This is a genomic window from Streptomyces sp. NPDC050988, assembly GCF_044456225.1.
Lineage (GTDB): Bacteria > Actinomycetota > Actinomycetes > Streptomycetales > Streptomycetaceae > Streptomyces.
The window spans coordinates 1-230686 of sequence record NZ_JBITFQ010000004.1; the positions used below are offsets into that span (position 1 = coordinate 1).

Below are 230686 nucleotides of genomic sequence, written 5' to 3' on the forward strand. Positions count from 1 at the left end.
GCGCAGTTCCCCGCGCCCCTAAAGACCTTAGGGGCGCGGGGAACTGCGCAATCTTTTGGGGGTTCGGGGGCGGAGCCCCTGAGTTAGTGACGGGAATGGGTAGGGGCGGCGGGGGCGAAGAAAAAAGCCGGGGCCCCAGACGTGCGGGCCCCGGCTCTCCCTCGTGGGGCTACGGGGTCAGGAACTGGCCCAAGCGGCCCGCCGTCGGCGAGGTGAGTTGGGTTACGCCGTAGTAGGTCGACTTGGCGACGGAGACGCCCGAGGCTGTCGTCGGGAGGTACAGGACCGTGCCGTTGCCCGCGTCCTCGCCCTCCGCGCCGATGAGGAGATGGGCGCGGCCGTGGCCCGAGACGTCCGTCAGTGAGACGGACGAACCCAGCTTGTCGTCCTTCTCCGTGGAGCCGGGGATGCCGGTCGTGTCCTGGGAGTAGGACAGCGAACCCGTGCCCGTCAGACCGGACGAGGCGCCCTTGAAGAGCCAGACCGCGCCCGCGTTGGCGCGGTTGGTGGTGCGGGTGATGTCCTCGTTCGGGGCACCGGCGAGGACGTCCGCGTAACCGTCGGCGTTGAAGTCGCCCACGGAGACCGACGTACCCAGCGCGTCCCCGGACTCGTTGGCGCCCGCGACCCCCGCCGTGTCCTGGGTGATCTTCGTCATCCCGGTCGTGGTGAAGCCGGTGGACGTGCCCGGAACCATGGTGACCTGGCCGCCGGAGATCGCGCCGGACTCGGTGGCGTACGGCTGCCCGATGACGATGTCGTCGTAGCCGTTGCCGTTCACGTCGCCCGAGGCGATGGAGCGGCCGCCCTTCACCGAGATCGTGGAAACCTTCGACAGGCCCAGCGACTTGGAGCCCTTGAACCAGGTGACCTTGCCGACGCCGGACGCGTCACGGTAGTTGAGCGCCACGTCCGCGTAGCCGTCGCGGTTGAAGTCACCGCTCGTGGCGTCCGCGTACGCGAGGGCGCCGGAGACGGTGGTGAGGTCGCCCGCGACCTCGTGGCCGTCATTGAAGCGGGCCGCCCAGTTGCCGCCCGTGCCGGTGGCCGCCGTGAAGACGTCGGCCTTGCCGTCGGCGTTGAAGTCGCCGACCGCGACCGTCGCGCCGAAGCGCGCACCGGCCGGCTCGTAGTCGTCGCCCAGCGCCATGGTGTCGGCACCGGTGTCGAACTTCGGGCCGTACAGGATGGTCACGGCACCGCGGTCCGCGTGGCCGGTCGTGTCGTCCTCGCCGGGCGCACCGATCGCGAGGTCCGCGTAGCCGTCGGCGTTGATGTCGCCCCAGGCCGTGGCCGTGCCCCACTGGTCGCCGGACTCGGCGGCACCCGGAACACCGGCGCTGCCCTGGTTGAGCTTCACCTTCGAGGCGGAGACGGGGCCGCTGACGCCGCCCGGCACGAGCGTGAGCCAGCCACTGCCCACCTTGGGCGTGGCGGCGACGATGTCGCTGATGCCGTCACGGTTGAAGTCGGCCGTGGGGACAGCGGAGTTCTTGCCGGGGCTGGAGGCGTACCGGCGGATCTCGCTCAGCTTCGAGTAGAGGTTTTTGCCGGGGCACGCGGTGGCGAAGCCCTCGCGGTGGCCGGAGATCGTGTTCAGCGTGGCCTGCTCGCCCGCCTTCCACACGCCCGTGTCGGCGGCGGCGGTCAGCGTGACCTGGCCGCTCGGGTTGCCCCCGTACTGGCCCAGCTTCCACGCGGCGACACGCGCCACGGACTCCAGGGCGGCGCGGGAAGGCTTGCCCGCGGCCTTCGCCGGAGTGGTGGAGGTGGCCGCCGCGCCCTCGAAGTCACCGAGGACGGCGATGCCCGCCGAGTCACCGTTGAAGCCGTAGGTGTGCGCGCCGCGCACCGGCAGGTCGATGCCGCCGCCGCGGCCCTCGAAGACCCGGCCGCACTTGTCGACCAGGAAGTTGTAGCCGAGGTCGTTCCACCCCTCGCTCTGCACGTGGTACGCCATGATGCCGCGGACCAGCGCCGGGGACTCGGCGCAGCTGTAGTCGTTCGTGCCGACCGTGTGGTGCACGAAGACCGCGCTGACCTTGTCGATGTACTCCGGCGGGTCCTTCACCATCGACTCGTCGGCGCCCCACTGGGCGCGGGAGACGATCGTCGGCTGCACCACGGTGGACGGCGGCGGGGACGGGACCGGGTCGGGGGTCGGGGAAGCAGACTCCGACGGGCTCTCCGAGGTGCTCTCGGTGGGCGACGCAGGCGTGCTGGTCGTCGGCTCCGTACCGGTGGACTCCGTCGGCGACGGGGAGCCCGAGGCCGGGTCGGTCGGCGTCGGGGAGTCGGTCGGGTCCTCGGCGACGAAGGCGGCGTTCTCCAGGGAGGTGCCGGTCGTCGTGCCGAGTGCCTTGTTCTTCGCCTCGGCCGAGGTCACACCCGGGTCGACCAGGCTGACCTCAAGGCCCTTGGGCAGCGGCGAACTCGTCGAACCGTCGGCCGCGACCACCCGCGCCTCGACACCGTCGCTCGGGCCGACCCACAGCGGATCGGAGGCGCCGCGGGCCTCCTTGGCGCCCGGCTCGGCCTTGTCGACCGGGTGCGGCTCCAGATCCAGGTTCTGCCAGCCGGTCCACTCGCCCGTCGCCAGGTCGCGGGTGCGTACCTGGGCGGTGCCGTCCAGCTCGGTCTTCGCGCCGGTCCAGGTGACGCCGAGCAGCGAGAACTGCTCGGTGCTCGTCCGCTCGACCTCGCGCCGGCCCGAGCCGTCGCTCTCCATCGTGAGCTCGTGCACCTTCACGGGCCGCTTGCTGCGCGCGGCGTCCACGGCCGGGTCCGAGCTCGGGTTCGCGACGGCGTACGTCACGGCGCCCGTCCCGCCCAGCACCACGGCCCCTATCGTCAGCCACGCTCTCCGCTTCAGACTCAGCGGCTTGTACGCATGGGTCGTCCGGCGACTCAAATACCCCACCCCTAGAAAAGCCTCACAAAAAACCCACCCGTCACTGGGGTGGCTTTCTAATTCAGCGGTAAGACGAGGTTAAACATCACCCAACGAGGGTGTGGGGTACGTCACTTCGCTTTCGCGCAGACGTCCGAGAGGGGCGGATGGTTGTACGGGTGTCAGCGACTTGTGGCGTGACCCTTGTCACTGCGGTGACGTGTGATGTTCGTGGCGCCCGCCCCGCTTGGTCTGCCAGAGGCAGATGCGTGAGCGGTGAGCCAGGGGGCGGAAACGGTGGAGAGGACAAGGCTGTCGGCGGACCTGCGGATGCGGCGGCACGCGGCGGAGTTCGTACGGGACGTCACGGCCCGCAGCCGGCTGCCGTTGGACTACTCGGTCGCGAGCCTGCGGGTGGTCGACTTCGTCGTCGACGGGCTGCGCAAGAGCGGCCGCGACCGCACGGCCGTGGGGCACGTGCTGTTCGGGCTCGGGGTGTACGCCGGTGAGGTGCTCGTCCGCCGGGCCGGTGCCGTGTGGGTCGAATTCGACGAGGGTCAGCGGGAGTTGTTCGGCCAGCCGGTGGGCGTACGGATGCCGGACGGACGGGTCTGGAATCCGCTGGGCAAGGTCGTGAAGCGGTTCGAGGCGGGGGAACGGGAGTCGCTGCGGACGTTCTATCTGCAACTGCACGGGCGGGCGCGGACGGGGCTGCCCGGACTGCCCGGGCAATCCGGGTCGGCCGCGGCTGGAGGGGCCGGTGATCGTGGGGCCGCCGGGGCATCTGACGGGCTGTGACACTTCCGTGCCGTCCGGCGCTGATGACCTTGAAGGCACGCGGGCACGGCGGCCCGCGCCGCGCGGTGCGGATCCGGTACGAACTCGGCGTGAACGAGGACACTGTTGGGCCAGGGAGGGGAACCCCATCGCGGGCGGACGTCCGACGGTGAACTCGGCGCGGCCGTCGCACGGGCGCAGGAGGGCGACGAGGCCGCCTTCGCCGTCGCGTACCGGATCGTGCAGCCCGGACTCCTCGGGTATCTGCGGGGCCTGGTCGGGGACGAGGCGGAGGACGTGGCCTCGGACGCCTGGCTGGAGATCGCCCGGGACCTCGGGCGGTTCCGCGGCGACGGGGCCGGGTTCCGAGGCTGGACCGCGACCATCGCCCGGCACCGGGCCCTCGACCAGCTGCGGCGGCTGAAGGTGCGGCCGCGGGCGTCCGCGCTGGAACAGGACATGCTCGACCTGCCCGGCCCGCACAGCACGCACGACCAGGCCCTGGAGTCGCTCTCCACGGAGTACGCGCTCGCACTCGTGTCGAGTCTCCCGCGCGACCAGGCCGAGGCCGTACTGCTGCGTGTCGTCGTCGGCCTCGACGGTCCCGCCGCCGCGCGCGTCCTCGGCAAACGCCCCGGCGCGGTACGCACCGCCGCGCACCGGGGCCTGAAGCGCCTCGCGAGCCGGCTGGACGCGGAAGGTGTGACGGATGACGGGTCCAGCACGCTGGGGGAGTCGAGATGAACGGCGAGCGGTCCTTGGCCGGCGAGGGTGGATACGGACATGCCTGAACGACACGATCCCGACGGCCCCCCGAACCCCCCTGCCGCGAACCCGCCCGACCTCGGCGAACTGCTCGCCGCCGCCGTGCGCGGCGGCGCGGTCGACGCCGATGCCGAGCGCCGGGTCCTCGCCGCGTTTCGGGCGGCGCGGGACGAGGGGGCGCACCGGGCGGCGCCGCGCAACCGGCGGCGGGACGACTGGCGGCCGGAGCGGCGCGGCGGCCGGCCGGTGCGGGCGACCCTGGTCGCGTTGGTGGCGAGCCTGGCGCTCGGCGGGGTGGCGGTCGCGGCCATCGGCTCGGGGAGCGCCGGAACGCGGGACGAGGGTGCCGAGCGGCGCGGGCCCCTGCCCACGAGCAGCACTCCGACCGGCCCGGCCGTCGCCGAGCCGGATCCGTCCGCGCCCGCGCAGGCCGACCGCGGTGTCCGCCGTCCGCCGTCGGCCCAGGACACCGAGGCCCACTGCCGTGCGTACGACTCCGTCAAGAAGCGCGGCAAGGCCCTCGACTCGACCGCCTGGCAGCGGCTGATACAAGCCGCGGGCGGCGCGGAGAACGTCGAGGCGTACTGCGCCGAGCAGCTGGCCGAGAAGAAGGAGAAGAAGGAGGAGAAGAAGAAGGAGAAGGGGAACGCCGGAAAGGCCAAGCCGGGCGAATCGCCCAAGGCGCCCAAGACGTCCAAGGCCCCCGGCAGTGGCGCCACGAAGAACCCGAAGAGTTCGAAGAGCCCGAAGAGCAAGACCGGCTGACCGAGAGTGGCCGATAAAAGGGTGTAAAGCGGGACGAAACCCCAGCCTCACCGTGCCGATGGCAACGACCGGGGCCGCCACCCCCCACAGGAGAGGCCCCGGCCGTCGCGCGGCACGGGCCGCGCGGCGGCCCGTACTTGCTTCAGCGTCGGAGGTGCGTTTTGTGTCACACCCCACGCCGTAACGCGTTAGTTGCACGTTGTACGGACATGGACGGGGAACGGTTTCACGCCGTAACGTGCCTTTCGCGCCGGGCTGTGGAGGAGTACTGAGTCCACGAAGGTTCCACGACCGCAACCATCGATTGAGCAACCACGACGGCGAGAACCCGGTCCGCGAGAGCGGCGCCGGTTTAGGCGCAAAGAGGGGCGTTCGGTGCTGGGGGACGACGCGGAGCTGACCGCCGCGGTGCTTGCGGCACAGGACGGAGACGAGACCGCGTTCCGGACTGTGTACCGAGCCGTGCATCCACGGCTCCTGGGGTATGTGCGGACGCTGGTCGGCGACCCGGACGCGGAGGACGTCACGTCCGAGGCCTGGCTGCAGATCGCCCGTGACATCGATCGGTTCAGCGGCGACGCCGACCGCTTCCGCGGCTGGGCGGCCCGGATCGCCCGCAACCGCGCCCTCGACCACATACGCATGCGCGGCCGCCGCCCCGCGATAGGCGGCGACGAGACCGAGCTGACCGGCAGGGCGGCCGAGTCCGACACCGCCGGTGAGGCCATCGAGGCCCTCGCCACCGGCAGCACGCTCTCCCTCATAGCCCAGCTCCCGCAGGACCAGGCCGAGGCCGTCGTGCTGCGCGTCGTCGTCGGCCTCGACGCGAAGACCGCCGCCGAGACCCTGGGCAAACGGCCGGGCGCCGTCCGCACGGCCGCGCACCGCGGTCTGAAGCGGCTCGCGGAGCTGATCGGCGCGGATCCGGAATCGGCCGGATCGCTGAGTTCCGTACCCCCACAAAGACCCCCACACGCAGAACCGCGTACCCGCGCGGTGACGTCCGCCGGTGTGACGCATACGCGTTCGCGGACGCAGAAGGACATGTGATGGCCGACGAGCAGTACAGGTGGCTGGACCGCGACACGGCGGAGCGGCTGCTGCGCGGCGAGCCGCTGGACGCCGTCGACGCCGGCAACCGTGACCAGGCCTACCGGCTCACCGAGGCGCTCGAAGCCCTCGACGCGCTGGGCACGCAGAGCGCCGAATCCACGCCCGCCGACGCCGAACTCCCCGGCGAGGCAGCCGCGTTGGCCGCCTTCCGCAAAGCACGCACCGGCAAGAACGGCGAACAGGCGACCCTCGGCCCGCGCACTCGTACCCGCTCGGCGGCCTCGGCCACAGCCGCTTCCTCCGCCGCTTCCTCCGCGGCCTCCCAGATCTCCTCCGACGCGGGCCTGATCCACCTCGGCCGCCCCGCCGAGCATCGGCGCGTCCCCTCCCGCTGGGGTCGCCCGGTGCGATACGGGCTCGCCGCCGCGCTGGCCGCGGGGATGATCGGCGGGGCCGCCATGGCCGCGACCTCCGGTGCCCTGCCGTTCGGCGGAGAGGAACCGGAACCCGGCTCGTCCGCGACGGCCTCCGTCACCCCGGACCGCCCACTCGTCTCGCCGTCCCCCGAGAAGAAGCCGGGCGGCGGCCCCGACCGGCCGCGGCCCGACGGCAGCGCGGGCGGCCCGACCGGCAAGGACTCGGCCCCGGACGGAGAGGCGCGCGGCGGTACGGACCCGGGCGCACGGCCCGATCCCGGTGACGACCGGCGCGAGGGGCGGACCGCCCGGGGGTGGCGCTGGCTCGCCTCGGCCTGCCGCGACTTCCGCGACGGCAAGAACCTCGACTCCGAGCGCAGACGCGGCCTGGAGGACTCGGCGAACGGCGCCGAGCAGGTGAAGAAGTACTGCCAGGGCATCCTGAGGAACTGGGACGACCGCGACTCCGGTGACGGCCGGCGGGGTATCGGGTCGGGCGGGGGCGGGGCGGGCCGCAGCGGCTCGGGCTGGAACAACGACCGCGAGGACACGGACGACAGGAGCAACGACGACGGCGACGACGGGGGCGGCGACGGCTCGCACATAGGCGCGGGTGCGTTCCGGAGTGGCAGCGGCAGTGGCAGCGGCACGGTCCGCCTGCGCAGCGGCTCGGCCGAACCCGCCGCCTTCGCCTCCGTCCGGCCCTCGTCGACGCGGACGCCGACACCTGTACGGACACTTCTCCAAGCACCGGTTCGGGCACCGGTTCGGGCACCGATCCAGGCATCGGGCGCACCGACCCCGACGCCGGTTCGGACACCGATTCGAGCGCTCGCCCCCGAAACCGACGCCCCGACGCGACCCGCGGCCGCCGCCACCTCCGCGCTCTCCACCCCGGACCGGTCCACCCCGGACCGGTCCACCCCGGACCGGTCCACCCCGGACCGGTCCACGGGATCCAAGCCCCGGTCCACGGAGCCCAGGGCAGCCGCCCCGCGCTCCCCCCGGGCGCTCCCCGCGCTCTCGTCGTCCTCCTGAACCGCCGCCCGGCCTGCGGTTTCCCACTGCTGCCCGGCCGCCGCCGCCCGGGTGTGACGTTTTCAGCCGCCCCGACGCAGTAGTAAGCGAGCCGACTGGTCATCGGCTGTCGCACGAGCCGGGGTTCCCCCCGTACCCACGGCTCTGTGCACAGTGGCGCGGGCGGGACACGTTCCCCCGGTCCCGCCCGCGCCCACGCACTCTTTCCGGCGCCTGTTCCTCACCAGTAGACGACGACCTTGTCGCCATTCCTCACCTGCGAGAACAGTGCCGCGATCTTCCCTTCGTCCCGTACGTTCACGCAGCCGTGCGAGGCTCCGTAGTAGCCCGTCGCCGCGAAGTCCGAGGAGTAGTGGACGGCCTGGCCGCCGCTGAAGAACATCGCGTACGGCATGGGTGAGTCATAGATCGTCGACACATGGTGGCGCGACTTGAAGTAGACGTTGAAGACACCTTCCCGGGTCGGCGTGTACTGCGAGCCGAAGCGCACGTCCATCGTCGAGACCGTGCGGCCGTCGATCATCCAGCGCAGGGTGCGGCTCGTCTTGCTGATGCACAGGACCCGGCCCGTCAGACAGCGCGGGTCCGGCGTCGCGGCGGGCTGGCCGCCCGACGCGTACAGCTCCCACTTGCCCGGCTCGCGCGTCATCTTCAGCAGCCGCTCCCACGTCACGGTGTCCGTCTTCCCGGTCTTCGGCAGGCCCCGCTTGCCCTGGAAGCCCTTCACCGCGGTGACGGTCGAGCCGTCGTACGTTCCGGTCGGCCCCTCGAAGAGCCAGAACACCTGACGCAGCCGGGCCTGCAGTTCCCTTACGTCCTTGCCGCGGTCACCCTTCGACCACAGGGTCCTGGGGGCGGGCGCGGGCGGTGTGGCGGGCTTCGGCTTCGACGGCTTGGCGTCGTCCGGGGAGGCGCCGGGCGTCGATGACGTACCGGCAGGTGTCTTCCCGGCGGGTGTCGGTCCGTCGGTGGTCCCTTCGGCGGGCGGTTCGAGGGTCTGGACGGTGCATCCGCTCACCGACGAGCGCCGCCAGCGTCGTCGCCACCGCGCCTGTTCGCCACATGACCGGAATACGCATCCGAACCCCCCGTTGCTCACCGACCCCCGGTGGCGCGTCGTGTCCCCTGAGATGTTTCCCGCGCGTGCCTGGTTGCGAACTACGCGGCATTGTTGAGGGCGCAGGCTCGTCCCGGTCCAGTGGGAGGCAGACATCATGGCGCGCGAGTCGGAGTCCGGACTGCCCATCGAGCCGGTCTACGGGCCGGATGCCCTGGAGGGCTGGGACCCGGCCGAGAAGCTGGGCGAACCGGGTGCGTATCCCTTCACGCGGGGCGTCTACCCGTCGATGTACACCGGGCGGCCGTGGACCATGCGGCAGTACGCCGGGTTCGGTACGGCCGTCGAGTCCAACGCCCGCTACCAGCAGCTGATCGCGAACGGCACGACGGGCCTGTCGGTGGCCTTCGATCTGCCGACCCAGATGGGTCATGACTCGGACGCCCCGATCGCGCACGGCGAGGTCGGCAAGGTGGGGGTGGCGATCGACTCGGTCGAGGACATGCGGGTGCTCTTCGACGGCATCCCGCTCGACCAGGTCTCGACGTCGATGACGATCAACGCGCCCGCCGCGCTGCTGCTGCTGATGTACCAGCTGGTCGGCGAGGAGCAGGGGGTACCGGCCGACAGGCTCACCGGCACGATCCAGAACGACGTGCTGAAGGAGTACATCGCGCGCGGGACGTACATCTTCCCGCCCAAGCCGTCGCTGCGGCTGATCGCGGACATCTTCAAGTACTGCAGGGCCGAGATCCCGCGCTGGAACACCATCTCGATCTCCGGCTACCACATGGCGGAGGCGGGTGCCTCGCCCGCGCAGGAGATCGCGTTCACCCTCGCCGACGGCATTGAGTACGTGCGCACGGCGGTCGCGGCCGGCATGGACGTGGACGACTTCGCGCCCCGCCTCTCCTTCTTCTTCGTGGCCCGTACGACGCTGCTGGAGGAGGTCGCCAAGTTCCGGGCGGCGCGCCGGATCTGGGCGCGGGTGATGCGCGAGGAGTTCGGGGCGAAGAACCCCAAGTCGCTGATGCTGCGCTTCCACACGCAGACGGCCGGTGTGCAGCTGACCGCGCAGCAGCCGGAGGTGAACCTGGTCCGGGTGGCGGTGCAGGGCCTGGCCGCGGTCCTCGGCGGCACGCAGTCGCTGCACACCAACTCCTTCGACGAGGCGATCGCCCTGCCGACGGACAAGAGCGCCCGCCTGGCGTTGCGCACCCAGCAGGTTCTCGCGTACGAGACGGACGTGACCGCGACCGTCGACCCGTTCGCGGGCTCGTACGTGATCGAGAGGATGACCGACGACGTCGAGGCGGCCGCGGTCGACCTGATGGGCCGGGTCGAGGACCTGGGCGGCGCGGTCGACGCCATCGAGCACGGTTTCCAGAAGGGGGAGATCGAGCGCAGTGCGTACCGCATCGCCCAGGAGACCGACTCCGGCGAGCGGGTCGTGGTCGGCGTCAACCGCTTCCAGCTCGACGCGGAGGAGCCGTACGAGCCCCTCCGCGTCGACCCGGCGATCGAGGCCCAGCAGGCCGAGCGGCTGGCCGGACTGCGTGCCGAGCGCGACCAGTCGGTGGTGGACCTGGCCCTGGCCGCCCTGAAGAAGGCCGCCGAGGGCGAGGACAACGTCCTGTACCCGATGAAGGACGCGCTGCGGGCCCGGGCGACGGTGGGGGAGGTGTGCGGCGCGCTGCGGGAGGTCTGGGGGACCTACGTGCCGTCGGATGCCTTCTGACCTGCGCGACTACTCCGTACGAGTGATCGCGGGCGGAAATAACCCGCCCCCGGCTACGCTCATGGAGAGTGACCCCCGAAAAGGAGGATGCCGTGGCTGTACTGCAACACGAGCTGACGTTGGGCGAAGCCGCCGACCTGCTCTCCCGTGCACTGCCTGGGCACCGCGTGGAGATTCTCCAGGGGAGGCTCACTGTGACACCGCCGCCGGACGGCTCGCATGCTCTGTCGTTGACCAAGGCGTGCCGGGCGCTGGAGCGCGCAGGCATCGATGGAAGCGGGGCTGAATGGGCCCAGGGCATCGGCCTCTGGCTGCCCGCACTGCCCGAGGACTTCGCGATCCCTGACCTCTCCGTGGTCGACGAGGACTTCCGAGATGCGCACGTCACGAAGAACTACTACGCGCCGAACGTCTTCCGCCTGGTCGTGGAAGTGACGTCCTCGAACTGGTCCGACGACCTCTACGTCAAGGTGGAGTGCTACGCCCAGGCCGGTATCCCGGCCTACCTCATCGTGGACCGCAAGCACGATGAGGTGCTCCTCTTCACGGATCCGGTCAACGGCAAATACCCCAGTCCGCAGCACTTCGAGCGGGGCCAGAGTGTGCCCGTGCCGGAGTCCGTCGGTGTCCGCGTCGAACTCTCGGTGGACACCCTTCTCGACGGCTGACCCCACAGCGCAAGCGGCTTTCACTCCGGCGCCGCCCGGCCGACGGCGCCCACTCCCACTCCCACGCCCGCCGCGTACTCCGTGAGCCCCTCCGCGGTCTCGGCCGCCCAGCCCACGTAACCGTCGGGCCGGACGAGGAACACCCCGGTTCCGTACGCCTCGTACGCCGGAATCCGGACCGTGCGGGCCGCGAGGTCGGGCAGGCCGGTGTCCGTGCCCACCGCGAGCAGCGTCCAGTGCGGACCCCGGAACGCGTCGAAGAGGCGCACGCCGCCGCGGGTGCCGTCCGGTGCGCGGTCGCCTGCCTGGAGGGCGTCTTCGGGCAGGCCCTCCCGGGTCTCCCGGGCGAGCGAGGAGCCCCGGTAGCCGAGGCCGAGCTGCTGTGTGGCCGTACCGCGCCGGACCTCGCCCCGGTGGACGCGGGTGGAGAGCCCGAGCATGTGCGCGGCGACCGGCAGCCGCTCCTCCTCGTACGAGTCGAGGAGGGCCTCGGAGACCTCGGGAACCTCGCCCCGCAGGACGGCCGCGAGCTTCCAGCCGAGGTTGTAGGCGTCCTGGACGCTGGTGTTCAGGCCCTGTCCGCCCGCCGGTGAGTGGACGTGCGCCGCGTCGCCCGCGAGGAACACCCGCCCCTGCCGGAAACGGTCCGCCATCGCGGCGCGCGGCCGGAAGTCGGAGGCCCAGCGCACCTCGGTCACGTCGTCGGCCGCGAGGTGCGTCCGCGTGGCGACCAGCTTCCGGATGCCGTCGAGGGACAGATCCGGTTCGGCGGCCGGATCCTCGAAGCCGCCAGCCAGCTGGAAGTCCTCCGTGTGCGGCAGCGGGCAGATCGCCAGGAAGCCCTCGCCGTCGGCGGGCGGGAACACATGCCAGTTGTCGCGGTCGAGCCCGCTGATGCGCAGGTCCGCCACGATCGCCGGGGCCGGATCCACCGTCTCCCCGGTCATGCCGATGCCGAGCGCGCGCCGCACGGCGGAGCGGCCGCCGTCCGCGGCGACGGCGTACCGGGCCCGGGCCGGGGCGCCGGAGGCGAAGGCCGCGGTCACGCCGTCCGCGTCCTGGGAGAGGCCGGTCAGCTCGCGGCCGAAGGCAACGCTCCCGCCCAGCTCCTCCAGCCGCGCGAACAGGATCTCCTGCGTGCGCCACTGCGGCACCATCCACGGGACGCCCGCGTAGGGCTCGGCCTCCGTCGTCTCCGTCGCGTCGAACATCCGGTGCTCGCCCAGCCGGGTGCCGTCCTGCCAGATCATCCCGGCGGGATACAGGCCGCCGCCCGCCCGGATCGCGTCCAGCACGCCGAGGTCGTCGAAGACCTCCATGGTCCGCGGCTGGATCCCCTTGCCGCGCGAGCCGGGGAAGAGCCGGTCGGCCCGCTCGACGACGAGGGCGCGCACCCCGCGCCGGGCCAGGTCGACGGCGAGGGCGAGCCCGGTGGGGCCCGCGCCGACGATCAGCACGTCCGTGTCCGTTGTGTCCTTGCGTCCATGCGTTCGCGTGGCCATACCCGCACTCCTTAACGCTGTTAAGTTCGCTGTTCTTCGAGAGTGGCCTTAACGCCGTTAAGCTGTCAAGCGTGAATACGGAACGCCGAGCGCCCCTCGACCGCAAACGCGTCGCGGACACCGCCCTGAAGCTGCTGAACGAGGTGGGCCTGGACGGCCTCAGCCTGCGGGCCATCGCGAAGGAGCTGGACGTCAAGGCGCCCGCTCTGTACTGGCACTTCAAGGACAAGCAGGCGCTGCTCGACGAGATGGCGACCGAGATGTACCGCCGGATGATCGCCGGCACCGCCCTCGACCCGGACGACACCTGGCAGGAGCGGCTGCGCAAGGCCAACCGGGGGCTCCGGGCCTCGCTGCTCGGCTACCGGGACGGCGCGAAGGTGTTCAGCGGCTCACGCTTCACCGGCATCGAGCACGCCGAGCAGATGGAGGACAACCTGCGCCTGTTCACGGCCGCCGGTTTCACCTTCGCCCAGGCGGTCCGCGCGATGTCGACGACGTACCTCTACACCCTCGGCTTCATCACCGAGGAACAGGGCGTCGAGCCACTGCCCGGCGAACGCCGAGAGGGTTACGACGTACACGAACGCGCCCGCCTGATGGCCGACCATCCCTTGTCGGCCCAGGCGGGCGCGGAAATCTTCGAGAACTACGACGAGCACTTCGAGGAGGGCCTGGACTTGGTGATCACGGGCATCGAGGTGCGATATGGGGGCGCCCCGTAGGGGCGCGGGGAACTGCGCGCCCAGCCACGACGAACCCGCAGCCGACGCACCACCCTCACAGCGCGCGCGAAGCGCGTAGCCGCGCTCAGCGCGCTACGAGCGCTTGGCGGCCCGGCTCCGCCGCACGGCCCGCGTGACGACCGGCGGCAACAGGTCGAGGGCGATACGCCGGGTACGCGACCGCCCGGCGCCACGGGGAGCGGTCCGGGCGGGGTCCTGCGCGGCGGCCGGCGCGGGCTGCCGGACAGACTCCGGCACAGGCTCCACGTAATGCCGGGAGTAGGGAAAGCGCGGCGCCTTCATACCCTGGGACCGGGTCCGTATGAGCCGGTGCCCCGCGGCCATCTGCACGCTCAGACCGAAGTCGTCCCGCTCCTTGATCATGGCGAGCAGCTTCTCCTGGAGCGGCTCGGGGTCGCCCCAGGTCCCGTACAGCTTCTGGGTGCTGAGGCAGATGGGCCGCAGACCGCGGTTGAGCACGGCCTCCCACGCGGCGACCGAGACCCCGGGGGTGTGCTCGGAGCGGAAGTCGTCGAGGACCACGATGCCGCCGGGCAGCAGGATGTCGTGGGCCGCGCCGATGTCGCCGTGGACGTGCTCGTACAGGTGCGAGGCGTCGATGTGGACGAAGCGACAGGTCGTGGGGGAGACCTCCTTGGAGATCACGGAGCTCGGCCCCTGGATGACCGTCGGCAGCGTGTCGTGGAAGGAGAGGTAGTTCCGCTCGAAGGCCTGCCTCGTCAGTGACGAGTACGACTTCGTCGCCTCGGCCCGGTTGGACTCGTCCGGTGCGTCCCCCTCGAACAGGTCGCACACCGTGAACTTCTCGTCGTCCCTCAGATGGTGGCCGAGGAGGATCGCGCTCTTGCCCATGTAGACGCCGAGTTCCAGCAGATCGCCATGTATCCCCTCCGTCTCCTGCTGTTCGAGCAGCCAGGTGAAGAGCACCTGGTCCAGCGGCGGGAACCAGCCCGGCACATCCTTGAGCTCGCCGGGGTGACTGGGGGTCTGCTGTGAGTTGGCCATGTGATGAGTCTTCTCCCTCGGTACGTGGCGAACTTTCGAGAACCTGAATGTCCGGTGAACAGAGCGCGCGTCGTCGCTGGAGAACGCGGTGTCAGCGCGGCTTGGAGAGCATCTTGCGCATACGTGGTGTCAGCGGGTCCTCGACGAACCGGTTGAGGAGCCAGGCCAGGGCGAGCATCGTCAGAACGGTCAGGGGCAGGGTCGCGTACGCCGGGATGCCCAGCTTCTGGTGATACGCCTCGATGGCCACCCAGCCCAGGTGCTCGTGCACCAGGTAGAAGGGGTACGTCAGGGCGCCGGCCACTGTCAGCCAGCGCCAGTTCGCCCGGTTCAGCCACCCCAGGGCGATCACGGCGACGGCGACGAAGCCGAACGTGACGACGAGGACGATGCCGAACGAGGTGCGGTAGGAGAAGAAGTCCGGGTTCGGCGCGTGCCACAGCCCGCGCACCGCCTGGTTCTGGCCGATCAGCCAGCTCACGATGACGATGCCCCAGGCGTACGCGTCGTACCGGTCGCGGTGGACCAGGTAGAGGCCGATGCCGCCGATGAAGAACGGCGCGTACTCGGGCATCACGACCAGGTCGAGCAGCGGCTCGTTCGAGGCCTGCGTGAGCACGGCGGCCAGCGTCCAGCCGGCGCAGAACATGATCACGCGCTGCCGGGTCGCGCCCGGCAGCACGACGCACAGCGCGAACAGCGCGTAGAAGCGGACCTCCGCCCAGAGCGTCCAGCAGACCCCAAGCACCCGGTCCGCGCCGAGCGGCTGCTGCATCATGGTCAGGTTCACAAGTGCGTCGCTCGGCGAGACAGTCTTGTACGCAACAACCGGCAGTGCGAACACCACCGTCACGATGACGATCGCCGCCCAGTAGGACGGCAGCAGCCGGGACGCCCGGGAGGCGAAGAACGAGCGCAGCGGCCTTCCCCAGCCGCTCATGCAGATCACGAAGCCACTGATGACGAAGAAGACCTGCACACCCAGACAGCCGTACGCGAACCACGGGTGCAGCGTCGGGAACTGGGCCTTCGCCGAGGTCCCCCAGGCCTGTGTGACCTCGCCGCCACGGCCGCCGTAGTGGTACGCGGCCACCATCAGCGCTGCGATCAGCCGCAGCCCGTCCAGGGCCCGCAGCCGGTTCTCCCGGGGCCTCTTCACCTGTGGCGGGCTGGGCCTGTCGGCCGCCGGGAGGACGGCGCGGACCACCGTGCCCACGGACGTCGTACGTGTGTCCTCGGGAATGTCGGTCACGGGTCCCCTCAACGGCCGTTCTGTGAAGTCGTGCGTACTGCGGGCCGTGGATTCCGTGACCCGGGGCCTCCGAGGGCCTCAGCTAATTCACAGCACACTAGTCCGACTCACAGGTGGGGCCCGGTTGAAGAACTGATCATTCCCCGACCGGACCCCATGAATTCACCGTCTGTTTGTTCTTGTTTCCCGGAGGAACTCAGCGGCGTACCGCTTTCTTCAGGGAGCGGGCGCGGCGGGCCACCCGGCGCACGGTCGCGTTGCGCGGAAGGAACGCCAGCTGCGCCGGGACCGCGCCCGGCAGCGCCAGTGAGGTGAGGCGCTTGCGCTTGAAGTACCGCCAGGTGTGCGTGTTCAGGTGCTTCGTCAGATAGGCCTCGGCGGCCGGGCGCAGGTCCGGGTAGATCTTGGGCTGCATGGCGTAGCCGACGGCGCGCACGAGGTCGGTCAGGCCCTGCTCGTCCGTACCCCGGCGCTGCTCGGTGACCGCCTTGCGGTCGGTCAGGTCCGGCAGCAGCGCGTCGACGACCGTAACCGGGACGCGGTTGCTGTTCTCGTACGGCGTCAGCCGCTCCAGCAGGGCGGCGGTGCCGACGCGGGCGACCGGCAGGCCGTACAGCGCGTAGGCCGTGAGCAGTGCCGTGGAGAAGCAGCCGACGACCAGGGCGGGACGCATCCGCTGGTAGAGGACCTCGGCGAGGACCGGGGTGTCGAGCACCGTCAGGTCGGCGCCCAGCTTCTCGGCCTCCTTCTCCAGGCCGCGGGTCCAGCGGGCCGGCGCGGAGGGGTGCGGCTTGAACACCACGCGGGTGTGGCCGAGTTCGACGGCGCCCTTCAGCATCCGGACGTGGAGATCCTCCTCCTGCTCGGGCGTGAGGATGCCGAGCGCGGAGAGGTACTGGCCAAGGAGCAGGGCCGGTTCGTCGACCACCGGCAAGGAGTCGCCCGTGTCGACCAGTTCGGCGAGCACCTTCACGAAGGCGTCCGTCGGCACGATCTCCGAGTCCACGCCGAACTCGGTGAGCAGGAGGGGACGCAGGCCCGGGACCAGGTCGAGGTGGAGCAGCCGGTCCACACGGGTGCCGACCAGCGGGTCGATCTTGTTGCGGGTGGGGCCGTAGCTCATCAGGCCGTCGGCGTACACGGTGACGGGCGCGCCGGTGAAGATCTGCGTCACGCCGAGCGCCGGATTGACCTGGATCGACTCGACGGCGAGTTCCACCGGATCGTCGCCCAGCCCCCACGCGAGCCGCAGGTGCCGCTCCCAGATCGGGACGTCGTCGAGCCGGGGAGCCCAGCCGCCCGGGTGGAAGGGGGAGATGGTCTCGTTCCACGACACCACGTCGTCGAACCGCTCGCGCAGCCGCTCGAACCCGGGCATCTCGTCCACACCGGGCGTCGTCTCGGGCGTCGTCGTGTTGTTGCAGACGAGCAGGATGCGGCGGTCCGCCGGCGCGAAACAGTCGGAGTCGAGGGCGGCGGCGAGCGTGGCCGTGCCGTACAGCGTCGACGCCAGGAAGATCTGCGTGGTCACGCGGCGACCCCCGCGGCGGCCGGGCGGCGGCGCAGCCTGCGCAGCCGGGTGGCGCGCTGGATGTCCATGGAGTCGAGGGCCTCGTCGAGGACGTTCTGCGGCATACGGCGCAATGCCGCGGCGCTCATCGACTTCAGTTTCCGTGCCACCTGTGGCTCGAACCTTTCGATTGATCCCAGATGATGGGAAATAATCGCGCAATATGTGCGCACGGCCTTGGGAAGCAGTTTGTCCGCGTCCGGGTCCTGCGCGGTTTCCACGACGACCTGGTCGAACGCGCGAATGAAATCGAGTTGGCGCACATCGCCGATCTGGGTCAGCGAGGACGCGACACCGCGCCGGTAGAACACGCCGAGCAGCCCCACCGTGGCGAACGACTCGGCCTCCCGGTGAAGCTTCCAGATCCACGGCCGGTCCTCGGCCGTGCGCAGCCCGTCGGTGAAGTGCAGCAGGCCCCGGTCGGCCAGCCGGCGGTGGTAGATGCCCGCCCACGCGTACGCGTAGTCGACGGAGGTGGACCGGTCGGCGGGCAGGATCGCCTCGCGCGGATTCAGCACGACACCGCGCCTGCCGTGCGGAACGCGATGGATGGCGCGGGCCCGCGCGGTGCACTGGACATGGTCGGTACGGACGAAGTCGCACCCCAAGTCCTCGATGGCGGCGAGGAGTTGCTCGTAGTAGCCGGGGGCCAGCCAGTCGTCCCCGTCGAGGAACGTGAGATATTCGCCGCTCGCCGCGTCGATACCTGTGTTGCGCGCGGTGGCCAGCCCTCCGTTCTGCTCGTGTCTGACATGCACCGCGCCCGGGAGCTCGCGCTCCGCGCGCGCGAGAATGTCCGGGGTCTCGTCGCGCGAACAGTCGTCGACGAGAATGAATTCGAAGTCCTCGCGTGCGTTCGCACGCAGACTCCTCAGGGTGTCGGGTGCGTATTGCTGCACGTTGTAGAACGGCACGATGACGGAGAGCTTGACCACCCGTGTGACGTTAGGCGGCGGCCCGGCATTCGTCTTGACCGCCGGTGAGATGCAAGGTGAACGACGCGTGGCGGATTGGTGAATCGGGTCTTTTCCGCTGCCGATCCGAGGCCGATTCGCCATTCGGCTCTGTGCTGTTAACCCTTTGTTGCATTCTGGTTGGGCCGCACATCGGAATCGCTTCCTAGCGTCTTGGACGTGCCAGCAAGTACCTCGAAGTCCCTGCGAGTCGCCGTCCTCGCCGATTCCGACACCCGGTGGAAATGGGGCGCGCTCACCGCGAACCGTATCGCACCGGCCGATTCGGACATCAGGCTCGACGGCTACCTCCTGCGCGGCCGTGCGACCCCCACCGCCCGACAGCTCGAAGAGGTCGGCGTGCGCGCGGACTCCCTCCGGGAGGTCACCGCCGTGGAGTTCCTGCGGGAGATGTCCCGCGCCTCCGAGGGGGCCGAGGGGACTGAAGAAGGGGCGCCCGCGTACGACCTCGTCGTGCTCTCGCTCGTCGGCGGCGCCGTCCAGGCCATGCTGCACGGACTCTCGTACCAGTGGCGCGAGCGCCTCGGACCGGGGCGCGTGAAGCGGCCCGTCGTCGTCACCGGCTATGTCGGCGTCGTCTACGAGAAGCTCGCCGACGGTCTGCTGCTGCGGCACGGCGCGGACCTCGTCCTCGCCAACTCCCGCCAGGACGCGGACCGTTTCACCGCCGTGTACGAGGGAGTGGGCGCCGACGCCTCCTCGGTGACCGAGGTCGCGCTGCCCTTCCTCGGCGGCGCCGCCTACGAGAAGCACGACCCGTACACGGTCGTCTTCGCCGCGCAGCCCTCCGTCCCGGAGAGCCGCAAGGACCGTACGTACCTGCTGAACCGGCTGGTGAAGCACGCCCGGCTGCACCCGGACCGCGAGGTCCTGCTGAAGCTGCGCTCCAAGCCCGGCGAGCACACCACGCACATCGAGGAGCAGCCCTACCAGCGCCTCGCGGAGCGGATCCCGGGCGGCCTGCCCGCCAACTTCCGCCTCGTGTACGGGCACATGGGCGAGGTCCTCGACCGTACGGACCTGCTGGTCACCATCAGCTCCACGGCGGCCCTGGAGTCCCTGCACCGCCGCATCCCCACCGTCGTCCTCACCGACCTCGGCGTGCGCGAGTCGCTCGGCAACCACCACTTCGTGGGCTCCGGGTGCCTCGCCTCCTGGGACGAACTCGACGCCGGGCACGAGCCCTCGCCCGACGAGAAGTGGGTCGCCCGCCAGGGTGTTGCCGCCGACGGTTCGTACGAGACGGCCTTCGACGCGGCCCGTGAGCGCATCGCGAAGCTGCTCGGCCAGGGCGGACTGACCGCCCTCGCCCCCTACTACACCCCCGCCACCGCGCCCGGCTATCTGCCCGGCATCCTCGCCCGCCACCACCTCGGCCCGGACGGCAGCCCGCTGCCCGGAGCCCCCGACGCCGACAAGGAACCGGGCCCGGTCCGGCAGATCGTGCGCCGGGCGGCGCGGGGTGCCTACCGGCACGGGGTGCAGCGGGTGGCGCCCGTCATCCGGCGGATGGGGGAGCTGTGACGTCCCGCTGCGCCGCGGGTGCGGATGCCAGTGCCGTCGTGAGTCTGCGGGTCCGTCGTGGCTGGTCGCGCAGTTCCCCGCGCCCCCTGGGGGCGCGACGACCGTCAATCAAGGAGTACAGCCAATGACCAACTCGCAAGCGGGCCAGGCGACAGCGGGCCGGGCGAAGCCGGTGCGCCGGGTGCTCGCGGTGATCCCCGCGCGGGGCGGTTCCAAGGGCGTCCCCGCCAAGAACCTCCTGCCCGTCGGGGGCGTACCGCTGGTGGCCCGTGCGGTGCGCGAGTGTGTCGCGGCGCGGCTCGTGACGGACGTCGTGGTCTCCACCGACGACCAGGCGATCGCCGCCGCCGCCCGTGAGGCCGGCGCGGAGGTCGTGCTCCGCCCCGCCGCCATCGCCGGCGACACCGCCACCTCCGAGGCCGCCGTCCTGCACGCCATGGACGCCCACGAGGCGCTGCACGGCTCCGTCGTCGACGCCGTACTCCTCGTGCAGTGCACCAGCCCCTTCATCATCCGCGAGGACATCGACGGGGTCGCCGGCGCGGTCGTCGAGAACGGAGCGGACACCGCGCTGACCGTGGCGCCCTTCCACGGCTTCATCTGGCGGGACGCGGACGACGACCCGACCGCCGTCGACACCGAGCGCACCCGGGCCGTAGGCGGCGGCACGACCGTCGCCAACACCACGGCCACGGACGGCGGTTACGGCGTCAACCACGACAAGTCCTTCCGCCCGCGCCGCCAGGACCGCCCCCAGGACCTCCTGGAGACCGGCGCCGCCTACGCCATGAACGCGGCGGGGCTGCGCGAGCACAAGCACCGCTTCTTCGGCCGTACGGAACTCGTCCGCACCGACCCCGCCCGGGTCCTGGAGATCGACGACCCGCACGACCTCGCCCGTGCCCGGGCGTTGGCGCCCCTGTTCGACGCCAACCGCCCCGGCACCCTCCCGACCGCCGAAGACATCGACGCGGTCGTCCTCGACTTCGACGGCACCCAGACCGACGACAGGGTGCTGATCGACTCCGAGGGACGGGAGTTCGTCTCCGTGCACCGCGGCGACGGACTCGGCATCGCGGCCCTCCGCAAGAGCGGCCTCACGATGCTGATCCTGTCCACGGAGCAGAACCCGGTCGTCGCCGCCCGAGCCCGGAAGCTGCGGATCCCGGTGCTCCACGGCATCGACCGGAAAGACCTCGCACTGAAGCAGTGGTGCGAGGAACAGGGCATCGCGCCCGAGCGCGTGCTCTACGTCGGCAACGACGTCAACGACCTCCCGTGCTTCGCCCTCGTGGGCTGGCCCGTGGCGGTCGCGAGCGCCCACGACGTCGTACGCGGCGCCGCACGCGCGGTCACCACCGTTCCCGGCGGCGACGGCGCGATCCGAGAGATCGCCAGCTGGATCCTCGGCCCTTCTCTCGACTCCCTCGACAAGTAAGGAACTTCTCCACCATGAGCACCAACTCCCGTCTGCGCCAGTTCGGTTCGAAGACCGCCGGCCCGGGTCACCCCGTCTACGTCGTCGGCGAGATCGGCATCAACCACAACGGCGACCTCGAGAACGCCTTCAAGCTGATCGACGCCGCCGCCGAGGCCGGCTGCGACGCCGTGAAGTTCCAGAAGCGCACCCCGGAGATCTGCACCCCGCGCGACCAGTGGGACATCGAGCGCGACACCCCCTGGGGCCGCATGACCTACATCGACTACCGCCACCGCGTGGAGTTCGGCGAGGACGAGTACCGCCAGATCGACGAGTACTCCAAGTCGAAGAACATCGCCTGGTTCGCCTCCCCGTGGGACACCGAGGCCGTCGCCTTCCTGGAGAAGTTCGACGTCCCGGCCCACAAGGTGGCCTCCGCCTCCCTCACGGACGACGAGCTGCTGCGCGCCCTGCGCGCCACCAACCGCACGGTCATCCTCTCCACCGGCATGTCGACGCCGAAGCAGATCCGCCACGCGGTCGAGGTCCTCGGCAGCGACAACATCCTGATGTGCCACGCCACGTCGACCTACCCGGCGCAGGCCGAGGAGCTCAACCTCCGCGTCATCAACACCCTCCAGGCCGAGTTCCCGAACGTCCCGATCGGCTACTCCGGCCACGAGACGGGCCTGCAGACCACGCTCGCCGCGGTCGCCCTGGGCGCCACCTTCGTCGAGCGCCACATCACCCTCGACCGCGCCATGTGGGGCTCCGACCAGGCCGCCTCCGTCGAGCCGCAGGGCCTGACCCGCCTCGTCCGCGACATCCGCACCATCGAGGCCTCCCTCGGCGACGGCGTCAAGAAGGTCTACGAGTCCGAGCTGGGCCCGATGAAGAAGCTGCGCCGCGTCCCGGGCGTCGTCGCCGAGGCCGAGATCGCGGCGGCGGCGGGCGAGCCGGTCGCGGTCTGAGTCACCTCCCCCACAAAAAGATCAAGGGAAAGCGACGGTCGTACGTCGATGAGTCCCCGCGCCGGGTCCACCGGCCCCCAGTCACCCGCCACCCTGGCTTTCGTGGAGAGCCCGGTGCAGCTCCTGAACGTCCTGGAGTGGGCGCATGCGCATGCCCTCAGGGCGGCTGCCCTGAGGATCACGGGCGAGCCCTCCGGACCCCCGGGCCCGGAACTGGGAGCCGGCAGGCCCGGCGGGACCGGCAGGTTCGGCCGGTCGGGCCGGCCCGGCGGTGCGGGCAGGACCGGCAGGACCGGTGGGGTCAGCAGGCCCGACGGGGCCGGGGCCGGGCTCACCCTCGTCGTCCTCTCGCCGACCGACCCGATGACCCGCGGCCAGCTCAGGCGCATGGCAGAGCTGGCCCGGGACGAGGGGTACGAGGTGCGGTGGGAGGAGGCACGGGGCGGTGCGACCGCGCCCTTCCACACGGTCGGCGGGCTCGCGCCACTGCTGCGGCGCGCGCGGCGCATCGTGATGGGCGACCCCTTCTCCCGGTACGTGCAGCTGCTGCTCTCCATCACCCGCGCCCGCGATCTCGTCGTCGTCGACGACGGGACCGCGACCATGGAGTTCGTCTCCCAGCTCGCCAAGGGTGAACGGCTGGTGCGCTGGCACCGGCGCGGTGGTCGTCCCGGGGCCCGGGACCTGGTCTTCGCACCTGTCTCGGCCCGGGCCCGCCGCCGGCTCACGCCGGGGAACAGCCGGCGGGTGGAGGTCTTCTCCGCCATGCCGATCACCGAGACGCCCGAGGGCGTCACCATCACGGCCAACGACTTCGCCTGGACCCGCTCCCGGTTCGGCCCGCCCCGGCTCACGAAGGGCGCCGACCTGGTCGGAACGTCCCTGGTGGAGACGGGGGTGGTGGACCCCGACCGCTACCTGGAGGCGGTGCGGGGCCTCGCCACGACGTACGGCGCGACCCGGTACTTCGCCCACCGCCGGGAGAGCCCGGAGAAGCTGCACCGGCTGGCGGTCGAGACCGGCCTGGAGATCGTCCGCCCGGACCTCCCCCTGGAACTGATCGCCCGCCGCGGCCCCATTGGCCGTACGATCCTCAGCTTCCCCTCGACCGTCGTGCACACGTTGCCGCTCGCGCTCGTCGGTACGGAGGTCAGGGTCGCCGTGTGCGACATCGATCCCGCCTGGCTCACGGAGAGCGCCTCCCCCCGGGCCCAGGGTTTCCTCTCGGGCGTCACCGGCACGGCCCGAGACGTCCACCGGTTGTCGGCCGTCTCGACGGCCACCTGATCCTGTACCTGGGGGTAACTGGTCGTACGCGGGTGCGGGTGGGTGAGGGCTGGTCGCGCAGTTCCCCGCGCCCCTGGGGGGTGGGCTGACCTGCCGTTTTCAGTCTGCGGGCCGGTGGGGGTTGCTCGCGCAGTTCCCCGCGCCCCTACAGGGCGGGGCTGAGCCCTGGCTTTTTGTCTTTAGGGGCGCGGGGAACTGCGCGACCAGCCCCCACTCACCCGCACCCGGCACACAACCCAAGCCAGGCAAGGCTGTCCGTCAGGTGAACAGAACCGGCCAGGGCCACGTATGCGTGGTATGCGTAGAGAGCCCCTCCCCGGAGACCCGGGAATGGGCATCGCCGCCCGGAGGTTCTCCCATCAGGAGACCTGGAGCACGATCCATTCGGCCACCAAGATCCACACGGCTGAAAAGCCGGGCGAGTATACCCATCCCAGTCAATATCTATGCGCCACGCGGCCAGGTTTTCTTCCCGAACGGGTTGAAGTTTTGTTGATCGTGGGTCAGTTGGCCGTCGCGTCGCCCTACCCTTCAGAGGGTGAACCAACTGATGTCCCGAGATTCCGAGGCCGACCAGCCCGGTGAAGCCACGCTTCCCGGCACGCTCCCGGGTGCGCTCGCAGACGCCCTCCCGGGCGCCCTCCCCGGCACACTGCCCGAGGCACTCCGCACAGAACTCGTGGCCTTCCGCCGCGACCTGCACATGCACCCGGAGCTGGGCAACCAGGAGTTCCGCACCACCGCCGCCATCAAGGCGCGCCTGGAGCGGGCCGGCCTCCACCCCCGCGTGCTCGCCATCGGAACCGGTCTCATCTGTGACATCGGCGACCCGGACCCCGCGCGTCCGATGCTCGCCCTGCGTGCCGACATCGACGCCCTGCCCATCCCGGACACGAAGACCGAGTGCGCGTACCGCTCGACCGTGCCCGACCGGGCCCACGCCTGCGGCCACGACATCCACACGACCGTCGTCCTCGGGGCCGGCCTCGTCCTCGCCCAGCTGCACGAGCAGGGCCTGCTGAAGCGGGCCGTGCGCCTGATCTTCCAGCCCGCCGAGGAAGTACTGCCCGGCGGCGCTCCGGACGTCATCGAGTGCGGGGCACTGGACGGCGTCGGCCGGATCGTCGGGGTGCACTGCGACCCGAAGGTCGACGCGGGCCGGATCGGGCTGCGGCACGGCCCCATCACCTCCGCCTGCGACCGCCTGGAGGTCTCGCTGGACGGGGCCGGCGGGCACACCGCACGCCCCCACCTCACCACCGACCTCGTCACCGCCGCCGCCCGCGTCGTGACGGACGTGCCCGCGCTGGTCGCCCGGCGGGTCGACGCACGGGCCGGCCTCGCCGTGACCTGGGGCCGGATCGAGTCGGGCCACGCCTGCAACGTCATCCCGCAGCACGCCGAACTCTCCGGGACCGTACGGTGTCTGGATCTCGCCTCCTGGCGGGCCGCGCCCGATCTGGTCCACGCGGCCATCGACGAGATCGCGAACCTGTACCGGGCCAAGTCGGAGATCAACTACATCCGCGGGGTGCCGCCGGTCGTCAACGACCCGGACACCACCGACCTGCTGCGGGACGCCATGGCCGCGCGGCGCGGACTCCACTCCGTGGAGGACACCGAGCAGAGCCTCGGCGGCGAGGACTTCTCCTGGTACCTGGAGCTGGTGCCCGGGGCCATGGCCAGGCTCGGAGTGCGCACGCCGGGGGAGCGGACCGTACGGGATCTGCACCAGGGCGACTTCGACGCGGACGAGTCGGCAATCACCGCGGGAGTGGAACTCTTCACCGCGGCGGCCCTCCTCGACGCAGGGGCCTGAGCGGCGGGCGCGGCCGGTCCTTCCGGTCGCGCCGTCCACCCCCGCGCAGTAGCGTGGTCCACTGTCAAGAACCACTCGTGTCGTCACGCGGACTCCACCGTGCCGGTTGCGGAGCGTGACTGCCGTGGTGGGTGCTGCGTCCCGATGTGCACCTTTCGATCCCGGGGTTCACAAGGACGTAACCGGCCATCGGCACGAATGGATAACGGCCAAGCGCTATCCCGTTCCCTCAAGGGTCTACGCGCGTTAATGTGCGCCGAACTCAGCACCCACTGCGGGGCTTGGAGAATGGGGAACTTCAGATGCGTCGGATATCCAGCCTGACCCGCGTCGCGGTGGGGGTCGCGTCGCTGGCGCTGGCGGCGACCGCCTGTGGCGGCACCAGCAGCGACAGCAGCAGTAGCGACAGCAGCGAGAGCAAGGGCGGCAAGGGCCTTGCCATCGCGTACGACGTCGGCGGCAAGGGCGACCAGTCCTTCAACGATGCCGCGTACGCCGGTCTGGAGAAGGCGAAGAAGGAGTTCGGCTACCAGACCGCCGACATCGAGCCCACCGACGGTGAGACGGACGCCGACAAGGAACAGCGCCTCGTCTCGCTCGCCAAGCAGGGCTACAACCCGGTCGTCGGTGTCGGCTTCGCGTACGGCCCCGCGCTGGAGGCCGCCGCCAAGAAGTACCCGAAGACCAGCTTCGGCATCGTGGACTCCGTGGTCGAGGGCGACAACGTCGCGTCGCTCGTCTTCGCCGAGCAGGAGGCCTCCTACCTCGCCGGTGTCGCGGCCGCCAAGGCCACCAAGACCAACACGGTCGGCTTCGTCGGCGGTGTGGACATCCCGCTGATCCACAAGTTCGAGGCCGGCTACACGCAGGGCGTCAAGGACACCAAGCCCAGCGTGAAGGTCCTCTCGCAGTACCTGACGCAGACCGCCGAGGAGGGCGGCTTCTCCAGCCCCGACAAGGGCAAGGCCGCCGCCGAGGGCCAGCTGGAGAAGAACGCGGACGTCATCTACCAGGCCGCCGGCCTGTCCGGCCAGGGTGTCATCGAGGCCGCGGCCAAGAAGAAGGTCTGGGCGATCGGTGTCGACTCCGACCAGTACAAGCAGGAGGCGCTGGCCGCGTACAAGGACTACATCCTGACGTCGGCGCTCAAGGACGTCGGCGGCGCGGTGTACTCCCTCGCCAAGTCGGTCGAGGACGGCAAGCCGCTGACCGGGGTCCAGACCTTCGACCTGAAGGTGGACGGCGTCGGCCTCGCCGACAGCAACCCGAAGATGGGCGAGATCGCCGGCCTCACCGACGCGGTGGCCAAGGCCAAGGCGGGCATCATCGACGGCACCATCAAGGTGAAGACCGAGTAGTAGTGGCCGAGGCGGGCCTTCGGACCCGTCACCGCCCGAACGGGCGAAGCGTCACAGGTCGAACAAATCGGTTGAAGTGATACGGAGCGGGCGGACATCCACGATGTCCGCCCGCTCCGGCGTTCCCCTCGCAGGTCATCCGCCGTGCACGGACCTTTGCGGTCGGCAAGCCCGCCCCCGGTCCGCGGAAGCCCTCGGGCACAGCCGCATAACAAGGTGGACAGAGGGGGTTCTCTCGCAGGTCTACGCGCGTTAATCTGCGGCGAAGCCAGCGCCGCAGCTCTACCGCCCGGCGCTTGTACTAGCTGGTACGACAGGAGCACAACACATGCGCCGGGTTCCCCGCATCGCGCTCGCAGGCGCAGCGGCCGCCTCTTTCGCCCTCGTCCTCTCCGCCTGTGGCGGTACCTCGACCTCCTCCGGTTCGGCGGACTCGAAGAGCGACAAGGGCCTCGCCATCGCGTACGACGTCGGCGGCAGGGGCGACCAGTCCTTCAACGACGCCGCGTACGAGGGCCTGAAGAAGGCGAAGAGCGAGTTCGGCTACGAGACCGCCGACATCGAGCCCACCGACGGTGAGACGGACGCCGACAAGGAGCAGCGCCTGGTCTCGCTGGCCAAGCAGGGTCACAACCCGGTCATCGGCATCGGCTACGCCTACGCGCCGGCCGTCAAGGCGGCCGCGGAGAAGTACCCCGACACCACCTTCGGCATCGTCGACGACTCCACCATCGAGGCGGAGAACGTCGCGGACCTGGTCTTCGCCGAGCAGGAGGCCTCGTACCTCGCCGGTGTCGCGGCGGCCAAGGCCACCAAGAGCAACACGGTCGGCTTCGTCGGCGGTGTGGACATCCCGCTGATCCACAAGTTCGAGGCCGGCTACACGCAGGGCGTCAAGGACACCAAGCCCAGCGTGAAGGTCCTCTCGCAGTACCTGACGCAGACCGCCGAGGAGGGCGGCTTCTCCAGCCCCGACAAGGGCAAGACGGCCGCAGAGGGCCAGATCGAGAAGAAGGCCGACGTCGTCTACGCGGCGGCCGGCCTGTCGGGCCAGGGTGTCATCGAGGCCGCCTCCGCCAACAAGGTGTGGGCCATCGGTGTCGACTCCGACCAGTACAAGCAGGAAGCCCTGGGCAAGTACAAGGACGCCATCCTCACCTCCGCGACGAAGGACGTCGCCAAGGCGGTGTACAACCTCGCGAAGTCGGTCGAGGACGGCAAGCCCGAGACCGGTATCGTCAGGGGCGACTTGAAGTCCGGTGAGGTCGGCCTCGCGGACTCCAACCCGAAGTTCAAGAGCGACACCGCGATCCAGGAAGCCGTATCGGCGGCCAAGGAGAAGATCATCGGCGGCGAGATCAAGGTCAAGTCCAGCTGACAGCAGTACCTCAGGAGCAGCTCAGTGATCCGGGGAAGTTCGTGCGTCGATCTTCCCCGGAGTCGCTCGTAACCGCGGGGTTACGTCCGCTCAACGGGGTACGGGGAGCCTGGCTCCCCGTACCCCGTTCTCGCGGCGCGTCGGCCCCTCATGTTGCCGTAGGGGCGCTACGCGCGTAGACGACCCCCTTTCCCTTCAGGAGAGTGCGCCATCAACGCGTCCAGCAGTCCTCCGGCCGGCGCGGTCAACGGATCGGTGACCGCAGTCGAACTCGCCGGGATCACCAAGCGGTTCCCGGGCGTCGTGGCCAACCACGACATCCACCTCAGCGTCCGCAAGGGCACGGTCCACGCGCTCGTCGGCGAGAACGGCGCCGGCAAGTCGACGCTGATGAAGATCCTCTACGGCATGCAGAAGCCGGACGAGGGGACCATCGCCGTCGACGGGAACCAGGTCACCTTCTCGTCGCCCGCCGACGCCATCGCCCGCGGCATCGGCATGGTCCACCAGCACTTCATGCTCGCCGACAACCTCACCGTCCTGGAGAACGTCGTCCTGGGCAGCGAGAAGTCGTACGGCATCGGCGCCAGGGCCCGACGCCGGATCGTGGAGCTCTCCGAGCGCTACGGCCTCGGTGTGCGCCCCGACGCCCTCGTCGAGGAACTCGGTGTCGCCGACCGCCAGCGCGTGGAGATCCTCAAGGTCCTCTACCGCGGCGCCCGGATCCTCATCCTCGACGAGCCCACCGCGGTCCTCGTGCCGCAGGAGGTCGACGCGCTCTTCGCCAACCTGCGCGAGCTCAGGTCAGAGGGCCTGTCGGTCATCTTCATCTCGCACAAGCTGGGCGAGGTCCTGTCGGTCGCCGACGACATCACGGTGATCCGCCGGGGCACGACGGTCGGCACGGCCGTCCCCTCCGAGACCACCCCGCGCCAGCTCGCCGAGCTGATGGTCGGCAGCGAACTGCCCACCCCGGAGACCGCCGAGTCCACCGTCACCGACCGGCCGGTGCTGACCGTCGAGAAGCTGCGCCTGGTCGCCCCGGGCGGCAAGGCCCTGCTCGACGACATCAGCTTCACCATCCACGAGGGCGAGATCCTGGGCCTCGCCGGTGTCGAGGGCAACGGCCAGACCGAACTGATCGAGGCCCTCATCGGCCTCAAGGCGGCCGACTCCGGCACCATCGCGCTGGCCGCCGAGGAGATCACCTCCTGGGCCACCCGCAGGCGCCGCGAACAAGGCATCGGCTACATCCCCGAGGACCGTCACCGCCACGGCCTGCTCCTGGAGGCCCCGCTCTGGGAGAACCGCATCCTCGGCCACGTCACCGAGAAGCCCAACACCCGCGGTGGCCGGGGTGTCTGGCTCGACATCAAGGGCGCCCAGGACGACACGCGCCGCATCGTCGAGGCGTACGACGTCCGCACGCCCGGCATCGACGTCACCGCCGCCTCGCTGTCCGGCGGCAACCAGCAGAAGCTGATCGTCGGCCGCGAGATGACCCACAAGCCGCGCTTCCTGATCGCCGCCCACCCCACCCGCGGAGTGGACGTCGGCGCGCAGGCCGCGATCTGGGACCACATCCGTGAGGCCCGCCGCGAGGGACTGGCCGTCCTGCTGATCTCCGCCGACCTGGACGAGCTGATCGGTCTGTCCGACACCCTCCGGGTGATCTACAACGGCAAGCTGGTTGCGGACGCCGATCCGGCGACCATCACCCCGGAGGAGCTCGGCTCGGCCATGACCGGCGCCGCCTCCGGACACCTGGAGAACGAAGAGCTCGTGGAACAGCTGGAAGAAGAGCAGGCAGAGCTCGAAGAGAAGGCAGCGCTCGAAGAGCCTGCCGAGACGCCGGCGGACGGCCCGGCAGACGCCCCGGAAGACGAGGCCCGCTGATGAAGAAGTTCGACAAGGAGCGACTGCTCCTCGCGGTGGCCGGACCGGTCATCGCGCTCGTCGTGGCCGTGGCGCTGACCTCGGTCGTGCTGATCGCCTCGGGGAAGAACCCGTTCGAGCCGTACTCGATCATGTTCGAGCAGGCCACGTTCTCCGACATCCAGGTCCTGATCATCAACCAGGCCTCGCTGTACTACATCGCGGCGCTCGCGGTGGCCATCGGCTTCCGGATGAACCTGTTCAACATCGGTGTGGACGGCCAGTACCAGCTCGCCGCCATGATGGCCGCGGTGGTCGGCGCCCACGCCAGTCTGCCGGCGGTCCTCCAGGTCCCGCTGCTCCTGCTCACCGCGGTCCTCACCGGCGCCTTCTGGTCCGGCATCGCCGGTGTCCTCAAGGTCACCCGAGGGGTCAGCGAGGTCGTCGCGACGATCATGTTGAACGCGATCGCGACCTCCCTCATCGCCTACTTCTGGCTGCCCAACGTCTTCGGCGTCAAGGTCGGCAACAACAACACCACCGGCGAGATGCACGAGTCCGGCTGGATCCCCGGCTTCGACATGGGCGACGCCGGCGAGATCTACGGCCTCGTCGTCCTCGCCGCCCTGCTCGGCATCGGCTACTGGGTCGTCCTCAACCGCACCCGCTTCGGCTTCGACCTGCGCGCCTCCGGCGCCTCGGAGACCGCCGCCGCGGCCAGCGGTGTGAACCCCAAGCGCATGGTCCTCACCGCCATGCTGATCTCCGGCGGCCTCGCCGGTCTCGCGGGCCTGCCGATCCTGCTCGGCGACTCGCACACGTACAGCCTGAACTTCCCGACCGGCATCGGCTTCCTCGGTATCGGCATCGCCCTGCTCGGCCGCAACAACCCGACGGGCATCGCCTTCGCGGCCCTCCTGTGGGCCTGGCTGGACAAGGCCTCGCCCGAGCTCGACTTCCACGGGTACGACAAGGAGATCGCGGTCATCATGCAGGGCCTGATCGTGATCGCGGTCGTCGTCAGTTACGAGGCCGTGCGCGAGTGGGGTCTGCGCCGCCAGCAGCGCCGCGTCGGCGCCGAACTCGCGGCGGGCCACGTGCTCGGCGCCACCTCCGACAACTCGACCCAGAAGGAGGTGGCCGGACGATGACCACCGTGACCGACCTCAACCAGCCCTCGCTGCAGCCCACGGCGCCCAAGGGCCGCCGGCTCACGCTCCCCGTCCTTCTGCTGGTCATCGCGGGCGGCCTCGCGCTGACCTCGATCGTGCGCATCATCACCGGCGCCGACGGCATCACCAACGTCAGCCAGATGTCGACCGCGCTCGAACTGGCCGTCCCGATCGGCCTGGCCGGTCTCGGCGGTCTGTGGGCCGAGCGCGCGGGCGTCGTCAACATCGGCCTCGAAGGCATGATGATCCTCGGCACCTGGTTCGGCGCCTGGGCCGGCTACCAGTGGGGCCCGTGGAACGGCGTCCTCATCGGCATCGTCGGCGGCTGCGTCGGCGGCCTGCTGCACGCGATCGTCACGGTCACCTTCAACGTCAACCACATCGTCTCGGGTGTGGCCATCAACATCCTGGCCCTCGGCGCCACCCGCTATCTCGCCCCGCTCGCCTTCGAGGGCGTGCAGGGCGGCTCGGCCAAGCAGTCCCCGCCGGTCGAGTCGATCGGCAACTTCACGGTGCCGGGACTGTCCGACGCGCTCGTCGACCTCAACGACAAGGGCTGGTTCTTCATCTCGGACGTCGCGGGTCTGCTCGGCGGTCTGGTCACCAACGTCTCCTGGCTGACCCTGATCGCCGTCGCGCTGATCCCGGCCACCTGGTGGATCCTGTGGCGCACCGCCTTCGGCCTGCGGCTGCGGTCCTGCGGTGAGAACCCGGTCGCGGCCGAGTCGCTCGGCGTCAACGTCTACAAGTACAAGTACCTGGCCGTGATCATCTCCGGCGGTCTGGCCGGCCTCGGCGGTGTCTTCCTCTCCATCGTCGCCAACCCCTTCTACCTGGAGGGGCAGACCAGCGGCCGCGGCTACATCGGACTCGCGGCGATGATCTTCGGCAACTGGATGCCGGGCGGACTCGCCCTTGGCGCGGGCCTGTTCGGCTACACCGACAGCCTCAACCTGCGCGGCGGCGCCGAGAACGTCCACGCGCTGCTGCTGCTCGGCGCCATACTGCTGGCCATCGGCGCCATCTGGCTGCTCGTCAAGAAGAGGTACGTGCCCGGCGTGATCACCCTGGCCGTCGGCGTCCTGGTGTTCACCTGGTACTCGCTCACCGACGAGGTGCCGAACCAGGTCGTCTCCGCCACGCCGTACGTCATCACGCTGCTCGTCCTCGCCCTGTCCGCCCAGCGGCTGCGGATGCCGAAGGCGGACGGCATGCCGTACCGGCGGGGGCAGGGCAAGTGACGTCCGCCGAAACCGGATCCGAGCCCGAGGTCGACTGGGAGTCCCTGCGGGAGGCGGCCCGCGAGGCCATGTCCCGTGCGTACGCCCCGTACTCGGGCTTCCCGGTCGGTGTCGCGGCCCTCGTCGACGACGGCCGGGTGATCTCCGGCTGCAACGTCGAGAACGCCTCGTACGGGCTCGGGCTGTGCGCCGAGTGCGGACTGGTCGCGCAGCTCCACAACACCGGGGGCGGCCGGCTCACGCACTTCACCTGCGTGGACGGCCGCGGCGAGATCCTGGTCCCGTGCGGCCGCTGCCGCCAGCTGCTGTTCGAGTTCGGCGGCCCCGATCTGATCCTGGAGACGCCGGCCGGGATCCTGCCGCTCTCGGAGATGCTTCCGCAGGCCTTCGGGCCGGGGCATCTGCGCAAGTAGTTCACGGTCGGCCCCTCCGTGTCGCGTGCCTCCAGGGCACCGGGAGGGGCCGCTGCACTTCGGAAGGAAAGGCCATGGCTTTGTTGTCGATGGATGCCATCTCCGTCATCCGCACCAAGCGCGACCGCGGCGAGCTGAGCGACGAGCAGATCGACTGGGTCATCGACGCGTACACACGCGGCGAGGTCGCCGACTACCAGATGGCCGCCCTGAACATGGCGATCCTGCTCAACGGCATGAACCGCGGCGAGATCGCCCGCTGGACGGCCGCGATGATCGCCTCCGGCGAGCGCATGGACTTCTCGTCCCTGTCCCGCCCGACCGCCGACAAGCACTCCACCGGCGGCGTCGGCGACAAGATCACCCTCCCGCTGGCCCCGCTCGTCGCGGCCTGCGGCGCGGCGGTCCCGCAGCTGTCGGGCCGGGGCCTCGGCCACACCGGCGGCACCCTCGACAAGCTGGAGTCGATCCCGGGCTGGCGCGCGCTGCTCTCGAACGAGGAGATGCTCTCCGTACTCGACGAGGTCGGCGCGGTCATCTGCGCGGCGGGCGACGGCCTGGCCCCGGCGGACAAGAAGCTGTACGCGCTCCGGGACGTGACCGGCACGGTGGAGGCGATCCCCCTGATCGCCTCGTCCATCATGTCCAAGAAGATCGCGGAGGGCACCGGCTCGCTGGTCCTGGACGTGAAGGTGGGCACGGGCGCCTTCATGAAGACGATCGAGGACGCGCGCGAACTGGCCTCCACGATGGTCGGTTTGGGCACGGACCACGGCGTCAGGACGGTAGCGCTGCTGACGGACATGTCCACGCCCCTGGGCCTGACGGCGGGCAACGCCCTGGAGGTCCGCGAGTCGGTCGAGGTCCTGGCGGGCGGCGGCCCGTCGGACGTCGTGGAACTCACCCTCGCCCTGGCCCGCGAGATGCTCGACGCGGCGGGCGTGAAGGACGCCGACCCCGCGAAGGCCCTTGCCGACGGCTCCGCGATGGACGCGTGGCGCCGCATGATCGCGGCCCAGGGCGGCGACCCGGACGCGCCCCTGCCCACCTCCCGCGAGCAGCACGTCGTCAAGGCTCCGTCCTCGGGCGTACTGACCCGCCTCGACGCCTACGACATCGGCATCGCCGCCTGGCGCCTCGGCGCGGGCCGCGCCCGCAAGGAGGACCCGGTCCAGGCGGCCGCGGGCGTCGAAATGCACGCCAAGCCGGGCGACACGGTGACGGAGGGCCAGCCCCTGCTGACCCTCCACACGGACACCCCCGAGCGCTTCGAGTACGCACTGGCGGCGGTCGAGGGTTCGTACGACGTGGCGGCCCCGGGGGCGGCCTTCACGGCGGCGCCGGTGGTGCTGGAACGTATCGCCTGAGCTGGAGTTCTCTCGTATGGGTGAACGGGATCGGTGGACCTACGCCGGTCCCGTTCGGCATGCTGGACTCGGTGACGCAACGAATGGAGACCGCCATGAGCGCACTCACCGTCGGCCACGACCCCGAGCAGAGCTGGGACGACCTCGTCCGGTTCTGGGAGGAGATGGAATGGCCTGAGGGCAGCAAGGTGGAGATCATCGAGGGGATCATCACCGTGTCACCTGCTCCCGCGTACCGCCACAACGTGATCGCAGAACGAATCCAGCGTCGCCTCTACTCAGTGATCCCTGAGGACTGGGGCGTCTTTCAGACACTGGCTATCGCAGTGCCGTCGCGCCTGGGCATGCTCATCCCGGACATCGTGGTGGCCCCTGTGCGGGAGGACGCCGAATCGGACACCCACATTCCGGCTGCCCTCGCCGAACTCGTCGTCGAGGTCACCTCCAAGTCCAACGCCCGCCACGACCGCATCAGCAAGCCCGCCGCATACGCCACCGCAGGCATCCCTCTGTACCTCCTTGTCGACCGCTGGGCGCCCGACGGCCCCACCGCGACGCTTTACGGAGAACCGAAGGGCGACGTCTACCGCCCCCTGAGCATCGCCAAGTTCGGGGAGACCATCAAGTTGCCCGCCCCCTTCGACCTCGCCATCGACACCAGCGAGTTCCCCGAACGCTGAATCACCCAAGCACGGCCGCCACCACCACAAGCACAGGCACTGCAGCCATCGTCGACAGCAGGATCGACTCCCGCGCCAGGACCTCACCCACGCGGTACCGGGACGCGTACGTGAAGAGGTTCTGGGCGGCCGGTAGGGCCGAGGTCACCACCACGTCGAGCAGGGGCGCGCCTCGGAGGCCGAAGACGCCCGCCGCCAACGCCCAGGCGGCCAGGGGCTGGCCCACCGACTTCAGGGCGACGGAGAGCAGGACGGGGGCTCGGTCGGGGCCGCGGCCCGGCATCGTGCTGCCGCACAGGGAGATGCCGAAGGCCAGGAGGACGGCCGGGACGGACATGTTGCCGATCAGGGTGAGCGGGTCGAGGACCGGGCCCGGGACGGTGAGGCCGGATGCCGAGACCGCTACGCCGGACAGGGAGCCGATGCCGACGGGGTTGCGGACGGGAGTGGTCACCCGCCGCCACAGGGAGGTCTTCTCGCCCGGGCCGGAGAGGTCGAGGACCGTCAGGGCCACCGGGGTCATCACGATCTGCTGGAAGAGGAGCACGGGGGCCACGAGTGAGGCGTCGCCCAGCACGTACACCGCGATCGGGATGCCGAGATTGCCCGCGTTGACGTAACTGGAGCACAGCGCGCCGATCGTCGTACGGCCCACGCCCCAGCGGCGTACGGCACCGACCGCGACGAACGCCCCGGCCACCGCGAACGTACTGATCGCCGTCACCAGCAGCCGGTTGGACAGGATGACCGACAGGTCGGCCTGCGCGAGCGTGGTGAACAGGAGCGCGGGGGTGGCCACGTGGAACGCGAGCTTGGTCAGCACCTCCCTGCCGTTGTCCCCGAGATAGCCGCGGCGGCCGATCAGACAGCCGACGCCGATGACGACGGCGATCACCGCGAAGCCGTTCAGCACCCCCTGCACGGCACCTCCCCGAGCTCGCGGAGATCCCGGGGGTGGCCGGGAGCGGCGGCGCGGAGGCGGTCGCGTATTCGGTCGGGGAGGAGCGCGGACAGGCGGTGGGGCGCCAATTCGTGGGGCATACACCGAACCCTCTTGGGTAGGCCCTGCCCAGGTCAATGTGACCTTGCGCTACCTGAACTTCGTGCTCGGTGAGCACGCAGCGATGAGTTCCGCGCCGCCCGCCGGTCTACCGCACGTGGACGCCATGACACCTGCCGTACTCGTACTGCCCGGCCCCGTCACCCGAGACGAGGTGCCGAGGCTCTGCGAGGACGTGCGCGCACGGCTGATGAGCAGCAGAGCCGACGTCCTGGTCTGCGATGTCGCCGGTCTCGGACCACCAGGTCTGACCACCGTCGACGCGCTCGCCAGGATGCAGCTCGCCGCCCGTCGCGCCGGGGGACGGATCAGACTGCGCGACCCGGACCCCGCCCTCCGTGCGCTACTCGGTCTTGTCGGCATCCCCTTCGAGGTCGAGGGGCAGCCCGAACAGCGGGAACCACCGCTTCGTGTCGAGGAAGCAATGGAACCCGGTGATCCGGCCCTCTGACGTCTCCAGGACCTGCACGGCCCACGCCGTGTAGCCGCCCGTCTCCGGGTCCGGCTTGTACTGGGCGAAGCCCGGCAGGCCGTTCACCGCGACCGGCACCAGATGCGAGTTCGCACAGGGCGCGCCGAGTGTCGTCATGAAGCCCGTGATGTCCTCGGGGCCGGACAGCCACAGGTCGAACGGCGGCATCGTCATCACGGCGTCCTCGTGCAGGAGTGCCGTGAGGGCCGTCATGTCGTACCCCTCGAAGGCCGCCACATAGCGCTCCAGGAGCTTCTGCTGCTCCTCGTCGAGCGGGTCGGAGGTGGCGGCCCGGGCCGCGGCGCCGTCGCTCTCGGCGAGCGTCGCACGGGCCCGCTGGAGCGCGCTGTTGACCGAGGCGACCGTCGTGCCGAGCAGCTCGGCGACCTCGCTCGCCTTCCAGGCCAGCACCTCGCGCAGGATGAGCACGGCCCGCTGCTTGGGCGGCAGTTGCTGCAGCGTGGCCATGAAGGCGAGGCGCACCGACTCCTTGGCGACGGCTGCCTCGGCGGGGTCCTCGACGACGGGCAGCACACGCGCGTCCGGCATCGGCTCCAGCCAGGTGTGGTCGGGGCGCGGGTTCAGCGCCGCCTGAGTGAGCGGTGTCGAGTCCGTCAGGTCCATCGGGCGGGCCCGCTTGTTCCCCGCCGACAGCATGTCCAGGCACACGTTCGTCGCGATGCGGTACAGCCACGAGCGCATCGAGGAGCGGCCCTCGAACTTGTCGTAGCTCCTCCAGGCGCGCACGAGCGTGTCCTGGACCGCGTCCTCCGCCTCGAAGGACGAGCCGAGCATGCGGTAGCAGTACCCCGTCAGCTCGACCCGGTGCTTCTCAAGGCGGACGTCGAGGTCCTCCACCGTCGCCGTTCCGTCGCTCATGGCCAACCCACCCCTGTGGCATGTTCGTCGTCACCTTCACCGCCTCTTTGCGATGCCGGCACTTCGGAAGCTACCGCACGGCACTGACAACGGCCCGTTGTATGGAGGGAGGTCATCGCTGGGGTGGTGGCGCCGAAACCGCGAAACGCTCAGTAGCAGCGGTTTCTACGCCGACGACTGAGCGCCTTCGGGGGCCTGACTACCGCAGCCCAGTCAACCGCTGACAGCATCCGCCGTACAGCTTGCACAGCGCTCGCCGCTGGATGCGACATCACGCTTGCGTCCAACTGCTCGGGGTGTGAGCAGTAGGGGCGATTGACTGCGCCCCGCACCTACGCGGTCAAGCGACGCCATACAAACGGGTCCACCGGCGCGGCCGGATCTGTGCCTTCAGGCGACTCCCACGTGGGAACGGAAGAGTGACGTTACTTAACGGAGCTCGGCAACTGCACCGTGTTACGGCTGATTCGAGCCGCGTGCGACCCGACGACCGTGATCGTCACGACGCCGAGGACCGCCAGCAGGCCGAGCGCCACCGTCCCGGCCCAGCCGCCGGTGTGGAAGGCGACCGCGCCGAGCGTGCCGCCCGCGCTGGAGCCCAGGTAGTAGGCGGACTGGTAGAGGGCGGAGGCCTGTGCGCGGCCCTCCTTGGCGGTGTGGCTGACCGAGGAGGACGCGACCGCGTGGCCCGCGAAGAAGCCCGCGGTGATCAGGACCAGGCCGAGCAGGATCAGCGGCAGGGAGTCGGCCAGCGAGACCAGCAGGCCCGCGGTCGTCGTGCCGCCCGCCAGATACAGCGCTCCGCGCCGGCCGAGCCGTCCCACCAGCTTCCCGGCGGTCGACGCCGAGACCGTGCCGACCAGGTAGACGAGGAAGATCGAGCCGATGATGCCCTGCGGCAGTGAGAACGGGGCGTCCGTGAGGCGGTAGCCGATCACCGTGTAGACGGCGCCGAACACCGTCATGAACAGCGCGCCGATCGCGTACAGCCTGCACAGCAGCGGGTTCGCGAGGTGACCGCGGACCGTGCGGACCAGCACCGCGGGCCGCAGAGAACCGGCCTTGAAGTGCTTCGGTGCCGGGAGCAGCAGCCGGAAGGCGACCGCGCAGCCCACCGCGATCAGTCCGATGACCCCGAGGGCGACCCGCCAGCCCCACTCCTGCGCGACCCAGCCGGTGATGACCCGGCCGCTCATGCCGCCGACGCTGTTGCCCGCGACGAACAGACCGATCGCGGTGATCAGCGCCTTCGGCCGTACCTCCTCCGCGAGATAGGCCATCGCCGAGACCGGCAGCCCTGCCAGCGCCGTACCCTGCACCGCCCGCAGCGCGACCAGCCAGCCGACCGACGGGGCGAAGGGCACCAGCAGCCCGACGGCCACCGCGATCGCCAGGGACACCGTCATCAACGTACGCCGGCCGAACCGCTCCGAGAGCGCGCTCAGCGGCAGGACGAACAGCGCCAGCGCTCCGGTCGCCGCCGACACCGTCCAGCTCGCCGTGCTCGCCGTGACCCCGAAGTCGCCGGAGATCAGCGGCAGCAGGGCCTGGGTGGAGTAGAGGAGCGCGAAGGTCGCGACACCCGCGAGGAAGAGCGCGAGGCTCATCCGGCGGTAGCCGGGCCCGCCGGGGGCCATACGGGAATCGACGGGAACGACGTCGAGGGGAGCGGCTTCGGTACGAACGGCGGTGACTGCGGAGGCGTCCACGATCGTGGACGCCCCGGTACTTGCGGAAGGCATGCTTCGAACCTAAAACCGTGCCGCTCATCCGTCCAATGCATGGAATCGTCATAATCGTTCCTGTGATGCATCAGCAGAGGTCAGAGCCTCACCTGTCACCGTCCAGTGACACAGAAGACATCGTCGCGATCCTCGCCCCGCGCCTCGCGTACTTCGCCGGGGTCGCCCGCACCGAGCACGTCACCCGGGCCGCGCAGGAGATGCAGGTCCCGCAGTCGACGCTGTCCCGCGCGATGGTCCGCCTCGAACACGACCTGGGCGTGGACCTGTTCGCCCGCAGAGGCCGCACGGTCTCCCTCACCCCCGCCGGACGCACCTTCCTGTCCTCCGTCGAGCGGGCTCTCGCCGAGATCGAGCGGGCCGCCGACGAGGTGCGCGCCGACGCCGACCCGGCCACCGGCAAGGTCGCCTTCGGCTTCCTGCACACCATGGGCTCCGAGACGGTCCCCGGCCTGATCCGCGCCTTCCGCGCCGACCACCCCCGCGTCCGCTTCAGCCTCGTCCAGAACTACGGCGAGGCCATGATCGAACGCCTGCGCTCCGGCGAACTGGACCTCTGCCTCACGTCCCCCGTCCCGGACGCCCCCGACCTCGTCGCCCGCCGCCTCGACGAACAGAAACTCCGCCTGGTCGTCCCCGCGGACCACCGCCTCGCCTCCCGCCGCCGCATCCGCCTGGCCGAGGCCGCCGACGAAACCTTCGTCACCCTGGAACCCGGCTACGGCCTCCGCCGCATCACCGACGACCTCTGCCAACAGGCGGGCTTCCGCCCGAGGGTGGCCTTCGAGGGCGAGGAGGCGGAGACCCTGCGGGGCCTGGTGGCGGCGGGCCTGGGAGTGGCCCTCCTGCCCCCACCGGCGGTGGCACGACCGGGAGTTGTGGAACTGACGGTCACGGCCCCAAGAGCAGCCCGCGAGATCGGCGTGGCCTGGCTGGACGGCCACCCGGACACGCCCCCGGTGGCGGCATTCAAGAGATTCCTCTTGTCAAGGAGGGGCAACCTGCTCCCCAACTGAGGATTCTTGGCGAGTCGGGCTCAGCGGTGGGCTTTTCAGGGGCGCGGGGAACTGCGCGACAAGCCCCCACCGGACCCGCACACCCCCACAACCCCCAACCATCAACGGCGAAGGGACCGCCCGAAGCCGGAGGCAAGAGGCATCCGCAACCCCAAAGGCGGCGGAGCCGCAAGCGCGTCCTCCACGGGCCGGGCGAAAGCCCGCCCGAACAACGCCCCCATCACGAAATCCTCGGCCAACGCGTGCACCTCATCGCGAAACGCGGACAACGCATGCCCGTCGGAATGCACCTCGAACCGGCACACATCCCGGTTCGCCTTCTTCGCCCGGGACGCCAGCCGGAACGACAACTCGGGATCGGTCCGCTCGTCGTTCGTGCCGTGCACGATCAACACCCGCCGCCCCACGAGCTGCTTCACCGGTTCGGGCGGCGCGGCGACATCCTCCTCGGGCAGCCAAGGGGACAGCGCCAGCACGGAGTTGACGGCGGTGTGCCCGCCCGAGTGCAGAGCGGCCCGCCCGCCCATGTCTGTCCCCGCGAGACACACAGGAACGTCCCCGTACCGCCGTACGACCTCGTCGGCGGCCCACGAGGCGTCCCGCGCCTGGTCCGCCTGTGTGCCGTTCCAGCCCCGGAACCGGTAGTGCACTACGTGCACCACCAGGCCGTCGTCGCGTCCCGCGCGGGTCAGCCGGCGCCCCAACGCCCGTACGGACGCGGTCGCCATCATCGGTGAGGGTCTGCGGGCCGAGGCCTCCTCGCCGCCCGGCAGCAGCAGCACCACGCCGCTCACCGCCGTCGGTTCCGTTCCGAGTGCCCGCCCGAGCCGGGCCGTGCGAAGCGGCGTCGCTTGCTGTGCCATGACAGAACAGTGTCAGAAGCGATGGTGTACGCCATCCGTCCGCACGGTCACCGTTACGTATCGACGGTTCCGCACAACAGGAGATCTACGCGCGTAGGCGGTAGAGTGCGGAAATGACGAGCCAGACCAAGAACACCCCGAGCTCGGAGCAGATCCGCCGGGCGCCGAAGGTCCTGCTGCACGATCACCTCGACGGCGGCCTGCGCCCCGGGACGATCGTCGACCTGGCCCGCGAGTCGGGCTACAAAAACCTCCCCGAGACGGACCCCGACAAGCTCGGCATCTGGTTCCGCGAGGCCGCCGACTCCGGTTCCCTGGAGCGGTACTTGGAGACCTTCGCGCACACCTGTGCCGTCATGCAGACCCGCGAGGCGCTCGTCCGTGTGGCCGCCGAGTGCGCCGAGGACCTCGCCGAGGACGGCGTCGTCTACGCCGAGGTGAGGTACGCGCCCGAGCAGCACCTCGAAGCCGGGCTCACCCTCGAAGAGGTCGTCGAGGCCGTCAACGAGGGCTTCCGGGAGGGCGAGCGGCTGGCCCGCGAGAACGGCCACCGGATCCGCGTCGGCGCCCTGCTGACGGCCATGCGGCACGCGGCCCGCGCCCTGGAGATCGCCGAACTCGCCAACCGCTACCGCGATCTGGGTGTCGTCGGCTTCGACATCGCGGGTGCCGAGGCGGGCTTCCCGCCCACCCGTCACCTGGACGCCTTCGAGTATCTGAAGCGGGAGAACAACCACTTCACGATCCACGCGGGCGAGGCCTTCGGGCTCCCGTCCATCTGGCAGGCCCTGCAGTGGTGCGGCGCCGACCGGCTCGGCCACGGCGTGCGCATCATCGACGACATCCAGGTCCACGAGGACGGCTCGGTGAAGCTCGGCCGCCTCGCCTCGTACGTACGTGACAAGCGCATCCCGCTGGAGCTGTGCCCCAGTTCCAACCTCCAGACGGGCGCCGCCGACTCGTACGCCGAGCACCCCATCGGGCTGCTGCGGCGGCTGCACTTCCGGGCGACGGTGAACACCGACAACCGTCTGATGTCCGGCACCAGCATGACCCGGGAATTCGAGCACCTTGTCGACGCGTTCGGCTATTCGCTCGACGACATGCAGTGGTTCACAGTCAATGCGATGAAATCAGCATTCATTCCTTTCGATGAACGACTGGCCATGATCAATGACGTCATCAAGCCCGGTTATGCCGAGCTGAAGTCCGAATGGCTGTTCCAGCAAACCGCTTCCACCAGCGGTTCTGTGAGCGAAGAGGGCTGAAGAAGAAGGATGGGAAGCGGCCGGGCGATGACGACTCGGCCGCTTTTCGATGTTTGCGGGGCGAGCTCGCACGTGATTACCGTTTCGGACCGCTCAAATCCCCGTCACAGCATGCAAGGACGAAGATGAAGCAGTCTGCTGCCAAGACCCTCGGTGTCGCCGCTCTCGGTGCCGCCTTCGCCGCCGCCGGCGCGGGTGCCGCCAACGCGGCCCCGGCGGTCCCGGACGCCACCTCGGCGCTCTCCACCGCCACCAGCGCGCTGCCGGTGGACGGGGTCACCAAGACCCTGCCCGGCTCGGGCGAGTCGCTGGCCCAGGGGCAGAACGCGCTCGGCAGTGGCCTCGCCGCCGCCCAGCCGGCCGTCGCGAACCTCCTCGCCGAGGGTCCGGCCGCGCCGGTCGCCGGTCTCCTCGGGGGCCTGCCGCTCCAGGGCCTGCCCACGCACGGCCTGCCGGTGAACGGGATTCCGCTGGGCTGAGTCCCCGGCACCCTGAGCGCCACCCTTCTCGCGCCGATGGGGCGCACCCGGACCGGGTGCGCCCCATCGACGTTCGTGCTGGTGCGTCACCAGGCCGTACGCGCCGCCTTGCCCTCGGAGGGGAACAGGATCCACAGCGCTATGTAGAGCAGGAACTGCGGGCCCGGCAGCAGGCAGGAGACCAGGAAGATCACCCGCATCGTGGTCGCGGAGGTGCCGAAGCGCCGAGCCAGCGCAGCGCACACTCCGCCGATCATCCGGCCGTTGGTGGGGCGGGCAAGGCGGTTCATGAACGGCTCCTTCGTGAGCGTCGGTCCGAGGCCTCCCGTGTGGCTGCCTCATCTGTCGTCAACGCTACGGAGACGAAGGGTGCAAAGCGTCGCTCTAGGGGGCGATCCCGACCCTGGGAATCGTCGGGGTCCGACCCTGAGTCGCCTCCTCGGCCGCCTGCTTCCGGCGGAGGGCGGCGGCGATCCGGCGCCGGGTCTCGGCCCGGCGGCGCAGCAGTGACCGGGCGGCGGGCACCACGGCGACATGGGCCAGCGCCACGCCCACGGTGTTCAGGAGCAGCGAGTCGACGTCCACGACCTGCCCGGGCACCCCGGTCTGCAGCAGCTCGATGCCCAGCGAGAGCAGGGCGCCGGCGGCGACCGTACGCATCAGGGACAGCAGCGGGGAGACGGCGAGCCTGCCGCCGGCCATCGGCAGCAACACTCCGAGCGGGGCGAGCAGCAGCAGGCCCTTGCCGATGTTGCGGGCGGCCGCCTCGGGGCCCAGCGCCAGATCGGCCCGGATGCTCGCGAACGGACGCAGATTCGCGGCGCTCACCCACGGCACGTCCAGGGGCCGCAGCGTCACCCAGGCGACAAGCGCGAGATGTGCGACGAGGAGGACACCCCCCGCCGCACGAAAGCGGATCACGGCGCTGCTGCCGTTCGAGCCTTGACGCTGCACGATCCCCAAGACGCGGGCACCGGCAGGATCGGTTCCGTGTGACGGCGGCGCTTGGCCCGCACGGGTGAGGCGTGCGCCACAGGCGGGGTCCGGCCGGGGTCCGGCCGAGGTCCGGTCAGCGTCCGGCAGAGGGCCGGCCGGGAAGGCTCAGGCCCCCTCGGCCTCCGTCTGCGGCGGGGTCTCCGTGCCGGGGCGGGAGCGCACCGACTCCGTGCACTGGTAGCGGCGCGGGGCGTCCGTGCCGGGCCCGCCGAGCGTCACCGAGTCGCCGTCCGAGGCGGCCGCCGAGTCGCTGAACGTGCAGATGACCTGGGCCAGCGCGTACGGCGTCAGCTCCGCGGGCGGGGTGCTCAGACGCAGCGTGTCGTCCGGTTCGCCGCGGCCCGGGCCACTCACGGTGAGGCCCTGCGGCACATCTGTCGTGTAGTTCGCCTGCTTCTCGGCGTCCGACGGGGACTCGGAGAGCTCGTCCAGGAGCGCCTGAGCGGCCCGTACACGGTCCGTCGCCGCGGGTCCGGCCTCGATGCGCACGGTCCGGTCCACCGGCGCCAGCTGCGAGGAGCAGAGCAGGAAGACCTGGACGAGGATCCCGCGCGAGGACTGCGTACCGACGTCGGGCGCGTTGAGCGTGCACGGCACCCGGGAGGGCGCGGGACCGAAGTCGGTCGGCACCTCCGTCGCCCGGATCCCGCACCCGGCGAGCGTCACGGCGAGCAACGGCACGGCGAGCGCGAGACGAGTCGCACGCGTCACACGTACGCGCCCTTCGTGGGCCGCACGCGTCACACGTACGCGCCCTTCGTGGGCCGCACGCGTCCGGCGTACGCCCCATGCGCGGCGTTCGGACATCACGCGCCCCCCTCGGTGCGGTCGTCGGCGACGGCCGCACCCGGGCCCCCGGGGTTGTCGGGGTCCTCGACCTCCGAGGCGTCGCGCGGCAGACGCAGGGTGAAGACCGCGCCGCCCTTGGGCGAGTTCGCCGCGGTGATCTCACCGCCGTGGATATGGGCGTTCTCCAGGGCGATGGACAGACCGAGGCCGCTGCCCTCCGAACGGGGCCGGGAGGCGCTCGCCTTGTAGAAGCGGTCGAAGACGTGCGGCAGGACGTCCTCGGGGATGCCGGGACCGTGGTCCTGGACCTCGATGACCAGGTCGTTCCCCTCGTCCCGCACGCTCACGCGCACCGGGGAGCCGCCGTGCTTGAGGGCGTTGCCGATCAGGTTCGCCATGATCACGTCCAGCCGGCGCGGGTCGACCCGCGCCATGAGGCCGCGCTCGGCGTCCAGGTCCACCGCGTCCAGCCAGGCCCGCGCGTCGATGCACGCGGTGATCTGGTCGACGATGTCGACGTTGTCGAGGACGAGCCGGGCGGTGCCCGCGTCGAAGCGGGTGACCTCCATGAGGTTCTCCACGAGGTTGTTCAGCCGCCGGGTCTCGCTGACGACGAGCCGGACGGCGGGCTCGATCATCGGGTCGACGCTGCCGGTCTCCGCGTCGAGCTCCTCCTCCAGCACCTCGGTCACGGCGGTGATCGCCGTCAGCGGCGTCCGCAGCTCGTGCGACATGTCCGCCACGAACCGCCGGGACGCCTGCTCACGGGCGCTCATGTCCTCGACCCGTTTCTCCAGCGACTCCGCCGTGCGGTTGAACGTCCGTGACAGATCCGCGAGTTCGTCCGTGCCCGACACCCGCAGCCGGGTGTCCAGCTTGCCCTCGCCGAGCCGCCGGGCCGCGGTGCCCAGCCGGTGCACCGGCTTCAGTACGGTCGTCGCGGCGGCCTGCGCGAGCAGCGCCGAGCCGATCAGCGCGAGCCCGGTCGCGATCCCCAGCGACCAGGCAAGGGAGTTGAGGTCCTTCGCCTCCGGCTCCAGCGACTTGAGCATGTATCCGGTCGGCCCGCCGCCGATCACCTTCGCACCGCCCACGAGATACGGCTTGTCGCCCTGGACTATCCGCTGCCAGTACAGGTGGTACGTGTACTTGTTGTTCGAGGAGATCTCCTGCTCCTTGTTCACCGCCTTCTGGAGGGACTTCGGTACGTCCTCCAGCGTGAAGGTGTCCAGGTCGGAGTTCCCGCGGACCGTCCTGCCGGCCTCGTCCTCGGCGATCAGCAGCACGCTGAAACGCTGGCTGCTGTTCGCCATCTGCCCGGCGGCGCGCTGCAGTTCCTCCTGCGTGGGATGCGGCCGCAGCGCGCTGGCGCGGGTCTGCATCGCCTGCTGGAAGTCGCCGAGCACCGCGTCCTGCGTGCGGGTGAGCACCGCCTCGCGGTTGAGCCAGTACGCGATCCCGGACGCCGACACGGCGGCGGTGAGCGCGACGAGCCCGAACACCACGACCAGACGCAGCCGCAGGCTCGTGAAGCGCAGACCCGCCATTATCGTCTTGCGCGCCGCGGCCCAGCCGCGGAGCTTGTCCTGCGGTTTTGTCACTGAGGACTGTCCAGCCGGTAGCCGACTCCCCGAACCGTACGGATCAGGGTGGGGGAGGACGGCACGTCCTCCACCTTCGCGCGCAGCCGCTGCACACACGCGTCGACGAGCCGTGAGTCGCCGAGGTAGTCGTGCTCCCACACCAGCCGCAGCAACTGCTGCCGGGACAGCGCCTGCCCCGGCCGCCGGCTCAGTTCGAGGAGTAGCCGCAGCTCGGTGGGCGTCAGCTGCAGATCCTCGCCGTTCTTCGTCACGGTCATCGCCGCACGGTCGATGACCAGCGAACCGAAGGTCGCCGCGTCGTTCGCCTCGCGCTCGCCGCGGCGCAGCACGGCCCGGATACGGGCGTCGAGCACACGCCCCTGCACGGGTTTCACCACGTAGTCGTCGGCGCCGGACTCCAGCCCGACCACCACGTCGATGTCGTCACTGCGCGCAGTCAGCAGAATGATCGGCAGCTGGTCCGTACGCCGGATGCGGCGGCACACCTCGAATCCGTCGATGCCCGGCAGCATCACATCGAGGACGATCAGATCGGGCCGTTGCTCGCGCAACAGCTTCAGACCGTCCTCGCCGGTGGCAGCGGTGGCCACCCGGTGTCCCTGGCGCGTCAGAGAGAGCTCCAGGGCCGTCCGGATGGCGTCGTCGTCCTCGATCAGCAACAGGGAAGGCACGGACGTCATTCTGTCCCATGACATGGGCGTGTATCGACTGTTGGAGCGCTCCCACACATGTCCCGCGTACGAGTGGGGGTCCGTGTGCCGGATGAGTAGCCGTACGACGCTTCTCTGTGATCGGTCTGTGGACCGGCTGGGGCAAGCCCCTGTGACAGGTCTGTGACAGTCGGCGGACACCGTCATGAAGTGGCCCCGGCAAGCTTTTGGTCACAGGCAAGGAAGCACCACAGCGAAGTACCGAAGAACCGGAACTCCACGACGGGGGGCGCGAGATGAACACGCTGCACAGCACCAGTACTGGCGCAGTTGTCACGCGGCTCCACGACGTCACGAGGAGCACGGAGAAGTCCGGTGCCGTGAGCGGGCGGGGGTGCGCTCGCGGCACCGGGCGTCAGCACACCGGGTACATGACGGTGGTTGACGCACATGCGGGGGGAAGCAACACGGGGGTTGCCCACGGGGGAACGGGGGCAGCGTACGGGGAGGTCACGGGGGAGCGTCGCTCGGTGTCGGAGGCGGAGTTCACCGCCTACGTCCAGGAGCGCCGCGCCTCCCTGTACGCAACCGCCTACCACCTGACCGGTGACCGCTTCGAGGCCGAGGACCTGCTGCAGAGCGCGTTGTTCTCGACCTACCGGGCGTGGGACCGGATCAGCGACAAGGCCGCGGTCGGGGGCTACCTCCGCCGCACCATGACCAACCTGCACATCAGCGCGTGGCGCCGCCGCAAGCTGAACGAGTACCCGACCGAGGAGCTGCCGGAGACGGCCGGCGACACGGACGCGATGCGCGGCACCGAGCTGCGCGCCGTCCTGTGGCAGGCGCTCGCCAGGCTGCCCGAACTCCAGCGCACCATGCTGGTCCTCCGTTACTACGAGGGCCGTACGGACCCGGAGATCGCGGAGATCCTCGACATCAGTGTCGGCACGGTGAAGTCCAGCATCTGGCGGTCACTCCGCCGGCTGCGCGAGGACCAGGTCCTCAGCTTCGGCCGTGACGAGGAAGAGTCCTTCGGGGAGCTTGTCGCCTGAAGGGTGTGGGGGGATGCCCGTCACTCCGGGGGGAGGTAGCGGGCAGGGTGTTCGTCACTCCGGGGGGAGGCGGCGGACAGCACGGGGGAGCAGTACCGGGGGGAACCAACGGGGTCACGGGGGACCACGGGGGAAACGAGAGTGGGTCCAGGCAGACCGGGGGGTCTGACTGGGCCTCCTTTCGTTTGTGGCCCTATTTTTTTCGCGGCTCGCGGCTCGCGGCTCGCGGCTCGCGGCTCGCGGCTCGCGGCCTTCGCGGGGCTCTCGCGGTCTTCGCGCGGCGTGCGCCCGCTCGTTCTCCGCGCCCGCTACCTCTCGTCCGTCACTTCTCTTCCTTACTTCTCTTCCTTCGCCACGACGGTCTCGGCCCGCTCGATCATGCGCAGCTTGCGGTCGTTCACCGCGGTGAGCGTGGCCGCGTTCTTCCTGATGAGCTGCTTCTGGTGGCCGGACTCGATGGCGTGCCGCTTCGCCACGTACCCGGTCGCGGCCTTGCAGCGGACATCGGCCTCCGCCGTGGCGATCTCCTTGGCGGAGGGTGCGGGGAAGCTGGGGTGCGGGCCGTTCGGGCTGGTCCGCTGGGTGCGCCAGGTCTCGTCGTCGGCCGCCGCGAGCGGGTCCGGATACGTCAGTCCGGCCTTCCGCATGCAGGAACTCCACCGCTTGTCGAGGGCGACGGTACCGGGATCCTTCTTCGTGGTGGCGGACGCCTCGAAGAACAGCGTCTGGACCTCGGTCAGATCGTCGGCGGCCCGGTCCGCCAGCGCCGCACGTCGCGCCTGAGCGTGGCAGCCGCCCTCGGGGACGCCGGCCGGGACCTCGGTAGTGGTGCCGCCCTTCTTCTCCGCCTCCTGAGCCCTCCCGGTGTAGACGGCGGCCGCGAGGGGAGTGACGGCCTTGTCCCTGGCCTGCGCCCTCCGCTGCGCCGCCACGGCCTCCTGCCGGGTGACGCCGTCGGGCAGGGGCGGCTTGTAGCCGTATACGCGGACCGACTCCAGGTCCGTGGGCCCGTACTTGCGGGCGTTGGGCGGAATGGCGGCCCCGGGCGCCTCGTACGCGGGCCAGTCCACGCCGAACTTCTTCAGACAGGGACCGGCCAGGACGCGGACCGCGTGGTCGACCGTCGAGGTCTCCGCGGCGGTCGGGCGGTAGGCGTCCAGCGGGTAGGCCTTGGGCGCGTTGGCGAACGAGGTGGCGACGACCGGGTCGGTGTCTTTGCCGTTCCGCTCGTCCCGGGCCGTGTCGCCGCTGTCGCCGCAGCCGGTGGCGAGGAGTGCGGTGGCAGCCGCCAGGGGGATCATCGCGCGGGCCCCGGTCACCGGGCTCGTCACCGGGCTCGTCCTGATACGCATGTTTCAGATGATCATTCGTGATGCGAAGCGGTCAAGTGGCCCAAGGGGCCCGGCGGTTCGAACATATGTGTTCTGGTCATGATCATCGGCATTTCGGCCATTGTTCCGGAGTGATCGTTTGGCGTGTCGGCCCGCGTGCCAAGGTCACCTGCGCGATCGCTCCGTAACGAAGGGCAGGAAATGACAAGAGCACGAGGTCTTCTGGCGGCGTCGGCGATGTCCGTCGCGGCGGTCTTCGCCGCGATCACGCCCGCGCAGGCGGCCAGTTACGACGGCAGCTGCAACGTGGACGAGGCGTGCCTCTACCGCAACCTGGACTACACGGGCGGTGTCTACGACACGCTGAACAGCAAGAAGACCTACAGCGGGATGACGTACTACGGCACCTCGACCGCCACCGACAACTCGGTGAGCGCGGCCAAGAACCGTGACCCGGACAGCAACCTGTGGTTCTACTCGGGCACCAACTGGACCGGCGACTCGTGGGGCCTGCCGGCCGGCGCCAACACGAACTTCTCCGGTTCGTTCGACAACACGCCGTCCTCGCACTGCTGGAGCGGCGCGACCGCGGGCTGTCCCGCGGGCTGACGGCGAGCCGCGCCGCCGGGGGAGGTGCCGCTACGCCGTCGTCGGGCGTGGTGCCGCGCAGTGCCCGGCGGCCGCGGCGGCCAGCCGGTCCAGGGCCTCGTCCTTGTCGCAGGGGTACGCGCCGAGCGCGGTCTGCCGGGCCACGATCGACCGCTCGGCCCGCATCAGCCGCCAGCCGCGGCGCAGCAGGAACGGCACCGACTTGCGCCCCTCCCGCAGATCCCGCAGGAACCGACGCCGGAACGTGGCCACCGCCCCCCGGTTCAGGCACAGCGCGTCGGCGAGCACCCCGGCCTCACGGCACCGCGCCACGATCTCCGCGGCGAAGATGCCCTCCGCGATGAAGGCGGGCGACCCCTCGATGTCCACGGTCTCCTCGCCCGTACGCGCGCTGAGGGAGATGTCGTACATCGGAACGTTCGTACGTCCCGTCCGGCACAGCTCCGATATCGCCGCGACGGCGGCGTCCGCGTCCCAGGACAGCGGGTGGTCCCAGTCGATGTCCGAACTCCCCGCCACCTGCGGCAGCGTCGGGTCGTCGCCCTCTTTGTAGAAGTCGTCGAGCCGCAGTACCGGAAGGCCGGAGCGGGCCGCGACCAGGGACTTGCCGGAGCCCGAGGGGCCGCACAGCAGCACGACGCGGGCGGTTGTCGCGGAATTCGGGAGATGTGAACTCACGAGACACCAGTCTGACGCATCGAGCGCCCCCGGCCGACCCCGCGGGTCGGCTTTGGAGCGGGCATCACACCTCAACTACCCTTCGTGTCGACCTGATTACTTTGCGCAGCAGAAGGTGGCAGCAGCCATGGCACGATTCCCGGCCCACCAGAACCCGACCGCCCGGCGCGCGTTGCTGGCCCTCACGACCGCGGGCATCGCGGTGGGCGTGGGAGCGGCCTCGGCGGCCGCGGACACCGAACCCGTCCTCGACGTGGTCCGCACCCGGCCCACCTCGCTGGGCAACGTCAACCCGCAGGCGGGCGTCCAGGCCCTGACCGGGACCGTCGGTTACGTGACCGGCCCGGTCGCGGGTCTGAAGCCCAACCCGCTGGCCGGCACGGGCGTCGACCCCCTCGACAACGGACTCGCCACCCAGGTCGCCGACTTCCCCCCGCTGGCCACGACCATGCTGACGGCCCCGTTCGCCCAGGCCCAGTCGCTGGGCGCCGTCCCGGTACTGGGACAGGCGACGAGCCTGCTGCGCTGAGCCGTACGACAGCCCGCGGCGCGGCGGCGAGTCGCGCGAGGCCGAAGAGAGAGCCGCGCCTCCCCCGGACGGTGGGGAAGCGCGGCTCTCCCGTCTTCGGCGCCCGCCGTCGGTACGACGAGCGCGGTGGCCGGCGCGGTGGCCGTCAGTACGACGGTGGCCGTCAGTACGACGAGCCGGAGGCGCCCAGTGCGCCCGTCGGGTGCCAGACCGTCTTCGTTTCGAGGAAGGCGGTGAGGCGCTCGATGCCCGGATCCGCGAAGTAGTCCGGGTAATCCACAGCCTGTGGACGGACGACCCGCTTGAGGTTGTCGGCGGCCGCGACCTCCAGTTCCTTCGCGAGTACGTCGTCGGCGCCCGCGAGGTCGATCGCGTTGACGTCCTGGTGCGCGGCCAGCGGGGCCGCGATCTCCGCCGTACGGCCGGACAGGACGTTGACGACTCCGCCCGGCACGTCGGAGGTGGCCAGCACCTCGCCCAGCGACAGCGCCGGGAGCGGGGACTTCTCGCTCGCGATCACGATCACCGTGTTGCCGGTCGCGATCACCGGGGCGATCACCGAGACCAGACCGAGGAACGACGACTCCTGGGGGGCCAGGACCGTCACCACACCCGTCGGCTCGGGGGTGGAGAGGTTGAAGTACGGGCCCGCGACCGGGTTGCCGCCACCCACGACCTGGGCGATCTTGTCGGTCCAGCCCGCGTACCAGACCCAGCGGTCGATCGCCGCGTCGACGACCGCCGCCGCCTTCGACCTGGACAGGCCCTCCGCGTCGGCGACCTCCCGTACGAACTGGTCCCTGCGGCCCTCCAGCATCTCCGCGACGCGGTAGAGGACCTGGCCGCGGTTGTACGCGGTCGCGCCGGACCAGCCGCCGAAGGCCTTGCGGGCGGCGACGACGGCGTCACGGGCGTCCTTGCGGGAGGAGAGCGGCGCGTTGGCCAGCCACTTGCCCTTTGTGTCGGTCACGTCGTACACCCGGCCGCTCTCGCTGCGGGGGAACTTGCCCCCGACGTACAGCTTGTAGGTCTTGAAGACGCTCAGGCGCTGCTGCTCCGCCTTGTCGGTGTTCTTGGGCTTCTCGGTGTTCTTGGGCTTCTCAGACATCGAGGTACGCCTCCAGGCCGTGGCGGCCGCCCTCGCGGCCGAAGCCCGACTCCTTGTAGCCGCCGAACGGCGACGTCGGGTCGAACTTGTTGAACGTGTTGGACCAGACGACACCCGCGCGCAGCTTGTTCGCGACGGCCAGGATCCGGGAGCCCTTCTCCGTCCAGATGCCCGCGGAGAGGCCGTACTGGCTGTTGTTGGCCTTGGCGACCGCCTCGTCCGGTGTGCGGAAGGAGAGGACGGACAGGACCGGGCCGAAGATCTCGTCGCGGGCGACGGTGTGTGCCTGGGTGACGTTCGTGAAGAGCGTCGGGGCGAACCAGTAGCCGGAGGAGGGGAGTTCGCAGGCCGGGGACCAGCGCTCGGCGCCCTCGGCCTCGCCCTGCTCGACGAGCGTGGTGATGCGCGAGAGCTGCTCGGCGGAGTTGATCGCGCCGATGTCCGTGTTCTTGTCGAGCGGGTCGCCGAGGCGCAGGGTCGACAGACGGCGCTTGAGCGAGTCCAGCAGCTCGTCCTGGATGGACTCCTGGACGAGGAGGCGGGAGCCCGCGCAGCAGACCTGGCCCTGGTTGAAGAAGATGCCCGAGACGATCCCCTCGACGGCCTGGTCGATGGGGGCGTCGTCGAAGACGATGTTCGCGCCCTTGCCGCCCAGTTCGAGCGTGACCTTCTTCCTGGTGCCCGCCACCTGGCGCGCGATCGCCTTGCCGACGGCCGTGGAGCCGGTGAAGGCGACCTTGTTCACGTCCGGGTGCTCGACGAGCGCCGCGCCCGTGTCGCCGTACCCCGGAAGGATGTTGACGACGCCCTTCGGCAGGCCCGCCTGGCGGCAGATGTCCGCGAAGAAGAGAGCGGAGAGGGGGGTCGTCTCGGCGGGCTTGAGCACGACCGTGTTGCCCGTCGCCAGCGCCGGGGCGATCTTCCACGCCAGCATCAGGAGCGGGAAGTTCCAGGGGATGACCTGGCCCGCGACGCCGAGGGGCCGCGGGTTCGCGCCGAAGCCGGCGTGGTCGAGCTTGTCGGCCCAGCCCGCGTAGTAGAAGAAGTGCGCGGCGACCAGGGGGAGGTCGGCGTCCCTCGTCTCCTTGATGGGCTTGCCGTTGTCGAGCGTTTCGAGAACGGCAAGCTCGCGGGAGCGCTCCTGGATGATGCGGGCGATACGGAAGAGGTACTTGGCGCGCTCGGAACCGGGGAGCGCGGACCACTTCCCGAAGGCCCTGCGTGCCGCCTTCACCGCGCGGTCCACGTCCTCGGTGCCCGCCTGGGCGATCTCGGAGAGGACCTCTTCGGTGGAGGGGGAGACGGTCTTGAAGACCCTGCCGTCCGCCGCCTCCACGAACTCGCCGTCGATGAACAGGCCGTACGAGGGCGCGATGTCGACGACGGAGCGTGACTCGGGCGCCGGTGCGTACGCGAAAGCGGAGGACCGCTTCTCGGTGTTTTCCGTGGTCATGGTGATCAGTCCACCGTCACGTAGTCGGGGCCGGAGTAACGGCCGGTGGCCAGCTTCTGCCGCTGCATCAGCAGATCGTTCAGGAGCGAGGACGCGCCGAAGCGGAACCAGTGGTTGTCCAGCCAGTCCTCGCCCGCGGTCTCGTTGACCACGACCAGGAACTTGATGGCGTCCTTGCTGGTACGGATGCCGCCGGCGGGCTTCACGCCGACCTGCACACCGGTCTGGGCGCGGAAGTCGCGGACCGCCTCCAGCATCAGGAGGGTGTTCGCGGGAGTCGCGTTCACCGCCACCTTGCCGGTGGACGTCTTGATGAAGTCCGCTCCCGCCAGCATGCCGAGCCAGCTCGCGCGCCGGATGTTGTCGTACGTCGACAGCTCGCCCGTCTCGAAGATGACCTTGAGGCGGGCCGCCCCGGAGGCTTCCTTGACGGCGACGATCTCCTCGTACACCTTCGCGTAGTTGCCCGCGAGGAACGCTCCGCGGTCGATGACCATGTCGATCTCGTCGGCGCCCGCGGCGACGGCGTCCCGTACGTCGGCCAGCTTCACGTCGAGCGCGGCGCGGCCCGCCGGGAAGGCGGTGGCGACGGAGGCGACCTTCACGCCGGAGCCGGCGACGGCCTCCTTGGCGGTGGCCACCATGTCGGGGTAGACGCAGACGGCGGCGGTCGACGGGGCGGTGCGGTCCGTCGGGTCCGGGCGGACCGCCTTGGCGCCGAGCGCCCGGACCTTGCCCGGGGTGTCCGCGCCTTCCAGCGTCGTCAGGTCGACCATCGAGATCGCGAGGTCGATGGCGTACGCCTTCGCGGTGGTCTTGATGGAACGGGTGCCGAGGGAGGCGGCGCGCGCCTCCAGGCCGACCGCGTCCACGCCGGGGAGTCCGTGGAGGAAGCGGCGCAGTGTGCTGTCGGACGTGGTCACGTCTGTGAGTGCGTGTGCTGCGGGTGCAGTGGTGGGCATGGTCACCAGACGAGCATATCTACGCGCGTAGCGGCTGTACAGCCCTGGGGTTGGGTGGGGGGAGGGGAGGGTGGGGGTGGGTGCGTGGGATTTCGCCCCCGCCGCCCCTACCCATTCCCGTCACTACTCAGGGGCTCCGCCCCCGAACCCCCGCTCCTCAAACGCCGGAGGGGCTGGATTTGCCGGGGCTGGAAATCGATCCTCGGCGGCGTCGGGCAGAATCGGGGTATGACGACGCCCGACCAGCAGCCGACCGCGCCGGAGACACCGGATCCTCAGTTCAAGGATCGGGTCTATCGGTCGCCCTCCGGTATTGCGGGTGGGGTGTTGTTGCTCGCGATCGCGGGGTGGCTCGGGATCGATGCGTTGGTCACCGGGGAGGGGCGGGCGCCGTGGGTGGCGCTGGCCGTGCTGATCTTTCTGGTTCCGCTGGTGCTCGCGTTCACTGTGCGTCCGGCCGTGTACGCCAACGAGCAGCGGCTGCGTATCCGTAACCCCTTCCGGGTGATCGTGCTGCCCTGGGGGACGGTCGAGGTGTTCAGGTCGGGCTACTCGAACGAGGTGCTCGACAAGGCCGGCGCCAAGTACCAGGTGTGGGCCGTGCCCGTCTCGCTGCGGGGCCGCAAGCGGGCGGCGCGGCGGGAGGCGCGCGGGGAGGCCCGCGGGGCCGCGGCGGCCGCCCGTGGCGGTCAGCAGCACCATGCCGCAGCGGTGGCCACCGGACCCGTGCGCGCCGCGGGCGACCAGATCATGGAGGATCTGCGCGAGCTGCTGGAGGCCCGGGGCAAGGATCCGCGGGCGCAGGGCGAGGTGTCGGTGCGGTGGGCGTACGAGATCGTGGCGCCGGCGGTGGCGGGTGCCGTGCTGCTGGCGATTCTGCTGGCGGTCGGCTGAGGCCGGCGGGGCCGGTTGACGGGCGCCGGGGTCGGCGAGGCTGCCTGGGGCGACGCCGGTTGGCGGCTGGCGGGGTCGGTTGACGGGTGCCGGGGCAGTTGAGGTCCGGCGGGGGCAGTTGACGTCCGCCGGGGGCAGTTGACGTTCGCCGGGGTCGGCGAGGCTGCCTTGGGTGAGGCCGTTGGGGGCGTGCTCTTGACTCTTTCGATTTCTTGAGCCTTCTCATGGCTTTTCGTGGCTCGACGTCCCCGTGTGTTTGAGGCGATGGGCGCGTCCGGCCGTACGAGAGGGCGGCACCTCGGTGGGGGCGGAGCCGGTCCGGTGGCCCGGGCAGGGGCGTCCGGTCGCTACTGTCACCACCTGTGCCGGCGCCGGTGTCATCACCGGCGTTCCCACGCGATCCAGGAGTGCATGTGTCGTACGACGAGCCGCTGCGACTGCCCGTGGCCGCGATACCCGACGGCTGCCGGGACTGGACGGCCGGGCGGGCCGGTGTCTGGTCGGCCGCGCTGCCTCCGCGCTGGTCGTTCCTGCGGGTGCGCAGGTCGGTCGCGGCAGCCGCGTCCACCTTCGCGCTGTGCGCGGGCGCCTGGGCGGCGATGCTCGGCGGACTGTGGCCGTTCGTCGCGGCCGGGTTCGCGGTGTACGTCCTGTGGGTGCTCGCACGGCCCGAGCTGGTCTGGGGCGGGGCGCCCGTCCTGCTGCTGGCGCTCGCGTTGGAGGCGCGGTCGCTGCCGTGGGTCGTGACCGCAGTCGTGGCGTTCGTTGTCGTGGTCACCTGGGCCGCTGTCGCCGTACGCCTGCGGGCCCGGAGCGGTCAGCTCGAACGGGCGCTGGAGGCGGCCGGGGACATCACGGCACGTACACCGGACGCGGACGCCGTGCTCCAGCGTGGCCGTTTCCTGCTCCCGGCCGGCCTCACGGTGCTCGGAATCGGCGTGCTCATCGGCGCCACCGCGGGCCTGTGGGGCACGGCCGACGACCAGCGGGGCTCCTGGGTCATGGCCATCTACCTGGCCGGGCTCGCCGTGACCGCCCTGGCCTCGGCGTGGCTGGGCCGTCACCGGGCCCTCGCCCTGCGCCGGGCCCCCGCGCCCGTACTGCGCGTCCTCGTGCGCGACGACGCGCAGGGCACCACGGAGGTGTACGCGGCGGACGACCTCGCCGCGGTGCGCCCGCTCTTCACCGTGGACCTGACGTCGTACGACGGTGAGGAGTCGGACGACGACGAGGACGAGGACGGGGACGACGCGGACGGCGAAGCGGGCGACGAGGAGCTGGAGCGGCTCCTCGACGCGGTGGACGACGACACCCCCGGGCCGGTCCGCGAGGCCGTCCTCTACGGCGCCCCCTTCGACGGCGCCGAACTCGTGGTCGTCAGCGCCGACGAGGACCCGGACCAGCCGCCGCTCACGGAGTGGTCGACGGGACCGGTCCGGCCGCTGTCGCCGAGCGCCGGAATGAGACGGGTCGCCAAGGAGAAGGCCCGCGAGGAGCAGAACCGCCAACTTGAGGAACAGGCAAGGGAGTTGGTCTTCGACCGGGCACCCGTCCCGGTTCGCCGCTGGCGTGCGGGCTGGCTCGACTGGGTGGCCGCGGCGCTGCTCGTACTCTGGGGCGCCTGGTTCGTCGCGATGTGGTTCTCCGAGTCGGGAGCGCCCCTGTGGAAGCTGGCACTCCTCGGCGTACTCGGTCTCTACGGAGTCGTACGCGTCCCCATGAAGCTCGCCTGGCGCATCACCGCCGACCGCTCGGGCCTGTGGGTCACCGGACTGCGCGGCCCCCGGCACGTCCCCTGGGACGACTTCCGATCCGTACGCCGTCAGTCCTTCGAACTGAAGCTCCGCTGGCGGGGCGACAACTGGTCGGTCGCGGCGCCGCGCTGGGCCTGGTTCGAGCGACGCCAGGGCCTGGTCCATCCCTATGACGCCCTGGCCGCCGAACTCACCGCCATGCGTACGGACCCCGCGCTGCGGCCCACCGGAGAGAGCACCGCACCCGAACGGGGGCGCCCGCTCTGGCCGTTGGCCGTGGTGCTGGGGCTGGTGTGGGCGGCGGTGCTGGTGGTGTGGGGCTGAGGTGAGCGAGCGCGCGCGGCCCGCGTCGGCCGTGCCCGACCGGCAACCCTCGCGGGTGCCGGCGGCGACCTGAGGGTGAAATCCCGTCCCCCACCAAGGGAGTTCACCGTGCACAGACACTTGGCGCGGCTGGTCACCGTTCTCGCCGCTCTGGTCGCGCTGGTCGCCTCGCCCCTCACGTCGGCGTCCCCGGCGAAGGCCGCCGACCAGTGGAACCCGCCCGCGAACCTCGTACAGCCGCTGGGCGAGGTGTGGAACCACGTCTCGACCACCTACCCGGACCTCTACGGCTTCCGCAACTACGGCTGGGACCAGGTCATGGCCAACCGGGGAAGCATCAACTACTGCGTCCGCTGGGAGTCCGACGCCCCGGTCAGCACCGATCTGCGCGACCGGATCCACGCCGCCCTGAAGAAGCAGTTCGGCAAGTGGACGGCTGCCATGCTGGACAACGGCACGGGCCACAACGCCTGGCCGTACACCAGCGTGCCGGTCAACATCGTCGGCTGGGCGGTGAAGAACCGTTCGACCCTCCAGTGGGCCGACAACTCCGTCGACATCTACACCGGCCTCGACAGCGGCGGCGCCCCGCAGTGCGCGCCCGACTGCGGCCGTTTCTTCCACCAGGACGGCAACTACTCCCGCTGTCCGGGTGGCGCGGCCCGCCACTACGACCAGTCCCTCTGGCTCACCAAGGGCTTCCAGGGCGGCGCAGGCGGCGACTGGGGCCAGCGCGTCGGCCAGGAGTACTTCACGGGCGCCCTGTCGCAGGAGAACATCCACATCTACCTGCACGAGGTCGGCCACACCTTCGGCCTCGACGACTTCTACGACTGGACCCCGACCGGCCAGTGCTGCTTCCTCATGAAGGCGGGCAGCGCCGCGCAGATCACGGAGTTCGACAAGTGGATGTTCCGGGACTTCTGGCGCCACTTGAAGAGCCGGTACGGCCTGTGACGCCCGGCCGTTGACAGGGGTGTCCGAGAGCAAGGGTGGTCGACGGGGGTCACGGTGACACGGCCCCCGTCGGGTATCCGTCCGGACCTCAGATGCCCGCGGCCGCCGACAGGTCCCGCTTGATCGTCGTCAGGAGTTCCGTCGCCTTCGCGCGGGCCGCCGGGAGGTTGTCGTGGGTGCCCACCGGGACCACGACCTCCAGGTAGCACTTCAGCTTCGGCTCCGTACCGCTCGGGCGGACGATGACGCGGGCGCCGTCCAGCGTGTAGCGCAGACCGTCGGTGGGCGGGAGCGTGTCCGTGCCCTTCGTCAGGTCCTCGGCCTTCGTGACGGACAGGCCCGCGAGCCGCGTGGGCGGCTGCTCGCGCAGCCGGCGCATCGCGTCCGAGATGAGGGACAGGTCGTCCACGCGGACCGAGAGCTGGTCCGTGGCGTGCAGGCCGTGCTCGACCGCGAGGTCGTCGAGGAGGTCGAGGAGGGTACGGCCCTCGGACTTGAGCCCCGAGGCCAGTTCCGTGATCAGGAGGGCGGCCGTGATGCCGTCCTTGTCCCGTACGCCCTCGGGGTCGACGCAGTAGCCCAGCGCCTCCTCGTAGCCGTACCGCAGGCCCTCCACCCGGGCGATCCACTTGAAGCCCGTCAGTGTCTCCTCGTACGGCAGGCCCGCCTTCTGGGCGATCCGGCCGAGGAGGGAGGACGAGACGATCGACTCCGCGAACGTGCCGCGTGCGCCCCGGCGGACGAGGTGCTCGGCGAGGAGCGCGCCCACCTCGTCGCCGCGCAGCATGCGCCAGGCCCCGCTGTCCTTCACGGCCGCCGCGCAGCGGTCCGCGTCCGGGTCGTTCGCGATGATCAGGTCGGGGTCGGTCTCCCGGGCCTTCGCGAAGGCCAGGTCCATCGCGCCGGGCTCCTCCGGGTTGGGGAAGGCGACGGTCGGGAAGTCCGGGTCGGGGTCGGCCTGTTCGGCGACGAGGACCGGTTCCGGGAAGCCGGCCCGGGCGAACGCCGCCAGGAGGGTCTCCTTGCCGACGCCGTGCATCGCCGTGTAGACCGTGCGGGCCGTACGCGGGGAGCCGGCGGCCAGTACCTCGTCCGTACGGGCCAGGTAGGCGTCCAGGACACTGTCGTCGAGGGTCTCCCAGCCGCTGTCGGGGCGGGGGACGTCGGCCAGGCTCGTGATCGCGGCGATCTCCGCGGCGATCTCGGCGTCCGCCGGGGGCACGATCTGGGAGCCGTCGCCGAGGTAGACCTTGTAGCCGTTGTCGCGCGGGGGGTTGTGGCTGGCCGTCACCTCCACGCCCGCCACCGCACCCAAGTGCCTTATGGCGTACGCGAGTACGGGGGTCGGGAGTGGGCGGGGGAGTACGGCGGCGCGCAGGCCCGCGCCCGTCATGACCGCCGCCGTGTCGCGGGCGAAGTCGGCGGACTTGTGGCGGGCGTCGTAACCGACGACGACGAGGCCGTCGGTTTCGCCCTTCGCCTTGAGGTACGCCGCCAGCCCCGCGGCGGCGCGGATGACGACCGAGCGGTTCATGCGCATCGGGCCGGCGCCGAGTTCGCCGCGCAGGCCGGCTGTGCCGAACTGGAGGGTGCCGCTGAAGCGTGCGGTGAGCTCCGCCGTGTCCTCGGCGTCGATCAGCTTGGCGAGTTCCTCACGGGTTTCCGCGTCGGGGTCCTCGGCCAGCCATGCCTTGGCCCGTGCGGTGAGTCCGTCCTGCACGTCGGGTCAACCTCTCTCTTTGCCTTTTGTCCTGTGGTGCCGCGGGTTTGTCCCGTGCCCTGGGGGCTGCGCCCCCAGACCCCCCTTATCGGCCTGAACGGCCTCGTCCTCAAACGCCGGACGGGCTGAAGGTGTCGGCCCGGGCTGCGGAAAATCCAGCCCCTCCGGCGTTTGAGGAGCGGGGGTTCGGGGGCAGCGCCCCCGAGGCAGGGACGGGAATGGGTAGGGGCGGCGGGGGCGAGAAAACTACAGCCGATCCAGGACCTGGGTCAGCAACGCACCCATGCGGGTGGCGGAGTCGCGGCCCGCCTGGAGGACCTCCTCGTGGTTGAGGGGCTCGCCCGTCATCCCCGCGGCGAGGTTCGTGACCAGCGAGATACCGAGCACCTCCGCCCCCGCCTCACGCGCCGCGATGGCCTCAAGAGTCGTCGACATCCCCACCAGGTCCGCCCCGATGACCCGCGCCATCCGAATCTCCGCGGGCGTCTCATAGTGCGGCCCGGGGAACTGCGCGTACACCCCCTCCTCAAGGGTCCCGTCGATCTCCTTGCACAGCGCGCGCAGCCGCGGCGAGTACAGATCCGTCAGATCGACGAAGTTCGCGCCGACGATCGGCGAGGCCGCCGTCAGGTTGATGTGGTCGCTGATGAGGACCGGCTGCCCGGGCCGCATGCCCTCGCGCAGCCCCCCGCAGCCGTTGGTCAGCACGATCGTCTTGCAGCCGGCGGCCACGGCGGTACGGACGCCGTGCGCGACGGCGGCGACACCGCGGCCCTCGTAGAAGTGGGTGCGGCCCAGGAACACGAGCGCGCGCTTGTCGCCGATCTCGTACGAGCGGACCTTGCCCCCGTGTCCCTCGACCGCCGGCGGCGGGAAGCCGGGCAGCTCGGTGACCTGGAACTCGGCCGCGGGATCGCCGAGGGCGTCCACGGCCGGCGCCCAGCCGGAGCCCATCACGAGGGCGACGTCGTGGGTCTCGGCGCCCGTCAGTTCCCGTACGCGCACGGCGGCGGCGTCGGCGGCGGCGTACGGGTCGCCCTGGATGTCGTCCGGAAGAAGAGATGCGTTCACGCGCACGAGGGTAGCCGGTCCGGGCCTACGCGCGTAGATGGTGATGGTCACGGGATTGCGATCGTTGTCTTGTTGTTTCCGCCGAAGACCGCGAAGACCGCGAAGACCGCGAAGACCGCGAAGACCGAGAAAGCCGCCGACCCGAGGACGGGGACCCGCTCGGGAGCCGAACGTGGGGCCCGTGCGTCAGCAGGGGCGCTTGCGCAGTTCCATCACGTAGTCGTGCGGGGCGCCCGCCGATTCCGCCGCGTCGGCGATCTCGCCGAGGTAGCGGGCCGAGGGGAGCCCTCCCTCGTAGCCGTTGAGGACGTAGACCCACGCGGCCTCCTCGCCCTCCAGCGTGTGGATCCGTACCCGCATCCGCCGGTAGACGTCCAGGCCGACGCCCTCCCAGCGGTCCATGGACTCCTCGTCCGGGGGCGCGATGTCGTACAGGGCGACGAAGACCTGTGAGCGCGGGGCCTCGACGATGGTGGCCAGCGCGCCCTCCCAGCCCATGTGCTCGCCGCCGAAGGTCAGCCGCCAGCCGTTCAGCCATCCCGTGGCGCGCAGCGGCGAGTGCGGAGCGCGGCGCGTCATGAGCCGCGGGTCGAGATTGCCGGCGTACGCGGCGTAGAGCGACATGGATCGAGGGTACGGCAGCGAACGCGTACGCCTCTCCCGTAACCGGAGCACCCGGATTCGGTATCCCGGCCGCCGGGACCCCGTACCCGCACCGCCCGGATCCCGTGATCCTCGCCCCGTCGGCGCCCCCCGGGCGGAAGCACCTTGAAGCGTGCGGGACAATGGAGTACGTGACTCGGATCGTGATCATTGGTGGCGGACCCGGCGGATACGAGGCGGCCCTGGTGGCCGCCCAGCTCGGCGCGGAGGTGACCGTCGTCGACTGCGACGGTCTGGGCGGGGCGTCGGTGCTCACCGACTGCGTCCCGTCGAAGACCCTGATCGCGACGGCGGAGGTGATGACCACCTTCGACTCGTCGTACGAGGAGCTGGGGATCATCGTCGCCGATGACACTCCTCACATCGACACGCCCGCGCGGGTCGTCGGTGTCGACCTCGGGAAGGTCAACCGCCGTGTGAAGCGGCTCGCGCTCGCCCAGTCGCACGACATCACCGCCTCCGTGACGCGAGCGGGGGCCCGGGTGCTCCGGGGCCGCGGGCGGCTCGAAGGCATGCAGGCCCTGGACGGCTCGCGCAAGGTCGTCGTACGGGCCGTGGACGGCAGCGAGGAGACGCTCGTCGCCGACGCCGTGCTCATCGCCACCGGCGGGCACCCCCGCGAGCTGCCCGACGCGCAGCCGGACGGGGAGCGGATCCTCAACTGGACGCAGGTCTACGACCTCGACGAGCTGCCCGAGGAACTCATCGTCGTCGGCTCCGGTGTCACCGGTGCCGAGTTCGCCGGCGCCTACCAGGCCCTCGGCTCGCGCGTCACGCTCGTCTCCAGCCGCGACCGCGTGCTGCCGGGCGAGGACCCGGACGCGGCCGCCGTCCTGGAGGACGTGTTCCGGCGGCGCGGGATGAACGTCATGGCCCGCTCGCGCGCCGCGTCCGCCAAGCGTGTCGGCGACCGCGTCGAGGTGACGCTCGCCGACGGCCGGGTCATCACCGGCTCGCACTGTCTGATGGCCGTCGGCGCCATCCCGAACAGCCACGGCATGGGTCTCGAAGAGGCCGGGGTCAAGGTCCGGGAGTCCGGCCACATCTGGACCGACAAGGTCTCCAGGACCACCGCCCCGGGCGTGTACGCCGCCGGTGACGTGACCGGGATCTTCGCGCTCGCCTCCGTGGCCGCCATGCAGGGCCGGATCGCCATGTACCACTTCCTCGGCGACGCGGTCGCCCCGCTGAACCTCAAGACGGTCTCGTCGAACGTCTTCACCGACCCCGAGATCGCCACCGTCGGCTACTCCCAGGCGGACGTCGACGGCGGCGTCATCGACGCCCGGGTCGTCAAGCTGCCCCTGCTGCGCAACCCGCGCGCCAAGATGCAGGGCATCCGCGACGGCTTCGTCAAGATCTTCTGCCGCCCCGGCACCGGGATCGTCGTCGGCGGTGTGGTCGTCTCGCCGCGCGCCTCGGAACTCATCCACCCGATCTCGCTCGCGGTCGACAACAACCTGACCGTCGAACAGATCGCGAACGCCTTCACCGTGTACCCATCCCTGTCGGGCTCGATCGCCGAGGTGGCCCGGCAGCTGCACACCCGGAAGACCGAGGGCGAATCCTGACGGTGAAAGACGGTTCCCCGCTGGTCACGGGGATCGTCGGCCCTTGGTGACGGTGAGTCGTCGCCCATTCGTACGGCATAGGCGCCGTGATTAGGCCCGTATACCACTTCGTGCCCTGCGGTGCGAACAACTTCTGTTATTCGGCGCAAACTGCTGAAAGCAGACGGTCGTTGGGGTTACTGTCAGTTTCGTGTTCGCTGCAGAACGTCGCCAATTGATCCTCGAAATGGTGCGAGCGAATGGGGCCGTGTCGCTCCGTGAGCTCGCCCGCGTCGTCCAGACCTCCGAAGTGACCGTACGGCGGGACGTGCGCGCACTGGAGGCAGAAGGACTCCTCGACCGCCGGCATGGCGGTGCGGTATTGCCGGGCGGGTTCACGCGGGAGTCCGGCTTTCCGCAGAAATCTCATCTCGCGACCGCCGAGAAGACGGCCATCGCCGATCTCGCCGCAAGTCTCGTCGAAGAGGGCGAGGCCATTGTGGTGGGGGCGGGAACCACGACACAGGAGCTGGCCCGCCGGCTCGCGCGGGTCCCCGGTCTGACCGTCGTCACCAACTCCCTGCTGGTGGCCCAGGCGCTGGCCCACGCCAACCGCGTGGAGGTCGTGATGACCGGCGGCACCCTGCGCGGTTCCAACTACGCCCTGGTCGGCAGCGGGGCCGAGCAGTCCCTCCAGGGGCTGCGGGTCTCCCGGGCCTTCCTGTCGGGGAGCGGACTGACCGCCGAGCGCGGCCTGTCCACCTCCAACATGCTGTCGGCGTCCGTCGACCGCGCGCTGGTGCAGGCGGCCGCCGAGGTCGTCGTCCTCGCCGATCACACCAAGCTCGGCACCGACACGATGTTCCAGACCGTGCCGACCGATGTGATCACCCGGCTCGTCACCGACGAGCCGCCCGCCCACGACGACCGCGCGGGCACCGAACTGCAGGCCCTGGCGGATCAGGGCGTACAGATCGCGGTGGCCGGAGCCGGCGGTGCGGGCGGGGATACGGTCCCGGCGGGGCGTCAGCCGCCACGCCGGGACGTGCCGCTGCCCGGCCCCAGGCGTAGCCAGGTCCCCGGTGGAGGCCCGCAGTTGCGCAGCGCGGCCGCGGTGCTGGGGGAACGGGAACAGCCCCAGAGCGAGCGGGCGCGGGTCGCGGACCTGCGCCGACGCTGACGGGCGGTCGGCCGCCCGGCCCGGATCCTGACGGACGACGGTCCAGTTCGTACGTCGGGAAGCGCGGCCACGGCAGTACGTATGTTCGGTGCCACGGCAGTACGTGTGTTCGGTGTGCGGGGCGTCAGGCCTTGAGGCCCCGCAGGGTCAGTGTCAGCAGGCGGTCGGCCAACTCCGGATCGTCCGGGGTCTCCTCGGCCGCCAGCGCGATGGCGTTGGTCAGCTGGAGCAGGTCGCCGATGGAGACGTCGGAGCGCACGGCGCCCGCCCGCTGCGCCCGGGCGAGCAGGGCGCTGCCCGCCTCGCGCATGGGAGCGCTGCACCGGGCGAGTTCCGAGGCGTCGTCGTGCGAGGCCGCCATGAGCGCCCGTGACAGACCGCGGTACTCACCCGCATGAGTGATGATGGCGCGCAGCCATGCCACGAGCGCCGTGCACGGTTGCGGGTCGTCCAGTAGTTCGCGCGAGAGGTCCAGGAGATCGCTCACCGCGTCCGAGAAGACCGAACTCAGGAGCGCGTGGCGGTTCGGGAAGTGCCGGTAGAGCGTGCCGATGCCCACTCCGGCCCTTCTGGCCACGTCCTCCAGGGAGGCGTCCGCGCCGAACTCGGCGAACGTGGTCCGCGCCTCGGAGACCAGCCGGTCGTGGTTGCGGCGTGCGTCGGCTCGCATGCGGGTGCCTGGCGGCGGCTTGGCCATGTGATTCACCCTCGCCTCTCTGTGAGCGCGGGCCGGGATGTGGTTGCCCGAAGCCCTACTCGTCTGCCCGATTGCTGTTGTTCCGGGGCTGCGGATTGTGTGGCTGGTCGCGCAGTTCCCCGCGCCCCTTGAAAGGCCGAGGCGCCCGGCAGACAGGCTAAGCCTGTCTGCCGGGCGCCTCGGCCTTCGGAACCCACGTCGACCCGCAGTATGCGAACCGGCCGCCGGCCCCAAGGGGCGCGGGGAACTGCGCGACCAGCCCCCACCGGGCTCGCAGACCGAACATAGGCGAACCACCCGCCCCCTGACGCGACTCAGGAGCCGAGGAGGTGGGTCAGTCCTTGATCTCGCAGATTACGGCGCCGGAGGTGACGGAGGCGCCGACCTCGGCGGTGAGGGCCTTGACGGTGCCGGAGCGGTGGGCGTTGAGGGGTTGTTCCATCTTCATGGCTTCCAGGACGACGACGAGGTCGCCCTCCTTGACTTCCTGGCCCTCCTCGACGGCGACTTTGACGATGGTGCCCTGCATGGGGGAGGCGAGGGTGTCGCCGGAGGCGGCCGGGCCGGACTTCTTGGCCGCGCGGCGTTTGGGCTTGGCCCCGGCCGCGAGGCCGGTACGGGCCAGGGACATGCCCAGGGAGACCGGCAGGGAGACTTCCAGGCGCTTGCCGCCGACCTCGACGACGACCGTCTCGCGGCCCGGCTCGTCCTCCACCTCGGTGTCGGTGGGGGCCGCGAAGGGCTTGATGTCGTTGACGAACTGGGTCTCGATCCAGCGGGTGTGGACCGTGAACGGGTCGCTGGAGCCGGTCAGTTCGGGGGCGAACGCCGGGTCCTCGACCACCGCGCGGTGGAAGGGGATGGCGGTGGCCATGCCCTCGACGTTGAACTCCGCCAGCGCGCGGGCGGCCCGCTGCAGGGCCTGCTCGCGGGTGGCGCCGGTGACGATCAGTTTGGCGAGCAGGGAGTCCCAGGCCGGGCCGATGACACTGCCGCTCTCCACGCCCGCGTCCAGCCGCACACCCGGACCCGACGGCGGGGCGAACACCGTCACCGTGCCGGGGGCGGGCAGGAAGTTGCGGCCGGGGTCCTCGCCGTTGATGCGGAACTCGAAGGAGTGGCCGCGCAGTTGCGGGTCGCCGTAGCCGAGCTCCTCGCCGTCGGCGATGCGGAACATCTCGCGGACCAGGTCGATACCGGCGACTTCCTCGGTGACCGGGTGCTCCACCTGCAGACGGGTGTTGACCTCCAGGAAGGAGATCGTGCCGTCGGTGCCGACCAGGAACTCCACGGTGCCCGCGCCGATGTAGCCGGCTTCCTTGAGGATGGCCTTGGAGGCGGCGTACAGCTGGTCGTTCTGCTCGGGGGAGAGGAATGGGGCCGGGGCCTCCTCGACCAGCTTCTGGTGCCGGCGCTGCAGCGAGCAGTCACGCGTCGACACGACGACCACGTTGCCGTGGCTGTCGGCCAGGCACTGGGTCTCCACGTGGCGGGGCTGGTCGAGGTAGCGCTCCACGAAGCACTCACCGCGCCCGAAGGCAGCGACGGCCTCGCGGACGGCCGAGTCGTACAGCTCGGGGACCTCTTCCAGGGTGCGGGCGACCTTCAGGCCGCGGCCGCCGCCGCCGAAGGCGGCCTTGATGGCGATCGGCAGGCCGTGCTGCTCTGCGAAGGCCACGACCTCGTCCGAGCCCGAGACCGGGTCGGGCGTGCCGGCGACCAGCGGGGCGCCGGCGCGCTGGGCGATGTGCCGGGCGGCGACCTTGTCACCCAGGTCGCGGATGGCCTGCGGGGGCGGGCCGATCCAGATCAGCTGGGCGTCCAGGACGGCCTGGGCGAAGTCGGCGTTCTCGGAGAGGAAGCCGTAGCCGGGGTGGATGGCGTCCGCGCCGGAGTCCTTGGCGGCCTGCAGCACCTTGGTGATGTCGAGGTAGCTGGTCGCGGGGGTGTCACCGCCCAGCGCGAACGCCTCGTCGGCGGCCCGCACATGCAGTGCGTCCCGGTCCGGCTCGGCGTACACCGCCACGCTCGCGATACCGGCGTCTCGGCACGCCCGGGCGACACGAACAGCGATTTCGCCACGGTTGGCGATCAACACCTTGCGCACGTTGGCTCCCTCTCCTTGAAACAAGCCGAGTTTAGGGACTGCCGACACGACGTATCGACCCGTCCCCGGTGGTGAGCTTGCCCACACGGAGCGTGATACGAGGCCTGCTCGCCCGCGAAATCCCTTGTCGCACCGCGGTACGCAGGGGGCTTCCCAAGAACCCTAGCCCTCCGATGTGGCCAAGGTCTCTGTGCGAGCGTGCTGCGCCCCACTCCGTTTCTTTGTGGAGTCCCTACGAATGGCCCAACGAAACTTTGCCCTCTGTAGATCCCTTGTCCCGCGGTTTACCCGTTAGTAGCGTGCAGGCTGTCTCGAACGTACTTGAGGTAACAGCAGTTTGGTCGGGCGGCAGTCGGAAGTGGGTGGGGACCGGTGGTGCGCAGACCGGTGGCATGGGTGACCGCGATCGTGCTCTTCGCGGAGGCGATGGGCATCGCGTTGGTCAACTGGTTCATGGGGATCGTCGTAGACCGGCAGGACATGTCCCTGGCGGGGCTCGACTCCGACGTGATGTCCACGTCCTCGAAGGTCGCCGGCCTGCTCTTCGGCCTCTACTTCGCGCTCTGCGGCGTCGTCGCGCTGCGCGTGGCCCTGCGCGACCGCGCCCCCGCCGGGGTCGGCCGCATCCTGCTGTTCAGCGCCGCGGTGGTGCACGCCCTGCTCGGCGCGTTCACGGTGGGCCTGGTGGGCTGGGGCGCGTTCGCCTTCATGATGGTCGTGCTGGGACTGATCGTGCTCATCTTCATGACGTACGACCGTCGCGAGGGCGTCGTCTCCGACGCGGGGCCGGACGACGCCAAGCCGGACGGTGGTGCGACGGGCGGGAGCAACGGCGGGACGCCGGTCATCCCGCCTCCGGCGCCCTCGGCTTCCTGACCGCTCGTCACGCCCGGCTCGCCCCGCGCGTCACTTCTCGCGCGGGGTCCACAACTCCGTGATGTCGACGCCCAGTTCGGCCAGCAGGCGGCGCACCAATGGCAGCGAGATCCCGATGACGTTGCCGTGGTCGCCGTCGATGCCGTCGATGAACGGGGCCGAGCGGCCGTCGAGCGTGAACGCCCCGGCGACGTGGAGGGGCTCGCCCGAGGCGACGTACGCGGCGATCTCCGCGTCGCTCGGCTCGCCGAAGCGGACCACGGTGGAGGCGACCCCCGAGGTGTGGCGCCCTGCCGTCGTGTCCCATACGCAGTGCCCGGTCTGGAGTGTGCCCGCGCGGCCGCGCATGGCCTTCCAGCGCGCGGTCGCCTCCTCGGCGTCGGCGGGCTTGCCGAGCGCCTCGCCGTCCAGGTCGAGCACCGAGTCGCAGCCGATCACCAGGGCGCCCATGACCTCCGGCTTCGCCGCCACCACGGACGCCTTCGCCTCGGCCAGCGCGAGTGCCAGTTCGGCGGGGGTCGGGGCGGTCACGGCGTCCTCGTCGACCCCGCTGACGATGACCTCGGGGGCGAGTCCGGCCTGGCGCAGCAGTCCGAGCCGGGCGGGGGACTGGGAGGCGAGGACGAGTCGGCGGCGTGGCTGATCAGTCATGCGGCCAGGGTATCGGCGGGGCCGGGGCGGCTCACATCACGCCGAGCACGATCATCGCGAGCACCGCGGCCAGCGCCAGGAGAACGCCCAGCCGCCGCAACATGTCCTGCATGTCACGCAGTTCCTTCGGCGGCTCGTTCTCCGGGTCGGACCACAGCATGTCAACGATCGTGACTCCGGCGCGGGCGCGGGCGCCTGAGTACGCGTACTCATTTTGACTAAAAGGGCCTGGGGTTCCATTAGGGCTTGCCCGCCTGCTACCGTTCCGGGCATCACTAAAGGGACTCCGATTCCATTAGAGAACGGGGTCTTGATCGTCCCAGGGAGGATGTGCCGTGTTCACCACCGCCTGGACCGCCTCGCCCCAGCTGCCCAGCACGGGCTTCACGCCCAACTGGTCGCAGGAGGGCTTCTGGCGGCAGTCCCTGCGTCAGGTCGTCCGCCTCACCGCGGGCGGCGACCGGATCCGTATCCGCCTGACGAACGTGTACGGGACCTCGCCGCTCCGGATCGCGGGCGCGACCGTCGCCCGTACGGCCCGCGGAGCCGCCGTGCGGCCGGACTCGGTCCGGCGGCTCACCTTCGCGGGGTCCGCCTCCGTCGAAGTGTCGGCGCGCGGGGAGATCATCGGTGATGCGGCCGAACTCGCCCTGGAATCAGGCGAGTCGGTGACGGTCACCCTCCATCTGGACGCCGTCACCGGGCCCGCCACCTTCCACGCGCAGGCCTTCACCACCAGCTACCGGGGCGCGGGAGACCTCCTGGAGGACACCCGGGGCGAGGCCTTCGACGAGGTCAGCGAGTCCTGGTACTTCCTGTCCGGCGTCGACGTCTCGGCGGGGCGCACGGACGCCGTGGCGTTGTTCGGCGACTCGATCACCGACGGGTTCGGGTCCACGCCCGGTGCGAACCGGCGCTGGTCCGACGCCCTCGCCGAGCGCACGGGGCGGCCCGTGCTCAACGCGGGCATCGGCGGGAACCTGCTGCTCAACGACTCGGCCTGGTACGGGGAGAAGGGCGTCCGGCGGGTGGAGCGGGACGTGTTCGCGCTCGCGGGCGTCGACACGCTCGTCGTTCTGCTGGGGCTCAACGACATCGGCTTCAGCGAGACGGACGAGCAGCCGACGTATCGGCCCGCGCCGCTCGTGGAGGTGGGCGAACTCGTCGAGGGGCACCGGGAGTTGATACGGCTCGCACGGGCCCGTGGGGTGCGGGCCGTCGGTGCGACCCTGCTTCCCTTCGGCGGGTCCGATCACTGGGGGGAGCGGGCGGCGAAGGTGAGTCATGAGGTGAACGAGTGGATTCGTTGCTCGGGGGAGTACGACGCGGTTGTCGATCTCCACCGGGTTCTGGGCGATTCCGCCTCGCCGGATGTGCTGTGTGGGGCGTACGACTTCGGCGATCACCTGCACCCGAATGATGTCGGGTACGAGGTGATGGCCGAAGCCGTTGCTCGTGTTCTTTGACTGCGGGTGCGTTGTGGCTGGTCGCGCAGTTCCCCGCGCCCCTTTAGGGGCGCTGCCCTCTAACCCGGCCAGAAGGTGCGGGCCCATGTTCGTGGGCCCGGCTGGGGTAGGCGCCTCTGGGCCACCCGGGACGGGTCGGACCAGGCCGGCCGGTCCTGGGGTGCGCCGGGCGGGGATGCTGCCGCCGCCGCGGCGCGGGCCTGGACCACCGCCAGTGCGGCGGCCAGCTCCTCGGGGGTCGGGTTGCCCCTTACGACCTTGATCATGAACGTTCCCGCTCTCGACTCGTCTGCTCTCGACCGGCGTCCTACAGGCGTCCTACAGGGGGATGTTGCCGTGCTTCTTCGGCGGCAGGGACTCCCGCTTCGTACGCAGCGAGCGCAGGCCGCGTACGACGTGGGAGCGGGTGTCGGACGGCAGGATCACGCCGTCGATGTAGCCGCGCTCGGCCGCCGTGTAGGGGTTGAGGAGCGTGTCCTCGTACTCCTGGATCAGACGGGCCCGGGTGGCCTCCTGCTCGTCGGCGGGGGCCGCGGCGATCGTGCGGCGGTGCAGGATGTTCACCGCGCCCTGCGCACCCATCACGGCGATCTGGGCGGTCGGCCAGGCCAGGTTGAGGTCGGCGCCCAGGTGCTTGGAGCCCATGACGTCGTACGCGCCGCCGAAGGCCTTGCGGGTGATCACCGTGATGAGGGGGACCGTTGCCTCCGCGTAGGCGTAGATCAGCTTCGCGCCTCTGCGGATGATGCCCGTGTGCTCCTGGTCGACGCCGGGGAGGAAGCCGGGGACGTCCACGAACGTGATGACGGGGACGTTGAATGCGTCGCAGGTGCGGACGAAGCGTGCCGCCTTCTCGCTCGCGTCGATGTCGAGGCAGCCCGCGAACTGCATCGGCTGGTTGGCGACGATGCCCACCGGGTGGCCCTCGACCCGGCCGAAGCCGGTGAGGATGTTCGGCGCGAACAGCGGCTGGGTCTCGAAGAACTCGGCGTCGTCCAGGACGTGTTCGATCACCGTGTGCATGTCGTACGGCTGGTTCGCGCTGTCCGGGATCAGCGTGTCCAGCTCGCGGTCCTCGTCCGTCAGGGCCAGGTCCGCCTCCTCCGGGAAGGCGGGCGGCTCGCTGAGGTTGTTCGACGGGAGGTAGGACAGCAGCGACTTGACGTACTCGATCGCGTCCTTCTCGTCGCCCGCCATGTGATGGGCCACGCCCGACACCGCGTTGTGCGTGCGCGCGCCGCCCAGCTCCTCGAAGCCGACGTCCTCGCCGGTGACCGTCTTGATGACGTCCGGGCCGGTGATGAACATGTGCGAGGTCTGGTCGACCATCACCGTGAAGTCGGTGATCGCGGGGGAGTAGACCGCGCCGCCCGCGCACGGGCCGACGACCAGGCTGATCTGCGGGATGACACCCGAGGCGTGGGTGTTGCGGCGGAAGATCTCGCCGTACATGCCGAGCGCCGAGACGCCCTCCTGGATGCGGGCGCCGCCCGAGTCGTTGATGCCGATGACCGGACAGCCGGTCTTCAGCGCGAAGTCCATCACCTTCATGATCTTCTGGCCGTAGACCTCGCCGAGCGCGCCGCCGAAGACCGTGAAGTCCTGGGAGAACACGGCGACCGGGCGCCCGTCCACCGTGCCGTAGCCCGTCACGACCCCGTCGCCGTACGGGCGGTTGTTCTCCAGGCCGAAGTCCGTCGAGCGGTGCTGCGCGAACTCGTCGAACTCCACGAAGGAGCCCTCGTCCAGCAGCAGCTCGATCCGCTCACGAGCCGTCAACTTGCCCTTGGCGTGCTGCTTTTCGACGGCACGTGCCGAGCCGGCGTGCGTCGCCTCGTCGATGCGGCGCCGCAGATCCGCGAGCTTGCCCGCGGTGGTGTGGATGTCGATCTCATGCTGCTGTTCCGGCTCGGACATCGGGATGCGGCTCCCTGCGTGCTCAGTGGGGACGTGAGGGTGAGGTGACACGAGGTGTTTCGGACGTGCTGAACGCTGCTGGGTGGTGCTCAGCAGGGGGGTTGGCTACTCATCCGTAGCGTAGTGGCGTGCCTACGGTTCAGCAGTGCGGCGTTTACCACACCTAGGGTGGGTTGCATGACGCCGCGAGACGACTCAGACGCGAACAGCAATCGGTGGTCCGACCTGGACCGTCCCCCGCTCAACGCCGTGGCCCTGCGCCGCGCGCTCGTGCGCAACGGGGGGCACGAGGGGCTCTGGTGCGATGTCGACGTGGTGCAGCGCACCGGCTCCACCAACTCCGACCTCGTCGCCCTCGCCACGGACGGCAAGGCCGAGGAGGGCACGGTCCTCGTCGCCGAGGAGCAGGACGCCGGGCGCGGGCGTCTGGACCGGCAGTGGACGGCACCTCCGCGCTCGGGCCTATTCTTCTCCGTCCTGCTGAAACCGACCGGGGTGCCGGTCGAGCGCTGGGGCTGGCTGCCGCTGCTCGCCGGGGTCGCGACCGCCACCGCGCTGTCCCGGGCCGCCGGGGTCGACACGGCACTCAAGTGGCCCAACGACCTGCTGGTCACGGTGGACGGCCGGGAACGCAAGACCGGCGGCATCCTCGCCGAGCGTGCCGGGCCCGACGCGGTCGTCGTCGGCATCGGCATCAACGTCACGCTCCGCGAGGACGAGCTGCCCGTGCCGGGCGCGGGTTCGCTGGTCCTCGCGGGAGCGACGACCACGGACCGTGACACGATCCTGCGGGCCGTGCTCCGGTCCCTCGGCCAGTGGTACGAGAAGTGGCGCAGCGTGGGCGGCGACCCGGCCAGGTCCGGCCTCCAGGACACGTACGCCGCCGGCTGCGCCACGCTCGGGCGGGTCGTACGGGCCGAACTGCCCGGCGACAAGTCGATCACCGGGGAGGCGGTGGCGGTGGACGGCGACGGACGGCTGGTCCTGGCCACGGCGGAGGGCGTGCAGCAGCCCGTGGGGGCGGGGGACATCGTGCATCTGCGGCCGGCGGGGGACACGGGCGACACGGGAGACGCGGGGGCCCCGGGAGACCGGTGACGGACGTGCCCACAGGGGCGTGCGGGACACTTCGTGCCTGTCGTGCCTGGTGGTGAGCAAGGGGCGCGTACGGGCCGTACGAGTGGGGGCGGGCCGCCGGACCTACGCGGGAGGAGTGGGCCTCGGGCCGTCCGGCCTCGGCGGTCGGGAGTGAGCCAGAGCACACCTGCCGTAGAGTTGAGGCCGGTCGATACCTGACCGCGGCAGATCGGAAGGGCAGCAGGCGTGACCGTCGACGACACGGGCTCCGGCACGGGTGACACCGCCTCCGACGGTGAGCCGGGGCGTACCACCGGGTCTGTCGCCGGCACGGCGGCCGCACGCATCGATCGGGCCGAGGCGCACGCGCGGGTGGAGGAACAGAACCGAGTGGACGCGCAGGACGGCCGAACGGACCGGGCGGAGACGCCGGACCGGACGGAGACACCGGACGGGACGACGGGTGCGCCCGAGGCGTCGGATCAGGCGGAACAGACGGATCGGGCAGATCAGGCGGCTCAGGCGCCTCAGGCGGAGGCGTCGGGCGGGACCTCGGCCGCGGGCCGGGCGGAGAGCTCGGACCGGACGCAGACCTCGGGCCGGCCGGACGGTGGCGGCCGAAGTGAGGCCCCGGGCCGGGGTGAGGGGTCGGACCGTGCGGATGCGCAGGCCGCCGCCTCCGAGGAGGATCCGCTGGCCCTGCGTCTCGAACAGCTCATCCTCGGTGCCGAGCGCCGCTACACCCCCTTCCAGGCCGCCCGCAGCGCGGGCGTCTCCGTGGAGCTGGCCACCCGTTTCTGGCGGGCCATGGGCTTCGCGGACATCGGCCAGGCCAAGGCCCTCACGGAGGCCGACGTACTGGCTCTGCGCCGGCTCTCCGGTCTGGTCGAGGCGGGGCTGCTGAGCGAGGCGATGGCGGTCCAGGTCGCCCGTTCGACCGGGCAGACCACCGCGCGGCTGGCCGAGTGGCAGATCGACTCCTTCCTGGAGGGCCTGACCGAGCCCCCGGAACCGGGCATGACACGTACCGAGGTCACGTACCCCCTCGTCGAGCTGCTCCTGCCCGAGCTGGAGGAGTTCCTCGTCTACGTCTGGCGGCGCCAGCTCGCCGCCGCGACCGGCCGTGTCGTGCAGGCCGCGGACGACGAGGAGATGGTCGACCGGCGGCTCGCCGTCGGCTTCGCCGACCTCGTCGGCTTCACACGGCTGACCCGGCGCATGGAGGAGGAGGAACTCGGCGAACTCGTCGAGGCCTTCGAGACCACCGCGGCGGACCTGGTGGCCGCGCACGGCGGGCGCCTGATCAAGACCCTGGGCGACGAGGTGCTGTACGCGGCCGACGACGCGGGCCTCGCCGCCGAGATCGCGCTCCGCCTGATCGAGACCATGGCAGGCGACGAGACGATGCCCGAGCTGCGCGTCGGTATCGCCTTCGGCACGGTCACCACGCGGATGGGCGATGTCTTCGGTACGACCGTCAACCTCGCGTCCCGGCTGACCTCGATAGCTCCGAAGGACGCCGTCCTGGTCGACGGGGCGTTCGCCGAGGAACTCACCCGGACCGGCGACGCGCCCGCCTCCGAGGCCGCTGCCGCCGACGAGGCCGCCGCCGCGGAGAAGGAGGGCGAGGAGCCGCCGTCGTACCGCTTCGCGCTCCAGCCGATGTGGCAGCGGGCGGTGCGGGGGCTGGGCGTGGTCGAGCCGTGGCAGCTCAGGCGTCGCAGTAACTAGCGGTTGTCCGGTCTTTCCCCCTTCCCCCCTTTCCCCGCTTGTCGCTACCTGTCGAGGCAGAAGCCCACGATGGGTACGCACAGGCCTGTGCCCGGGCGGGCGGGGTTCTGCGGTGCACCGGGGGATGTGGGGGTCGGCGCGGGGGCCGAGGGTGTGGCGGCGGGGGGTCGGGACGCTGCTGGTTGCCGGTCCGCCCGGGCGGGTGGGGTGGCGTTGATGGGGAGGGCGTCCTGGAGGGCGCCGGAGGGGTTGGGGCCTGCCGGTCCTGGGATTCCGGTCCGTCCTGTGGCTCCGCCCTGCGCGCCCGGAGGGGACGCTTCGTTCGGCCGGTAGGACTCGTTGGTCCTGCTCAGCCCGCCCGGCGCGTCCAGCCCGTTACGTTCGGAAGTCGACGTGGATCCCGAGGGTTCCGAGGCGGCCGTGGCCGAGGGGGACGCGCCTGTGGTGGGTGGTGCGGCCACGGGTACCGCCCCCGCGTCGTCCTGAGCCGGGCTGTCCGTCGAACTGGCCGCGCTGGGGTCGATGTCCGTGGCCTCCACGCCGGTCTCTCCGCCGGTGGGCTGGGGTGCCATGCGCAGGAGGCTCAGGGCTCCTGCGGCCAGGGCGAGGCCGCCCACCGCGAAGAGGATGCGGTGGGGGCGGGGTTTGCGGTGGCGTCCTCGGGGGCGGGCGAGGACCTGTTCCGGTGGTGTCGTCTCCGGCGTGACCGGTGCTGGCTTCGTCGCCGTGTGCGGCATGCGGTTCCCCTCCCCGATGCGAGGGCGCTCCCCGGCGCGCTGTCGCGGTGCGCAGGTTATGCGCGTGCTGGGGTGGTTGGGGGCGGATCGGGTGCCCCATCACCCGAACGGGGTTTCTTCGCCCCCGCCGCCCCTACCCATTCCCGTCCCTTACTCGGGGGCTTCGCCCCCGAACCCCCGCAAAAGATTGCGCAGTTCCCCGCGCCCCTTAGGTTTTTAGGGGCGCGGGGAACTGCGCGATCAGCCCCCACCGGCCCGCACCCGAAATCGCACCCCACGGGGTCTGGGGCGGAGCCCCCAGGGATGGGACGGGTAGGGGCGGCGGGGGCGAGGAACTACTCGCCGGGCCACTCCGGGCGGCGCTTCTCGTTGAAGGCCGCCACCCCCTCCGCCCGGTCGCCCGAGAAGGCGACCGAGCGCCACGCGGCGTCCTCGATCTCCAGACCGGCGCGGAGATCGAGCCCGTGCCCGAGCCGAAGCGCCCGCTTGGCGGCCCGCAGCCCGACGGGCGAGTTGACGGCGATACGGCCGGCCACGGCCAACCCCTCCGCTCGGTCCTCGCCCACGGCAACCAGTACGTCGATCAGCCCAAGGTCGGCCGCCTCCGCCGCCTCCACCCGCCGCGCCGAGAAGATCAGCTCCGCCGCCCGCGCCGCACCCACCCGCCGCGGCAGCAGCTGCGTACCCCCGCCCCCGGGAATGACCCCGACGGACACCTCGGGCAGCCCCACCACGGCCGTACCGTCCGCCACGATCAGATCGCAGGCCAGGGCCAGCTCGAAACCGCCGCCCAGCGCGAACCCGTGCACGGCGGCGACGGTGGGCATCGGCAGCTCCAGCACGCCGGTGTACGCGGCACGCGCGAGGGGACGCTGACGGACCAGCTCGGCGTCCGTGAGGGAGTTGCGCTCCTTGAGGTCGGCGCCGACGCAGAAGGCCCGCTCGTGGGTGGAGGTGAGGACGACCGCCCGGACGTCCCGGTCCGCGGCCAGCGCCTCGCACGCGGCTGCGATGGAGCGGGCCATGTCCGTCGACACGGCGTTCATGGCCTTGGGCCGGTCCAGGACGAGCTCGGCGACGTACGACGACGTATGGCGTCGCACCACGACGTACTCCCCGAACCGCTGCTCCGCGCCTTGCTCGGACATCAGACCCTCCCGGTTCACGGTTCATTATGTTAACGGCGGTTAACTGCCGCGCCCCGATCATTCCAGCCGTCCGCCGCCGGGGAAAGCCCCGCTCCGGACCCCTGTTCGCCGCATCAATGTCCCAAATCATTACAAACATACCTAACCTGGAGTGATGGGCGGTGACGATGTGCGGTTGAGGGCCGTGGTGGCGCTGGCGCAGGGCATGGCCGCCGCGCACGCCCCGCGGGAGTCGTGGCGCGCGGCGGCGGCCGGAGCCTGCCGGGCGCTCGGCGGGAGCTTCGCCGCGCTGTCCGTGTGGGAGCGGGAGCTCGGACGGCTGCGGGTCCTGGCGAACGTGGGGGACCGGGCCCGGGACGAGGAGGAGTTCCCGGAGGGCGAGGCCTACCCCGTGCACCAGTTCCCGGAGATCACCGAGTTCCTGCATGAACGCTGGGTCGGCGGCGGCGGACCCAACGCCTGGGTGGAGACGGCCGACGGACCGGCCGCGGGGCACGCCGAGTACTGCCATCAGCGCGTCGCCGCCCTGCGCAGACGCGGCCGCGGGTGCTGTGTCGTCGCACCGATCGTCATGCACGGGCGCGCCTGGGGCGAGTTGTACGTCGCCCGCCCGGCCGGAGCCCCCGTCTTCGACCGTGCCGACGCCGATTTCGCGACCGTCCTCGCCTCCGTGGTCGCTGCCGGGATCGCGCAGACCGAACGCCTGGAGGAGGCCCGCCGTCTCGCCTTCACCGACGCCCTCACCGGGCTCGCGAACCGCCGTGCCGTGGACATGCGCCTGGACGAGGCCATCGAACGCCATCGCGCGGAGGGCGTCGTCGTGAGCCTTGTCGTCTGCGACCTCAACGGCCTCAAGCGCGTCAACGACACCCGGGGCCACGCCGTCGGCGACCGGCTCCTGGAGCGTTTCGGGTCGGTCCTCTCGCTGTGCGGCGCGATGCTGCCCGGCACGCTCGCCGCCCGCCTCGGCGGCGACGAGTTCTGCCTGCTGGCCGTAGGTCCCGCCGCCGACGAGGTCGTACGCGTCGCCGACGAACTGTGCCGCCGCGCCGCCGAGTTGGAGCTCGGCGAGGGCGTCGCGTGCGGGATCGCGTCCACCGAGGACCCGCTCGGGCCGGTCCGCTCGGCCCGCCGCCTCTTCCGGCTCGCCGACGCGGCCCAGTACCGCGCCAAGGCCGTACGTTCCGCCAAGCCCGTCGTCGCGGGCCGCGAGGGGCCGGACGATCCGGTTGTCCGCCTCGCCGACGCACCCCCGCCCGCGGCGGCCGAACGCCGGCGGTTCCGCGGTCGTCGGTAGCCGCCCGCGGGTGTGAGTCCCGTGAGTCTCCGCGCGACCTCGCAGGTAAGGACCCAACCCGCCACCCACTAGTGACACCAAGGCATTCACTGCGTACGCTCCTGAATATGGATATGCACACTGTGGTGGTGGGGACGACGGGTGTCACCGCGTCCGACGTTCTCGCCGTGGCGCGCGGCGGCGCCCGGGTCGAGCTCTCCGACGAGGCGGTGTCCGCGCTCGCCGCGGCCCGCGAGATCGTGGACGCGCTGGCGGCCAAGCCGGAGCCCGTGTACGGGGTCTCCACCGGCTTCGGAGCCCTCGCGACCCGGCACATCAGCCCGGAACTGCGCGCCCAGCTGCAGCGCAACATCGTGCGGTCGCACGCCGCCGGAATGGGCCCGCACGTCGAGCGCGAGGTCGTCCGCGCCCTGATGTTCCTGCGGCTCAAGACCCTCTGCTCGGGCCGCACCGGCGTCCGCCCGTCCGTCGCGCAGACCATGGCCGACATCCTGAACGCCGGAATCACCCCGGTCGTCCACGAGTTCGGCTCCCTCGGCTGCTCCGGCGACCTCGCGCCGCTCTCCCACTGCGCCCTGACGCTCATGGGCGAGGGGGAGGCGGAAGGCCCGGACGGAACGATTCGCCCCGCCGGTGAACTCCTCGCCGCGCACGGCATCGAGCCCGTCGAACTGCGCGAGAAGGAGGGCCTGGCCCTCCTCAACGGCACCGACGGCATGCTCGGCATGCTGGTCATGGCCCTCGCCGACCTCGACACCCTCTACAAGTCCGCCGACATCACCGCGGCCCTCTCCCTCGAAGCCCTCCTCGGCACCGACCGGGTCCTCGCCCCCGAACTGCACGCCATCCGCCCCCACCCGGGCCAGGGCGCCAGCGCCGCCAACATGCTGGCCGTGCTGAAGGGTTCGGAGCTGACCGGACACCACCAGGACGACGCCCCGCGCGTCCAGGACGCCTACTCCGTGCGCTGCGCCCCGCAGGTCGCGGGCGCCGGCCGCGACACCATGACCCACGCCCGCCTCGTCGCCGACCGCGAGCTCGCCTCCGCCGTCGACAACCCCGTCGTCCTGCCCGACGGCCGGGTCGAGTCGAACGGCAACTTCCACGGCGCCCCGGTGGCGTACGTCCTGGATTTCCTCGCCATCGCCGCCGCCGACCTCGGCTCGATCACCGAGCGCCGCACGGACCGGCTCCTCGACAAGAACCGCTCGCACGGCCTGCCGCCGTTCCTCGCGGACGACGCCGGCGTCGACTCCGGCCTGATGATCGCCCAGTACACGCAGGCCGCCCTGGTCAGCGAGATGAAGCGGCTCGCCGTCCCGGCCTCCGCCGACTCCATCCCGTCCTCCGCCATGCAGGAGGACCACGTCTCGATGGGCTGGTCGGCCGCCCGCAAGCTCCGTACGGCCGTCGACAATCTGACCCGGATCGTCGCCATCGAGCTGTACGCCGCCACGCGCGCCATCGAGCTGCGCTCCGGGCTCACCCCCGCCCCCGCCTCGCAGGCCGCGATCTCCGCCGCCCGCGCCGCCGGTGTCGCGGGCCCGGGCCCCGACCGCTTCCTCTCGCCGGACCTGGCGGCCGCGGACGCGTTCGTGCGCGGCGGCCACCTGGTCGAGGCCGTGGAATCGGTGACGGGCCCACTGGCGTAGCGATTTCCGGGGTTCCTTCAGATGTGCGAGGTGGGGGCGCCGGGGCGTCGCGACGCCCCCACCGAAAACTGTGCTAGGGTTCCTAACGAAACGTTTTTGGTACCCATTAACTTTGTGCGCCTGAAAGGAATCCTCTCTCAGGCGCGTTTTGTTTTTCCGGTCATTTCCGGATGGGAGCCACCTATCTTGGAGAAATGACATGGCTACTGGCACCGTGAAGTGGTTCAACGCGGAAAAGGGCTTCGGCTTCATCGAGCAGGACGGCGGCGGCGCCGACGTCTTCGCCCACTACTCGAACATCGCCACCTCGGGCTTCCGTGAGCTGCAGGAGGGCCAGAAGGTCTCCTTCGACGTCACGCAGGGTCAGAAGGGCCCGCAGGCGGAGAACATCGTCCCCGCCTAATTCCGGGACGCGCATCACGCGAGCCGGGGCCCGCACCTTCGGGTGCGGGCCCCGGCTTGTGCTGTCCGTGTGTCCTTGAACACGGGAAAACCGTGAGGCCCAGGAAGGAATTCCAGATCCAGCATGACTCGATCCGAACGTCCTGAACGACCCGCCGGCAAACGCCCGGCGAATTCCCGGGGTTCCCGTGGCTCTCGTGGCACACGCGGCGGAGCCCCTGCGGCTTCCGCCAACGGCGGCGCAAGGAACGTACGCAAGAAGCCGTCCCAGCAGTCGACGGCTCCGCGCGAGTTCACCCTGCCGCAGACGCTGACGCCCGCGCTGCCCGCCGTCGAGTCCTTCGACGCGCTGGACATGCCGGCCGCACTGACCAAGACCCTCACCGCGCAGGGGGTCATCGAGCCGTTCCCGATCCAGGGCGCGACGCTCCCCAACTCCCTGGCCGGGCGCGACATCCTCGGCCGGGGCCGCACCGGCTCGGGCAAGACCCTCGCCTTCGGCCTCGCGCTGCTCGCCCGTACGGCCGGCCGGCGCGCCGAGCCCAAGGCGCCGCTCGCGCTCGTCCTCGTGCCCACGCGCGAGCTCGCGCAGCAGGTCACCGACGCGCTCACGCCGTACGCCACGGCCGTGAACCTGCGGCTCGCGACCGTCGTCGGCGGGCTCTCCATCGGCAAGCAGTCCGGTCTGCTGAGGCGCGGCGCCGAGGTGCTCGTGGCCACGCCCGGGCGGCTCAAGGACCTGATAGACCGCGGTGACTGCACCCTTGAGCGGGTGGGGATCACCGTCCTCGACGAGGCCGACCAGATGGCCGACATGGGCTTCATGCCCCAGGTCACGGCGCTCCTCAACCAGGTCGAGCCGGACGGGCAGCGCATGCTGTTCTCGGCGACCCTGGACAAGAACATCGACAAGCTCGTACGGATGTTCCTCACGGACCCCGTCGTGCACTCCGTCGACCCCTCCGCGGGCGCGGTGACGACGATGGAGCACCACGTGCTGCACGTCGCCGACGAGACCGACAAGAAGGCCGTCGCCATGCGGATCGCCGCGCGCGACGGGCGCGTGATCCTCTTCGTCGACACCAAGCGCGCCGCCGACCGCTTCGCCAAGCGGCTGCTGGCGAGTGGTGTGCGAGCCTCCGCGCTGCACGGCGGGCGCTCGCAGCCGCAGCGGAACCGGACGCTCGACCAGTTCAAGACCGGTCTTGTGACCGCGCTCGTCGCGACGAACGTCGCCGCGCGTGGGATCCACGTCGACGATCTCGACCTCGTCGTGAACGTCGATCCGCCGGTCGACCACAAGGACTATCTCCACCGGGGCGGGCGTACCGCTCGCGCGGGGGAGTCCGGGAGCGTCGTGACGCTCGTCCTGCCCGAGCAGAAGCGGGAGATGACCCGGCTGATGGCCGACGCCGGGATCAGTCCGCGGACGGCTCGGATCAAGTCGAGCGACGAAGAGCTCGTACGGATCACGGGGGCTCGGGAGCCGTCCGGGGTTCCTGTCGTCATTCCTGTGCCGGAGCCGGTTGCCGCGCAGGCTCAGGCGAAGTCGCCGTCTCGGGCTCGGCGGGGTGGCGGTGGGCGTGGGGCGCCCGCCGGGGCGCGGTCCGGTGGCGGTGCCGGTGGGGGTTCGCGGGGGCGTGGTGGTGCGGGGTCTTCGCGTGCGCGTGGAGGTCAAGGGGGCGGGCGTCGGTCCGCCTGACAGCTCGGCGGGGGATGTGGGTTGGCGGCTGCGGGTTGAGTGTGGCTTGTCGCGCCCGCGCGGCGGAGCCGCACAATGTCACAGCCCCGCGCCCCTTACGGGGCGCAGCTCGCTCGCGTCCCTAAGGGGCGCTGATTGCCACGTCGTTGGTGATCGTGAAGAAGAAGTGGGCCTGCGCCGACTTCCCTGTTGGGGTGGTCAGTGTCGTGCTCGGGTGTTTCGTTGTGGGCTTGCGGTCGACGATGTCGTCGGTGATGCGGCCCACTCGTACGGGGGCGGCGGCCTCGGAGGGGCGTAGGAAGAGGTCCCACAGGGGCTTGTCCGCGTCGGTGGGGCGGGGCAGGGTCGTGATGCGGGCCCGGAACGTCTGTTCTCCGGTGGGTCTCGCCGGTGTCGTGAAGTTGTGGGCCTCGCCGTCGCGCGAGACGCCGAGCAGGACCGCGCCCTCGCCCAGGACAGCCCCGTGGAGCGTGCCTTCGACGGACAGCGAGTCGACGTCGGTCCGCAGGGCGGTGGCCTCCGCGTGGGCCGGGCGGTGGAAGGTCCGCAGGGCGAGGTAGCCGTCCTTGGTCGCGTACGGGATCCACCAGGCGAAGGCCCCGTCCGGAGTGGACGGCGTCGGTCTCGCCGTCAGCAGGCCGCGCTGCTCGACCAGTCCTGCCCTGAGCCGACGGCGTGCGCCGTCCTCCGCGCGTTCGACGTGCAGGTCCCAACGGCCTTCCGCCAGGGTGACCTGGTGATGGGACAGGTTCGCCGTCCAGGGCGACTTCGGGTCGGCCGGGCGCTCCAGCGGGACGCGCGTCTCGTCGTCGCCGTGCCGGTGGCGCAGTACCAGCGTCAGGTCCTCGCCGGACACCCCCGCCGCGTTCACCGTGATCCGTACGCCACCGCTGGAGTCGGTCGTGCAGCCGCCCTTCGGGCGCAGGACGCGTGGTTGGGAGTCGGGGACTGGAGGAGCGGCAGGCGGGGCCGTCGTCGGCGCTTCCTCGGGGAGGGCGCGTGAGGCTTGGGGGCGCAGCGCCCCGAGTGCGCGGCGCACGCGGCGCGTGACCTTTGTCGCCGTCGAGGTCCGCGCCTCGCGCAGTTCGCCGAACAGGCGCTCGTACTGGTCCGCGATCCGGCGGGGAGCGAACCGCTGGACGCTCTCCCTGGCGGCGTCGCCCATGAGCCGGCGCTGGTCGGTGTCCTCGATCAGCTTCAGCAGTCCCGCCGCGAACGCGTCCGCGTCTCCCGGCGGTACGAGCAGTCCGTCGGAGCCGTCGGTGATGATCTCGCCGGGGCCGTGCGGACAGTCGGTGGCCACCACCGGGACGCCGGCGTGCATGGCCTCCAGGATCGTCATGCCGAAGGACTCCCAGTCCGAACTCACGGCGGCGACGGAGGCCTTGGGCCACTCCGTCTCCATCTTCGTATGGGGGCCCATGAGGAACACGTGGTCGTTCAGGCGGTGTGCGTCGACGGCTGCGCGGAGGTTGGCGCGTTCCGGCCCCTGGCCGTAGATCCGCAGCCGCCACTCCGGGCGTACGGCGACGACCTTGGCGAATGCCTCGATGAGCAGGTCGTAGCGCTTGACCGGCATCAGCCGGCCCGCGGCGACCACCAACGGGGCCTGTACGTCGGAGCGTTCGGCCTTCGGGCGGGGCGCGGCGTTCGGGATGTCGGTGATCCGCGTCCGCAGCCGGGGCAGCCGGTCGCGGTGGTCGGCCGCGTCCTGGGCGGAGACGGTGACGAAGGCGTCCAGGTGCCGGAAGGCCTCGTTCTGCGCGGTACGTACGTCAGGGACGTGGTTGTCGTACGACAGGTGCTCCTGTCCGACGCGCAGATAGCGGCGTGAGCCGTGCCGGGCCAGGAAGACCACCAGCGCCGGGCGGGTCGCGACGACGACGTCCGCGTCCGTCTCGTCGAGGAAGCCGCGCAGGCGCTCGTCGGTGAGTTCGGTGTAGCGGTGGGCGAGGACCTCGGCGGGCGGTACGACCGTGGACGGGCGCGCCATGAGCGGGTTCTCGCCGTCGTAGGTCGGCGCGCCGGGGCGCTCGTCGACGAGCGGGACGAGACGGACCTTGCGGTTCACCCCGAGCAGGGGGCTGTCGTCGCTGCGGAAGACCGAGACGATCTCCACCTCGTGCCGCGCGGCCAGCGCACCGGCGAGGTTGAGCGTCGAGCGCACCGTGCCGCCGATGGCATAGGCGTTGTGCAGCAGGAAGACGATCTTCACGTGGGCCACTCCCTGTTCACGCGGTATGGAGACGCGACAGGGAGTGCGTACGTGAACCCCACGGACTGTAAACGGGTCCGCCTCTCTCTCGCCGGTCTTCCTTCGAGGATGACGCGAAATGGCTGAAAGGGGGCGGATATCGCTGTGCCGGGACGTGTGGGCATCCGGCGGCAGGGGCCCTCAGTACAAGGTCGTACGTTCTCGGCGTACCGAATACACCACGAACCCGGCGCCCAGGCTGAGGAACAGGGTGCCGCCGACCACGTACGGGGTCGTGTCGAAGCTTCCCGTGTCGGCCAGTTGGGTGCGGACGGAGGTCCTGGCGGCGCCCTCCTCGCCGGACGTCCCGGCCTCGGCCTCGGTCTCTTCCCCGGCCTTGGTCTGCAGGGTCGTGGTCGTCGCTGTCTGTGTTCTGTGTTCTGCCGTCCCGTCCCCGGTCGCATTGGCGGACGGGACGAACCACAGGGCGCCCAGCAGGGTCCCCGCGGCGGTGGCGGTCAGCAACGATCGACGTGCGGACACGGAATATCGATCCCCTTGTGACGCTGGCGAATTGGCCGTGTGGGGAGATGTTAGTGAAAGGTGCGGGTCACGGGAAAGTCACGGTGGTGAAGAGCCTTACGCTCCGACGTATGAGCACACCTGAGACATCACGTTTTGTACGGTTGCGCGTCGAATTGGTCGTCGAGGTCGACGACGAGGGCGCGCTCACCAAGGCGGCGCTGGGGCGCATCGCCGAGGACCCCGAGATCGCGGGCGACGAGCGGGCGCACGCCGAGAGCACAGTGACGGAAGACACTGCCGAGGCCCTCGCGTACCTCGTCGACCCGTTCGACCTGGTCAGCGAGGTGGCCGGGGTCGAACTCGCGCAGGCATCCTGGAGCACCGAGCGGATCGACTACGACCCCGATTCGCCGGACTGGGACCTCGACGAGGATGATGAGGCCGGAGACGAGGCAGAGTTGGTCGGCTGAGGCGGCTTGGGAGAATCGTGACCCCGGGCGGCAACCGCCACCCGGGGTTCTGTCGTCTCAAGGGGCGCAGTGACCGACACCCGCATCAGTCGTAACGGCCGCACCGGTCGGATCGAGGGCGATCCGACGTGGGCCGAAATGGATCGACGTGGTGTGCCCCACACCTGGGAAGGGTGTGGAACGGGACGAACCGGTCGTAGCGTTTACAGGTGTTACGGGGACTCTCGGGGTTTTGGGGATTCGGCAACGATGGAGAAGCGTGTGATGACGGACAGTAAGCGGCGCAAGGGCCTCACGGTCGCGTCCGCACTGCTCGGCGGGGTGCTGGTGCTCTCTGCGTGCAGCGGAGGCGGCGACGACGACCCCAAGGGTGAAGGCGGTGACAGCACCTCGCAGGCCAAGGTCGACGAGGCGGCGGCCGAGAAGTCCTCCGAGGCCCAGATCAAGATCACGCCCAAGGACGGCTCCGACAACGCCTCCATCAACAGCGCCGCGGCCGTCACTGTGACCAAGGGCACACTGACCGACGTGACCATGAAGACGACGGCCGGCGCGGCTGTCGCGGGTGAGATATCCGCGGACAAGAAGAGCTGGAAGCCCAGCGCCCAGCTGGAGCGCGCCACCGCCTACAAGATCACCGCGACGGCCAAGGACTCCGACGGCCGCGCCGCCCACGAGAACGCGTCGTTCACGACGGTCTCGCCGGCCAACAGCTTCATCGGCAACTTCACGCCCGAGGACGGTTCCACCGTCGGCGTCGGCATGCCGGTCTCGATCAACTTCGACAAGGCCATCACCAACAAGGCCGACGTGCAGAAGGGGATCACCGTCTCCTCCAGCAGCGGCCAGGAGGTCGTCGGCCACTGGTTCAACGCCAACCGGCTCGACTTCCGCCCCGAGGAGTACTGGAAGGGCAACTCGACCGTCACGCTCAAGCTGAACCTCGACGGCGTCGAGGGCGCCGACGGCGTCTACGGCGTGCAGCAGAAGACGGTCACCTTCAAGATCGGCCGCAACCAGGTCTCGATCGTCGACGCCAAGACCAAGACCATGAAGGTCACCCAGGACGGCAAGACGATCAAGACCATCCCGATCTCCGCCGGCTCGCCCGAGAACAAGACGTACCAGGGCAAGATGGTGATGTCGGAGAAGTTCAAGGAGACGCGCATGAACGGCGCGACCGTGGGCTTCACGGACGACGACGGCAAGGGCGAGTACGACATCAAGGACGTGCCGCACGCCATCCGCCTGTCGAGTTCCGGCACGTTCATCCACGGCAACTACTGGGGCGCCGATTCCATCTTCGGCAGCGTCAACACCAGCCACGGCTGCGTCGGTCTGAACGACACCAAGGGTGCCGACGACCCGAACACCGAGGGTGCCTGGTTCTACAACAACTCGATCATCGGTGACGTCGTGGACGTGCGGAACACCGGCGACAAGACCATCGCCCCGGACAACGGCCTCAACGGCTGGAACCTGGACTGGGCGGCGTGGAAGGCCGGTTCGGCCGTCTGACCCGACCCGAACGTTCTCCGTCCCGAGGGCGGTTGCCCGTACGACTCGTACGGGCAACCGCCCTCGGCGTTCTCACAGGGTTCCGCGGCGGCGCACAGTGTTCTCATCCTTCTCTTATGCGGGCCTTATCCCGCCATCACGCGGTGTCCCTAGCTTTCGGCCATGTTCTTCACCTACCTGAGGCGCGAACTGCGCCGCCGCAGAAAGGCGGCGCTCGTCGTCGCCTCCGGACTCGCCCTGGGCATCGCCCTGGTCATCGTGGTCAGTTCCGTGTCGTCCGGCATGGAGAAGGCGCAGGGCAAGGTCCTCCAGTCGCTGTACGGACTGGGCACGGACATGACGGTCACCAAGGCGGCCCAGGCACAGTCGAGCACGGGCGAGCGCCCGCGCTTCCAGTTCGACGCCCGGGGCAGCGACTCCGACGAAGAACAGAGCAGCGACCGCGTCATGGTGCAGGGCTTCCAGACCCTGGCCACGAGCACGGTCTCCAAGGTCGGCGACCAGAAGGGTGTCTCGGACGTCGTCGGGGGGCTCAGCCTCCAAGTGGTCAAGGTCAGCGGCCAGTTCCGCCAGGGCCAGTTCCAGCAGGACCAGCAGAGCGGCGGCGGCAACCAGGGCGGCGGGCCCGGCGCCCAGCAGTCCCCGGAGGGCCGGGTCGAGGGCGGCGGCGCCGACTTCGACGTCAACAACTACTCCGTCTACGGCGCGGACGTCACCAAGCCCGCGCTCGGCCCGCTGACCTCCTCGAAGATCACCAGCGGCCGGACCTTCAAGTCCTCCGAGACCAACGCCAAGGTCGTCGTCGCCGACAAGTCGTACGCCAAGGAGAAGAAGCTCGCCCTCGGTGACACGGTCACCATCAAGAGCGTCAAGTACAAGGTCATCGGCATCGCGACGCCCGACAGCGGAGACGCGGCGGCCAACCTCTACATCCCGCTCAAGCAGGCGCAGACGCTCAGCGACTCCAAGGACAAGGTCACCACGATCTACGTCAAGGCGTCCGACTCGCAGCAGATCAGCGCGGTCAAGTCGACCATCCAGAAGAACATCTCGGGTACGACCGTCACGACCTCCGCCGACCTCGCCGACACGGTCTCCGGCTCCCTCTCCACGGCCTCCGACCTCGCCTCCAACGTGGGCAAGTGGCTCTCGATCGCGGTGCTCGTGGCCGCGTTCCTGGTCGCGGGCCTGCTCACCTCCTCGGCCGTCTCCCGCCGCGTGAGGGAGTTCGGCACCCTCAAGGCGCTCGGCTGGAAGTCCGGCCGCGTCACCCGGCAGGTCGTCGGCGAGGCCGTCGTCAACGGTCTGGTCGGCGGCGCCCTCGGTATCGCGCTCGGCCTCGGCGGCGCCTACGTCGTCACCGCGATCAGCCCGACGCTCCAGGCCGAAGTCGGCTCCACGGGCGGGGCGGTCGGCGGCCCCGGTGGCGGTGGCCCCGGCGGTGGCATGGGCGGACCCGCCCGTGAGACGGCGTCCAAGGCCCTCGACGTGGCGCTCACCGCGCCCGTCGCCCTCAGCACGATCGCCCTCGCGGTCGGCCTCGCCGTCACCGGCGGCCTGATCGCGGGCGCCTTCGGCGGCTGGCGCGCCTCCCGGCTGCGGCCCGCGGACGCCCTGCGCCGCGTCGAATAGCCGGCCGCCTCGGGCGCCTGCCCGGCCGCGCGTCGCGGCGGGCGCCAACCCCCTTACGCATCCCAGGAGTTGCACCATGTACGAACTCAGAGGCGTCACCAAGCGCTACAAGCGGGGCAAGGAGTCCGTCGACGCGCTCGACGGGGTCGACCTGACCATCGGGGACGGCGACCGGCTCGTCATCCAGGGCCCCACCGGCGGCGGCAAGTCCACCCTGCTGCAGATGCTCGGCGGACTCGACCGGCCCACCGCCGGAAGCGTCGAACTCGACGGTACGGATCTCGCCAGGCTGTCCGAGAGCAAGCTCACCAAGGTACGCAGCGAGAACATCGGTTTCGTCTTCCAGAGCTTCAACCTCATTCCCACGCTCACCGCCCAGGAGAACGTGGAAACCGCCCTCGTACCCCTGAAGCTGAAGGTCAAGGAACGGCGCGAACGGGCCGCGGCCGCACTGGATTCGGTGGGGCTCGCCGAGCGGCTCGGGCATCTGCCGGCCGAACTGTCCGGTGGTCAGCAGCAGCGCGTCGCGATCGCCCGTGCCCTGGTCAAGCAGCCGAAGGTGCTCCTCGCCGACGAACCGACCGGAAACCTCGACGAGTCCATGCGCGACGAGATCATGGACGTACTCGAAACCATGTGGAAGGAGCACGGGCTCACTTTCATCATGGTCACGCACGATTCGGCGATCGCGAAAAAGGCCCCCCGGCTCGCCACGATCCGCAAGGGAAGGATCACGGTGAAGGAAAACGCGAACTCTTAACAGCCGTCTCACTATTGAGCGCCTGTTCACCCCCCGGCATACTGAGTATTCCGGGGGGTTACGCGCGAGCATGCGTACGGGATGTCCCCCGGCCGGATGAACGGGGATTCATCCCGGACCTGCATCTCCAGGGGGAGACTTGCGCAGACAAGTGAAAAGAGCGTGCGTGGCCACGATCGCCGCGGCGGCAGCCGTGGCCCTGGCGGCGGGCATGACCAGCCCGGCGTCTGCGGAGGCCAGGCCCACGGCCGCCGACTCGGCCGTGCCGACCACGCCCAAGCACCGCGTCACCCTGATCACCGGCGACCGTGTGGTCGTCGACGCCAAGGGCCGCGTCGTCGGCCTGGAGCGGGCCAAGGGCCGCGAGGGGATACCCGTCCAGATCCGCACGGCCGGCGGCCACACGCTCGTCGTGCCGGCCGACGCCGCCCGGCTGATCGCCTCCGGCAAGCTCGACCAGCGGCTCTTCGACGTCACCGAGCTCAACAAGTCGGCCAACCGCAAGGCCCAGAAGCAGGGCCTCAAGCTGATCGTCGGCTACCGCGGCGCGGCAGCGGCGGCCAAGGCCGACGTGCGTGACGCCGGTGACACCAAGGTCCGCCGGACCCTCAAGTCGCTGAACGCGGACGCCGTCCTGACGCCGAAGGCCGACGCGACCGACCTCTGGGCAGCGGTCACCGACGCACAGGGCGGCAACGCGCGCACCGCCTCCGGCATCGCCCATGTGTGGCTCGACGGCGTCCGCAAGGCCAGCCTCGACAAGTCCGTCAAGCAGATCGGCGCCGACAAGGCCTGGGCAGCCGGGTTCGACGGCAAGGGCGTCAAGATCGCCGTCCTCGACACGGGTGTCGACACGACCCACCCGGACCTCAAGGACCAGGTCGTCGCCGAGAAGAACTTCTCCGCCGCTCCGGACGCGACCGACAAGTACGGCCACGGCACGCACGTCGCGTCCATCGCGGCCGGTACGGGCGCCAAGTCCGCGGGCAAGTACAAGGGCGTCGCACCGGGCGCCCAGCTCCTCAACGGCAAGGTCCTCGACGACAACGGCTTCGGTGACGACTCCGGCATCCTCGCCGGCATGGACTGGGCGGCCGAGCAGGGCGCCGACGTCGTGAACCTCAGCCTGGGCGGCGGCGACACCCCCGAGGTGGACCCGCTGGAGGCCCAGGTCAACAAGCTGTCCGAGGAGAAGGGCATCCTCTTCGCGATAGCCGCCGGCAACTCCGGCCAGTTCGGCGAGCAGACGGTCGGCTCCCCGGGCAGCGCGGCGGCGGCGCTCACCGTAGGCGCCGTCGACGACAGCGACAAGCTGGCCGACTTCTCCAGCACCGGACCCGGCCTCGACGGCGCCATCAAGCCCGACGTGACCGCACCCGGCGTGGACACCACCGCAGCCTCGGCCAAGGGCAGCATCATCGCCCAGGAGGTCGGCGAGAACCCCGCCGGCTACGTCACCATCTCGGGTACGTCGATGGCGACCCCGCATGTCGCGGGCGCCGCCGCGATCCTCAAGCAGCAGCACCCGGACTGGAAGTACACCGAGCTCAAGGCCGCGCTGACCGGCTCCGCCAAGGGCGGCAAGTACACGCCGTTCCAGCAGGGTTCGGGCCGCATCCAGGTCGACAAGGCCATCAAGCAGACCGTGATCGCCGATCCGTCGTCCGTGAGCTTCGGCATCCAGCAGTGGCCGCACACCGACGACACCCCGGTCACCGAGAAGATCACGTACAAGAACCTCGGCACGACCGACGTCACGCTGAGCCTCTCCGCGACCGCCACCAACCCGAAGGGCCAGGCCGCACCGGCCGGCTTCTTCACCCTCGGCGCCAAGACGGTGACTGTCCCGGCGGGCGGCGGCACGGCCTCCGTCGACCTCACGGTCAACACCAAGCTGGGCGGCACGCTCGACGGCGCCTACTCCGCGTACGTGACCGCGACCGGCGGCGGCCAGAGCGTGCGCACGGCGGCTGCGGTGCAGCGGGAGGTGGAGTCGTACGACGTCAAGCTCAAGATGATCGACCGTGACGGCAACCCGGCGAAGTACTACGACGCCAGCCTGACCGGTGTCTCCGGTCTGGCCGCGGAGAAGTGGTTCTCGCCGTACGACGAGTCCGGCACGGTCAAGGTCCGGGTGCCCAAGGGCGGATTCATCCTCAACTCGGCGTTCTTCGCCGACCCGGAGGACTTCACCAAGGGTGCCGACTGGGTGGCCCAGCCGAAGCTGAGCATCACCAAGAACACCACGATCACGGTGGACGCGCGGACCGCGAAGCCGGTGGACATCACCGTGCCCGACACGGCCGCCAAGTCGGAGTTCGCGTCGCCGGACTACACGGTGGACGTGGGCAACAGCAGCTACGGGTTCGGCTGGTGGCTGGACACGTACGCCAACTTCCGTACCGCGCACGCCGGTGCGGAGATCACCGACGGTTCGCTGTTCCAGCAGTGGGGCGGCCACTGGGCCAAGGACGGTGAGGAGTACAACACCGTCGCGGGCGGCAAGGTGAAGAAGCTCGCCACCGGATACACCAAGCACTACAAGGCGAGCGAACTGGCCACCCTGAAGGTCGGCCTGGGCGCCTCGACGAGTGGCAAGAAGGGCGCGGTCAACACCATCGGCTGGCTGCCCGGCAGCTCCAGCGCCTCCTCGATCGGTGTCGCGCAGACGCTGCCCAGCACGCGGAAGGTGCACGTGACCACCGCGGGCGGCGTGAAGTGGGAGCAGGACTTCGAGCAGCACGGCGGGATCGACCCGGACGGCTTCCCGATCACCGAGGTCTTCTACACGCTCGGCAGCGCCCAGACCTTCAAGGCGGGCAAGAGCTACGAGAAGACCTACAACACGGCGGTCTTCGGTCCGCGCGTCGGCTCCGGCTTCGGCATCCAGCGCGACGGCAACGAGATCTACGGCTACCTGCCGCTGTTCGCCGACGGCAAGACCCACGCCGGCTCCTCGCTCTTCTCCGCGGTCACCACGACTCTCTACCGCAACGGCACCAAGGTCGGCTCGAACGCCGACCCGCTGTTCGGCGAGGGAGTCTTCAAGGTCCCGGCCGGTGACGCCTCGTACAAGCTGACCACCTCGGTCAAGCGGAGCGTCAAGGTCGCCGCGGCCTCCACCCGCATCGACGCAAGCTGGACCTTCCGCTCCAAGAAGGTCACCAGCGCCTCGCTGCCCACCTCCTCGGTCCGCTTCAACGCGGCCGTCGGACTGGACAGCAAAGCACCGGCCGACAAGAAGGTCTCCATCCCGGTGACCGTCCAGGGTTCGGCCGCCGGCAAGAACCTCAAGTCGCTGTCGGTGTACGTGTCGTACGACTACGGCCAGACCTGGAAGAAGGTCACCGTCAAGAACGGAAAGATCGGCGTGACGAACCCGGCCAAGGGCAAGGGCATCTCGTTCCACGCGAAGATCACCGACAAGAAGAACAACAAGTCGACGATCTCGATCTACAACGCGTACTACGGGAAGTGAGCCGGCGGGGCCGCTCCTCGGGGCGGTCCTCAAGGCTGATCCCTGATCCATGGTCCCTGATCCATGGTCCTGGTCCCGTGGTTCGCTGAACGCTGACTGACGCGAACGGCCCGACGGAAGTGAAGCTTCCGCGGGCCGTCCGTGTTTGTGTGGGGGTATGACAGCGCACACCGTTGAGTACATCCGGTACCGCATTCCCGAGCAGCAGTCGGCGGAGTTCCTTGCCGCCTACACCCGGGCCGCCACCCAGCTCGCCGCGGCCCCGCAGTGTGTCGACTACGAACTGGCGCGCTGCGAGGAGGACTTCGAGCACTTCGTGCTCCGCATCACCTGGACCTCCACCGAGGACCACATCGAGGGCTTCCGCAAGTCCGAGCTCTTCGAGGAGTTCCTCGCCGAGATCCGGCCGTACATCAGCTCCATCGAGGAGATGCGGCACTACAAACCGACGACGGTACGGGGGACGGGGGCATCCGTGCCCACGTTGTACGTGTGGGCGGGAGGTGCCGAGGCCTTCGACCGGCTCACCGAGGTCTTCTACGACAAGGTCCTCAAGGACGACGTCCTGGCGCCCGTCTTCGAGGGCCTCGCTCCCGAGCACGCCTCGCATGTCGCGCTATGGCTCGGGGAGGTGTTCGGGGAGCCGGCCGGGTACTCCGAGACGCAGGGTGGGCACGGGCACATGGTCGCGAAGCATCTCGGGAAGGGGATCACCGAGGTGCAGCGGAGGCGGTGGGTGAACCTCCTTCAGGACGCGGCGGACGATGCGGGGCTGCCCTCCGACGCCGAGTTCCGCTCCGCGTTCGTGGCGTACGCGGAGTGGGGGACTCGGCTTGCCGTGTATTTCTCCGGCCCCGACGTGGTGCCTCCGGCGGAGCAGCCGGTTCCCAGGTGGACGTGGGGTTCGGCTCCGCCGTACCAGGGCTGACGTCCGGCCCGTTTTTTTTCGCCCCCGCCGCCCCTACCCATTCCCGTCACTACTCGGGGGCTCCGCCCCCGAACCCCCGCAAAAGATTGCGCAGTTCCCCGCGCCCCTAGGTGTTTAGGGGCGCGGGGAACTGCGCGACAAGCCCCCACCGGCCCGCACCCGAAAACACACCCCACGGGGCCTGGGGCGGAGCCCCAGAAGGACGGGAATGGGTAGGGGCGGCGGGGGCGAAAAACCTACGCCTGCGGCGTCGACGTGCCCGCGCGGGTCGCGTCCCTGCCCCAGCTCGCCAGGAGGCGGAGGGCGTCGGCGGAGGGCGATCCCGGTTCGGCGTGGTAGGTGATCATTGACTGTTCGTCGTCGTCGACGAGGCGGAAGGACTCGAAGGAGAGGGTCAGTTCACCGACGAGCGGGTGGTGCAGGCGCTTGACGCCGTGACTCTTCTCCTTGACGTCGTGCGTCGCCCAGAGCCGACGGAACTCCTCGCTCTTCACGGACAACTCGCCCACCAGGGCGGAGAGGCGCGGATCGTCGGGATGGCACCCCGCGTCCATCCGCAGCAAACTCACGATGTCGGACGCCTTCTGATCCCACTCCACGAACAGCTCGCGATACTCGGGCTTGAGAAACACCATCCGCGCCCAGTTCCGCTCCTGCGGCGGCACCTCCGACCAGTCCCCGAAGACGGCCGCGGCCATCCGGTTCCAGACGAGAATCTCCGACCGCCGCCCCACGACATACGCGGGCACCCCGTCGAACGTGTCGATCAGCTCCCGCAGAGCGACCCGCACCTGCTGCGGCCGGACCGACGGCTTCTTCTTGTGCTGCTTCGGCTTCGCGAGATGCGTGAGATGCGCGTGCTCGGCACCGGTCAGCCGCAGGGCGCGCGCGATCGAGTCGAGCACCTCCGCGGACACGTTCCGCCCGTTGCCCTGCTCAAGCCGCGTGTAGTACGCCACGGACACCCCGGCCAGCTGCGCCAGCTCCTCGCGGCGCAGCCCGGGCACCCGGCGATGCCGCCCGAAGTCCGGCAGCCCCACGTCCTCCGGCTTCAGCCGGGCCCGGCGCGTGCGCAGGAACTCGCTCAGCTCGGCACGCCGGTCCAGCGGCCGCCCCGGCTCCTGCCCAGCCTGCCCTGCCTGTCCCGGCTGCCCGGCGGGCTCCTGAGAGGGCTGTTCATCCATACGTCCAGTATTCACGGTCGTACGCATACGAACCTGCCCCCATCAGTAGTAGGACCAGCGAACGTACGCAAAGCCGTGGTCTGGGTGACTTCCCGGACGAGGAGCAGGCTGGACGCCGTGCCCGGCCGGAAGGCAGGCCGGGCGCGGAATCCCTCCTTAGGAGAACCCCCGGCATGACCACTGTCGCCGCATACGCCGCTCCCGCCGCCAAGGCTCCGCTGGAGCGCACGACCATCGAGCGTCGCCCGGTCGGCGAGCACGACGTTCTGATCGAGATCAAGTTCGCCGGCATCTGTCACTCCGACATCCACCAGGCCCGCGAGGGCTGGGGCGAGGCCATCTTCCCGATGGTCCCCGGCCACGAGATCGCCGGCATCGTCACCGAGGTCGGCACGGGTGTCACCAGGTTCGCGGTCGGCGACCGCGTGGGCGTGGGCTGCATGGTCGACTCCTGCCGCGAGTGCGAGAACTGCAGGGCGGGCCTGGAGCAGTACTGCACCCAGGGCAACGTCGGCACGTACAACGCCGTCGGCAAGGACGGCGAGCCCACCTACGGCGGCTACTCGACGCACATCGTCGTCGACGAGGCCTTCACCGTCCGTATCCCCGAGGGCCTGGCCCTCGACGAGGCCGCGCCGCTGCTGTGCGCCGGCATCACCACGTACTCCCCGCTCAAGCACTGGAACGCCGGCCCCGGCAAGAAGGTCGCCGTCGTCGGCATGGGCGGTCTCGGCCACATGGGCGTCAAGATCGCGCACGCCCTCGGCGCCGAGGTGACCGTTCTCTCGCAGTCCCTGCGCAAGAAGGACGACGGGTTGAAGCTGGGCGCCGACCACTACTACGCGACCAGCGACCCGGAGACCTTCCAGGAACTGCGCGGTTCCTTCGACCTGATCCTGTCGACGGTGTCCGCCCCGCTGGGCCTGGACACCTTCCTGTCCCTTCTCAAGACGGACGGCGCCTTCGTGAACGTGGGCGCGCCCGAGGAGCCCGTCTCCCTGAACCTCTTCTCGGTGATCGGTGGCCGTAAGACCCTTGCCGGGTCCGGGATCGGTGGCATTCAGGAGACCCAGGAGATGCTGGACTTCTGTGCCGAGCACGGGCTCGGGGCGGAGATCGAGCTGATCAGTGCGAGTGAGATCAACGAGGCGTATGAGCGGGTGCTGAGCAGTGATGTGCGGTACCGGTTTGTGATCGACGTTGCGACGATCTAGCTCCGCTGGGTGCTTGTTTGGCTGCGGGTTCGTTGTGGCTTGTCGCGCAGTTCCCCGCGCCCCTAAAGGACGGGGCTGCGCCCCTGTCCTCTAGGGCCGCCGGCGAGCAGCCACAGCAAGTACGGGCCGCCCACCAAGGCCGTCAGTGCCCCCACCGGGATTTCCAGTGGGGGCATCAGCGTGCGGGCCGCCACGTCGGCCGCTACCAGGATCACCGAACCCGTCAACGCCGATGCCGCCAGCGGGAGTTGGGGGGTGCGGGTCAGGCGGCGGGCCAGTTGGGGGGCCGTCAGGGCTACGAAGCCGATGGGGCCCGCCGCTCCCGTCGCGGTTGCCGCGAGGATCACGCCCAGGACGGTCAGGGCGAGCTGGGTCCGGTGTACGCGGACGCCCAGCGCGGCGGCCGTGTCGGCGTCGAGGCCGAGCGGTCGCAGGGCCCGGTTCGCCCACACCAGGGCGGGCAGGGAGAGGAGAAGGATCCAGGTGAGGGGTCCCGCCTGGTCCCAGCCGCGGCCGTTGAGGCTGCCGGTCAGCCACAGCTTGACCTGCTCGGCCGCGCCCAGCTCGCTCTCCGTGAGGTACAGCTGGACGACCGCGGAGAGGGCCACCCCGATGCCGACCCCGGTCAGCACGAACCGGCTGGGCTGCATGCCGTGCCGCCAGGCCAGTACGTACACGAGCGCCGCCGCACCTAGACCGCCCGCGACGGAGACCGCCGGGAGCGCGCCGGGGGAGGCGACCGTGCCGGTGGCGAGCGCCAGGACCGTCGCGGCCGCCGCCCCGTGCCCGACGCCGATGACGTCCGGGCTGGCCAGCGGGTTGCGCGTCACGGTCTGCACGAGCGCCCCGGAGAGCCCGTACGCGGCGCCGACCAGCGCGCCGAGCACGATCCGCGGGACCCGCAGCTCCCCGACGATCAGGTCGTACGGGCCGCCGTGGCCGCGCAGGACCCGCCAGACCTCGCCCGGCGACACGTACGTCTGCCCGACGCACGCCGCGAGCACCATCACGCCTGCCAGGAGGAGCAGCAGTACGGCGACCACTGCTGCCGAGCGGCGGTGCAGGAGCAGCGAGAAGGAGCGGCGGCGGAGGACCGAGAGGCCCGCCGAGTGGGGATAGGTGGGGTCCGGGGACAGGGACGGCCCTGAGGGTGTCGCCTGCTTGGACGCGTGCGGGGATGCCGTTGTCACGAAGCCGCCCCCTTCCGGCGTATGAGAACGACCAGGACCGGTACGCCCACGAGGGCCGTCATCACCCCGGCCGGTACCTCCGCGGGGGCGCGGACCACCCGTCCCGCGACGTCCGCCGCGAGCAGCAGGGCCGCCCCGAGCAGGGCGGAGAGCGGCAGGGTCCAGCGGTGGCCGCCCGTGACGAGGCGGCGGGCCAGGTGCGGTACGGCGAGGCCGATGAAGGCGATCGGCCCGGCGGCGGCCACCGCGGCGGCGGTCAGGACGGTGGCGCCGAGCGCCGCGCAGACCCGTACGAGCTGGACCTTGTGCCCCAGCGCACGCGCGGTGTCGTCGCCGAGGGCGAGCGCGTCCAGGCCGCGGGCGCAGCCGAGCACCAGCAGCGCGCCCGCGACGAGGAAGGGCAGCATCTGCCCGACCGTTCCCGCGTCGCGTCCGCTGAGCGCGCCCACCTGCCAGAACCTGAACTGGTCGAGCGTCGCCGAACTCGACGTCAGGACCACGGTGGTGGCCCCGCCGACCATCGCGGACAACGCGGTTCCGGCGAGCGCGAGCTTGACGGGCGAGGCGCCGCCCCGGCCGCGCGAGGCGACGGCGTACACCAGACAGGCGGCGACGACCGCGCCCACGAAGGCGAACCAGACGTAGCCGCCGAAACCGTTCGCCAGTCCGCCCGTGATCGCGAACACCACGCCGGCCGCGGCACCCTGGCTCAGCCCGAGGATCCCCGGATCGGCCAGCGGATTGCGGGTGACGGCCTGCAGCGCCGCCCCCGCGACCCCGAGCGCGGCCCCCGCGGTGAGCCCGACGGCGGTCCGGGGCAGCCGCAGCGACCGTACGACCAGCGCGTCCCGTGAGCCGCCGCCGTGCAGCAGCGCGTCGAGCACGGCGGACAGCGGCACCTGCCGGGTGCCGACGGCGAGGCTGAGGGCCACCGCGACGAGGGTGAGGAGGACGGCGACCGCCAGCCAGAAGGCGCGTACGGAGGCGCGGGACGTGCGTACGGAGGCGCGAGGGGTGCGTACGGTCGCGGTGCGCGTGGTCACGTGCTCGCGGACCTACTTGGCGAGTGACTCGGTGAGCTGCTTCACGACCAGGTCGGCCGCCGTGGGGCCCGCGTTGAGGTACCAGGGGTCGTCGTCGACCTTCACGGCGTGCCCGGCCTCGACGGCCTTCATCGACTTCCAGAGCGGCCCCGCGAGGACGCTCCCGGCGTCGGTCTTGTCCTGCGCGCCCTGCACGGAGTAGAAGATCCAGTCGCCGTCCGCCACATCGATGCTCTCGGCGCCGATGTCCTCCGAAATGGCGTTGAACCGCTGGGACTTGGGCCGTCCGATCCCCATGTCGACGGCGATCGAACCGGTGAAGGAGGAGACGCCGAACATCCGGGTCCGGTCGGGCGTGAACCGCAGCATGGACACGGCGGTGTTCTTCCCGTCGACCTTCTTGCCCGCGGCGGCGGCCTCGTCCGCGTGCTCGTCGAGGAGCTTCTGCGCCTGCTCGCCCTTGCCGACGGCGTCGCCGACCAGCAGCAGGTCCCGCTTCCAGTTGATGCCGTTGCCCGCGGTGATCACGGTCGGGGCGATCTTCGACAGCTTGGGGTAGAGGTCGCCGAGCGAGTCGTTGGCGAGGATGAGGTCGGGCTTGGCGGTGGCCAGCGTCTCGAGGTTGGGCGCGGCCCGCGTCCCCGCGTCGGTCATCTTCGCGAGCTGCTTCTTGTACTGGGGGAAGGCGTCGGCGAGGTAGTCCGGTACGAGTCCGGCGTTGTCGGCGCGGGTGGTGGCGGTCGGTGTGACCCCGAGGGTGAGTACGTCGTCGAGCTGCCCGGTGCTGAGCACGGCTATCCGCTTCGGCGCGGCCGCGATCTCCGTCTTGCCCTTGAAGTGGCTGACGGTACGGGGGAATTCGCCGTCTGCTGCCTTCGTGCCCATGCCGTCGGCGAGGGCGCTGGGGGCGGCGGAGGGGCCCTCGGAGGCGCCCGCGACGGGGTTGCGGGCGCCCTTGCCGCCGCCCGCGCCGCCCTCGCTGCTCTTGTCGCTCTCCGACGACGCGCATCCGGCCATCAGTCCGCCGACCACGGTCACTGCCAGGACGGCGTTCAGTCCCGATGTGCGCACGACTCTCTCCGATTTTTCGATCTATAAGGCAAGGCTTACCTTATCCTGCGTTCCGGAGTGGCCACTTCCGGGGCCGCGCGCAGGTGACGTCGGAGGCTCGGCGCTCGGCGCTCGGTGGGCCGGTCGGCGGTTGGGTCGACGGCTGTTGGCCAACAGTCGTTGACTGTCGGCTAGTGGACGGTCTTCGCCGCCCACAGCACGGTCTCGCCGGACTTGATCACGACGTTGCCGTCGGCCTGGATGACCAGGACCGCTCCCGGATGGCCGGACGTCTGCGAGGCCCACACGGGTTTCCCGGCGCTGTTGTGGACCACCAGATTGCCGTCGTCCTGGAAGCGGGCGGTGTTGCCGGTGCCGGATGTCGCGGCGGCCCAGAGGGGGCGGTCCTTCTTGTCGGTGATCACGAGGTTGCCGTCCCGCTGCATGACCAGCTTCGTCTTGGCGGTCTGCACGGACTCTCCGACGCCCAGGTCGTACACGGCCTCAAGGGTTCTGCGTACCGGGCTCGCCGGGTTCACCGGCTTCGTGGCCCCGGCCGACGCCGAGGGCCGTGTCTTCGCGCCGCCGGAGGAGCCGTCCGACGCATCGGAACCCGAACCGGAGCCGCGCATACCGACGTACGCGGCGACCGAGACGGCGGTCACGGCGACGGCGGACGCCGCGGCGACGGCGACGACCAGCCAGAGGGGGCGCCGCCGTCTTTCGGGCGGGCCGCCCGGGACGGCCAGGACGGTGCCGTCCTGCGTCTGCCCGGCGGCCGGGTGCCCGGGGCCGGGAGCCATGGAGGGGTGGGGATGAGGGTGGTACGCGGGGTGGGGCTGCACGTGGGTCTGTGAGCCGGGCAGCAGGTCGGGCGGGAGGTCGGGCGGGAGGTCGGGCCCGGGGTCGACGAGGGTGTGCGTCGGCTGCTCGTGCGCCGTCAGTTCGGTGGCGAGGGCGGGAGGGCGGACGTCCGGCCAGTTGCCGGTACGGGCACCGAGCTGCTCCAGGCGCTTGCCCAGCTCGGCCGCGGTCGGGCGGTCACCCGGGGCCTTGGCCAGACATGAGGCGAGTACGGGGACCATGGCCGGCGGAACGCCTTGGAGGTCGGGCGCCTCGTGGACGGCCCGGTAGACCAGCGCGGCCATGGCCACGTTCTCCTGCGGGCGCGCGAACGGGCCGTGGCCGGTGGCGGCGTACACCAGGACCGCGGCCAGCGAGAACACGTCGGCGGGTTCGGCAGGCACGCCACCGACGGCCTGGTCCGGCGCGAGGAAACCGGGCGAACCGAGAACTCCGCCGACCTGGGTGTGCCGGGGGTCGTCGGCGGCCCGCGCGATGCCGAAGTCGATCAGCCGCGGGCGGTCGCGTGCCAGCAGGACGTTGCCCGGCTTCACGTCCCGGTGCGTGAGGTCGGCCTGGTGCACCGACTGCAGCGCGCCGCACAGTTCGGCGGCGAGCGAGAGGACCGCGGCCTCCGGCAGCGGGCCGTGCCGCCCGACCCATTCGTCGAGCGACGGCGCCGGTACGTACTCGGTGGCCAGCCACTGCGGACGCTGGCCCGGCGGGCTGTAGTCCACGACGGTCACGGTCCACGGCGAGCGCACCCGGTCGCTGTTGCGTATCTCGCGCGCGAACCGCTCCTCGAACCCCGGATCACTGCTGAGATCCTCGCGGATCGTCTTCAGCGCCAGCAGACGCCCGGACGGCGTACGGGACAGGAACACCTGCCCCATGCCTCCCGCTCCGAGCCGGTTCAAAAGCGGGTAGCCGCCGATGGACGACGGATCCGAAGGCTGAAGGTTCTTCATGAAAGCTGCACCCCAGGGATCGGCCTCGCCGCTCCAACAGCACGTCGCGGCCTGGTAGTTGAATCGAGAAGCAGCGTAGTTGGCGGGGCGCGCGAAGGTGGCCGAGTGTGTGTGTTGGGCCGGGTCTGTGCCGCGTTTGTGTCGAGTCTGTGGCGTGTCGTCTGTGCCGAGGCCGCGGGTCGGGTCTGTGGCGTGTCGGGTTCGCTGCCCTACGTCGCCGGTCCTGTGGGCCGGTCCAGGGCGGCGAGGGCCGCTGCCAGGCTGCCGTGGCTGGTGAGGGTGTCGGGGTGCTCGGGTCCCAAGGTGCGTCGGCGGATGTCGAGGGTCTGGCGGTGAAGCTCTGCGGCCTGCCTGTAGTCCCCGAGGTCGTACAGCGCGCCGGCCAGGTTGTCGCGACTGGTGAGGGTGTCGCGGTGTTCGGGCCCCTGAACCCGGTTGTCGACGTTCAGCATGATCTGACGCAGAGCGAGCCGCTCGGCATTCAGACCGGCTTCCTTCAGCAGATCGGCGAGAGCGTGCACCAGACGGCGGGCGTCGCCGAGCGGGAGCTGACTGTCCTGATGCAGCAGGAGAGGGATGTGGAGGGCGAGTACGCGCGCCACCGCCCAGCCGGACCGTCCGCTCGCGCGGATGTCCGTCACGGCGTCGGTGAGATGTTGCGCGACGGCAGAATGCCAACGAGTGACATCGGCGGTCTCCTCGGTCAGGGCGATGATGTTGATCTGGCGGACCAGGGGATCCAGCGTGATCGTGCGGGCGTTGCCGCTCGTCGCCGAGGCATCGGGGATACCCAGGAGCCCGTAGCGGTTCAGGCCGGCAAGCGCGGCGTCCAGGCTTCCCTGAGTGACTGTCGCTCGAAGAGCGGACTCCAGCAGACCCGGTGTGACGAGAGACAGGGGCACCGGAGCCTCCGCGAAGAGAGCGAGCAGCCGCAGCAAGGGGCGTGCCAGCGAGTGCCCTTCGTTGCTCAGTTGGTCCAGCGAGAGTTCCCAGGTGTGGCGTACGGCCTGCCGGGCCACCTCGGGGTCGGCGGCGTTGGGGTCTTCCGCCCCGAGAAGCGAGTGCATGTCGTCCAGCAGGGCGCCGCGGTACGCCATGAATGTCTGGTACCGGCTCGTGGGCCTGGTGAGGTAGGCGCTCGTCGAGTGCAGAGCCAGTGGCAGGCCGCCCAGGCGAGTGGCCAGCGCCTCGGCCTCTCGTAGCGTTCCCGCTCTGGGGGCCGCGTCCGCGAGGACCTGCGCGGCTGCGTGGACGGTCAGCGGTGCGAGTCGTAGGACCTCGGCACACGGTCCCCACGTATCCGTGCTGGTGTCCCGACTCGTCACGAGCAGGAGCCCCCCGCCCTCGGGGCGGATCCAGCCTCGGTAGTTCCGTACCTTCTCCGGCTCCGGGCCTATCCTGCTCGTCTCGTCCGCGTCGTCGATGACCATCAGCCACTTGCGGGTACGGGCCAGTTGCTGCCACACCGTGTCGGGCAGGTTCTCGTGACCCGCGTGAGCCCTTTCCAGTGCGCTCAGCGGCAGGCCGCATGCGAGGGCGACCTGGGTGAGGTACTTCGCCAGATCGACGTGATCGCGCCACCGGACCCAGAACACCGTGTATCCGGCGCTCTTCGCCTGGGCGCACAGAGTCGCGGCCACGGTGGTCTTTCCGATGCCGCCCACCCCGCAGAGCACGGCGAAACGGTCTGCGGGATTCCGTAACAGGCGGGTGAGGACGGCCAGTTCCGGCTCGCGGCCCCGCACCAGAGCCGGTACGACGTGCGGAGCCCGAAGTGAGCTCAGCCCGGTCGCGGCGGTCGCGTCGACCTGAAGCAGTTGACTGGAAACCGGCGCCTCCAGATCGAGGCGTCTGCTCGCCAGACCCAAGGCTGTGCCGAGCAGCGCGAGCAGCGCGAAGACGCACCAGGCCACCCATGGGCTGCGCGCCCAGCCGGGAACGGATTCGCTCGCGTAGTTCGTCACCGGCCCCAGCAGGACAGTTACGAGCGCCAAGGCCCCGGCCGCTGCCGCGCCCAGCCTCGCATGGCGTTTGTGTTGCACGCTCTGCCCCCTGCTGGCATGCCGTTGTAGTGCCAGCATCATGACGGAGCGCCACCACACGTGACACCCGACCGGACGTCAACAGCGTTCTTCGGCCGCCGTCCTGGCGGCACACAACAGCCCCTCGACACAGCCCTGTGAGGCACGAGTGACGCATTGCCCACTCGAAGCTGTTGCGGGCGGCGGCTGCGTCCGCCTGGCACAACGTGGGCCGAAATGCCCCGTACGGCCCTGGAGTTGTGTTCGATAGCCTGCCCGGGCCGACGGCTGGGTGCTCCGGGCGCTTGGGTGCGTGATCGTGTCGAAGTGCCGAAGTGCTGAAATGTCGGCGTGAGGTCGTGGCGGTTGAGCGGTCTTCATGGGGGCTTGGCATGCGAGCGGTCGTCGTGGGTGCGGGTATCGGGGGACTGGCGGCGACGTTGAGCCTGCGCCGGGCCGGTCATGAGGTCACGCTGGTCGAGCAGGCGGCGCGGTTCACCGAGATCGGTGCCGGGATCCAGCTCGCGCCCAACGCCACGCGTCTGCTGCGCCGGCTGGACCTCCTCGACGCGGTCGCCGCACAGGCCGCCCGCCCCTCCCACGTGAGCTTCCGCACCTGGTCCGACGGGTCCGAGATCTGCCGTTACGCGCTGGGGCGGGAGGCCGAGGACGCGTTCGGGGCGCCCTACCTGCTGCTCCACCGGGCCGATCTGCACCAGGCCCTGGCCGCGGCGGTGCCGCCCTCGTCGGTGCGTCTGAACACCGTTGTCGTGGGCATCGACCAGGACGACGAGTCCGCCTCCGTGACCACGGCGAGCGGTGAGCGCCTGCGGGCGGACCTGGTCGTGGCCGCCGACGGCATCCGGTCGGCGGCCCGCCAGTGGCTCTTCGGCGCGGACGAGGCCGTCTTCTCCAGGACCGTCGCCTACCGCGCGCTGCTCCCGGCCGACGAAGTGGCCGATCTGGGTCTGCCCGACCTCGGTATCTGGCTCGGTCCGGGCCGGCACTTCGTCCACTACTGGGTGCGTCGTGGGGAACTGCTCAACGTCGTGGCCGTCTTCACGGCCGAGGCGGAGGCTGCGACTGCGACTGCGACGGAGTCGTGGACCGCGCGGGCGGAACCGGGCGAGCAGCTGCGCGAGTTCGAGGGCTGGGACTCCCGGGTGCTCGACGTCCTCGAACGCGCGGGCCAGGTGTTCCGCTACGGCATCCATACACGGGTGCCGCTCGCGCGGTGGAACATCGGCCGGGTGACCCTGCTCGGCGACAGCGCCCACGCGATGGTCCCGTTCCAGGCCCAGGGCGCGGCGCAGGCGATCATGGACGCGGCCGTACTCGGCGACGCCCTCACGGGTGCGACCCCCGCCGACGTACCCGACGCTCTCGACCGGTACGTACGCCGCCGCCTGGCCACCGCCACCAGCATGCAGGCCAACTCAGCGCGCGCGGGCGACGACTTCCACCTCCCGGACGGCCCCGAGGCCCAGGCACGGAACGCCCGCATGGCGGCGTACGCGGCGGAGCACGTCTTCCTGCCCCAGGCGACGGGGTGGGCGGTGGACGTCCTTGATGGCCGACCACCATCGCGGGGTCAGGCCGGGGCTAGGCCGTCGTCGTCGGCGTCATGACGTGCTGCTTGACGAGTTCGTACGACCGCAGCCGGTCGGCCAGTGCGTAGACGGGAGTTACGAGCATGAGTTCGTCGGCGCCGGTCAGGTCGACCAGGTCCGTCAGCTGCTTCGAGACGGTCTCGGGCGACCCCTGTGCCTGATGGGCGCGGAAGCCTGCCAACATCCGCGCCTCGTCCGCGGTGAACGAGTGGGCCGCGGCCTCTTCGGGCGTGGGGAAGGGGATGCCGCCCTGCCCCTTGAGGAGTCCGGCCTTGATGACGTCCATCGGGCCGACGAGTCGGGCCGCCTCCTCGTCCGTCTCGGCGCACACCGTTTCCACGCAGACCAGCACGCGCGGGCTCGCGCACCAGCGGGACGGGGAGAAGTGCTCGCGGTAGTGGGCGAGCGCGGCCAGGGTGTTGTCGGGACGGATGTGATGGGCGAAGGCGATCGGCAGTCCGAGTCCCGCGGCGAGCGCGGCACCGGCCGTGCTGGAGGAGAGCAGCCATGGCTCCGGGAGCGGGTCCAGCCCGACCTCGTCCACCAGGAGCCGCAGTGTCGATGACACGTCGTCGCGGTATTCGTCGTCCGTCGTCGGACCGGCCCCGCGGCGCAGGGCCCGCGCCGTGGATTCGTCGAAGGTCCCCGGGCCCCGGCCGATGCCCAGGTCGATCCGGCCCCCGTGCAGCGCGGCCAGCGTGCCGAACTGCTCCGCCAGCATGATCGGGGCGTGGTTCGGAGCGAGGACGCCCCCGGAGCCGAGACGGATGGACGCCGTCAACGCGGCCGCGTGGGTGGTCAGTACGACGGGCGGGAACGCTCCGATGGCCGGGGAATGATGATGCTCGGCGTACCAGAGCCGCAGATAACCGAGTTCCTCGACGCGTCGGGCGAACTCGGTCGTGTCTCGCAACGTGTCCTCGGGCGGAGTACCCGTCTGAACCATGGCCACTTCGAGCGCGCTGAGCGGAACGGTGATCATTCGATCAGTATAGAAATCGTCTGCTCCCTCCGACTCCCTCCGACTCCCTCCAGCTCCCTCCAACTCCCTCTGTACGTACGGTGGATCGGCCGCTGTGCCGGCCGATGGCGGGGCCGGTCGTCAGACACCACGGGGCCGGACCCTGCGGGTGGTCAGACGGACGGGGTGGCGAAGTAGTGGCCCTTGTCGAGGTCGTCCAGGAGCCCGGGCCCGGTCGGCTGCCACCCCAGCAGTTCGCGGGTGTACGCGCTGGAGACGGGGCTGTCCATGGCGAGGAAGGCGGCCAGCCAGGTGAAGTGCCCGGCCGCGTCGTCGGGGGAGACCGAGGACGCGGGCACGCCGAGGTGCCGCCCGATCACCTCGGCGACGGCACGTATCGGCACGCCCTGGTCCGCGATCGCGTGCAGCGTGGAGCCGGCCGGAGCGTTCTCCAGTGCGAGGCGGAAGAGGTGCGCGGCGTCGGACCGGTGCACGGCGGGCCAGCGGTTGGTCCCGTCGCCGATGTAGCCCGAGACGCCCTTCTCGCGGGCGACGGCCACCACGGTGGCGAGGAAGCCGTGGTCCCCGTCGCCGTGCACCGTCGGAGGAAGCCGTACGACGGACGAGCGGACGCCGCGGTCCGCGAGGGCGGCCGTGGCGTGCGCGTTGGCCAGCCGCTTGACGGGACCGGCGGCCAAGTGGCCGCCGGTCCGGCCGGACGCCTGACCGTCCTGCTCGGTGGCGACCTGCCCAGGCGCGAGCCCGAGCGTCCCGGACGCGATGAGAAACGGGCGGTCGGAACCGGCGAGCGCCTCGCCGAACGTGTCGATGGCGCGCCGGTCCGCGTCGGCCGCGTCCTCGAAGCCGCCGCTGAACGCGATGTCGTGCTTGAAGGCGAGGTGGATCACGCCGTCGGACTCGGCGGCCGCGTCCCGCAGGGTGTCGAGATCGTCGAGCGTACCGCGGCGCACCTCGGCGCCGGCCTCGGCGAGAGCGGCGGCCGAGGCGTCCGAGCGGGCGAGCCCGACGACCTGGTGACCGGCGCCGATGAGTTCCGGAACAACGGCTGAACCGATCCAGCCGGACGCGCCGGTGACGAACACACGCATGAGGAGAACCTCCGGGTAGGTCGACCGTCCTGGCCGCGGGAGCCCGGGCTACGAGCGCGGGGAACGCACGCAGCGCACGGAACGCACGGAACGCATGCAGCGCACGGGATGCGCGGAACGCACGCGGCGCACGCGATGCACGGGCCATGCGGCCAACGAGCCGATGTCAGTGACTGACATCAACCGTAGCACCTGATGTCAGTGACTGTCATCGCGTACGATCAGGGGTATGAGTCGATGGCAGCCGGACGCGCGCGGGCGGCTTGAGAAGGCGGCGCTGGACCTCTACAGCGAGCGCGGGTACGAGCAGACGACCGCGGCGCAGATCGCCGAGCGTGCGGGGCTGACCGAGCGGACGTTCTTCCGGCACTACGCCGACAAGCGCGAGGTGCTCTTCGGGGGTTCGAGCCGGTTGGAGGAGTTCTTCGTGGACGCCCTCGCCGGCACCCCGGACACGGCCCTGCCGATCGACGCGATGGCCACGACGCTGGAGGCCGTCGCCGCCCTCTTCCTGGAGCGCCACGAGCACTCCCGGCAGCGCCAGGCCGTCATCGTGGCCAACGCGGAACTGCGCGAGCGGGAGCTGATCAAGCTCGCGTCCCTGTCCGCGGCTCTCGCCGCCACACTCCGCCGCCGCGGCGTCAAGGACCCGGCCGCGACCCTCACCGCGGAGGCCGGCATAACCGTCTTCAAGGTCGGCTACGAACGCTGGGTCGGTGACAACGGGGAACGCCCGCTGGCCGACTTCCTGCGCGAGTCGCTCAACGAACTCAAGGCGGTGACGGCGGGCGACTGACCCCGGGCGAGCAGCCGCGGTCATGGCTGCCGACATGGGCCTGCCGGAGCGGGCGGCTCCGAGGGCAGGCGGGATGTGAGGGCAGGCGGGATGTGAGGGGCGAACGGCAAACGTTCTCCGACTCCGCTGGTAACGGGAGTTGGGGCGGGAGCCGGAGTGACGAGGACGGCCCTACTCCGTCTCGCCCGGCGGCTCAGGCGCTTCTGCTTGCTCGGGCTCGCCGCGGCCGATCGTCATGGACCACCGCACCGACGAGGACGCCAGAACCGAGACGGTGCCCTTCTTCTCCGCTCCCGCGACGTTGATCTGGTGGTAGATGGTGCTTGTGGTGGCGCTTGCTTCGCCGTCGACGCATTCCAGCGGGAAGCCGACGTTCACCGGCTCTACGGAGACCTCGATCTCCCCTTCGCCCTGGCACCGAACGGCGACGATCAGGGCAACACCCCTCTCACCCTCACTGAACTCGAAAGTGCCGCTACCACGGGTTTCACCCTGACGACCGGCGACGGTCTCGGAGTCGTCCAATGCGGGTGGGGACTTCAGGGAGCCCGGGGCAGGGGCAGGGGCAGGGGCAGGGGCGGGGTCAGGGTCCGAGTCCGTGTTCGGTCTCGAGTCCTGTTCAGGGCGGGGAGAAACGGCGGCTGCCGTTGTGCCGGGAGCAGCAGGCCCCGGAGTACGTGCGACGTCCGTCCTCTGATCGGACGTGCAGGCAACTGCAAGCGCCAGCGCTCCCATCGCGAGACTCGGGCCCATCAGCAGCGATGCCGCTCTTGAAATTCGTATGACGGTTCCCCCTGGTCAGACGAGTGGGGACAACCGGTCGTGCGGCCCCCGCCCGAGGTCACCCGATCTTGTAGCGTGCACCTCAGACAAACAAGATCCCAGCGAAAAGGCTGAGGGGAACGTGAGATTCAGCTTCTGTCCGAAGCGGCCCACGCCCCGTTCCAGGCCCGCAGCAGCGGCACGTGTCGGCGAGGTCGCTCTTGCGATCCCGACCGTCCACTCGTCCGCGTAACGCTGCACGGCCTCACCGCAGAGCCCGAGTTGGAGCGAGCGGTACGCCAAGGGTTGCGGGTGCGGATCACGCTCGGGGTCCCAAGCGGTACATCGTCCAGAGGAACGACGGCTTGACCCACGCCAAGCCGCGCTCACAGCCCGTTCCGGGGCCAGGGTTCCAGGCAACTCGCGTGGAGACTCTGCCCTCTTCAGAGAAGGCTCTCGTCCCGAACTGTCCAGCCTGCACCCAACTCGCGCCTCAGAGCCTCAACGCTGCGTGCGCCTGCTGCTTGAAGAGCTGATGTTCCTCGTCGGACCACGGCGACGGATTCGGCGGATAGTCCCAGTCGATCGACGACTGATACCGCTCGGACAGCCTGGCCAGCTCGGTCCGGAGCGCCGGGGTGATCGGCAGCCGCTCCAGCTCGCAGGGGTAGCCGTACGGACTGCCCATGTCCTCTGGCCACAACGGAGTGTCTACATGACTGGTCGCCGGGGCCTGCCCGTTCTCCGACTCATTGAACGCGCTCTGCCCGCGCTCTGCCCGCGCACGCCGCTCATGTGACGCGTCAGCCCAGCAAGTTGAGGACTTCGAGATAGTCGTCGTAGGCCTCGCCGTACTGTTTGGCGGCGACAAGGAACATGGAACGGTCGGTCAAGGCCTGTCCCAACGCTTCCAGGCTCTGCTCCGTGCCTGCCATGTCGGCCAAGCCGCGTGCGAGTGCCACGCCTTCATCGAAGAGCGGGCGGAGTGGCTTCAGGATGCGGTGGCCGCGGTTCTCCCGGCAAACGGCCGAACGGATGGTGAGCCTTCGGTGCAGGGCCACCGCTTCGGGAAGATGTCCGTACGGTTCTGTCCGGGCCGCGTCTCTCAGGCCTGCCGCCTGTTCTTCGAGGGTGGGCAGGCCGTCGGCGTAGGCCTGCTTGACGTCGGGTGACCAGTCGTGGAACGGGAAGCCGAACGGAGGCGCCGGGGACCCCGGAAGCGCCACGGGTTCCGCCGACCGGCCCGACAAGGCAAACAGGGTGACCCACCACGTCAGGATGTTGCTCCAGCTCTTGCGCTCTCCGGTCTTGTCCAGCTCGGACAGAAAGGCAAGGGCGTCCTCTCGGGCGGCCCGGGCCTCGACGCGTTGCCCGGCGGTGTCCAGCATCCCGGCCTGATGGACCAGTTGCCATATCAGGATGGCCAACGAGGAGCGGTCCTCATCGACTTCGGCGCGGGTGACGCGCACGTTGTCAGCAAAGGCATCCATCGCCGCGTCGTGGCATCCGGCGGCATCCAGTTCGGCCGCCCACGCGAGCAGATCCCAGAAGGAGACCTCCGTCGAACTGTCCGAGAGAGCGGTTCGTACCGGCTTCCCCCAGAGTTCCGCGGCCTCCCGGTGACGCCCGTCCTCGGCCAGTACGGTCGTCAGCGGCCTGTGCCCGTACATGGGACTCGACACCTGGCCGTGTGCGAAACCCCACCGCCCGGCCGCGGCCATCTCCTCACATACGGCGAAGCCCTCTGCCCGTCGTCCGGCTGCATAGAGCTCGTGCCGGTACGGGGACAGAGCACGTACGAGCAACTCGGTCCTGTTGTGTTCGCCGGCTTCGATGCGCCGTGCCGCGGCAGCCGCCTCGGCGTGACGTGCCAGTCGCACGTCCGGCCGGTCCCGGACCTCTGGCGCGTATGCGTAGGAGAGCAGTGCCTCCGTCAGCCTCGGCAGGTAGGTCAGCGGACTCACCGCCGAAAGCACCCGGTACGCCTCGACCTGTTGACCGATGCTCGGTCTGCCCGATCCGAGCAGCGTCGTTCGTGCGCGCAGCACCGCATCCTGATCGACCTTCTCGGTGTGATCCATGCCGGCGATTCTGAGGGCCGGACGAGGGCCGAACAAGGCGACTGAGCTGTGCCGTTGGTCCTACGGAAACGGCCTCCGAGCTGTCATGATGAAGACGGCATCACCCCTCGGTGGGCCAACTGCCGCAGACGATTCGACGGACGCCCCGACTGGGCGGCCGACTCTTCCTCACCTGCTGCGAACGGCGCAGCGCCGAGCCAGGCTCCATGCGGCCTCACCTGAAGTGAAGTCAGCGAAGACCGTTGCTACTTGGGCTACTTGGGCCTTCTCGCTCAGCACACACCGGTAGTGCCGGTCCGGTGAACCATCCCGGTGTTCGACAGCAAATCCTGCACTGCCGTCATGGCCGGCGCTTCAGCTGATGCGAGTTCCTGTGCCGCCGACACGGACGCGCGGGTCTCCCGCGTGCAGCGTCACCGTGAGCTCACCAGGGCGGCCCAGGTCCTCGCCCTGATGCAGGGTGAGGACGGCGTCCTCGGGGACCAGGCCAAGCTCACGCGCGTACGCACCGAACGCGGCGGCCGCGGCGCCGGTCGCCGGGTCCTCGACGACGCCGCCGACGGGGAAGGGGTCACGGACATGGAAGATGGTGGCCGACTCCCGCCACACCAACTGGATCGTGGTCAGGTCCAAGCGGTGCATGAGGGCTTCGAGGCGCGCGAAGTCGTACGCGAGATCTGCAAGGCGGGCGCGCGTCGCCGCCGCGAGAACGAGATGGCGGGCGCCGGCGAAGGCGATACGGGGCAGGAAGGCCGGGTCGAGATCGGCGGCGGGCCAGTCGAGCGCGGCGAGCGCCTCCGCGAGGTCGGCGTCGGCGATCTCCTCGATGTGCGGTTCGACACTGGTGAGCGTGGCCCGCAGCGTCCCGCCCTCCTCGGCCACCTCCACCGGCACGGTGCCGGCGCGCGTCGCGAACACCAGCTCCCCGGGGCCCATCCGCTCGGCGAGCGCGACCGCGGTCGCGACGGTGGCGTGCCCGCAGAACGGCACCTCGGCCTTGGGGCTGAAGTAACGGATGCTGTACGCCCGCCCCTCCCGGCCGCCGAGGCTCTCCGGGGGCGCGGTCAGGAACGCGGACTCCGAGTATCCGAGGTCGGCGGCGATGGCCAGCATGTCGCTGTCGTCCAGGGCGGTGGCGTCCAGAATGACACCGGCAGGGTTTCCGCCGTCGGGGTCGCTGGAGAAGGCGGTGTATCGCAGTACCTCGGGCCCTGGCGCATTCGTCGTCATGCTCGTGCCAACGCGGGGCGGGGACGTGGCGTTCCCGGACGCGGGCGGACTTGGGTGGACGCGGGTGGACGCGGGTGGAGGTGGGAGCAGGCGCTTGCGGCGGGCCCACGCGGCGGAGCCGCACGTCGATATTCACTCGCGGCGAGCCCGCGTGGCACCCCAATGCAGAACCCACACCCCGCCAGCGTGTTCCCGCCAAGGCAGCCTTCAGATTCCGCGAACGCGCTGGTTTCCTCATAAGGCTTTGAACGCGGCTTGAAGACTCAAGTCAAGCCGTGCCGACTGCCTGAGGCCTGCCGGGGGTCAGGAGACAGTCCTCGCCGTCGAGATCATTCGCGACGGATTCGACTGGGCGCTGCGCCATGCCTGCCTGTCGAGTTACGTTCGCGGACTGCATCCCGATCGCGGCACCTGGCAGCGTGACCTCAAGCGCGCACCGGCCCGTGTTCAGTGGGATCCCGAACGCGATCTGCACCTGCGTCCCCTGCCACACCGCTCGCTGCAACTGGGGCTCTCGGGTGAGGCATCGTCGCGTTACGCGGACGAGTGGATCGTGTCCATCAGCGACGTGACCCCGCTCGCCAACCAGATCCACGCACTCGTCAGGGACGGCGAACTGGACTCAGTTGCCCGACTGCTACCCCAGGAGCGGGGATACCCCGCCGGCGCAGAACTCCTGGCCCACCTGCGCCCCTGACCGGCGATCAGGGCACAACTGGGGGCACCGGCCCGGGTCACATGGCGACACAGGTCTGTGAACGCCGTTTGATGACCCACGTCATGCGGTCACGCTTTCACGCGGCGGGAAAGTGGTTCTCGTGGACGGCGGGCAGGCCGATTTCTGGAGCGTGCGCCTGGTAGACGGTGATTGTGGATTTCGATTGCACCGCACGGATCCGGCGGTGCGGTTCTTCCACGGCGTACAACGTGGGGTCGGCCGGGTCCGGGTGGCGACCGATTTTCGACCGCGTCGGCGGTCGGACGGCCGACAGCCGAGTCGTCATACCCAGTAGCGTCCCATTGGTGAATCTTCACCTTGTCGACGACGTGCCCGACGGGCTGACCCGAAGAGCCCGGTCCTTTGTCAGTGCGCACGGCGTCAAGGTCGACGTCCGGCCGGTTGCGGAGCACAGGCAGTGGTGGCTCGACCGGGAAATCCCGGTTGAGGTGATCGACCGGATGGTGGCTTATCAAGAGCGGTGGGGCGGTCTGCTCCTGCCGCCCGCATCGCAGTACGACGGGGGACCCAAGTGCTTCGATCCCGACTCGCCCGAAGGCTCAGCGTCCGAAGGGTGGTGGTTCGAGGCAGGCATGCAGCGGACCGCGGTCCCCTACTCATTCATGATCGGACCGGCCGGTGAGTTCGGTATCCATGCAGGTCTGTGGACGCCTCTTCACGCGACGGTTGAGGGATGGGTGGAGTCGATAGCGCTGACGTACCACGCGTCCACGTGGGCGAAGCACATCACGAAGGCCACTGGCGATGACGTCGATCGCATCGCGCTGGACACCTACGAGCCGGTGCCAGAGGTGAGGGGGTTGGCCGACACCTGGTGGCGGGGAAGGGACTCGTTGGTGGCGATCTATTCCGGGGAGGCCGGCAGTCTCCCCTTTCCCCGGGGGCGCACAGCGCTCATCTACTCCGGCCTTGACGAGTGGGGCCTGTATGGGGGAGTCGGGCCGTAGCACTGTCTGATGTGCCAGTGGCACGGCCGTCAGCTTCACGTACCAGGGCTCGCGCCACCGGCTGCTTCTCCGTCCCGCCGGGTCCGCGATGCCGTGTGCCCCGCCCCGGCAGCGACGGCCGGTTGGGCGGGCACGGAATCGCCCGGAACCCTCGTGCGTTGAGGACAGTGGGTAAGGGATGCCGGTGGTGTGCGAGCCGATGACCACGAGTGACCGAGCTGACAGAAACAGACATTGGAAGGGGCCGTGATGGCTGCGCAGACGCAGAGGGCCGTGCTGGCGGGCGGATGCTTCTGGGGGATGGAGGAGCTGATCCGCCGACTCCCGGGTGTGGCGGCGACCCGGGTGGGCTACACCGGGGGTGACGTGCCGAACGCGACCTACCGCAACCACGGCACGCACGCGGAGGCCATCGAGATCGTTTTCGACCCCGAGAAGACCGACTACCGCGCACTCCTGGAGTTCTTCTTCCAGATCCACGACCCGAGCACCAAGAACCGCCAGGGCAACGACATCGGCCTCAGCTACCGCTCGGCGATCTACTACGTGGACGACGAGCAGAAGCGCATCGCCGAGGACACGATCGCGGACGTGGACGCCTCCGGGCTGTGGCCGGGCAAGGTCGTCACCGAGGTGGAGCCGGTCGGCCCCTTCTGGGAGGCCGAGCCCGAGCACCAGGACTACCTGCAGCGTTACCCGGACGGCTACACCTGCCACTTCCCCCGCCCGGGATGGCGCCTGCCCGCCCGCACGGAGGGCTGACCGCGAGGCGCCCCGTCGAAGGCGGAGGCGGGGCGGAGGCGAGGCAGGGGAAGCGGTCGGCCGAGACTCCGCCCCGCCGGGCCGCGTCTGCGCCTGCGGGGATCGGCGGTGCCCCGCCGACGCCTACGGGGCGGCGGTGCCCCGGGCCGTGCACGAAGGTCGCTGATGTGAAGGCTGCCCGTGACCGGCCGGTCAGAGACCGGCCGGGTGGCTGGAGAGCCAGTCGACGTGCCGGCCGCGCATCCGGTCCCGCTCCTCGGACGTGGCGAGGACGACGTCCGCACCGCCGTCGTACGGGTGGTGGATGCGGCGGAGTCCCGTATCGGTGAGGAATACCTCGGCGAGCGCGTCGTCTGCGACGCCTCGCAGCAGATCGTCGGCGCGGCCGCCAGAGGGGCGTAACGGTGGCCTGGGGGCGCGGCAGAGCTGTCGTCCAGAGGACGTAAAGGGCCTATCGGAATTTCATCGCCAGCCGTTCAGTGCGCGCTCAGCGTTGTCGACCAACTCCTTATAGGTCACGACCTCAACGCGGCTCACATGTGTGTTGAGGGTGCGTAGGGCCTCGTTGATTTCGTCTTCGGAAACGTTCGGTTGTACGGATGGGTGTCCGATCAATACGAGTGCGCTTGCTCGGCGAGTTTCGATGCCCAGTTCATCCCGGATGCGGAGTCGGTGTTCGTCCAATCCGACAAGGTAGTTCACCGCTTGGCTTACCGCGTCGTGTACTTCGGCAGTCGGCACCCAGCACCCTCGGTGTCTCTTGACCAGGGAGCCCTGGAGGCTCATGGAACGCTTCAACTCGACGATATGTAGTGCGCCATCCCCACGTATCAGGGGGATGTCCACCTCATCACCTGGCACGAGTCGACGCTGGACTGCTTGGCTCGCGAACTGTCCCCCGAAGATCCAGTGTTGACCGTCCAACGCGCGTTGCAGGTCCAACTCGCTCGCCTCGGTATCCTCAACCGCCTCGCGCAGCGCCTTCAGGCCTCTCCGGCGCCTCTGAATCTCTGCGGCGCGGAGCAACAGCTGCCCCTCCTTGTCGGCTGCCAAAATAGCCAACGAGTCCGGGGACATCACAACGCGGCGGGCAGCTTGCTCCGGGTCTTCCAGGTCGACCCTTTCGCGGAAAACTTGCTCCAGCCACGCGGCCACCTCGGCAGTGCCACGAAGTATCCGATACCGGCCGGGCCGCTCCTGTGACTGTTGCATGTACCGTGCGTCCCGGGCGACGGCCTCCACATGGGAAAGTACCTCGCTCGGGCTCGCATCGGGATGCTGGCCGAGGTACTGGTCGCCGAGTTGCATGAAGAAAGCCAGACTCGCGGAGAGCGTTCGTGCCAGGTAGTCCTGGTGTGAGCTCAACGGCTCTGTCGATCGTTGAAAGAGCCTGTATCGCTCTTCGAAGTCTGGCCGGAGGATTCGTCCTTCGGCGTAGTCCAGAGAGTCCTGTATCAGTCGAACGACTTGCCACTCGTCCGCCGTTGCCGCCTCTGAACGAGCCTCCTTCAGTAGGGTGACGAGTGCTCGGCCGCCTCTGTAGGGGCTCCTGCCACTGGCCATATGCTTGAAGACCGATTCAAGCGCGTCCTTGATCCTGGGATCGACGGCTTGCTCGGCGACGTGCTCCAGTTGCAACTTCAGCGCAAAGTCAGATCTCACATCCACACACGCGATTCTGACGCCTGGCACTGACACCGTGCCGAGATCCGAGAGAACGACAGCCCCAAGAGCGAGATGCGGCGCGTTTCTCGCCGCGCCACCGTGTGGGGCTTTGGCTCCTTGGAATTACAGGACAGCCCACAGTCACCACGTTCACGTTAAGTGCCGGCAAGTGTGCTCAGTGCTCGACGAAGCGGGGCTCCGGCCATCTGGTGATCGGCTCGCTGCGGGCCGAGTAGATCTCCAGGAGCGAGAGGTACCCGCCCGCCGTGAACACCATCACTCCGGCGTCCTCCGGTACGACGTACCAGGCGTCCGCAGCTGGATTGCCATGTATCGGAGCAGCCGGCACCTTCGTACGGTCCACCACGAGGTCGAGCGTCACGCAGCCGCAACCGCAGGTGCCCGCAACCTGCGTGTGCGGGATCTGAGCGCGCAGCGCGCTGCTCACCGGATCTGAGCCGGTCAGTAGCGCCTTCAATGTCGTCGTCGCGTCCTGCGAGAGAGGCTCAGCCATCAGCCTTGGCGACACCGAGCGGGCAGGACACACCAGTCCCGCCAATCCCGCAGTAACCCGCCGGATGGTAGGCGGTGCGGGAGGACTCGGCGGTTGCTGCCTGGGTGGGGGTGTGGGTGTGGATGGCCGAGCGGTATTGGGTGCCTACGCCGTTGCCCTGGCGGAAGCCCTGCGTGGGGTTGCGGGACTCCCAGAAGAGCTTGAGAAGGCTCTCGTACGAGATCACGGCGGGGTCGTAGACCACTCGGACCCTCTCGGTGTGGCCGGTCAGGCCCGAGCTGACCTCCTCGTACGTGGGGTGCTCGGTGAAGCCGCCCTGGTAGCCCACCAAGGTCGTGTGGACACCGGCCGGGAGCTGCCAGAACTTGCGCTCCGCGCCCCAGAGGCAGCCCAGGCCGAAGTCGGCGATCTCCAAGCCCTCGGGGTATGGGCCGAGGAGTGGGTTGCCGAGGACCGCGTGGCGCTCGGGGATCGAGTACGTCGGCTCGGTGCGCCCGCGCAGGGCCTGCTCAGGGGTCGGCAGCCGGGGGGTACGGCCGTGCAGGAACATACGATCTCCTCTCTTCAGGCCTGGATCCCGGTGGCCACAACATTTGAGCTCCCTCGGCATTTCGGGCCCAGCCGGGTCGGCACCGGTCCACCACTTGGTCAGCGGGCCGCCACCGTCACTCCGCCCGGCTCGGCCATTGCGGGCCGGGCGAGAGCGTTCCGCCCGGAGACCGCCGGCCCGCTCAGTGCGGCAGCGTAGCCGGGCTCCCCCCGTTCGCCTCGTAGCCGCCCACCGCCAGTGCGCGGTAGACCGCGTAGTCCGCCGCCGGGTCGGACGTCAGGGTCCAGGGGAGGGCTCCCACGTGGCCGTCGACGTGGACCAGCTGGGTCATGGCCTCCGACCAGCGTTCGCTGCGGACCAGGAAGAAGACCAGCAGGTGGCGGACGTGGGCGAGCATCGGGTCGTCCGGGCGGGCCGAGTGGACCGCGTAGAGGGCGCCGTGGACCGCCTTGGTCACGACCTCGCTCTGGTAGAAGCTGCTGACCAGGTTCACCTCGGGCAGGTGCTCGAAGACCGCGAAGAGGGGCATCGCGGCCAGGAGGGACCCCTGCGGCGCCCGGGCCGCCGCCGCCTCCGCGAAGGAGTACGCCACTTCGCGCGAGCCGTGCCACTTCTCGCACCAGTAGTGCAGCGCCGCCAGATGCGCTCCCATGTGCGCGGGCGCGCGGTCCAGGATCTTCAGCCAGACCTTCTCGAACTCCGCCTGAGGGTAGGCGAGTCCGCGGCCCACGGAGAGTTCGATGACGTACGGGATCGGGTCGCCCGGAGACAGCAGCGCGGCCTCGCCGCAGGCCGCCCTCGCCTCCTCCATGATGATCCGGAACTCGTCCGTCCCCGGCGACGACGTACGCCACGCCTGCTGCACCAGGAACTCCGCGTGCACCGCTGCGCCGCCCGCGTCCTTGGGATTCTCGGCCCGCCACACCCGCAGCCACTGTCCGCCGGGGGAGTCGCTCACCCCGCCGGGGCGCTGCTGCAGCTCCAGCGACGCGGCGCCCGCGAAGGCCTGCACGCGCTGCCAGCGCCGCTCGCCCTCGATCTCGGTGCCGGCCAGGAGCTGCGACGCCGCCCGGTAGTCCTGGGTGCGCTGCACGAGGTCCAGGACCTCCAGCAGGTCCTGGTCGGGGCCGGGCATGCGGATGTCCAGCTCCTCCTGGCGGAGGAAGCCGTAGTTCGCCGGGTCGGCCGCGTCCGGGTCGCCGGGGGCGACCTGTTGGATGCCACCGGCACGCCTGCGCAGAAGGTACGGCCAGAGGATGAGGCTCACCATGAGCATCGCCATCAGGACCCAGAGAATCTCCATGCCTCAAGCGAACCAGACTGGTCCGACAATTGGCGAACCTGGTCACCGATCCTGTGGAAACCGCTCGGCGGTTCCTGTGGAAAACCGTGGGATGCCCCCGAAAACCGCCGGTCGCAGCCTGGTCCCAGGCCCGTTACCCCCGGCCCGCCCAGCGATAAGGCCGCCTCGCGGCCCGACCCTGTCCAGGCCCCTGTCCAGGCCTCCGTCCAGGCCCGCCCACGCCCCATGCCGTCACTTTCCCCGCGAGCGCACTACCCTCGGTGCCCATGAGCGACAGGCACATCAGCCAGCACTTCGAAACCGTGGCGATCCACGCGGGCAACACCGCCGATCCCCTCACCGGCGCGGTCGTCCCGCCGATCTACCAGGTTTCGACCTACAAGCAGGACGGCGTCGGCGGTCTGCGCGGCGGCTACGAGTACAGCCGCAGCGCCAACCCCACCAGGACCGCCCTGGAGGAGAACCTCGCCGCCCTGGAGGGCGGCCGCCGCGGGCTCGCGTTCGCGTCCGGACTGGCGGCCGAGGACTGCCTGTTGCGTACGCTGCTCAGCCCGGGCGACCACGTGGTCATCCCCAATGACGCGTACGGCGGTACGTTCCGCCTCTTCGCGAAGGTCGTCTCCCAGTGGGGCGTGGAGTGGTCGGTCGCCGACACCAGCGACCCCGCGGCCGTACGGGCCGCCATCACGCCGAAGACCAAGGCCGTCTGGGTGGAGACCCCCTCCAACCCCCTCCTCGGCATCACCGACATCGCCGCGCTCTCGCAGGTCGCGCGCGAGTCCGGCGCCAAGCTGGTCGTCGACAACACCTTCGCCAGCCCCTACCTCCAGCAGCCGCTCGCGCTCGGCGCGGACATCGTCGTGCACTCGCTGACCAAGTACATGGGCGGCCACTCGGACGTCGTCGGCGGCGCGCTCGTGGTCGCCGACCAGGCGCTCGGCGAGGAGCTCGCCTACCACCAGAACGCGATGGGCGCGGTCGCCGGGCCCATGGACGCCTGGCTGGTGCTGCGCGGCATCAAGACGCTCGCCGTCCGCATGGACCGGCACAGCGAGAACGCCACGCAGGTCGCGGACATGCTCACCCGGCACGCGCGCGTGACGCGCGTTCTGTACCCGGGCCTCCCGGAGCACCCCGGTCACGAGATCGCCGCCAAGCAGATGAAGTCGTTCGGCGGCATGGTCTCCTTCCAGGTCGAGGGCGGCGAGGAGGCGGCCGTCGAGGTCTGCAACCGCGCCAAGGTGTTCACGCTGGGCGAGTCGCTGGGCGGCGTCGAGTCCCTGATCGAGCACCCGGGGCGCATGACGCACGCGTCCGTGGCCGGGTCTCTCCTGGAGGTCCCCGCCGACCTCGTACGCCTCTCCGTAGGCATCGAAAACATCGACGACCTCCTCCAGGACCTCAAGCAGGCCCTGGGCTAGTCACCGACGGGCTCACCGGCCGGGCAGACAGGTCACCTGGCAACAGGTCACCTGGTCGACGGGCCCGCCGGCCGCCGGTGGGCTCACCAACCGGTCAGCGGTGGAGTCGTCTCCGACGGCGGCTCCACCCACGGCTGGGCCAGCGACGCCCACACCACGAAGGCCACGACAGCCGCGAACAGCACCAGCCAGAACAGCCGCCTCGCCGCCCTCCTGCGGCGCAGCATCCGCCCGCCCCGGCGCAGCGCCTCCCCGTACAGATCGGGCGGTACGGGCGGCTGCGGCTCCTCCAGGATCCGGCGGACGTCCGCCTCCCTGCGGCTCATCGAGCTCATGACGGGGCCACCTTCGCGATCACCGGAGCGGGCTCCCGCGGCGGATGCAGCAGCGTCGCCATGGCCCGCGCGCAGATGGCCCGTACACGCTCCGTGGGCAGCCCCAGCAGCGCAGCGGCCTGCTCCTCGGCGACGCCCTCGTACATACGCAGCACGAGGATCAGCCGCTCCTGGGGAGTGAGGCAGTACAGGACGCTGTCGGGTTTCCGGTGGCTCCGGGGGTGCGCCCGGCCCAGGCCGCCGTACTGATGCCACGCCCCGCGCGCGAAGCGCACGGCAAGCTGCTGCCGGGTCCGGTCGTACGGGTCCTCGCCGCGCAGCCGGTCCCAGGAGGCGTACGTATGGGCGAGGGCGGCCGTGAGCAGGCGCCGCGCGCGCGGGTTGTCGTCCGGAGGCTCCGCCGTGAGCAGTGTGGCGGCATGCAGCAGCCGCCCTGCCGCGCCCGCGACGAACGCCTCGAACTCCCGGGCCCGGCGGGCGTTCTGGAACGCCTGCCGCTCTCGCACTGCGCCTCCCGGCTGAGGGAAACAGGGCCCTGGAGACGTACGCCGAGGACAGCCGCGTACGACAGGACCCGGTCTCATATGAGGCCAGGCGCGGGTCCCTGGTCAAGAGGCCGGGGCCGATGCGGTGCGCACGGGGTGTTTCAGGAGGGCTCCGGTACCTCCGCGGAGGGCGACGCGGCCATGCGGGCGGAGAGCGCGAGGTTGAACCGGGTGAGCAGCGTGCAGAACGCCTCGCGCTCCTCGGGGGCCCACTCCTGCGTCAGCTCGGCCATCAACTGGCGCCTGGAGGACCGCACTTCCTCCAGGCGGGAGAGGCCGCGCGGTGACAGCTGGAGCACCACGGCACGTCCGTCCTCCGGGTGGGAGGTGCGCTTGACGAGCCCGGTGTCGACGAGCGGGGCGACCTGCCGGGTGACCGTCGACGAGTCGATGCCCATGCTCGCGGCGAGTGCCTTGACGCCCATCGGCCCCTCCTTGTCGAGGCGGTTGAGCAGCAGGTATGCGGCTCGGTCCATGGAGTTGCGCACCTGGCCGACCCCGCCGAGCCGGGTCTGTTCGGCACGGCGGGCGAACACCGCCACCTCGTGCTGCAGCGATTCGAGAAGACCGGTGTCACCGACGGTCGTCATGTCCATCGACATTTCAGGTGTTGTGGGCATGGCCGGAGGCTCTATTCATGCGTGGGGCTGGGTTGGGGGACAGAGTACGCGGACGGGGGGCGGGCCGTACCTGCGCCGAGCAAACCGGTCTCGGACGTTGGTCACAGCCGGTGTGGCGCCACGTGAACTGCGAGACTGGTGGTCATGAGCTACCGCACGGCTGACTCCTTGCCGCTGGTGACCCTCGACGATGTACGCGGCGCCCAGAAGATGCTCGCGGGCGTGGCGCGGATGACCGCCATGGAGGGCAGCAGGCACCTGTCCCGGCTGGTGGGCGCGCCGGTCCACTTCAAATGCGAGAACCTCCAGCGGACGGGTTCGTTCAAGCTGCGTGGCGCGTACGTGCGGATCGCGGGGCTGAGCCCCGAGGAGCGGGCCGCCGGCGTGGTCGCGGCGAGCGCGGGGAACCACGCGCAGGGTGTCGCCCTCGCCTCCTCCCTGCTGGGTGTGCGTTCCACGGTGTTCATGCCCAAGGGGGCCCCGCTGCCGAAGGTCGCGGCGACCCGGCACTACGGCGCCGAGGTGCGCGCGCACGGCACGGTGGTGGACGAGACGCTGGCCGCCGCGCAGGAGTACGCGGCCGAGACGGGCGCCGTCTTCATCCACCCCTTCGACCATCCCGACATCATCGCCGGGCAGGGCACGGTCGGCCTGGAGATCCTGGAGCAGTGCCCCGAGGTGCGCACGATCGTCGTCGGGATCGGCGGCGGCGGTCTCGCCGCGGGCATCGCGGTCGCCGTGAAGGCACTGCGGCCGGACGTACGGATCGTGGGGGTGCAGGCGGCGGGCGCGGCTGCGTACCCGCCCTCGCTGGCGGCCGGGCGTCCGCTGTCCATCGAGAACCCCGCGACGATGGCCGACGGCATCAAGGTCGGGCGGCCCGGCGACGTGCCGTTCGGGATCATCGGCGACCTGGTGGACGAGGTCCGTACGGTCTCCGAGAACGATCTGTCCAGCGCGCTGCTGCTCTGCCTGGAGCGGGCCAAGCTGGTCGTCGAGCCGGCCGGCGCGAGTCCCGTCGCGGCGCTGCTGAGCGAGCCGGAGGCCTTCGAGGGCCCGGTCGTGGCGCTGCTGTCCGGCGGGAACGTGGACCCGCTGCTGATGCAGCGCATCCTGCGCCACGGCATGGCAGCGGGCGGCCGCTACCTGGCGGTCACGCTGCGGCTGACGGACCGGCCCGGTGCTCTGGCGACACTTCTCGGGGTGTTGTCAGTGGTGGACGCTAACGTCCTCGATGTGAGCCACGTACGGACCGATCCACGGCTCGGGCTCACGGAGGTGGAGGTCGAACTGCACCTGGAGACCAAGGGTCCGGAGCACTGTGCCGAGGTGAACTCCGCGCTGCGGAAGGCGGGTTACACGGTCATCGACTGAGGTCGTTACTCGGTCATCGACTGAGTCGGATCGGCTGTCGCCCCGGTTGGAATAATCCGTTGAGAAACGCGATACATCGCGTTATGGTGTGTCTCTGGTCACAGGTCCGCCTCGTCGCCGACGCGCTCGTCGGGCGGGGCAAACCTGAGAAAAATAGCCTCTCTTCCGCAGGATCCCCAACCACTTTTCGGAGACTGATATGCCAGGCGCCATCTACGCCGAAGGCCTGGTGAAGACCTTCGGCGACGTAAGGGCTCTGGACGGCGTCGACCTCGATGTCCCGGAGGGCACCGTCCTCGGCCTGCTCGGGCCGAACGGCGCGGGAAAGACCACCACGGTCCGCTGTCTCACCACCCTGCTCCGGCCCGACAGCGGCAAGGCCGTCGTCGCGGGCATCGACGTGCTGAAGCAGCCGAACGAGGTGCGGCGCTCGATCGGCCTGTCCGGCCAGTTCGCCGCGGTCGACGAATACCTGACGGGCCGCGAGAACCTCCACATGGTCGGCCAGCTCTACCAGATGCGGGCGAAGCAGGCCAAGGTCCGCGCGGTCGAGCTGCTCGAGCAGTTCCACCTCACGGACGCCGCCGACCGCCCCGCCAAGACGTACTCCGGCGGTATGCGCCGCCGGCTCGACCTCGCGGCGGCCCTCGTCGTCTCGCCGCCGGTCATGTTCATGGACGAGCCGACGACCGGCCTCGACCCGCGCAACCGCCAGCAGTTGTGGGAGGTCATCAAGGACCTGGTCTCGGGCGGCACGACACTGCTGCTCACCACCCAGTACCTCGAAGAGGCGGACCACCTCGCGCACGAGATCGCCGTGGTCGACCACGGCCGCGTCATCGCCCGGGGAACCGCCGACCAGCTCAAGGCCCGCACCGGCGGCGAGCGCGTCGAGGTCGTCGTGCACGAGCGCGAGCACATCGAGACGGCGTCCGAGGTGCTGCGCGGCTTCGGCAAGGGCGACACCACCGTCGAGCAGCACACCCGCAAGCTGACCGTGCCCGTCACCGGTGGCGCGAAGCTCCTCGCGGAGGTCATCCGCGAGCTGGACACCCGCGGTATCGAGATCGACGACATCGGACTGCGCCGCCCCACCCTCGACGACGTCTTCCTCTCCCTGACGGGGCACCACGCCGAGGCGGAGGACCAGGAGAACGGCACGGACGAGGATGCCAAGGCCCGCAAGGACAAGAAGGAGACCGCCAAGTGAGCGCCGTCACAGACGCCGTGCGGACCGCTGCCCCGGGAGGCTCGTTCGGCCAGTCCGTCCGGGACTCCCTGGTCGTGGCCAAGCGGAACCTGATCCGCATGACCCGTATCCCCGAGATGATCCTCTTCGGCCTGATCCAGCCAGTGATGTTCGTGGTGCTGTTCACGTACGTCTTCGGCGGCTCGATGCAGATCGGGGACACCACCAATCCGGACGTCTACAAGAACTTCCTGATGGCCGGCATCTTCGCGCAGACCGTCACCTTCGCCACCGCGGGCGCCGGGGCAGGCATCGCGGACGACATGCACAAGGGCCTCATCGACCGGTTCCGCTCGCTGCCCATGGCGCGCGGTGCGGTGCTGACCGGCCGCACCGTCGCGGATCTCGTCCAGACGGCCCTGACGCTGCTCGTCCTCGCGATGGTCGCGCTGCTCGTGGGCTGGCGTCCCGGCTCCATGGAGCCGACCAACTTCGGGAAGATCATGGGCGGCTTCGGCCTGCTCCTGCTGCTCGGGTACGCGTTCACCTGGATCGGCGCCCTGATCGGACTGTCCGTGCGCACCCCGGAGGCGGCGACCTCGGGTGGTCTGATCTGGCTCTTTCCGGTGACGTTCCTGTCCAACGCGTTCGTGGACTCCAGCAAGATGACGCCCTGGCTGCGCCACATCGCCGACTGGAACCCGTTCAGCGCGACCGTTCAGGCCTGCCGCAAGCTCTTCGGCGACCCCGGCCTGTCCACGTCCGGCGCCTGGCCCATGCAGCACCCGGTCTGGGCCTCGCTGATCTACTCGATCCTGATCGTCATCATCTTCCGGACGCTGGCGGTGCGGAAGTACCGCTCGGCGGCGGCCTGAGGCGCGGCGGGCCCGCCCGGAGCATGATCATGGTGAAGCCCCCGGAGAATGGGCACCGGGGGCTCACCAGGGGCGACGCGCCGGACGGGTCGCGAGGCGCAGGGACTGCGCGTCACGACGCGGGAACTACGCGGCGTACGGCTTGGCCTCCAGGATCGTCACCGAGGCCAGCTTGCCGTTCGGCAGTTCGTACTCGGCGTCCTGGCCGATCTTCTTGCCGTTCACGCCGGAGCCCAGCGGGGACTGCGGCGAGTACGTCTCGATGTCCGTGCTCGCGTACTCACGCGAGGCGAGCAGAAACGTGAGCGTGTCGTCCTTGTCGCCGTCGAAGGCGATGGTCACGACCATGCCGGGCGCGACCGCGCCGTCGGCCGCCGGGGCCTCGCCGACCTTGGCGTTCTCCAGGAGCTGGGTCAGCTGGCGCACGCGGAGCTCCTGCTTGCCCTGCTCCTCCTTGGCCGCGTGGTACCCGCCGTTCTCGCGCAGATCGCCCTCCTCGCGCGCAGCCGCGATCTTGGCGGCGATCTCCGTGCGCGCAGGACCAGACAGGTGATCCAGCTCGGCCTTGAGCTGGTTGTACGCCTCCTGGGTCAGCCAGGTGACGTTCTCGCTGGTCTGGGTCACAGGTGCTCCTCGTAGGTACTGGGAATACAAAGCATCGCCCTACCCAGAAGAATGTTCCTTCACGGGTGGGCGAAACCACGAGCCTAACAATTCACGGCCCAAAGGGGGAGGACATAAGCCATCAGACATACGTCAACGCAGGTCAGCGGCTAGTTGTCCAGGGTGACATCCGTCAGCCGCGGGAGGGGACTCAGTCCGCGTGGCAGCCGAGCAGCTCCGCGGTCGTGCCGGGGGCCGTCGTGCGGAGGGTGACGACCTTGTCGATGCGGGTGGAGTCCTGGTCGAAGCGGAAGTCCGCGCGGCCCACCTCGGCACCGCTCTCGGCCTGGGAGCGGATCGTGCAGTAGCCGCTCGCGTCCGCGTCCTTGCGGACCTCCAGGTGCACCTTGACCGAGGTGTCCGAGAGGTCGTAGGTGATGATCTCGGCGCTGATCTTGTTGCCGCCGACGTAGTAGTAGGCGAAATAGCCGACCAGGGCGAGCAGGGCCGCCCCCAGCACCGCGCCGATGATCCTGAGCCTGCGGTCGGCGCGCCCGTCCGTCGAGCGGCCGTACCGGCCCTCGGGCAGCTGCACCGTACTCATGATCGTCCTCTCCGGGGCGAGCGGGCGGGGTTCGGGGCCCGGAATTATTCGCCCCCCGATTCGGTCACTATAGAAGCGCCGATCGCGCCGTTCGACACAGGGCGCCGACTTACGAGGATTGAGTCTTGACTGACCAGCTGCGACTGATGGCCGTCCACGCCCACCCCGACGACGAGTCGTCGAAGGGCGCGGCCACCATGGCGAAGTACGTGTCCGAGGGGGTGGACGTGCTGGTCGTGACCTGCACGGGCGGGGAGCGCGGCTCCATCCTCAATCCGAAGCTTCAGGGGGACAAGTACGTCGAGGAGCACATCCACGAGGTACGCAAGAAGGAGATGGACGAGGCCCGCGAGATCCTCGGCGTCAAGCAGGAGTGGCTCGGTTTCGTGGACTCGGGCCTGCCCGAGGGTGACCCGCTGCCGCCGCTGCCCGAGGGTTGCTTCGCCCTGGAGGACGTCGACAAGGCGGCCGGTGAGCTGGTCCGCAAGATCCGCGCCTTCCGTCCGCAGGTGATCACCACCTACGACGAGAACGGCGGGTATCCGCACCCGGACCACATCATGACCCACAAGATCTCGATGGTGGCGTTCGAGGGCGCGGCGGACACCGAGAAGTACCCGGAGTCGGAGTTCGGCCCGGTCTTCGAGCCGCAGAAGCTCTACTACAACCAGGGCTTCAACCGCCCGCGCACCGAGGCGCTGCACAACGCGATGCTGGAGCGCGGCCTGGAGTCGCCGTACGGGGACTGGCTGAAGCGCTGGGACGAGTTCGAGCGCACCGAGCGGGTCCTGACGACGCACGTTCCGTGCGCCGACTTCTACGAGATCCGCGACAAGGCCCTCATCGCCCACGCCACGCAGATCGACCCCGACGGCGGCTGGTTCCGGATCCCGATGGACCTCCAGCGGAAGGTCTGGCCGACCGAGGAGTACGAGCTGGCGAAGTCCCTCGTCGATACCTCCCTCCCCGAGGACGACCTCTTCGCGGGCATCCGCGACAATGCCTGACATGAGCGCAAGCCTGGCACTGACACACCTCGTCCCCCTCGCCAAGGAGGTCGACGAGAACAAGGTCACCCCCGGTGTCCTCGGCTTCATCGTCTTCGCGGTGATGGCCCTGGCCGTGTGGGGGCTGATGAAGTCCATGAACCGGCAGCTGGGAAGGGTCGACTTCACGGAGGAGACCGACCCGAAGGCGACCACCTCCGAGCCGGAACCGGCCGGACCAGCCGGTCAGGCCGGCTCCGGGGGGAAGGCCTCGGCCGCCAAGGGCTGAAGCCGACGGGGCTCGATAGGGCCGAGGCCCTGATGCGGTGACCCGCCACAGACGTCACCGCGTCAGGACCCGCTCACGCCTGCGTGCATCACACCCGGCCTGCGCGTCTCGGCCCCGGCCCGGGTGCCTCACACCCGCCGAGCCGAAACCGCCACACCCATCACCTCCCGCGCATGCCGGTTCGGCACCATGCCGAGCCGCCATGCCTGCCAGCCGGCCTCCAGGTCGGCTCCCCGTTCCAGCAACAGCTGGTACGCCTCGATGTAGTCGTCGAGCTTTCCGTCGCGGGTCGGGTGGCCGGTGCGGGAGAGTTGGGTGAGTTCCTCCTGGGCCACCGCCGTGCCGACCTCCACGCCGCCGGGGGAGGCGTAGGGCAGGAGTGTGCAGCGCAGGAAGCGGGACCAGTCCTCGCCGCGGCGGTCGCCGTAGGAGGCGAAGAGGTTCGCGGCCTCGTCGCAGAGTGTGAGGGCCGGCTGGGTGCGGGCGTTGCCGGCGTCGACGACCGCCAGTTCCAGGCAGGTCCAGGCCTCGCCGTGGGCGACGCCGATCCGCTGGAAGTCGGCCCGTGCGTCCACCAGGAGCTGTCGGGCGAAGCCCGAGTTCCGCAGGGAGCCGGTCTGGGCGGCGCGCTGGTCTCGGGTGACCCGGGCCGAGTGGTGGCGGGCGCACGCCAGTCCGTACACGTCGCGGATGCGGGAGAACATCGTTCGTGAGCGTTCCAGTTCACGGACCGCCTGGTCGAGGTTGCCGGTCTCCTCAAGGGCCTGGCCGAGGTAGTAGACAGTCCACGCCTCGCCACGCGAGTCCTCGTTGTCGCGGTGGCGGGAGGCCGCCTGGCGCAGGCCGTCCACCGCCGAGGACGGATCGCCGTCGACCAGGCGGGCCCGGGCGAGCTGGGTGAGGGCCCAGGCCTCGCCGCGGGCGTCGCGCGTGCGGCCGTAGAGGTCGAGGGCTTCGCGGAGTTCGGACTCGGCGCGCGGTACGTCGCCCATGCGCAGGCCCAGCTGGCCGAGCTGGAAGTGGGCCCACGCCTCGCCGTGCACGGACTCGCCCTCGCGGTGCAGGACCAGGGCCTGGGTCAGGAGGTCCAGCGCCTCGCGCAGTCTCGCGCGGTCCCGTTCGACGGCCGCCAGCGCGTGCATCGTCCAGGCGCGGTCCGCCGAGAGCTCGGGGGAGGCCTGGAGGTCCATGGCCTCCTGGAGCTTCGCCGCCGCCTCCGTGAGATTGCCCTGGTGGTGGAGCGTGATTCCGAGGGAGCACAGTGCCCGTGCGGCGCCCGCGTCGTGGTGTGCCTCGAAGTAGAGGTCGACCACGGAGGCCAGTTGTGTACGCGCCTTGTCCAGCTCGCCGAGCTGGCGGGCGGCGATGCCCGTACGCCACTGGACCGAGCGCACCAGCAGCCCCTGGTCGACGGCCTGCGTCAACTCGCTGATCTCGCCCAGGCGGTAGAGGTCGCCGCGCAGCAGGCAGTAGTCGCACAGCGCGCCCAGGAGGTTGAGCACCGTCGCCTGGTTGACGCCCTCCGCGTGCCGCAGGGCCGCCGTGATGAAGCTCGACTCGTCGTCCAGCCAGCGCAGGGCCGCGTCCAGCGAGGTGAAGCCGTGCGGGCCGAACTGGTCGGCGCGGGTGGACGTCTTGCCGTCGACCAGGCGGATCACCGAGTCCGCGAGCTCGGCGTAGTTCGCGATGAGACGTTCCTGCGCGGCCGTGCGCTCGGACGGCTCCTCCTCGTCGAGGAGGCGGGCCTGCGCGAAGGCGCGTACGAGGTCGTGCAGGCGGTAGCGGCTGCCGCGTACGTGGTCGATGAGGCCCGCGCGGGACAGGGCCTCCAGGTGGCGGGTCGCCTCCGGCTCGTCCGTCGCGAGCAGGGCGGCCGCCGCGGCCGCGCCCAGCGAGGCGCGGCCCGCCAGCGCGAGCCGGCGCAGCAGCCGCCGTGCCGTGTCCGACTGGTCGGTGTAGCGCAGCCACAGCACCCGCTCGACCGGCTCGACCGGGCCGTACGCCGCCAGGTCGGTGGCGAGCCGGCTGGGTGTGCGCGGGCCGAGCGACGAGCCCGCGATGCGCAGCGCCAGCGGGAGGCCGCCGCACAAGTCCCTTACCCGGTCGGTCGATTCGGCGTCGTACGGGGACGAGTCGTCCTGTGCCGCCGCTTTCAGGAGCTCCTCGGCGCCCGGTGCGGTCAGCGGTTCCACCGCCAGCTGGTGCACCCAGGCGGGGAGATCGGCGGGCAGGTCCAGGGGTTTGCGGGCGGTGACCACGACGAGGCTGTCGGAGCGCTCGGGCACGAGCGTGCGCACCTGGTCCACATCGCTCGCGTCGTTGAGCACGATCGTCACGGGGAGGCCGGTCAGATGCTTGTGGTAGAGCTCGGACAGTCGCCTGACCTGCTGGTCCTGTGAGGAACGCTCACGGAACAGCAGTTGCTCGCGGGGTGCGCCGAGCCGGTTGAGCAGGTGCAGCAGCGCGTCGCGGGTCGTCAGCGGTGACTCCTCCGGGCTGTCGCCGCGCAGGTCCACCACGCACGCGCCGCGGAACTGGTCCTTCAGCTCGTGCGCCGCCCGGACGGCGAGGGTGCTGCGGCCCGAGCCGGGCGCGCCGTACAGCACGACCACCGTCGGCTTGGTCTCCGTGCTCGCCCGGGCCGCGTGCACCCACTGCGCGACGCGCAACAGCTCCTGCCGACGGCCCGCGAACGGCCCGACCGGCTCGGGAAGTTGGCCGAACGACTGCTCCAGGACACTTCGTCTGCGGGCCGCGGCGCTCTTGTCCGTACGCCGCAGCTGGGGCGCCCCCTTCTTCGCGCCGGTGGACGCGATGAGGACACGCTGCTGGTCGAAGAACGGCCGGATGCCGCGCACTTCCAGGGCGGTCAGCCACGCCAGGCGCAGCTGCTCCGGGCCGCCGGGCTGGCCGAGGGCCCCCGCCCGACGGCTCGCGGCCGGCAGATGGGAGGCCGTCACCTTCGCCACCGTGGCCGCGGCGCCCGCGATGCCGACGACCGCGCCGGCGGCCACCGACGTGCCCGTGCCGATGCCGAGCGCGAGGTCCGCGACGACGGCCGCGAGCGCGGCAACGGCCGCCACCAGCAGGGGAGTTCCGGCGCCCTCGCGGGCGTACCGCTGGCCGAAGGTGAGCCGGCCCGCCTCCGCCTCGTCCAGTGCCGAGGTGAACGCCTCGTACTCCTCCGTGGCGGTCTGTTCCATCGTGTCCAGAGCGGCCCGTGCCCGCGACAGCAGCGCGCCCCCGTCGGCCCGCCCGCCCGAGCGACGGACCTCCTCCTCCACGGCCCGCACCAACAGCCGTTCGGCCTCCGCCCGATGGCTGTCCCGCATATCGCGTCCCCCTCCGCCGGTAACGGCTTTCTTGGTCAAGTGTCCTGCGGATGGGCGGGGAAGGCGAGAGACTCAGCCTCTGTCATGTCCACACCCATCCGGAATGCGTCGGACCCATCACCTACCCCCGGCGCGCACGGGTGATCCGCATTGCCCACCGGGTACTGCGGCAGGATGGACCCCATGCCGAACCGACTGGCCCATGAGACGTCTCCCTACCTCCTCCAGCACGCCGACAACCCCGTCGACTGGTGGCCCTGGTCGGCCGACGCCTTCGAGGAGGCACGCGAGAGCGGCAAACCCGTGCTGCTGAGCGTCGGGTACTCGAGTTGCCACTGGTGCCACGTCATGGCCCACGAGTCGTTCGAGGACCAGGAGACCGCCGACTACCTCAACGCGCACTTCGTGAGCGTCAAGGTCGACCGGGAGGAGCGGCCCGATGTCGACGCCGTCTACATGGAGGCCGTGCAGGCGGCGACCGGGCAGGGCGGCTGGCCCATGACGGTCTTCCTGACGCCCGACGCCGAGCCGTTCTACTTCGGCACCTACTTCCCGCCCACGCCCCGGCACGGGAGCCCCTCCTTCCGGCAGGTCCTCGAAGGCGTGCACAGCGCGTGGACCGACCGGCGGGACGAGGTCGCCGAGGTCGCCGAGAAGATCGTGCGGGACCTGGCGGGCCGGGAGATCGCGTTCGGCGACACCCGGGTGCCCGGCGAGGAGGATCTCGCGGGGGCGCTGCTCGGCCTCACCCGTGACTACGACGCCGGCCACGGCGGCTTCGGCGGCGCGCCCAAGTTCCCGCCGTCCATGACCGTCGAGTTCCTGCTGCGGCACCATGCCCGCACCGGCGCCGAGGGCGCGCTGCAGATGGCCGCCGACACCTGTGAGCGGATGGCCCGCGGCGGCATCTACGACCAGCTCGGCGGCGGCTTCGCCCGCTACTCCGTCGACCGCGAGTGGGTCGTGCCGCACTTCGAGAAGATGCTGTACGACAACGCCCTGCTGTGCCGGGTGTACGCGCACCTGTGGCGGTCCACCGGGTCCGACCTCGCGCGCCGCGTCGCCCTGGAGACGGCCGACTTCATGGTCCGCGAACTCCGTACGAACGAGGGCGGGTTCGCCTCCGCGCTCGACGCCGACAGCGACGACGGCACCGGAAAGCACGTCGAGGGCGCGTACTACGTTTGGACGCCCGCGCAGCTCCGCGAGGTCCTCGGCGAGCGGGACGCCGAACTCGCCGTCGACTACTTCGGGGTGACCGAGGACGGCACCTTCGAGGAGGGCGCCTCGGTTCTCCAGCTCCCGCAGAGCGAGGGCGTGTTCGACGCGGAGAGGATCGCCTCCATCCGGGCGCGGCTCCTCGCAGCGCGCGGCGAACGCCCCGCCCCCGGCCGGGACGACAAGGTGGTCGCCGCCTGGAACGGGCTCGCCGTCGCCGCCCTCGCCGAGACCGGCGCGTACTTCGACCGCCCCGACCTGATCGAGGCGGCGCTCGGCGCCGCCGACCTCCTCGTCCGGCTCCATCTGGACGAGCACGCCCGGCTCGCCCGTACCAGCAAGGACGGCCGCGTCGGCGCCAACGCGGGTGTGCTGGAGGACTACGCGGACGTCTCGGAGGGCTTCCTCGCGCTCGCCTCGGTGACCGGCGAGGGCGTCTGGCTGGAATTCGCCGGTTTCCTGCTCGACCACGTCCTCGTGCAGTTCACCGACGAGGCGTCAGGAACGCTGTACGACACGGCCGCCGACGCCGAGAAGCTCATCCGCCGACCGCAGGATCCGACCGACAACGCCACGCCCTCCGGCTGGAGCGCGGCCGCCGGTGCGTTGCTGAGCTACGCCGCCCAGACCGGCGCCGAACCCCACCGGGCCGCCGCGGAGCGGGCGTTGGGCGTCGTCAAGGCGCTCGGCCCGCGCGCCCCGCGCTTCATCGGCTGGGGTCTCGCCACGGCCGAGGCCCTGCTCGACGGGCCGCGTGAGGTGGCAGTCGTGGGACCGGTCGACGATCCCGCGACCAAGACGCTCCACCGGGCCGCCCTCCTCGCCACCGCACCCGGCGCGGTCGTCGCCGTGGGTGCGCCGGACAGTGACGAACTCCCTTTGCTCGCGGAACGATCGCTCGTGCACGGTGAACCGACGGCGTATGTCTGCCGTAACTTCACATGTGACGCTCCGACGACCGATGTCGACCGTCTCCGGGAGGCTCTGGGGCGCTGAGCGGCGGAAACACCTGCTCACTGGGGGTTAATGTGCGCATGTGTTCGGGTACGCCCCACAAGTCGACCGACCATTCCGAAACACGTTATTTATCAGAACAGTTCCCGGACTTCACAGAACCCCCTTAGTCTCTCCACCGGGACGCGACAGGAGTGACTCGCTGTCGCGACAGGGGGTTTTGGGGATCTGGGGGGATCTGTTGCTTACGTCTGTGCTCATTGCTGCCGTTTCGCTTGCCCTTTTCGGGATGGCTGCCTTCACTCTGTGGTGGCAGATGCACGCGTGGCGTACGCCCGAAGTGCTCGCCTCCACCCGGTTCAGCAGTCCCGACGGGGGTGAACACCTGTCGTTCTCGCTGCTGTTGCCGGCGAGACACGAGCAGGCGGTGCTCGACCACACCATCCAGCGACTGCTGGAATCCAGCCACACCGACTTCGAGATCATCGTGATCGTCGGCCACGACGACCCGGAGACCACCGAGGTGGCCTGCGAGGCCGCGGAGCGAGACCCGCGCGTCCGCGTCGTCGTCGACACCCACGAGAAGAAGAACAAACCGAAGGCCATGAACACGGCGTTGCCGCACTGTCGCGGTGACGTCGTCGGGGTCTTCGACGCCGAGGACCAGGTCCACCCGGAGCTGCTCGCGCACGTCGACCACGCCTTCCGGTCGACCGACGCCGACGTCGTCCAGGGCGGCGTCCAGCTCATCAACTTCAACTCCAGCTGGTACAGCCTGCGCAACTGCCTGGAGTACTTCTTCTGGTTCCGCTCGCGGCTCCACCTGCACGCGCAGAAAGGTTTCATTCCGCTCGGCGGCAACACCGTCTTCGTCCGCACGGACGTCCTGCGGGCCGCCGACGGCTGGGACCCCGACTGCCTCGCCGAGGACTGCGACCTGGGTGTCCGGCTCTCCAGCATCGGCAAGAAGGTCGTCGTCGCGTACGACTCCGACATGGTGACCAAGGAGGAGACCCCCGGCAGCCTGATGTCGCTGCTCAAGCAGCGCACCCGCTGGAACCAGGGCTTCCTCCAGGTCTACCGGAAGAAGGACTGGAAGCAGCTGCCCGGCTTCGGCCAGCGGCTGCTCGCCCGCTACACACTGATGACGCCGTACCTCCAGGCGATCTCCGGCGTGATCATCCCGCTCAACGTGGCCGTCGCGCTCTTCCTCGACGTCCCGGTCGGCATCGCCTTCATCACCTTCCTGCCGGCCGTCACCGCCTTCGTCACCTTCGTCTTCGAGCTTGTCGGACTGCACGACTTCGGCAAGCAGTACGGGCTTCGCGTCCGATTCGTCCACTACCTCAAGCTCATCGTCGGCGGCCCCTTCTATCAGGTGCTCCTCGCCGGGGCGGCCGTCCGTGCCGTGTGGCGTGAGCAACGGGGCCGGAACGACTGGGAGTTGACCAGTCATGTCGGCGCACATCTCACCGATGTCGGGGACGCCCGCGCCCTCGAAGCCACTGAAGCAACCGTTGCCGCGGCCGTAGCGACCCGCGGGTCCCGAGAGGACGTTCCTGCGTGACCTCCACCCTTCCCGCGGTGACCACGCCCAAGGTCCCCGCGCAGCGGACACCTGTCCCCGAGACCGGTTCGACCCCTCGAACGACCCCGCTCCCGTCCCGGCTGCGCACCTCGCGTGCCGACCTGATCCTGTGCGGCGTGCTCCTCGTGGTTGTCATGACCGTGCAGGGCTGGAACATCGCCGACTACCCGGCGCTCAGCGACGACGAGGGCACCTACCTCGCCCAGGCCTGGTCCGTGCAGCAGGGCAACGGGCTCGCCCACTACACCTACTGGTACGACCACCCGCCGCTCGGCTGGATACAGATAGCCCTGCTGACCTGGATACCGTCCCTGATCAGCCCCGAGTCGATGACGGTCGGCTCGATGCGGATCGTGATGCTCCTGGTTAGCGCCATCAGCGCGGTCCTCGTCTACGTACTGGCCCGCCGTCTGTGGCTGCCCCGCTGGGCGGCCGGGCTCGCGATGCTGCTCTTCGGGCTCTCGCCGCTGTCCGTGGTCCTCCAGCGGGAGATCTTCCTCGACAACATCGCGGTGATGTGGACGCTGGTCGCGTTCTGCCTCGCCGCCTCCCCGAGCCGCCACCTCTGGCACCACTTCGGAGCGGGCATCGCGGCCGCCGCGGCCGTCCTCACCAAAGAGACGATGATCTTCGTCCTGCCCGCGGTGATGATCACGATGTGGCGCCACAGCCACCGGGACACCCGCAAGTTCGCCCTCACCGGAGCCATCACGGCCTGCGTGCTGATCGGCCTGTCGTACCCGCTCTTCGCCCTCCTCAAGGGCGAACTCTTCCCCGGCGGCGGGCACGTCTCGCTGTGGGACGGCCTCGAATACCAGCTGACCAGGCCCGGTTCGGGATTCATCCTCGACCAGGGCTCCGGCTCGTACGGCGTCCTGCAGTCCTGGCTCTACTACGACCGCGTGCTGCCCCTCGGCGGCCTCGCGGGCGCGCTGCTCCTCCTGGTCACCTGGCGCTGGTCGGTGACCGCACGGGCCCTCGCCGGACCCGCGTTCACCGTAGCCATCCTCGCGCTGGTGGCCCTGCGCCCGACCGGCTACCTGCCCGCGATGTACGTCATCCAGGCCCTGCCGTTCCTCGCGCTCGTCCTCGCCGGAGGCGCCGCGAGCGTCGCGCACGGGGTGCTGCGCAGATGGCGCAGCACCGACGAGAGGGAGTTCGTCACCCGCGCCCGGTACGTGGTCGCGGCACTGCTCGTCGCGGCCTCGGCGGCGTACGTCGTGCCGCGCTGGTACGACGGCGACCGCACCGCCGTCACCGCCGACGCCAACGCCCCCTACCGGGCTGCCTCCAAGTGGCTGGCCACCGAGGTCGACCACCCCGAGGACACCCGCGTCCTCGTCGACGACGCGCTCTGGCTCGACCTCGTGCACGCCGGTTACGAGCCCGGACTCGGCGTCATCTGGTTCTACAAGGCCGACCTCGACCCGGCGGTGACCAAGACGATGCCGCGCGGCTGGCGCGACATCGACTACGTCGTCGCCTCCCCGACCGTGCGGCGCGACGCGGCCGACCTGCCCAACGTCAAGCAGGCGATGAAGCACTCGACGCCCGTCGCCACCTTCGGCAAGGGCCCGGACCGGATCGAGATCCGGCAGGTCAGGGGCGGTTCCACGGCAAGCACGACGGGCACGGCCGACACCGCCGACGCGGCGACCACCGGAGGCGACCGATGACGTACGAGTCCACCGTCCCGGGGGAGTTGCACGACCCCGCCCTGAAAGCGGCCTCCTCCGTTCCCGAACCCGGTGCCGTCACCATCGTCGTGCCGACCTTCAACGAGTCCGCGAACATCCGGGAGTTGCTGCACCGGATCACCGAGTCGGTGCCCTCGCGGCTGCCCTGCGAGGTCGTGTTCGTGGACGACTCCACCGACGACACACCCGAGGTGATCCGGGACGCCGCGCGGGACTGCCCGTACCCGGTGACCGTGCTGCACCGCGAAACGCCGGTCGGCGGGCTCGGCGGCGCGGTCGTCGAGGGCATCCGGGCCGCAAGCTCCGACTGGATCGTCGTCATGGACGGCGACCTCCAGCATCCCCCTTCCCTGGTACCGGAGTTGGTGGCCGCGGGCGAGCGCGAGCACGCCGGACTGGTCGTCGCCTCCCGCTACATCAAGGGCGGCAGCCGGGCCGGACTCGCGGGCGGCTACCGCATCGCCGTCTCCCGCGGCGCGACCCTGCTGACGAAGACGCTGTTCCCGCGGCGCCTGCACGGCATCAGCGACCCGATGAGCGGCTTCTTCGCGATCCGCCGCAGCGCGGTCACCGCCGACGTCCTCAAGCCGCTCGGCTACAAGATCCTCCTCGAAATGGCCGTACGCGCCCGCCCGCGCCAGGTCACCGAGGTGCCGTTCGTCTTCCAGGACCGGTTTGCGGGCGAGTCCAAGTCGACCGCCAAGGAGGGGATCCGCTTCCTGCGGCACCTCGCCGGGCTGCGCACCGCCTCGCCGGTCGCCCGCATGGTGGTGTTCGGGCTGATCGGCGCGACCGGGTTCCTGCCGAACCTCGCCGCGCTGTGGGCCCTCACCTCCGTCGGGATGCACTACCTGCCCGCCGAGATCGTCGCCAACCAGTTCGGCGTCGCCTGGAACTTCCTGCTCATCGAGCACCTCTGCTTCCGGGACCGCCGACAGCACCGGCGCTGGTGGGACCGCTCGGGCCGGTTCGCGCTGCTGGCCAACGCCGACCTGGTGCTGCGCATCCCGCTCATCGCGCTGTTCGTGGGCCAGTTCGGGATGTCCGTCCTCGGCGCCACCGCACTCGCTCTGGTCACCACCTTCGTCCTGCGGTTCGCGGGCACGGAGGCCCTCGTCTATCTGCCGCGGAAGGGAGGGCGCGCAGGGAACACGACGGCTGTCGAGACCGGCCGTCACGCAGGGAGCCGCACAGCAAGGAGATCCAGCTGATGTTCAGTAGACCCGCTCCGAAGTTCAGAAGACCTGCCCGCTTCAGAAGACCCGCCCGCCCTCGCCGCCGTACCGCCCTGCTGGCCGTGGGCGCCCTCACCTCGGGGTTGCTCCTCATCGCCCCGCAGCCCGCCTCGGCCGCCAACCTCGTGAAGAACCCCGGCTTCGAGACCGCCGGTACGGACGACATGCCGTACTGCTGGGAGAAGTCCGGCTGGGGCGACAACGACTTCACCTTCTCCACCGTGGCCGACGCTCACTCGGGCTCCAAGGCCATGAAGGTCGAGCTGACCCGCCGCACCGAGGGCGACCGCAAGGCGCTGATCACCGAGTCCGCCGAGTGCGCGCCGGTCGTGAGCGTCGGCAAGCAGTACGACCTCGGGCTCTGGTACAAGTCGACGACCCCGGACACCTCGCTCACCCTCTTCCGGCACGACACGACCGCCGGCTGGCAGTACTGGACCGACCTCAAGACCCTGCCGATCAGCGGCAGTTGGGCCGAGGCGACGGTCCGTACACCCGAGGTCCCCGCGGGCACCGACCGCATCACCTGGGGCGTCTCCGTCTACGGCACCGGCGCGGTGACCACCGACGACTACACGATGGACCAGGTCGCCGACCCGATCCCCGACCCCGTGTGCACCGGCACGGCCGAGGAGTGCGCCAACGGCAAGTGGGACGTGCTGCCCACGCAGAACCCGGTCCGCTCCATGCACTCCGTCGTCCTCAACAACGGCAAGGTGCTGCTGATCGCGGGCTCCGGCAACAGCGAGGAGATGTTCAACGCGGGCACGTTCACCAGCGCGGTCTACGACCCGGTGAACGGCACGTACAAGCAGATCCCCACGCCGAAGGACATGTTCTGCGCCGGGCACGTGCAGTTGCAGGACGGCCGGGTCCTCGTGATGAGCGGCAACAAGGGCTACCCGTCCGCCGACGGCACGATCGGCTACCAGGGCTACAAGGACTCGTACATCTTCGACCCGGTCACCGAGACGTACAGCAAGACGAACGACATGAACGACGGTCACTGGTATCCGTCGGCGACGATCCTCGGCAACGGTGACGTGATCTCCTTCGGCGGACTGAAGGAGGACTCGACGGGGTCCGTGACGGCCGAACGCTGGTCGGCCGCCGAGAACAAGTGGCTGCCGCTGTGGCAGGTCAACCAGACCTGGTCGTACTGGGGTCTGTACCCGTCGATGGTCCTGATGCAGGACGGCCGCCTCTTCTACACGGGCAGCCACACCTTCGGCAACAACATCCCCGGCACCGGTTCGGCGATCTACGACTACGACGCCAACACCACCACCGAGGTGCCCGGCCTGCAGAGCAAGGACGAGCGCGACCAGTCGGCGAGCGTACTGCTGCCCCCGGCGCAGGACCAGAAGGTCCTCACCATCGGCGGCGGCAACATCGACTCGAACCCCGACGCGAACCGGCTCACCGACATCATCGACCTCAAGTCCGCCAACCCCGCGTACGTCGCCGGACCGCCGCTCCCGCAGGGCACCGTCGACCTGGGCAACGGCAAGATCCCGCAGACCGGCAACCAGGGCAAGATGTACGTCTCCGCCGTGCTGCTGCCCGACGGGAAGGTCCTGGAGACCGGCGGCGCCCTGCACAACCGCGCCAACCCGGTCTACGAGTCGTCGATCTTCGACCCGGCGGCGGAGACCTTCGACCCGGTGGCCGCCGACCCCGAGGCCCGCGGCTACCACTCCTCCGCGTTCCTGCTCCCCGACGGCCGCGTGATGTCGACCGGCGACAACCCGGGCAACGGCTCCTGGAACCACAACGTGTCCATCTACACACCGCCGTACCTCCTCAAGGGCGCCCGCCCGACGATCACTTCGGTGATCGACAACGAGTGGACGTACGGCGACACGCAGCGCATCACGGTCGACCGGCCCATCGCCAAGGCGGAGCTGATCCGCCCGGCCGCGGTGACGCACTCGTCCGACCCGAACCAGCGCTTCGTGGACCTGCCGCTCTCCGTCGACGGCAACAACGTCGACCTGAACGTGACGAGCAACCCCAACCTGGCCCCGCCCGGCTGGTACATGCTCTTCGCGGTCGACGCCAACGGTGTGCCGTCGGTGGCGAAGTGGGTCCACCTCCAGGGCCCGTCGGCCATGGCGGCGGCAGCCTCCGACACGCCCTCGGCGCACGAGCACTCCTTCGCGGACTCCCTCGAAGGCAAGGTCAAGAAGCCCGGCAAGAAGCGTGCCTCGGCCAAGGTCAGCCCGACCGTGGCCGGCTGCGACCGCCACTACGGCTCCGCCAACGTCTGTGTCCCGACGGTCTTCCCCGACGAGGTCAAGAAGACGACGGCGGCCCGCTGCGCCTGGCTGAAGGAGAACGACTACGGCCGCCTGAAGGTGAACGGCAAGGACGACCCGCTGCGTCTGGACCGCAACAAGGACGGGATGGCGTGCGGGAAGGGTGATGTGACGAGGCGCTGAACTCGCCTTCGTGAGCCGGTGAGTTCGTGAGACGCAGTTGCCCCCGCCCCTTCCCAGGGGCGGGGGCAACTGCCTTCTTCCGTTACTCGGCCCGCGGCGTGAGCCCGTGCTCCAGGACATCCATGGCGCGGTCGACGAGGTCGGCGAAGTCGTCCTTGTGGTCGTGCTGGGCCCAGTAGAGGGACACCTCCATCAGGCCGCCGATGAGGGACATCGCGAAGACGCGTACCTCGAAGCTGTCGGGGCCCCGCCCGGTGCGCTCGCCGATGACCTGGCAGAGCAGATGACTTGTGACCGACATGCTCTCCATCATCCGCGAGCGCACGGCGGGCACCTCGGCCATCAGCCTGGTCCGCAGCCGGGTGACCTCGGCGTCCTCGGCCATCCCGAGAACCACGGCCTTCCCCAGTACGTGCCGGAGGGAGTCCATCGGCGGCTCGTCCGCCGGCCGTGCCCGCAGCTCCGCCTCCAGCAGCGGGTCGTACTCGTCCGTGAGGACGATGTCCTCCTTGGTCGGGAAGTAGCGGAAGACCGTGGACGGCGACACCTCGGCCAGCTCGGCGATCTGCTCGACCGTCGTGGCGTCGTACCCCTGCTCCTCGATCAGCCGGTAGGTCGCGTCACGGATCGCCGTCCGTGTCTTGAGCTTCTTCCGCTCACGAAGTCCCAGCTGGGGGCGGTCGGCGGGGATGGAGCTGCGTGCGGCCGTCATGGGGGTCATTGTCGGCCATCGGCCGGGGCGGAGGCCACGTCCGGGGTCGCCTCCGGGGCAGGCTTCCCCTTCACGGACCCCGTGACGTCCCGCGACCCGGTGTTCGACTCGGTGTTCGGCAGGAACGCCCCCGCGAGCAGCGCCGCCACGAGCGAGGCGATCCCGCACACCAGCAGGACGAGGCCCATGCCATGCACGTACGCCGAGTTCGCGGAGGTCACCAGGTCGGTGGCGCCCGCGCGGTCGCCGACGAGATGGGCCGCGACCACGGACTCCCGGGCCGTGTCCGCCGCCCCCTCGGGCAGCCCGGTCACATCGAGCCGGTCCCGGAACGCGCTCGCCAGCAGACTGCCGAGCAGCGCGATACCGATCGCCCCGCCGACCTGGCGCAGCGTCATGAGGAGCCCGGAGCCGCTGCCGGCCCGGGCGGCGGGGAGGGTGGCGAGCGCCCCGTCCATCGCCGGGACGACGGCGAAGCCGAAGCCGAGGCCCGCGACCGACAGCCACAGCGCGGTGAAGCCGTACCCGGACTCGACCGTCGTACGACTGCCGAGGAACGCGGCGAAGGACAGCACCACCAGACCGGCGCTCACCACACCGCGCGACCCGAACCGCTCGACGACCGGCTGGGCCGCCCTCGCCGCGACCATCAGCCCGCCCATCATCGGCAGCATGCGTACGCCCGTACCGAGGGCGTCGTTGCCGAGGACGGCCTGCAGATACTGCGGGAGCACGAACATCAGGCCGGACAGGACGAACATCACGAGCGTCGCCGCGACCGCGTTGAGCAGGAAGCCGCGGTGCGCGAGCAGCGACATGTCGAGCATGGGGCGTACGGACCGGCGCTCGCGCACCACGAGCGCCGCCAGCAGGAGGACGGACCCGGCGATCAGGGCGAGCACGAGCGGGTCGCCCCAGCCGCGGTTCGGGGCCTCGATGATCGCGTAGATCAGCGCGCCGAGCCCGGCCGCGGTGAGCGCGGTGGAGACGGCGTCGACCTTGGGGGAGGCGGGATCGCGGGTCTCCGGCAGCAGGAAGAGGCAGGCGGCGATGCCGATCGCGGCCATCGGAACGTTGATCAGGAAGACCGAGCCCCACCAGAAGTGGTCGAGCAGCCAGCCGCCGATGATCGGGCCGAGCGGCATGCCGAGCGCGGACGCGGCCGAGATGATGCCGACCGCCTTGGTGCGCTCGGTGGGCGGGAAGAGCGAGGGCAGCACGGACAGGGCGAGCGGCATCACCAGCGCGCCGCCCACGCCCATCACCGCACGGGCGACGACGACCCAGGTCACATCGCCCGCCAGGGCGCCGACCAGCGAACCGGCGAGGAAGACGCCGAGTCCGGTCATCAGCATCCGGCGCCGGCCGAACCGGTCGCCGAGCAGCCCGGCCGGGAGCATCAGCGCGGCGAAGACGACGACGTACGCGTCCGCCATCCACTGCTGCTCACCTGTGCTCGCGCCGAGCTGCCCCGCCATCGTCGGCAGCGCCACATTGAGGATCGTCATGTCGAAGCCGAGCACGAGCATGCTCGCGACCAGGGCGCCGAGGGCCCACCAGCGACGGGGGTCGAGGTGTGTCTCGGGGTGTGGAGTGACAGTAGCCATGAAATGAGAGTAACTCTCAAAAGGTGGTTGCTGTCAATGTGTGGCCGCTGATGGGCGCGCCGGACGGACCGTGCCGGGCATGCGGGCCGGGCATGCGAAAGGGCCCCGCCGCGCGATGCGGTGGGGCCCTTTCGTCGAGTGCCGGCCGCGGCTGTCCGCGGTGGCCAGGGGGTGTCTCTGCTGGTGCGGGGGCTATCCGTGCTGGTAGGCCACCATCGAGATGCCGACGTAGTGCGTGGCGAACGCCGCGAGCGTGAGGGAGTGGAACACCTCGTGGAAGCCGAACCAGCGCGGTGACGGGTTGGGGCGCTTGAGGGCGTAGATCACGCCGCCCGCGCTGTAGAGGAGCCCGCCCACGATCACGAGGACCAGCACGGCTATGCCGCCCGCCCGCATGAAGTCGGGCAGGAAGAAGACGGCCGCCCAGCCCATCGCGATGTAGCAGGGGGTGTAGAGCCAGCGCGGTGCCCCGATCCAGAACACCCGGAAGGCGATGCCCGCGATCGCGGCGCCCCAGATGCCCCACAGCAGCCACTGCCCCTTGGTCTCGGGCAGCAGCAGCATCGTCAGCGGTGTGTACGAGCCCGCGATGATCAGGAAGATGTTCGAGTGGTCGAGTCTGCGCAGCACGCCGTCCATGCGTGGTGTCCAGGTGCCCCGGTGGTAGATCGCGCTGACGCCGAACAGCAGGCACGCCGTGAGAGCGAAGATCGCGCAGGCGATGCGGGCGCGGGTCGAGTCGGCGAGAGCGGTCAGGACGAGGCCGGAGACCAGGACGGCCGGGAACATCCCGGCGTGCAGCCAGCCGCGAAGCCTCGGCTTCACCGGATGCGGCAGGGAGAGCGCTTCGGCGACGCGGTCTACGACCGGCGTGTCCGAGGGCGCGTCGGGGACGGACGCAGTCATGCACGGCATCGTACCTACGGAACCGTAAGTTACACATCAGTCCGACCGTATGAAGGGCGCCAAGTGGCCATGGTCTCACCGGCGTACGCGGTGGAGTTCCACCGGCGCGCGAGGTGAGCGGCTGGTGGGCGACTGGTGGGGCGGGAATGGCCTGGGTGAATGACCGGGTAAATGACCGGCAATAAGTGGTGATGCTCACGCTGCTCACGTGTGAGGCCCTCTGGACATATGGGCGGACCCGTCGGATGATCAAATGAGTGCGGTCGGCACCGGATGAGCGCCTAAGCGTCACCACGTGAAGCATCCGGGTCGCAGCCCCCACGGGGCACAACCAAACAAAACCCCTCATCTAGGAGCAATCGTGGCGCGCGACATCGCGGCTCCCTCAACCGTTCCCACCCATCACCAGGAACTGATCTCGTGGGTCAACGAGATCACCGAACTGACGCAGCCGGACAGCGTGGTCTGGTGTGACGGCTCAGAGGCCGAATACGAGCGACTGAGCGAGGAGCTCGTCCGCAAGGGCACCTTCAAGAAGCTCGACCCGATCAAGCGCCCCAACTCCTACTACGCCGCCTCGGACCCGACCGATGTCGCTCGGGTCGAGGACCGTACGTTCATCTGCTCCGAGAAGGAGCAGGACGCGGGCCCGACGAACCACTGGAAGGCCCCCGCGGAGATGCGGGAGATCTTCCAGGGCACGGGCACCGGCCCGGACGCGAAGGGCGGCGTCTTCCGCGGCTCGATGAAGGGCCGGACGATGTACGTCGTCCCGTTCTGCATGGGCCCGCTCGGCTCCGACCTCTCCGCGATCGGCGTCGAGATCACCGACTCGGCGTACGTCGCCGTGTCCATGCGCACCATGACCCGCATGGGGCAGCCGGTGCTGGACGAGCTGGGCTCCGACGGCTTCTTCGTGCGTGCTGTGCACACGCTCGGGGCGCCGCTGGAGGCGGGCGAGGCGGACGTGCCGTGGCCGTGCAACTCCACCAAGTACATCTCCCACTTCCCGGAGACCCGCGAGATCTGGTCGTACGGCTCCGGCTACGGCGGCAACGCGCTGCTCGGCAAGAAGTGCTACGCCCTGCGCATCGCCTCCGTGATGGCGCGTGACGAGGGCTGGCTCGCCGAGCACATGCTGATCCTCAAACTGACGCCCCCGCAGGGCGAGTCGAAGTACGTGGCGGCGGCCTTCCCGTCGGCCTGCGGCAAGACCAATCTCGCGATGCTGGAGCCGACGGTCGGCGGCTGGACCGTCGAGACGATCGGCGACGACATCGCCTGGATGCGCTTCGGCGAGGACGGCCGTCTCTACGCCATCAACCCCGAGGCCGGCTTCTTCGGCGTCGCGCCCGGCACCGGTGAGCACACCAACGCCAACGCGATGAAGACGCTGTGGGGCAACTCCGTCTTCACGAACGTCGCGCTGACCGACGACAACGACATCTGGTGGGAAGGCATGACGGAGGAGACTCCGGCCCACCTGACGGACTGGAAGGGCAACGACTGGACGCCGTCCGTCGAGACCCCGGCCGCGCACCCGAACGCCCGCTTCACCGTCCCCGCCGCGCAGTGCCCGATCATCGCGCCGGAGTGGGAGGACCCGAAGGGCGTGCCGATCTCGGCGATCCTCTTCGGCGGCCGTCGTGCCACGGCGGTCCCGCTGGTGACGGAGTCCTTCGACTGGAACCACGGTGTCTTCCTCGGCGCGAACGTGGCGTCGGAGAAGACGGCGGCGGCCGAGGGCAAGGTCGGCGAGCTGCGCCGCGACCCGTTCGCGATGCTCCCCTTCTGCGGCTACAACATGGGCGACTACATGGGCCACTGGATCGACGTGGCCAAGGACAAGGACGCCTCCAAGCTCCCGAAGATCTACTACGTCAACTGGTTCCGCAAGAACGACGAGGGCAAGTTCGTCTGGCCCGGCTTCGGTGAGAACAGCCGCGTCCTGAAGTGGATCGTCGACCGTCTCGACGGCAGGGCGGAGGGTGTCGAGACCCCGATCGGCATCCTGCCGACGAAGGAGGCCCTCGACACGGACGGTCTCGAACTCTCCGACTCCGACCTCGACTTCCTCCTCACGGTCGACAAGGAGGTCTGGCGCGAGGAGGCGGCGCTCGTCCCCGAGCACCTCAACACCTTCGGCGACCACACGCCGACGGAACTGTGGGACGAGTACCGGGCCCTGGTGAAGCGCCTGGGCTGAGGCCGACTTGGGGCGACTTGGGCTGACGGCTGCTTGAGCTGGTTCCTACTTGGCCTGACGCCCACCGCTTGAACTCCGCGGCCGGCCCTGAGTTGCCCTGACCTGCGACGTGGTTGGGGCCGGCCGCGGTGAGTACCACTCGGGGGCGCCGGGGCCCGCACGATGGTGTGCGGACCCCGGCCTCTGTCACGTCCAGGGCGACGGCGAAGCTATGGATCACGGCTGTGCACCGCCCAGGCTCTCCAGGCCCGTGAGGAGCCAATCGACCGAGCGGGCGAGTCTGCGCGCGTACGCCCTGGCCGCCGCTGCGCCCGGGTGCAGCGGGATGTCCAGCTTCCTGCGGGCCTCCGCGACGGCCACGACCGCGCAGGCCACGGGCACGGTCATCGTGGGGTCGTGGTCGGGTGGTTGCGCGGCGGCCTGCTCGACTTCGGGGATGAGTAGTCGCAGGTACCCCTTCAACGTGAGCGTCAGCGTGTCCAACTCGCGCGGGGAGAACGGCCCGGCATCGTCCGCGAGCAAGCGGGCAGTGGTGGCGCGCATCGTGAGAGTGTCGACCGGCAAGGACGCGTTCACCGTCACGGGCACTCCTTCCGAGAGCGCGCGTCGGCCACGGCCAGTCCCGCGCTCAGCGTCTCGGCGAGCGTGACCGGCTGGAGCCTGTCCGGGTGGGCGTCCCACTCGACACCGCCGCCGACCGGCCGTAACTGCACGTACGGGCCGACGAATCCCATCACCTTGCCGACCTTCTGCCGCTGGGTGTCCTCGACTGCGTCGCCGAGTTGGGGGTTGTACGCGGTCATCGTCACCGGACCTCCCTCGTCGCGGAGGCCAGGGGGCGGGTGCGCTCGTCCTCCGGCAACACGTAGGCGCGCACGGGAGCGTCGATGACGGAGTCATCCTTGATGGCCGGCCGTTGAAGGGCCGGCCACAGGTGCGGCGCTCGGCGGCGGCGCGCTCTGGCGAGGATGGCGCCCCACATCTCGGGCGATGGGCAGGGCGCCGTCGGGTGTGGACCTGAGGTGGGAACCGGGGTGATGCGGGCGGGTCCGCCTGGTGATCGCACCCCGACCAGCAGGGCTCTCACCCGGTCGAGTGCTCGTGGTGCAAAGCGCATGCCGGTGCTCCTTCGTAGCGTTGGCCACGCCCGGGAGGTCTCACCGCCTCGCCGGTCTTCTGTCGCTGTCGGCGACGTTAGGAGCACTGGGAGCGATGCAGGGGCACAGTTTGTGCCCCTATGGTCATGCGGCCAAGAGGCCGATCTTCACAGCGAGTTCGGATGCGCGATGGCGCCGAGCAGCATCCTTGCACTCGGCTTCTTCGAGGACGATCCGCTTCGCGTACCCGTTGTACTTGATCGTTTCCGGGGCGGCTTCGAATGCCTTGTTCAGCGTGGCGAGCGCGACGTCCGGCTGTCCGTCGAGGTGGTAGCCGCGCGCTTCCTCGATGCGGTGCCGGGCCCGCCGTGGCCTCGACTTGATCGTGGTTACGTCCGCGGCGGCTGCCTGCCGGACGGACTCTCCGCCTTGGCGCAGCTCTACGGCGACAGTGACGGCGTGCGCGCCCATGATGGCGCGGGAGAACGACGTCACGGGGTGGTAGTAGTTCTCCGGGAGCCGCTGTGCCATGGAGCGCGCCTGGTCCCAATACCGCCAAGCCGTGCCGGTTTCGGCCCGCCGGGCCGCTGTGTATCCAGCCTCGAAGGTGAGCGCTCCGAAGATGGCAAGGACGTCGGTCGACCCGTCGGACAACAGTGGTTCGAGGTACGCAAGGGTCTTGAGGTTCACCGCGTCTGCGGCGTCGAAGTGCGCCGGGCCCGCGTCGCGGTGCGCCTGTGCGGCCAGCCACGCGGCCACGCCGATGGCGTGTGGATCCTCGGACTCCTGTGCGGCGATCAACCCCCGCTCTGCGACCCTCCACAGCAAGGCCGGATCGGGCTGATAGGCCACGAAGAACTGACACAGGGAGTAGACCTCGGCGAGTACGGCCTGTGCCTTCCTGCGGTCCGGTGCGGTGTCGGCCTGTCGCACGGCAAGCTGAGCGTCCCGGATCAGACCGGGCAGCAATGCGCCGATCACCTCGCGGTGGTTGGGCGCGGAATGGCGTGCCTTCCAGGCGCGGGCGAGCCGGGCCTGAAGGTGCGTGGCCGGAGGCGCCTCGCGCCGTGTGGTGAGCGGGAAGACGTCGACCGCGGCCTTGACCTCGGCGAGGCGGGGATGGCCCGGTCCGGTGAACAGGGCCACGTGTGCGGACTGGTCGCCGGTGAGGTCCGACAGGTCCTGGACACGCAGCAACTCGGCGATGCGCAGGACCATTTCGAGCTTGGGTGTCTTCAAGCGCCCGGTCTCGACCCCTTTCACCCAAGAACCGGTCTTGCCGACCAGCCCCCCGAACTGCTCGCGGGTCATGCCCTTGCGGGTGCGCAGGATCTGGAGGCGCTGGCCGAACACGAGCGGGTCGGCGTACGGGTCCGGGCTGGCATCTGGAGACATCAGGCCTGTTCCTCCCTGCAGCTTCGTCACTGTCAGAGTAAAGGCGAGGCCGATCTCATGTGAGGTTCACTCTGAGAAGCCAGAGACCGACGGTTCAGTTGGAGCGGTCCTCCAGATAGCGCGTGAGCGACTCCTGGCGCCTTGCCTCGATGTCTCGCAGGCCTGCCGCCAGCTCACCGAACTCGTCCTGCAGAACGGCGAGCTGGCGCTCCAGGTGGCGTTCCGGTGGTTCCGTGCCCGGTGTCAACCGCGTCCACCACCGCGTCCGTACGAACGTGTCGACCGCCTCCGGGATGTCCTGCCGTGCGGCCCGGGACAGGGCGTGGACGCCCTCCGGGTCCTGGGCGAGGATCTCGGCGACCCAGCCGGGGTCCAGCAGCGCCGCCAGGAGGTCCGTCAGTTCCGTCAGGCGGCCGGCCGCGGCGGGCGGCAACTCAACGTCGGCCAGATACGCGCGCAGCTTGCCGAAATCCCCCCGCAGCTCGTCCAGTTGAGCGGACGGGTCCGGGAAGTCCGGCACCGGCGGCCGTTCCGGCGGCGCGACCAGCGCCCCCGCGCCGTACAGGCCCACGACCACCATCGGCCAGTACGGACCCGCCACCCCCGCGAACGTCAGCGCCAGGCCGACGATCCCGCACGCACTGCCGGTGAGGTTCTTGCGGGACTCCAGGTAACCCAGGAACTTATTGGTAGCCACGGATCTCCTCGAAGGCGCCGTCGAGCGAACCCTTCTGGGCGTCGAAGAGCCGGCCGCCGGTCAGCTCCGCGATGTGTTCCAGCTCGCCCCGGTCGGAGTCGCCGAAGAGGATCGGGAAGACCGGGATCTCCCGTTCGGCTTCCGGCAGTCCGCCGTAGAAGCCGTCGAAGGCCGCCGGGCTCGCCCCCGCCGTGTTCTCGCCGTCCGTCATCAGCACGATCGACGTGAACGTGTCGTCGTCGGCGCCCAGATGCTCGTACGCCTTCTCCAGCGAGGTGTAGATCGCGGTGTCCCCGTCGGCGGTGAGCGCCTCGGTGTCGCGGCGGATCCCGTCGAGCCCCGAGCGCGGGTTCTCGGGCCGCACCACATGCGTGCGTACGCTCTTGACCTGCGAGCCGAACGGCATCAGCGTCACCTCCTCCCGGTCGCGGAAGTCGCTCGTCAGATCGGTGAGCGCCTTCTTCAGACGGTCGAGCCGCCCGTCCTCCCGCATCGAGCCCGAGGTGTCGAGGACGTATACGGTCCGGGAGGGCCTGCGCAGTTTGTTCTCGTACGCGTCCAGGAGGCCGTCCGCCACTGAACGGCTGCCCGGGAAGGGGAGTTCGCGTCGGCGGGTGGTGTCCAGGCCCGTCGCGGGTGGGACCGAGGCGACGACCGGGCGGCGCAGGGTGCGGTCGGTGATCAGCCGCTGGGCCGCCGGCGCGCGCAGCGCCTCGGTGAGGCGGCGGACGTCGTCACGGACCGCCTGGCTCGTGGACGCGAGCGAGGAGAGCGGGTAGTCGGCGGTGACCACGCCGTCGCGTGGCCGGATCACCGTGAGGTCCTTGCGCGCCTTCAGCACCGACTCGTAGTTGAGCAGCGCGTCCACGTCGCCGCGCCGGTCGTACGCCTCCGCCAGCCAGCCCGAAGAACCGGACGTCAGCTTCTGCCCCTTGAAGAACTCCGCCAGCCTGGGCGTCGCCTGCTTCACGTCCTCGTCCGTCAGCGCGGACTGGGCGTCCGAGAGGCCCGAGGCCACCGAGACGAGGGTGGAGAAACCGGAGTTGGAGCGGGACGGGTCCGTCATGCCGTACGTCAGGTCGCCGTCCGCCACCGCCTTCTCGATGTCCGCCCAGGTGACGTCCTCCGGCTTCCAGCCCAGCTCTCGTACGGTGGCGTTCTTCACGCCGATGGCCACCGGGCTGGACATGACCGGGGTCTCCGACACGATCTGCCGCGCGGCGGTGGGGTTGAGGCGCAGGTAGTCGTTGGAGGAGAGCCAGATCGCGTCGTACGTGCCCTTGGCCTTGTCCTTGCCCAGGAGGTTCACCGCGTCGAGGGTGCCCATGTAGGTGGGGTGGACCTTGATGCCGGTGTCCTGCTGGATCTGGGCCAGCACGGTTTTCATGTCTGCGAGTTCGCTGGATGCGAGGATGCGGAGGGCGCCGGGTTCCGGCTTGCTGGAAGGGCTCGGCTCTTCCGTTGCCGATGTGCATCCTGCCGTCACCAGTACCAGTGCGATGGCGGCTGCGGCCCTGTGGGTGGTCTGTGCCCACCCGTTCCGCCCTGCGGAACGCCTGCCCACAGACCACCGGCGAGCTTCGAGGTCATCCCGTCTCATGCGAGCCCTCCCTCCAACGCTCCCCGCGAGCGGCTGCGGTCCAAGTACGCGCTCGCGTGCTGCAGTTCAGCCGTCAGGGACTCCACCGTCGCCGCCATGGACTCCGTGGCCTGGGCCTTGTACGTGTCGATGGTGTCCAGGGTCTGGTAGATCTGCTGGAAGGCCGCGCGGAGCGTCTCCGCGCCGACGGCCGGGTCGGCGGCGATGCGCTGGATCTCGCCGGACTGCGTGGCGAGCATCTCCGCGTTGCCGCGGATCAGGTCCTCCGTCGTGCCGCGCAGGGCGTTGACCTGCTCGACGACCTTGCGCTGGTTGTCGAGGGCGGAGGCGAGCATCACGGAGACGCGCAGCGCGGAGACGGTCGTGGTGGCCGCCCGGTCGACGCCCTTGATCAGCTCGTCGTTGTTGCGCCGGACCACGTCCATCGCCAGATAGCCCTGCGCGCACACCGCGAGCTGCGTGAGCAGGTCCTGGTGCTTCTGCCGGACGGGGAAGAGGACGTCCGCGCGCAGGGTGTCCGCCTGGGCGGGGTCCTGAGACTCCACCCCCGCGATGTGGGCCTCGACCGCCGCGTCCAGGGCCTCCGTCAGGACCACGTACTCCTGGAGCTTGCCCATCGAGTCCCAGAGGCGGACGCGCTCGGTCTGCAACGCGGCGTTGTCGCGGCGCAGTTCGTCCTGGCCGCCGCGGAGCGAGCCGACGATCCTGTTCAACGTGCCCTGTGCGGAGGCGTACTTGGCGACGTGGTCGCGGAGCTTGTTGCCGCCGGGGAGCCGGGACAGCAGCTTGCGGGCCTTGCCGCCGGGCAGGTCGCGCGGATCCAGGTCCTCGACCGTACGCCGCAGTTCGACGAGCGAGGACGAGACGCGGGACTGGGCGTCCTCGCCGTTCGCGGGCAGGCTGCGGATCGTGCGCTCCAGCATGCGGTTCGACTGGGCGGCCGCGCCGCGCATCTCACCGGAGCCGAGGCCGACGATCTCCCCGATCTTCCCCGCGAACTCGGGGGAGCGGGCGTCGAGCGCGGCGAGCCCGTCGACGTACTCGGCGGCCTTGCGCGCCATGTCGGTACGGACCGACTCGTCGACCGGCACGAGTCCGCCGGCCTTCTCCCTCGGTACGGCCGCGACGGCCTGCGGAGGTGTCAGGACAAACGTGTCTTCGGTGTTGCTCACTTGCTGTTCCCCCTAGCCCCGCGCCCGGCGCGCCATCTCGTGCAGCACCTTGGAGGCGGGCACGGGCGACTGCCGGACACCGGTCAGCTTCTGGTTGAGATACGTGGTGTGGGCGGCGGTGGCCGCCGTGAACTCGGCGCTCGTGCCCTGCGGCCGGAACCCGTGCCGTACTGCGAGCCTCCGCAACTCCTTGTCCGTGCCGAGGAGTTCACCGAGCGCGCGGCCCTCGTCCGTGAGGGGGACGACGGTGTGGTCGCTGTTGGCGGTGGTGTCGGGGTAGAGGACGGTCAGGTCGCCGACCTCCTGGCCCCGCGCGAGCAGCGAGGCGACCTGCGACTCGTACACGAGGACGAGCGGGTTGCCGACGCCGCTGATGAAGTCCCTGAACGCCGCGTCCGAACTGGTCTGTTGGGCGCCCTGGACGCTGATCAGTTTGCGCATCAGAGGTGCCGTGCGGTTCACCGCCGCGGTGCCGTCGGCGACCCGGCCGCCGTCGGCGACGTACGAGGCGGCGGCGAGGTAGAGCGCGCCGGAGTTCGAACTGGTTGGATCCGTGGTGGAGATGAAGAGCGTGCCGCTCAACTCACCGTGCCGCCCGGCCCCCTTGAGCTGCTGCCAGGTCCGGTCGGCACCGGCGGCCTTGAGGTAGGCGGACATCCTGAACGTGCCGTTGCCCCTGGCCGGCAGAGTCGCGAGCCCGTTGTCGGCCAGCACCCCGGCGGCGCTTCGGTGCGCCACGACCACGAGGGGCGAGTAGAAGGGGCGCGGCAGGGGCTGCCGTACGTCGTACTTCGCGGCCAGTTCGTCGGCGGGGGCCTGGCTGGACGGGAAGGCGAAGTCGTACCCCTTGAGGTCGAGTCCCTCCATGGCCCAGGACCCGGAGGTCTCCGTCTCCAGGGTGTAGCCCTTGGCAGCGAGGGCCTTCACCACATCCGGATCGGCGAAGAACTCCGCCTTCTCCGATCCGATCACTCCCAGCACGGTCTTCGTTGCCGTGCTCTTGTCCTGCTCTTCGCGGCCCGCGACGACGGCTGCTGCCACTCCGCCGATCAGGAACACCGCCAGGACGATGGCGACTATTCGTCTCACACCCGGAGCCTGCTCCCGGAACCCAACATTCCCCGGCGCTCCGGGTGAACAAGGAGTGGCCGCCCCATCCCAGTACGCAACCGGAGCAGCACGATCCGCCTAGGGGCGCCCCGTAAGGGGCGCGGGGAACTGCGCGATCAGCCCCCACCGACCCGCAGGTTCATCACCGGGCTTCCAGCGGAGCGCAATGGCACCCGGCCCGCGTGTCACTGCGGGCGCACGCGGACCGGGGCCGACCGGGGGAGCCCTGAGGGCTCAGTGGGTGGTGAGTGTGCGGCGGGCCTCGGTGGCCGCCGTGTGTGCGTCCATACGCTCGGCGGCCAGGATCGCGGCCGCCGTGTCGGCGCGGGACGCCGCGACGACGAGGGCGCGGCCCGCGAGGGCGTGCGCCCGCTCATGGAGCGCCGCGACCTGGGCGGACTCGGCGGTGGTACCGGCACCGGTCACCGACGCGCGGACCGGCGGACGGCCCCCGCGAAGACGTGCGACCTGCGAGGTCAGCCGTTCGGCGGCGACGTCCAGCTCGGTGGACGGTTCGATACCGCGCAGCTCGTCGGTCACCGCCAGCAGTGCCGCGAGGTGACCGGCGAGCTGGATGTCCAGCTCCTCTTCGCGCGACCGATGGGGAAAGTCGGCGGTGCCGGCCATCGTGTGGACCGACTTGGTGCGGATCGGTTCGTACATGGGAGATGGCCTCCTGTGCTCTGACAGGAAACCATCCTAGCTTGGATTTCGTCTAAAGTTGAGATGGTTCGGAAAAGCGGGCCGCGCGACCACGGAGCGTGACTGATTAGGTGTCAGGGCTGGCCGTATCCGTCCAGGAAGTTCCCGATCCGGGTCACGGCGTCCGTCAGGTCCCGGGCCGTGGGCAGGGTGACGACCCGGAAGTGATCGGGCTCCGGCCAGTTGAAGCCCGTCCCCTGCACCACCATGATCTTCTCGGTCCGCAGCAGGTCCAGCACCAGCTGCCGGTCGTCCTTGATCTTGAAGACCTTCGGGTCGAGGCGCGGGAAGAGATAGAGCGCGCCCTTCGGCTTCACGCACGTCACGCCCGGAATCTGTGTCAGCAGCGCGTGCGCCACGTCCCGCTGCTCCCGCAGGCGCCCGCCGGGAAGCACGAGCTCGTTGATCGTCTGCCGCCCGCTCAGCGCGGCGACCACGCCGTGCTGCCCCGGCATGTTCGCGCACAGCCGCATGTTCGCGAGGATGGTCAGCCCCTCGATGTACGAGTCGGCGTGCGCCCGCGGCCCCGAGATCGACATCCACCCGACCCGGTACCCGGCCACGCGGTACGCCTTCGACATGCCGTTGAAGGTGAGCGTCAGCAGGTCCGGGGCGACCTTGGCGGTCGGCGTGTGCGTGGCCTCGTCGTACAGGATCTTGTCGTAGATCTCGTCCGAGCAGACCAGCAGGTTGTGGCGGCGGGCGATGTCGGTCAGCCCGCGCAGCATCGCCTCGTCGTAGACCGCGCCCGTCGGGTTGTTCGGGTTGATGATCACGATCGCCTTGGTGCGGTCGGTGACCTTCCGCTCCACGTCGGCCAGATCGGGCATCCAGTCGGACTGCTCGTCGCACCGGTAGTGCACGGCCGTACCGCCGGACAGCGACACGGCGGCGGTCCACAGGGGGTAGTCGGGCGCGGGTACGAGCACCTCGTCGCCGTCGTCCAGCAGGCCCTGCATCGCCATCACGATCAGCTCGGATACGCCGTTGCCGATGAAGACGTGCTCGACGTCGGTCTCGATACCGAGGGTCTGGTTGTGCATGACGACGGCCCGGCGCGCCGCGAGCAGGCCCTTCGCGTCGCCGTACCCGTGTGCCGACGAGACGTTGCGGAGGATGTCCTCCAGGATCTCGGGCGGGCACTCGAACCCGAACGCGGCCGGATTCCCCGTGTTCAGCTTGAGAATGCGATGCCCGGCCGCTTCCAGCCGCATCGCCTCCTCGAGCACCGGGCCCCGGATCTCGTAACAGACGTTGGCGAGCTTGGTCGACTGGATCACCTGCATGTCCGTGAGCTTACGGCCCGGTAACGCCCCTTGGGCCGTGTTTTCCACCACGTGAGACGCGGCGGTTTGGGTGGTTATCGCCGGTAGCTGTCCCGTCGGCCTCTCCCGTCCCTACAATGCGCGGCCATGTCGAGGCCACCTGAGAACGAGAACGGGGTGCCCGGCGCGAACGCCGCGAACAACGCGGCCGGCGCGCCGGACACCCATGGTGCGCATCGGGAAGGCGACGAGCGCGTGGTCCCGCCGATCGTGTACCACCCGCAGGTCGAGGAGACTCCGGCGTACGACGAGTACGCCGACCCGGCGACCGCCCACGGCTGGCAGAACGCGTACGACGAGACCCGCGAACTACCACCCGTGGCAGCCGGCGCGGAAGATCGCCGCAAGGCCGGCGGCCACCGGGCCGACGGCCGCCGTTCCCGGCGGAAGCCCAGAGCCTTGACGTCACGGCGTGTGGTGGTCGCCGCCGGGGCGGTGGGCGCGGTGTCCCTGGCCGCCGTGATGGCCGGGTTCTCCTTCGGGCCGTCGGACGGCGGAGCGCGAGGCAACGAGGACCGCACGAGCCCGACAGCCGGGGACCCCGCGTCGCCCACGGACGCCAAGTCCTCGGGCGGAGCCCCCGCCGCACGCTCGTCCGACGGCGGCGGGCCGTCCGGCACAGGGGACCCGAGCAGCTCTGCGAGCCTCGCCCCGACGGGCGACGAGACCGAGAACCCCTCGGCCAAGTCCCCCACCACCCCTTCGGCCCCCTCCACACGCACCGCCACCACGAGCCCGAGGGGCCCGGGCAACTCCGACGGCAAGCCGGGGCGCGGCCAGGGCGGCACCAAGGGGCCCAAATAACCGCCGCCAGGCCCAAGTAACCACCCGCCCGGCCCGAGCAGCCGCCGGACGAGGAACCACATGGCCGCAGCACCCGGCAGGTCGACGTACTCGGCACCGGCCGGGCCGCCCCCGAGCCGACCGGACCGCCGCACAACTCCCCGGGGGCACCCCCGTTCACGTTCATCGCGCCGGGGGATGGGCAGGAGCAGCCCAGGAACGCGAGGGAACCCGCCAACGCCTCGCCTGAAGCGGCTCCTTGCCCACACCCCCCTCTCACTTCACAATGTGCATGACAGACGTATGGGCGGCCGGAAATTCTCCGGCCGCCCGAGTCACAATGAGGGGACCCCCACATGAGAAAGCCTCTCGGCGCCGCGCTCTTCGCCCTGGTGATAGCCGGGGCAGGCGCGGCACCCGCGGTCGCGGCACCCGAACCCGCGACCGGCGTGGACACGGACACCGCCACATCGGTGGTCAGAGACGCCGTCACGTCCACGACGGCGGCCGTGTCCAGGATCACCGCGCCGACGGTCCAGGCCGTCAACTTCGCCGGCACCGTCTCGCTCAGCAACTGCTCGGGCTCCGTCGTCCGCTTTCCGGACTCGGAGGACAACGACCCGGCGATGGTCATGTCCAACGGCCACTGTCTGGAGACCGGCTTCCCCGCGGCCGGTGAGGTCATCGTCGACCGGGCCTCCAGCCGCACCTTCGGCCTGCTCAACGCCGCGGGCACCCGGGTCGCCACCCTGCGCGCCAGCAAGATCGCGTACGCGACGATGACCGACACGGACGTCTCGCTGTACCAGCTCACCACCACGTACGCGCAGATCAAGAGCTCGTACAACATCAGCCCGTTGACGATGAACGACACGCACCCGGTCGCCGGGACCGCCATCACGGTCGTCTCGGGCTACTGGAAGCGGACGTACGCCTGCAACGTCGACGGCTTCGCGTACCGCCTCAAGGAAGGCGCCTGGACCTGGAAGGACTCGGTCCGCTACACCTCGGCCTGCCAGACCATCGGCGGCACCTCGGGCTCGCCCGTCGTCGACAACGCCACCGGCAACGTAGTCGCCGTCAACAACACCGGCAACGAGGACGGCGGCCGCTGCACCGACAACAACCCCTGTGAGGTCGACGAGAGCGGCAACGTGACCGTCCGCGCGGGCATCAACTACGCCCAGGAGACCTACCAGATCCCGGCGTGCTTCGGCATCGACAACAAGCTCGACCTGAGCGCGAGCGGGTGCACCCTGCCCAAGCCGTGATCCCGCGGCGGGCGGTCACGGAGCAGTCCGGCGGACCGCCCGCCCCGCGAGCACATCCGTCCGCCGCCCGTCCTCCACGACGAACCGCCCGTCGATCAGGACGTAAGGAATGCCGGTCGGCAGCGTACGAGGATTTTCGAAGGTCGACCCCGCCGCCACGGTGGCCGGATCGAAGAGCACCAGATCCGCCCGGTACCCCTCGCGGACCAGCCCCCGGTCGGGCAGCCGGAGCCGGGCCGCGGGCCGTGACGTCAGATGGGCGACGCACTCCTCCAGCCCGAGAACGCCCAACTCCCGCACATACCGCCCGAGATACTGCGGGAAGGTGCCGTACGCGCGCGGGTGCGGCTTGTCGCCGCGCAGGATGCCGTCCGAGCCGCCGGTGTGGACGCGGTGCCGCATGATCGCCTGCACGTTCTCCTCGTGACCGACGTGCTGGAGGATCGTAGAGCCGAGCCCGTCGTCGAGAAGCAGCCGCCGAGCGGTGACCCAGGGAGCCTCGCCACGAGCGTCGGCCGACTCCTGCACGGTCCGGCCCACATACTCCGCGAGCGCCGGATCAGCCACCCCCGAGATCTCGATGGTGTCCCACTCGATGGGAACGCCATGACACCCGTCCGCACCCACCACTTCCATGTGATGGCGGATCTTCTCCGCGGTCCCCTCCTCCCGCAGCCGAGCGAGAATCGCCTCGGGACCCCCCTCGCTCGCCCAACTGGGCAGCATGGCCACGAGAGTCGTACACCCGGGCGTGTAGGGATAGGTGTCCAGACTGATGTCGGCCCCACCGGCCAGCGCGTCATCGACGAGGGCCAGCAACTCGGGCCCCCTGCCCTTGTTCACACCGAAGTTCATGGTGGCGTGGGCCAGATGAAGGGAGCAGTCGGCCTCGCGCGTAAGCTCCACCATCTCCCGGTACGCATCCAATGCACCGGCCCCGTACGACCGATGGTGCGGGCAGTAGTAGCCGCCGAACTCCGCCACCACCCGGCACAGCTCGGTGAGTTCGGCGTCCTTGGCGTACATGCCCGGGGTGTAGGTGAGCCCGGAGGACATGCCGACCGCGCCCTCCCTCATCCCCTCGGCGACCAACTGCCGCATCCGGTCCAGTTCCCGTGGCGTCGCCTCACGATCGTCCCAGCCGACGGCGAGCATCCGCACAGAGCCCTGAGGAATCAGATAGGCGGCATTGACGGCGATGCCCTCGCCACCGAAACCGTGATCCAGCCGGTCCAGATACTCGCCCACGGACCGCCAGGTGAAGTCGATGTCGTCCCCGTTGCCGTTCCACCCGGTGATGGCCCTGCGCACCTCGGCGAGGGTCCGGTCGTCGACGGGGGCGTACGACAGCCCGTCCTGCCCGATGACCTCCAGCGTCACGCCCTGCGCGACCTTCGCACTGTGGTCGGGGTCCCGCAGCAGGGCCAGATCGCTGTGGGCGTGCATGTCGATGAAGCCGGGGGAGAGGACGAGCCCCTCGGCGTCCAGAACCCGCCGGGCGACGGGCCGCAGGCACCCAGCGGCAGCGGCCTCCTGGACGACGGCAGTGATCCGGCCGCCCTCGATCCCCACGTCGGCCCGGTAGGAGGGGCCTCCGCTCCCGTCGACAACCTCCACGTCACGTACTACGAGGTCCATCATGGCGGGCTCCTAGAAGTAGGTGCGGATGTAGTCGACGACCGTGCCGTCCTGCTCCACCACCGGAATCAGCTCCCATTTGTCGAAGGACGTACAGGGATGAGAGAGCCCCATCCCCACCCAGTCACCGACCTGAAGCTGGGCTCCTTCGTCCGTACGAATCCAGGCGTGCTGATCGGACAGACCGGTGACGGTGATGCCGTCCGCAGGACGCTCCCCGCCGTCGCCGCGCACCACCTGCACCTCGGGCAGATCAAGGTCGTAAGCGGCATCCCGCTTGCCGGCGTTGACGAAGGCCTGCTCGGCAGAGGGCCGGGAAACAACCTGGGCCCAGAGCCGGAACGCGGGCTGCAGGGCACCTTCCTCGGGAACCCGGTTGAACGGAGTGATCTTCCGGTAGTGCCCGTCATCGTGCGAGACATAGGCACCGGACCGCAGCAACTTCAGCACAGGCAGCGACAGTTCAGGAATCCCGGCAAAGACATCGGCCACGGCATCGAACCAGGCGCTACCACCCGCACTGACCACAATCTCTTCGACCCCGTCGAAACGACCGTCCTTGTCAAAGTCGACGGCCAGCGCGACCAGCCGCCGCAGCCACCCCCGCACCCGCTCGGAATCGGCGTCCGGAACCTCTCCCTCGTACCCCGCAACACCAACCAGCCGCAGGGTGTCCACACCGGCAACCGCATCCGCGACGGCAGCACACTCCGCCTCGGTCCGCACCCCGGTCCGGGCCCCCTCACCGGCAGCCAGCTCGACAACGACGTCCACGGGCCGAACGGCACCCCGCAACGCGGAGTCCATCAACTCCACCCCACGCACGGAGTCGACGTAACAGACGAAACGAAACCCGGGATCGGCGTCGAGCTGCGAGGAAACCCACTTCAGAGCGGCCGCATCCACCACTTCATTCGCCAGGAAGACCCGCTGGACCCCGAACGCCCGCGCAACCCGCACCTGATGAGGCACGGCCAGCGTGATCCCCCAGGCCCCACGCTCGATCTGCCGCTGAAAAAGCTGGGGAGCCATGGAGGTCTTGCCGTGCGGGGCGAAGGCGAGCCCGTGCCGAACCGAATAGGTCTCCATGAGCCGCAGATTGTGATCGAGCCGCTCGGCGGACAGGGCGAGCACGGGAGTGGTGAACCCACCACTGAACAGATTGCGGCGCTGAGCGACCAGCTCACCAACAGTGAGCCCGTCGGCGTCGGGCGGGAGCCCCTTGAACCGGTGGTCGACACGTTCGTCCGCGAGCGAGGCAAGACGCTCCGCACCGGTACCGGAATCGGCGGCCATGAAGCCTCCCAAATATTCGCCGTTGCACTCCTTGCAACAGTCATTGCGTGTCGCGCTTACTGCTGTCTAACATCTCGGCCAACGCCGGGTCAACGAAGCCGCCGAGACCCACAAAGGCCAAGGAGCCCCAGTCATCGTGACCCCCACCGGACCCGCCCCCACGGCAGCCGCGCCCGCCGTGGACGTAGTCACCCTCGGCGAGTCCATGGTCACGTTCCTCCCCTCCCGCCCGGGCCGCCTCGCGGACGTGCCGTCCTTCGACCGGGCGATCGGCGGCGCGGAGTCCAATGTGGCCTGCGCACTGGCCGCCGCCGGCCACACCGCGAAGTGGGTCGGCCGGGTAGGCGCCGACGGCTTCGGCGACCACCTGACCGAGGCGATCGGGGCATACGGCGTCGACACCTCCGCCGTACAACGCGATCCCACCCGCCCCACAGGCATCTACTTCCGCACGGCGAGCGACCGTTCCACCGACGCCCACGAGGTGGCGTACTACCGCACGGGCTCCGCGGCCTCGGCCATGTCCAAGGGCACCGCCGACATGGCGGCCATCCACTCGGGCCGAATCCTCCACCTCTCCGGCATCACAGCGGCACTCTCCCCCGACTGCCTCTCCCTCCTGACAGCCCTCACGGCGCCCGCCCCCCACCGCCCCCTGATCTCGTTCGACGTCAACTACCGAGCAGGCCTCTGGCCAACCCAATCCCAAGCAGGGGCCACCCTCCTCACACTCGCCCGCGGAGCAGACCTCGTATTCGTAGGCGAGGACGAGGCGGAGGAGGCCTGGGGCATCACAGGCGGCCCCACCGCGATCCGCGCCGCACTTCCAGAACCCCACGTACTGGTGGTCAAGGCGGGCAGCCAGGGCGCCACGGCCTTCGAGTCAGCGCGCCCCACGCACCCGCACCCGCCCACGGACGGAAGGGGGCGTGCCGGGGGGTGTCCGCCCGCAGCGGCTGGCGTGTCAACTCGTAGCCCTTTTCAGGCAACCGATTCCACGCCAGACCGAGGACGGATACCCCCCGGCGCGCACCCGACCCACCCCCACGGCGAGGGCGAACGCACCACGGCGCACAAGCCGCACACCCCACGCCAGGGCGACCAAACCACTGCGCGCCACCCAACCGACACGATCACCTTCGTCCCCGCCCTACAGGTGGACGTAGTGGCCCCAGTAGGAGCAGGCGACGCCTTCGCGGCAGGCTTCCTGTCGGCGACCCTCCGCGGACTCCCCCCGAGGGCCCGCCTCCGCCACGGCCACCTCATGGCCGCCGCCACGCTCACCGACCCCGGAGACCTCGGCGCACCCCCCACCCGCGACCACGCCGACCGCCTCGCCGCCCTGGACGACGACGCGTGGGGCACACTTCGACTCGGCCCCGGCTGGACGCACCCCGCAGACCGGGCCCAGGAGGAGGTACCCACCCCATGAGCCAGACCGTCGACAGAGCGCTGTCCATCCTGCCGCTCCTAGCCGAGGGCCCCGCCGACCTGGGCCAGGTCGCCGACCGCCTGGGCGTCCACAAGTCCACCGCCCTGCGCCTCCTGCGCACGCTCCACGAACACGGCCTCGTCTACCGCCAGTCCGACCAGCGCTACCGCCTGGGCGCCCGCCTCTTCGCCCTGGCCCAGGAAGCCGTGGAGAACCTGGACGTACGGGAGATCGCCCACCCCCACCTCGTACGCCTCAACGAGCAGTGCGGCCACACAGTCCACCTCGCCGTGCACGAGGAGGGCGAGGTCCTCTACATCGACAAGGTAGAGAGCCGCTACCCGGTCCGCATGTACTCCCGCATCGGCAAACCGGTAGCGATCACGGTCGCCGCGGTAGCGAAACTGCTCCTCGCGGACCTCCCGGAACCCGAGCGCCACACGTTCGCCGACAAGCTCGACTACCCGATGTACACATCCCGCTCGACCCCCAACGCCCCGGCGTTCCTGAGGGAGTTGGAGAAGGTACGGGACCAGGGCTGGGCCACGGACCTGGGCGGCCACGAAGAGTCCATCAACTGCGTGGCGGCCCCCATCCGGGGCACAGACGGCCGAGTGGTCGCAGCCATGTCCGTCTCCGCCCCGAACGTGGTCGTCACCGCCGACGAACTCCTCACACTGCTCCCACTGGTGCGCCGTACCGCGGCGGCAATCAGCGGCGAGTACTCAGGCAAGACCCCGACGAAGGAAACCAGCTCATGACCGACAAGATCGCCCTCACCCCCAAGACCCACACCACCCCGCCGGCCAGGTTCTCGCACGGCGTCAGGAAGGGGAACGTCCTCCAGGTGGCGGGCCAGGTCGGCTTCCTGCCCGCGGTCGAGGGCGAGCCCCCCACACCCGCGGGCCCGACCCTGCGGGAGCAGACCCTCCAGACCCTCGCCAACGTCAAGGCCATCCTCGAAGAGGGCGGCTCCTCCTGGGACGACGCGATGATGATCCGCGTCTACCTGACGGACGTGGACCACTTCGCGGAGATGAACGCGATCTACAACGCGTACTTCGAGGAGCAGGGCCTGTCGGCACCGCCCGCGGCCCGCACAACGGTGTACGTGGGCCTCCCCGCAGGCTTGCTGATCGAAATCGACGCGCTGGCAGTCCTGGGCTAAAGCCACAACGCGCCCCACGCCCCCCCCCCACACAACACCCGCCCCCAACAACACCCGCACCCCGTAAGCCATCAAGGTCCGGCGCCCACCCCAGGGCGCCGCACCGCGATCCCCCCTGCCCGAAAGCTCCATGCCCTTAAGAAGAGGCCCTCCCATGTCGTCCCCGCTCGCAGCCACACCCACCCCCGAAGCGCCACCCCACACAGGCGGCCTGCTCCTCCTCATCGACGGCACCGCAGGCCTGCTGACGGTCGCGGCCCTCGGTATAGTCCTGCTCCTCGTCCTGATCATCAAAGTCAGACTGCAGCCGTTCGTAGCGCTGCTCGCGGTGTCCATAGCAGTCGGCCTCTCGGCCGGCCTCTCCGTCACCGAACTCTTCGGCACGGTCCAGCGATCGACCTCCGTCTCGATGATCGAGTCGGGCATGGGCGGCATCCTCGGCCACGTCGCGATCATCATCGGCCTCGGCACGATGCTCGGCGCGATCCTGGAGGTGTCGGGCGGCGCGGAGGCGCTCTCGGCCCGCCTGCTCAACCTGTTCGGCGAGAAGCGCGCCCCGCTCGCCATGGGCCTGACCGGCCTCATCTTCGGCATCCCGGTCTTCTTCGACGTGGGCATCTTCGTCCTCGCGCCGATCGTGTACGCGGCCGCCAAGCGCTCCGGCAAGTCGATCCTGCTCTACTGCATGCCGCTCCTGGCGGGCCTGTCGATGACCCACGCGTTCCTGCCGCCGCACCCCGGCCCGGTCGCCGCGGCCGGTCTGTTCAAGGTGGACCTGGGCTGGGTCATCCTGATGGGCGTCATCGTCGGCATCCCCGCAGTGCTCGCCGCGTGGGCGTACGCGGCCTGGATCGGCAAGCGCCTCTTCGTCCCCGTACCGCAGGACATGGTCGAGGCCGCGGACGAGGCGAAGGCGGCGGTCGCCGCGGAACGCGCGGCACGCCGGGCGGCAGTAGGGGGCCCCACGGACGGCACAACCACAGTCCCCGGCCAAAGCACAGGCACAGGCAAGGGCTCCGGCTCGGTCGCCGTCGCCGAAGGCCTGTCCGAGGCCCCCGCAGAACAGCCGCCGTCGCTCTCCACGGTCTTCCTCATCATCGGTACGCCCCTGCTCCTGATCCTCGCGGCGACGTTCTCCTCCATCGCCCTGGACCCGTCGACGTTCCGCTCGGTCATCGAGTTCTTCGGGCACCCCTTCGTGGCGCTGACGATCGCGCTGCTGATGGCGTACTACCTGCTGGGCCTCAGGCGGGGCTGGTCGCGCAAGTCGCTGGAGACGGTGTCGACGGCGTCGCTGAAGCCGGTCGGCAACATCCTGCTGGTGGTCGGCGCGGGCGGCGTCTTCGGCGCCGTACTGAAGGGGTCGGGCATCGCGGACGCGCTGGCCGACACGTTCAACGACGTGGGCCTGCCCATCATCGTGCTGGCCTGGCTGATCTCCGTCGTGCTGCGGGTCGCCCAGGGTTCGGCGACGGTGGCCATCGTCACCACGGCCGGCATCGTCGTCCCGCTGGTCGAGGGACAGGACCTCTCGCAGGCGCATCTGGCGCTGATCATCATGGCGATCTCGGCCGGTTCGATCTTCGCCTCGCACGTCAACGACGGAGGCTTCTGGATCGTCGCCAAGTACTTCGGTATCTCCGAACGGGACACCCTCAAGTCCTGGACGGTCCTGGAGACGGTCCTGTCGGTGGCGGGCTTCGCGATGGCGGCGCTGCTGAGCATCTTCATATAGCGGGACGAAGCGGAGGTCGACTGTTCTCGACACAGGATCGTCGACCATACTGCCCGCTGTGGAGCAGCGCATAGGACCCAACATCCAGCCCCTGCAAGGCGCCGCGGTCGACCCGGCGTTCGTGCCCGGCATCACGGGCCCGCGCCCCGCCGAGCCGAAGGACGCCGAGCCGACGGAGGCCGTCTCCGAGGAGACGGCCTCGGAGGAGGAGACGGCCCCCGAGAAGCGGGAGCCCGCCAAGCAGACGGACCTCAAGAAGGAAGCCGCCAAGGAGGACCCCTCCGACGACGAGCCTTCCGACGACGAGCCTTCCGACGACGAGCCCTCCGGCGAGGCCCCTTCCAGCGAGAAGCCGGAGAAGCCGGAGGGGTCGGAGAAGCCCGAGGAGCCCGAGGAGGCTCCCGAGGGAGGCCCCGTCTTCGAGGCCTCCGACCGCCGGGCGAAGATCGTCGCCGACCACAGTGGCGTACGGCTGCGCCTGGACGACCAGGAGGCCGAGTTCCGCTGGGAGGAGATCGGCGCCGTCGAGACCGAGTCACCGCGCTTCGGGAAGCGGTTCACCATCACGGTGCACACCCCCGACCGCCGCTGGTACCCGATCGAGATCGAGGCGTCGGCCAGGTCCCGCTTCAAGGAGTGGGAGACCCAGCTGGACGAGGTCCTGGACACGTACTTCGAGGACGCGGAAGAGGCAGCCGAAGCGGAAGAGTCCGAGGTCGAGGCGAGCGCCCCGTAAGGGGCGCGGGGAACTGCGCGACAAGCCACAACGAACCCGCAGTTCCCCACGCACCTCAACCGACCTGACTCAACTGCAGTACTGCGCTTCCTTCCCGATGGACCGGTACATGCAGTCGGAGTTCTCCAACAGCTGCAGCACCGCGTCCCGGTTCCGCGCGGTCTCCCGCTCAATCACCTCGTCGGGCGGGTAGAACCCGCCCCCGCCACTGGACCCCGGATACATCTCGAAGGTGTAGGCGAAGATCTTCTGACTGCCCCACAGGTAGTCGTCGATCGACCCGTCGGTGATGTAGAGGTCGCTGGACTGCTCGGGCGTGTAGCCGTTGCTGGCGGCCATCTTCTGCCCGACCGTGGCGAAGGCGTTGCGGTCGTCGGCTGTCATCCCGGTCGTGGTGTCCGCGTTGGTGTAGCCGAAGGGCCACAGCACCAGCTCGCTGTACGTGTGGAAGTCCACGCCCGCCCTGATCTGCTGCTTGCCGCCCACGACCCGGCTGCGTACGAAGTCGGCGACGACCTTGACCTCGGGCGCGGACTCGGGCGCCGTACCCCGGTAGGTCTCGGAGGACGTCGAGCCCGAGGAGCCGCCGCAGCAGCCCCAGCGGTAGTTCCAGTTGCGGTTCATGTCGGTGCCGACGTACGAACTGCCGGTGTTGGGCTGGCGGTTCTTGCGCCACGAGCGGTAGGCGCCGGACGCGATGTCGTACTCGCCGCCGTCCGGGTTGAGGTCCGGGACGATCCAGATCTCGCGGTTGTTCACCATGTTCGTGACGCGGGAGTCGGAGCCGTACCCGGCGCCCAGCTCACGCATCAGATAGAGCGCCATCTCCACGGTGAGGTGCTCGCGCGCGTGCTGGTGGTGGGTGAACAGGACCTCGGGCTCGGACTCGTCGGTGGCGACGTTGTCGCTGATCTTGATGGCGACGATGTCCCGGCCCTGGTACGACTTCCCGATCACGCGCTTGCTCATGATGCTCGGGTAGGCGGCCAGGCGCTGGTTGATCTCCGTGTTCATCTCGGCGTAGTTGTGATACCGGGAGTCGGCGGAGGGGAAGTCGAGGATGCCCACGTCCGCGGCGCTCGACCGGTCGGGGGCGGAGCCCAGGGCCGTGACCTCGTAGCCGAGCTGCCGCAGCTTCTTCGCCTGGGCCGCGCGTCCCGAGACGACGACGGTCTCCTCGTCGGCCTCGTCGATCGACACGCCCGCCTGGGCGATCGCCGTGCGGGTGGCCGAGGTGCTGCCGTGGACATGGATCTCGTACTGACGGATGTCCTCCGTGTCGGAGGCGGGAGCCGCCCCGGAGGCGCCGTTCGCGCTGGTCGTGGCGGCGATGGGGGCCGCGAGAGCCAGGGCGAGCAGGGTGGCGAGGGCGGCCGTGCGTCGGCCGCGTCTGCTGGGTGAGGGAGGTGCGGCGGGTGTGCCGCCGCCTCTGATGCGAAGTCGCATTGATTCTCCTAGTTTCTCCAGAAATTCCGGGATCACCGGAAGTGTGGGGAGTGGAGCGGGGGGTGGATCGGTGCGACGTGCCGGGGCTGTCCGCCGAATGCACCGACAGGACCCCGTATGCGGGTGTGGCGCTCATCGTTGGGGCTATGGCATGTTCGGGTCAAGACCAGACCGAAACCCGCCACCACGAACCGGCCGAAACGAGCCGGGCGGACAGGTCTCTGTGCCCTGCGTGTCGGCTGGCGCGCGTGCGTGTCGACCCGCACCCCTTCTGCCCCTTCAGGGGCGCGGGGAACTGCGCGACCAACCCCCACCGGCCCGCAGGCATCAGACGGCCTACCCGCGGAGCGCCAGGCGCACGCCGGGTGGCACAGGGCGCACAAGCCGGTCGCAATGCATATATGCGGCCCGGCAGTGTACGCGCCCACACCCCACACGTCGCGGACCCACCCAAAGTGCACCCACGGGTGTGAAGCGTGCGTGCGAAGCCGGGGCGCAGCCGGAAAGCTGGGGGGCCAGCGCAAGGGGAGCCCCCCACTCCGGCTCCCGTCCCACACCCAGAGGACTGGCTGATCATGGGCGGATCAGCGCCGCGAAGGGTTCATCAGCCACCGGTCGAGACGACCAGCTTCGTCGACCGGCGGGACGAACTGGCCGAGGGGCGGCGGCTGTTGGCCACCGCACGACTGGTCACGCTGACCGGACCCGGCGGCGTCGGCAAGACGCGGCTGGCCGGGCGGATCGCCGCCCGGGTCGAGCGGGCGTTCCCGGACGGCGTGCGCTTCGCGCACCTCGCCGGCCTGCACGACCCGGCGCTCGTCCCGCTCGCCGCGGCCGACGCGCTCGGCCTGCACGACCACTCCGAACAGCCGCCACTGGACACGCTGGTCGAGCGGCTGCGCGACCGCCGACTGCTCCTGGTCCTCGACAACTGCGAGCATCTGCTGTCCGCCTGCGCGGAGTTGGCGGCCGCGCTGCTGCACGGCACGACAGGCGTCCGCGTCCTCGCGACGAGCCGCCACCGCCTGGCCCTCACCGAGGAACACCTCCTGGACGTACGGCCCCTGCCGGTGCCCGACCCGGACTCGGACCTCTCGGCCGCGGCGACCTACCCGGCCCTGGCGCTCTTCGCGGACCGGGCCGCCGCCGTCGTCCCCGGCTTCGAACTCACCCCCGAGAACCGGGCCGCCGTGGCCCGCCTCTGCCGCCGCCTGGACGGCCTGCCCCTCGCCATCGAGCTGGCGGCCGTCCGGATGCGGGTCCTCGGCGTCGACCAGCTCGTCGCCCGGCTCGACGACCGCTACCGCCTCCTCACCACGGGCAGCCCGGCCGTTCTGCCCCGCCACCAGACGCTGCGCGCGGCGGTCGACTGGAGCCACGAACTCTGCACGGAGGCAGAACAGTTGGTGTGGGCGCGGGCCTCGGTCTTCGCGGGGAGCTTCGACCTGGAGGCGGCGGAGGCGGTATGCGCGGCCCCAAAACCGACCCCGAACACAGACAGGCGCGCCGACGAACACCACACAGAGGAACCCCACACAGACGAACCCCACGCAGGCAAACACCACACAACGGCTGAAGGCGCCCCCAAGCCCGAGGGCGTACACCCCCAAGACGTCCTCGAAGCCGTAGCCGGCCTGGTGGACAAATCCGTGCTGTGCAGAGAAGTCGGCCCCGGCACGGCCAGATATCGCCTGCTCGACACCCTGCGGCACTACGGACTCGAAAAGCTGAGGCAGCGGCCCGGGGAGGAGTCGGCGGCCCGGCGGCGGCAGCGGGACTGGGCGCAGGAAGTGGCCGCGGAGTGCGAGCGGAGGTGGTTCGGACCGGGGCAGCGGGAGATCGTGGCCCGGCTGCGGGCCAACCAGGACAACCTGCGGGCCGCCCTGGAGTTCAGCCTCACCGCGCCGGGCGAGGCCCGGGCCGGGCTCGGGCTGGCCGGGACCCTGTGGTTCTACTGGCACGCCTGCGGAGCCCCCCGCGAGGGCCGGTACTGGCTGGACCGCGCGCTCGACGCGCACCCCGAGCCCACCCGGGAGCGCGCCAGGGCACTCTGGGTCGCGGGCCTGCTCGCCGGCTGCCCCGAGGACCTCACCCGGGGCCGCCACCGCGCCGAGGACGCCCGCGCGCTCGCCCGCCGCCTCGGCGACCCGGCCGAGGTCGCGCACGCGGAGTACCTGCTCGGCCTGATGGCCCTGTTCGGCGACGACGTCCCCGCCGCCCTGGAGCACTACGAGGCCGCCGTCGCCCGTAACCCCGTCGACGGCCAGCTCCCCAGCCTCGCCGTCCTCGACCAGGTCGAACTCGCCGCCAGTCTCGCCTTCCTCGGCGACACCGACCGGGCCGTCCAGGTCTGCGAGGACGCCCACCGCCTCTGCGAGGAGCACGGCGAGGAGTGGGTCCGCTCGTACGTCCTGCGAGTCCTCGCCCTCGCGTACGCGGAGCGGAAGGAGTGGGACCGCGCGGAGCCGCACGCCCGTGACGCCCTGCGCCGCAAGCTCGGCGTGCACGACGTCATCGGTATCGGTCTCACCCTCGACCTGCTCGTGGTCATCACCGCCGCCCGCGGCGCCCACGAACGCGCCGCCGTCCTGCTCGGCGGCGCCGACCGCGTCTGGGCCGGCATCGACGGCAACCGCTTCGGCTCCACGACGTACAACTCCGCGCGCAAGGAGAGCGAGACGCGGGTACGGGCGGCCGTCGGACCGGGGGTCTTCGACCGGGCGTACCGGCGCGGTGGCGGGCTCGGGCTCACCGCGATCGTCTCGTACGCCCTCCAGGAAGCCGGCAAACCGGTCGTCCCCGGCCCCCGCCGGGCCGACGGGAACCCGCACCGGGACAACCCGCACCCGGACGCCTTCCGGGCGGACCCCCGTCTCGCGTCGCTCACCCGGCGCGAGAGGGAGGTCGCCGAACTCGTCGCCGAGGGGCTCGGCAACCAGCAGATCGCCGACCGCCTGGTGATCGCCCGACGCACCGCGGAGGGCCACGTGGAACGCATCCTCGGCAAGCTCGGCTTCAGCAACCGCAGCCAGATCGCGGCATGGGTCTCCGCACGCCGCTGAACCCCCGGTCCCGGGGCTCCGACGGCGACGTGCCACAACGCCCGCCCATAGCCGGGCGGTTCGCACACAACCAGGTGGATACGACAGAAGGGGAACCCTCGTGACCGCCGAACCAACCAGGCCGACCCAAGCGGCCAAGCCAAACCAGGCGAACCAGGCGGCCGAGCCGTCCCACCCGACTCAACCAGCCCCGCCCCCAGGGACGTTCGACCACCGCATGGCGGTCTTCGGCTCCGACGACGCGTTCGTCGCGGCCGCGCTCCCCTTCCTCGCGGAGGGCCTCGCCGCACCGGACGAACCACCGCCCGTGGCCATCGCCGACCCCGACAGACTCGCCCTCCTGAGGGACGCGCTGGGTACGGACGCCAAGGGCATCACCTTCGTGCCCCACACCGAGTGGTACACGGGCTCGGCGGCCAACGCCGTTGCCCGGAGCGCCGGTTACCTCGCCGCGAACGCGGGACCCGGCGGTCGTGCTCCACCTCCTCATGGAGCCGCACTGGGCCGGCCGCGCAGGGCGCTCGGCGCGCGAGACCACCGAGTGGATCCGCTACGAGTCGCTCGCCAACCTCCTCTTCGCGCCGTTCGCGACGACCGCCCTGTGCGCGTACGACACCCGCACCGCGGGCCCCGCCATCGTCGACGCCGCCCGCCGCGCGCACCCCGACACCCCGGTGTACGAGCAACCGGCCCGCCTCGTCCACGAGTTGGACTCGGTCGCCCTGCCACCGCCGCCGCCGGACGCCGAGCGCCTCACCGCCCCCGACCGCGACACCCTCCGCGAGCGGGCCCGGGCACGCGGACTCACCCCCGCGGACGCGAACCTGTTCGCGACAGCGGTCACCGAGGCGATGACCCCGTACACCTCCTCGATCCCCGAGGCGGCAACCCCGTACGCACCCCCGATCCCCACACCGTCCCTCCCCACACCGCCCCTCCCCGAGGTCCTGCTGTGGGGCGAGGCGCCCGCCTGTGTCTGCGAGCTGCGCGTCCCCGGGCGGATCACGGACCCGCTCGCCGGCTTCGTCCCGCCGCCCGCCGAGGGCCCGTCCCCCGGCCAGGGCCTGTGGTTCACCCGCCAGGTCTGCGCGTACGTGGACATCCGGGACGCGGATTCGGGCGGCGGCTCGCTGATCCGGGTCCAGTACGCGTAGGACACCCGGCGCCGCATGCTCCCGTACGGCCTTCTACGGCTCTCTACTGCCTTCTACGGCGAAGGCACCCGCATGCCCCAAAACCGGTGCGAACGCATGTTTTCAGGTAGGTATTCAGGTAGTCCTCCCCGTGTCCACGAGCCGCGGGGAGCCGAAGCTTTGGACATGCTGGAACTCTCCGGAGGACATCTTCCGGATCCCGACGCCGCGTACGGCTGGTACCCCCAACCACCCTTGGGGGCGGGCCACTCGAGCGTCGTGTACGACCCCCGCCCCGTCGCGGCGGCCGAGGCCCGCGCGGAGGTCAGGCGGCGGCTGGAGGGCTGGGGGCTCGCGGAACAGAGCGACACGGCGGAGCTCCTCGTCAGCGAACTCGTCACCAACTCCCTGATACACGCGGCGAGTCGCCTCCGCCTCACCCTCTCGGCCGCGCACGGAGTCCTGCGCTGCGAGGTCTCCGAGGCCGGCCGCCGCCCCGCGGAGGTGCCCCGGGCGGGCACCGCGGTGGGCGGCTGCGGGATGTTCCTGGTGGATGCGCTCGCGAGGCGCTGGGGCTGCCACCAGGACGGGCCGGGCCGGACCCTCTGGTTCGAGCTCGGCACGTGCGGGTCCGACGACTGTGGTCGGCGACAGCCGTAGTGCCCCGCGAGTTCCGGACGAACCGTTGTCCACCTCCGGAACCACAGCCCGGGCCCCGGTGGCGCGCCCAGCCGCCGGGGCCCGCCCGAACGTCTGCCTGCTCGAAGGCCGCCTGCCCGGACGTCGGCCTGCTCGAACACCGCCCGCCCGCCCGAACGTCTTCTCCTCCCTGCGCACACTCCTCACCTGTGCTCACCTGTGCACATCGGGTGGTGATCACCGCACGCCCTCTTGTGCCCCCGTTCTCTTTACGCTTTCTTGATCCGCATGGCTGACACCTCTGGGAACGCGGACACCACTGGAAGCACGGCCACGGGAGACACCGGGAAGGGCCCCGCCGGTCCCCGCAAGTCCAGTTGGAAATACATCGGCCCCGGGATCGTGGTGGCCGCGACGGGCGTCGGCGCCGGCGACCTCGTCGCCACGCTCATCGCGGGCTCGAACTTCGGCTACACGCTCCTGTGGGCCGCCGTCATCGGCTGCCTCGTCAAGATCTCGCTGGCCGAGGCGGCGGGCCGCTGGCACCTGTCCACCGGCCGGACGCTCTTCGACGGCTGGGCGAGCCTGGGCCGCTGGACGTCGTGGTTCTTCGTCGTGTACGTCGTGATCTGGGGCTTCGTCTACGGAGCCGCGGCCATGTCCTCGTCGGGCCTGCCACTGCAGGCGCTCTTCCCGGACGTCATGGACCTCGAATGGTGGGCCGTCCTGACCGGTCTGGTCGGCGTGGTCTTCGTCTGGTTCAACAAGTACGCGGTCTTCGAGAAGGTCATGACCGTCCTGGTCGGCGTGATGTTCGTCGTCACGGTCTACCTGGCGATCCGCGTCACCCCGAACCTCGGCGACGCCTTCGCGGGCCTGCTCCCGGTCCTCCCCGACGAGAAGGACTCGATCCTCAACACGCTCGGCCTGATCGGCGGTGTGGGCGGCACGATCACGCTGGCCGCGTACGGCTACTGGGTCAACGCGAAGGGCTGGACGAACACCGGCTGGATGAAGGTGATGCGCCTGGACAACCGCGTCGCGTACATCACCACCGGCATCTTCGTCATCTCGATGCTCTTCGTCGGCGCGGAACTCCTCCACGCCTCCAACGTGGCCATCGCGAGCGGCGACAAGGGCCTCATCCAGCTCGGCGACATCCTGGAGGACGAGTACGGCACCGCGACCGCCAAGTTCTTCCTCATCGGCTTCTTCGCCACGTCCTTCACGTCCCTGATCGGCGTCTGGCACGGCGTGAGCCTGATGTTCGCGGACTTCGTGGAGCGCTACCGCAAGGACAGGGCAGGCCGCGCGACCGGCGAAGGAAAGACCCCGGCCGGAAAGGCGACGTCCGGCGAGGGGCCGACGCCGGGCGACGGGTCGACATCCGGTGAGGGGTCGACATCCGGCGAGGAGGTGGCCTCCGGCGCCCGCGAGCGCTCCTGGCCCTTCCGCGCCTACCTCCTCTGGCTGACCTTCCCGCCCATCGTCCTCCTCTTCCAGGGCGAGCCCTTCCGCCTGATCATCCTGTACGGAGTCCTGGGCGCCGCCTTCCTCCCCTTCCTCGCCCTCACCCTGGTCTGGCTCCTCAACTCCTCCCGCACCCCCGCGGAATGGCGCAACGGTCTCCTGAGCAACTCCATGCTGACGATCGCGGGCCTGATCTTCGTGGTCCTGTGCGTGAAGCAGATCTGGGACCAGCCCTGGTCGGAGTTCTTCTGATCCTTCCCGAGGTCGGAAAAGATGGACGTTTCCGGTACCAGGTGGCTTTCCCTCGGTAGGTGAGGACCCTCGACTTTCGACGTCCTGCACCGCGAACGCCTGTACCTAGTAAGTTCACGTGTGCACAGAGCTGTTGATGATGTCCGCGTGACGGGGGTTGCAGCGTGGCTGGGTATCGGCCGACGGACTGGCATGTGCTGGACCTGGAGAAGGATCCGACGCCGGGGGATCCGGACCGGGTCAAGTCGTTGGCGAAGAGCCTGCACGACTTTGCCGATGACGTGCAGGATGCTCTGCGGCTGGTGAAGGGGATGGCGGACGAGGACGCCGTCCTGACGATGGTGGGCAAGACCGCCGATGTGTTCCGGGACGAGTTCTCCGGTGTGCCGAAGAACTTGAAGAAGCTGAAGAAGTCGTACGACCTGGCCGGGGATGCGCTGGCGGCGTACTGGCCGCAGTTGGAACGTGCGCAGGCTCTCGCCGACAAGGCCCTCGCCCAGGGGCGGGAGGCGCAGGCGGACCTCTCCTCCGCCAAGTCCCGCCTCTCGTCGGCCGATTCGTGGGTGACCCGCGCCAACAAGGAAGCGGACAAGTACAAGGACGACCCGGGGTCGGCAGGCAAGGATGTCCCGAAGCCGGACGAGGCGAAAGTCCGTGCCGCCACCCGTGATGCGCAGAGTGCCAAGGACGCCCACACCTCCGCCCAGTCGGACGTCACCACCGCGCAGAACGCCCTGGATGCCGCGAAGAAGATGGCGGCGGACGCCCGGAGGATGCGCGAGGACGCCGCCGGCGACGCGAAGCGCAAGCTCGACGAGGCCTCCGACGCTGGCATTCAGAACCGCAAATGGTACGAGGAGGTCGGCGACTGGGTCTCCGACAACTGGGACACCATCGTCGCGGTCTGCAAGGTCGTCGTAGCCGTACTCGGCATCATCGCGATGATCATCGGCGGGCCCATCCTCGGAGCCATCGTTCTCATCGCCGCGCTCGTCGTCCTCGCCGACACCCTCAACAAATACATGAAGGGCCAGGCATCTCTATGGGAGGTGGCCTTCGCCGCGCTGGACTGCATACCCGGCATGAAGGGCCTGACCACCCTCGGCGGCCTCGCCAAAGGCCTCAAGGGCGGGATGTCCGCGCTGAAGGGCCTCAGAGGCGGCCTCAAGGGCATGTCCGCCGCCGTGCGCGGACTCGGCAGGAGTGCCCGGGGCACGATCGCGGACGGGGCGAAGGGCGCCTACAACCGACTCAGGAACGTGGTCCGTTCCAAGGGCAGTGACCCCGTCGACATGGCCACCGGCGCCATGTACCTGCCGCAGACCGACGTGGAACTGCCCGGCGTTCTGCCGCTCTCCTTCAGCCGCCGAGTCGCCTCCGACTATCGCTGCGGCTGGTGGTTCGGTCCGACCTGGGCATCCACCATCGACCAGCGTCTGGAAATTGACGCGTACGGCGTCGTCTTCGTCACCGAGGACGGTCTCCTACTCGCCTATCCCCACCCCACGGACCCGGAGACCGCGGTCCTACCAGAGGCGGGGCCCCGCCGGCCCATGTTCCGCCTGGAGGACGGCAGCTACCGCGTCGACGACCCGCTGACCGGCCACGCCCGCCACTTCGCCCTCCCCATCGATGGCACAGCTCTGATCACGCGCATCGTCGACCGCAACGCGAACAGCATCACCGTCGACCACGACGAGCACGGCACCCCGCTTGCCATCCGCCACAGCAGCGGCCACCACCTCAAGCTCGCTACCGCCGAAGGCCGTGTCACCGCACTGAGTCTGGCCGGTGCCGCCGAGGACGGCTCCGACGTCACGGTCAAGCGCTATGGCTACACCGACGGCAGCCTCACCGAGACGGTCAACTCCTCAGGCCTGCCACTGAAGTTCACCTACGACGAGCGCCTGCGCATCACGTCGTGGACGGACACCAACAACTCCCGATACGCGTATACCTACGACGACCGCGACCGTTGCATCGCAGAGGGCGGCGAGGCGGGGCACATCACCATCGCTCTCGACTACGACGGGACCGATCCTGAATGGCCCGACTGCTCCGTCACCACGCTCACCACCTCCGAAGGCGCCGTCACCCGCTTTGTGGTCAACGGCAACAGTCAGGTCATCGCTGAGACAGACCCGCTCGGCGCGGTGACGAGGACCGAGTACGACGAGCACCACCACGTCCTGACGCAGACGGATGCCCTCGGCCACAGCACACGGTTCGTGAACAACGAGAACGGTCAGCCCACCGTGATCTCCCGCCCCGACGGCCGCGAGACGCGGGCGGAGTACAACGACCTCCGGCTACCGATCACGCTCGTCGGCTACGACGGCAGAGTCCATACCCGGGCGTACGACGAGCGAGGCAACCGCACAGCGGTCACTGACCCCACGGGCGGCACGACCCGCTTCACCTACGACGAGGGGGGCCGTCTCACCTCCGCGACGGACCCTCTGGGCTGTACCAGCACGGTCCGTTCAGATCGCTCCGGCCTTCCGGTCGAGATCACCGATGCGCTGGGATCGGTTACCCGGTACGAGCGTGATGCCTTCGGCAGGCCGAAGGCCATCACGGACCCGACGGGCGCCGTCACGTGGCTGGAGTGGACAGTCGAAGGCCAGCTGGCCCGTCGTACGGCGCAGGACGGTACGAGCGAGTCGTGGACGTACGACGGTGAGGGCAACTGCACCAGCCACACCAACCCCATGGGGGCGGTCTCGCGCTTCGAGTACACGCACTTCGACCTGTTGACCGCCCGTACAGGTCCAGACGGAGTCCGGTACGAATTCGACCACGACACGGAGCTGCGCCTCACCAAGGTCACCAACCCACACGGCCTGACGTGGACCTACGAATACGACGCGGCCGGCAACCTGCTGTCCGAGAACGACTTCGACGACCGCACGTTCACGTACGGGCACGACGCGGCAGGCCGTGTCACCTCTCGCACGAACGCCCTCGGCCAGCTGGTCACGTTCGAGCGCAACACGTCGGGCCGGGTGACACGAAAGGACGCGGCGGGCCAAGTCACGACGTACGCCTACGATCTCGCGGACCACCTGGTCCGGGCCACGAACCCGGACGCTTCGGTCGCGCTCCTCTGGGACCGCTTCGGCCGACTCTGCTCGGAGACGGTCAACGACCGGGAGGTGACGTACACATACGACGAGTTGGGCCGACGCACGGGCCGTACGACGCCCAGTGGTGCGACCAGCACATGGGCGTACGACGCCGTGGGCAATCGCACGGGCCTGGTCTCATCGGGCCGACAGGTCGATTTCGCCTATGACTCGGCGGGCCGCGAACTGAGCCGCCGGATGGGCGAGGCATTCGCTCTGACGCACACCTACGACCCCCTGGGCCGCGTCACCACCCAATCGACGACGACTTCCGGTGGGCGCCCGATCCAGCACCGCGCGTACACCTATCGCGTCGACGGCAACCTGCTCGGTATCGAGGACCAGTTCTCCGGGTCGCGCCGCTTCGATCTGGACACGGCGGGCCGGGTGACGGCAGTACACGCGGCGAACTGGACGGAGACGTACGCGTACGACGAGACGGGCAACCAGACATCCGCGTCCTGGCCGGCGTCCCACGCCGGTCAGGAGGCCGTCGGCGAGCGCATCTACGAGGGAACCCGGGTCGTGCGAGCGGGCCAGGTCCGCTACGAGCACGACGACCTGGGCCGCATCGTCCTGCGCCAGAAGACTCGACTGTCCCGCAAACCGGACACCTGGCGCTATCAGTGGGACGCAGAGGACCGTCTTGTGTCGGTGATCACACCGGACGGAACTCGCTGGCGCTACACATACGACCCCCTGGGCCGCCGTACGGCGAAAATCCGTCTGGCGGGCGACGGCGAAACGGTTGTCGAACGGGTCGACTTCACCTGGGACGGCACGACGCTCTGCGAGCAGACAACCACCGCGCCGTCCCTGCCGAGGCCGGTCATCCTCACCTGGGAGCATCAGGGCCTGCGCCCCATAGCGCAGACGGAACGTGTCACTGCGGCCGAAGCGCCGCAGGAAGAGATCGATTCCCGCTTCTTCGCCATTGTCACCGATCTTGTCGGTACCCCCAGCGAACTCGTCGACGAACAAGGCCGAATCGCCTGGCGGACCCGCAGCACGGTGTGGGGCACGCCTGCGTGGTCGGCAGACAGCACGACGTCCACGCCACTTCGCTTCCCGGGCCAGTACTTCGACCCTGAAACAGAACTGCACTACAACTGCTTCAGGCACTACGACCCGGAGACTGCCAGATACCTCACGTCCGACCCTCTCGGGCTGGCGCCGGCTCTCAACCCCGTTGGCTATGTGCTCAACCCCCACGCATGGGCAGATCCTCTTGGCTTGTCTCCTTGTCCGGTGGGTGAGACGACACGGGCGGCACCGAACTTTGTGGCCGGCAGTGGGGATGGCATCGTCGACGTACGGCAGATGGGGCGTCCGGACAACCAACTGGTCCTGAGCGGCCACGGCGGGATACGCGCCGGCGACGGTACGTCGGTAACGGTTCCCGAGGGCACGAGCGTCAGCATGTACAGCAGGCACGGGGAGCCGATCAGTGATGCACTCGGAAACAGGATCGAGACGGGTAACCCGTCGGCCCTGGAGGTGTACGGGCCGGGGGAGCAGCTTCCTGACTACTCGCTGTTCCCACCGGACGGTTTGAACATTCTGGGGACGCCACGCAACGTGACAGCTACAGGCGAGACCCCCCTGTCGGAATTGTTGCGGCCCAATATGGGGTCGGTCCATTGGGCTGCTTGCAGGTCCGTGATCTAACGAAGGAACCCGGAGCGAATGACCTACTACGAGGATCTCTCTTCGTATGAATACTTTCGGGAGTCGATCCCTGACGGGGTGACGGCTCTCAACGTGGGGTGGCTGGAGGAAGGGAAGGAGTACGCGGAAGGAAGCCCGCCGAGCTCATTCCTGCAAGCCCTGGGTGTGCTGGTGCGTGACAATCGCCAGATGAAGACCAGAGGTTGGCACAGGTGCCAATTTCGCCACGAGAGTGAACAGGAAAGCTATCCTCTCTCCGTCGATATCTCCGGCACGAGCCTGACACTGGGTGGGGCGGAGATTCGTGTCGTCGCCGAGTCGGGAGATTGGCTCATCGCGCCGGACCTCGTCCACCATTACGTGGCAGATCACTTCTACTTGCCGCCGGCGGCGTTTGTGGAAGCGGTCATGGCGGGGCGTGTTGCTCCTGAGGTGAATTCGCTCGGCTGAACCCGGAAGCCCGGTGGCAGCAGGGGTATGTGGGCCTGCTGCCACCGGGCTTCGGGTCAGGGGGAGCGCTCCGTCAGGGCAACGCGTGCACGTGCGGTCCCACCGCGTTCGACCAGGTGTTGCCGGCCGTCGCGTCCCAGTTCGTCGACCAGGTCATCGCGCCGCGCAGGTCCGGGTAGGTCCTGGACGGCTTGAAGGAGCCGCAGTTGGTGCCCTTGGTGAGGCAGTCGAGGGCGTTGTTCACGATGCTGGGGGAGACGTAGCCGCTGCCCGCGCCCCTCGTCGAGGCCGGGACGCCGAGGCCCACCTGGGACGGGGCGAGGCCGCCCTCCAGCTGGATGCAGGCGAGGGCGGTGAGGAAGTCCACCGATCCCTGGGAGTACACCTTGCCGTCGCAGCCGAGCATCGAACCGCTGTTGTAGTACTGCATGTTGACGACCGTGAGGATGTCCTTGACGTTCAGGGCCGTCTGGAAGTAGCCGTTGGACGTCGACTGCATGTCGATCGTCTGCGGGGCCATCGTGATGATCAGCGAGGAGCCCGCCTTCGAGGACAGCGACCGCAGCGCCTGCGTCATGTACGTGGCGTTGATGCCGTTCTCCAGGTCGATGTCGACGCCGTCGAAGCCGTACGTCTGCATCAGCGAGTAGACGGAGTTGGCGAAGTTCGTCGCGGAGGCGGAGTCGTTCACCGAGATCGTGCCGCGTTCGCCGCCGATCGAGATGATCACCTTCTTGCCCGCGGCCTGCTTGGCCCGGACGTCCGCCTTGAACTGGTCGACGGTGTAGCCGCCGAGCCCGGCCGAGTCGAGGTTGAAGGTCACGGCGCCCGGTGTCGTCGTGGCGTCGGCGAAGGACACCGCGATGATGTCGTACTGGGACTGGACGTCGGAGATCTTCTGGACGGCAGCGCCGTTGTTGAAGTTCTGCCAGTAGCCGGTCACCGCGTGCTTGGGCAGCGCGGTCCCGCCGTCCGAGTTCGCCTTGGTCGTCCCGGTGACCGCCGTCGACTTCACCGACTCACCGGCCGCGTTCGTCGCGGTGACCTGGAAGGAGTACGAGGTGGAGGCGGCGAGGCCGGTGACGGTCGCCGAGGTGCCGGTCACCGCGAGGACCTTCGTACCGGCGCGGTAGACGTTGTAGCCGGTCGCGCCCGACACCGTGTTCCAGGCGAGGGAGACGGATGAGGAGGTCGTGGACGCCACGTTCAGGCCGGCCGGTGTCGAGGGGACGACCGGATCGGGGTCGCCGCCTCCGCCCCCGTCGGGCCCGAACACGGACACGTCGTCGGCGAAGTAGGCCGCCTGTCCGTACCAGCCGTGCGTGTAGACGGTCACGGACGTCGTGGACGAGCCCGTCGTGAAGGACGTCGTCAGCTGTTTCCAGGAGGAGGAGTCCGGGGTCCAGGTCGACACGTCCGTCGTACCCGTGCCGCTCGCCCCGAGGTACGCGTACCCGCCCTGCACCCACGCGCTCAGCGTGTACGTCGAGTTGGGCTTCACGGCCACGGTCTGGCTGCACCGGGCGTTGTCCTGCCCGGCGGGCGTGGCCTTGAGGGCGGACGCACCGCCGTGCACGGGGGAGGAGACGGCGGCGCCGCTGCCCGCCGAGCAGGTCCAGTTGGAGAGCCCCGACTCATAGCCGGCGTTCTTGGTGTTGTTGACGTCGGCGGCCGAGGCCTGGCCGGCTCCGGCGAGGGAGAGGACGGACGCGGCGAGCGCGGTGGCGAGGGCTGCCGCCCAGGTCCGTCTGCGTCTGGGCATGCCTGGTACGCGGTCCACTGGGGCCTCCGGTGGGGGAGTGGGAGTCAAAAGTGGGGGACGACTACGGTGGCCACCGCTGGAGGTCCAAGGTGGTCCAGACCAATCCGGTTGTCAAGACCTCTGACGGAGGTCAACGCCCTTGCCGTACCGTCAAGTTGAGGCATATGCGCCTCACTCTGTGTGGATCATCCGCGCACCTTGTGTGAGGTGATCTCGCGGATCCGGTGTTGAGCGGCCCATGCCGTGGATAAGGTGCAGTTGCGGAAGGGCGCCACAGTGACGAATTCGTGTTCCTCCGTGAAAGTTTGATGGCGAAATCAGGGGCGATCTGAGGCGGTGGTTGACCACCCCGCCGCAGTGAACGGGGTGGTGTGCAGCGTGCCGACCGCGATAGCCGTCACCAGTTCCGATCTGGTGCTCCCACCGCACGACCGGCAGACCCCGCCCGCCGCCGTCCAGCCCCTCGACAGCCTCGAAAGCTCCCTCACCGGGATGCACGCCCTCATCGAGCAGCACGGATACGTGATCGCGCTGTACCCGGCCTCCACGCCGGGTGACGTCACCCGGCGGCTGCACGCCGTGCGCTCCGTCCTGGAGAGCGACCGCATCGCGCTGCTCGGCCTGGACCTGCCGCCGCTCGGACTCGCCCTCCTCGCCCAGCAGTTGCGCCAGCTCTCCGTCTGCGACTTCAGCCCCGGTGTGCTCGCCTCCTCCGCGCGGCTGCTCGCCCACTACATCTACGCGGGCGCCCTGCTCGGCTCGGTCGCCAAGCTTGACCGCATCCCCGTGTCCCTGAAGTCGCACGCCAAGTCGTGGGTGCCGGGTGCACAGTTCGCCGTACTGGCCAATCCACGGCCGCAACTGGTCCGCGTCGGCCAGGAGGAGCTCACCGGGCCCGAGTTCGGGACCCGGATGCTCGTCGCGGCCGGACAGCTGCCCGCCGAGTGGCTCACCGGCACGCTCGCGCCCGCCTGGCGCGTCCAGGGCGTCACGACCGTGCCCCTGCCCGCCGAGTCCGGGCGCTGGTGGGGCACGGGCAAGGTCGCCGAGTTCGCCGCCGGGCTCTACGACGTGTCCGTGCTGTACCAACTCGTCTCGTCCGTGCGGCGCGAGGAGTGTCACTGGTGCGGTCTTGAACTCATCGGCGACCGCTGCGGATTCTGTGCGGCGCCTTTGCCACCGCCCCAGGAGCTTCCGAGGGCCACGGTGCGGGCAGCTTCTTCGGTACGTGCCCTGCCCCGAGGGGCTTCGTAAACCACGTAAGTCCCGTAAGTCCGGTACGTACACCTGAATAGCACGTACGAACGACTGCTCACCCCGTTGACCCCGCCCCCGATCGAGGTTGTCCGCGTCATGAATTCACGCCAGCGCCGCGGCGTCATCCTGCTGGTCCTCTCGGCCCTGTGCGCCCTGGGCGCCTTCGCCGGCGTGCTCTCGGTGATCCGCGATGTGGACTCGAAGGTCGGCCCCGAGGTCGCGGCATACCGCCTGAAGGACGACGTCGCGCCCTACCGGGAGTTGTCGTCCGACCAGTTCGAGAAGGTCTCGATGCCCAAGCGGTGGCTGTCGTCCACCGCCGTCACCGATCTCTCCCAGATCCGCGGCAAGATCGCGGTCACCCGGCTGGAGAAGGGCTCGCTGCTCCAGCGGGACATGATCGTGGACCGGCCCGAACTGGAGGCCGGCCAGCAGGAGATCGCGATCATGATCGACGCGGCGACCGGTGTGGCGGGCAAGATCAACCCGGGATCGCGGGTCAACATCTACGCCACGTTCAAGGACGAGACCGACAACGGCAAGGACCAGTCGAAGGTCATCGTCGAGAACGCCCGCGTCATCGACGTCGGCAAGCTGACCGCCCTCGACCCGGGCCAGTCGAGCAACGACCGCCGCCGCACCGCGAACGAGGCGGTCCCGATCACCTTCGCCCTCGACACCGCCGACGCCCAACGCGTGGCGTACGCCGAGTCGTTCGCCGAACACGTCCGCCTGGCGCTGGTCGCGGGCGGCACCGACGCCACCGTCGCCCCCGGCGACCGCACGTACACCCTCGACGAGGACAAGTAGGAGGCCGTGATGCGCTCAGCCCCCACGAAGCGCTCCGCTGGAGGTGCGGTCATGACCCTGCGGGTCCGTTGTGGCTGGTCGCGCAGTTCCCCGCGCCCCCTAAGGGGCGTGGTACCGCACCGGACCTCCCCGAAACCGCTCACGCCAAGCCGAGCTACCGACGGGTCGAACCGAGGGACCCGCCGATGACCATCCGCATCCTGCCCGCCGTCGGCGACATCGACTCGGCCCGCGCGCTCAGCACACTGCTGAGCCAGCTCGCCGACGCCGAACCCGCGCCGCCCGTCGCGGACACCACGGCCCTGCTGGACACCCTGGCCCGCCTCGCCGCCGACTCCCTGGACGAGCTGCCCGAGGTCGTCCTCGTCCACGAGCGGATAGGCCCGGTCCCGGCGCTCGACGTCATCCGCGACCTGGTGATGAGCTTCCCGGCCGTCGGCGTCGTCCTCATCACCGCCGACACCAGCACCAACGTGCTCACCGCCGCCATGGACTCCGGCGCCCGCGGCATCATCGGCCTGCCGCTGGGCTACGACGCCCTCGCCGAACGCGTCCACGCGGCCGCCGCCTGGTCCATGGGCATGCGGCGCCATCTCGGCAGCGGCACACCCGAGTTGTACACCGGACCGGGCGGCCGCGTCGTCACCGTCACCGGGGCGAAGGGCGGCGTGGGCGCCACCGTCGCAGCGGTCCAACTAGCACTGGCCGCCCAGGCCTCGGGCCGCTCCGTGGCCCTGCTCGACCTCGACCTTCAGTCGGGGGACGTGGCCTCGTACCTGGACGTGCAGTTCCGCCGCTCCATCGCCGACCTCGCCGGGATCAGCGACATCAACCCGCGCGTGCTCCAGGACGCCGTCTACACCCACGACACCGGACTCGGCCTCCTCCTCGCCCCCGCCGAGGGCGAACGCGGCGAGGAGATCACCGACCGGGTGGCCCGCCAGGTCCTCGCCGCCCTGCGCTCCCGCTACGAGGTCGTGGTCGTCGACTGCGGCGCCCAGCTGAACGCCGCGAACGCCGCCGCCGTCGAACTGGCCGACCAGGCCCTGCTGTTGGTGACCCCCGACGTGGTCGCTGTCCGCGCAGCCAAACGCATGGTCCGCATGTGGGACCGCCTCCAGATCCGCAAGGCCGAGGAGACGCTGACGGTCGTCAACCGCTTCTCCCGCGGTACGGAGATACAGCCCTCCCTCGTCGAACGCGTCACCGGCACGAAGGTCGCCCGTTCCACGGTGCCCGCCGCCTTCAAGGAGCTCCAGTCGGTGGTGGACGCCGGCCGCATGCAGGACCTGGACGCCCGCTCCACGGTCAAGCAGGCGCTGTGGGCCCTGGCGGGCGAGCTGGATCTGGTGGTCCAGCAGGAGGGCGGTGGCGGCGGCCGGCGTCGTAAGGCATCGTCGGACCGGGGAGCCCTTGCCCTGCGCCGCAAGGGCGGCGACCGAGGAGCGGTCACCCTCGAATTCGCCGGGATGTTCCCCATCCTGCTGGTCGTGATGACGATCCTCTGGCAGTGCGTGCTGTACGGCTACACGTACTCCATCGCGGGGAACGCGGCGGACGAGGCGGCGCGGGCGGCCACGGCGGCGTACGCGGTCGACGGCGATGTCGGGGGTGCCTGCGCCGCAGCGGGCGGCGAGAACCTCCCGGGTGCCTGGGACGGCACCCAGATCAACTGCGGCACTGATGGGCCGGTCATGAGAGCCACGGTCATTGCCCAAGTACCCCTGTTCTTCCCCGGCTTCGACGTGAACTGGACGGTCAACGCAGAGGCAGGGGCCGCGCTGGAAGGGGACGACGAATGAACCGCCTACCGGCACGCCGCCCGAACCGCCTTCCGACCCGCCCCCTGAAGCGGCTCGCGAAACGCCTCCGGGGTGACGACCGGGGCGTATCCATGCTGGAGTTCGCCGGTTTCCTCCCCATCCTCCTCCTCGTCGGCATGGCGGCCATCCAGCTCGGCCTCATCGGCTACGGCATCAACCAGGCCGGTACGGGCGCGCGAGCGGCGGCGCGGGCGGCCTCGCAGGGCGAGGACGGAGCCGCGGCGGGGCAGGCCGCGGTGAGCGGATGGTTCGACAACCTGACGGTGTCGCCGGTCGAGGGCCCCGACCTCACCACCGCGACGGTCACCCTCAACGTCCCCGCCGTCATCCCTCTGCTGCCCGCCGTGACCGTGGAACGCCACGCCACCATGCCCACCGACGACTGACCGACCGACTGACCGACTGACCGACCGACCGAGAGACCAGAGAGACCGAGAGGAGGCGACCCCATGAGCCTGCGAGCCCGTATCGCCGCCCCCGAAGAGGGCGGATCAGGCCGCGAGGACGGCCACCTCGTCGCCGTCTACCGTGCCAAGCTGCTCGAAGAGATCGACCTCGCCGAGATGTCGAGCCTCGCGGCGGCCGAGCGGCGGATGCGGCTGGAGCGCGTGCTCGGGCACATCATCAGCCGCGAGGGCCCGGTCCTGTCGTCGGCCGAACGCTCCCAGCTGATCAGAAGGGTCGTCGACGAGGCACTGGGCCTCGGCGTCCTCGAACCGCTCCTAGCCGACGCGTCGATCACCGAGATCATGGTCAACGGACCGGACTCGATCTTCGTGGAGCGAGCGGGCCGCGTGGAGCAGCTCCCGCTCCGGTTCGCCTCGAACGAGCAGCTGATGCAGACCATCGAGCGCATAGTCTCGACGGTCAACCGCCGCGTGGACGAGTCGAATCCGATGGTCGACGCCCGCCTCCCCACCGGCGAGCGCGTCAACGTCATCATCCCGCCGCTCGCCCTCACCGGGCCCACCCTCACGATCCGCCGCTTCCCCCGCGCGTACACGCTCCCCGAACTCATCGGCCTCGGCTCGCTCGACGAGCAGATGCTGATGCTGCTCGCCGCGTTCGTCCGGGCCCGCTTCAACGTGATCGTCAGCGGCGGTACGGGCTCCGGCAAGACCACGCTCCTGAACGCGCTCTCCGGCCTCGTCCCGTCCCACGAGCGCATCATCACCATCGAGGACTCCGCCGAACTCCAGCTCCAGCAGGAGCATGTGATCCGCCTCGAATCCCGCCCGCCGAACGTGGAGGGCAAGGGCCAGATCACCATCCGAGACCTGGTCCGCAACTCGCTGCGTATGCGCCCCGACCGCATCATCGTCGGTGAGGTCCGCGGCGGCGAGACCCTCGACATGCTCCAGGCCATGTCGACGGGCCACGACGGCTCCCTCGCGACCGTCCACTCGAACTCCGCCGAGGACGCCCTGATGAGGCTCCAGACCCTCGGCTCGATGTCCGAGGTCCAGATCCCCTTCGAGGCGCTCAAGGACCAGATCAACTCCGCGGTCGACGTCATCGTCCAGCTCACCCGCCACGCCGACGGCTCCCGCAAGGTCACCGAGATCGCCCTGCTCGTCTCGCACGGCCGCGAACAGTTCCGTGTCGTCCCGGTCACCCGCTTCGTGCCGCGCCCGACGGGCCCCGACCGCGTCGTCCACGGCCACTTCGAACACCTGCCGCTGCCCCGCTCGGTCGCCGAGAAGCTGTACGTCGCCAACGAGCCCCTGCCGCCCGCCTTCGGGGTCGCGGAGGCCATCGACGTCCTCAACACAAGGCAGGCCATCGGATGACCGCCCGGACGTTCGGCCGGAGGGCCCCCACCCCCGAGACCTACAAGACTGATGATGAGAGGAGCGAGCCGTGAACAACCAGGCCCTGCTCGCCCTCGGCGGCACCGTCCTGTGCGGCACACTCGCCGTCGCGGGCGTGCACACGTACGCGTCGGGACGCGCCCAGCGCCAGGCCCTCGTCGACCGCCTCTCAGGCGGCGGCCCCCTGCGCACCGCGGCCGGCCGCGCCCGCCGCTTCGCCGCCGTCGACCGCCGGCTGCGCCGAACCCGCCTCGGCCGCACGATCCAGCTGCGCCTCTCGGCGACGGGACTCGACCTGACCGCGGGCGAGTTCTTCACGTACGTCGCCGCCGTGGTCGTCGGCCTCTGGCTGACCGCGGCCGCCGCCCTGGCCCCGTTCTTCGGCCCCATCGCGGGCCTGGTGGGCATCTGGAGCGCGGCGATCTTCCTCAACTGGCAGCGCCAGAAGCGCATCGAGGCCTTCATCAACCAACTCCCCGACGTGGCCCGCCTGCTGGCCAACGCGGCGGCGGCCGGCCTCGCCCTGCGCACGGCCCTGGCGATGGCGGCGGAGGAGCTGGAGGCCCCGGCGGGCGAGGAACTGGCCCGGGTGGCCGACCAGTTGACCCTGGGCCGCTCGGTCGACGACGCCCTCGGTGAACTGGCCGAACGCCTCCCGTCCCGCGAACTCGTCGTCCTCGTCACCACCCTCGTCCTGTCCAACAAGGCGGGCGGCTCGGTGGTCAACTCCCTGCGTAACCTCACCCAGACCCTGGAGGACCGCAAGGAGACCCGCCGCGAGGTCCGCACCATGCTCTCCGAGGTCAACGCGACCGCCTTCACGGTCCCGCTCCTCGGCGTCGGCTCCCTGATCCTGATCAACTCCTCGAACGAGGGCGCCCTGGCCAAGGTGACCGGCTCCGCGCTCGGCCAGACCCTGGTGCTCATCGCCATGGGCCTCTACACCATCGGCTTCTTCGTCATCCGCCGCCTCGGCAAGATCGAAGTATGAGGAGGAGGGGATTACGTTGCTGGCCTTGCTCCTTGCCGCACTGACCGGCCTCGCCGTCGGGGGCATGCTCCTGGGCATCCGTATGTACCGCGCGGAGGCCAAGCTCCCCGGCGACATGGCGCTCGCCCTGGAGGTCGGCGCCACCCGCGTCTCGAAGTCCGACTCGGCGGTCGACCGCCTCGGCATGCGGTTCGCCCCGCTCGTCCTGCGGCTGATGGGCCCCCGCCGCGTCGACGCCAAACGCCGTCGCATCGACATGGCGGGCAACCCCGGCGGCCTGACCCTGAACCGCTACGCGGCCCGCCGGGCGGTGTACGGGGTCTTCGGCGTCCTGCTCTTCCTGATCTTCCTCACCAACGGCCAGCCGCTCTTCTCGCTGATGGCCCTGGCCTTCGGACTGCTGGCGGCCGACGCCCTCATCTGGCAGGCCATCCGCGAACGCAAGGAGGTCATCGACCGCACCCTCCCGGACTTCCTGGACGTCCTGGCGGTCGTGGTCTCGGCCGGTCTCGGCTTCCGCCAGGCCCTGGACCGCGTCGCGGACCACTACGAGGGCCCGTGGGCGGACGAACTGCGCATCACCCTGCGCCAGATGGACATGGGCGTCAGCCGCCGCCAGGCCTTCGACGAACTGCGCAAGCGCAACTCCTCCGAGCAGGTCGCCCAGTTCGTCTCGGCGCTCCAGCAGGGCGAGGAGCTGGGCTCCCCGATCGCGGACACCCTCATCCAGCTCGCCACGGACATGCGCCGCACCGACGCCCAGAACTCCCGCCGCCGGGCCGCCAAGACGATCCCCAAGGCCACCATGGTCACCCTGGTCTTCATGCTCCCCGCCACGATGATCCTCATCGCCACAGGCATGTTCCTGGGCTCCGGCTCGAACTTCGGCTCGATCCTGGGGCGCTGAGATGAGGGTGACTTGGAGGCATCGCTGGCAATGGCGCCCCTTTAAGGGGCGCGGGGAACTGCGCGACAAGCCACAACGGACCCGCGGCCAACGACCAACCCTGCCCCCAGGCGTCGGCTCCGCCAAGTGGGCCACAGGCTACTTCGCAGACGACGCGGCAGCGCCCGGCAGCGTCCGCCTCCAGCTCAACGCCCTCCAGGCCCTCTGCCGCCAGGCGTTCGCGGTCAGGCTCACCCTGATCGCGATCGGCGCCCCCTTCGCGACGGCCAACGCGACGGACGGCCCGCCGCGCTACGGCGTCCTCGCCGCGGCGGTCCTCGGCGTCATGGGCTCGTACGCCATGCTCCGGGACTGGGACCGCTTCGCCCCCCGCCTCCTCGCCCACCCCACCCTCATGGCGGTGGACCTCGTCTTCGGCGCGATACTCCTGCTGACCGCGTCCCCCGCCTCCCCCCTCGCGTACGCGGCCGTCTGCACCCCGCTCCTGGCGGGCCTGCTGTACGGCTGGCGCGGCTCCGGAGTCTTCACGGGGCTCCAACTCGTCGTGCTGCTCACGGTGTTCAGAGCCTGGGAGCACCGTCCGGGCGCCGGCGCCAGTACCCTCCTGGTCGCCGGTTTCTGCATCGCGGCGGGCATCGTCGGGGTCACCCTGCGCAACCTGATGTTCCGCTTCGGCACGGCCAGCCAGGCCCTCGCCGAGGCCAACTCCCGGCTGGCCGTCGCGGAGGCGGTCGAGTCCGAACGGGCCCGCCTCGCCCGGGAGATGCACGACTCCGTGGCGAAGACCCTGCACGGCCTGGCCCTGGCCGCCGAGGCCCTCGCGGTCGCCGCCGACCACGACACGGACCCCCGCGCCCTCAAGTCGCAGGCCACGGCGGTGGCGGGCGCGGCCCGTCGCGCGGCGGCGGAGTCCCGCGACCTCCTGACGGACCTCCGCCACCACACGGCACTGTCGACCCCGCCCATGGACCTCGGAACGGAACTGACGACGAGGGCGGCGGACTTCTCCGGCCGTACGGGCATCAGGGCGAGCGTCGACTACACGGCGCCCTCCGCCCTGGTACTCCCGCCCGAGGCGTCCCGCCACCTCCTGGCGATCCTCTCGGAGGCGCTGGAGAACACGCACCGCCACGCGACGGGGGCGACCCGGGTGGACGTCACCCTCGACGCCTCGCCGTCCTCCCTCCACCTGACGGTGCGGGACGACGGAACCGGCACGGCCGTATCCCTTGATGACGTACAACACCTGGCGAAATCCGGCCACTTCGGCCTGCTGGGCATGCTGGAGCGCGCGGCCTCGATGGGCGCGGGTCTCCAACTGCACCGAGCCGAGCAGGGCGGCACGGAGGTCAAGGTCGACCTTCCGCTGGCCGCCGCCCTGCCGGTATCCCCCTCACACACTCCTCAAGAGGAGGCCGCACATGCCTGACCAGGCACTTCCCGGCCCGCCCCTACGAGTGCTCGTGGCCGACGACAACCCCGTCGTCCGGGCGGGCCTGGCGGCCCTGCTCGACACCCACCCCGACATCCGGGTCACGGCCCGGGCGTCGAACGGTGCGGAAGCGCTCACGGCCGCGACCCGCCAACGCCCCGACGTGATCCTGCTTGACGTCCGCATGCCGGGCACGGACGGCCTCACGGCGCTGCCTTCGCTGGCCGCGCTGGCTCCCGTGATGATGCTGACGTACAGCCGTGAACCCGAGGTGGTGGCACAGGCGTTGAGCCTGGGAGCCGTCGGTTACCTCGTGCACGGCGAGTTCACGGCGGACGAACTGATCACCGCCGTACGCGACTTGAGTGACGGAAGGGCCACCTTCACGGCCTCCGCCGCCGAGGCCGCCGCTGTGTCGGATTCGCTCGGTGTTTCGTACGAACCGAACGAAAACTCTTCGCATCTGCAATCGGTTGTGGCACAGTCGTCGAAGGCTCGACCCGCCTCCGCGGCGGCGCTCCGCGGTCGCGGCCGCAACCCACTGGAATTCGGGCTGAGTTCACGGGAGGTGGAGGTCATGGATCTCATCGCGGCCGGCATGAACAACCGGCAGATCGCCGCCACGTGCTTCATCAGCGAGAAGACCGTAAAGAACCACATCAATCGCATCTTCGCAAAGCTGCACAGTTCAACACGCAGCGAAGCGATCGCCCACTGGCTGGGCACGGCCCACGGGGGGTGGAACCGGTGACTCCGAACTCGGGAAGTTGGGTCCCTGGACCCACCCGGAGTAGGCGTGTTCTCACGTACGGTGCGCGGGAAGGTAGTGGTTTTGGGTGGGAGGGAAGGGGACGTGATGGCGAAGGGCTGGACGCTGAGGGCAACGGTAGGCGTGGAGCGGGCGTTGGAGACCTGGGCGCGGACCGTCTCCGACCGGATGCGCGGGCGGGATCGCGATCGGGGCGCTGGATTCGTCGAGTACGCGGGCTTGATGATTCTCATTGCCGGGATCTTCACGCTGATCGACGGGCTCGGGCTGGACGGTCAGATCTCAGGAGCGATCGGCGATGCGGTCGCGGACGTCGTAGGTGGCGGCTGACCCCACCCGGCTTTCGCAGTGACCGAGGATCGACTCTCCCCATCTACATCTGGCTGACGGGGATTCTGCTCTTCGCTGCGTTCGCCTTCTTCGCATTCGCTCAAGCGGCGTCCGCCCGGAACGGAGCTCAATCCGCGGCGGACGCCGCTGCGTTGGCCGCCGCGCAGAGCGCCCGGGACGATTTGGTGGAGGGGCTGGGAGACGCCGTCGGCGGGGACCCCGACTGGCTGGACTGGCTCGACCCCGAAGAGCTGGAAGGCGGCGAGGCCGCCGCCGCGGCCGACGCGTTGGCCGCCGAGAACGACGCGACCGTCACGGGATTCGCAGGCGCGACCGTGGCCGGACTCCTCGGCTACGAGGTGGAGATCCAGACGAACTACACAGTCGGAGACTCCATCATCCCGGGCACGGAGAACCAGCACGCCAACGCGAATGCCACGGCTGTCATCGAACCGCGGTGCGATTTCCCCGCGGACGCCGATCCCACGAAGCTCGTCACACTCGACTGCGACGGCGATCCCGTGAACATCGACCCCGAAGATTTCGATTTGGACGACCTTCCCGACGCGTCCGTGCTGTTCTCTGTGCAACTGGCCGAGTGAAAGGAAGCCGTACCAATGAACATTCGGCGCACCATGAAGGGCCGCACGGTACTGACCGCGGTGGCGATCACGACTGGGCTGGTCCTCACGGTGGCCGGCTGCGGTGGGGGCGGCGACGACGACAAGCCCGACAATTCCGCATCATCGTCTTCCTCCTCCAAGAACGACGACGATGGCAAGGACAAGGAGTCGCAGGCACCAGGCGAGACCACGGTGCTCGCAGAGTCCAAGCAAGGCGACATCTCACTCGCCATCACATCGGCAGTGCGTGACAGCGGGGGCTTCGTGACCGTGTCCGGCACGGTCACCAACAGCGGTTCGAGGCTCTGGGTCGCGGCGGACTGGCGAGGTGACGAGAACGAGTTGCGACAGAACGCCTCATCCGTCGCCGGCGCGAGCCTGGTGGATCAGACCGGCAAGAAGAAGTACCTCATCCTTCGTGACACCGAGGGCCGCTGCCTCTGCACGCGATTCGTCGGCGGCGTGAAGTCGGGAGAAACCGCGGAGTGGTTCGCCCAGTTCCCCGCCCCGCCCGAGGACACCACGAAGGTCTCCTTCCAGGTCGGCTCCATGCCCCCCGCCGCCGTCGAGCTCTCCGAGGGCGAGTGACCATGTCCCTCACCCTCCGCACCACCGCGATCACCTTCACCGCCCTCACCACCCTCGTCTTCCTGACGCCGCTCACCCCGGCCCAGGCGGACGACGAGGACCCGAGCGCCCCGCCGGGCAGTGTGAGCAGTTCCCCACCCCCTGAAGTGGACGCGAACAGCCCGGGGCTGAAGCTCGCCGACGGCGCCACGCTCGCGCCCGCGCGGGTGCTGGACATCAAGTCGGTCGTCGAGGACCTCGGCGGCGAGGAACGCCGCGTGGACACCAACGAGGACGTGACGTTCGCGCTCCAGGCGGAGGTCCTCTTCCCGAAGGACAGCTCGAAGCTCAACCCCGAGGCACGTTCCCGCATCCAGGCGATCGCGGACGAGATCAAGGCCCAGAACGCCACGAACGTCCGCGTCTTCGGCTTCACCGACAACCTCGGCTCGTACGCCCACGGCCTGACCCTCTCCAAGAACCGCGCCGAGGTCGTCCACGAGGAACTGGCCTCCGCGCTCGGCGACACGAACGTCACCTTCGCGGTACGCGGCTACAGCGAGGACTATCCGATCGCCGACAACACCTCGGAACAGGGCCGCCGCAAGAACCGCCGTGTGGAGGTCACCTTCCCGAAGGGCGGCTGAGGAGGCGAGCCCCGGCCAGAGCTGAAACGCGATCGCGTCGCTGCCACGCCCTGTGCCACGAGTGGTCCAAGGCTGTCGCGGCCACGACGGAGTCGATCGCGTACTTGTGCCCGTCGAGGTTCGCGTTCCGCAGCAGGTGGATGGCCTGCCAAGTGACGGCGTCCGTGACGGGCAACACCTCCAGCCGGGAGACGTGCCGGCGGAGGCGGTCCATGGGGACCTTGGAGTGCCCTGATCATGCCGACATGGACATCGACACCGGTTCCGGGAGGTCCCCCGCCCACGCCGAAGCCCCGCCGCACGGCAGCACCGCCCACATTCGCGTCCCCCCTCCCGGCTCCCGCGCCTCCCCGAACCCCCAGTCGCCCCCACAGGCCCGGACGACACAGCCGAGCAGCCGCAGGGATGCGCGGCGGCGGGCGTCGCAGGCGGCTGCGAGGTGGGGGTTTGTGTGACGCGGGTGCCCGTCGTAGGCGATGACACGGAGGGTGTCGTCCCGATGGCGAAGGGAGAGGTAGACCTCGGACGCGGGCGTGAACTGACAGGCAACGGCAACCAGTTCCCCCACGGACTGCTCGGCGGGGTCGATCAGCGTGCCAAGCCCGTGCATGACCAGCACGGTACGGGTCGCCGCTCGGGCGATCGCCGGCGAACTGAACGCGGCGGGCAGGGTGAGGCTGTACGCGAGGGATTCGGGCGCGGGGGCGGAGTGGTCGCCCCGGACGGTGCAGAGGGAAATGGGCATGCGGAACTCCCGTGGGTGAGCTGAGTGCTGTCCGGTGATGAGGTAGGACGTGACGATCACGGCGGCCGGTGGCTCGTCTCCCTGACGCGGGCCCGCCCCTCCCAGGGAAGGAGTTCGGGGCAGGCTCGCGCGATGCACTGCCAAGTGCCGTGTGTAGCGTGTGCGTTACTCAACGTAGAGCATGATGGAGTACGTGTACTACCTTGCGGCTCGGATTCACTCAACCGTGGTGGACCCGCCTGCTCGCACGGAGGCAGACTTACCCGTCACAGCGCCGAACTGGAGGGGCGGATGCCGCCAAGGAGCACACCGACGGAGCGGCAGCGGCGGCTGGGTTCGGAGCTGCGCAAGATGCGTACTGCCGCAGGCATGACGACGGAGTACGCCGCAGGGTTGCTCGGCGTTCCGCGCACGAACGTGCCGAACATGGAGTCCGGCCGGTCAGGTATCAGCCCGGAACGCGTGCGTACTTTGGCAGCCAACTACGGTTGCGCTGACGTGGCGCTGGTCGAGGCGCTGGCCGGCATGGCCGCCGAGCGCGACAAGGGCTGGTGGGAGACGTACCGGGGCCAACTCTCCCCGAGCTTCCTGGACATCGCCGAGATGGAGTGGCATGCCGAGCGCCTCCGCGTCGCGCTGACCGTACACCTGCCGGGACTGTTCCAGACCGAGGACCACGCCCGTGCGGTCTTCGAGGCGGTAATCCCGCGCCTGCCCGCCGCCGATGTCGCCGCACGCCTGGCGCACCGCATGGACCGGCAGCAGGTGCTCGACCGACCCGAACCGCCTGTCCTCGACGTCATCCTCCATGAGGCCGCCCTGCGTATGGAGTTCGGCGGAACAGCGGTGGCACGGCGGCAGCTGGAGCACGTCCTGTGCCTGTCGGAGCGAGACAGCATCACAGTGCGGGTCATCCCGTTCAAGGCAGGCGGCTTCCCCGGAGCCGGACAGTCGGTCGTCTATGCGGAGTCGACCATCTCCGCCCTCGACACCGTGGAACTCGACAGCACGCACGGACCGGAGTTCATCGACACCGAGATGCAACTCCACAAGTACCGGGCACAGCTCGATGCGGCGGAAGCCGTGGCCCTTGCCCCCGACGCGTCACGCGACTTCATCCAGACCCTCGCCGCCGACCTCCAGGAGACACAGTCGTGCAGGACATCACATGGGAACCCCCCTTCTGCGGAGAGGGCGCCAACTGCTTCCGCATAGGTACCGACACCACCGGCAACGCCTACATCGCCCTCGCCGGAGCCGAGGAGGCATATCTCACCGACACACGCGAAGCCCTCCGCACCCTCATCCAGGACATCAAGGCAGGCAAGGTGGACCACCTGCTGTGATCCCTGTGCCCCCAGCCATCGCCCCCAACGCCCGCCGAATCGTGGCGATCATCGCCTCTGGGGCGTGGAACACCTCCTCCGCCGTGAACCGCAACGCGACCCGTACCTCGGCGCACTGCTGAAGGTCGTTGAAACGGGCGACGTCACGGCGGTGGTCCTCGCGGCGGCCGTGATAGGCGTACCCCTCGATCTCGACGGCGACGCCCTGCGCCCGGAACAGGAAGTCGGGGCGCAGTACGCGTCCGCTGAAGGTGACGACCTCGGCCTGCGTCTCGGGGCGCAGGCCGGCGTCGTACATCCGCAGCCGGGCCACCGTCTCCGCCGGCGAACCGCACGCCGGGTCGGCGAGCGCGAGCCGGCCCCCGGCCCGGACGGCACCACGCCTGCGCTGCCCGAGCGCGTGCCCGAGCGCGGTGGCGACGGCGTCGAGACGGGTGAGCGGCGCTCGCCGGATCCGCTGCTCGCGCCCGCGGTCCCCGATCCCGACTGTGCGGCGCGCGAGCGCGGAGTCGACGGCCACCAGCGCTTCGTCCCGCGGCACCGACAGCAACAGGTCGACCAGCGTGCGGTGGACGCTCGTGACCCGCAGCCCGGCGCGCTCGACCACATCCCCGGAGGGCAGCGCACTACGGTGCACCCGCACGCCCTTCCGCTGCCGCACCCCCTCCGGATCGGTGAACTCGGCTTCCTCCCGCAGCAGTTCGATCCGCCAAAGCGAGGCAGCCGCCCGGTGACTCACGACGAGCTCCGGCGCGGCGAGCTGCACGGCCCTGAGCCGCATCCGGAGATCCACTTCCATACCAGGCTCCGCCCAGACCCCCTCACCGAGCGCTGCCCACCCGTCCTCCTTGAGACACCGGTAGAGCGCGGACCGCGACCACCCTTCAGCCAAGGCCCACTCCGCCACCACCACCCCACCCACAGCAACCTCCCGCAATCCCCGCACCCCCCAACTCTCCCCCAAACCCACCCCCGGCAGCACGGCCTGTGGATAACTCCGTAAGTGTGGTCTGAGTCCCAGAGGTTCACCGGCGCCAGTTCTCTGACCTGCGGATACGTGATGGGTCCCGACGAAACCCTGGGACGGCGAAACCAATAGACCTCTGCCCCCTACTTTCTGCGTGACGTCTGTGGTGCAGGGCCGTGGCGTTGTGTTGCGGACAGTCGGCAGGTAGGAAGGCCGCATGACTGCACTAGGTGCCGTGTTCCGGCCTCAGCTGCCCCCAGAACGTCTGCGCGCGATGGTCCGTACGGCGGAGGAGGCGGGGCTGGAGGAGCTGTGGCTGTGGGAGGACTGCTTTCTGGAAGGGGGGATCTCCGCGGCGGCGGCAGCGCTGGCCTGGACGGAACGGCTGCGGGTGGGGGTGGGGCTGCTGCCCGTGCCGTTGCGGAACGTCGCCGTGACGGCGATGGAGACCGCGACCCTGCACCGGCTCTTCCCGGGCCGGGCGATCGTGGGTGTCGGTCACGGCGTGCAGGACTGGATGGGGCAGGTCGGGGCGCGGGCCGAGTCGCCCGTGACGCTGCTGCGTGAGTACCTCGTAGCGTTGCGCGCGCTGCTGCGGGGCGAGCGCGTGACCACGGACGGCCGGTACGTGAAGCTCGACGACGTCGCCCTCGACTGGCCCCCGCAGTCACCGGTGGAGATCCTCGCGGGAGCCACCGGCCCGCGTACGCTCCGGCTCTCGGGCGAGTTCGCGGACGGCACCATCCTCACCGCCAGTACGTCCCCGGAGGGCGTACGCAAGGCGCGCCAACTCATCGACGAGGGGCGGAAGTCGGGCTCCCGCGACGGCGGGCACGAGGTTGTCGTCTACCTCCTCACCGCTACCGGCCCGGACGCCGCCGCCCGCCTCCGCGCCGAGCTGGAGGCGGACGGCGTGGCGTCGGTCCCGGACCTCGGGGTCGCCGGGGAGGCGAAAGCGGTCGCCGAGGCCGTCCGCCGCCTCGCGGACGCCGGCGCCGACACGGTGATCCTCCAGCCGACCGCCGACGAACCGGACCCCGAGGGCTTCGTACGCTTCACCGCGGAGGACGTACGCCCCCTGGTTCCGTAGGAGGCCCGAGCAGCACCACGCACCCCGGCACGTACACCCCGGAATTCGGTCGCGGCAAACGAACCCCGCCTGCCACCATCGCCCGATGAGCCTGACCACCCCCTCTACCCCGTCCACCGCCTCCACTCCATCCACGCCTTTCACCCCCTCCTTCGAAGAACTCGTCGCGGAAGCCGAGGCCGTTCCCACCGAGGGCTGGGACTTCTCGTGGTTCGAGGGGCGGGCCACGGAGGAGCGGCCCTCCTGGGGATATGCGCGGGCCATGGGTGAGCGGCTGGCGATGGCGGAGGCCGCGCTCGACATCCAGACCGGTGGCGGGGAAGTGCTGGCGTCGGCGCGGGAGTTGCCGCGGCCGACCGTCGCCACCGAGGGCTGGCCGCCGAACGTCGCCAAGGCCACCGCCCTGCTCCACCCGCGCGGCGCGGTGGTCGTCGCCTCGCCGGAGGACGCCCCGCTGCCGTTCGGCGACGCGGCGTTCGACCTCGTCGTGAGCAGGCACCCGGTGACGGCGCACTGGACGGAGATCGCCCGTGTCCTCGCCCCCGGCGGCACCTACTTCGCCCAGCATGTGGGCCCCAGCAGCGCGTACGAACTCGTCGAGTACTTCCTCGGCCGCCAGCCGGACACCAACCGCAACGCCCGCCACCCGGACCGCGAGCGTGCCGGAGCCGAGGCGGCCGGTCTTGAGGTCGTCGATCTGCGCGCGGAGCGGCTGCGCATGGAGTTCCACGACATCGGGGCGGTCGTGCACTTCCTGCGGAAGGTGGTGTGGATGGTGCCGGGCTTCACCGTGGACCAGTACCGGACCCGGCTCCTGGACCTGCACGAGCGGATCATGGCGGAGGGCCCGTTCGTGGCCCACAGCTCCCGCCACCTCGTCGAGGCCCGCCGACCGTAGAACGCGCGGCGAGCTTGGCAATCACAAGAGAGCGTGGCGAGCGTGGCGCGAACAAGTCCCCGAGAGCCGGGCTGAGTTGACGTCCGCCGGTTACGCGTGCGGGCCCGCCGTCACCTTCCCCACCGCCAACTCCGGCACCGCCTCCAGGACTTCACCGACCCGTTCCACCTGTTTCCCCAGCTCCCGCTCCTGCGCCCGGGTCAGCCGGCCCAGGGGCTCCACCGTCACCGTGGTCCGCTTGCCCTGCCGCCGCTGGTGCCAGACCCCGGCCACCACACCGTCGACGAGCAGCACCGGAAAGTTCCCCGCCTGCCCGCCCGCCAGGGCCCGCTCGTACGCCGCCCCGGGGAACATCCGCTCGCGGGGCTGCGCGGCGATGGCGTACGCGTCGAAGTAGGGGAGCAGCCGCACCCCGCGTACGGCCTCCGTCGGGAAGTCCGTGTCGCCCGTCACCACCCAGGCCGGTGCCCCCTCGAAGTCGACCTCCTCGATCCGGCCCGAGGAGGCCTGCGCGGCGAAGAGGTCGGCGGCCCAACCCCTGGGCGCGGCCGCCCACTTGGCGAAGTGCTGCGGTGTCGCGGGACCGTACGCGTGCAAATAGTGGCGCACGAGTGTGGCGAGCGCCTCGTCCGCGGGGAGCGGGTCGAAGTGCGGCGGGCGGGTGTAGGCGGCCTTGCGGCCGCGGTTGGGGGCGAAGCACAGCGCGCCGGACTGGCCCGCGCGGTGCATGACCTGACGCCAGCGCGGCCACTTGCCCTGGAACGCCTCCATCACGAGGTCACCGGCCCAGGGGCCGGTGCGGGCCACGACCTCCTCGGACAGCTCGTCGATGGTCAGCTGCCGTCCGTCGAGGGCGTCACCGATCGCGGCGACGACCTGCTCCTCCTGTCCGGGCGTCATCCGCAGGCCCGGCGGGGCGCTCGCAGTGCCGGGCACGGCGGTCAGCGCCGCGCTCCAGAAGGGGAGCTCGGCGGCGGCGAGAAGATGGATCGTGCCGCGCGGCCCGTACGTCTTCACCAGGCTCCGGCCGTCACTCCGGCCGTCACTCCGGTCCTCCCACAGTGCCGCGCGCACGTCCTGGCGGGTCGCGCCGTCGAGCCGCAGGCCGACGGAGAGCTCGGCCGCCGACAGGACCTGCGCGTGCGTGGCGAGCAGCGTGGAGACGACCTCGGCGACAGGCGTACCGGCCGGCGCGGGCGCTCCCAGCAGCTGCCGCTCGTAGCGCCGCGCGCTCGCCCCGTCCCATGTGATCCTCGATGTCATGGCGGCGACGGTAGACCCGGATTAGGTCAGATCCTGTCCGCGTGGTGCACCGGGAGGTGTACGGCGAGGTGCCGCCCCGCGTGGAGTACTCGCTCACCGAGCTGGGCAAGGCGCTGAACACCGCGCTCATGCCACTGGGCGAATGGGATGATCTGCACATGAAGGAAATTGTCACCCGTAAACACCCAGGCTTGAGCAAAGAGTCGCCGGTTGCCGCCCAGTCCGGGTGAGGACCCTCACGAAAATCCCGGAAACGCTCACAGAGTTTCCACATCGTTACCCCGGATGGTCCGTCGCACCTCTCCGGCTCACGTAGATTCGAAGGAAGGTAATTCGCGTGAGCAAAGCTGCGCGGGACGGTACCGCGCGGAGGAGGGGGCCGCGCGGTGCCCTGCCGACAGCGCCGGGGGGGCGCGTTCGGGAGTCCCGTACGGGGTTCCGGTGCGGACGGAATCGCGAAGCGGCCGCGGTCGCGAAATCATCCTTGGCGTCAAGTGGACGTTCTCAGGCCCTTCACCCTTGGGGCGTACGTCCGAGGCGGATGGCCCAGTGCCCCAGAACCGCTCGGAAACCCCCTGGTTCCCTCCGGATTCGCCTCCACCGCCTTGGAATCCGCTGTGATTCGGCCATGTTCTGCCCTTGAATGAACGCTTCCGCACCCACCCAGGCGTTGCCGGGCGACTCCGGAGAGTAGTTGTGGCACGCCGATGCACGCAGCATCACTTACGAAGGGTTATGGTGGAAACCCCCCCTCGGGCCGGTCCGTCTCCCCCCCACGGACCGGCCCGTTTTTTTGTGCGCTCACACGCCCCGGCGTACGCCCTCAGGTCCCGTCGTCGGTCCGTCGCCGGCTCGTCGTCGGTGCCGTTGCCCGTGCGGTCGCCCGTTCCGTCGCCCCGCACGGCCCGTCCTCGCTCCGTACCGCCCGGAGAGCAGAAGGCCTTGCACCCCAAGGGGGAGCGGGGCCTCAGCAGCGGTAGGGTGTCGCCCTCGGGGGACCGTTATCTGCACGGAGGGGCTGACGAAAACGTGAACCTGCGCGACAACCTGCGCCGCTTGCTGGTCAGGTTCTATGCACGCAGGGTGGAAGGCCACCTTGACCACGACCAGGTGCCCAAGCACATCGGGGTCATCATGGACGGCAACCGGCGCTGGGCGAAGGCGGCGGGCAGCACCGCCGCCCAGGGGCACCGGGCCGGCGCCGACAAGATCGAGGAGTTCCTCGGCTGGTGCTCCGAGACCGACGTCGAGGTCGTCACCCTCTGGCTGTTGTCCACGGACAACTTCGACCGCCCTGAGGAAGAACTCGTACCGCTGCTCGGCATCATCGAGAACGTCGTGAGTTCGCTCGCCGCCGACGGCCGCTGGCGTGTGCACCACGTCGGCACGCCCGACATCCTGCCCTCCCGGATGCAGACCGTCCTGAAGGAGGCCGAGGAGTCCACCGCGCACGTCGACGGAATACTCGTGAACTGCGCCATCGGCTACGGCGGACGCCAGGAGATCGCCGACGCCGTGCGCTCGATGATCCTCGACCACGCCGAGAAGGGCACCTCGATGGAGGAGCTCGCCGACAGCGTCGACACCGACATGATCGGCAAGCACCTCTACACCAGCGCCCAGCCCGACCCCGACCTCGTGATCCGTACGAGCGGTGAGCAGCGGCTGTCCGGATTCATGCTCTGGCAGACGGCCCACTCCGAGTACTACTTCTGTGAGGTCTTCTGGCCGGCCTTCCGCAAGGTCGACTTCCTGCGCGCGATGCGCGACTACGCGGCGCGACACAGGCGCTACGGAGGCTGAGGTTTCGGGTGGCCCCGTTCGCAGGGGGCGCCCTCAGGGACGTACGTCATCTGGTGTTAACGAACGCGCCGTCATCGCCCTTGGCATGGCATCGCGCGTTCGAGGGCATAAGCCTTGCAGGTCGACGCCCGAACCACGGGTGTCGTATCTCAGCGGACGGCACGGGGCCGTCCGCCCGGGAGGCCCTTTGCACCAGCCCGACCGTGCGGTCAGTACGGACGAAGCGGAGAGGGCCGGTAGTCGGCCCGTGCATCGCGGCCGGACACCGGTCCAGCTCTCCTCCGTCGCTCCCCGACCTCATCCGAGGGGGTACGTCCTTCCGTGGTGACCAGCACAAAGCGCCGTATGCCAGACCGGCGCACCTATGTTCTCGACACCAGCGTCCTGCTGGCCGACCCGCACGCCATGAACCGCTTCGACGAGCACGAAGTAGTGCTTCCGATCGTCGTGGTCACGGAATTGGAGGCCAAGCGGCACCATCCCGAACTCGGCTACTTCGCCCGGCAGGCACTGCGCCTGCTGGACGACTACCGGGTGAAGTACGGCCGTCTCGATGCCCCCATCCCCACCGGGGAACTGGGCGGGACCGTACGTGTCGAGCTCAATCACTCGGACCCCAGCGTGCTGCCCAGCGGCTATCGCCTGGGGGACAACGACTCCCGCATCCTCGCGGTCGCCCGCAATCTGCAGGCCGAGGGGTTCGACGTCACAGTCGTGTCGAAGGACCTGCCGCTCAGGATCAAGGCCTCCTCGGTCGGGCTTCTCGCCGAGGAGTACCGCGCGGAACTCGCCATCACGGGCTCGTCCGGCTGGACCGGAATGTCCGAACTGACGCTCTCCGGCGAGCAGGTGGACCTCCTCTTCGACCAGGAGACCCTGTACGTCCCGGAGGCGTCCGACTATCCGGTCCACACGGGCCTGATGATCCAGTCCGAGCGCGGCAAGGCCCTGGGGCGCGTGACGTCCGAGGGCAACGTCCGGCTCGTACGGGGTGATCGGGAGGCCTTCGGCATCAAGGGCCGCAGCGCCGAGCAGCGCATCGCGCTGGATCTGCTGCTCGACCCGGACGTCGGGATCGTCTCGATGGGCGGCCGGGCCGGCACCGGAAAGTCGGCGCTCGCCCTGTGCGCGGGCCTGGAGGCCGTGCTCGAGCGGCGCCAGCACCAGAAGGTGATGGTCTTCCGTCCGCTGTACGCGGTCGGCGGGCAGGAACTCGGCTATCTGCCCGGCTCCGAGTCCGAGAAGATGGGCCCCTGGGCGCAGGCTGTCTTCGACACGCTGTCCGCGGTCACCAGCCGCGAGGTCATCGAAGAGGTCACCGCCCGCGGAATGCTGGAGGTCCTGCCGCTCACGCACATCCGCGGCCGCTCCCTCCACGACGCGTTCGTGATCGTGGACGAGGCCCAATCCCTGGAACGGAACGTCCTGTTGACCGTTCTGTCCCGAATCGGCGCGAATTCACGGGTGATCCTGACCCATGACGTGGCCCAGCGGGACAACCTCAGGGTCGGCCGGTACGACGGTGTCGTGGCCGTCGTGGAGAAGCTGAAGGGCCATCCGCTCTTCGCGCACGTCACACTCACCAGGTCCGAGCGCTCCCAGATTGCGGCGCTTGTGACCGAAATGCTGGAGGACGGGCACATCTGATCAAGGTCGCCCCACCCGTCCGGTCTGTCCAACGGGTGGTGGCTACACGGTAATTGACGCCGTCCGGCAAAGGCTGAAGAGCCTAGCCGGGCGGCGTCCTGGCGTGTGCTCGTTTCCGAAAAACTCCTGAGCCAAACGAGGTGTGAGCTTTCACACCCGACACAGAATTGCCCTCCGGTGTCGGGGTGCGGCAGAGTCTCACTCCTGTCAGGCCCCGCATACGACACACCTGTGCCCCCAGCGGTACGGCACCACAGAAGTAACAGAACTCCATAAAGCCGTCGTATGCCGCCCGAGCACCACGCGGCGCTCCCTCGCGGGAGTTGCCCATCGGGCCCGCGCCTCCCGTGACCCCGCAGTTGGGAGGCCAGCGCCAAGGGCACGATTGCGTCCGCGAGGGTCACCTGTAGCGGGCGATGCTGGAAGGAAACCGTGTGAGCCGGATTTCGGTCCGGGGATTCGCAGTGGCCTCGGCCACCGCGGTCACCGCTGTCGGCGCTGTCACCGGTGTTGCCTCGGGCAACACCGCGTCCTCGAGCGACGACGCGGAGGCAACGGCAGCAGGCGCGACGCTTCTCGCGGACATACCCGCGGGTGCGCAGGCGCAGGTGCAGACCGCATCCCTGACTCAGCAGGCCGACTCGCAGGCCATCGCGGCCGACGCGACCGCCAAGAAGGACGCCGAGGAGTCTGCGCGCAAGCAGGCCGCCAAGGACGCCGTCGCCAAGCAGAAGGCAGCGGAGAAGGCCGAGCAGGAGGCGAAGGAGCGCAAGGAGGCCGAGAAGGTCGCCAGCCGTTCCGCGACCCGCGACGCTTCCAGCTTCCCGACGCAGTCCTCGTACAGCGTCGCGGAGATCCAGGCGATGGCGCGCCAGATCGTCCCGGCGGACCAGTTCCAGTGCTTCAGCACCATCGTGGACCACGAGTCCAGCTGGAACTACCGGGCGGACAACCCCACCTCCGACGCCTACGGTCTGATGCAGGCGCTGCCGGGTTCGAAGATGTCCTCCGCCGGCGCGGACTGGGCGACCAACCCGGCCACCCAGATCAAGTGGGGCCTCGGCTACATGAACGACCGCTACGGCAGCCCGTGCGAGGCCTGGAACTTCTGGCAGGCCAACAACTACTACTAGGCCGACAGCCACTCGGTCCTCTCAACCTTTTCGGAGCCCCTCACCGTCCTACGGTGAGGGGCTTCTGCCATGTACGGTCGATGCCGACGACTCCAGGGGGGAGTGGTGGGGCACAACGGGGAAAAGGGACGGATCATGTCGCGAGTGCCAGGGTGGCTCGGCCGGCTCGGCGCCGGCCTCACCGAACTGGGAGACCGGTTGAGCGCGCGCCGCGCGCAGGCCGAGGAGGACGAAGACTTCGACGGGGACGGCGACTTCGGCCGGAGCGACGGCATCGACCGGGGCGACGGCATCGGTCGGGGTGGCAGGGACAGCTCCGACGCCCCGGCCGCGTCCACCGGGACCGCCACGCCCCCTCCCCCCTCCCCGCCCTCGGACACCCTCGTGGCCGCCCCGGCCCCCGCCGCTCGCCCCGACCCCGCCGCGGCCGTTCCGTGGGGCATGCGGGTCGCCGCCGAGGCCGGCTGGCGACTGCTCGTACTCGCGGGCACCGTCTGGGTGTTGATGCGCGTCATCAGCGCCGTACAGCTCGTCGTCCTCGCCTTCGTCGCCGCGCTGCTCATCACCGCACTGCTCCAGCCCACCGTGGCGCGGCTGCGGCGGTACGGGGTGCCGCGCGGGCTCGCCACCGCGCTGACCGCGACCCTCGGCTTCGTGGTCATGGGGCTCGTCGGATGGTTCGTGGTCTGGCAGGTCATGGAGAACATCGACAACCTCTCCGACCAGATCCAGGACGGCATCGACGAGTTGCAGCGCTGGCTGCTCAACAGCCCGTTCCATGTCACCGAGGACCAGATCAAGGACATCGCCAAGAGCCTGCGCGAGGCGGTCGGGGCGAACACGGACGAGATCACGTCGGCGGGCCTGGAAGGTGTCACCGTCATCGTCGAGGCCCTCACCGGCATCCTCCTCACGATGTTCTCCACGCTCTTCCTCCTCTACGACGGCAAGCGCATCTGGCAGTGGACGCTCAAGCTGGTGCCGGCGGCGGCGCGGCCCGGGGTGGCGGGGGCCGGACCGCGTGCCTGGCGGACGCTCACGGCCTATGTCCGCGGGACGGTGATAGTGGCGCTGATCGACGCCATCTTCATCGGCCTGGGCATCTTCTTCCTCGATGTCCCGATGGCCGTCCCCCTGGCCGTCTTCATCTTTCTCTTCGCCTTCATCCCGCTGGTGGGTGCAGTCGTCTCCGGTGCGCTGGCCGTCGTAGTCGCGCTCGTGACGCAGGGGGTCTTCACCGCGGTGATGGCGCTGATCGTGGTGCTCGCCGTCCAGCAGATCGAGGGCCACATCCTCCAGCCGTTCATCCTCGGCCGGGCCGTCCGGGTCCATCCGCTCGCCGTCGTTCTCTCCGTCGCGGCGGGCGGGATGGTCGCGGGCATCGGCGGCGCGGTCGTCGCCGTCCCGCTCGTCGCCGTCACCAACACCGTGGTCGGCTACCTGCGTTCGTACTCCCAGGAGCCGGCGCTGCGTACGTCCCCGGTGCCGCGGGGGGCGACGGCGACGAGGGTGGCGCCGGTGGAACACCGGCCGACGGACGGTTCGCCGTCGTAGGGGGCATCGCCCCGCCGCTCCTGCCGCTCCTGCCGGTTGCCCGGGCCCGCGTGGGGTTCGGCCAACGTCGCCATCGCCATCCGGCCAATCTTGTGTGAGCCGGAGCCCTCAACCGTCCTCCGCTTCACAGCACTCACACGAGCCTCTCCTGTTACTTGCCTGGCCTCCGCTTCATGAGCATGTCATTCCGCTTTCGGGGTGAATTCCAGTCAGTCGTCCCGGGCACCGTCATAAGCCCTGGAGGAAGATTCCCTGCGCATCTAAGGTAATTCAGAAATCAAGGGACCTGATCGGTCCCCGTTTCATAGGCACTGCTCGGTTGCTCTTATTTCCCTTTCGTCCATGTGGCAGGACCATGCCCCGAGGTCGAGGAATGGCGGCTGGGCAGTGCACTGCTGTGCCCGTGAATTCAGCAATGCCGTCCACTGAAAGGTGTTCGCGTCACATGTTCAGACCCACCACGATCCTGCGCGCGGCTGTCGCGGCCATGGCGCTGTTCGCCGCTGTTCTGGTCGCGCCGCAGGCCGTCGCTCTCGACGCGCCGCGCGTGCCGATCTCGAAGGACGCCGACGCCGTGACCCGTGCGGTCGCCCGGGCCGACATGTCGGCCGCCGCTGCCGCCGCCAACGCGTGCGGCACCGGATACACGCTGAGGAAGGGGATCCCGCTGCCCCTCGGGACGGACCCCGACCTGCGCCTGGCCACCCTGTTCGCCTACGAGAACGGTGGAAAGGGCTGCGCGATCCTCGACAACAATGTCGGCGCCTCGCGCTACATGTACCTCAAGGTGTGCAAAGCGGGCGGCACCGCCTGCGACCCCGACGAGGGCAACTTCAGCGAGTACGCCGGGCCGGTGTACGTCTCCAGCTTCGCCTGCGCGCCGGTCACCGCGAAAATGGGGCGGACTTCCAGCAGCCTCTTCATCAACTACAGCTCGAGCTACGTATTCCCCTGCGGTTAAGGGCGACGCCAATGGCGTCCCGCCGGGCGGTGCGGGTCCCTTTCCGCGGCTCGAAATGCCGAACGCGCAACCACTTTCTGATCGGCCCTCTTCGCCGTGCCCGAAAATGTCCGACTCATGCCAGACCAGTGACTGACAGGAGCCCCACGTGGCCGACGAGATGGTGCGCAAAGCGCAGCAGTTCATCAATGGCGCCTACGCAGGAAAGCTCGGCATCGACCGCATACCCGAGACCGGGGTGACCGGCTGGTCGATGATGTTCGCGCTCACGCGGGCCCTGCAGTACGAACTCGGCATCACGAGCCTGTCGGACACCTTCGGCCCCACCACGCTCTCGACGCTCACGTCGAAGTACCCGTCCCTCAACAGCGGTACGGTGCCGTCCCAGAACTTCGCCAAGATCATCCAGTCCGCCCTGTACTGCAAGGGCTACGACGGCGGCGACATCGACGGGACGTACAACTCCCGTGTGGTGGCCTCGGTCACCCAGCTGAAGCAGAACATGGGCGTGGACTTCGCCTACCCCGGCGGCAACCTGGTGCCGAAGGTGTTCAAGGGCCTGCTCAACATGGACGCCTACGTCACCGTCAACGGCGGCTCGGAGACCATCCGGGCCGTCCAGAGATGGCTGAACGGGTCGTACATCCACCGAAGAGACTTCTTCATCATCCCGGCCGACGGCAACCACTCGCGCGACGTCGCCAAGTCGATGCTGTTCGCCGTCCAGTACGAACTCGGCATGGCCGACGGTACGGCCAACGGCGTCTTCGGGCCCGGCACGCAGAGCGGCCTGAAGTCCCACACCGTCGCCACCGGCGACTCCAACACGTTCGTCAAGCTGTTCTCCGCCGCCATGGTTCTCAACCAGCGGCCCGTGGACTTCGTCTCCACCTTCACCAGTGCCCTCGCCTCGGCCGTCTCCGCCTTCCAGTCGTTCGCGAAGCTCCCCGTCACCGGCACCGGGAACTTCTCGACCTGGGCCTCCCTCCTCGTCTCCTACGGCGACCAGTCCCGCAACGGCGAGGCCTGCGACGGCGTCACCCTGATCACCAACGAGCGTGCGGCCACGCTGAAGGCACAGGGCATCAAGTACCTGGGCCGCTATCTCACCCAGCCGGACCCGACCCCGCCCGACGACCTGAAGCACAAGGCGATCCAGCCCGGCGAACTCCAGACCATCGCCGCGAACGGACTGCGCTGCTTCCCGATCTACCAGACGTACGGGCGGGACGCCGACGGCTTCACCTATCCGCAGGGCCGTGCGGCCGGGCAGGCCGCCATCAACGCGGCCCTGGACCACGGCTTCAAGGCGGGCACACGGATCTTCTGGGCCGTGGACTTCGACGCCCTCGACCAGGAAGTCACCAGCAACGTCCTGCCGCACTTCAAGGGCATCGCGGACGCGGTCGCCGACGACGGCAACCGGTTCGAGATCGGCGTCTACGGGCCGCGCAACGTGTGCATCCGCGTCGCCGAGGCCGGCCACTCCACGGCGTCGTTCGTCTGCGACATGTCGTCCGGCTTCTCCGGCAACTTCGGCTATCCGCTGCCGCCCGACTGGGCGTACGACCAGATCGTCACGCGCACCATAGGCACCGGCACCGGGGCGATCAACATCGACATCAACATCGCCTCGGGGCGCGACACCGGACAGGGCTCGTTCAACCCGCCCCGTGCGCCTCTCCCCGACACCAGCCTCGACTCGGACCTCATCACGGCGATGAGGACGGACGTCGGCAAGTACATGGAGTCGATCGGCTTCCCCAACGACGGTGGTCTCAGGTCGCACACGCACGAGGAGTGCTTCCGCAGGGTCGTGCTCGAGTGGGACTCGGTCACCACTTTGCTCGCCTACCGGTACAAGATGCGAAAGGCCCTCATCCAGACGACCGCGTACTGGGAGATGCGGCACATCGACGCGGTCGACCTGAGTGTGGACGAAGCGGTCCGTACGACATTCAACACGACCGGGTATTTCAAGGACAGCTCCACCGGGATAGCCCAGATCTTCGGCAACACCGCCCTCCTGGCATGGAATCACGCCGTACGAAAGGGCTACGTCGAGGGCAGCATCCGGGGCACCACCGACGAGGACAAGTACAACATCTGGGACGACTGCCGGTTCGACGAGCAGTTCGCCATGTCCACCGTCCCCCTGATCCATCTGTGGAACGCGGACGGGGCTCCGGGCAATGTCATAGAAGAGGAGCCTCTCCGCCCGATGCGCCTGGACTACACGGAGAGCGAGATATTCCAGATCCTGCGCCGGTACCAGGGATCGGCGGAATCGGAGGCAACACCCCACGCCAAGCAACGGACGGCGCTGTACCAAATCATGGAGAAGTACAACTCCATCGCTCGGAACAACTGACAGGCTCCTCACCATGCTGGTAACAGACGCCTCCGACGACCTCTACATCGGTCTCGTACTCCTTCTGAGCGCCGCGGGCGTCGTCATCACGCCGTGGCTCGCCATCCGCGGAGCGCTCCTGCTGTTCCGCAACGGCGGCAAGCGGGATACGCAGAGGGTCGTCAAAGGCGCTGCTGCTCTGGCATGGGCCTGCGTGGTCGGCATGTACGGCTGGGGCGTGCTTCATCTCCTGATGCTGGATGAAAGCAACCAAGCCCTGGAATGTGCGGAGAGATTGAAGTCGGAGCAGGTCAAGTCCGTCGTCGGTTACGAGTATTCCTTCCTTCCGCTGCAATTCAGGTGTCGCGTCACGGGCGGGCAGACGTACAACGCCGTCGTGCCGGGATACGTGAATCCCGTGGCAGGGGTTTTCGGGGTAACCGCCGCCGCTCTGACATACGTTGCGCGCCCCAAAAACTGGTACGAGGAGACGAAGAAGTGACCCTGAACATCTCTCGCCGCGCCGCCCTGCGACGTGCCGCGTTCGTAGCGGCCGGCGTTGCCGTCGGCTCACAGGTTCTGTCCCTTCCCGCCCGTGCGGCGGACAAGGACCCCGAGCCGGACAAGGTCCGTGAGGCGATACGGAGAGCACAGGAGCGCAACAAGCGAGTCCTGACAGGAACCCCTTCGAAGAACGGGTGGGAGATGGAGAAGACCGTGGACAGCCACGGCCACATCTACACCAGACCGGTCCCCGCCACTCCGCTCGCCGGCGTGCCGATGCGTATGGCGGAGGTCGAGACGGTCCTCGTCCACGTGGTCCGCCGCTTCCACTACGAGATCGACACACTCCGCAAGGGCGAGGTCCTCGGCTGGCAGGCGCCGGGTTCCGTGCGGAAGGGGCTGGCGGAGTCCAACCTGGCGTCCGGTACCGCGGTGCGGATCCGGCCCGGTTCCTATCCCTCGGGGGCGCGCGGCGGCTTCTATCCCATGGAGGAGCTGGTGATCCGGGACATCCTCGCCGACTGCGAGGGCGTGGTCCGCTGGGGTGGCGACGACGGCAAGCCGGACGAGTCGCTGTTCTACATCGACGTGCCGCCGGGCGACGAGCGGCTCATCAAGGTCGCGGAGAAGCTTCGCCACTGGGCCTACACGCCCGGCAGGGGCGCAGGCGTCCTCGTCGACCCCCTCCAGCCCCAACGCCGCAAGGCCGCGAAGCGGCTGGCCGGCCGGCAGAGCTAGGCAAGCGGAGCTACGCCGACAGAGCCAGGTCGGCAGAGCCAGGTCGGCAGAGCCGGACGCGGGGCGCCCGCCGGGAGTCATCTCCCCGCGGGCGCCCCGTCGTTGCGACGCCGGGGGAGCGCTGGATCGTCGTGAACGGGGCCGGACGGGGCGAAAGCCGGCGGAGCTACTCCGCCAGCACCGCCTCCGAGTCCAGGGTGACACCCACCGCGTGGACGACCGCAGCGATCTTGAACGCCTCCTGGATCGTCTCCCGGTCGACACCGGCCTTGCGGAGCACCTGCTCGTGGGAGTCGAGGCACTGCCCGCACGCATTGATCGCGGACACGGCGAGCGACCACAGTTCGAAGTCGACCTTCTCCACACCCGGGTTGCCGATCACGTTCATACGGAGACCGGGCCGCAGACCCCCGTACGCCGGGTCGGAGATCAGATGCCGCGTGCGGTGGAAGACGTTGTTCAGCGCCATGACGGCAGCGGCGGACTTGGCCGCCGTGTACGCCTCGGGCGAGAGCTTCGCGTTGGCCTCCTCCTCCAGTTCACGGAGGACGCGGGGAGACCGGGAGGCGATGGCGCAGACGAGTACCGTCCCCCACAGCTGCTGCTGCGACAGCTCGGAGTTGCCGAGCACCGAACCGAGGTTCAGCCGGAGGTCCTTGGCGTAGTCCGGAATCGCGGACTTCAGCGCGTCGAGCGACATGGTTCACTCACCGGCCGGCGGTTCGAAGGCGGGCGGACGGTCACCTACGGCGAGCATGAGGGCTCCTCTTGGGTGACGGAAAAGACCGCTCTGCGGCCTTCCGTACGGGTTGGACGCCGCCAAGACTGCCATGGAGCAACTGGCCGGTGAAACAGGTCAAGTCGGGGCAAGCCGGGTGATCGCACCGGCAGCGGCCGCGCCCCCTTCCTGTCGGGGGCGCGGCCGCGTGGTGTGCCGAGGGGCGCGTTACTCCGTACGCAGCCCGTCCGGGCGCATCAGCCGCAGCAGCGGCGGCAGGCTGAGGGCCGTCACCACGAGGACGACCGCCGAGCCGATGCCCGTCATGGCCAGGACGCTCAGCCAGTCCACGGTCACCTTGGTGTCCGTCATCTTCAACAGGACCGCGCCCAGGGTGAGGCCCACCACCGAGGCGAGGAGCAGGCCGAGGGCGACCGGGATCGCGGTCTGCCACAGCACCGAGAGGCTCAGGGTGCGGCGCCGGGTGCCGAAGGCGACGAGGACCGACAGGAGCTTCTTGCGCTCGCGCAGCTGCTCCAGCTGCGAGACGAGCAGGCTCGCCCCGATGAGCGCGAGGACACAGGCCGCGCCGACGAACAGTCCGGTGCGGATGGAGCCGAAGGTGTCGGAGCGCTCGCTCGACGAGTACGACCAGGGGCTCGCGAGCGGGTCCACCTTCGCCGCGGCGTTGCGTACGAGTTCACGCACATCCGGGACCGCCAGGTCGAGCTGGAGGTAGATCTCCCCGTCGAGGGTCGAGGCCGCCGCGGTGGGCAGCGCGCTCGGGGTGAACAGGAAACCGTCCCGCTCCAAGCCCTTCGGGTCCTTGCGCGCGCCGGCCTTCTTGATGTCCCGCGGCACCGTCCAGGCGACCTCCTTGCCCTTCTCGGAGTCGTAGGAGGGGTCGATGTAGAGCTTCTGGCCGGCTGCGGCGAGCTCCGGGGTGTCCGTGGCGTACTCGACGTCGTGCACGGCGAAGATGTCACCCTCGCGGCACGAGGGCAGCTTGGCCACCTCGCGCAGGGTGGCGCAGTCGCCGACGGTCAGCCCCGTGGACTTCTCGGGGTCCTTCCTGCCCTCGCCCAGCCAGCCGTCGGAGAGCGCCATGGCCTCGCGCACACCGCGGGTGTCGGCGAGGGTCTGCCGGGCCTCGGCGAGCGGGGCGGTCCGCGGTACGGACATCTGCATCTGGGCGCGCGAGAGGTCGTTGCCGGTGGATTCCGTGTAGTCGCCCTGGACTCCGGAGAACAGCATCTGCAGGGCGATCGCGCCCGCCACCGCCACCGCGATGCCGTTCACCATGCGGGCCGCCGTGCCGCTGCTCAACTGGAGCCTGCGGACCGCCAGTTGCCAGGAGACCGAGCCCGAGTTCAGCCGGGCCACGACGGCCTCCACGACCCACGGCAGCAGAGCGGTGATGCCGACGAGGAGCAGGATGACGCCACCGGTCACCATGTACTCGTTGAAGTTCCCGTTCTCGGTGCCCTTCCCGATCATCGGGACGAGCAGCCCGATACCGCCCAGCGGCAGCAGCAGCCGCCACCACAGACGGCGCCGCGCGGGCCTGGCCGTGCGCACCACGCCGAGCGGCTCGATGACCACACCGCGCAGGGCGAGCAGCGTCACCGCGACCGCGGCCGCCGGGACCGCGACGGCGATCAGGACGGCGAGTACGGGCGTCGGGTTGAGGTAGCTCGGGAAGACGCTGAAGCCGAAGACCTCGACGGAACCCGCGATCTGGCGTCCGACCAGGAAGAAGCCGGTGCCGAAGAGCAGCCCGAGCACCGCCCCGGAGAGCGCCTCGCCCGCGGCGATCCGGCGGGTCATCCGGCCGTCCGCGCCGACCAGCCGCAGCGCCGCGAGCCTGCGGTCGCGCCGCTCGCCGCCGAAGCGTACGGCCGCGGCGATGAAGACGCCGACCGGCATCAGCAGCACCACGAAGACCGTCAGGACGAGCAGGAGCAGGACCGGGTCCATCTCCTCCGAGGGCTGCTCCTCGCCCTGGAAGGTGTTGATGCGCGTGATGTTGGGGCCGCCGTGGTACCGGGCCAGGTTGTCGCCGCCCGAGTAGAAGGCGAGTTCGGCCGAACCGATGAGGCCCGCCTCACTGATCGTGGCGGTGATCCGCTCCGGCAGCCGCTCGCGCAGCAGCTTGGCGTCCTTGGACTCCAGCAGCTCCTTGAGGGCGGGGGACACGACCATCTCGCCCGGCGCGGGGAACTTCTTCAGCCCCGGCGGCAACGGTGCCCGCAGGCCCTCGGGCTCCAGCTGGCGGCCGCGGATGTCCTGGGTGCGGAACTCGGTGTCGACGTTCGCGACGAGCACGGTGTTGTCGGACTTGGCCGGCTCGGACTCGCTGTACACGAGGTCCGTGCGCGCGTTCTCGCGGTCGGACCGTGCCTGCATCGCGTTCGGTATCGCGGTGGTGAGCAGCAGCAGCGCCACGCCGAGACCGACGCCCACGCCCGTGAGCAGCACGCGCACCCAGCCCTCGCGGCCGCCGGTGAACGCGAACTTGGCACCCATGGCGAGGTCTTTCGACCATTGGCGTGCGCTCATACGACGCGCTCCATGTCCCGGGACTTGCCGTCGCGTACGACGATCTCGCGGTCCGAGTAGGCGGCGACGCGGGCCTCGTGGGTGACGAGGACGACGGCGGCGTTGGCGGAGCGGGCGGCGTCGGTGAGCAGCTCCATCACGCGTTCGCCGTTGAGGGAGTCGAGGGCGCCGGTGGGCTCGTCGGCGAAGAGCACGCGCGGGTCGGTGACCAGGGCGCGGGCGACGGCGACGCGCTGGCCCTGGCCGCCGGAGACCTCGCCGGGCCGCTTGGCCTTGAGGTCGTCGACCTCCAGCTGTTCCATCCGGGCCAGGGCGGTGCGCTCGGCCTCCTTGCGGGAGGCGCCGTTGAGCCGCAGCGGCAGGGCCACGTTCTCGACGCAGGTCAGCTCCGGTACGAGCTGGCCGAACTGGAAGACGAAGCCGAACTGGGAGCGGCGCAGCGCGCTGCGCTGGGCGTCGTTCATCGTCGCCATTTCCTGGCCGCCGTACATGATCGAGCCCGAGTCGGGCGTCACGATGCCGGCCAGACAGTGCAGGAGGGTCGACTTGCCGGAGCCCGAGGGGCCCATCACGGCGACGACCTCGCCCGGGTGGATGTTGAACCCGGCGCCGCCGAGGGCGTTGGTGGGGCCGTACGCCTTGCGCAGGTCGTGGGCCACGAGCAGGGAGCCTGCGGGGGTCATCGAGTCACCGCCTCTGCGAGCTTGCCGAGGCGCGCGGCGGTGAGTTCCAGCCAGCGCAGGTCGGCTTCGAGATGGAAGAGTGCGTGGTCACAGATCAGCTGGTCGGCGAGATCGCCCTTGCGCTTGCGGTCGGTGAGCATCCGCATCATGCGCAGGTGCTCGGCGCGCTGGGTGTCGAGGATCCCGGACGCGTCGCGGTGCGTCAGGAGGGCGAGGACGACCTTCGTGTAGAGGGTCGACTGGAGATAGGGCTCCGGCTTCTCCGGTGTGGCGAGCCACCGCTGGACGTCGGTGACGCCTGCCTCGGTGATCGCGTACCGCTTGCGCTCGGGGCCTTCGCCCGCCTCTATCCCGTCGACCTCCACGAGGCCGTTCTTCAGCAGCCGGGACATCGTCGAATAGACCTGGCCGTAGTGGAGCGGCCGGTCGTGACCGAACTTCTCGTCGAAGGCCCGCTTCAGGTCGTAACCGTGGCGGGGCCCGGACTCCAGGAGCCCTAGGAGCGTGTGACCGATGGACATGCGGAGCACTGTACACAGGGCGTATACACCGTGTGTATACGCACCGTGGATAGCTGCTTTCGAGGCGTACGGGTTCGCAGGTCAGGCTTGATTGTCACGGTTCTGTTACTGGGTGGCGGGTGGGGCGCCGGCCCCCTTCTTTTCGCCCCCGCCGCCCCTACCCATTCCCGTCACTAACTCAGGGGCTTCGCCCCCGAACCCCCAAAAGATTGCGCAGTTCCCCGCGCCCCTAGGTCTTTAGGGGCGCGGGGAACTGCGCAATCAGCCCCCACCGGCCCGCACCCTCATCGCAAACCCGCAGCCCCCTGCCCGTGGGTGTCTAGTCCTCGGGCTCCCCGGAAAGGGGAGGCCAGCAGGAACTCGATCTGCGCGTTGGCGGAGCAGGGACCCCGTGTTGAGGACGGGCTGCGGGGCGCGGTCGCCGCACGGGACCACCAACAGGTTCGACACCATCGCCGCCTTCCGCTCGGAGTCCAGCTCGACGATGTCCCTCCCCCGGCCTCGAACAACCTCGGCCGGGGGGACCCCCATGGTGATCCGGGCGAGCGCGTCCTCGACCATGCCGACCGCACCGTCCATGATCTGCCGCCGCGCGGCGACGACCGCGCCCGCCTGCGGCCGCTGGAGCATCGCGGAGGCGATCTCAGCGCCGGATGCGCGGGTCCGGCGCTGCCTGGGCCGCGCTGAGCACGGCCGACACGTCGAGGGTGACCTCGGCGCCGATCGACTCGGGGAGCGTGACGTGCTCGCCCCGCGGGTGGACTCGGTGCGTGTCGTAACCGGCCTCGACGAGATCGGTCAGCACATGGAGGCGGTCGTGCTTCCGATCGACGATCACGTAGACGGGGACCTTCGCGTTGCCGTAGGCCTTGACCTTCGTCCGCAGGTCGTTGCGATGGTTGCTCGACGTGACTTCGAGCACCAGGCGGAAGACCGCCGGGTCGTAGCAGTTGTACTCGACCAGGTGTTCCTCGATGTCGGCATCGACGACGCAGAGGTCCGGGACGGCGAAGTCCTCGGGGCCGTCGGGGAGCCAGAGGCCGACACTCTGGAGGACCTTCACCTCGTCTCCGTGTAGCCCGGCTGCCATGAAGGGGACCATAAGGTCGGTCAGCGCCCGCGCATGAGCGGCGTCCGGGGGCGGTGTCACGGTGAGTGCTCCTCCGAGGATCTCGACGCGGTACCCGGGGAGCTGCTCCATGAGCCGGTCGGCCTGGTCGAGCAGGGTCCGCGGCTTCTCGCCGTACGGGTCGGACCCCTCGGAACCGTGCGGGCGCTCGACAGGTGCTGCGGACATCTCGTACCTCCTGGGCTGGTGCCGAGAGCATCATCGTAGGCCGGGGCGGCCCGTGCTGTCGGGTGCGCGATGGTTCACACGTACGAGTGCGGAGCAACCTTCCAGCCCTCTCGATCGTCGGTTCCAAAGGGACAGTTCGGGACAGGTGCTGATTGTCACGTCCGCAAAAGACGGGATCGACCGTCCTATGTCCCCACGCGCGGTGTTAGTTTGCTGAGCTGACCCGAGCTGTGAACCTGTGAGACACGAGAGACGGAAGCGGAGCGGATCGGACCCATGGGACGAGCGGAAGAGAGACGAGCGCGGCAGCGCGGCGGTGGCCACCGCGCCGCGCCGAAGCGCTCGTCCAGAGCCGGCGCCAAGGGCGGTGCCGGGACCGGCGCCAAGGCCGGTGCGAAAAGTGGCATACGTCGCCTCTTCACCTGGAAGAAGCTCCTCGGTACGTTCTTCGGCCTCTGTCTGCTCGGGATGGCGGCCTTCGTCGCTCTGTACCTGATGATCGACGTTCCCAAGGGCAACGCCGCCGCGGTCCAGCAGAGCAACATCTACAAGTACAGCGACGGCAGGACGCTCGCCCGCGACGGCGACGTGAACCGCGAGCTCGTCGACCTGGACCAGGTCTCCAAGGGCGTCCGGATGACCTTCGTCGCCGCCGAGAACAAGTCCTTCTACGAGGACGCCGGCGTCGACTTCAAGGGCACGGCCCGAGGTCTGCTCAACACCCTCTCCGGCAAGGGCAAGCAGGGCGGCTCGACGATCACCCAGCAGTACGTCAAGAACTACTACCTGACGCAGGACCAGACCGTCACGCGCAAGCTGAAGGAACTGGTCATCTCCCTGAAGGTGGACCGCCAGGAGTCCAAGGACGAGATCCTCGCGGGCTACATCAACACCAGCTACTACGGCCGCAACGCATGGGGCATCCAGGCCGCCGCGCAGGCGTACTACCAGGTCGACGCGGAAGATCTCTCGGTCGCGCAGGGCGCGTATCTCGCCGCGCTGCTCCAGGCGCCGAGCCAGTACGACTGGGCGGTCGCGAGCGACACCAGCAAGAAGCTGGTCACGGACCGCTGGAACTACGTCCTGGACAACATGGTCGGGGAGGGCTGGCTGAGCGCCGCCAAGCGCGACGACATGAAGTTCCCCGTGCCGAAGGACCCCAAGGGCGCGCCCGGTCTGCAGGGCCAGGCCGGCTACCTGGTGGAGGCCGCCGACACCTCGCTGAAGAAGCAGCTCGTCGCGCAGGGCACGGCCGCCGACATGGACGAGGCCGAGACCATGGTCAAGGCCGGTGGCTGGACCATCACCCTGAACATCGACAGGAAGAAGCAGGCCGAGCTGGAGAAGGCCGTCAAGAGCCAGCTGACCAGCAAACTGGACGCCGAGAAGCGGGACATCGACGCCGACGTCCAGGCCGGTGCCGTGTCCGTCGACCCGAAGACCGGCAAGGTCCTCGCGATGTACGGCGGCGTGGACTACGTGAAGCACTACACGAACAACGCGACGCGCCGCGACTACCAGCCCGCCTCCACCTTCAAGCCGCTGATCCTGGCCGCGGCCGTCGACAAGGACGCCGAGACACAGGACGGCACGCCGGTCACGGCGAAGACGATCTACGACGGCACCAGCAAGCGTCCCGTCGTCGACGACGGCAAGAAGGTCGGCTTCGCCCCGCCGAACGAGGACGACGTCGACTACGGAGACGTCACCGTCCAGACCGCGATGAACAAGTCCATCAACTCCGTCTTCGCCCAGCTGGGTGTCGACGTCGGCATGGACCAGGTCATGAAGACCGCGGGCGACCTCGGCATGGACGTCGAGGGTGCCAAGTCGGTGCCCGCCCAGACCCTCGGCACGATGGGCGCGAGCCCGCTGGAGATGGCGGGCGTCTACGCGACGCTCGACAACCACGGCAGGAAGGTCACGCCGGCCCTCGTGAAGTCGGTCGAGCACAAGGACCGGGCGGTCACGTTCCCGAACCCGATCGGCGACCGGGTCATCAGCGTCGAGGCCGCCGACACGGTCACCTCGGTGCTGACCGGCGTGGTCGACGACGGTACGGCCAAGACGTCCGTACGCGACAACCCGGCCCGTGACGGCCAGCAGGTCGCGGGCAAGACCGGCACGTCCGACTGCAACAAGTCGGCCTGGTTCACCGGCTACACGCCCAAGCTCGTCACCTCGGTGGGCGTCTTCGGCGAGGCGGCCAAGGCGGGCACCACCCGCTGCGGCAAGGACAAGCCGGTCAAGGTCAAGGCGTTCAGCCAGGTCACGCTGCAGGGCGCGGCCGGCGGCGGCCGGGTCAACGGCGGTGGCTTCCCGGCCCAGATATGGGCGACGTACACCTTCGGCGTGATGGGCGGTGTCTCCAAGTTCGACCTGGACACCGACCAGGGCGCGGCCGTCCAGCCGACGATCACGCCGACGGCCACTCAGCCGTCGACGACCCCGTCCGACGATCCGACCACCGAGGACCCGACGACGAAGCCGCCGACCACCAGCCCGCCTGCGGAGAGCAGTCCCGAGGAGACCCCGACCGAGAGCGAGGATCCTCCGACGCCGACCACCAGCGCACCGTCACCACCGGACGGCATAGAACTACCGACGGACCCGGACGACCCACAGTCGGATCCGTAACCGGCGATACGAGTTCCCCGCGCCCCCTTCAGGGGGCGCGGGGAACCAGTAGCGGCCCTCAGTCCCCGTTGACCGAGTGGGCGATCCGGTCGCCGATCTCCTTGTCGATGTTCCGCCAGTACTGCAGCGCCCGCTCCAGCACGGGCCGGGACACATCGGCCAGCAGATGCCCGCTGACATTCGACACGAGCCGGTCCCGGGCGGCGTCGTCGAGGACCTGCCGGACCATCGTCCCCGCCTGCCCCCAGTCGTCGTCCTCCCGGTGCCGCTCGGTCGCCTCGCGCACCAGCTCGCCGGCGGTCTGCCAGCTCGCCGGATCGCCGAACTGCCCGTAGTCCGCCGCGGGTCCGCCGTAGGAGTTGGGCGCGTACGGGCGGGCCGCGTTCGACGGCACGTACCGCATCGGGCCGTCCTTGGCGTACGAGTTGACCGGAGCGTGCGGCCGGTTGGGCGGCAGCTGGGCGTAGTTGGGGCCGATCCGGTACCGGTGGGTGTCCGGGTACGAGAACAGCCGGCCCAGCAGCATCTTGTCCGGCGAGGGGCCGATGCCCGGCACCAGGTTGGACGGCTCGAAGGCGGCCTGCTCGATGTGGACGAAGTAGTCCTCGGGGTTCCTGTCGAGGACCATCCGGCCGACGTCGATCAGCGGGTAGTCGCCGTGCGGCCAGACCTTCGTCAGGTCGAACGGGTTGAAGCGGTAGTCCGCCGCGTCCTCGAACGGCATGATCTGGACCTTGAGCGTCCAGCTCGGCGCGTTCCCGGACTCGATCGACTCGTACAGGTCCCGGCGGTGCTTGTCCGCGTCCGAACCGGCGAGTTCGTCGGCCTCGTCCTGTGTGAGGAAGTCGATGCCCTGGTCGGTCTTGAAGTGGTACTTCACCCAGAACCGCTCACCGGCGCCGTTGATCCACATGTAGGTGTGGGACGAGTAGCCGTTCATGTGGCGGTACGTCTTCGGGATGCCCCGGTCGCCCATCAGCCAGGTCACCTGGTGCGCCGACTCGGGCGAGAGCGTCCAGAAGTCCCACTGCATGTCGTTGCTGCGCAGCCCGGTCACCGGGTGGCGCTTCTGCGAGCGGATGAAGTCCTGGAACTTGATCGTGTCACGGACGAAGAAGACCGGCGTGTTGTTGCCCACCAGGTCGTAGTTGCCGTGCTCGGTATAGAACTTGAGCGCGAAACCGCGGGGGTCGCGCCAGGTGTCGGGCGAGCCCTGCTCACCGGCGACGGTCGAGAAGCGCGCCAGCATCTCCGTGCGCTTCCCGGGCTGGAACAGATCGGCCTTGGTGAACTGGCTGACGTCATTGGTCACTTCGAAGAATCCGTACGCGCCACTGCCCTTGGCGTGCACCACCCGCTCGGGGACCCGCTCCCGGTTGAACTGGGCCATCTTCTCGATGAGGTAGTGGTCCTGGAGCAGGATCGGGCCGTCGGGACCGACGGTGAGCGAGTGTTCGTCGCTCTCCACCGGAATTCCGACGTTGTTCGTGGTGTACGGAGCCTTCTGGGGTGTCTGCGTCACGAGCGTCCTCCCGTCAAGAAGAGAGTCGTAAGGTCGCTTCGGCCACCCCAGCAGTCAACTCCGCCGACGGGATGTCGGCAACATTTGGACGCGGTCCAATTCCGGTTCGATTCTCACCGGCTGCCGGGGGGCGTCCCCCGTGGGTACCCCTCGATCAGGGATCGACTCAGCAGCGGTCCGATTCAGTAGCGGTCCGACTCAGCCGTGGTCCGACTCAGCCGTGGTTCAGCTCGAACCAGACCACCTTTCCGGTGCTGAGCCGGGTCGCGCCCCACCGCCTGGCCAGCTTGTTCACCAGGTAGAGCCCGCGGCCGCCCTCGTCCGTGGCCCGTGCCTGCCGCAGCCGCGGCAACTGCGGCACGTCGTCACCGACCTCGCAGCGCAGCACGTCCGTACGGAGCAGACGCAGCGTGACCGGCCGTGACGTGTAGCGCACGGCGTTCGTCACGACCTCGCTGACGAGCAGCTCCAGGGAGTCCGTGAGCTCCTCCAGACCCCAGCGGGAGAGCGCCTTGCGGGCCAGCCTGCGGGCCCGGCCGGGCGCCGCGTCCTCGGGGTCCAGATGCCAGAACGCGACATCGCTCGGCGCGATCCCGTCGAAGCGGGCGGCGAGCAGCGCGATGTCGTCGTCCCGGTCGCCCGGGCCGAGCATGTCGAGCACCTCGTCGCACAGCGCCTCGAGGGGCGGCGGATGGTCGGCGCCGGTCAGCTGCGCGGTGGCGGCGAGCTTCTCGCGCAGCTGCTCTATACCGGTCCACACGTCACGCAGCCGCGACTCGACCAGACCGTCGGTGTAGAGCAGCAGGGTGGCGCCGGCCGGCGCGTCCAGCTCGACCGCCTCGAAGTCCACCCCGCCCACGCCGATGGGGGCACCCGGCGGTACGCGCAGGACCTCGGCCCGGCCGCCCAGGTGCAGCAGGACGGGCGGAGGATGGCCCGCGTTGGCGATGGTGATGCGGTGCGCGACCGGGTCGTACACCGCGTACAGGCAGGTCGCCATGCGGTCGGTGCCGAGCCGCTGGGCCTGCTCGTCCAGGTGGTGCAGGACCTCCTGCGGAGGCAGGTCGAGACCGGCGAGGGTCTGCGCGGTCGTCCTCAGCTGGCCCATGATGGCCGCCGAGGTCATGGAGTGGCCCATGACGTCACCGACGACGAGGGCGACGCGGCTGCCGGGCAGCGGGATCGCGTCGTACCAGTCGCCGCCGACCCGGGCGGTCTCCGCGGCCGGGAGGTACCGCGACGCCAGCCGCACGCCGGTCGGGCGCGGCAGCGTCTCGGGCAGCATCGTGCGCTGCAGCTCGTCCGCGATGTACGCCTCGCGTCCGTACAGCACGGCCTTGTCGATGCCGAGCGCGCTGTGCGTGGCGAGCTGGGCCGCGACGAGCAGATCGTCGGTCTCGAAGGCGGGCCGGTCCGGGCGGCGCAGGAACAGCGCGGCGCCGATCACGCGGCGACGGCCGCGCAGCGGGGCGAGGATCGCCCGCTGGCCGCCCGGCACCGTCAGGTCCTCGCCGATCAGCTCGGGCAGCGCGGCCCGAGCGGCGGGCGCGTCCGCGAAGACGGGCCGCACCCCGCGCAGCACCTCGTTCAGCGCGCCACCGGGCCGTACGGTGCACAGCTCGGCGGTGATGCCGAGGTCGGGCTCGGGCTGGAGCGCGGGCAGCAGGAAGCCCTCGGTGTCCCGGTCCTCGGGGATCCGGTCCGTGCGCCGCAGCCGCAGCACGACGGGCCCGGTGGGCCGTTCGTCACCGACGGGCAGCGGGTCGCGCAGATAGACGAGGATCGCGTCCGAGAAGGTCGGCACGGTGGCCCGGCACAGGCCCATCACGATCTCGTCGAGGTCGATGCCGCGGGCGATCCGCCGGGTGGCGGCCCCCACGAAACGCAGCCGGTCGCCGTCCCGGCGCATGGGCATGGGAGTGCCCGGCGCGGCCCCCTGCCCCGTACGCCGCTCCTTGCCGCTCTGGACCGCGGCCGCCTCGGCACCCGACTGGGCCGGGATGGTCTCGGGCGCGGGCCGCGGGCGATGCGGGTCCGGCTCCGTGACGGACGGCTGGGAATGCTCGGACCCCGAGCCGGCGGGAGCGCCGGTCGGGCCGTGACCGCCTGAGGGCGCGGGAGGGCCCTGGCTGCCGGCCGGGGTCCCGGACGCGGCGGGCGTGCCCGTGGCGGCGGCGAGGGCGCCCGACGGCGTGGGGGAGCCGGTCGGGCCCTGGCCGTCTGAAGCGGGCGCACCCGGGATCCCGGGTGAGGCGGGGGCCTCGGCCGGCCGTCCCTGTGCGGGTAAACCGGTGGAACCCCGCGCCGGCGGCTCCGGGGTACGCAGAAGCGCCCCGCGGGGGTCCGCGGGGGCGGTGGGCCGGGCAGCGCTTGGCTGGCGGCGCTCGTTGGAGGTGGGGTGCTCCGTCACGCGTGTCGAATCCATCCGTCCGGTGCTGCGCGCCGTGCGTGCAGTTCGTCCCGCAGAAATCCCGATACCCGGAATGCGTGCCCCAGGAACGGAATCACCGCGTGGTCAGACAGCCTCTCAGAAGAGGGACCGTCGGGCACCGGCGGGAACAGCCCGTCCGGCCGCCTCCTGACCGTACCGCTGTGGCCCTCGTACCCCTCGCTCACGTCCTGCCGCCCCTCGGTGACGTTCGGTCAAGCCCAGCGTGTGCTCCGGGAGTTGTCGCCTCGCGCCCGCCCGCCACCCGACCACCACTCCTCAACGACGGTGCTGCGCACCGACCGTGACTGTTCGTTGCGGAGGACGATCCTACGGTTCTACCACGGGGGCACATCAAGGGTCTCACGTGGACACGTGCGCGGGCGTACGATCCCAGTCGTCCGGCAGCGACGGTACGGACCAGGACGGATCCGGGCGCCAGTGCTGCCAGCCGTCCGACAACGGCGGGCCCCAGGCACGGATCACCTCCACCGCGGCCCGGCCGGCCTCCCGCACCCGCGCGGCCAGTCGGGCGTCCATCAGGCCGTCCCGCTGGGCCTGCGCGAACTCGTCCTCGTCGCGCCAGTCCCAAGTCCGGTCCGGGTTCACCGAGATGTCGAGGAAGTGGTCCTCGGAGTCCACCCCGCCGGCCCATCTGGCCAGCGGTTCCTCCAAGTTGACGTACCAGTTCTTGAACTGCCAGCCCGGCTCCCAGAACAGCCACACCGACCACGGCTCACCGGGCCGCGCCAGCTTCAGCACACCCGTGCCGAACCAGTGGCCGCGCTGCACGGTCCTCGGCTTCGTGTAACGGGACTCCAGCGGCTCCACGTGCACGGGCGTGCCGTCGGCGAGGACGGGCTTCACGCACTCCGTCCCGGGGGCCAGCCACACGGCGAGCAGCTCCTCGTCGTCCCGCACGACGGTCACGGGGCGCACGATGTGGAAGCGCTCGCCGGCGTTCTCCCGGTAACGCCACAGGATCCGACTCCCGGGGTTCCAGTACGCCGCCGACCCGCCCGCTTCCACGTGTGTCACCGCTCCACCCTCTGCCATGAACAGATATTAGGTGCCCATGGCATACGACGCTGCGGCGCGCGTCACGGTTCGCGCGCCGGGCCGGATGACGTTACGGGCGCGTCATCCGCAGGACATCCAGGGCCTCGTCCAGCTGCTCCCGGGTGAGGTCTCCCCGCTCGACGTAGCCCGACTCCAGGACGACCTCACGGATGGTCTTCCGCTCGGCGAGCGCCTTCTTGGCGACCTTCGCGGCCTCCTCGTAACCGATGTACTTGTTGAGCGGCGTCACGACGGACGGAGACGACTCGGCGTACTCCCGGGCCCGCTCGCGATTGGCCGTGATCCCGTCGACGGTCCGGTCGGCGAGCAGCCGCGAGACGTTCGCCAGGAGCCGGATCGACTCCAGTACGTTCCTGGCGATGACCGGCAGCATCACGTTGAGCTCGAAGTTCCCGGAGGCTCCGGCGGTGGCGATCGTCGCGTCGTTGCCGGTCACCTGCGCGGCGACCATCAGTACGGCCTCGGGAATGACCGGATTCACCTTGCCGGGCATGATCGACGAACCCGGCTGGAGGTCGGGAAGACTGATCTCGGCCAGACCGGTGCGGGGCCCGGAGGCCATCCACCGAAGGTCGTTCGCGATCTTCGTCAGCCCGACCGCGATGGTCCGCAGCTGCCCACTGGTCTCGACGATCCCGTCCCGCGCCCCCTGCGCCTCGAAGTGGTCGCGCGCCTCGGTGAGCGGCAGCCCGGTGCTCCGCGCGACCTCCGCGATCACGGCGGCGGAGAACCCCGCCGGGGTATTGATCCCGGTCCCGACGGCGGTCCCCCCGAGGGGCAGCTCGGCGAGCCGGGGAAGAGACGCCCGGAGCCGCTCCACCCCGTACCGCACCTGGGCGGCATACCCCCCGAACTCCTGCCCGAGCGTCACGGGCGTCGCGTCCATCAGATGCGTACGCCCGGACTTCACGACGTCCGCGAACTCCTCGGACTTGCGGGTGAGCGCGTCCGCGAGGTGTTCCAGGGCGGGGACGAGATCGCGGGTGACGGCGGCGGTCGCGGCGATGTGGATGGACGAGGGGAAGACGTCGTTGCTGGACTGCGAGGCGTTCACATGGTCGTTCGGATGTACGTCCCTGCCGAGCCGTTCCGTCGCCAGCGTGGCGATGACCTCGTTCGTGTTCATGTTGGACGAGGTCCCGGACCCTGTCTGAAAAACGTCTACGGGGAAATGCTCGTCCCACTTCCCGTCCACGACCTCGGCGGCCGCCTCCTGGATGGCCTCCGCGATGTCCTTGTCCAGGACCCCGAGTCCGGCGTTCACCTTGGCCGCGGCCGCCTTGATCCTGGCGAGGGCCTCGATGTGCGCCCGCTCGATCCGCTGCCCGGAGATGGGGAAGTTCTCGACGGCGCGCTGGGTCTGGGCCCGCCATTTCGCGTCCGCGGGGACGCGGACCTCACCCATGGAGTCGTGTTCGATGCGGTAGTCGCTCATAACAGGTACATCGCCCCCGCCGCCCCTACCCATTCCCGTCCCCTGGGGCTCCGCCCCAGACCCCGTGGGGTTTGTTGTCGGGTGCGGGCCGGTGGGGGCTGATCGCGCAGTTCCCCGCGCCCCTAAAAACCCAAGGGGCGCGGGGAACTGCGCAATCTTTTGGGGGTTCGGGGGCGAAGCCCCTGAGTAGTGACGGGAATGGGTAGGGGCGGCGGGGGCGAAAAAGGCCCTCAGTGCCCCCCCGGCTAGCCCAGCCCAGGCCCCCGCACAGGAATCGACGTGAACGTCGGAGCGGGCGCCGGGTCCTTGAAGAAGTCGTTGCCCTTGTCGTCGACGACGATGAACGCCGGGAAGTCCTCCACCTCGATCTTCCACACGGCCTCCATCCCGAGCTCCTCGTACTCGACGACCTCGACCTTCTTGATGCAGTCCTGCGCAAGCCGAGCCGCGGGCCCACCGATGGACCCGAGATAGAAGCCCCCGTGGGCCCCGCACGCGTCAGTGACCTGCTGAGACCGATTCCCCTTGGCCAACATCACCCTGGAACCCCCGGCGGCCTGGAACTGCTCCACGTACGAGTCCATCCGCCCGGCCGTAGTCGGCCCGAACGACCCGGACGCGTACCCCTCGGGCGTCTTGGCCGGCCCCGCGTAGTACACGGGGTGGTCCTTCAGGTACTGCGGCATCTCCTCGCCCGCGTCCAACCGCTCCTTGATCTTGGCGTGCGCGATGTCCCGCGCCACGACGAGCGGCCCGGAGAGGGACAGCCGGGTCTTCACCGGGAACCTGGTGAGTTCGGCGAGGATGTCGTCCATGGGCTGGTTCAGGTCGATCTCGACAACGTCCGACGCCTCGTCGAGGTGCTCGTCCGTGGTCTCCGGCAGGAACCGCGCCGGGTCGGTCTCCAGCTGCTCGAGGAAGACGCCCTCGGCGGTGATCTTCGCGACGGCCTGCCGGTCCGCGGAGCAGGACACGGCAATGGCGACCGGGCAGGACGCCCCGTGCCGCGGCAGCCGCACCACGCGCACGTCGTGGCAGAAGTACTTGCCGCCGAACTGCGCCCCGATCCCGATCCGCTGCGTCAGCTCGAAGACCTTCTCCTCCAGCTCCTTGTCCCGGAAGCCGTGCCCGAGCTCGGAGCCCTCGGCCGGGATCTCGTCCAGGTAGTGCGCGGAGGCGTACTTCGCCGTCTTCAGGGCGTACTCCGCGCTCGTACCGCCGACGACGATCGCCAGGTGGTACGGCGGGCAGGCCGCGGTACCCAGGGAGCGGATCTTCTCCTCCAGGAACTTCATCATGGAGGACTCGTTCAGAACGGCCTTCGTCTCCTGGTAGAGGAACGACTTGTTGGCCGAGCCGCCGCCCTTGGCCATGAAGAGGAACTTGTAGGCGCCGCCGTCGGTCGCGTACAGCTCGATCTGGGCGGGCAGGTTCGACCCGGTGTTCTTCTCGTCCCACATGGTGAGCGGGGCCATCTGCGAGTAGCGCAGGTTGAGGTTCAGGTAGGCGTCGTAGATGCCGCGGGACAGGGCCGCCTCGTCGCCGCCTTCCGTGAGCACGTTCTGGCCGCGCTTGCCCATCACGATCGCCGTGCCGGTGTCCTGGCACATGGGCAGGACGCCCGCGGCGGCGATGTTCGCGTTCTTCAGGAGGTCCAGCGCGACGAACTTGTCGTTGCTCGACGCCTCGGGGTCGTCGATGATGCGCCGCAGCTGGGCGAGGTGGGCCGGCCGCAGGTAGTGCTGGATGTCGTGGATGGCCTCGGCGGCGAGCGTGCGCAGAGCCTCCGGCTCGACCTTGAGGAACGTGCGCCCGTCGGCCTCGAAGGTGGAGACACCCTCGGAGGTCACCAGCCGGTAGGGGGTGGTGTCCTCTCCCTGGGGGAGCAGATCGGTGTACGCGAACTCAGGCATCTCGCCCACATTCCTTTATCGACAGACAGCGGCCGCCTCCGTTGGCGGGCGCCAACCAGCGTAGAACCTGCTGCTGACACCAAGCTTGTGAGGTAAGGCTCAGTTCGCCGTCCACACCCTCTAGTCGCGATCTATCGCGTTTGGGTACGCTGCTGTCGTGGACCTAGAGAAGCGCACCCCACCCGCACCCGACCTTCGGAAGCCGACCGACCTCCGGGCGTCCGACGCCGACCGCGACCGGACGGCGGACATCCTGCGCGAGGCCCTCGCCGAGGGCCGCCTCACCGCGGAGGAGCACTCCGAGCGGGTCGAGGACGTCTTCCGCGCGAAGACCGTCGGCGAGCTGGAACCACTCGTGGCGGACCTGCCGGTGGCCCACCCGTCCCGCCCGGCGGGGACGTTCGCCCCGGCGCCGAACCGCCCCACCCCGGGCAAGGTCCCCCCGGTCGCCGAGGAGAACGTGGTGGCGGTGTTCAGCGCGGCGGTCCGCAAGGGCCGCTGGCGCATAGGCCGCCGCACGCACGCGTACGCGATCTTCGGCAGCGTGGAAATAGACCTCAGCGAGGCGGTCTTCGAGCACCAGCAGGTCGTGATCAAGGTGATATCGGTCTTCGGCAACGTCGAGATCCGGGTCCCGGAGAACGTGTCGTTGCGGGGCAACGGCGGCGGGGTCCTGGGCAACTTCGAGGTGGACACGCTGGATTCGGTCGACCACGACGCCCCCGTGGTGTACGTGGACGGACTGGCCGTACTGGGAAATATCGAGGCAAAACCCAAGCGGGGCAAGCTGATCGAGGACATCCTCGACCGGGTCGGGGACCGGGTGAACGCGAAGTTGCGCAAACACCTCGGGCATTGACGGTCGCGAATTTCGCGGCGAGCGGAGGGTATTGGTCCAGTAGTGACGGTCCAGTGCCGGTCGGGATCTCCCGCGCTTCGGAACTGAGTGCATAGGCGCGCGTACAGCGGGTAGGCCTTGCTGCATCGTCTCTCGCTCGCGAAGCCGTCGTCAGGAGTAGACCGTGCTGCATCCGCCGCATCAGTCCTTGCAGGTCGCTGCCGTTCCGCCCCAGCCGGTGCCGGTGCGCGAGAGGGACCAGGACGCCCCTTGGCACACGGAGGCCGTGTGCCGCCGCGACGAGGCCGGGCTGTTCTTCGCGCCCTCGAAGGAACCCACCGCGGCCCGGCTGTCCCGGGAGGAGGCGGCAAAGCGGGTCTGCGCACGCTGTCCGGTGATGGTCGAATGCCGCGAACACGCACTGCTGCAACCCGAGCCGTACGGCGTATGGGGCGGCCTCACCGCCGCCGAGCGCCGCGTGGTCCTGGCCCGGCGCCGCCGCCGCGACCTCGAACTGCAGAAGGCGGCCCGCTCCACCGGCCCGATAGCCGCGGCCGGCTGACACTCACACCGATGGGGCGCCCCTCCGCACAAGGGGCGCCCCATCGGCGTACAAGAATCAGCCGTTGCCGTAAAGCGCCGGCCAGGTTGCGCCCCTTCAGGGGCGCGGGGCTGTGACATTTTGCGGCTCCGCCGCGGGGCGCGACCAGCCCAAACGAACCCGCGGATACCCACGGCCCGCAGTGAACGGCGCAGTCGGCGAACCTACTTGGCGCGATCGAAGTCGATCGCGCTGTAAGCCCGCAGCTTCGCCAACCGGTGCTCCGAGTTGATCTGCCGCACCGTCCCCGACTTCGACCGCATCACGATCGAGTCGGTCGTCGCGGTCTCGGGCCGATAGCGAACCCCTCGCAGCAGCTCACCGTCGGTGATCCCGGTCGCGACGAAGAAGACGTTCTCGCCGGAGACCAGGTCGTCGGTGAACAGGACCCGGTCGAGGTCGTGCCCCGCGTCGACCGCGCGCGCCCGCTCCTCGTCGTCCTTGGGCCACAACTTGCCCTGGATCGTGCCGCCCAGGCACTTCACCGCACAGGCGGAGATGATGCCCTCGGGCGTACCGCCGATGCCGAGCAGCAGGTCGATGCCGGTGCCCTCGCGCAGCGCCAGGATCGAGCCCGCGACATCGCCGTCGGAGATGAGCTTGATGCGGGCGCCGGTCTCCCGGATCTCCTTGATGATGCCGTCGTGGCGCGGCCGGTCGAGGATGACGACCGTGACGTCCTCGGGCGTGACGCGCTTGGCCTTGGCGACCCGGCGGATGTTCACGGACACGGGCGCGTTGATGTCGACGAAGTCGGCGGCCTCGGGGCCGGTGACCAGCTTGTCCATGTAGAAGACCGCGGACGGGTCGAACATGGTGCCGCGGTCGGCGGCGGCCAGTACCGCGATCGCGTTCGTCATGCCCTTCGCGGTGAGCGTGGTGCCGTCGATCGGGTCGACGGCGATGTCGCACTCGGGGCCCGTCCCGTCTCCGACGCGCTCCCCGTTGTAGAGCATCGGGGCCTCGTCCTTCTCCCCTTCGCCGATGACGACGACGCCGTTCATCGAGACGGTGGAGACGAGGGTCCGCATGGCCCGTACGGCAGCGCCGTCGGCGCCGTTCTTGTCGCCGCGGCCGACCCAGCGGCCCGCGGCCATGGCGGCGGCTTCGGTGACCCGGACGAGCTCAAGGGCGAGGTTTCGGTCGGGGGCCTCGGACGGGACCTCGAGTTCGGACGGCAAGTGATGCTCGGTCATCGGAGCGCACCTTTCTGATACGACGACGGCCGGATGAGGGTTCGGGGCGACTCTATCCTCAGTCCGACAAAATGAGCAGGGGGGCCCACGGATGAGCAGACCAGTACACCTGCGACGATGGGGGCGTGGCAGGTATGAAAGGCAAGCAGTCGGTCCGGGACATGGTGTTGTCCCTGGGCCTGATCGGCATAGTCGCGGGCTTCATCTACGTCTTCATTCCCAATGACGACTCGGAGCCCCCTCTCAAGCGGGTCGACTACCGCGTGGAGCTCCTCACGGCACGCCGCGCCGCCGCCTATCCGGTGGCGGCGCCCGAGGGTCTGGCCAAGGAGTGGAAGGCCACGTCGGTGCGGTTCCAGGGCGCCGACTTCGACGCGTGGCACCTCGGCTTCCACGACCCCGACGGTGAGTACGTCGCGATCGAGCAGTCGACTCAGAAGCCCGTCACGTTCATCGACGACGCGAGCCAGGGCGCCGAGGAGACGAACAAGACGCAGCGCATCGGCGAGCGCTCCTGGGAGCGGTACGAGGGCGCGAAGTACGACGCCCTCGTCCTCCGGGAGAAGGGCTCCACGACGGTCGTCACCGGCACGGCGTCCTTCGCACAGCTGACGAAGATGGCGCAGGCCCTGAAGACGGAGTAGGGCCCGCGCGCATGACGACGGCCCCCGGCGTTCGTGCCGGGGGCCGTCGTCATGCATGCGGCGAGGCTCAGACGGTCGTGATGACCTGGTCGGCCTCGAGGCGCGGGGAGCGCGGGTGCCAGGCGTTCTCGCCCGGCCTGCCGATGTTGACCACCATCAGCGGGGTGTGGTCGTCGTCGAGGAACTCCTTCTGGACGCCCGCGAAGTCGAAGCCCGTCATCGGGCCGGCGGCCAGGCCGGCGGCGCGGACGCCGATGATGAAGTACGCGGCCTGCAGTGCGGCGTTGACGGTGGCGGCACTCTCACGGGCCGGGCGCTCGGCGAAGAAGACGTCCTTGGCCTGCGGGAAGTGCGGGAAGAGGTGCGGGAGTTCCTCGTGGAACTCGTTGTCCGCGGAGAGGATCGCGACGAGCGGTGCGGTGGCCGTCTTCGGCTGGTTGCCCTCGGACATGTGCTGCACCAGGCGCTCGCGGGCCTCGGCGGAGCGGACCAGGGTGATGCGCAGCGGGGACTGGTTGAAGGCGGTCGGGCCGAACTTGACCAGGTCGTAGATCGCCTGCACCTGCTCCTCGGAGACAGGCTCGTCGGTGAAGGCGTTCGCGGTGCGGGCCTCACGGAAGAGCAGGTCCTGAGCTGTGGGGTCAAGGACGAGGGACATGAATCAACCTTTTCGGGGGAGTGTGTCGAACCCTGTGGGGGATCGCCTTGCACTTCCGAAGGTACGTCGAGGAAGTTTAGTGTTCAACCAAAATTGGAGCATGGTGATCCGTTTCACAGGCCGCGGGGGTTGGCGGAGCGGGTGTGAACGTGAGCGCGGAGGGTGTTTTTTGGGAGGGGTTTCCCGTGCCTGACAGTCGGGACAGTCGTGCGTGACGGCCGTCAGGCACAGGCCCCTGAGCTACTCGGAGCCGGAGCCGGAGCCGGAGCTGGAGCCGGAGCCGGACGCGCCGGACGCCTCCTCGGCTTCCTCTCCCGCTTCCGCCCCCGCCAGAGCCGCGTCGAGGCGGGCGCGGGCGCCGTCCAGCCACCGCCGGCACACCTTGGCCAACTCCTCGCCCCGCTCCCACAGGGCGAGCGATTCCTCAAGCGTCGTACCGCCCGCCTCCAGGCGTCGTACGACCTCGATGAGCTCGTCCCGTGCCTGCTCGTACCCGAGCGCCTCGTCCGTCCTGCTGGTCATGCGCCCACCCTAGGGTCTGTCTCGGACATCGACTCGTACCGTGAACTCGCCCTCGGCGACCCGCGCCCGCAGGGACTCGTCCGCCGTCACCTCGTCCGGGGACCGGACCGCGTGACCGTCGGACTTCTGCAGCACCGCGTACCCCCGCTTGAGGGTCGCGGCGGGGGAGAGGGCCACCACGCGCGCGTGCGTGTGCGTCAGCTCCGAGTCGGCACGGTCGAGGAGGTGCCCGAGCGTGCGGCGGCCGCGGTCGAGCAGCGAGGCGACATGGTCCGCGCGCTCGTCGACCATCCGGTGCGGATCCTCTATCGAGGGGCGGGCCAGCGCGTGGGCGAGGCCTCTCTCCTCCCGGTCGATGAGGGACTGGACGCTGCGGCGGGCGCGGTCCCGCAGGAACTGGACGCGCTCGTACTCCTCGCCGACGTCCGGAACGACCTTCTTCGCCGCGTCGGTGGGAGTGGAGGCGCGCAGGTCGGCCACATGGTCGAGCAGTGGGTTGTCGGGTTCGTGCCCGATGGCCGACACGACCGGTGTACGGCAGGACGCGACCGCCCGTACGAGCTGCTCGTCCGAGAACGGGAGCAGGTCCTCCACGCTGCCGCCGCCGCGCGCCACGATGATCACGTCCACGTCGTCGAGCGCGTCGAGATCCTTCACGGCCTGGACGACCTGCGGGACCGCGTGGACGCCCTGCACTGCGACGTTGCGCACCTCGAAGCGGACGGCGGGCCAGCGGTGGCGCGCGTTCTCCAGCACGTCCCGCTCGGCGGCGGAGGCACGGCCGCAGACGAGCCCGATGAGCTGGGGCAGGAAGGGCAGCGGCTTCTTGCGCTCGGCCGCGAACAGCCCCTCACGCGCCAGGGACTTCTTCAACTGCTCAAGCCGGGCGAGCAGTTCGCCCACGCCCACCGGCTTTATCTCGGCGGCCCGCAACGACAACTGCCCACGCGGCGCGTACCACTCGGGCTTCGCGAGTACGACGACACGGGCGCCCTCGCTCACCACGTCGGCGACCGAGTCGAACACCTGGCGATAGCAGGTCACGCTCACCGAGATGTCGTACGACGGATCGCGCAGCGTCAGAAACACGACACCCGCGCCCGGCCGCCGCGACAGCTGGGTGATCTGCCCCTCCACCCACACCGCCCCGAGCCGGTCGATCCATCCCCCGATGAGCCGCGACACCTCACCGACGGGGATGGGGGCGTCCGAGGACGTGTTGAGAGCCATACGGCGAGCGTAGCCGCAGGCTGTGACAGAGCGGCCGTGAGTCTGGGCGAGTTGGGCGGGCGCGGATTGGCCGGGGCTGAGAGCGCAGTTCCCCGCGCCCCTTTTTAGGGGCGCGGGGAACTGCGCAATCTTTTGGGGGGTTCGGGGGCGAAGCCCCTGAGTAAGTGACGGGAATGGGTAGGGGCGGCGGGGGCGAAATCCTCGGGTCAGCCGGCCGCAGGGGCCCGCCCCCGCTGAGCCACCAACACCCCCACTCCAACAACCAACCACACCGCCCCCACCACCTGCGCCGCCCCCGACGCCTCGAAGATCACAGCCACAGTGATCGCCGCCCCCACGACAGGCATCAGCACATGCCGCCACCACACCACGGCCCCACCCAGCCGCCGCACGGCGAACCACCCGACCACACTCGCGTGCAGCAGCGTGAACGCGGTCAACGCCCCGATGTCG

Annotated in this window: 200 protein-coding genes and 2 pseudogenes (1 of these 202 cut by a window edge); 109 read left to right on the plus strand and 93 right to left on the minus strand. The window is 69.9% G+C overall.

Translation table 11 applies throughout. The features are described from left to right. Window positions 1–169: 169 nt before the first annotated feature. A complete protein-coding gene (locus ACIBEI_RS11210) occupies window positions 170–2836 on the minus strand; it encodes an FG-GAP-like repeat-containing protein (RefSeq protein WP_398888292.1) in 2667 nt (888 codons plus the stop codon). 351 nt (window positions 2837–3187) lie between these two features. On the opposite strand from ACIBEI_RS11210, the gene ACIBEI_RS11215 reads away from it, so the two are divergent. The 5 genes from ACIBEI_RS11215 to ACIBEI_RS11235 all read left to right on the plus strand — a co-directional run bounded on the left by ACIBEI_RS11215 (window position 3188) and on the right by ACIBEI_RS11235 (window position 7704). Next, window positions 3188–3688, plus strand: coding sequence for a hypothetical protein (locus tag ACIBEI_RS11215; RefSeq protein WP_398887421.1), 501 nt, complete (start codon window positions 3188–3190; stop codon window positions 3686–3688). 105 nt (window positions 3689–3793) lie between these two features. Then, the gene (locus tag ACIBEI_RS11220; protein WP_398887423.1) at window positions 3794–4411 is read left to right on the plus strand and encodes an RNA polymerase sigma factor; all 618 of its coding nucleotides are present in this window, start codon (window positions 3794–3796) and stop codon (window positions 4409–4411) included. A gap of 39 nt (window positions 4412–4450) precedes the next feature. Next, the gene (locus ACIBEI_RS11225; protein ID WP_398887425.1) at window positions 4451–5197 is read left to right on the plus strand and encodes a hypothetical protein; all 747 of its coding nucleotides are present in this window, start codon (window positions 4451–4453) and stop codon (window positions 5195–5197) included. Window positions 5198–5572: 375 nt separating this feature from the next. Further along, the gene (locus ACIBEI_RS11230) at window positions 5573–6247 is read left to right on the plus strand and encodes an RNA polymerase sigma factor (protein ID WP_398887427.1); all 675 of its coding nucleotides are present in this window, start codon (window positions 5573–5575) and stop codon (window positions 6245–6247) included. Next, window positions 6247–7704, plus strand: coding sequence for a hypothetical protein (locus tag ACIBEI_RS11235; RefSeq protein WP_398887429.1), 1458 nt, complete (start codon window positions 6247–6249; stop codon window positions 7702–7704). The genes ACIBEI_RS11230 and ACIBEI_RS11235 overlap by 1 nt, the downstream gene beginning before the upstream one ends. Window positions 7705–7924: 220 nt before the next feature. Here the strand turns inward: ACIBEI_RS11235 and ACIBEI_RS11240 are convergent, their stop codons facing one another. Then, window positions 7925–8722: a L,D-transpeptidase family protein gene (locus ACIBEI_RS11240; RefSeq protein ID WP_398887431.1), complete on the minus strand. Its 798-nt coding sequence runs from the start codon at window positions 8720–8722 to the stop codon at window positions 7925–7927. A 196-nt stretch (window positions 8723–8918) separates the two neighbouring features. Between ACIBEI_RS11240 and ACIBEI_RS11245 the strand changes: the two genes are divergently transcribed. Continuing rightward, window positions 8919–10499 (plus strand): methylmalonyl-CoA mutase, encoded by a 1581-nt coding sequence (locus tag ACIBEI_RS11245; RefSeq protein WP_398887433.1) that lies wholly within the window; start codon window positions 8919–8921, stop codon window positions 10497–10499. A gap of 92 nt (window positions 10500–10591) precedes the next feature. Continuing rightward, the gene (locus ACIBEI_RS11250; RefSeq protein ID WP_398887435.1) at window positions 10592–11167 is read left to right on the plus strand and encodes a Uma2 family endonuclease; all 576 of its coding nucleotides are present in this window, start codon (window positions 10592–10594) and stop codon (window positions 11165–11167) included. Between the two features lie 20 nt (window positions 11168–11187). On the opposite strand, the gene ACIBEI_RS11255 is transcribed toward ACIBEI_RS11250, so the two are convergent. After that, window positions 11188–12669: an FAD-dependent oxidoreductase gene (locus ACIBEI_RS11255; RefSeq protein ID WP_398887437.1), complete on the minus strand. Its 1482-nt coding sequence runs from the start codon at window positions 12667–12669 to the stop codon at window positions 11188–11190. Between the two features lie 71 nt (window positions 12670–12740). On the opposite strand from ACIBEI_RS11255, the gene ACIBEI_RS11260 reads away from it, so the two are divergent. Further along, entirely contained in the window at window positions 12741–13394 is a 654-nt protein-coding gene (locus ACIBEI_RS11260; protein WP_398887439.1) for a TetR/AcrR family transcriptional regulator C-terminal domain-containing protein, read from the plus strand. A 93-nt stretch (window positions 13395–13487) separates the two neighbouring features. On the opposite strand, the gene ACIBEI_RS11265 is transcribed toward ACIBEI_RS11260, so the two are convergent. The 4 genes from ACIBEI_RS11265 to ACIBEI_RS11280 form a co-directional block, all read right to left on the minus strand. Continuing rightward, window positions 13488–14420, minus strand: a complete 933-nt coding sequence (locus tag ACIBEI_RS11265; RefSeq protein WP_398887442.1) for a class I SAM-dependent methyltransferase — start codon at window positions 14418–14420, stop codon at window positions 13488–13490. 91 nt (window positions 14421–14511) lie between these two features. After that, entirely contained in the window at window positions 14512–15672 is a 1161-nt protein-coding gene (locus ACIBEI_RS11270) for an acyltransferase family protein (RefSeq protein WP_398887444.1), read from the minus strand. A gap of 196 nt (window positions 15673–15868) precedes the next feature. After that, on the minus strand, window positions 15869–17203 hold the full coding sequence (locus ACIBEI_RS11275) for a polysialyltransferase family glycosyltransferase (RefSeq protein ID WP_398887446.1): 1335 nt from the start codon (window positions 17201–17203) through the stop codon (window positions 15869–15871). After that, window positions 17200–18177, minus strand: coding sequence for a glycosyltransferase family 2 protein (locus ACIBEI_RS11280; RefSeq protein ID WP_398887448.1), 978 nt, complete (start codon window positions 18175–18177; stop codon window positions 17200–17202). Before ACIBEI_RS11280 ends, ACIBEI_RS11275 begins: the two co-directional genes overlap by 4 nt. Before the next feature lie 198 nt (window positions 18178–18375). On the opposite strand from ACIBEI_RS11280, the gene ACIBEI_RS11285 reads away from it, so the two are divergent. The 13 genes from ACIBEI_RS11285 (at window position 18376) to ACIBEI_RS11345 (ending at window position 34721) form a co-directional block, all read left to right on the plus strand. After that, window positions 18376–19740: a DUF6716 putative glycosyltransferase gene (locus tag ACIBEI_RS11285; protein WP_398887450.1), complete on the plus strand. Its 1365-nt coding sequence runs from the start codon at window positions 18376–18378 to the stop codon at window positions 19738–19740. A 124-nt stretch (window positions 19741–19864) separates the two neighbouring features. Then, window positions 19865–21178 (plus strand): cytidylyltransferase domain-containing protein, encoded by a 1314-nt coding sequence (locus ACIBEI_RS11290; RefSeq protein ID WP_398887452.1) that lies wholly within the window; start codon window positions 19865–19867, stop codon window positions 21176–21178. A gap of 14 nt (window positions 21179–21192) precedes the next feature. After that, window positions 21193–22131, plus strand: coding sequence for an N-acetylneuraminate synthase family protein (locus tag ACIBEI_RS11295; RefSeq protein WP_190229603.1), 939 nt, complete (start codon window positions 21193–21195; stop codon window positions 22129–22131). A gap of 48 nt (window positions 22132–22179) precedes the next feature. After that, complete coding sequence (locus ACIBEI_RS11300; RefSeq protein WP_398887454.1) at window positions 22180–23418, plus strand: hypothetical protein; 1239 nt, start codon at window positions 22180–22182, stop codon at window positions 23416–23418. A gap of 550 nt (window positions 23419–23968) precedes the next feature. Next, window positions 23969–25237 carry an amidohydrolase gene (locus ACIBEI_RS11305; protein WP_398887456.1) on the plus strand — a complete coding sequence of 423 codons (1269 nt, stop codon included), beginning with the start codon at window positions 23969–23971 and terminating at the stop codon, window positions 25235–25237. A 302-nt stretch (window positions 25238–25539) separates the two neighbouring features. Continuing rightward, window positions 25540–26595, plus strand: a complete 1056-nt coding sequence (locus tag ACIBEI_RS11310; protein WP_388477605.1) for a BMP family protein — start codon at window positions 25540–25542, stop codon at window positions 26593–26595. Between the two features lie 328 nt (window positions 26596–26923). Further along, the gene (locus ACIBEI_RS11315) at window positions 26924–27973 is read left to right on the plus strand and encodes a BMP family protein (protein WP_398887458.1); all 1050 of its coding nucleotides are present in this window, start codon (window positions 26924–26926) and stop codon (window positions 27971–27973) included. A 255-nt stretch (window positions 27974–28228) separates the two neighbouring features. Then, window positions 28229–29869 carry an ABC transporter ATP-binding protein gene (locus ACIBEI_RS11320; protein WP_398887460.1) on the plus strand — a complete coding sequence of 547 codons (1641 nt, stop codon included), beginning with the start codon at window positions 28229–28231 and terminating at the stop codon, window positions 29867–29869. Then, entirely contained in the window at window positions 29869–30999 is a 1131-nt protein-coding gene (locus ACIBEI_RS11325) for an ABC transporter permease (protein ID WP_398887462.1), read from the plus strand. The genes ACIBEI_RS11320 and ACIBEI_RS11325 overlap by 1 nt, the downstream gene beginning before the upstream one ends. Further along, a complete protein-coding gene (locus ACIBEI_RS11330) occupies window positions 30996–32261 on the plus strand; it encodes an ABC transporter permease (protein WP_398887464.1) in 1266 nt (421 codons plus the stop codon). Before ACIBEI_RS11325 ends, ACIBEI_RS11330 begins: the two co-directional genes overlap by 4 nt. Further along, complete coding sequence (locus ACIBEI_RS11335; protein WP_398887466.1) at window positions 32258–32674, plus strand: cytidine deaminase; 417 nt, start codon at window positions 32258–32260, stop codon at window positions 32672–32674. Before ACIBEI_RS11330 ends, ACIBEI_RS11335 begins: the two co-directional genes overlap by 4 nt. A gap of 83 nt (window positions 32675–32757) precedes the next feature. Further along, window positions 32758–34041 (plus strand): thymidine phosphorylase, encoded by a 1284-nt coding sequence (locus ACIBEI_RS11340; protein WP_398888294.1) that lies wholly within the window; start codon window positions 32758–32760, stop codon window positions 34039–34041. Window positions 34042–34136: 95 nt separating this feature from the next. Continuing rightward, window positions 34137–34721 carry a Uma2 family endonuclease gene (locus ACIBEI_RS11345; RefSeq protein ID WP_398887468.1) on the plus strand — a complete coding sequence of 195 codons (585 nt, stop codon included), beginning with the start codon at window positions 34137–34139 and terminating at the stop codon, window positions 34719–34721. 1 nt (window position 34722) lies between these two features. On the opposite strand, the gene ACIBEI_RS11350 is transcribed toward ACIBEI_RS11345, so the two are convergent. Continuing rightward, window positions 34723–35643, minus strand: a complete 921-nt coding sequence (locus ACIBEI_RS11350) for an AEC family transporter (RefSeq protein ID WP_398887470.1) — start codon at window positions 35641–35643, stop codon at window positions 34723–34725. Window positions 35644–35845: 202 nt separating this feature from the next. Here ACIBEI_RS11350 and ACIBEI_RS11355 point away from each other — a divergent pair, with 202 nt between their 5' ends. Continuing rightward, window positions 35846–36232 carry an STAS domain-containing protein gene (locus ACIBEI_RS11355; RefSeq protein WP_398888296.1) on the plus strand — a complete coding sequence of 129 codons (387 nt, stop codon included), beginning with the start codon at window positions 35846–35848 and terminating at the stop codon, window positions 36230–36232. On the opposite strand, the gene ACIBEI_RS11360 is transcribed toward ACIBEI_RS11355, so the two are convergent. Then, window positions 36125–37132: a sigma-70 family RNA polymerase sigma factor gene (locus ACIBEI_RS11360; protein WP_398887472.1), complete on the minus strand. Its 1008-nt coding sequence runs from the start codon at window positions 37130–37132 to the stop codon at window positions 36125–36127. The genes ACIBEI_RS11355 and ACIBEI_RS11360 overlap by 108 nt on opposite strands. A 425-nt stretch (window positions 37133–37557) precedes the next feature. After that, entirely contained in the window at window positions 37558–38874 is a 1317-nt protein-coding gene (locus tag ACIBEI_RS11365; protein ID WP_398887474.1) for an MFS transporter, read from the minus strand. A gap of 62 nt (window positions 38875–38936) precedes the next feature. On the opposite strand from ACIBEI_RS11365, the gene ACIBEI_RS11370 reads away from it, so the two are divergent. Next, window positions 38937–39890: a LysR substrate-binding domain-containing protein gene (locus tag ACIBEI_RS11370; protein ID WP_398887476.1), complete on the plus strand. Its 954-nt coding sequence runs from the start codon at window positions 38937–38939 to the stop codon at window positions 39888–39890. Window positions 39891–39991: 101 nt separating this feature from the next. Here the strand turns inward: ACIBEI_RS11370 and ACIBEI_RS11375 are convergent, their stop codons facing one another. Then, a complete protein-coding gene (locus tag ACIBEI_RS11375) occupies window positions 39992–40753 on the minus strand; it encodes an alpha/beta hydrolase (protein ID WP_398887478.1) in 762 nt (253 codons plus the stop codon). A 113-nt stretch (window positions 40754–40866) separates the two neighbouring features. On the opposite strand from ACIBEI_RS11375, the gene ACIBEI_RS11380 reads away from it, so the two are divergent. Next, window positions 40867–42021, plus strand: a complete 1155-nt coding sequence (locus tag ACIBEI_RS11380; protein ID WP_398887480.1) for an adenosine deaminase — start codon at window positions 40867–40869, stop codon at window positions 42019–42021. A 125-nt stretch (window positions 42022–42146) separates the two neighbouring features. Then, window positions 42147–42500, plus strand: coding sequence for an ATP-binding protein (locus ACIBEI_RS11385; protein WP_398887482.1), 354 nt, complete (start codon window positions 42147–42149; stop codon window positions 42498–42500). Between the two features lie 86 nt (window positions 42501–42586). Here ACIBEI_RS11385 and ACIBEI_RS11390 read toward each other — a convergent pair whose 3' ends face one another. The 5 genes from ACIBEI_RS11390 to afsQ1 all read right to left on the minus strand — a co-directional run bounded on the left by ACIBEI_RS11390 (window position 42587) and on the right by afsQ1 (window position 46560). Then, complete coding sequence (locus ACIBEI_RS11390; protein ID WP_143644509.1) at window positions 42587–42790, minus strand: PspC domain-containing protein; 204 nt, start codon at window positions 42788–42790, stop codon at window positions 42587–42589. Window positions 42791–42884: 94 nt separating this feature from the next. Further along, complete coding sequence (locus ACIBEI_RS11395) at window positions 42885–43454, minus strand: VanZ family protein (RefSeq protein WP_398887484.1); 570 nt, start codon at window positions 43452–43454, stop codon at window positions 42885–42887. A 147-nt stretch (window positions 43455–43601) separates the two neighbouring features. Beyond that, window positions 43602–44207, minus strand: a complete 606-nt coding sequence (locus ACIBEI_RS11400; RefSeq protein WP_398887486.1) for a hypothetical protein — start codon at window positions 44205–44207, stop codon at window positions 43602–43604. A gap of 95 nt (window positions 44208–44302) precedes the next feature. Further along, a complete protein-coding gene (locus ACIBEI_RS11405) occupies window positions 44303–45886 on the minus strand; it encodes an ATP-binding protein (RefSeq protein WP_398887488.1) in 1584 nt (527 codons plus the stop codon). Further along, on the minus strand, window positions 45883–46560 hold the full coding sequence (gene afsQ1 / locus ACIBEI_RS11410; protein ID WP_055611283.1) for a two-component system response regulator AfsQ1: 678 nt from the start codon (window positions 46558–46560) through the stop codon (window positions 45883–45885). Before afsQ1 ends, ACIBEI_RS11405 begins: the two co-directional genes overlap by 4 nt. A gap of 275 nt (window positions 46561–46835) precedes the next feature. Between afsQ1 and ACIBEI_RS11415 the strand changes: the two genes are divergently transcribed. Next, on the plus strand, window positions 46836–47594 hold the full coding sequence (locus tag ACIBEI_RS11415; RefSeq protein ID WP_362072168.1) for a SigE family RNA polymerase sigma factor: 759 nt from the start codon (window positions 46836–46838) through the stop codon (window positions 47592–47594). A gap of 335 nt (window positions 47595–47929) precedes the next feature. Here the strand turns inward: ACIBEI_RS11415 and ACIBEI_RS11420 are convergent, their stop codons facing one another. Beyond that, on the minus strand, window positions 47930–48946 hold the full coding sequence (locus ACIBEI_RS11420) for a hypothetical protein (protein WP_398887491.1): 1017 nt from the start codon (window positions 48944–48946) through the stop codon (window positions 47930–47932). A gap of 180 nt (window positions 48947–49126) precedes the next feature. Between ACIBEI_RS11420 and ACIBEI_RS11425 the strand changes: the two genes are divergently transcribed. Then, window positions 49127–49534, plus strand: coding sequence for a peptidase inhibitor family I36 protein (locus ACIBEI_RS11425; protein ID WP_398887493.1), 408 nt, complete (start codon window positions 49127–49129; stop codon window positions 49532–49534). Window positions 49535–49564: 30 nt separating this feature from the next. On the opposite strand, the gene ACIBEI_RS11430 is transcribed toward ACIBEI_RS11425, so the two are convergent. Further along, window positions 49565–50212, minus strand: coding sequence for a uridine kinase (locus ACIBEI_RS11430; protein WP_398887495.1), 648 nt, complete (start codon window positions 50210–50212; stop codon window positions 49565–49567). Window positions 50213–50339: 127 nt separating this feature from the next. Between ACIBEI_RS11430 and ACIBEI_RS11435 the strand changes: the two genes are divergently transcribed. Further along, the gene (locus tag ACIBEI_RS11435; RefSeq protein WP_398887497.1) at window positions 50340–50741 is read left to right on the plus strand and encodes a hypothetical protein; all 402 of its coding nucleotides are present in this window, start codon (window positions 50340–50342) and stop codon (window positions 50739–50741) included. 163 nt (window positions 50742–50904) lie between these two features. Here the strand turns inward: ACIBEI_RS11435 and ACIBEI_RS11440 are convergent, their stop codons facing one another. Genes ACIBEI_RS11440 through deoC form a run of 3 tightly spaced genes read right to left on the minus strand, consistent with a single transcriptional unit; the run spans window position 50905 to window position 54264 of the window. Further along, window positions 50905–51849, minus strand: coding sequence for an aldehyde dehydrogenase family protein (locus ACIBEI_RS11440; protein WP_398887499.1), 945 nt, complete (start codon window positions 51847–51849; stop codon window positions 50905–50907). Beyond that, complete coding sequence (locus ACIBEI_RS11445; RefSeq protein WP_398887501.1) at window positions 51842–53302, minus strand: aldehyde dehydrogenase family protein; 1461 nt, start codon at window positions 53300–53302, stop codon at window positions 51842–51844. The genes ACIBEI_RS11440 and ACIBEI_RS11445 overlap by 8 nt, the downstream gene beginning before the upstream one ends. Window positions 53303–53307: 5 nt before the next feature. Further along, complete coding sequence (gene deoC / locus ACIBEI_RS11450) at window positions 53308–54264, minus strand: deoxyribose-phosphate aldolase (RefSeq protein ID WP_398887503.1); 957 nt, start codon at window positions 54262–54264, stop codon at window positions 53308–53310. A gap of 228 nt (window positions 54265–54492) precedes the next feature. On the opposite strand from deoC, the gene ACIBEI_RS11455 reads away from it, so the two are divergent. From ACIBEI_RS11455 to ACIBEI_RS11465, 3 genes are all read left to right on the plus strand, one after another. After that, the gene (locus ACIBEI_RS11455) at window positions 54493–55158 is read left to right on the plus strand and encodes a PH domain-containing protein (RefSeq protein ID WP_398887505.1); all 666 of its coding nucleotides are present in this window, start codon (window positions 54493–54495) and stop codon (window positions 55156–55158) included. A 413-nt stretch (window positions 55159–55571) separates the two neighbouring features. Beyond that, window positions 55572–57236 carry a hypothetical protein gene (locus ACIBEI_RS11460; protein WP_398887507.1) on the plus strand — a complete coding sequence of 555 codons (1665 nt, stop codon included), beginning with the start codon at window positions 55572–55574 and terminating at the stop codon, window positions 57234–57236. Window positions 57237–57344: 108 nt separating this feature from the next. Continuing rightward, window positions 57345–58193 (plus strand): hypothetical protein, encoded by an 849-nt coding sequence (locus ACIBEI_RS11465; RefSeq protein ID WP_398887509.1) that lies wholly within the window; start codon window positions 57345–57347, stop codon window positions 58191–58193. An 88-nt stretch (window positions 58194–58281) separates the two neighbouring features. On the opposite strand, the gene ACIBEI_RS11470 is transcribed toward ACIBEI_RS11465, so the two are convergent. The 3 genes from ACIBEI_RS11470 to ACIBEI_RS11480 all read right to left on the minus strand — a co-directional run bounded on the left by ACIBEI_RS11470 (window position 58282) and on the right by ACIBEI_RS11480 (window position 61608). After that, window positions 58282–59913: a phospho-sugar mutase gene (locus tag ACIBEI_RS11470; RefSeq protein ID WP_398887511.1), complete on the minus strand. Its 1632-nt coding sequence runs from the start codon at window positions 59911–59913 to the stop codon at window positions 58282–58284. A 246-nt stretch (window positions 59914–60159) separates the two neighbouring features. Next, window positions 60160–60984 (minus strand): purine-nucleoside phosphorylase, encoded by an 825-nt coding sequence (locus ACIBEI_RS11475; RefSeq protein ID WP_398887513.1) that lies wholly within the window; start codon window positions 60982–60984, stop codon window positions 60160–60162. Between the two features lie 186 nt (window positions 60985–61170). Beyond that, window positions 61171–61608: a gamma-glutamylcyclotransferase gene (locus ACIBEI_RS11480; RefSeq protein WP_055615596.1), complete on the minus strand. Its 438-nt coding sequence runs from the start codon at window positions 61606–61608 to the stop codon at window positions 61171–61173. Between the two features lie 161 nt (window positions 61609–61769). Between ACIBEI_RS11480 and ACIBEI_RS11485 the strand changes: the two genes are divergently transcribed. Both ACIBEI_RS11485 and ACIBEI_RS11490 read left to right on the plus strand, forming a co-directional pair. Continuing rightward, complete coding sequence (locus ACIBEI_RS11485; RefSeq protein WP_398887515.1) at window positions 61770–63218, plus strand: NAD(P)H-quinone dehydrogenase; 1449 nt, start codon at window positions 61770–61772, stop codon at window positions 63216–63218. 190 nt (window positions 63219–63408) lie between these two features. Beyond that, the gene (locus ACIBEI_RS11490) at window positions 63409–64377 is read left to right on the plus strand and encodes a DeoR/GlpR family DNA-binding transcription regulator (RefSeq protein ID WP_398887517.1); all 969 of its coding nucleotides are present in this window, start codon (window positions 63409–63411) and stop codon (window positions 64375–64377) included. A gap of 124 nt (window positions 64378–64501) precedes the next feature. Here the strand turns inward: ACIBEI_RS11490 and ACIBEI_RS11495 are convergent, their stop codons facing one another. Together ACIBEI_RS11495 and ACIBEI_RS11500 are read right to left on the minus strand one after the other, a co-directional pair. Next, window positions 64502–65047 carry a TetR/AcrR family transcriptional regulator gene (locus ACIBEI_RS11495; RefSeq protein ID WP_398888298.1) on the minus strand — a complete coding sequence of 182 codons (546 nt, stop codon included), beginning with the start codon at window positions 65045–65047 and terminating at the stop codon, window positions 64502–64504. Window positions 65048–65408: 361 nt separating this feature from the next. Then, on the minus strand, window positions 65409–67181 hold the full coding sequence (locus tag ACIBEI_RS11500) for an acetyl/propionyl/methylcrotonyl-CoA carboxylase subunit alpha (RefSeq protein ID WP_398887519.1): 1773 nt from the start codon (window positions 67179–67181) through the stop codon (window positions 65409–65411). A gap of 372 nt (window positions 67182–67553) precedes the next feature. On the opposite strand from ACIBEI_RS11500, the gene ACIBEI_RS11505 reads away from it, so the two are divergent. Then, the gene (locus ACIBEI_RS11505; RefSeq protein ID WP_398887520.1) at window positions 67554–68057 is read left to right on the plus strand and encodes a hypothetical protein; all 504 of its coding nucleotides are present in this window, start codon (window positions 67554–67556) and stop codon (window positions 68055–68057) included. A gap of 30 nt (window positions 68058–68087) precedes the next feature. On the opposite strand, the gene ACIBEI_RS11510 is transcribed toward ACIBEI_RS11505, so the two are convergent. Both ACIBEI_RS11510 and mmpB read right to left on the minus strand, forming a co-directional pair. Next, window positions 68088–68708, minus strand: a complete 621-nt coding sequence (locus ACIBEI_RS11510) for a Maf family protein (RefSeq protein WP_398887522.1) — start codon at window positions 68706–68708, stop codon at window positions 68088–68090. A 31-nt stretch (window positions 68709–68739) separates the two neighbouring features. Continuing rightward, window positions 68740–68868, minus strand: a complete 129-nt coding sequence (gene mmpB, locus ACIBEI_RS11515; RefSeq protein ID WP_143636837.1) for a morphogenic membrane protein MmpB — start codon at window positions 68866–68868, stop codon at window positions 68740–68742. Between the two features lie 175 nt (window positions 68869–69043). On the opposite strand from mmpB, the gene ACIBEI_RS11520 reads away from it, so the two are divergent. After that, entirely contained in the window at window positions 69044–70174 is a 1131-nt protein-coding gene (locus ACIBEI_RS11520) for an SGNH/GDSL hydrolase family protein (protein WP_398887525.1), read from the plus strand. A gap of 59 nt (window positions 70175–70233) precedes the next feature. On the opposite strand, the gene ACIBEI_RS11525 is transcribed toward ACIBEI_RS11520, so the two are convergent. Together ACIBEI_RS11525 and ACIBEI_RS11530 are read right to left on the minus strand one after the other, a co-directional pair. Then, the gene (locus ACIBEI_RS11525; protein ID WP_398887527.1) at window positions 70234–70440 is read right to left on the minus strand and encodes an acyl-CoA carboxylase epsilon subunit; all 207 of its coding nucleotides are present in this window, start codon (window positions 70438–70440) and stop codon (window positions 70234–70236) included. A gap of 52 nt (window positions 70441–70492) precedes the next feature. Further along, a complete protein-coding gene (locus ACIBEI_RS11530) occupies window positions 70493–72091 on the minus strand; it encodes an acyl-CoA carboxylase subunit beta (RefSeq protein WP_398887529.1) in 1599 nt (532 codons plus the stop codon). A gap of 177 nt (window positions 72092–72268) precedes the next feature. On the opposite strand from ACIBEI_RS11530, the gene ACIBEI_RS11535 reads away from it, so the two are divergent. Together ACIBEI_RS11535 and ACIBEI_RS11540 are read left to right on the plus strand one after the other, a co-directional pair. After that, on the plus strand, window positions 72269–73189 hold the full coding sequence (locus ACIBEI_RS11535; RefSeq protein ID WP_398887531.1) for a biotin--[acetyl-CoA-carboxylase] ligase: 921 nt from the start codon (window positions 72269–72271) through the stop codon (window positions 73187–73189). 225 nt (window positions 73190–73414) lie between these two features. Beyond that, a complete protein-coding gene (locus ACIBEI_RS11540; protein WP_398887533.1) occupies window positions 73415–74899 on the plus strand; it encodes an adenylate/guanylate cyclase domain-containing protein in 1485 nt (494 codons plus the stop codon). Between the two features lie 44 nt (window positions 74900–74943). On the opposite strand, the gene ACIBEI_RS11545 is transcribed toward ACIBEI_RS11540, so the two are convergent. After that, window positions 74944–75636, minus strand: coding sequence for a hypothetical protein (locus ACIBEI_RS11545; RefSeq protein WP_398887535.1), 693 nt, complete (start codon window positions 75634–75636; stop codon window positions 74944–74946). 335 nt (window positions 75637–75971) lie between these two features. After that, window positions 75972–76784: an enoyl-CoA hydratase/isomerase family protein gene (locus tag ACIBEI_RS11550; protein WP_398887537.1), complete on the minus strand. Its 813-nt coding sequence runs from the start codon at window positions 76782–76784 to the stop codon at window positions 75972–75974. A gap of 154 nt (window positions 76785–76938) precedes the next feature. Between ACIBEI_RS11550 and ACIBEI_RS11555 the strand changes: the two genes are divergently transcribed. The 4 genes from ACIBEI_RS11555 (at window position 76939) to ACIBEI_RS11570 (ending at window position 81837) form a co-directional block, all read left to right on the plus strand. Continuing rightward, window positions 76939–78081, plus strand: a complete 1143-nt coding sequence (locus ACIBEI_RS11555) for a diguanylate cyclase domain-containing protein (protein WP_398887539.1) — start codon at window positions 76939–76941, stop codon at window positions 78079–78081. A gap of 113 nt (window positions 78082–78194) precedes the next feature. Then, a complete protein-coding gene (hutH, locus tag ACIBEI_RS11560; protein ID WP_398888300.1) occupies window positions 78195–79733 on the plus strand; it encodes a histidine ammonia-lyase in 1539 nt (512 codons plus the stop codon). 199 nt (window positions 79734–79932) lie between these two features. After that, window positions 79933–80136, plus strand: coding sequence for a cold-shock protein (locus tag ACIBEI_RS11565; RefSeq protein ID WP_053661143.1), 204 nt, complete (start codon window positions 79933–79935; stop codon window positions 80134–80136). 123 nt (window positions 80137–80259) lie between these two features. Beyond that, the gene (locus tag ACIBEI_RS11570) at window positions 80260–81837 is read left to right on the plus strand and encodes a DEAD/DEAH box helicase (RefSeq protein WP_398887542.1); all 1578 of its coding nucleotides are present in this window, start codon (window positions 80260–80262) and stop codon (window positions 81835–81837) included. A 121-nt stretch (window positions 81838–81958) separates the two neighbouring features. On the opposite strand, the gene ACIBEI_RS11575 is transcribed toward ACIBEI_RS11570, so the two are convergent. Both ACIBEI_RS11575 and ACIBEI_RS11580 read right to left on the minus strand, forming a co-directional pair. Next, window positions 81959–84052 carry a glycosyltransferase family 4 protein gene (locus ACIBEI_RS11575; RefSeq protein ID WP_398887544.1) on the minus strand — a complete coding sequence of 698 codons (2094 nt, stop codon included), beginning with the start codon at window positions 84050–84052 and terminating at the stop codon, window positions 81959–81961. Between the two features lie 180 nt (window positions 84053–84232). Further along, window positions 84233–84574, minus strand: a complete 342-nt coding sequence (locus tag ACIBEI_RS11580) for an LPXTG cell wall anchor domain-containing protein (protein ID WP_398887546.1) — start codon at window positions 84572–84574, stop codon at window positions 84233–84235. 110 nt (window positions 84575–84684) lie between these two features. Here ACIBEI_RS11580 and ACIBEI_RS11585 point away from each other — a divergent pair, with 110 nt between their 5' ends. The 6 genes from ACIBEI_RS11585 to ACIBEI_RS11610 all read left to right on the plus strand — a co-directional run bounded on the left by ACIBEI_RS11585 (window position 84685) and on the right by ACIBEI_RS11610 (window position 93342). Continuing rightward, complete coding sequence (locus ACIBEI_RS11585; RefSeq protein ID WP_398887548.1) at window positions 84685–85026, plus strand: hypothetical protein; 342 nt, start codon at window positions 84685–84687, stop codon at window positions 85024–85026. Between the two features lie 249 nt (window positions 85027–85275). After that, window positions 85276–86544, plus strand: a complete 1269-nt coding sequence (locus ACIBEI_RS11590; protein ID WP_398887549.1) for an Ig-like domain-containing protein — start codon at window positions 85276–85278, stop codon at window positions 86542–86544. Between the two features lie 162 nt (window positions 86545–86706). Next, a complete protein-coding gene (locus ACIBEI_RS11595) occupies window positions 86707–88176 on the plus strand; it encodes an ABC transporter permease (RefSeq protein WP_398887551.1) in 1470 nt (489 codons plus the stop codon). Between the two features lie 76 nt (window positions 88177–88252). Continuing rightward, the gene (locus ACIBEI_RS11600) at window positions 88253–88936 is read left to right on the plus strand and encodes an ABC transporter ATP-binding protein (RefSeq protein ID WP_398887553.1); all 684 of its coding nucleotides are present in this window, start codon (window positions 88253–88255) and stop codon (window positions 88934–88936) included. Between the two features lie 211 nt (window positions 88937–89147). After that, on the plus strand, window positions 89148–92414 hold the full coding sequence (locus ACIBEI_RS11605; RefSeq protein ID WP_398888302.1) for a S8 family peptidase: 3267 nt from the start codon (window positions 89148–89150) through the stop codon (window positions 92412–92414). A 157-nt stretch (window positions 92415–92571) separates the two neighbouring features. Then, window positions 92572–93342, plus strand: coding sequence for a group II truncated hemoglobin (locus ACIBEI_RS11610; protein WP_398887555.1), 771 nt, complete (start codon window positions 92572–92574; stop codon window positions 93340–93342). A 236-nt stretch (window positions 93343–93578) separates the two neighbouring features. Here ACIBEI_RS11610 and ACIBEI_RS11615 read toward each other — a convergent pair whose 3' ends face one another. Then, window positions 93579–94526 (minus strand): helix-turn-helix transcriptional regulator, encoded by a 948-nt coding sequence (locus ACIBEI_RS11615; RefSeq protein ID WP_398887557.1) that lies wholly within the window; start codon window positions 94524–94526, stop codon window positions 93579–93581. A 173-nt stretch (window positions 94527–94699) separates the two neighbouring features. Between ACIBEI_RS11615 and ACIBEI_RS11620 the strand changes: the two genes are divergently transcribed. After that, window positions 94700–95740, plus strand: coding sequence for an NAD(P)-dependent alcohol dehydrogenase (locus ACIBEI_RS11620; RefSeq protein ID WP_398887559.1), 1041 nt, complete (start codon window positions 94700–94702; stop codon window positions 95738–95740). A gap of 62 nt (window positions 95741–95802) precedes the next feature. Here ACIBEI_RS11620 and ACIBEI_RS11625 read toward each other — a convergent pair whose 3' ends face one another. The 5 genes from ACIBEI_RS11625 to ACIBEI_RS11645 all read right to left on the minus strand — a co-directional run bounded on the left by ACIBEI_RS11625 (window position 95803) and on the right by ACIBEI_RS11645 (window position 102876). Further along, on the minus strand, window positions 95803–96876 hold the full coding sequence (locus ACIBEI_RS11625; protein ID WP_398888304.1) for a FecCD family ABC transporter permease: 1074 nt from the start codon (window positions 96874–96876) through the stop codon (window positions 95803–95805). A 50-nt stretch (window positions 96877–96926) separates the two neighbouring features. After that, window positions 96927–97895, minus strand: coding sequence for a FecCD family ABC transporter permease (locus ACIBEI_RS11630; protein WP_398888306.1), 969 nt, complete (start codon window positions 97893–97895; stop codon window positions 96927–96929). A gap of 90 nt (window positions 97896–97985) precedes the next feature. After that, a complete protein-coding gene (locus ACIBEI_RS11635) occupies window positions 97986–99044 on the minus strand; it encodes an ABC transporter substrate-binding protein (protein ID WP_398887562.1) in 1059 nt (352 codons plus the stop codon). A gap of 170 nt (window positions 99045–99214) precedes the next feature. Next, the gene (locus tag ACIBEI_RS11640) at window positions 99215–100834 is read right to left on the minus strand and encodes a protein kinase (protein WP_398887564.1); all 1620 of its coding nucleotides are present in this window, start codon (window positions 100832–100834) and stop codon (window positions 99215–99217) included. 209 nt (window positions 100835–101043) lie between these two features. Further along, window positions 101044–102876 (minus strand): tetratricopeptide repeat protein, encoded by a 1833-nt coding sequence (locus ACIBEI_RS11645; protein WP_398887566.1) that lies wholly within the window; start codon window positions 102874–102876, stop codon window positions 101044–101046. A gap of 371 nt (window positions 102877–103247) precedes the next feature. On the opposite strand from ACIBEI_RS11645, the gene ACIBEI_RS11650 reads away from it, so the two are divergent. After that, the gene (locus ACIBEI_RS11650; RefSeq protein WP_398887568.1) at window positions 103248–104483 is read left to right on the plus strand and encodes an FAD-dependent monooxygenase; all 1236 of its coding nucleotides are present in this window, start codon (window positions 103248–103250) and stop codon (window positions 104481–104483) included. On the opposite strand, the gene ACIBEI_RS11655 is transcribed toward ACIBEI_RS11650, so the two are convergent. Next, complete coding sequence (locus tag ACIBEI_RS11655) at window positions 104458–105447, minus strand: LLM class flavin-dependent oxidoreductase (RefSeq protein WP_398887570.1); 990 nt, start codon at window positions 105445–105447, stop codon at window positions 104458–104460. The two genes, ACIBEI_RS11650 and ACIBEI_RS11655, sit on opposite strands and share 26 nt — an antisense overlap. A 152-nt stretch (window positions 105448–105599) precedes the next feature. Further along, entirely contained in the window at window positions 105600–106535 is a 936-nt protein-coding gene (locus tag ACIBEI_RS11660) for an SDR family oxidoreductase (RefSeq protein ID WP_398887572.1), read from the minus strand. 229 nt (window positions 106536–106764) lie between these two features. Here ACIBEI_RS11660 and ACIBEI_RS11665 point away from each other — a divergent pair, with 229 nt between their 5' ends. Next, window positions 106765–107331 carry a TetR/AcrR family transcriptional regulator gene (locus tag ACIBEI_RS11665; RefSeq protein WP_398887574.1) on the plus strand — a complete coding sequence of 189 codons (567 nt, stop codon included), beginning with the start codon at window positions 106765–106767 and terminating at the stop codon, window positions 107329–107331. A gap of 171 nt (window positions 107332–107502) precedes the next feature. Here the strand turns inward: ACIBEI_RS11665 and ACIBEI_RS11670 are convergent, their stop codons facing one another. The 5 genes from ACIBEI_RS11670 to ACIBEI_RS11690 all read right to left on the minus strand — a co-directional run bounded on the left by ACIBEI_RS11670 (window position 107503) and on the right by ACIBEI_RS11690 (window position 111404). After that, entirely contained in the window at window positions 107503–107856 is a 354-nt protein-coding gene (locus ACIBEI_RS11670) for a hypothetical protein (RefSeq protein ID WP_398887576.1), read from the minus strand. A gap of 273 nt (window positions 107857–108129) precedes the next feature. Then, a complete protein-coding gene (locus ACIBEI_RS11675; protein WP_398887578.1) occupies window positions 108130–108483 on the minus strand; it encodes a DUF4291 family protein in 354 nt (117 codons plus the stop codon). Between the two features lie 103 nt (window positions 108484–108586). Next, on the minus strand, window positions 108587–108781 hold the full coding sequence (locus ACIBEI_RS11680; protein ID WP_398887580.1) for a hypothetical protein: 195 nt from the start codon (window positions 108779–108781) through the stop codon (window positions 108587–108589). A 115-nt stretch (window positions 108782–108896) separates the two neighbouring features. Beyond that, window positions 108897–110174 carry a hypothetical protein gene (locus ACIBEI_RS11685; protein WP_398887582.1) on the minus strand — a complete coding sequence of 426 codons (1278 nt, stop codon included), beginning with the start codon at window positions 110172–110174 and terminating at the stop codon, window positions 108897–108899. Window positions 110175–110528: 354 nt separating this feature from the next. After that, window positions 110529–111404: a PhzF family phenazine biosynthesis protein gene (locus ACIBEI_RS11690; protein WP_398887584.1), complete on the minus strand. Its 876-nt coding sequence runs from the start codon at window positions 111402–111404 to the stop codon at window positions 110529–110531. A 301-nt stretch (window positions 111405–111705) separates the two neighbouring features. On the opposite strand from ACIBEI_RS11690, the pseudogene ACIBEI_RS11695 reads away from it, so the two are divergent. Further along, window positions 111706–112101, plus strand: a pseudogene (locus tag ACIBEI_RS11695) (DUF4291 family protein); the annotation flags it as partial. A gap of 97 nt (window positions 112102–112198) precedes the next feature. On the opposite strand, the gene ACIBEI_RS11700 reads toward ACIBEI_RS11695, so the two are convergent. Continuing rightward, a complete protein-coding gene (locus ACIBEI_RS11700; protein ID WP_398887586.1) occupies window positions 112199–112408 on the minus strand; it encodes a hypothetical protein in 210 nt (69 codons plus the stop codon). Between the two features lie 19 nt (window positions 112409–112427). On the opposite strand from ACIBEI_RS11700, the gene ACIBEI_RS11705 reads away from it, so the two are divergent. The 3 genes from ACIBEI_RS11705 (at window position 112428) to ACIBEI_RS11715 (ending at window position 114254) form a co-directional block, all read left to right on the plus strand. After that, a complete protein-coding gene (locus ACIBEI_RS11705; protein ID WP_398887588.1) occupies window positions 112428–113090 on the plus strand; it encodes a hypothetical protein in 663 nt (220 codons plus the stop codon). A 249-nt stretch (window positions 113091–113339) separates the two neighbouring features. Beyond that, window positions 113340–113852: a peptide-methionine (S)-S-oxide reductase MsrA gene (gene msrA, locus ACIBEI_RS11710; RefSeq protein WP_398887590.1), complete on the plus strand. Its 513-nt coding sequence runs from the start codon at window positions 113340–113342 to the stop codon at window positions 113850–113852. A gap of 207 nt (window positions 113853–114059) precedes the next feature. After that, entirely contained in the window at window positions 114060–114254 is a 195-nt protein-coding gene (locus ACIBEI_RS11715) for a hypothetical protein (protein ID WP_398887592.1), read from the plus strand. A gap of 60 nt (window positions 114255–114314) precedes the next feature. On the opposite strand, the gene ACIBEI_RS11720 is transcribed toward ACIBEI_RS11715, so the two are convergent. The 4 genes from ACIBEI_RS11720 to ACIBEI_RS11735 all read right to left on the minus strand — a co-directional run bounded on the left by ACIBEI_RS11720 (window position 114315) and on the right by ACIBEI_RS11735 (window position 117884). Further along, window positions 114315–115520, minus strand: a complete 1206-nt coding sequence (locus ACIBEI_RS11720; RefSeq protein WP_398887594.1) for a Shedu anti-phage system protein SduA domain-containing protein — start codon at window positions 115518–115520, stop codon at window positions 114315–114317. A 172-nt stretch (window positions 115521–115692) separates the two neighbouring features. Further along, window positions 115693–116031 carry a hypothetical protein gene (locus tag ACIBEI_RS11725; RefSeq protein WP_398887596.1) on the minus strand — a complete coding sequence of 113 codons (339 nt, stop codon included), beginning with the start codon at window positions 116029–116031 and terminating at the stop codon, window positions 115693–115695. Next, complete coding sequence (gene msrA / locus ACIBEI_RS11730; protein WP_398887598.1) at window positions 116024–116581, minus strand: peptide-methionine (S)-S-oxide reductase MsrA; 558 nt, start codon at window positions 116579–116581, stop codon at window positions 116024–116026. The genes ACIBEI_RS11725 and msrA (ACIBEI_RS11730) overlap by 8 nt, the downstream gene beginning before the upstream one ends. Before the next feature lie 181 nt (window positions 116582–116762). Then, entirely contained in the window at window positions 116763–117884 is a 1122-nt protein-coding gene (locus ACIBEI_RS11735) for a hypothetical protein (protein ID WP_398887600.1), read from the minus strand. Window positions 117885–118150: 266 nt separating this feature from the next. On the opposite strand from ACIBEI_RS11735, the gene ACIBEI_RS11740 reads away from it, so the two are divergent. After that, complete coding sequence (locus ACIBEI_RS11740; RefSeq protein ID WP_398887602.1) at window positions 118151–119305, plus strand: cystathionine gamma-synthase; 1155 nt, start codon at window positions 118151–118153, stop codon at window positions 119303–119305. A gap of 83 nt (window positions 119306–119388) precedes the next feature. Here ACIBEI_RS11740 and ACIBEI_RS11745 read toward each other — a convergent pair whose 3' ends face one another. The 3 genes from ACIBEI_RS11745 to ACIBEI_RS11755 all read right to left on the minus strand — a co-directional run bounded on the left by ACIBEI_RS11745 (window position 119389) and on the right by ACIBEI_RS11755 (window position 120787). Beyond that, the gene (locus ACIBEI_RS11745) at window positions 119389–119640 is read right to left on the minus strand and encodes a hypothetical protein (protein ID WP_398887604.1); all 252 of its coding nucleotides are present in this window, start codon (window positions 119638–119640) and stop codon (window positions 119389–119391) included. Beyond that, window positions 119637–120146, minus strand: a complete 510-nt coding sequence (locus tag ACIBEI_RS11750; RefSeq protein WP_398887606.1) for a sigma factor-like helix-turn-helix DNA-binding protein — start codon at window positions 120144–120146, stop codon at window positions 119637–119639. The genes ACIBEI_RS11745 and ACIBEI_RS11750 overlap by 4 nt, the downstream gene beginning before the upstream one ends. A gap of 140 nt (window positions 120147–120286) precedes the next feature. Next, entirely contained in the window at window positions 120287–120787 is a 501-nt protein-coding gene (locus ACIBEI_RS11755; RefSeq protein ID WP_186001165.1) for a MarR family winged helix-turn-helix transcriptional regulator, read from the minus strand. A gap of 162 nt (window positions 120788–120949) precedes the next feature. On the opposite strand from ACIBEI_RS11755, the gene ilvA reads away from it, so the two are divergent. The 3 genes from ilvA to ACIBEI_RS11770 all read left to right on the plus strand — a co-directional run bounded on the left by ilvA (window position 120950) and on the right by ACIBEI_RS11770 (window position 124243). Continuing rightward, window positions 120950–122179: a threonine ammonia-lyase gene (ilvA, locus tag ACIBEI_RS11760; RefSeq protein WP_398887608.1), complete on the plus strand. Its 1230-nt coding sequence runs from the start codon at window positions 120950–120952 to the stop codon at window positions 122177–122179. A gap of 199 nt (window positions 122180–122378) precedes the next feature. Next, window positions 122379–123389, plus strand: a complete 1011-nt coding sequence (locus tag ACIBEI_RS11765; protein ID WP_398887610.1) for an ATP-binding cassette domain-containing protein — start codon at window positions 122379–122381, stop codon at window positions 123387–123389. Continuing rightward, on the plus strand, window positions 123386–124243 hold the full coding sequence (locus ACIBEI_RS11770; protein ID WP_398887612.1) for an ABC transporter permease: 858 nt from the start codon (window positions 123386–123388) through the stop codon (window positions 124241–124243). The genes ACIBEI_RS11765 and ACIBEI_RS11770 overlap by 4 nt, the downstream gene beginning before the upstream one ends. Window positions 124244–124369: 126 nt before the next feature. Here ACIBEI_RS11770 and greA read toward each other — a convergent pair whose 3' ends face one another. Together greA and ACIBEI_RS11780 are read right to left on the minus strand one after the other, a co-directional pair. Beyond that, window positions 124370–124867, minus strand: a complete 498-nt coding sequence (greA, locus tag ACIBEI_RS11775) for a transcription elongation factor GreA (protein ID WP_269652658.1) — start codon at window positions 124865–124867, stop codon at window positions 124370–124372. A 190-nt stretch (window positions 124868–125057) separates the two neighbouring features. Beyond that, a complete protein-coding gene (locus tag ACIBEI_RS11780) occupies window positions 125058–125450 on the minus strand; it encodes a DUF4307 domain-containing protein (protein ID WP_359729858.1) in 393 nt (130 codons plus the stop codon). A gap of 125 nt (window positions 125451–125575) precedes the next feature. Between ACIBEI_RS11780 and mca the strand changes: the two genes are divergently transcribed. Both mca and ACIBEI_RS11790 read left to right on the plus strand, forming a co-directional pair. Then, window positions 125576–126457, plus strand: coding sequence for a mycothiol conjugate amidase Mca (gene mca / locus ACIBEI_RS11785; protein WP_398887615.1), 882 nt, complete (start codon window positions 125576–125578; stop codon window positions 126455–126457). Then, on the plus strand, window positions 126450–126725 hold the full coding sequence (locus ACIBEI_RS11790) for a hypothetical protein (protein WP_398887617.1): 276 nt from the start codon (window positions 126450–126452) through the stop codon (window positions 126723–126725). Before mca ends, ACIBEI_RS11790 begins: the two co-directional genes overlap by 8 nt. Before the next feature lie 128 nt (window positions 126726–126853). Here ACIBEI_RS11790 and ACIBEI_RS11795 read toward each other — a convergent pair whose 3' ends face one another. After that, entirely contained in the window at window positions 126854–130057 is a 3204-nt protein-coding gene (locus tag ACIBEI_RS11795) for a tetratricopeptide repeat protein (protein ID WP_398887619.1), read from the minus strand. Between the two features lie 183 nt (window positions 130058–130240). Between ACIBEI_RS11795 and ACIBEI_RS11800 the strand changes: the two genes are divergently transcribed. From ACIBEI_RS11800 to ACIBEI_RS11820, 5 genes are all read left to right on the plus strand, one after another. Beyond that, window positions 130241–132271 carry a thioredoxin domain-containing protein gene (locus ACIBEI_RS11800; protein WP_398887621.1) on the plus strand — a complete coding sequence of 677 codons (2031 nt, stop codon included), beginning with the start codon at window positions 130241–130243 and terminating at the stop codon, window positions 132269–132271. Between the two features lie 199 nt (window positions 132272–132470). Beyond that, window positions 132471–133796, plus strand: a complete 1326-nt coding sequence (locus tag ACIBEI_RS11805; RefSeq protein WP_398887623.1) for a glycosyltransferase — start codon at window positions 132471–132473, stop codon at window positions 133794–133796. Next, window positions 133793–135493, plus strand: a complete 1701-nt coding sequence (locus tag ACIBEI_RS11810) for an ArnT family glycosyltransferase (protein WP_398887625.1) — start codon at window positions 133793–133795, stop codon at window positions 135491–135493. The genes ACIBEI_RS11805 and ACIBEI_RS11810 overlap by 4 nt, the downstream gene beginning before the upstream one ends. After that, window positions 135490–136725, plus strand: coding sequence for a glycosyltransferase (locus ACIBEI_RS11815; RefSeq protein ID WP_398887627.1), 1236 nt, complete (start codon window positions 135490–135492; stop codon window positions 136723–136725). Before ACIBEI_RS11810 ends, ACIBEI_RS11815 begins: the two co-directional genes overlap by 4 nt. Beyond that, window positions 136725–139190 (plus strand): galactose oxidase-like domain-containing protein, encoded by a 2466-nt coding sequence (locus ACIBEI_RS11820; protein ID WP_398887629.1) that lies wholly within the window; start codon window positions 136725–136727, stop codon window positions 139188–139190. Before ACIBEI_RS11815 ends, ACIBEI_RS11820 begins: the two co-directional genes overlap by 1 nt. An 82-nt stretch (window positions 139191–139272) precedes the next feature. Here the strand turns inward: ACIBEI_RS11820 and ACIBEI_RS11825 are convergent, their stop codons facing one another. From ACIBEI_RS11825 to ACIBEI_RS11835, 3 genes are all read right to left on the minus strand, one after another. Further along, the gene (locus ACIBEI_RS11825; RefSeq protein WP_398887631.1) at window positions 139273–139911 is read right to left on the minus strand and encodes a TetR/AcrR family transcriptional regulator; all 639 of its coding nucleotides are present in this window, start codon (window positions 139909–139911) and stop codon (window positions 139273–139275) included. Then, window positions 139908–141509 carry a DHA2 family efflux MFS transporter permease subunit gene (locus ACIBEI_RS11830; protein ID WP_398887633.1) on the minus strand — a complete coding sequence of 534 codons (1602 nt, stop codon included), beginning with the start codon at window positions 141507–141509 and terminating at the stop codon, window positions 139908–139910. Before ACIBEI_RS11830 ends, ACIBEI_RS11825 begins: the two co-directional genes overlap by 4 nt. Window positions 141510–141701: 192 nt before the next feature. Next, complete coding sequence (locus tag ACIBEI_RS11835) at window positions 141702–142415, minus strand: hemolysin III family protein (protein WP_398887635.1); 714 nt, start codon at window positions 142413–142415, stop codon at window positions 141702–141704. A gap of 361 nt (window positions 142416–142776) precedes the next feature. Here ACIBEI_RS11835 and ACIBEI_RS11840 point away from each other — a divergent pair, with 361 nt between their 5' ends. After that, window positions 142777–144621, plus strand: a complete 1845-nt coding sequence (locus tag ACIBEI_RS11840; protein ID WP_398887637.1) for a phosphoenolpyruvate carboxykinase (GTP) — start codon at window positions 142777–142779, stop codon at window positions 144619–144621. Window positions 144622–144837: 216 nt separating this feature from the next. On the opposite strand, the gene ACIBEI_RS11845 is transcribed toward ACIBEI_RS11840, so the two are convergent. The 9 genes from ACIBEI_RS11845 to ACIBEI_RS11885 form a co-directional block, all read right to left on the minus strand. Beyond that, complete coding sequence (locus ACIBEI_RS11845) at window positions 144838–145203, minus strand: DUF6415 family natural product biosynthesis protein (protein ID WP_398887638.1); 366 nt, start codon at window positions 145201–145203, stop codon at window positions 144838–144840. After that, on the minus strand, window positions 145200–145424 hold the full coding sequence (locus ACIBEI_RS11850) for a hypothetical protein (protein ID WP_398888309.1): 225 nt from the start codon (window positions 145422–145424) through the stop codon (window positions 145200–145202). Before ACIBEI_RS11850 ends, ACIBEI_RS11845 begins: the two co-directional genes overlap by 4 nt. Before the next feature lie 438 nt (window positions 145425–145862). Beyond that, on the minus strand, window positions 145863–147113 hold the full coding sequence (locus tag ACIBEI_RS11855; protein ID WP_398887640.1) for a helix-turn-helix domain-containing protein: 1251 nt from the start codon (window positions 147111–147113) through the stop codon (window positions 145863–145865). Between the two features lie 94 nt (window positions 147114–147207). Next, entirely contained in the window at window positions 147208–147810 is a 603-nt protein-coding gene (locus tag ACIBEI_RS11860; RefSeq protein ID WP_398887642.1) for a hypothetical protein, read from the minus strand. Further along, window positions 147797–149410: a substrate-binding domain-containing protein gene (locus ACIBEI_RS11865; protein WP_398887644.1), complete on the minus strand. Its 1614-nt coding sequence runs from the start codon at window positions 149408–149410 to the stop codon at window positions 147797–147799. The genes ACIBEI_RS11860 and ACIBEI_RS11865 overlap by 14 nt, the downstream gene beginning before the upstream one ends. After that, window positions 149407–150582, minus strand: coding sequence for a toxic anion resistance protein (locus ACIBEI_RS11870; RefSeq protein WP_398887646.1), 1176 nt, complete (start codon window positions 150580–150582; stop codon window positions 149407–149409). Before ACIBEI_RS11870 ends, ACIBEI_RS11865 begins: the two co-directional genes overlap by 4 nt. 12 nt (window positions 150583–150594) lie before the next feature. After that, complete coding sequence (locus ACIBEI_RS11875) at window positions 150595–151671, minus strand: hypothetical protein (protein WP_398887648.1); 1077 nt, start codon at window positions 151669–151671, stop codon at window positions 150595–150597. Window positions 151672–151926: 255 nt separating this feature from the next. Beyond that, window positions 151927–152355, minus strand: coding sequence for a hypothetical protein (locus ACIBEI_RS11880; RefSeq protein WP_398887650.1), 429 nt, complete (start codon window positions 152353–152355; stop codon window positions 151927–151929). Between the two features lie 113 nt (window positions 152356–152468). Further along, window positions 152469–153680: a pyridoxal phosphate-dependent aminotransferase gene (locus tag ACIBEI_RS11885; protein ID WP_362086523.1), complete on the minus strand. Its 1212-nt coding sequence runs from the start codon at window positions 153678–153680 to the stop codon at window positions 152469–152471. Window positions 153681–153806: 126 nt separating this feature from the next. Between ACIBEI_RS11885 and ACIBEI_RS11890 the strand changes: the two genes are divergently transcribed. Beyond that, complete coding sequence (locus ACIBEI_RS11890; protein WP_398887652.1) at window positions 153807–154523, plus strand: hypothetical protein; 717 nt, start codon at window positions 153807–153809, stop codon at window positions 154521–154523. 335 nt (window positions 154524–154858) lie between these two features. Beyond that, entirely contained in the window at window positions 154859–155773 is a 915-nt protein-coding gene (locus tag ACIBEI_RS11895; RefSeq protein ID WP_398887654.1) for a serine protease, read from the plus strand. A 15-nt stretch (window positions 155774–155788) separates the two neighbouring features. Here the strand turns inward: ACIBEI_RS11895 and ACIBEI_RS11900 are convergent, their stop codons facing one another. Together ACIBEI_RS11900 and ACIBEI_RS11905 are read right to left on the minus strand one after the other, a co-directional pair. After that, a complete protein-coding gene (locus ACIBEI_RS11900; protein ID WP_398887656.1) occupies window positions 155789–157414 on the minus strand; it encodes an amidohydrolase family protein in 1626 nt (541 codons plus the stop codon). Window positions 157415–157423: 9 nt separating this feature from the next. Next, the gene (locus ACIBEI_RS11905) at window positions 157424–158707 is read right to left on the minus strand and encodes an amino acid deaminase (RefSeq protein WP_398887658.1); all 1284 of its coding nucleotides are present in this window, start codon (window positions 158705–158707) and stop codon (window positions 157424–157426) included. A gap of 205 nt (window positions 158708–158912) precedes the next feature. Here ACIBEI_RS11905 and ACIBEI_RS11910 point away from each other — a divergent pair, with 205 nt between their 5' ends. The 5 genes from ACIBEI_RS11910 (at window position 158913) to ACIBEI_RS11930 (ending at window position 163778) form a co-directional block, all read left to right on the plus strand. Continuing rightward, entirely contained in the window at window positions 158913–160139 is a 1227-nt protein-coding gene (locus ACIBEI_RS11910) for a sugar kinase (RefSeq protein ID WP_398888311.1), read from the plus strand. Beyond that, window positions 160136–160900, plus strand: a complete 765-nt coding sequence (locus ACIBEI_RS11915; protein WP_055618584.1) for an IclR family transcriptional regulator — start codon at window positions 160136–160138, stop codon at window positions 160898–160900. The genes ACIBEI_RS11910 and ACIBEI_RS11915 overlap by 4 nt, the downstream gene beginning before the upstream one ends. After that, window positions 160897–161307: a RidA family protein gene (locus tag ACIBEI_RS11920; protein WP_398887661.1), complete on the plus strand. Its 411-nt coding sequence runs from the start codon at window positions 160897–160899 to the stop codon at window positions 161305–161307. The genes ACIBEI_RS11915 and ACIBEI_RS11920 overlap by 4 nt, the downstream gene beginning before the upstream one ends. Window positions 161308–161461: 154 nt before the next feature. Further along, window positions 161462–163042 (plus strand): GntP family permease, encoded by a 1581-nt coding sequence (locus tag ACIBEI_RS11925; RefSeq protein WP_398887663.1) that lies wholly within the window; start codon window positions 161462–161464, stop codon window positions 163040–163042. 58 nt (window positions 163043–163100) lie between these two features. Continuing rightward, window positions 163101–163778 carry a hypothetical protein gene (locus ACIBEI_RS11930; RefSeq protein WP_398887665.1) on the plus strand — a complete coding sequence of 226 codons (678 nt, stop codon included), beginning with the start codon at window positions 163101–163103 and terminating at the stop codon, window positions 163776–163778. Window positions 163779–163847: 69 nt separating this feature from the next. Here ACIBEI_RS11930 and ACIBEI_RS11935 read toward each other — a convergent pair whose 3' ends face one another. Next, window positions 163848–165224, minus strand: coding sequence for a M14 family metallopeptidase (locus ACIBEI_RS11935; protein WP_398887667.1), 1377 nt, complete (start codon window positions 165222–165224; stop codon window positions 163848–163850). Window positions 165225–165799: 575 nt separating this feature from the next. On the opposite strand from ACIBEI_RS11935, the gene ACIBEI_RS11940 reads away from it, so the two are divergent. The 6 genes from ACIBEI_RS11940 (at window position 165800) to ACIBEI_RS11965 (ending at window position 177023) form a co-directional block, all read left to right on the plus strand. Further along, entirely contained in the window at window positions 165800–168286 is a 2487-nt protein-coding gene (locus tag ACIBEI_RS11940) for an ATP-binding protein (protein WP_398887669.1), read from the plus strand. Window positions 168287–168759: 473 nt separating this feature from the next. After that, a complete protein-coding gene (locus ACIBEI_RS11945; RefSeq protein ID WP_398887671.1) occupies window positions 168760–169440 on the plus strand; it encodes an MEDS domain-containing protein in 681 nt (226 codons plus the stop codon). Window positions 169441–169605: 165 nt separating this feature from the next. Next, window positions 169606–170079, plus strand: coding sequence for an ATP-binding protein (locus ACIBEI_RS11950; RefSeq protein ID WP_398887673.1), 474 nt, complete (start codon window positions 169606–169608; stop codon window positions 170077–170079). Between the two features lie 267 nt (window positions 170080–170346). Next, window positions 170347–171780, plus strand: coding sequence for an Nramp family divalent metal transporter (locus ACIBEI_RS11955; RefSeq protein WP_398887675.1), 1434 nt, complete (start codon window positions 170347–170349; stop codon window positions 171778–171780). A 164-nt stretch (window positions 171781–171944) separates the two neighbouring features. Beyond that, window positions 171945–176573 (plus strand): putative adhesin, encoded by a 4629-nt coding sequence (locus ACIBEI_RS11960; RefSeq protein ID WP_398887677.1) that lies wholly within the window; start codon window positions 171945–171947, stop codon window positions 176571–176573. An 18-nt stretch (window positions 176574–176591) separates the two neighbouring features. Next, the gene (locus ACIBEI_RS11965; protein WP_398887679.1) at window positions 176592–177023 is read left to right on the plus strand and encodes a hypothetical protein; all 432 of its coding nucleotides are present in this window, start codon (window positions 176592–176594) and stop codon (window positions 177021–177023) included. Between the two features lie 73 nt (window positions 177024–177096). On the opposite strand, the gene ACIBEI_RS11970 is transcribed toward ACIBEI_RS11965, so the two are convergent. Continuing rightward, the gene (locus tag ACIBEI_RS11970; protein WP_398887681.1) at window positions 177097–178785 is read right to left on the minus strand and encodes a chitinase; all 1689 of its coding nucleotides are present in this window, start codon (window positions 178783–178785) and stop codon (window positions 177097–177099) included. Between the two features lie 378 nt (window positions 178786–179163). Here ACIBEI_RS11970 and ACIBEI_RS11975 point away from each other — a divergent pair, with 378 nt between their 5' ends. The 13 genes from ACIBEI_RS11975 to ACIBEI_RS12035 all read left to right on the plus strand — a co-directional run bounded on the left by ACIBEI_RS11975 (window position 179164) and on the right by ACIBEI_RS12035 (window position 190752). Then, complete coding sequence (locus ACIBEI_RS11975) at window positions 179164–180039, plus strand: hypothetical protein (RefSeq protein WP_398887683.1); 876 nt, start codon at window positions 179164–179166, stop codon at window positions 180037–180039. A gap of 99 nt (window positions 180040–180138) precedes the next feature. Continuing rightward, window positions 180139–180852: a Flp pilus assembly protein CpaB gene (gene cpaB / locus ACIBEI_RS11980; RefSeq protein WP_398887685.1), complete on the plus strand. Its 714-nt coding sequence runs from the start codon at window positions 180139–180141 to the stop codon at window positions 180850–180852. A 185-nt stretch (window positions 180853–181037) separates the two neighbouring features. Beyond that, window positions 181038–182654: a CpaE family protein gene (locus tag ACIBEI_RS11985; RefSeq protein ID WP_398887687.1), complete on the plus strand. Its 1617-nt coding sequence runs from the start codon at window positions 181038–181040 to the stop codon at window positions 182652–182654. A gap of 92 nt (window positions 182655–182746) precedes the next feature. Next, window positions 182747–183061 (plus strand): TadE/TadG family type IV pilus assembly protein, encoded by a 315-nt coding sequence (locus tag ACIBEI_RS11990; RefSeq protein ID WP_398888313.1) that lies wholly within the window; start codon window positions 182747–182749, stop codon window positions 183059–183061. A gap of 63 nt (window positions 183062–183124) precedes the next feature. After that, window positions 183125–184465, plus strand: a complete 1341-nt coding sequence (locus tag ACIBEI_RS11995; protein WP_307521792.1) for a CpaF family protein — start codon at window positions 183125–183127, stop codon at window positions 184463–184465. A 70-nt stretch (window positions 184466–184535) separates the two neighbouring features. Continuing rightward, window positions 184536–185477 carry a type II secretion system F family protein gene (locus tag ACIBEI_RS12000; RefSeq protein ID WP_398887690.1) on the plus strand — a complete coding sequence of 314 codons (942 nt, stop codon included), beginning with the start codon at window positions 184536–184538 and terminating at the stop codon, window positions 185475–185477. 16 nt (window positions 185478–185493) lie between these two features. Then, window positions 185494–186384: a DUF5936 domain-containing protein gene (locus tag ACIBEI_RS12005; RefSeq protein ID WP_362086467.1), complete on the plus strand. Its 891-nt coding sequence runs from the start codon at window positions 185494–185496 to the stop codon at window positions 186382–186384. A gap of 58 nt (window positions 186385–186442) precedes the next feature. After that, window positions 186443–187813 (plus strand): sensor histidine kinase, encoded by a 1371-nt coding sequence (locus tag ACIBEI_RS12010; protein WP_398888315.1) that lies wholly within the window; start codon window positions 186443–186445, stop codon window positions 187811–187813. Beyond that, complete coding sequence (locus tag ACIBEI_RS12015; protein WP_398887692.1) at window positions 187806–188567, plus strand: response regulator; 762 nt, start codon at window positions 187806–187808, stop codon at window positions 188565–188567. Before ACIBEI_RS12010 ends, ACIBEI_RS12015 begins: the two co-directional genes overlap by 8 nt. Before the next feature lie 105 nt (window positions 188568–188672). Further along, window positions 188673–188915: a hypothetical protein gene (locus tag ACIBEI_RS12020; RefSeq protein ID WP_055614480.1), complete on the plus strand. Its 243-nt coding sequence runs from the start codon at window positions 188673–188675 to the stop codon at window positions 188913–188915. A 41-nt stretch (window positions 188916–188956) separates the two neighbouring features. Beyond that, entirely contained in the window at window positions 188957–189517 is a 561-nt protein-coding gene (locus tag ACIBEI_RS12025) for a pilus assembly protein TadG-related protein (protein WP_398888318.1), read from the plus strand. Between the two features lie 15 nt (window positions 189518–189532). Next, on the plus strand, window positions 189533–190126 hold the full coding sequence (locus ACIBEI_RS12030) for a hypothetical protein (RefSeq protein WP_398887694.1): 594 nt from the start codon (window positions 189533–189535) through the stop codon (window positions 190124–190126). A 2-nt stretch (window positions 190127–190128) separates the two neighbouring features. Next, complete coding sequence (locus ACIBEI_RS12035; RefSeq protein WP_359937586.1) at window positions 190129–190752, plus strand: OmpA family protein; 624 nt, start codon at window positions 190129–190131, stop codon at window positions 190750–190752. A gap of 235 nt (window positions 190753–190987) precedes the next feature. Here ACIBEI_RS12035 and ACIBEI_RS12040 read toward each other — a convergent pair whose 3' ends face one another. Continuing rightward, complete coding sequence (locus ACIBEI_RS12040; protein WP_398887696.1) at window positions 190988–191497, minus strand: ATP-binding protein; 510 nt, start codon at window positions 191495–191497, stop codon at window positions 190988–190990. A gap of 291 nt (window positions 191498–191788) precedes the next feature. Between ACIBEI_RS12040 and ACIBEI_RS12045 the strand changes: the two genes are divergently transcribed. Together ACIBEI_RS12045 and ACIBEI_RS12050 are read left to right on the plus strand one after the other, a co-directional pair. Then, the gene (locus tag ACIBEI_RS12045) at window positions 191789–192712 is read left to right on the plus strand and encodes a helix-turn-helix domain-containing protein (protein ID WP_398887698.1); all 924 of its coding nucleotides are present in this window, start codon (window positions 191789–191791) and stop codon (window positions 192710–192712) included. Then, window positions 192652–192843: a hypothetical protein gene (locus ACIBEI_RS12050; protein WP_398887700.1), complete on the plus strand. Its 192-nt coding sequence runs from the start codon at window positions 192652–192654 to the stop codon at window positions 192841–192843. Before ACIBEI_RS12045 ends, ACIBEI_RS12050 begins: the two co-directional genes overlap by 61 nt. On the opposite strand, the gene ACIBEI_RS12055 is transcribed toward ACIBEI_RS12050, so the two are convergent. Then, the gene (locus ACIBEI_RS12055; RefSeq protein WP_398887702.1) at window positions 192812–193642 is read right to left on the minus strand and encodes a hypothetical protein; all 831 of its coding nucleotides are present in this window, start codon (window positions 193640–193642) and stop codon (window positions 192812–192814) included. The genes ACIBEI_RS12050 and ACIBEI_RS12055 overlap by 32 nt on opposite strands. Before the next feature lie 385 nt (window positions 193643–194027). Between ACIBEI_RS12055 and ACIBEI_RS12060 the strand changes: the two genes are divergently transcribed. Then, window positions 194028–194900, plus strand: a complete 873-nt coding sequence (locus ACIBEI_RS12060; protein ID WP_398887704.1) for an LLM class flavin-dependent oxidoreductase — start codon at window positions 194028–194030, stop codon at window positions 194898–194900. Window positions 194901–194985: 85 nt separating this feature from the next. Beyond that, entirely contained in the window at window positions 194986–195798 is an 813-nt protein-coding gene (locus ACIBEI_RS12065) for a class I SAM-dependent methyltransferase (protein ID WP_398887706.1), read from the plus strand. Between the two features lie 90 nt (window positions 195799–195888). Here the strand turns inward: ACIBEI_RS12065 and ACIBEI_RS12070 are convergent, their stop codons facing one another. After that, complete coding sequence (locus ACIBEI_RS12070; protein ID WP_398887708.1) at window positions 195889–197061, minus strand: winged helix DNA-binding domain-containing protein; 1173 nt, start codon at window positions 197059–197061, stop codon at window positions 195889–195891. 41 nt (window positions 197062–197102) lie between these two features. Between ACIBEI_RS12070 and ACIBEI_RS12075 the strand changes: the two genes are divergently transcribed. The 9 genes from ACIBEI_RS12075 (at window position 197103) to ACIBEI_RS12115 (ending at window position 207751) form a co-directional block, all read left to right on the plus strand. Further along, on the plus strand, window positions 197103–197291 hold the full coding sequence (locus tag ACIBEI_RS12075; RefSeq protein WP_398887710.1) for a winged helix-turn-helix transcriptional regulator: 189 nt from the start codon (window positions 197103–197105) through the stop codon (window positions 197289–197291). Between the two features lie 799 nt (window positions 197292–198090). Beyond that, on the plus strand, window positions 198091–198864 hold the full coding sequence (locus ACIBEI_RS12080; RefSeq protein WP_200396099.1) for an isoprenyl transferase: 774 nt from the start codon (window positions 198091–198093) through the stop codon (window positions 198862–198864). A gap of 321 nt (window positions 198865–199185) precedes the next feature. After that, the gene (locus ACIBEI_RS12085; protein ID WP_200396098.1) at window positions 199186–200511 is read left to right on the plus strand and encodes a PhoH family protein; all 1326 of its coding nucleotides are present in this window, start codon (window positions 199186–199188) and stop codon (window positions 200509–200511) included. 416 nt (window positions 200512–200927) lie between these two features. Then, entirely contained in the window at window positions 200928–201644 is a 717-nt protein-coding gene (locus ACIBEI_RS12090; protein ID WP_398887713.1) for a transglycosylase SLT domain-containing protein, read from the plus strand. Window positions 201645–201779: 135 nt separating this feature from the next. Next, on the plus strand, window positions 201780–203198 hold the full coding sequence (locus ACIBEI_RS12095) for an AI-2E family transporter (RefSeq protein WP_398887715.1): 1419 nt from the start codon (window positions 201780–201782) through the stop codon (window positions 203196–203198). A 445-nt stretch (window positions 203199–203643) separates the two neighbouring features. After that, on the plus strand, window positions 203644–204159 hold the full coding sequence (locus tag ACIBEI_RS12100) for a hypothetical protein (protein ID WP_398887717.1): 516 nt from the start codon (window positions 203644–203646) through the stop codon (window positions 204157–204159). A gap of 148 nt (window positions 204160–204307) precedes the next feature. Continuing rightward, window positions 204308–206530 (plus strand): glycoside hydrolase domain-containing protein, encoded by a 2223-nt coding sequence (locus ACIBEI_RS12105; protein ID WP_398887719.1) that lies wholly within the window; start codon window positions 204308–204310, stop codon window positions 206528–206530. Window positions 206531–206543: 13 nt separating this feature from the next. Continuing rightward, the gene (locus ACIBEI_RS12110; protein ID WP_398887721.1) at window positions 206544–207011 is read left to right on the plus strand and encodes a hypothetical protein; all 468 of its coding nucleotides are present in this window, start codon (window positions 206544–206546) and stop codon (window positions 207009–207011) included. After that, window positions 207008–207751: a hypothetical protein gene (locus ACIBEI_RS12115; protein ID WP_398887723.1), complete on the plus strand. Its 744-nt coding sequence runs from the start codon at window positions 207008–207010 to the stop codon at window positions 207749–207751. The genes ACIBEI_RS12110 and ACIBEI_RS12115 overlap by 4 nt, the downstream gene beginning before the upstream one ends. Before the next feature lie 166 nt (window positions 207752–207917). Here ACIBEI_RS12115 and ACIBEI_RS12120 read toward each other — a convergent pair whose 3' ends face one another. The 6 genes and pseudogenes from ACIBEI_RS12120 to ACIBEI_RS12145 form a co-directional block, all read right to left on the minus strand. After that, entirely contained in the window at window positions 207918–208451 is a 534-nt protein-coding gene (locus ACIBEI_RS12120) for an alkyl hydroperoxide reductase (RefSeq protein WP_398887725.1), read from the minus strand. Window positions 208452–208697: 246 nt separating this feature from the next. Next, a complete protein-coding gene (locus tag ACIBEI_RS12125; RefSeq protein WP_398887727.1) occupies window positions 208698–211028 on the minus strand; it encodes an ABC transporter permease in 2331 nt (776 codons plus the stop codon). Next, the gene (locus ACIBEI_RS12130) at window positions 211025–211711 is read right to left on the minus strand and encodes an ABC transporter ATP-binding protein (protein ID WP_398887729.1); all 687 of its coding nucleotides are present in this window, start codon (window positions 211709–211711) and stop codon (window positions 211025–211027) included. The genes ACIBEI_RS12125 and ACIBEI_RS12130 overlap by 4 nt, the downstream gene beginning before the upstream one ends. Further along, entirely contained in the window at window positions 211708–212232 is a 525-nt protein-coding gene (locus ACIBEI_RS12135) for a PadR family transcriptional regulator (protein ID WP_398887732.1), read from the minus strand. The genes ACIBEI_RS12130 and ACIBEI_RS12135 overlap by 4 nt, the downstream gene beginning before the upstream one ends. A 381-nt stretch (window positions 212233–212613) precedes the next feature. Beyond that, a pseudogene (locus tag ACIBEI_RS12140) lies at window positions 212614–212889 on the minus strand (hypothetical protein); the annotation flags it as partial. After that, window positions 212876–213529, minus strand: a complete 654-nt coding sequence (locus ACIBEI_RS12145) for a Uma2 family endonuclease (RefSeq protein WP_398887734.1) — start codon at window positions 213527–213529, stop codon at window positions 212876–212878. The gene ACIBEI_RS12145 and the pseudogene ACIBEI_RS12140, both read right to left, overlap by 14 nt. 276 nt (window positions 213530–213805) lie before the next feature. On the opposite strand from ACIBEI_RS12145, the gene ACIBEI_RS12150 reads away from it, so the two are divergent. Continuing rightward, window positions 213806–216166 (plus strand): transglycosylase domain-containing protein, encoded by a 2361-nt coding sequence (locus tag ACIBEI_RS12150; protein WP_398887736.1) that lies wholly within the window; start codon window positions 213806–213808, stop codon window positions 216164–216166. Between the two features lie 58 nt (window positions 216167–216224). On the opposite strand, the gene ACIBEI_RS12155 is transcribed toward ACIBEI_RS12150, so the two are convergent. The 5 genes from ACIBEI_RS12155 to ACIBEI_RS12175 all read right to left on the minus strand — a co-directional run bounded on the left by ACIBEI_RS12155 (window position 216225) and on the right by ACIBEI_RS12175 (window position 224544). Next, window positions 216225–217688 (minus strand): catalase, encoded by a 1464-nt coding sequence (locus ACIBEI_RS12155; RefSeq protein ID WP_398887738.1) that lies wholly within the window; start codon window positions 217686–217688, stop codon window positions 216225–216227. A gap of 214 nt (window positions 217689–217902) precedes the next feature. After that, window positions 217903–220113: a SpoIIE family protein phosphatase gene (locus ACIBEI_RS12160; RefSeq protein WP_398887740.1), complete on the minus strand. Its 2211-nt coding sequence runs from the start codon at window positions 220111–220113 to the stop codon at window positions 217903–217905. Between the two features lie 366 nt (window positions 220114–220479). Then, on the minus strand, window positions 220480–221172 hold the full coding sequence (locus tag ACIBEI_RS12165) for a DUF402 domain-containing protein (protein WP_398887742.1): 693 nt from the start codon (window positions 221170–221172) through the stop codon (window positions 220480–220482). Between the two features lie 73 nt (window positions 221173–221245). Next, window positions 221246–222631, minus strand: coding sequence for a class II fumarate hydratase (locus ACIBEI_RS12170; RefSeq protein ID WP_398887744.1), 1386 nt, complete (start codon window positions 222629–222631; stop codon window positions 221246–221248). Window positions 222632–222876: 245 nt separating this feature from the next. Next, window positions 222877–224544, minus strand: a complete 1668-nt coding sequence (locus tag ACIBEI_RS12175) for a fumarate hydratase (RefSeq protein WP_398887745.1) — start codon at window positions 224542–224544, stop codon at window positions 222877–222879. 157 nt (window positions 224545–224701) lie between these two features. On the opposite strand from ACIBEI_RS12175, the gene ACIBEI_RS12180 reads away from it, so the two are divergent. Together ACIBEI_RS12180 and ACIBEI_RS12185 are read left to right on the plus strand one after the other, a co-directional pair. Then, window positions 224702–225403 carry a DUF1707 domain-containing protein gene (locus tag ACIBEI_RS12180; protein WP_398887747.1) on the plus strand — a complete coding sequence of 234 codons (702 nt, stop codon included), beginning with the start codon at window positions 224702–224704 and terminating at the stop codon, window positions 225401–225403. Between the two features lie 163 nt (window positions 225404–225566). Continuing rightward, on the plus strand, window positions 225567–225944 hold the full coding sequence (locus ACIBEI_RS12185) for a WhiB family transcriptional regulator (protein ID WP_398887749.1): 378 nt from the start codon (window positions 225567–225569) through the stop codon (window positions 225942–225944). Between the two features lie 203 nt (window positions 225945–226147). On the opposite strand, the gene glpX is transcribed toward ACIBEI_RS12185, so the two are convergent. Further along, window positions 226148–227179, minus strand: coding sequence for a class II fructose-bisphosphatase (gene glpX / locus ACIBEI_RS12190; RefSeq protein WP_189837419.1), 1032 nt, complete (start codon window positions 227177–227179; stop codon window positions 226148–226150). 125 nt (window positions 227180–227304) lie between these two features. On the opposite strand from glpX, the gene ACIBEI_RS12195 reads away from it, so the two are divergent. After that, window positions 227305–227823 (plus strand): DUF4245 domain-containing protein, encoded by a 519-nt coding sequence (locus tag ACIBEI_RS12195; RefSeq protein ID WP_398887752.1) that lies wholly within the window; start codon window positions 227305–227307, stop codon window positions 227821–227823. A gap of 67 nt (window positions 227824–227890) precedes the next feature. Here ACIBEI_RS12195 and ACIBEI_RS12200 read toward each other — a convergent pair whose 3' ends face one another. The 4 genes from ACIBEI_RS12200 to ACIBEI_RS12215 all read right to left on the minus strand — a co-directional run. Next, entirely contained in the window at window positions 227891–228481 is a 591-nt protein-coding gene (locus ACIBEI_RS12200; RefSeq protein WP_398887754.1) for a malonic semialdehyde reductase, read from the minus strand. 240 nt (window positions 228482–228721) lie between these two features. Then, window positions 228722–229003: an exodeoxyribonuclease VII small subunit gene (locus ACIBEI_RS12205; RefSeq protein ID WP_398887756.1), complete on the minus strand. Its 282-nt coding sequence runs from the start codon at window positions 229001–229003 to the stop codon at window positions 228722–228724. Between the two features lie 9 nt (window positions 229004–229012). Next, window positions 229013–230233 (minus strand): exodeoxyribonuclease VII large subunit, encoded by a 1221-nt coding sequence (gene xseA, locus ACIBEI_RS12210; RefSeq protein ID WP_398887758.1) that lies wholly within the window; start codon window positions 230231–230233, stop codon window positions 229013–229015. Window positions 230234–230439: 206 nt separating this feature from the next. Further along, window positions 230440–230686, minus strand: partial view of an APC family permease gene (locus ACIBEI_RS12215; protein WP_398887760.1) — the 3' end only. It continues 1142 nt past the right edge of the window; the window shows 247 of its 1389 coding nt (coding positions 1143–1389); the start codon falls outside the window, past its right edge; its stop codon occupies window positions 230440–230442.

Bases quoted from the DNA above. Each gene is read 5' to 3' on its own strand.
- ACIBEI_RS11225 (WP_398887425.1), top strand. From the start codon at position 4,451: ATGCCTGAACGACACGATCCCGACGGCCCCCCGAACCCCCCTGCCGCG.
- ACIBEI_RS11235 (WP_398887429.1), top strand. From the start codon at position 6,247: ATGGCCGACGAGCAGTACAGGTGGCTGGACCGCGACACGGCGGAGCGG.
- ACIBEI_RS11245 (WP_398887433.1), top strand. From the start codon at position 8,919: ATGGCGCGCGAGTCGGAGTCCGGACTGCCCATCGAGCCGGTCTACGGG.
- ACIBEI_RS11255 (WP_398887437.1), bottom strand. From the start codon at position 12,669: ATGGCCACGCGAACGCATGGACGCAAGGACACAACGGACACGGACGTG.
- ACIBEI_RS11265 (WP_398887442.1), bottom strand. From the start codon at position 14,420: ATGGCCAACTCACAGCAGACCCCCAGTCACCCCGGCGAGCTCAAGGAT.
- ACIBEI_RS11290 (WP_398887452.1), top strand. From the start codon at position 19,865: ATGACCAACTCGCAAGCGGGCCAGGCGACAGCGGGCCGGGCGAAGCCG.
- ACIBEI_RS11295 (WP_190229603.1), top strand. From the start codon at position 21,193: ATGAGCACCAACTCCCGTCTGCGCCAGTTCGGTTCGAAGACCGCCGGC.
- ACIBEI_RS11300 (WP_398887454.1), top strand. From the start codon at position 22,180: ATGAGTCCCCGCGCCGGGTCCACCGGCCCCCAGTCACCCGCCACCCTG.
- ACIBEI_RS11305 (WP_398887456.1), top strand. From the start codon at position 23,969: ATGTCCCGAGATTCCGAGGCCGACCAGCCCGGTGAAGCCACGCTTCCC.
- ACIBEI_RS11310 (WP_388477605.1), top strand. From the start codon at position 25,540: ATGCGTCGGATATCCAGCCTGACCCGCGTCGCGGTGGGGGTCGCGTCG.
- ACIBEI_RS11315 (WP_398887458.1), top strand. From the start codon at position 26,924: ATGCGCCGGGTTCCCCGCATCGCGCTCGCAGGCGCAGCGGCCGCCTCT.
- ACIBEI_RS11325 (WP_398887462.1), top strand. From the start codon at position 29,869: ATGAAGAAGTTCGACAAGGAGCGACTGCTCCTCGCGGTGGCCGGACCG.
- ACIBEI_RS11330 (WP_398887464.1), top strand. From the start codon at position 30,996: ATGACCACCGTGACCGACCTCAACCAGCCCTCGCTGCAGCCCACGGCG.
- ACIBEI_RS11345 (WP_398887468.1), top strand. From the start codon at position 34,137: ATGAGCGCACTCACCGTCGGCCACGACCCCGAGCAGAGCTGGGACGAC.
- ACIBEI_RS11355 (WP_398888296.1), top strand. From the start codon at position 35,846: ATGAGTTCCGCGCCGCCCGCCGGTCTACCGCACGTGGACGCCATGACA.
- ACIBEI_RS11360 (WP_398887472.1), bottom strand. From the start codon at position 37,132: ATGAGCGACGGAACGGCGACGGTGGAGGACCTCGACGTCCGCCTTGAG.
- ACIBEI_RS11365 (WP_398887474.1), bottom strand. From the start codon at position 38,874: ATGCCTTCCGCAAGTACCGGGGCGTCCACGATCGTGGACGCCTCCGCA.
- ACIBEI_RS11375 (WP_398887478.1), bottom strand. From the start codon at position 40,753: ATGGCACAGCAAGCGACGCCGCTTCGCACGGCCCGGCTCGGGCGGGCA.
- ACIBEI_RS11380 (WP_398887480.1), top strand. From the start codon at position 40,867: ATGACGAGCCAGACCAAGAACACCCCGAGCTCGGAGCAGATCCGCCGG.
- ACIBEI_RS11385 (WP_398887482.1), top strand. From the start codon at position 42,147: ATGAAGCAGTCTGCTGCCAAGACCCTCGGTGTCGCCGCTCTCGGTGCC.
- ACIBEI_RS11390 (WP_143644509.1), bottom strand. From the start codon at position 42,790: ATGAACCGCCTTGCCCGCCCCACCAACGGCCGGATGATCGGCGGAGTG.
- ACIBEI_RS11415 (WP_362072168.1), top strand. From the start codon at position 46,836: ATGAACACGCTGCACAGCACCAGTACTGGCGCAGTTGTCACGCGGCTC.
- ACIBEI_RS11420 (WP_398887491.1), bottom strand. From the start codon at position 48,946: ATGCGTATCAGGACGAGCCCGGTGACGAGCCCGGTGACCGGGGCCCGC.
- ACIBEI_RS11425 (WP_398887493.1), top strand. From the start codon at position 49,127: ATGACAAGAGCACGAGGTCTTCTGGCGGCGTCGGCGATGTCCGTCGCG.
- ACIBEI_RS11435 (WP_398887497.1), top strand. From the start codon at position 50,340: ATGGCACGATTCCCGGCCCACCAGAACCCGACCGCCCGGCGCGCGTTG.
- ACIBEI_RS11440 (WP_398887499.1), bottom strand. From the start codon at position 51,849: ATGTCTGAGAAGCCCAAGAACACCGAGAAGCCCAAGAACACCGACAAG.
- ACIBEI_RS11445 (WP_398887501.1), bottom strand. From the start codon at position 53,302: ATGACCACGGAAAACACCGAGAAGCGGTCCTCCGCTTTCGCGTACGCA.
- deoC (WP_398887503.1), bottom strand. From the start codon at position 54,264: ATGCCCACCACTGCACCCGCAGCACACGCACTCACAGACGTGACCACG.
- ACIBEI_RS11455 (WP_398887505.1), top strand. From the start codon at position 54,493: ATGACGACGCCCGACCAGCAGCCGACCGCGCCGGAGACACCGGATCCT.
- ACIBEI_RS11480 (WP_055615596.1), bottom strand. From the start codon at position 61,608: ATGTCGCTCTACGCCGCGTACGCCGGCAATCTCGACCCGCGGCTCATG.
- ACIBEI_RS11485 (WP_398887515.1), top strand. From the start codon at position 61,770: ATGGAGTACGTGACTCGGATCGTGATCATTGGTGGCGGACCCGGCGGA.
- ACIBEI_RS11495 (WP_398888298.1), bottom strand. From the start codon at position 65,047: ATGCGAGCCGACGCACGCCGCAACCACGACCGGCTGGTCTCCGAGGCG.
- ACIBEI_RS11510 (WP_398887522.1), bottom strand. From the start codon at position 68,708: ATGACTGATCAGCCACGCCGCCGACTCGTCCTCGCCTCCCAGTCCCCC.
- mmpB (WP_143636837.1), bottom strand. From the start codon at position 68,868: ATGCTGTGGTCCGACCCGGAGAACGAGCCGCCGAAGGAACTGCGTGAC.
- ACIBEI_RS11525 (WP_398887527.1), bottom strand. From the start codon at position 70,440: ATGATCAAGGTCGTAAGGGGCAACCCGACCCCCGAGGAGCTGGCCGCC.
- ACIBEI_RS11530 (WP_398887529.1), bottom strand. From the start codon at position 72,091: ATGTCCGAGCCGGAACAGCAGCATGAGATCGACATCCACACCACCGCG.
- ACIBEI_RS11535 (WP_398887531.1), top strand. From the start codon at position 72,269: ATGACGCCGCGAGACGACTCAGACGCGAACAGCAATCGGTGGTCCGAC.
- ACIBEI_RS11545 (WP_398887535.1), bottom strand. From the start codon at position 75,636: ATGCCGCACACGGCGACGAAGCCAGCACCGGTCACGCCGGAGACGACA.
- ACIBEI_RS11550 (WP_398887537.1), bottom strand. From the start codon at position 76,784: ATGTCCGAGCAAGGCGCGGAGCAGCGGTTCGGGGAGTACGTCGTGGTG.
- ACIBEI_RS11555 (WP_398887539.1), top strand. From the start codon at position 76,939: ATGGGCGGTGACGATGTGCGGTTGAGGGCCGTGGTGGCGCTGGCGCAG.
- hutH (WP_398888300.1), top strand. From the start codon at position 78,195: ATGCACACTGTGGTGGTGGGGACGACGGGTGTCACCGCGTCCGACGTT.
- ACIBEI_RS11565 (WP_053661143.1), top strand. From the start codon at position 79,933: ATGGCTACTGGCACCGTGAAGTGGTTCAACGCGGAAAAGGGCTTCGGC.
- ACIBEI_RS11570 (WP_398887542.1), top strand. From the start codon at position 80,260: ATGACTCGATCCGAACGTCCTGAACGACCCGCCGGCAAACGCCCGGCG.
- ACIBEI_RS11585 (WP_398887548.1), top strand. From the start codon at position 84,685: ATGAGCACACCTGAGACATCACGTTTTGTACGGTTGCGCGTCGAATTG.
- ACIBEI_RS11590 (WP_398887549.1), top strand. From the start codon at position 85,276: ATGGAGAAGCGTGTGATGACGGACAGTAAGCGGCGCAAGGGCCTCACG.
- ACIBEI_RS11595 (WP_398887551.1), top strand. From the start codon at position 86,707: ATGTTCTTCACCTACCTGAGGCGCGAACTGCGCCGCCGCAGAAAGGCG.
- ACIBEI_RS11600 (WP_398887553.1), top strand. From the start codon at position 88,253: ATGTACGAACTCAGAGGCGTCACCAAGCGCTACAAGCGGGGCAAGGAG.
- ACIBEI_RS11605 (WP_398888302.1), top strand. From the start codon at position 89,148: ATGACCAGCCCGGCGTCTGCGGAGGCCAGGCCCACGGCCGCCGACTCG.
- ACIBEI_RS11610 (WP_398887555.1), top strand. From the start codon at position 92,572: ATGACAGCGCACACCGTTGAGTACATCCGGTACCGCATTCCCGAGCAG.
- ACIBEI_RS11615 (WP_398887557.1), bottom strand. From the start codon at position 94,526: ATGGATGAACAGCCCTCTCAGGAGCCCGCCGGGCAGCCGGGACAGGCA.
- ACIBEI_RS11620 (WP_398887559.1), top strand. From the start codon at position 94,700: ATGACCACTGTCGCCGCATACGCCGCTCCCGCCGCCAAGGCTCCGCTG.
- ACIBEI_RS11640 (WP_398887564.1), bottom strand. From the start codon at position 100,834: ATGAAGAACCTTCAGCCTTCGGATCCGTCGTCCATCGGCGGCTACCCG.
- ACIBEI_RS11650 (WP_398887568.1), top strand. From the start codon at position 103,248: ATGCGAGCGGTCGTCGTGGGTGCGGGTATCGGGGGACTGGCGGCGACG.
- ACIBEI_RS11655 (WP_398887570.1), bottom strand. From the start codon at position 105,447: ATGATCACCGTTCCGCTCAGCGCGCTCGAAGTGGCCATGGTTCAGACG.
- ACIBEI_RS11660 (WP_398887572.1), bottom strand. From the start codon at position 106,535: ATGCGTGTGTTCGTCACCGGCGCGTCCGGCTGGATCGGTTCAGCCGTT.
- ACIBEI_RS11665 (WP_398887574.1), top strand. From the start codon at position 106,765: ATGAGTCGATGGCAGCCGGACGCGCGCGGGCGGCTTGAGAAGGCGGCG.
- ACIBEI_RS11680 (WP_398887580.1), bottom strand. From the start codon at position 108,781: ATGGGCAGTCCGTACGGCTACCCCTGCGAGCTGGAGCGGCTGCCGATC.
- ACIBEI_RS11685 (WP_398887582.1), bottom strand. From the start codon at position 110,174: ATGGATCACACCGAGAAGGTCGATCAGGATGCGGTGCTGCGCGCACGA.
- ACIBEI_RS11690 (WP_398887584.1), bottom strand. From the start codon at position 111,404: ATGACGACGAATGCGCCAGGGCCCGAGGTACTGCGATACACCGCCTTC.
- ACIBEI_RS11700 (WP_398887586.1), bottom strand. From the start codon at position 112,408: ATGACGACTCGGCTGTCGGCCGTCCGACCGCCGACGCGGTCGAAAATC.
- msrA (WP_398887590.1), top strand. From the start codon at position 113,340: ATGGCTGCGCAGACGCAGAGGGCCGTGCTGGCGGGCGGATGCTTCTGG.
- ACIBEI_RS11725 (WP_398887596.1), bottom strand. From the start codon at position 116,031: ATGGCTGAGCCTCTCTCGCAGGACGCGACGACGACATTGAAGGCGCTA.
- msrA (WP_398887598.1), bottom strand. From the start codon at position 116,581: ATGTTCCTGCACGGCCGTACCCCCCGGCTGCCGACCCCTGAGCAGGCC.
- ACIBEI_RS11735 (WP_398887600.1), bottom strand. From the start codon at position 117,884: ATGGAGATTCTCTGGGTCCTGATGGCGATGCTCATGGTGAGCCTCATC.
- ACIBEI_RS11740 (WP_398887602.1), top strand. From the start codon at position 118,151: ATGAGCGACAGGCACATCAGCCAGCACTTCGAAACCGTGGCGATCCAC.
- ACIBEI_RS11745 (WP_398887604.1), bottom strand. From the start codon at position 119,640: ATGAGCTCGATGAGCCGCAGGGAGGCGGACGTCCGCCGGATCCTGGAG.
- ACIBEI_RS11755 (WP_186001165.1), bottom strand. From the start codon at position 120,787: ATGTCGATGGACATGACGACCGTCGGTGACACCGGTCTTCTCGAATCG.
- ilvA (WP_398887608.1), top strand. From the start codon at position 120,950: ATGAGCTACCGCACGGCTGACTCCTTGCCGCTGGTGACCCTCGACGAT.
- ACIBEI_RS11765 (WP_398887610.1), top strand. From the start codon at position 122,379: ATGCCAGGCGCCATCTACGCCGAAGGCCTGGTGAAGACCTTCGGCGAC.
- ACIBEI_RS11780 (WP_359729858.1), bottom strand. From the start codon at position 125,450: ATGAGTACGGTGCAGCTGCCCGAGGGCCGGTACGGCCGCTCGACGGAC.
- ACIBEI_RS11790 (WP_398887617.1), top strand. From the start codon at position 126,450: ATGCCTGACATGAGCGCAAGCCTGGCACTGACACACCTCGTCCCCCTC.
- ACIBEI_RS11795 (WP_398887619.1), bottom strand. From the start codon at position 130,057: ATGCGGGACAGCCATCGGGCGGAGGCCGAACGGCTGTTGGTGCGGGCC.
- ACIBEI_RS11800 (WP_398887621.1), top strand. From the start codon at position 130,241: ATGCCGAACCGACTGGCCCATGAGACGTCTCCCTACCTCCTCCAGCAC.
- ACIBEI_RS11815 (WP_398887627.1), top strand. From the start codon at position 135,490: ATGACGTACGAGTCCACCGTCCCGGGGGAGTTGCACGACCCCGCCCTG.
- ACIBEI_RS11820 (WP_398887629.1), top strand. From the start codon at position 136,725: ATGTTCAGTAGACCCGCTCCGAAGTTCAGAAGACCTGCCCGCTTCAGA.
- ACIBEI_RS11825 (WP_398887631.1), bottom strand. From the start codon at position 139,911: ATGACCCCCATGACGGCCGCACGCAGCTCCATCCCCGCCGACCGCCCC.
- ACIBEI_RS11830 (WP_398887633.1), bottom strand. From the start codon at position 141,509: ATGGCTACTGTCACTCCACACCCCGAGACACACCTCGACCCCCGTCGC.
- ACIBEI_RS11835 (WP_398887635.1), bottom strand. From the start codon at position 142,415: ATGACTGCGTCCGTCCCCGACGCGCCCTCGGACACGCCGGTCGTAGAC.
- ACIBEI_RS11850 (WP_398888309.1), bottom strand. From the start codon at position 145,424: ATGACCGCGTACAACCCCCAACTCGGCGACGCAGTCGAGGACACCCAG.
- ACIBEI_RS11855 (WP_398887640.1), bottom strand. From the start codon at position 147,113: ATGTCTCCAGATGCCAGCCCGGACCCGTACGCCGACCCGCTCGTGTTC.
- ACIBEI_RS11865 (WP_398887644.1), bottom strand. From the start codon at position 149,410: ATGAGACGGGATGACCTCGAAGCTCGCCGGTGGTCTGTGGGCAGGCGT.
- ACIBEI_RS11880 (WP_398887650.1), bottom strand. From the start codon at position 152,355: ATGTACGAACCGATCCGCACCAAGTCGGTCCACACGATGGCCGGCACC.
- ACIBEI_RS11885 (WP_362086523.1), bottom strand. From the start codon at position 153,680: ATGCAGGTGATCCAGTCGACCAAGCTCGCCAACGTCTGTTACGAGATC.
- ACIBEI_RS11890 (WP_398887652.1), top strand. From the start codon at position 153,807: ATGTCGAGGCCACCTGAGAACGAGAACGGGGTGCCCGGCGCGAACGCC.
- ACIBEI_RS11895 (WP_398887654.1), top strand. From the start codon at position 154,859: ATGAGAAAGCCTCTCGGCGCCGCGCTCTTCGCCCTGGTGATAGCCGGG.
- ACIBEI_RS11900 (WP_398887656.1), bottom strand. From the start codon at position 157,414: ATGATGGACCTCGTAGTACGTGACGTGGAGGTTGTCGACGGGAGCGGA.
- ACIBEI_RS11905 (WP_398887658.1), bottom strand. From the start codon at position 158,707: ATGGCCGCCGATTCCGGTACCGGTGCGGAGCGTCTTGCCTCGCTCGCG.
- ACIBEI_RS11910 (WP_398888311.1), top strand. From the start codon at position 158,913: ATGGTCACGTTCCTCCCCTCCCGCCCGGGCCGCCTCGCGGACGTGCCG.
- ACIBEI_RS11915 (WP_055618584.1), top strand. From the start codon at position 160,136: ATGAGCCAGACCGTCGACAGAGCGCTGTCCATCCTGCCGCTCCTAGCC.
- ACIBEI_RS11920 (WP_398887661.1), top strand. From the start codon at position 160,897: ATGACCGACAAGATCGCCCTCACCCCCAAGACCCACACCACCCCGCCG.
- ACIBEI_RS11925 (WP_398887663.1), top strand. From the start codon at position 161,462: ATGTCGTCCCCGCTCGCAGCCACACCCACCCCCGAAGCGCCACCCCAC.
- ACIBEI_RS11935 (WP_398887667.1), bottom strand. From the start codon at position 165,224: ATGCGACTTCGCATCAGAGGCGGCGGCACACCCGCCGCACCTCCCTCA.
- ACIBEI_RS11940 (WP_398887669.1), top strand. From the start codon at position 165,800: ATGGGCGGATCAGCGCCGCGAAGGGTTCATCAGCCACCGGTCGAGACG.
- ACIBEI_RS11950 (WP_398887673.1), top strand. From the start codon at position 169,606: ATGCTGGAACTCTCCGGAGGACATCTTCCGGATCCCGACGCCGCGTAC.
- ACIBEI_RS11955 (WP_398887675.1), top strand. From the start codon at position 170,347: ATGGCTGACACCTCTGGGAACGCGGACACCACTGGAAGCACGGCCACG.
- ACIBEI_RS11965 (WP_398887679.1), top strand. From the start codon at position 176,592: ATGACCTACTACGAGGATCTCTCTTCGTATGAATACTTTCGGGAGTCG.
- ACIBEI_RS11970 (WP_398887681.1), bottom strand. From the start codon at position 178,785: ATGCCCAGACGCAGACGGACCTGGGCGGCAGCCCTCGCCACCGCGCTC.
- cpaB (WP_398887685.1), top strand. From the start codon at position 180,139: ATGAATTCACGCCAGCGCCGCGGCGTCATCCTGCTGGTCCTCTCGGCC.
- ACIBEI_RS11985 (WP_398887687.1), top strand. From the start codon at position 181,038: ATGACCATCCGCATCCTGCCCGCCGTCGGCGACATCGACTCGGCCCGC.
- ACIBEI_RS11990 (WP_398888313.1), top strand. From the start codon at position 182,747: ATGCTGGAGTTCGCCGGTTTCCTCCCCATCCTCCTCCTCGTCGGCATG.
- ACIBEI_RS11995 (WP_307521792.1), top strand. From the start codon at position 183,125: ATGAGCCTGCGAGCCCGTATCGCCGCCCCCGAAGAGGGCGGATCAGGC.
- ACIBEI_RS12015 (WP_398887692.1), top strand. From the start codon at position 187,806: ATGCCTGACCAGGCACTTCCCGGCCCGCCCCTACGAGTGCTCGTGGCC.
- ACIBEI_RS12020 (WP_055614480.1), top strand. From the start codon at position 188,673: ATGGCGAAGGGCTGGACGCTGAGGGCAACGGTAGGCGTGGAGCGGGCG.
- ACIBEI_RS12030 (WP_398887694.1), top strand. From the start codon at position 189,533: ATGAACATTCGGCGCACCATGAAGGGCCGCACGGTACTGACCGCGGTG.
- ACIBEI_RS12035 (WP_359937586.1), top strand. From the start codon at position 190,129: ATGTCCCTCACCCTCCGCACCACCGCGATCACCTTCACCGCCCTCACC.
- ACIBEI_RS12040 (WP_398887696.1), bottom strand. From the start codon at position 191,497: ATGCCCATTTCCCTCTGCACCGTCCGGGGCGACCACTCCGCCCCCGCG.
- ACIBEI_RS12045 (WP_398887698.1), top strand. From the start codon at position 191,789: ATGCCGCCAAGGAGCACACCGACGGAGCGGCAGCGGCGGCTGGGTTCG.
- ACIBEI_RS12055 (WP_398887702.1), bottom strand. From the start codon at position 193,642: ATGGAAGTGGATCTCCGGATGCGGCTCAGGGCCGTGCAGCTCGCCGCG.
- ACIBEI_RS12060 (WP_398887704.1), top strand. From the start codon at position 194,028: ATGACTGCACTAGGTGCCGTGTTCCGGCCTCAGCTGCCCCCAGAACGT.
- ACIBEI_RS12065 (WP_398887706.1), top strand. From the start codon at position 194,986: ATGAGCCTGACCACCCCCTCTACCCCGTCCACCGCCTCCACTCCATCC.
- ACIBEI_RS12070 (WP_398887708.1), bottom strand. From the start codon at position 197,061: ATGACATCGAGGATCACATGGGACGGGGCGAGCGCGCGGCGCTACGAG.
- ACIBEI_RS12090 (WP_398887713.1), top strand. From the start codon at position 200,928: ATGCTGGAAGGAAACCGTGTGAGCCGGATTTCGGTCCGGGGATTCGCA.
- ACIBEI_RS12095 (WP_398887715.1), top strand. From the start codon at position 201,780: ATGTCGCGAGTGCCAGGGTGGCTCGGCCGGCTCGGCGCCGGCCTCACC.
- ACIBEI_RS12100 (WP_398887717.1), top strand. From the start codon at position 203,644: ATGTTCAGACCCACCACGATCCTGCGCGCGGCTGTCGCGGCCATGGCG.
- ACIBEI_RS12110 (WP_398887721.1), top strand. From the start codon at position 206,544: ATGCTGGTAACAGACGCCTCCGACGACCTCTACATCGGTCTCGTACTC.
- ACIBEI_RS12120 (WP_398887725.1), bottom strand. From the start codon at position 208,451: ATGTCGCTCGACGCGCTGAAGTCCGCGATTCCGGACTACGCCAAGGAC.
- ACIBEI_RS12125 (WP_398887727.1), bottom strand. From the start codon at position 211,028: ATGAGCGCACGCCAATGGTCGAAAGACCTCGCCATGGGTGCCAAGTTC.
- ACIBEI_RS12130 (WP_398887729.1), bottom strand. From the start codon at position 211,711: ATGACCCCCGCAGGCTCCCTGCTCGTGGCCCACGACCTGCGCAAGGCG.
- ACIBEI_RS12135 (WP_398887732.1), bottom strand. From the start codon at position 212,232: ATGTCCATCGGTCACACGCTCCTAGGGCTCCTGGAGTCCGGGCCCCGC.
- ACIBEI_RS12145 (WP_398887734.1), bottom strand. From the start codon at position 213,529: ATGTCCGCAGCACCTGTCGAGCGCCCGCACGGTTCCGAGGGGTCCGAC.
- ACIBEI_RS12150 (WP_398887736.1), top strand. From the start codon at position 213,806: ATGGGACGAGCGGAAGAGAGACGAGCGCGGCAGCGCGGCGGTGGCCAC.
- ACIBEI_RS12160 (WP_398887740.1), bottom strand. From the start codon at position 220,113: ATGGATTCGACACGCGTGACGGAGCACCCCACCTCCAACGAGCGCCGC.
- ACIBEI_RS12165 (WP_398887742.1), bottom strand. From the start codon at position 221,172: ATGGCAGAGGGTGGAGCGGTGACACACGTGGAAGCGGGCGGGTCGGCG.
- ACIBEI_RS12170 (WP_398887744.1), bottom strand. From the start codon at position 222,631: ATGAGCGACTACCGCATCGAACACGACTCCATGGGTGAGGTCCGCGTC.
- ACIBEI_RS12175 (WP_398887745.1), bottom strand. From the start codon at position 224,544: ATGCCTGAGTTCGCGTACACCGATCTGCTCCCCCAGGGAGAGGACACC.
- glpX (WP_189837419.1), bottom strand. From the start codon at position 227,179: ATGACCGAGCATCACTTGCCGTCCGAACTCGAGGTCCCGTCCGAGGCC.
- ACIBEI_RS12200 (WP_398887754.1), bottom strand. From the start codon at position 228,481: ATGTCCCTCGTCCTTGACCCCACAGCTCAGGACCTGCTCTTCCGTGAG.
- ACIBEI_RS12205 (WP_398887756.1), bottom strand. From the start codon at position 229,003: ATGACCAGCAGGACGGACGAGGCGCTCGGGTACGAGCAGGCACGGGAC.
- xseA (WP_398887758.1), bottom strand. From the start codon at position 230,233: ATGGCTCTCAACACGTCCTCGGACGCCCCCATCCCCGTCGGTGAGGTG.